Raw genomic sequence first — 230,686 nt, 5'->3', positions numbered from 1 at the left:
CTTCGATCTGCGTGATAAGAATCAACGTCCGGGCCGTAACCCGAAAACGGGCGAAGATATTCCCATTACAGCACGGCGCGTGGTGACCTTCAGACCCGGACAGAAGTTAAAAAGCCGGGTTGAAAACGCAACGCCCAAAGAAGAGTGATTTAACGATTCGTTAAGTTACTTGCGCTGCCAAGCGCAAAGCATGACGTATATAACTAAAAAGGCCGCTCTGCGGCCTTTTTCCTTTTCACTACCGAAACAGCACCGTAGAATCACCCCCATCTCTTTTCAGCAGAATGGAAAACATGCTGACTTTCGCCCATCAACAGCAGCGACGAAACGTGCGCTGGATACTGTCTCTGTCAGTGCTGATGTTACTGGCAACGATTTTAAGCTTGTGCGCAGGAGAACAATGGATCGCTCCCGGCGACTGGTTCAGCGCCCGCGGCGATCTGTTCGTCTGGCAAATCCGCTTTCCTCGTACCCTCGCCGTTTTGCTGGTAGGCGCTGCGTTGGCCTTATCCGGTGCGGTAATGCAGGCCCTTTTTGAAAATCCACTTGCGGAACCGGGTCTACTGGGCGTGTCTAACGGCGCAGGAGTTGGGCTCATCGCTGCGGTGCTGCTCGGCCAGGGGCAACTTCCCGGCTGGGCGTTGGGTTTATGCGCCATCGCCGGGGCGCTGATTATTACTCTCATTCTGTTACGCTTTGCCCGTCGGCATTTGTCTACCAGTCGCTTGCTGCTGGCGGGAGTGGCGCTGGGCATTATCTGTAGCGCGCTGATGACGTGGGCAATCTACTTTTCCACCTCTTTTGACTTACGACAACTGATGTACTGGATGATGGGGGGCTTTGGCGGCGTAGACTGGCATCAGGCCTGGCTGATGGTGGCGTTGATCCCCGTACTGATATGGATCTGCTGTCAGTCTCAGCCGATGAATATGCTGGCGCTGGGGGAAACGTCTGCGCGCCAACTGGGGTTACCATTATGGTTCTGGCGCAATCTGCTGGTGGTCGCCACGGGATGGATGGTCGGCGTAAGCGTGGCTCTGGCGGGCGCGATTGGTTTCATTGGATTGGTTATCCCACACATTTTGCGGTTGTGTGGTTTAACCGATCACCGTGTTCTCCTGCCTGGCTGCGCGTTGGCTGGCGCAATCGCGTTATTGTTTGCCGATGTTGTCGCGCGTTTGGTGCTGGCTTCGGCTGAACTGCCCATCGGCGTGGTGACGGCTACCATGGGGGCCCCGGTATTTATCTGGCTATTGTTGAAAGCCGCGCGCTAGAAAGCGTTGGTTCGGTCTATGATTAAAAACTGAAAATCAACCTGTTGTTCTGGAGATGCTATGCAAGACACTATCCTCAATACAGAAGTGACGACCATTGACGGCGAGGCGACTACGCTGCAACCGTATTCCGGCAATGTACTGTTAATCGTCAACGTTGCTTCAAAATGTGGACTGACGCCGCAATACGAACAACTGGAGAACCTGCAGAAAGCCTGGCATCAGCAGGGCTTCAATGTGCTTGGTTTTCCCTGCAATCAGTTTCTGGGCCAGGAACCGGGCAGCGAAGACGAAATCAAAACGTACTGCAGTATGACCTGGGGCGTTACTTTCCCGATGTTCAGCAAGATTGACGTCAACGGCGAGGGGCGTCATCCGCTGTATCAGAAGCTGATTGATGCCGCGCCAACGGCAGTTGCGCCAGCAGACAGTGGATTCTATGAACGTATGGTCAGTAAAGGCCGGGCGCCGCTCTACCCGGACGATATCCTGTGGAACTTTGAGAAGTTTTTAGTGGGGCGGGATGGGCAAGTACTGCAACGATTCTCTCCGGATATGACGCCTGAGGATCCTATGCTGGTGCAAAGCATCAAGAAGGCGCTGGCAAACTAATGTCTCGATTGATGCAGCTACAGGATGTAGCGGAATCGACCCGGCTCGGCCCGCTTTCTGGTGAAATAAAAGCAGGGGAAATCCTGCATTTGGTGGGACCTAACGGTGCGGGGAAAAGTACGCTGTTGGCGCGTATAGCGGGTTTGACGACCGGGGAGGGCAGCATCACCTTTGGCGACATGGCGCTTGAAGAATGGCCGGCAGCAAAGCTGGCGCAATATCGTGCTTATCTTGCGCAACAGCAAAACCCGCCGTTTGCCATGCCAGTCTGGCATTTTCTGACGCTGCATCAACCCGACAAAGCGCGAGTCGATCTGTTACAGGAGGTCGCCGATGCGCTGGGTTTGGGGGATAAGCTGGGGCGTGGCGTGAATCAACTCTCCGGCGGTGAATGGCAGCGTGTACGCCTCGCTGCCGTTATTTTGCAAATTTGCCCGCAAGCAAATCCATTCGGTCAGCTTTTACTGTTGGATGAGCCGATGAACAGCCTGGACGTCGCGCAACAAAACGCCCTGGACAAGTTATTGGGGCAGCTTTGTTTGCAGGGAATAGCGATTGTAATGAGCAGCCATGACCTCAATCATACCTTGCGCCATGCGCATAAGGCCTGGTTGCTCAAACGTGGGAAGCTGCTTGCCAGTGGCTCACGTGATACGGTCCTGACGCCAGCTAATCTGTCTTCGGCTTACGGCGTGAACTTCCGTCGTTTGGATATCGAAGGCCACAGAATGCTCATATCAACCACTTAAGTTAAATGGGTTCTTGAAAATCATATAATTTCCACGCTAAATTGGCATAAAAATAAAATCCAGAGGATTCGTCCTGAATGCGTTTTTGGCTCCTTTTCATCACAGCATTGTTTTTGGCGGGCTGCAGCAGCCATCGTGCTCCTGCGCCAAATGCCCACTTGTCGGATTCTATCGCCGTGATCGCCGGTCTTAATGACCAGCTACAAACCTGGCATGGTACACCTTATCGTTATGGTGGTATGAGCCGTAGCGGGGTGGATTGCTCAGGGTTTGTTTTGATGACGATGCGGGATCAATTCGATCTACAGCTCCCGCGCGACACGCGTATGCAATCAAAGATTGGTACCGAAATCGATAAAGATGATTTGCTGCCAGGCGATCTGGTTTTCTTTAAAACCGGATCCGGAGAAAGTGGTCTGCATGTCGGCATTTACGACACCAATAATCAATTTATTCATGCCTCAACCAGCCGCGGAGTGATGCGCTCGTCACTGGATAATGTCTACTGGCGTAAAAACTTTTGGCAGGCTCGACGTATTTAATCCTCACAACTGACGAGGCTGCCAACGACTGCGCAGCCTCGCCCTCAGCGTTTGCACGTTAACTTTTATATCTGTCTTAAGCAGAACAATAACCCTGCGCGTTAAGAGAGTATCTTACTAAAAATATGATTTATGCCGAGATATTAAAAAGTGCAAAGCTGGATATTCGCTTATAATCAGGATAAGCTAAAAAAAAGGATTCGATTTACTGGCTATAAAGGGAAAAATGAAAGAGCCTCTACTTGCATCAGCAGTAACGTATTTCTCCATCCTTTGCTACAGGATGCCGGATAACACCTATGCAGAGGGGCTGGTACGATGATTGTTTCACTGGATAATCTTTATCAATCGGAATTCTCTTTTCTTCCGGCGAGAAGTGAAAAAGGCGATCTTGAGTTCGTAGATATCATCACCAGTTTTGCCAGCCTGCATGGGGATGTGCGTATACCAACCGAGCTGGTCTTACCCCGGATGTCGGACGATGAGCAATGTCGTTTATTTGCAGAAAAACTAGAATTAATCGAAACGTGCCAACATTTTTTTATTCAGCGCAGAGTCTCAGCCTGGATTAATTTAACCCCGGCAATTGCTAATACTTTATTATCAGACGTTGAATATGCTTCACAAATTGAACGATTTTCATTTCTGGAACTGACTATTAATGAAAGCTATCCAGAGTTAAACAAAGGTAAAGACAATCCAACGCTGGCTGCGCTTGCGGCAAGATTTCCATTAGTTTTACAAAACTATGGCGCCGGCGGCATATCAACGCGGGCAATTTTTGATGGCCTGTTCAAACGTGTGGTGTTGGATAAAAACTTTGTTCAACAAAGGATTGCACATATTTCATTTGAACCATTTATGCGCGCTATCCAGGCGCAAATCTCACCCTGCTGTGAGTCAATCATCATTAGCGGTATTGACACGCAAGAGATGCTGGCGCGAGTACTTCCTCTCGGTTTCAGCGCGATGCAGGGAGGACTGTGGCCTGCGGTGCCGCCCGCGCAGATAATTTCATTGTCCAGGATATAACCCTTTTATTTGCTGGTGTTTAACAGGCTATTAACAGTCTACACTAGAGACAGGAGGCCTTATGACCCTGTCTTTTACCACCCGCTGGCGTGATGAATTACCAGCAACCTATACAGCACTCTCGCCCACGCCCCTGAAAAACGCGCATCTTATCTGGCATAACGATGCTCTGGCTGAGCAATTGGCTATTCCTGCGGCGCTGTTTACTCTTCCAGATGGTTCAGGCGTTTGGGGAGGCGAATCCTTGCTTCCCGGGATGTCGCCTTTAGCGCAAGTTTATAGCGGACATCAGTTCGGCGTCTGGGCAGGACAGCTTGGCGACGGACGCGGGATCCTGCTGGGCGAACAACAGCTTGCTGATGGCTCGACGCTTGACTGGCACCTGAAAGGCGCCGGACTCACGCCTTATTCCCGCATGGGCGATGGACGCGCCGTGCTGCGTTCAACCATTCGCGAAAGTCTGGCCAGCGAGGCGATGCACTACCTGGGAATACCCACCACGCGGGCATTGTCGATTGTCACCAGCGACACGCCGGTATATCGCGAAACGGTAGAGCATGGGGCGATGCTCATCCGCGTGGCGCAAAGCCATATGCGCTTTGGCCATTTTGAACACTTTTACTATCGTCGCGAGCCGGAAAAAGTCCGTCAACTGGCAGACTTCGCGATTCGTCATTACTGGCCGCATTGGCAGGAAGAAGCCGATAAATATCAGCTGTGGTTTAGCGATATTGTCACGCGTACCGCAAGCTTAATCGCCGACTGGCAGGCGGTAGGGTTTGCGCATGGCGTTATGAATACGGACAACATGTCGATTCTGGGGCTGACGATGGATTACGGTCCGTATGGTTTTCTTGATGACTACGTGCCAGATTTTATCTGTAACCACTCCGATCATCAGGGACGATACAGTTTCGATAATCAACCGGCCGCCGCGTTGTGGAACCTGCAACGTCTGGCGCAAACCCTGTCGCCATTTATCCCTGTCGAGGCGCTCAATGATGCGCTGGACAATTACCAACTGGCGCTGTTAACGCGTTACGGTCAACGGATGCGGCAAAAGCTCGGCTTCTTTAGCGAGCAGAAAAACGATAACGAGCTGCTGAGTGAACTGTTTAGCCTGATGGCGCGAGAAAGAAGCGACTATACGCGAACGTTTCGCATGCTCAGTCTGACGGAACAACACAGTGCGCTATCTCCGCTACGCGATGAGTTTGTGGACCGTGCGGCTTTTGACGGCTGGTTCACGCGGTATCGCTCGCGTCTGGAACAGGACAGCGTTGCTGACGATGTCAGACAAACACAGATGAAGGCGGCAAACCCGGCGATGGTTTTACGCAACTGGCTGGCGCAACGGGCGATTAGTCAGGCGGAGCAGGGAGATTACGCCGAGCTACATCGGCTGCACCAGACGTTGCGTACCCCGTTTGTGGATCGCGATGATGACTATGTCAGTCGGCCGCCTGACTGGGGCAAACGGCTGGAAGTGAGCTGTTCAAGCTAAGGTGCCAGAAATACCTGGGGGGACGCGTTGGCCGGATGATGGCCAACGTGAACCTGAGCACCGTACCAGCGCATCAGATCATCGGCCCGTAACACGGTCTCCGGCGTCCCTTGCGACGCCAGCCTGCCATTATGCAATAACACTATTCTGTCAGCCCACAAGGCGGCGAGATTCAAATCGTGAAGCACAATACACACATGCAACTCTCCTGAAGCGACAAGCGTTTTCAGTAACCGCAGCAGATGCTGCTGGTGGTAAAGATCCAGCGCAGAGGTGGGTTCATCAAGAAATAACCAGCCGCGAGGCGCTCCGTCGCACCAGAGTTGCGCCAGGGCTCGGGCTAACTGCACGCGCTGTTGCTCGCCGCCGGAAAGCGCGGCGTATTGCCGACCTGCCAATGGTGTGCATCCGGTCATGTCCATCACCTGCGCGATAAGGCGAGGTTCCGAACGCTGGGTCCAGGGCGCGCGTCCCATCGCGATAACGGCTTCTACCGGCCAGTCAAATCCCAGTTGCGTTTGCTGACGCATCACCGCCCGATGGCGCGACAGGGTCTGCGTATGCCACTCATTCAGCGCTTTGCCCGCCAGCACGCAGCGCCCGGCAATCGGTTTGAGGAAACCGGTCAACAGGCGCAGCAGGGTAGATTTCCCCGCACCGTTTGGGCCGATGAGCGCCACCAGTTCACCTTTTGCGAGGGCAAGCGATACATCAGCAATCACCGACTTGCCCGCCACGCGATAGTGAAGCCCTTCAGCAACGAAATATTCAGCCATGCGCTCCTCGCTGACGAAAAATAAGCCATAAAAACCACGGGGCGCCGAGCAGACTGGTTAACAGACCGACCGGCATTTCCGCCGGCGCAACTGAAGTGCGGGCCAGCGTGTCGGCAATCAGTAATAAAAACGCGCCCGCCAGCACGGAACCGGGGATAACGGCCCGATGGTCTGCGCCGAGCCACATCCGCATTAAATGCGGGATAACCAGCCCGATGAAGCCAATTACGCCGCTTACTGCTACCGCTGCGGCTACCAGCAAGGCGCTGCAAAGCAGCAATATACGCTGGATTGTACGCACATTAACGCCAAGATAATGTGCCTCTTCCTCACCCAGTTGCAGCAGGTTCAGGGCCGGAGCCAGACGCCAGATGATCAGCACCGTCGGGATAGCCAGCGAGGTAACCGCCAGCAGCGTGGACCATTGTGCAGCGCCCAGACTTCCCATCCCCCACAGCGACAGCTGGCGCAGTTGCGCATCATTACTGACCCACGACAGAACGCCAACAGCCGCCCCGCAGAGCGCGTTGATCGCTATACCGACCAGCAGCAGCCGCGAGAGTGAGCCGTCGCGCTGTTGGCTGAGGATAAAAATCACCACGGTTGCCGCCAGCGCACCGACAAATGCAGCCAACATTGGCGCATACAGCATCAGCAGCGCGGGCAAAGAGACAGGCAGTACCACCCACAGGGCGACGGCGCAGGCTGCACCGCTACTAATTCCGAGTAATCCCGGGTCGGCAAGCGGATTGCGAAACAGTCCCTGCATCACACAACCGGAAAGTGCCAGAGCGCCGCCGATTACCAGGGCCAGCAGGACGCGGGGGAGACGAATAGTGAGCCAGATTTGACGCAGAGTTTCATTGTCATCACGCCAGAGCAGACTTACCGGCAGGCGCAACGCGCCAAAACCGGTAGCCAAAATTGTCATTCCGACCAGCATTAGCGCCATGACCCACAAAGAACAGGTAATTCGTCGGGACATCAGGGTAATTGCTCTGCTTTCGCGCGAAGCTGCAAAATGGCCTGCGGGGTACGGATACTGAAGCCAAGCAGTGCCATATCATCAACCTGTAATACCTGTTTATTCCGTCCCGCAGGTGTTTGCGCCAGCCCCGGCAGCGCCCACAGGTTCGCCTCGCCACCCATTGCCTTAACACCTTCCTGTGAAATCACCACCAGGTCCGGCTGGCTGGCAATCACACCTTCTTGTGAAAGAGGCTGATAACGGTTAACCCCTTGCATCGCGTTGCGCAAACCGGCGGCACGAATAGCCGCATCGGCTCCGGTTTGCTGGCCTGCGGCCATGGCGGTCATCCCTCCATGATTAAGAATAAACAGGACGCGTTTGTTAAGTTCAGATGACGGGAGCGCCGCCAACTCCTGACGTAAGGTTGCACGCAACGTTTCACCCTCTGCCTCCCGGTGAGTCGCCTCGGCAATGACGCGTATTTTTTCATCAATCGCGTTAAGGTCGTTGTTTGCCGGGATCGTAACAACCTTGACGTGGCTCTGTTCGACCTGTTTTAGAGCCAGAGAAGGCTGAGCCTGCGCGCTGGCAAGGACCAGCGTAGGGCGGGTGGCAAGGATCCCTTCGGCGTTAAGCTGGCGTAAATAGCCGACGTCAGCCAGGGCGTTTGCGGCTTCAGGCCACTGGCTGGTGCTGTCTCGCGCCACAAGCGTTGACTGCGCCCCCAGCGCGTACACAATTTCGGTGACGTCGCCACCCAGAGTGACGACTCTTTCCTCGGGGGCCGCCAGCGCAGTAACGGGTAGCAACGCAATCAGGAGCAGGATTTTGTTCATGCGGCCAGCCCTTTCGGCGTCAGTGCATCAATTTGTGCGCGCCATTGCGTTTGCTCCGGTTCACCTTCCGTACGTTGACCGTACAGTTGGGCAATCTGTGTGCCATCGGCCGCAAACAGTTCCAGACTGGTGACGTGTCCATCGGCGGTTGGTTTGCGTGTTACCCACGTTTCAGCCACGCTTTCTTCCAGCAGATGTAATGTAAATGCTGGGTTGAATATATTCAGCCAGCCTTTCATCGGCACCAGTTTTTCTATTACGCCGGTAAAAATTTGTACGCAGCCGCGATTACCCACAAAAACCATAATTTCATTGCCATCCTGACGCGCGGTATCGAGTAACTGCGCCAGTGCGCTATTAGGAACTTTGCAGGCCAGATCGTCGCCCACCAGATTAAATGCCTGTTGGCGAGTGAGATCGTGGCGTTTCAGCAGACCGAAAAACTGGTGGACATCAGTCATGGCTCGCCACTCTTGATCAACGGTCTGTGCATCAACGGTGACGGCGGCAGGCGCAGAATTGTTGACAGGTTGCAGCACCAGTGGCGGGTTTTCTGCAAAGATGAAACGGGTCAGTAACGCAGCCCATTCCTCAACGAGGGTATTTTGTGTGGCATAGACCTTCAGCAATGCATCACCCTGATAGTCGAAAAACTGAATGCTCTGACGCTCGCCGTGAGCGGTTGTTTCTCTGATATGAAAGGCGCTTGCCCACTGATTCAGGAACAGACGCAGATCGAGGGCGCGTGGATTGAGTACCAGCCCGGCATGCCCACCCAGGTGCTGGTTGGTAAAGGTGCCGACCTGCTCATGCACCGCATATTCGTTGCGGCAAATACATTTTGTTTCGCCTACGGCTTCCAGCGCGCCGAGGATTTCGCGGACTTCGCCACGTAAGCGCCAGGCGTCATGACCGACGCGCGCGAAGGTCAGTTCTGCCTCGCTGATGTGCATCATAGCCGCGATGTCACGTGCATATTTGCCAGGATTTTCTTTTTTCAGTTCCAGCCAGCGTGTGTGGTGATTCATTGTCTCTTCCTTCCAGATTGCTGCCCCGGCGAACCGGGGAAAAGTGATTACCACTGATAACTCACGAAAATTTTGCCATTGCGGCCATCCTGCGGAATGCCCTGCGGCGACCAGTACTCTTTGTCGAAGGCGTTGCCCAGTACCAGTGTGGTGGTCATGCCTTTTAGCGCCTGTTGCCCCTGATAGCTCACGTAGAAGTCGTTTACCGCATAGCCGGGTTGTTTGGCGTAGTTGCTGCTGATGTGCGTTGAGCGGTCAGCAAATGTACCTATCCAGCCAACGGAGAAACCGCTGTGCGCAACCGGCACGTTCAGTTTGCTGGTGACGGTGTCCGGGTTAATGCTGGAAATGTACTCACCTGTGTCAGTATCTTTACCCCGCGTGCGGTTATAGGCCATATCGAGACTGAACAGGTCGGCGGTGTATTTCGCCATTACGTCCCAGCCCCAGATTTTGGCGTTGGGAACGTTATAGGATGTCGTTGTCGCGGCGGCAAAATCGACGCTGGTAGAGATGTAATCTTTGGCTTTGGTGTCGAAATAGCTGGCTTTAAATTCGAGCGCATCGCTTGCCATCAACAGATCGTCAAAGCGCAGGCCAAATCCGTATTCCTGTGTTTCGTTGGTTTCCGGACGCAGGTTCGGATTTGGCACCCAGTAGTTGGTGTAAAAACGGCCAATCGAGAAGTGCTTCGCATCGTTATACATCTCGCCCATGGTTGGGGCACGGAAGGCCTGAGCGTATGAACCGAAAAGCATCAGCCAGTCGGCAGGCGCAACGGTGAGTCCAGCGCGGGACGACCATTTGTCGGCATCGACGTCTTCATAGCCGTCGCTGCTACCGCGATAAGAGTCGTACCGGGTACCACCCAACAGCGTAACCGGCAGGTCGCGCAGGGTAATTTCATCCTGTAGCCAGCCGGAGCTGAAATCGATTTTTGCCTCCGGGAAACCGGTGGTTGCGCCACCCGGTTGCTGTTCCTGACGATAGTATTCGCCACCGTAGGTCATCAGGTGAGAAGCAAATGAGTCGGTAAACAGGCGGCTACGGTTGTCGATTTTCCCGCCTTTGGTGGTCTGCTTGCGAAATTCGCCGGTGCTATCCGTGTTTTGTGCATTAATACGCGCTTCGGACCAGTAGATGCGCGCATCCGCGTTCAGCCAGTCATTATCCGCCGGGGAGAGGGAGTAAGTCAGTTGCGCATCGCGTTGGATGGTTGAGCGTTCGGTCATTGGATTGCTGGTGGCATCCGCCGCGCTGGTTTGTGGGTTTTTAGGTTCCCGGGCATCATTGTTGTAATAACGCAGCGAGCCGGCCAGCGTCTGAGCGCTGTCAATTTTCCAGCTGCCTTTCGCCAGCATATTGTTAATCGCTTCGTCGTTCGGAGCGGTAGTACCGTCGCTCTGGCGCAAATTACCGCGATCGCGGCTGGACCAGGCCAGCAGCCCATCGAGGGTATCGGTGCGGCCAAATGTGCTGGCGCCCATACCGAGGCTATGATCGCCGGTAGCTGCGGTACCGAACACGCGATAACCGCTGTTTTGTCCGGCTGCCAGCAGATCTTTAGCATCCGCAGTGTCATAGGCGATTACGCCACCCAGCGCGCCGCTGCCATACAGCAGTGCGGAAGGGCCGCGTACCACTTCAATCCGCTTGATTAGCGCCGGATCGAGGAAGGTACTGTTCAGGTGCCCGGTATCGGTTCCCTGGCGAACGCCATCTACCAGTACCAGAACGCCGCGACGGTCATAGCCGCGCAGATTGACGTCCTGACCATTTGTCCGGCCCGTACCGTCCAGGGACAGGCCCGGAACCTTCCGTAACAGGTCGGCTGCCGAGCTGGCAGTCTGGTTTTCAGGTGCAGTAGCGTCGATAACGCTGACCATCATCGGCGCTTCAAAGGCGCTACGGGCGTTGCCGGTGGCGGTGACGGTCATATCCTCTACCGCCGCCCAGGCAACGACGGGAAGATTACTGACAATCGCCAACGCCAGGAGCGATGGGCGCAAGGATGCGGTGTGCAGGTGTGGCATAGCAACTCTCCATTAGAAAATCGAAAAGCGCTGGCTGCCTGGGTATCACCTGGGTGGCTGGCGAAAAGTGTTGTTTATTTAGTCAGAATGAGTTTTCCAGCATGGGTCTGGCGCAGCAGGTAGTGCTGACCATCGTGCTCTATAATCACGCGTCCTTCTTTGCCCAGCAGACTTTTACTGTCAATGCGACGCTCGGTTGCGGCGACGGCAGGCGGTGTTTTTTCTTTTGCAGGCGTTGCTGTTGTGTTATCCATACGTGACATAGAGTTTAAAAATAGCAATCAATATAACAATGATAATCATTATCATCAAACTGCAAATTTGCGGCAAGCGTTTTTGTGAAATAATTGTGACGGGAACGGTTTTTGCACAACAATGAAGGGAAAAACAAAGAATTACCACCGGGCAACGTGGTGTTACCCGGTGTACAGCGTTAAAAACGGCTATCAACCGCAGAGGCGAGTTTGTCCACCAGCAGTTCAGTATCTTCCCAGTTCAGGCACGGGTCGGTAATCGACTGACCGTAAACCAGCGGCTGACCGCTGACGATTTTTTGCGTGCCTTCGCGCAGGAAACTTTCCGCCATGATCCCGGCAATCGCCGTCGAACCGTTGCGAATTTGCTGGCATACGTCATCACACACTTCCAGCTGACGGCGATGCTGCTTCTGGCAATTACCGTGGCTAAAATCGACGACCAAATGCTCAGGCAGGGAAAATTCGTGCAGGGTATCGCAGGCGGCGGCAATATCTTCAGCATAATAATTTGGCTTTTTACCACCGCGCATAATGATATGCCCGTATGGGTTACCGCTGGTCTGATAAATGGTCATCTGGCCGGTTTTATCCGGGGAGAGGAACATATGGCTGGCGCGGGAGGCGCGAATCGCATCGACGGCGATACGGGTATTGCCATCCGTCCCGTTCTTAAACCCAACCGGGCAGGAAAGAGCAGACGCCATTTCGCGGTGGATCTGGCTTTCAGTGGTGCGCGCGCCAATGGCGCCCCAACTGATTAAATCGGCAATAAACTGGCCGGTCACCATGTCGAGGAATTCCGTTGCCGTGGGTACACCCAGTTCATTGACCTGCAACAGCAATTTACGCGCCAGCTCAATGCCGTGGTTCACACGGTAGCTGCCGTTCAGATCCGGGTCGGAAATTAAGCCTTTCCAGCCCACGACGGTGCGTGGCTTTTCAAAATAGGTACGCATCACGATTTCGAGACGCGTCTGGTACTTTTCGCGCAGCGCCTGTAGACGCGTGGCGTATTCCACTGCGGCATCAAGATCGTGAATCGAGCAAGGGCCTACGATCACCAGCAAACGGGGGTCTTCACCGTTCAATATTTTTTCTATCCGGCGTCGGGAGTCCGTAACATGACGGGCGACGGAGGACGAAACAGGATGCCGCTGCGCAAGCTCTGCTGGAGTGACCAGGTTGTCAATACGCGCAGTACGGAGTTCATCGGTTCTGTTCATTACTTGTCTCAGAAATTTGTTGCTTCAACGGCAGGACTACCGGGAAGTGATGTGCATCACAATATCACACTCATCCGGCCTGGTGGCGAGCATAATAACAAAAAATCGAACCAATGCACTAGCATTCTAGTACATGCGGCGATTCAGCCCCATAATGTCGAGGATCTTGGTGGCAATCTCTTCTACCGAGTAATTGGTACTGTTCAACCATGGGATCTGATTTTTCCGGTACAGTGCTTCCACTTCGGCAACTTCCATCCGACACTGGCGCAGAGAGGCATAACGGCTGTTCTCGCGTCGCTCTTCGCGGATCGCCGCCAGGCGTTCGGGGTCGATGGTCAGGCCGAACAGTTTATGCTGCAGCGGCTTCAGGGACGTGGGCAGCACCAGGTTATCCATATCATCGGCAATAAAGGGGTAGTTGGCCGCGCGGATACCAAATTGCATGGCCAGATACAAACTGGTCGGGGTTTTGCCGCAACGGGAAACGCCGAGCAGGATCACCTGTGCCTGATCGAGGTTGCGCAACGAAATACCATCGTCATGGGCAAGAGTGTAATCAATGGCGGCAATACGCGCATCGTACTTGTTGAGGTTGCCGGGATTCAGGCCGTGGGTACGATGGGCTATCGGCGTTGGGTCGAGCTTCATCTCTTGCTGCAATGGGGCGACCAGCGCCTGCACGATATCCTGACAAAACCCCTCGCTTTGCAGAATGATTGAGCGGATTTCCGGCAAGACGATGGAGTAAAACACCAGAGGACGCACGCCGGTTTGTTGGTAAATGGCATCAATCTGGTCTTTAACCGCGCGCGCGCGACTCTCGTTTTCAACAAACGGCAGCGTAATGCTGTTGATAGTGACCGGAAATTGCGACATTACCGCGTGGCCCAATACCTCGGCGGTGATGGCCGTACCATCAGAAATATAAAAAACGTGACGATCAACAGCATTATCCATTTTGCGCATCCTGGGGCAGACATAATTCTCTGAAAGCATAAATTAAAATTCGCCAGAAGCGAATATTGCGCTATCACTTTTATAAACTGAAACGCTATTTTTATATTTAATGAAAAGTACATTTCATTTTTCGGAACAAATGTTTATACCGATAGTTTTTGTGGTGATCCCGTGTCGCTCGCGGGTTTGCGCAAATGCGGAAACAATCTTAAAAAATAAAAAATAAAGTTGCTTGAACGATTCACCGTTTTTTTCGCCGCGGTAAATATGCAAAGATAAATACGCAAAATTGAGTTTCCTAACCTCGTTCATATATAAGGATTGTTCGATGTCCAACAATGGCTCGTCACCGCTGGTGCTTTGGTATAACCAACTCGGCATGAATGATGTAGACAGAGTTGGGGGCAAAAATGCCTCCCTGGGTGAAATGATTACTAACCTTTCCGGTATGGGTGTTTCCGTACCGAATGGTTTTGCAACAACCGCCGATGCGTTTAACCAGTTTCTGGACCAAAGCGGTGTAAACCAGCGCATTTATGAGCTGCTGGATAAAACGGATATTGATGATGTTACCGAGCTTGCGAAAGCCGGGGCACAGATCCGCCAGTGGATTATCGACACTCCTTTCCAGCCGGAGCTGGAAAATGCCGTCCGCGATGCCTACGCGCAGCTGTCAGCAGACGATGCCCATGCCTCTTTTGCCGTGCGTTCTTCCGCCACCGCAGAAGATATGCCAGATGCGTCATTTGCAGGTCAGCAGGAAACCTTCCTCAACGTCCAGGGCTTCGATGCTGTCCTGGTCGCTATCAAACACGTATTTGCTTCGCTGTTTAACGACCGCGCGATCTCTTATCGTGTTCACCAGGGCTATGATCACCGTGGCGTGGCGCTTTCTGCTGGCGTCCAGCGGATGGTGCGCTCCGACCTTGCGTCCTCAGGCGTTATGTTCTCCATCGATACCGAATCCGGTTTCGACCAGGTGGTGTTTATCACTTCCGCATGGGGCCTGGGCGAGATGGTGGTGCAGGGGGCCGTTAACCCGGATGAGTTCTACGTGCACAAACCGACTCTGGCGGCTAACCGTCCGGCTATCGTTCGTCGCACCATGGGATCGAAAAAAATCCGTATGGTCTACGCGCCAACCCAGGAACACGGTAAGCAGGTGACCATTGAGGATGTGCCGCAGGAACAGCGCGATATTTTCTCTCTGACCAATGACGAAGTGCAGGAACTGGCGAAGCAGGCGGTACAGATCGAGAAGCACTACGGTCGTCCGATGGACATCGAATGGGCGAAAGACGGTCATACAGGCAAGCTGTTCATTGTTCAGGCTCGTCCGGAAACCGTGCGTTCTCGCGGGCAGGTGATGGAGCGGTATACGCTGCACGCCCAGGGTAAAATTATTGCTGAAGGTCGCGCCATCGGTCACCGCATTGGCGCCGGCCCGGTCAAAGTTATTCACGACATCAGCGAAATGAACCGTATTGAGCCCGGCGACGTACTGGTGACTGATATGACCGACCCGGACTGGGAACCGATCATGAAGAAAGCGGCGGCGATTGTGACCAACCGTGGCGGCCGTACCTGTCACGCGGCGATCATTGCCCGTGAACTGGGGATCCCTGCCGTGGTTGGCTGTGGCGATGCCACCGAGCGCATGAAGGATGGTGAGAAGGTCACTGTCTCCTGTGCCGAAGGCGACACCGGTTATGTTTACGCTGAGATGCTTGATTTCAGCGTGAAGAGCTCCAGCGTGGAGACTATGCCGGATCTGCCATTGAAGGTGATGATGAACGTCGGCAACCCGGACCGGGCTTTCGACTTTGCCTGCCTGCCGAACGAAGGCGTTGGTCTGGCGCGCCTGGAATTTATCATTAACCGCATGATCGGCGTGCACCCCCGTGCGCTGCTGGAGTTCGATGACCAGACGCCTGAGCTGCAAAATGAAATCCGCGGCATGATGAAAGGTTTCGACTCTCCGCGTGAATTCTACGTTGGTCGTCTGACGGAAGGGATCGCGACGCTGGGCGCGGCGTTTTATCCGAAACGCGTCATCGTGCGTATGTCGGACTTTAAGTCCAACGAATATGCTAACCTGGTTGGCGGTGAGCGTTATGAACCGCACGAAGAGAACCCAATGCTGGGCTTCCGCGGGGCGGGCCGTTACGTTTCAGACAGCTTCCGCGACTGTTTCGCACTGGAATGTGACGCGGTGAAACGTGTCCGTAACGACATGGGTCTGACTAACGTTGAAGTGATGGTACCGTTTGTACGTACCGTTGCCCAGGCGAAAGCGGTGGTTGAAGAGCTGGCGCGTCAGGGGCTGAAACGCGGTGAGAATGGCCTGAAGATCATCATGATGTGCGAGATCCCGTCTAACGCCCTGTTGGCAGAACAGTTCCTTGAGTACTTCGATGGCTTCTCCATCGGCTCAAACGACATGACGCAGCTGGCGCTGGGCCTGGACCGTGACTCGGGTGTGGTTTCTGAACTGTTTGATGAGCGTAACGACGCGGTGAAAGCGCTGCTGTCGATGGCGATTCGCGCTGCTAAGAAACAGGGCAAATACGTGGGTATTTGCGGTCAGGGACCTTCTGACCACGAAGACTTCGCGGCCTGGCTGATGGAAGAGGGGATCGACAGTCTGTCGCTGAACCCGGACACCGTAGTACAGACCTGGCTGAGCCTGGCTGAACTGAACAAGTAATATCATGCCTTATCCGGCCTATTTAACGTAGGCCGGATAAGATGCGTTAGCATCGCCATCCGGCACTCTATCCTGCAACACTCTCCATGCTCAAACGTTTAATAATATCCTGACGCAACTGGTATTTTTGTACCTTACCGGACGCTGTGCGCGGTAACTTCTCGACAACCACGATATGCTCCGGGTATTTATACTTTGCCACCCGTTTGCGGCTAAAAAAGGCGACGACAGATTCCAGCGACAGCGAATGATGCGGGGCTTTTAGTACCACATAAGCGCACGACCTTTCACCTAACCGTTCGTCCGGCATCGCGACAACGCAGGCATCATGAATGCGTGGATGCTGCAATAAAATATCCTCCACCTCGCGGCTGCTGATATTTTCCCCACCGCGCACAATAATGTCTTTTTTACGCCCGGTGATTTTGATGTATCCCGCGTCGTCCATCCGGCACAAGTCGCCACTGTAATACCAACCTTCTTTATCCAGCGCACGGGCGGTCAGTTCGGGTTCATCGAGGTAGCCCATAAAAACATTGGGACCACGCGAGGCTTCTTCACCTTCTACTCCTGCGGGCAGGGTATTGCGCGCTTCATCGACGACTTTAATTTCGACCCCTGCGGCAGCATAGCCGTCGGTGGTCATCATGCGGGAAGGTGAATCATCGAGATTGACCAGCGCATGCGGCGAGCTCTCCGTTGAGCCATATATGCTTAACAATTTAATGCCGAGCCGTTGGCAGTCACGGGCAATCTTTTGCGGAATGGTGGTACCTCCGCATAGAAAAAAGCGTAGCGAGGAGAGATCGCAGGAGCGTTTTTCCATGCGACACAACATGTCATAGACAAATGGCGTTGCGCCGAGTACGCAGGTGCAGTGCTGTTGCTCCAGCACATCGAGACAGGCGTCTGGAGTAAAAATATCCAACAACACGCTGCGTGCGCCGATTAAAAATGGTGCGGTAACGCCGTGCAGAAAACCGGTAGCGTGGCCAAGCGGCGCGGGCATTAAAAACACATCTTGCCAGGTGAGATTGAGACGGGCGCAGTAGGCGCGTTCGCTGGCAAGAATGTTATTGTGAGTTAACATTACGCCTTTCGGCATTCCCTCGGTCCCGGAGGTAAACAGTACCGCTGCCAGTTCATCCGCGTGGACGTTAATCGTTTGACTCAACGGCGGGGCTAAAAGCAGTTGGCTGAGCGCCTGCGAGGTGGTTGCCGGCGCCAGTTTATCCACGGCGACAATCTGTTGCAGATGCGGTAACTGGTTTTGTAAGGGGAGGATCAAATCGACCGGTCGGCTTTGTTTAAACAGGGTAGGTGCGAAAAAAATCTTCGCTTTGCATTTATTCAATACCCATACCAACTCCGCTTCGCGCCAGGCGGGTAGTAACGGGACGGAAACGGCTCCGGTTTTCAGGCAGGCCAGATAAATAATGGTAAATTCGCACCAGCCCGGCAACTGGAAAGCGACGCGATCGCCGGGTTGAATACCGCAGGCTAAAAACCAGCTCGCCAGACTGCTGGCGGCACCGTCGAGTGCGGTATAGGTATATGAAGCGCCATGATTATCAACCACGGCGATTTTATCCGGCATGGCTCTGGCTGTTTGGTTCCAGTAATCGCCAAGCGAAGCATCTCCCCATAAACCTTGTTGTCGCCAGGCTTCGCGACGTTCGGCGTTAAACGTTAGTGTGATACTCATTCGTTATTCCCAGGATAATATCGGCATACGTCTGACCGGATTGGCCGTGGAGGCCGATCCGGGGTGCAACGGTTCAGTCCGTTAGCCGTAGCGGAAATCAATGCCAAATGTTCCTGCCGGATACTCCCATTGTTCGAGGATCGTATCGCCACACAGCACCCGACAGGTGCCACATTCCAGGCAGCCAGCAGAATCAAAATGAATATTTCCACTCTCGTCCTGCTTATACAGTCCGGCGGGACAGGCCTTCAGCAGTTTGCGAAATTCGTTAAGGTCGGGATGTTCGGCCAGAATAATGTGCGGGTGACCTTCATCGACATTGAATTTATTGACGCCCAGCTTGACGTCGACGTTAACGGTATTGTCCTGACTCATAGCGCAGTTGCCCCCTTGATGCCGTCTTTCAGTAAGTTCATCAACCCAATTTTCTTCGCATGGGACATCATCATCTTACGAATCGGCTGGTTCGGACGTCCGTCAACGGTGAACATATCGTTCATGATATCCGCGACCATGCGAGGGTATTGGGTGAACAAGCGCGGGTTTTCCATCAGCGCCGGGATCTTGCGAAAATGCTGTAAATCACGCATCACACAGCCCCGTTCAAGGGCGCGTTTGTAGTCCATCAGGCTGCTGGCGGAGAAGTCCCGGCGTTCTTTGGCTGCAATGGCGGTTTGGGCGGCGGCTTCTGCGGAGGCTATTGCTAAATCCATACCACGCACCGTGTAACCCAGATTCAGACAGAAACCCGCGGCATCGCCGACGATCATTACGCCGTCATCAACCAGTTTGGGTACCATTGCCAGCCCGCCTTCCGGCACCATATGTGCGGAATACTCCAGCAGTTCTCCTCCCGCAATCAGCGGACGAATAGTCGGGTGTTGCTTAAAGTCTTCCAGCATCTGCGGAATACTTTTCGTCGCGTGAGCAATATCCCCCAGCCCGCATACCAGCCCCAGAGAGACCGAGTCCTGGTTGGTATACAGAAAGCCTCCCCCCATCAGTCCATCGGACGGTGAACCGGCAAACAGCCAGGCTGCGCCTTCATCGCCTGAGAGGTTGAATCGATCTGCAATCACAGCCGGAGGTAAGCCGATCAACTCCTTTACGCCAACAGCATAGTGGTGAGCAGAAGAGGGAGGGATCATCCCCAGCGACCGTCCTAATATTGAGTTGACGCCATCGGCCAGGATGACAATATTGGCTTCGAGGATATCGTCACCGGCTTGCACGCCGGTGACTCTGGTACCTTCGCGGATCAGCGCATCAACGCGGACGCCGGGGATGAACTGCGCGCCTGCCTGTTCTGCTTTTTCCATCAGCCAGGGATCAAGCCGGTTGCGCAACACGGTGTAAGAATCCTGTGCTGGCGCGTTGTCTTTTTCCCGATGAAAGTCGAGCGTTACGGCGCTCTCTTCGGTCAGGAAGGATATTTTTTCGCGGGTCACTTTACGTTCGAGTGGCGCTTCTTGCGCGAATCCTGGCATGATGCGTTCCAGACTATGCGCGTAGAGTCGCCCACCGGTCATATTTTTACTGCCCGCACTGTTTCCGCGTTCGATGACCAGCACCTCCAGCCCGGCCTTCGCCATAACGTAGCCTGCAACGGTACCCGCCACGCCAGAACCGACCACAATGGCATCAAATTTTTCATCTGACATGCTTTATGCTCCTTTCCCGCCGCAAGGCAGCGGGAGATGTGCGTTAAATGGGGGATTAGCGGCTGAGATGTTCGATAAGAGCCGGAACAACTTTATAGATGTCGCCTACCAGGCCGTAATCGGCGTAATTGAAAATAGGGGCTTTCTTGTCTTTGTTGATAGCGACAATGACTTTCGCGCCATTACCGCCGACCATGTGTTGAATTTGTCCTGAGATGCCCAACGTCAGATAAAGGTCTGACTTCAGTAACACACCAGAAACGCCAATGTAGCGTTCGCGCTCCATCCAGTTTTCGCCTTCGGCAATCGGGCGCGAACAACCCACTTCAGCCCCCAGTACGGATGCCAGCTGGTGCACCATCTCCAGATCGTGTTGCGCAACCAGGCCGCGACCCACACCAACCACACGTTTTGCTTTACTGAGGTCCACGCTGCTCACGGATTTGGCGCGACGTTCCTGACACATAATTTCATGAAGCGGTGCGATGTAAGCTGCCGAGACAACAGGGCAATTGTGCGATGCGTTTTCCGCTACGGGTTCAAGCAGGCCTGGGGCTAGCGTGATAATTGCCAGCGCGCTTTTGATTTTTTCTTTGCCGAATGCCAGACCACCATACATGCGGTGCTCTGCGAACACGGTGTTATCCTCAAGCGTCACCGATATTGCGTCGTTAACCATCGCGGCATTGAGTTGGATGCTTAACCGTGCCCCAAGTGATTTCGCGCGCTTTGTGGCGGGCATCAACAGCATTCCGGCGTGTTCTTGCATCAGCGCTGCGATGGTTTCGGCGTAATTTTCTACACGCTGTAAACCGGAGGGGGCTTCGAGCACGATTATCTCATCGGCACCCAGAGGTTTGACCTGATTAGCCTGTTCGCTGCCTTGGACAATTAGATGGACGTGTTCACCCCACTGGCGCGCGCCGGTCATTAATTCTGCGTAGCGTTCTACGTTATCGCTGAACACCCATACGTTAGCTAATTTACTCATGACAATTTCTCTCCGTTGAGCTTAGTTCAGGGCTTTTTTCAGGTGTTCCGCCAGTTCGGCTATGGCTTCAGCTGAGTCATTTTCCAGAATGATGTGCTTACGTTCTGTTTGTGGCGGTACGGTGAGGCTCACCAGTTCTGCTAATGGTGACGCAGGCGTCCAGCCAATATCGCTGGCTTGCCACGGCGTGACGGGCTTTTTACCCGCGCCGAGAATGGCTTTCATTGAGGGAATACGCGGCGTGTTGATATCCGAGGTTACGCAGAGTACAGCGGGAAGCGGCAGGTCAATCACTTCGACCTCATCTTCCAGCGTGCGCTCAACCATAATGCGGTCGCCGTTACGTTGGATGTTGCTGACGGCGTTAATCACCGGGAGTTGCAACAGTTCGCCAACCAGTAAGCCAACCTGTTGGGCGTAGATATCCCCCGATCCTTCGCCGAACAGCATCAGGTCGAAATTCATATTTTTGGCCGCGCAGGCCAGCGCCTGAGCGGTGTCGCGGGGCAATGAATGCTCCAGCTGTGGATCCTGCACCATGAACAAACTGTCTGGTCCACGCGACAGCACGTCTTTACGCACTTTGGAATTTTGCAGTAGCGAGCCGCCCACGGTTAAAGCGACGATTTCATCACCTTCCGTACTCAGTTGCGCCGCGGCCTCAATCGCATTCAGATCAAACTGGCTGATTTTGGCGTCGGCCCGGTCAAAGTTAAGCGAACGCTGTGGGGTAACAACAATGTCCTGTTCTTCAGGCACCAACTTAAAGCAGGTTATTATTTTCATGGCATCTCCAGTCATCCACAGTAGGGAAAATTAACTGAAAATAGTGTGCGGCAGAGAGGGGACTGTTTTCGACGGAGCAATCTGTTTTCATTCCCAACAATCTTGCAAAAAAAAATGCTGCGGGGATGCTTGTTTTATAAACGGGAACTCGGGAGTGTGTACTGAAGAAAAAAAAGAACACACAAACCAGGGAAGGATAATTGCGAAATGCATCCTGTTTTTTAGCGTTTATACGCTTAATTTGTTTCTGATATGTAAATTGTTAATGTTGAATTAATAACATTTATTCTTTTCGTTTTTTATAAAACGGCAATAATCGTGGAGAACAGCGCGACGGGGCAGGAGGTATCATCTTGCAGTCGACGCAAATAATTTTGTTTCGCCAGCAAGGAATAACGTTGTATAACATCATTATCGTTTTCGCTTTCCGATATTAATTATTCGCAAAATTACTGCCTTTAGGTGGAGGTTGTCATGTATCAACGCTGCTTTGATAATGCCATGGAGACCCTTTTTGAGCAGGGGAAAACGCCGAGACTTTCCCGATTCGTCATTAGCGATGATCCTAACTGGGAGTCCGGCCATCATGTTCATGATAATGAAACGGAGCTTATCTATGTCAAAAAGGGTGTTGCAAGATTAATCATCGACTCTTCGCTATATGTCGCGCATGCCGGGGACATTGTGGTGATTGAGCAAGGGCGATTGCATGCGGTTGCATCTGATAGCAGCGCACCGGCTACCACTTACACCTGTGCGCTCTATGGTTTTCGGTTTAACGGCTGGCAGGATAATCAGCTATTGCAGACGCACTCGTGTCCGGTCATTAGCGTCAGTCAGGGTAAAGAGGTTATTAAGAGTATTTTTAATGAACTGGGGGTGATGCTCCCGCAGAGTAAGAACAACCTGACATCTTCTGCTTATGACGCATTCGCGTATGCATTAACCGTTTTATATTACGAAAACTTTAAAAATGCTTACCGCTCTGAACAGGGATATATTAAAAAAGATGTCCTAATTAAAGATGTATTAGTCTATTTAAATAACAATTTCCGCGAAAAGATCACTCTCGAACAGTTATCTAAAAAATTCCGCGCCAGCGTGAGCTATATCTGTCATGAATTTACCCGGGAGTATCGTATTTCACCCATCAATTATGTTATTCAGCGACGAATGACAGAGGCGAAATTTTCCCTGACCAATACCGAGGCCTCGTTGGCGGAAATTTCGTGGCGGGTAGGGTATGAAAACGTCGATCATTTTGCCAAACTTTTTCAGCGGCATGTGGGATGTACTCCCAGCGATTATCGTAAGCAGTTTAAAAATAACCTTGCTGAGCAAGAATGCCTGATGCCTGAAGTCTGATTCCCCCGCACGGTCCCGGATAGCGCATCTGCGCTATCCGGTCAGTTATACCGCTTACTTATTTTGATAATCTTTCAGGATTTGGCGACCCGCGACGTAAATCATGATTTCATCGGTACCACCGCCAATCCGCTCACAGCGGACATCGCGCCAGAATCGGGATACGCGTGCTTCATCGGTGTAACCTAGTCCGCCCATGATCTGAATCGCGTCGTCAATCACTTCCATTGCCGTACGTGCGCAATACAGTTTTGCCAGTGCCGCACTGGTTCGCAGCGACTGTTCCTGATCGGCCTGCCAGGCGACCTTCAGCACCATATTGCGCATGTTTTCGATTTTTATTGCCATCAGCGCCAGTTTTTCCTGGATCATTTGGTTATGACCAATCGGCTTACCAAATGCGATGCGCTGGTTAGCGTAGCGGGCGGCATCTTCGAAGGCGCATTCGGCAAAGCCCGTGCTGCGCGCGGCGTTAATCAGGCGTTCCATTTCAAAGTTGTACATTACGTTGAGGAAGCCCATGCCTTCTTCGCCGACCATATCGCTTTCGTCCACTTCAACGTTATCAAGATAGACTTCGCAGGTGCTTAACATGTGCCAGCCGATTTTATGCAGTGGGTTAACCTTAATGCCCGGTTTCTTAGAATCCACCCACCACAGCGTAAAGGCTTTCTTCGGATCTTTCGGCTCCGGGTCGCGAGCCAGGACCAGCATGTACGGATACTCTTTAGCTCCGGTGATAAATGTTTTTTGCCCGTTGAGATACACCTTGCCATTTTTGCGGGTGTAGCTGGTGGTGGCACTATTATTATCGGAGCCTGCTCCCGGTTCGGTTAATGCCAGCGCATACGCCGGATCGCCCGTTTCCATGGTGCTTTCTGCTGTTTTACGCAACTGCTCGGCGGAACCAAAACGTCGCATACTGTGGATGCACTGACCGTTGGTGATCAAAAATGCGGGCGCGCCACATTTTGACACTTCCATCAGCGCCAGCATCTGGGTGACGTAATCAGCCGGGATGCCGCCAAACTCTTCCGGAACGCCCAGCATCGAAATGCCGTTGTCCGCAAGGGCTCGCATAAATTCCTTCGGATAAGTCGCCGTCTGATCGCAGGTGCGGAAATACTCCTCCGGGAAATTGCTGGTAATCAGCTCGCGAATGCTGGCAAGCAACAGTTCTTGTTCTTCAGTTAATGAAAAGTCCATCAGGGTACTCCTTTTAATTGGCTGCGTCGGGTAATACAAAGCCCATCGAGGCATCGATAAATAATCTTTCGTCCATCAATTTCAGGTCTGGGGAAATAATCGGCGTGAAGTCCATTTTGTCGAGAATGTCTTCCTGCAAAGAGACTCCTGGCGCAATTTCAACTAAATGGAGGCCATCTTCTTTTAGCGTAAATACAGCGCGTTCGGTGATGTAGCGCACATCGAGACCACGCTCAAGGGCAATTTTCCCGCTGAACGTCACTTCAGGTAATTCGTTAACGAATTTTTTCACCCGACCTTCCTGCATGATATTTAACTTGCCATCGGCAACTTCCGTTTTCAAACTTCCGGCAGTTAACGTGCCGCAGAAAATAATTTTCTTGGAGGTGGCGCTAATATCGATAAAACCGCCGGTGCCCATAATTTTGCCATTGAATTTATGTACGCCGACGTTGCCGTGCCGATCCACTTCAGCAAAACTTAAATAACACACATCCAGCCCGCCGCCGTGGTAGAAGTCAAACTGGGAGGTCATATCCAGAATGGCGCGGGTGTTAACGTTGGCGCCAAAAGCGATGCCCTGAGACGTAATGCCGCCAATCGGGCCGGTTTCGACCGTCAGAATAAAATCGTCGGCACAACCTTCTTCGCGGGCGACAAGGCCAATCCCGTCGGCGATGCCCACGCCAACGTTGCCGACTGCGCCTTTACGCATTTCGAACAGCGCGCGTCTGGCCACCAGTTTACGCTGGTTAAGCGGCAGGGCAATTTGCTGGCTGTCATCAAGGACAAAATCGCCGGAAATAAAACGGTTAACCGGCGCGCCACCGTACAGTTGCGTTTGGTCGGGGTCGATGACCACAATATCGACCAGATAGCCCGGGATACGCACCGCTTTCGGATGCAAAGTGGCTTTCTTCACCATTTTTTGCACCTGCATCATGACGATCCCGCCGTTGTTGTGTACGGCCTGGGCAATCACCAGCGCATCGAGATACATCACTTCATCTTCAAAGGTGGCGTAGCCTTCGCTATCGCAGGTAGTCGCGCGAATAAAAGCGATGTTTGGCGCAATGGCTTTGTAATAGAGGTACTCTTTGTTATCGATTTCCACCACTTTGATCAGATCTTCGGTCGTCACCTCATTCAGTTTGCCGCCCTGCTGGCGAGGATCGACAAACGTACCGATACCGATGTCACTCAGAATGCCAGGCTGGTGGGCTGCTGATGCTCGCAGAGCTTGGGTCAATACGCCCTGAGGATAGTTATAGGCAGCGATTTTATTCTGCTCCGCCAGGTCGGAGATTCGTGGCGATTGCCCCCAGTGGCCGCAGAGCGCCCATTTGACTAAACCTTCCTGCGCCAGCGGGCTGATTCCGCGGTCGGCACGGTCACCCAATCCCGTTGGGCTAATTAATGATAAATTACGTGGTGATTGCGTGTTTTTGTATTTTTCTGCCAATGCATTAATTAATGTAGTTGCTTCAAGAATACCGCCACCTGCGCCTAATACACAAAGTGTTGCTTCATCAGGAATATAATTAATGGCTTCTGCTGCGGATAATACGGGTACCCGACCATCGATACGGTTTGGTCTCGGAAATTTCATATAAACTCCAGATTATATGCGTGCGACTACCTGTCGTTATAGTCGACAATAATATTGTGAGTTAATTTAATCAGGCTTAGCTGCCAGCCAGATATTCGTGGTTAAGCGAATATCTGGGGCAGGGCATTGCTAATCGTAATGTGGATATATTCTGTTATTAAGCCTGATGCAATATCGTTAATACAGTACGTAGATCGGCGACCGAAATTTGTCCCGGGGCAGACGCTTTTTTCACTGCTCCAAAGGTGGCTGCTGAACCGAAAACCTCGCCGGAGAGACGTGAAATCACCCCAGTTTTAGCCATCGACATGGTAATTATCGGCCGGTCCGCATAGCGCTCATGCATTTCCAGCGTAGCGCCCAACAATGTCAGCACATCCGTTTTGTTTTGCGGCATCAGGGCGATTTTAGGAATATCCGCGCCAAGTTCCTGCATTTTACGCAGACGCTGGATGATCTCCTCCGCGGCTGGCGTCTTATGGAAATCATGATTCGACATAATCACGCTGACATTTTTCGCGTGGGCATGTTCGACGGTCGCTCTAACCTGCTCATCACCGGTGAAAAGTTCCAGGTCGATCATATCCACCAGACCGCTGTCTACTGCTGCACGGTTAAGTGCAATATAGTTTTCGACAGACAGTGCCTGTTCACCGCCTTCTTTGGCGCTGCGGAAAGTGAAAAGTAGCGGTTTGTCCGCTATCACATCGCGGATGGTGCGAGCCGCTTCCAGCACGGCATCTGTGGAAGAGACATCGCTGAAATGGTCAACGCGCCATTCCAGAATGTCGAAATCCGCTTCGCGATAGGCCAGCGCTTCGCTTTTTACCGTGGGGATGTCTTTACCCATCAGCGAGACAATGATCTTCGGCGCACCCTCGCCAATGACGAGGTTTCTTACGGTTACGGTTTTCATTGATTACCCTTTAAATATATTACAAATGCGTGCCCGTCAGGCTGCAAAACCCATAACCTGTTTCACATACTCCAGTGGGAAATCTTTCCCGGTCCAGAGTTTGAATTGTTCAGCCCCTTGCCATAACAACATGCCGTAACCATCAATTGTTTTGCAACCCGCAAGTTGCGCCTGTTGCAATAATTTGGTCATATGCGGATTATAAACGCATTCGGTTACCAGCAGGTCCGGGCGCAGCAGGGAAACGTCGGTCACGAGAGATTCGTTTTCCAGCGGCTTCATGCCGACTTTTGTGCCGTTGGTCAAAATATCCGCGCTGGCCAACGCGTCAGCAAAAGCCTGTCGATCGGCGAGATCGATAACGGTCACAACGCAATCGGTGTTTTCATTAACGCGTTTGGCGAACGCCTGCGCTTTAGCAAAGAACTCATCTTTACGGTTAAACAGCTTAATTTCTTTGATGCCTTCAATCGCCGCCTGCGCGCCAATAGCCGTAGACGCGCCACCTGCGCCCAACAGTACCATGGTTTTACCTTTAATATCGAAGCCGCTTTCTTTAATGGCGCGAATATGACCAGTACCATCAGTATTGTAACCGCGCAGGTAACCATCATCATTAACGATGGTATTAATCGCGCCGACCAGTTTGGCTGCAGGGGTCAATTCATCAACATATTCACAGGCCAGTTGCTTGTTGGGCATTGAAACCCCGGTGCCGCGCATTTTTAAGGCTTTTAAGCCGGCAATCGCGTTAGCAAACGTTGAGTTATCGACTTCAAATGCCATGTAGGTAAAAGGGAGTCCCGCTTTTTCTAATGCCTTGTTTTGCATTTCTGGTGACAGACTATGTCTGATAGGGTAGGCCATTAAACCAATCAGTTCATATTTAGCAGTTACGTCCATTTGATACTCCTTCTAAACAATTTATTGAAAATAACGCTCGCCCAACCGCACATCATTTTTGGGGATAGCAAATACGCGGTAGTAACGAATAAAGACGATGATGGCGGTGATGAAGGCCAGCAGAGCAAATGCAAAGTCCAGCAAAATGATGTACTGCAGGCCAATGTTAGAAAGGTATCCGGTGATTAGTGGGATAATAAAATTGGCTACGCCACCCATCATCATATAAACGCTGGTGACTTTGGCTTTACTCCTGGGGAAAAACTCTGACATCACCGAGACGCCAAGCTGTAAAATACCGCCAGCGGCAGAGAACCCAATCAAAAATGAACCGGCGTTACACACCAGCGGAGAGGGATATAAATAGATGACCGCTGCGGTGATGGTTGCCAGCCCGGCGTTAAACACATTTGCCCATATCGGTCGAACCATTTTCTTCAGCAGGGCGGCAAAAATAAATACGCAGACCAACGAACCCATACTGTAGTAAGAGATGGTTTTCAGGGCGTCGGCTTCCGCCATGCCGGCAAATGCCATTGCGTATTTCGGCATCCAGACCACGATGACGTAAAAGGTTGAAAACGCCGCGACACCAAACATCACGGAAGCGACACCTTCCAGCCAAACCAATGGTTTGCTGTGCATCTGTGGCAGCTCTTTGGCGATACCGGCATCCACCATCTGGCTGGGAAAGCGGCTTTTTAACAGCATCAGGGTGATAACGACGAACAGTACTCCTGGAATAACGACCGCATAGCCGTACCAGATATGGTTGAGCAGCATGGTGCTGACGACAATGGGGTAGATCATCTGTCCGAACGAGACCATCGCTTTAACCAGGATAACCGCCGATCCTGATGCTTTGGGGAAGCATTCCATTAACGCCGGATAGCCGCCGGTATCCAGCGCCGAGTTAGCCACACCAACGCAAACGGCCAGAATAAAGGCAATCATCAGATTAGGACTAGCGGGAATGCCGAAGAAGAACAGCATATACAGAATAGCGCCTAGCAGGATAATCGCCTTGCGACCAAACTTATCTGAGAGCACCCCAAAGAATAAAATGCTCACCAGTCGTCCCAGACCAATGCCAGAAATTAAATAGGCAATCCCGGCATTGTCTGTGGAGAATTTTTCTGCGAGAGACGTCATATTTTGCGCCAGCGTAATGACGCTAATACCGTGTAGGAAATAACTTAAATAAATACAGGTTATCGCCAGAAGAAATGGCGTGTTAAAGGTCTTATTTTGAGACATTTTCACAACTCCTTGCGGATTTTAAAATTGTTCCGTACTTGTCGATATTTTTAAATTTCGGCGACCTTGTGATTAATATACCGTTCAGTAGTCATAGAACCTACATAGCATGGCGTTTAACTTACCAGGTATTTTGCATCGTAAACTGTGAATTTAATTCTTCCTGATGAATTTTTGCTGATATTTTAATAGTGCAGTCAATTATGTTGCAGAGGAGAGGAATAATATTGCATCTCCATTATTTTGCGACCGTCGCCATTTTTAGTTGATGCTTTAAGGCGCTGCGGCTGCGATAACCAATAAACAGAGCCAACAGAAAACCGACAGCGGCTATACCAGTATCAAACCACATGATATGAGCAATGCTGGTCTCTGAGATCCTGGCTGTAATCAGCGGAATGGTGAAAGTCGCAATGCTGCCTGCGCTGTAGTAAATGCCGGTCGCTTTACCCTTCGCATATGGAAAGCGTGCCGCCATCAGTGTTAAACCGATTTGCACCACGCCTCCGGCTGAAGAAAACCCAATGACAAACGCAAACGCGATAACCACGTAGGGTGTCGGATGCAGGCAAACTATCAGCAGCGCAATAAATGAAATAAATGTGTACAGCATCAACAACGATGTCGCGCGTTCCGCTTTGCGCGCCAGTGGCGCAGTAATCAATACACACAACAAAGAGCCGCAGGTGTAAATGCTTAACAATTTGATAGATAACGTATAGGACATGCCAGCGACAAACTGTCCGTACTGCGCCAGCCACTGGCTTACCAGATAAAATGTCGCCATGGCGATGTAGCCATACAGGGTGTAACTGGCAAGATCGAGAATCGAGCAACGATGTTCAGATTGGTGGATTTCCCGTTGAGCAGGTAATGCCCTGGTGGAGGTTTGACGCCCTGGATGCGTCGGGAAACGACAGCGAAACAAAAACACGCCGTTGAGTATCATAATGGCTGCCGCCAGCAGAAAGGACCAGCCAAACCAAAGCTCGGCCCACACCAACAAACTGATAATCATGGGAAGCAGAAACTGGCCGCTGGAGACGAAGGCTTTTATTAATATATTGGCTGTACTGGGTGAGCGGGGAAACGCCTCCATCAGGCTGGGATAGGTTCCGGCATCGAGAAAACTATTGGCCATTCCCGCCAGAAAGCCAAATGCATAGGCGATAAAAATGCTATGAGTATTGATGATGCCAACAAAGAAAATCAGGTAGCAGATCATGCCGAAAATAATAAACGGTCGGCGGCCATAGCGATCGGAGAGCATGCCTGCCATTAATAAGACACTTAAACGACCGATGCCCAGTGAGGAAATAACAATCGAGACACCCGCGGCATTGGTTTGCCACTGGTGTTCCAGTGAAGACATATTGAGGCTTATCAGGATGACCCCCATGCCGTGGACCAGGTAATTAAAGTACAGCCCTATCGCAGTGGAGAAATAGGTGTTTTTCATAATATGTTACTCAGCGAATAGGCTAAATCGGTATGGCGTTGTAACACTTAACACAAACGCTCAAGGTCGTGAGCATAGAGTTCAACAGCAGCCGATTGATAGATTTTCCAGTCGAGGAAATCGTTGTGATGATAAACCGCCTGAAATGAGTTCAGGTCGGGGAAAAAGCGCATGGTGTTATTACCGATACGATTGTTTATTTTGTCGATAACTGCATTAATTCTTACTTTCCGCCTGGCTTTCATTTCTTGACAAATGTGTGCGATGTCATCCGGGATTTCCTTTTCGCCATTTTCCCATTGCTGCCATGCGACAACATTATTATCACACGAGATATACATAGCGCTTTCCTCCACCGTCATAGCAAAAATATGGCGGATAACCTGCAGTTCTAATGCGTTCATTATTTGATTACCTCATAAAAGACGGTGGAATAGTAATAACATTGCTGTGGATATTTCGGCTTGAAGAGAGTCACAGTATTTTGTGCAATATTATTTGTTGGATAGCGGGGAAGAGGTGCTGTGTTTTACAACCAGCCGAGTGGAGAGGCGCGTGAAGGACAAAAAAAAGCCCATCGTGGGAGATGGGCAAAGACTACACACAGCAATTCGTTGTTTCACTCAGGGGAATTCCATGCTTATAAATCAATGTGTTGATCTACAGCCTTGAGCTAATAGTAGGCATACAGATTTTTCGCGTCGATCAGATTCATCTCAATAGTTTAAAAACTGTAAAGAATTTGCGACATAAATGAGTGCTTCGGGGAGGGTACCGTTCGGTTTAACTCAGTACCAGGGTGAAATAGATTAACACTGCTAAACAATCAGGCGGCAATGCCGCCTGACGTTGGGTTACTTGTTGCTTTCTATTTCGGCGAGGAGTTCATCTGGATCGCTCCCCGGCGCAGGAGCTTCATTTACCCAGGCTGAGAACAGACGCCAGGACACGGCCAGGACTACCGGGCCGATAAACAGACCAATCATGCCGAATGCGATTAATCCGCCGATGACTCCGGAAAGGATAAGGATCAGCGGCAAATCGGCCCCCATACGAATCAGCATTGGCCGAATGACGTTATCCAGCGTTCCAACTACGCCGCTCCACACCAGCAGTACGGTGCCCCAGGTTGAATCCCCGGTCCAGTACAGCCAGATAATGGCCGGGACCAGCACCGGTAGCGGCCCCAGTTGTACCAGGCAGGAGAGGATCATTAATACTGCCAGCAGCGTCGCATACGGCACGCCGGTTACCGCCAGACCAATGCCGCCGAGGACCGCCTGCACCAGAGCCGTAACCACAACACCTAACGCAACAGCACGAATGGCCTGCGCCGCCAGCAGAATGGCGGCATCACCGCGTTTGGATGCCAGACGACACGCGAAATGACGGATCCCTAACGCCACCTGCTCACCACGCCAGTACAGCAGGGCGCTGAACAGCAGCATCAGGCCACAATGCATCATAAAGCGGCCAATATGCGCAGCCTGACCGACAAACCAGGTGGTTGTGGCGCCAATATAAGGCCGAACTTTGGCCATAATGGCCGCGCCGCCCATATCCAGCAGGCTGTGCCATGCGCCATACATTTTGGCTCCCACCAACGGAATACTGTTCAACCACGCCAGATCCGGCAGCGTCATATCGCCAGCGGTGACGGCATGGATCAACGGTCCGCTGCCATCAACAATGCTATTAACCAGCAGCGCGATAGGAATGATGAACAACAGTACCAACAGCAGGGTCATTACCAGCACCGCCAGTGAACGGCGTCCCCACAGTAGTTTTTGCAAGCGTAACAGGATAGGCCAGGTTGCGATGACCACCGTACCCGCCCATGCAAAACCAAGGATAAAGGGCTGCACAATCCAGAGACAGGCCACAATCATGATGGCTAAAAACAGCACCGTTAGCAGCACTTGTGCAATATCCCTGGGCTGACGAAAATTTACCATAAATACTTTTCACCTTTGTCTTTGCGTCAGAACGTTGACGCGACGTGAACACTTAAATCACACCCTGTAATGATGAGCAATTTCAGCGGTTTTGAACAGGCGGATTCTGCCTGTAAATCTGCTGAGCGTATTAGAAAAAAATGTGATACAACAAGCAAAGCAACACGCAAACGATTAAATTCACAACACAGACCGCAGGAAAGGGTCACTATAATGATTCCACAAATTTCTCAGGCGCCAGGTGTCGTTCAACTGGTGCTCAATTTTTTGCAGGCGCTGGAGCAGCAAGGATTCACGGGCGATACGGCAACGAGCTATGCCGATCGGCTGACAATGTCGACGGATAACAGTATCTATCAGCTGCTTCCTGATGCTGTGGTTTTCCCGCGTTCAACGGCAGATGTGGCGCTGATCGCCCGTCTGGCGGCTGAACCTCTTTTTTCGTCGTTAATTTTTACCCCGCGCGGCGGCGGAACCGGCACGAACGGTCAGGCGCTGAATCAGGGCATTATTGTTGATATGTCCCGCTATATGAGTCGCATTATTGAAATCAACCCGCAGGAAGGTTGGGTGCGGGTCGAAGCCGGGGTAATCAAAGATCAGCTCAACCAGTTTCTGAAGCCTTACGGCTATTTCTTTGCCCCGGAATTATCCACCAGCAACCGGGCAACGCTGGGCGGGATGATCAATACCGACGCATCCGGACAAGGTTCATTGGTTTACGGTAAAACCTCCGATCACGTGCTGGGTATCCGCGCGGTGCTGATGGGCGGCGATATTCTTGATACTCAGCCAATGCCGGTCGAACTCGCCCAAACGCTGGGCAACAGCAATACCACTATTGGTCGCATCTATAAGACGGTGTATGAGCGGTGTCGCGATAACCGGCAGCTTATTCTTGACAAATTCCCCAAACTTAATCGCTTCTTAACCGGTTACGATCTCCGGCACGTCTTCAACGACGAGATGACCGAGTTTGATTTAACCCGCATTCTTACCGGCTCTGAAGGTACGCTGGCGTTTATTACCGAAGCCCGCCTGGATATCACGCCGTTGCCCAAAGTCAGGCAGTTGGTCAACGTCAAGTATGATTCGTTTGATTCAGCATTGCGTAACGCCCCGGTCATGGTGGAGGCGCGCGCACTGTCGGTTGAAACCGTTGACTCCAAAGTGCTTAATCTGGCGCGGGAAGATATCGTCTGGCATTCGGTAAGTGAATTGATTACCGATGTGCCGGATAAAGAAATGTTGGGCCTGAATATCGTCGAATTTGCGGGTGACGATGAAGCATTGATCGATGCTCAGGTTAGTGCGCTGTGTGAACGTCTGGATGGGTTAATTGCCCGTCAGGAAGCCGGTGTCATTGGTTGGCAACTGTGTACCGAACTCGCGGGCGTGGAGCGTATTTACGCCATGCGTAAAAAAGCCGTTGGTTTGCTGGGGAATGCGAAAGGTGCCGCGAAGCCGATTCCGTTCGCCGAAGATACCTGCGTTCCGCCGGAGCATCTGGCGGACTATATTGCCGAGTTCCGTGCGCTGCTCGACAGCCACGGTCTGAGTTATGGCATGTTTGGTCACGTGGATGCCGGGGTGCTGCACGTCAGGCCGGCGCTGGATATGTGCGACCCGCAGCAGGAAGTGCTGATGAAACGCATTTCTGACGATGTTGTCGCGCTGACGGCAAAATATGGCGGTCTGCTGTGGGGCGAGCACGGGAAAGGTTTTCGTGCAGAATACAGTCCGGCGTTCTTCGGAGAGGAACTGTATCGCGAATTGCGCAAAGTGAAGTCGGTATTTGATCCGCAAAACCGACTGAACCCGGGGAAAATCTGTCCACCGGAAGACGTTGACGCGCCGATGATGAAAGTGGATGCCGTCAAGCGCGGGACTTACGACCGACAGATCCCACTGGCGGTGCGGCAAGAGTGGCGCGGGGCAATGGAGTGTAACGGCAACGGGTTATGCTTTAACTTTGATGCGAAAAGCCCCATGTGCCCGTCGATGAAAATCAGCCTCAACCGTATCCACTCGCCGAAAGGCCGTGCCACGCTGGTACGTGAATGGCTGCGTTTGTTGGCCGATCGCGGAATTGACCCAGTTCAGCTGGAAAAAGAGCTACCGGAAAAACGCGCCAGTTTACGCACGCTGATTGCCCGCACCCGCAATAGTTGGCATGCCCGCAAAGGCGAATACGATTTCTCGCATGAAGTTAAAGAGGCGATGTCTGGCTGTCTGGCGTGTAAAGCCTGTTCTACGCAGTGCCCCATTAAAATTGATGTACCGGAGTTCCGCTCGCGCTTCCTGCAACTGTATCACACGCGTTATCTGCGACCGTTGCGCGATCATATGGTGGCGACCGTCGAGAGCTATGCGCCGCTCATGGCGCGAGCCCCCAAAACGTTTAACTTTTTCATCAATCAGCCGCTGGTGCGTAATCTGGCTAAAAAGCACATCGGTATGGTGGATTTACCGTTGTTGTCTGCGCCGTCGCTGCAACGTCAGTTGGTTGGTCATCGTTCTGCCAACATGACGCTGGAGCAGCTCGAATTACTCAGCCCTGAGCAAAAAGCCCGCACGGTGCTGGTGGTACAGGATCCGTTCACCAGCTATTACGATGCGCAGGTGGTGGCTGATTTTATCCGTCTGGTAGAAAAACTGGGCTTACAGCCGGTACTGCTGCCGTTCTCGCCAAACGGCAAAGCGCAGCACATTAAAGGCTTTTTAAACCGTTTTGCCAAAACAGCGAAAAAGACATCCGAGTTTCTCAACCGGGTGGCGAAACTGAACATTCCGATGGTGGGCGTTGATCCGGCGCTGGTGCTCTGTTATCGCGATGAATACAAGTTGGCGCTCGGAGAACAGCGGGGGGATTTCCATGTATTGCTGGTCAACGAATGGTTATCAACCGTTGTGGCGTCACAGCAGCCAGTCGCTGTTGCCGGTGAGGCGTGGTATTTCTTTGGACATTGTACCGAAGTGACGGCCCTGCCGGGCGCGCCTGCGCAGTGGGCGGCTATTTTTGCCCGTTTTGGCGCCAGGCTGGAGAACGTCAGTGTAGGATGCTGCGGCATGGCTGGCACTTATGGGCACGAAGTTAAAAATCACCAGAACTCGCTGGGGATCTATGAGCTATCATGGCACCAGGCGTTGCAACGACTGCCGCGAAATCGGTGTCTGGCTACCGGATATTCCTGTCGTAGCCAGGTTAAACGCGTTGAAGGCACGGGCGTTCGCCATCCATTACAGGCACTGCTGGAGATTATAGGATGATCTGGAAACGTGAAGTCACTCTTGAGGCGCTAAATGCCATGGGTGAAGGAAATATGGTGGGGTTGCTCGACATTCGCTTTGAACATATTGGCGACGATACCCTGGAAGCCACTATGCCGGTGGACCATCGCACCAAACAACCTTTTGGTTTACTACATGGCGGTGCGTCGGTGGTGTTGGCGGAAAGCATCGGTTCGGTGGCTGGCTACCTGTGCACTCAGGGGGAGCAAAAAGTGGTGGGTCTTGAGGTTAATGCCAACCATGTTCGATCTGCGCGGGAAGGGCGTGTCAGAGGCGTGTGTAGCGCGATCCATACCGGCTCTCGCCATCAGGTATGGCAAATCGAAATCTTCGATGAGCAAGGGCGGTTGTGCTGCACATCGCGTCTGACGACCGCAATTTTGTGATGCATATTGCTTTTGGTCATTATCTGCACAGCGAATGGTGTTATACTGTGCAGGTTTTGAACACAAGCGAGGATGATATGTCTACCCAATTAGACCCGGCCCAACTGGCAATAGAGTTTTTACGTCGTGATAAAACCGATCTTTCACCAGCTCAGTACCTGAAAAGATTGAAACAACTTGAGCTGGAGTTTGCGGATTTATTGACGCTCTCTTCAACTGAACTGAAAGAAGAGATCTATTTTGCCTGGCGCATGGGCGTTCATTGATTCCGGTATGCTTATCGTAATGAAACCCCGACACGCGTTCGGGGTTATTTTTAGCGTTAAATCTTGTTTACCACTTCATCTCACCGGTATTAACCTTCGCACTTAGCTCCAGAGAGCTGGCATCCGCCAGACCTGGCCATGCCGCCGTCATGGTTTTAATCACGTAAGCTGATCCTTTATTCGCGCTTAACGCCTGCTCAAATGACTGCAAATAGTCCCGGGTGAAGCGAATCGCTTTATCGTCTGTCGGGCGTTCGCCAATGTAATGCCCCGGGACCACCTGAGCAGGCTGTAAGTTCTGCATCTCGCTTAACACATTGCGCCACGCGGAACGCTGTTCAGCAGACTGCGTATCCGCCGTCCACACATGAATACCCGAAGCCACGCCGGTACCACCAATGATTGCGCGGTTCGCTGGGATCCAGACATACGCCGCATAATCGTTGGGATGGCGTAGTTCCAGCGTTTCGCCATCAACAGTGAAATGCGTTTGTGTGGTGGCTTGCGGCACGGTGAGTGAGGTTGGCGCGCCGTCCTTCATTTGCGGCCCCCAGAACTGCAGTTTGGCCTCTTTCGTGGCGCGGATGTGCTCTACCACATGCGGTGTTGCCAGCACTTTTACCTGCGGGAAGGCGCTGACGATGGGCTGCAGACCAAAGTAGAAATCCGGGTCGCCGGAGGTGATTACGATGGCTTTAAGCGTTTTACCGCTGGCGTGAATCATCTGTACCAGTTGTTCGCCATCTTTGGTGCTGAACTGCGCGTCAAACAAAATCGCCTCTTTCGGTCCCGAAACCAGCGTCGAGGAGACCGGGAAAATAGCCTTATCCTGCGGGTTATAGACGTCCAGTTGTAACGGAGCGGCGAAGACAGAAGAGGAGAACAGAGGTAACAGCAGGGCCAGAGTTTTAACTTTCATACCAGGTAACCTTATGCAGGAAATTGTCTTTTGATAGTTCACGTATTTTAAGGAAATTTGCATCTGTTAGAATTCCTGTATCAGGGTATGCTGAGTTTCTTAAAACGATCGGATGGGGTGCTATGGACAGGGTGATGGCGGCAACGGTATTTAACCATATCTGTGATTTGGGTAGCTTAAGCGCCGCCGCGCGTGCGCTGGGGCTTTCCAGACCGATGGTTAGTCGTTACCTCGACGAAATGGAAAAATGGGCGGGGGCAAGGCTTATCCACCGGTCGTCGCGTCGCCTGACGATCACGCCAGCGGGAGAAGAGGCGTTAGTGAAAACGCGTTCTTTGGCGCAACTGTCACTGGATATTGCTGCCGCCAGTGCTGCGCAGATACCTTCCGGTACGCTACGTGTCGCGTGCGCGCATTATACCGCGATGCATATTCTTGCTCCGGTTCTGCCAACGTTTATGGCGCGGTATCCGCAGCTGCGTATTGAAGTTGAGATCAATAATCAGCCGGTAAGTCTTGTTGGGGAACGCATCGATGTGGCGATCCGCATTACGGATAACCCCGAGCCAGGGACCATCGCCCGTCGATTGGGGGACTGTGAATCCGTGCTGTGTGCGTCTGTCGATTATCTGCACCAACATGGCACTCCTGATACTCTCGACGATCTTACGCAGCATAACTGCCTCTATTACAGCGGCTTTGCCGGAAAATCCTGGCACTTTCTTGATGCACAAGGGCAGACGGTTTCTGTTGCAATTAAAGGGAATTTGAGCGCCGGGATCTCTTCGCTGCTCTGTGAGTCGGCGCTGGCGGGTATGGGCATTGCGCTGGTACCGGAGCCGGAAGCGCGAGAAGGGTTGGCGCAGGGAAAGTTAGTTCGGTTACTGCCAGAGCTGCAGCCTAAACGCCTGCCAATATACGGGTTGTATCTTTCTCGTGAGCATCAGCCAGCTGGGTTACGCCTGTTGTTAGATGCAATTAGTGAAACTACGCGCTAATTATGTCCTTGACTGCGCTCAAAAAATAATCAAACCGCAATTTGTGTTAAACAAAACTTATCCGGGAGTGAGATTATTCTTATGCCCCTTCAAGAGCTAAGCCATTGCGAGTGCCGGAGATAAGCGCCGGATGGGGCCGGAACCCTTAAGCCTGCCAGCAAGCAGACTTAAGGGTTTTTTGTTATTTGCATGCTTTTTGAACCGTTTTCATCTCTGTAAAAACTCAGACCTATTCCTTAAATAGACATTATCTATACATCTTTTGATGTTTGACCTGCCTGAACGATTGGATTTTCATAATCCATTATTAATCAAAGCATTGAACAAAATAATCCATCTCTGATAACCCGCGCTGCAGGGTCTATGCTTATTAAAAGTAGCCAAAAAGGGCGATTAACCCGAATGCCCCTGCTGTTGAGGGGTTGAAGTGATAATCATTATCACTAACATGGTGTTATAGCTTGAAAGCTAATGACTCGAGGTAACCCTATGGAATTGCATTCAGGAACATTTAACCCAGACGATTTCGCATGGCGTGGTTTGACGTTAACACCAGCAGCTGCGGCACACATCCGTGAACTGGTGGCAAAACAACCCGACATGTTGGGCGTGCGTTTAGGTGTGAAACAAACCGGATGCGCGGGATTCGGCTACGTGCTGGACACCGTCCGTGAGCCGGAAAAAGACGATCTGCTGTTTGAAACGGAAGGCGCCAGACTTTATGTGCCGTTACAGGCGATGCCGTTTATCGACGGGACGGAAGTCGATTTCGTTCGCGAAGGATTAAATCAGTTATTTAAATTTCATAACCCGAAAGCCCAGAACGAATGCGGCTGTGGCGAAAGTTTTGGGGTATAGGCGGTACTATGTCTCGTAATACTGAAGCAACTGATGATGTCAACACCTGGGCTGGCGGGCACCTCAATTATAAAGAGGGCTTCTTCACCCAACTGCAAACCGATGAGCTGGCAAAAGGGATCAATGAAGACGTTGTGCGCGCGATTTCGGCAAAACGTAATGAACCCGACTGGATGCTGGAGTTTCGCCTGAATGCCTTTAACGCTTGGCTCACCATGGAAGAGCCGCACTGGCTCAAAGCGCACTACGACAAGCTGAATTATCAGGATTACAGCTATTACTCTGCGCCGTCCTGTGGCAATTGTGATGAAACCTGTGCTTCTGAACCGGGGGCTGTTCAGCAAACAGGGGCGAATGCCTTTTTAAGCAAAGAGGTAGAAGACGCCTTTGCACAGCTAGGGGTGCCGGTTCGTGAAGGAAAAGAGGTGGCGGTTGATGCTATTTTCGACTCGGTGTCGGTGGCGACAACCTATCGCGACAAGCTGGCAGAGCAGGGCATTATTTTCTGTTCGTTCGGTGAGGCGATTCATGACCATCCCGAGCTGGTAAAACAGTATCTGGGAACCGTCGTTCCGGGTAATGATAATTTCTTTGCCGCGCTAAATGCGGCAGTGGCGTCCGATGGCACCTTTATTTATGTGCCGAAAGGCGTGCGTTGTCCCATGGAACTCTCGACCTACTTCCGGATTAATGCCGAAAAGACCGGGCAGTTTGAACGCACTATTCTGATTGCGGATGAGGGCAGCTACGTCAGTTATATCGAAGGTTGTTCGGCTCCGGTACGCGACAGCTACCAGCTGCATGCGGCGGTAGTGGAAGTCATCATCCACAAAGATGCTGAAGTGAAATACTCGACGGTGCAAAACTGGTTCCCCGGTGATGGTAATACCGGTGGCATTTTGAACTTCGTCACCAAGCGTGCGCTGTGCGAAGGCGAAAACAGCAAAATGTCGTGGACGCAGTCGGAAACCGGCTCGGCCATTACCTGGAAATACCCAAGCTGCATCCTGCGCGGCGATAACTCCATCGGCGAATTCTACTCCGTCGCGCTGACCAGCGGACACCAGCAGGCCGATACCGGCACCAAGATGATCCACATTGGTAAGAACACCAAATCGACCATCATCTCGAAAGGGATCTCCGCCGGTCAGAGTCAGAACAGCTATCGCGGCCTGGTAAAAATTATGCCGACCGCCACCAACGCGCGTAACTATACCCAATGCGACTCCATGTTGATCGGGGCGGACTGCGGGGCGCATACCTTCCCGTATGTCGAGTGTCGAAACAACAGCGCCCAGCTTGAGCACGAAGCCACGACATCGCGCATTGGTGAAGACCAGCTGTTTTACTGTCTGCAACGCGGCATCAGCGAAGAGGATGCCATTTCGATGATCGTCAACGGCTTCTGTAAAGACGTGTTCTCTGAACTGCCGCTGGAATTTGCCGTGGAAGCGCAAAAACTTCTCGCCATCAGCCTTGAACACAGCGTCGGTTAAAATTTAAGGAAAGCACATGTTAAGCATCAAAGATTTACAGGTCAGTGTTGAAGATAAGGCGATCCTGCGTGGGTTGAGCCTTGAGATTCGCCCAGGGGAAGTCCACGCCATTATGGGGCCGAACGGTTCCGGGAAAAGTACGCTGTCTGCCACGCTCGCCGGACGTGAAGACTACGAAGTCACTGGCGGGACGGTTGAATTTAATGGTAAGGATTTACTGGAACTGTCGCCAGAGGATCGGGCCGGTGAAGGGATCTTTATGGCATTTCAGTATCCGGTAGAAATTCCCGGCGTCAGTAATCAGTTTTTCCTGCAAACGGCGCTGAATGCGGTGCGCAGTTACCGTGGTGAGGAGTCGCTGGACAGGTTCGACTTCCAGGATCTGATGGAAGAAAAAATAGCGCTGCTGAAAATGCCGGAAGACTTACTGACGCGCTCGGTAAACGTCGGGTTCTCCGGCGGCGAGAAAAAGCGGAATGACATTCTGCAAATGGCGGTGCTGGAGCCTCAGCTGTGCATTCTTGATGAATCAGATTCCGGGCTGGATATTGATGCGCTGAAAATCGTCGCCGATGGCGTGAACTCGCTGCGCGACGGGAAACGTTCATTCATTATCGTCACTCACTATCAGCGCATCCTGGACTATATCAAACCCGATTATGTTCACGTTCTCTACCAGGGGCGAATTGTAAAGTCCGGCGATTTCACGCTGGTCAAACAACTGGAGGAGCAAGGATATGGCTGGCTTAGCGAACAGCAGTAACGTGCTGCAACAGTGGCACCATCTGTTTGAGACCCAAGGGGAGACCCGTTCGCACTATGCGCAACAGCATCTGCACCAGATGCTGCGTCTGGGGCTGCCAACGCGTAAGCATGAGGACTGGAAATACACGCCGCTGGAGGGATTAACCAACAGCCGGTTCGTTAGCAATATCTCCGCAATAACGCCAGCCCAGTGTGACGCGTTAGCCCCGGCGATTGATGCGGTACGGTTGGTGTTTGTCGACGGGCAATTTTGTCCAACACTCAGCGACAGCGTGGAAGGTAGCGGCTTTGATATTACCGTTGATGATGAGCGTCAGATGTTGCCTGCGGCTATCCAGCCGGAAGTATTCCTGCACCTGACCGAAAGCCTGTCCCGCAGCGTAACGCACATTTTGGTCAAGCGTAACCAGCGACCAGCGAAACCGCTGCTGTTGCTGCACATTACCCAGGGACTGACGGGCGATGAGGTAAATACGGCGCACTATCGCCACCATCTGGAGCTGGCGGAAGGCGCAGAAGCCACCGTTATTGAGCATTATGTCAGTCTCAGCGAGCTTCGTCATTTTACCGGTGCGCGCTTAACGATGAACGTCGCGGCGAATGCGCATTTGCACCACATTAAACTGGCGTTTGAGAATCCACTCAGCCACCACTTTGCCCATAATGATATTCAGTTAAGTGCAGATGCCTCGGCGGTCAGCCAAAGTTTCTTGCTGGGTGATGCAGTGTTACGCCATAACACCAGTACCCAGCTTAATGGCGAAAATACCACGCTGCGCCTTAACAGCCTGGCGATGCCGGTGAAAAATGAAGTCTGCGATACCCGAACCTGGCTTGCGCACAACAAAGGTTATTGCAACAGCCGCCAACTGCATAAAACGATTGTCAGCGATAAGGGGCGGGCGGTGTTCAATGGCCTGATCAACGTCGCTCAACACGCTATTAAAACCGACGGTCAGATGACCAACAATAATTTACTGCTCGGAAAACTGGCGGAAGTGGACACCAAACCACAGCTTGAAATTTACGCCGATGACGTGAAATGCAGTCACGGGGCGACGGTAGGGCGGATTGACGACGAACAAATGTTCTACCTGCGTTCGCGCGGGATCGGTCAGCAGGATGCTCAACAGATGATTCTCTATGCGTTTGCCGCTGAGCTAACGGAAGCCCTGCGCGACGAAACGCTGAAACAACTGGTACTGGCGCGGATCGCTCACCGCTTGCCGGGAGGCGTAGCATGACATTTCCCATTGAAAAAGTGCGGGCTGATTTTCCGGTCCTGACGCGTGAAGTGAACGGTTTACCGCTGGCTTATCTGGACAGCGCCGCCAGCGCGCAAAAGCCTAATCAGGTGATTGATGCCGAAGCCGAGTTTTATCGTCACGGCTATGCGGCGGTTCACCGTGGTATTCATACGCTAAGCGCGCAGGCCACGGAAAAAATGGAGAATGTGCGCAAGCTCGCGTCGCTGTTTATTAACGCCCGCTCGGCTGAAGAGCTGGTGTTCGTTCGCGGTACCACGGAAGGCATTAACCTGGTGGCGAACAGTTGGGGCAACAGTAATGTCAGGGCTGGCGATAACATCATCATCAGCGAAATGGAGCACCATGCCAATATTGTTCCCTGGCAAATGCTGTGCGCCCGCGTGGGCGCAGAACTGCGGGTCATTCCGCTCAATGCCGATGGCACGTTGCAACTGGAAGTGTTGCCTGCGCTGTTCGATGAGCGTACGCAACTGCTGGCAATTACCCACGTTTCAAACGTACTGGGTACCGAAAACCCGCTGGGTGAGATGATTGCGCTGGCGCATCAATACGGCGCGAAAGTGCTGGTGGACGGCGCACAGGCGGTTATGCATCATCAAGTGGATGTCCAGGCGCTGGATTGCGACTTTTATGTTTTCTCCGGACACAAGCTCTACGGGCCAACCGGTATTGGCGTTCTGTATGCCAGAGAGTCGCTGCTGCAGGAAATGCCGCCATGGGAAGGCGGCGGTTCGATGATTGCGACCGTGAGCCTGAGCCAGGGAACCACGTGGGCCAAAGCGCCGTGGCGTTTTGAAGCCGGAACACCTAACACCGGGGGAATTATCGGGCTTGGTGCCGCTATTGAGTATGTTTCAGCGCTGGGGCTTACTGAAATCAGCGAATATGAACAGTTCATGATGCGCTATGCGTTGGAACAGCTGGCGGATGTGCCGGATTTGACGCTTTACGGACCGGATAACCGCCTGGGGGTGATTGCCTTTAACCTCGGCAAACATCACGCCTATGACGTCGGGAGTTTTCTCGATAACTATGGGATCGCCGTGCGGACGGGGCATCACTGCGCTATGCCACTGATGGCCTACTATAACGTTCCCGCCATGTGTCGGGCGTCGATTGCCATGTACAACACCCATGAAGAAGTGGATCGCCTGGTGACAGGTCTCAAGCGTATTCATCACTTACTGGGATAACAGGGAGGCGTTATGGCTGCGCTACCGGATAAAGAAAAGTTGTTGCGTAATTTTCTGCGTTGCGCTAATTGGGAAGAGAAATACCTGTACATCATTGAACTGGGTCAGCGTTTGCCGGAATTAAACGCCGATGAACACTGCCCCGAAAATAGCATTCAGGGATGTCAAAGTCAGGTATGGATCGTAATGCGTCAGAATGCTGAAGGGATTATTGAACTACAGGGCGACAGCGATGCGGCAATTGTGAAAGGGCTTATCGCCGTGGTCTTCATTCTGTATGACCGTATGACGGCCCAGGATATTGTGAATTTTGATGTGCGTCCGTGGTTTGAAAAAATGGCGCTCGCACAGCATCTCACACCATCTCGTTCACAGGGGCTGGAGGCAATGATTCGGGCTATCCGCGCCAAAGCCGCAACTCTTAGCTAAACTGATAAAACACGTCAACGTTCAGACCGACTTGAAAATGTCGTGTAAGGCAACGCTGTGACTCGTAAGCCGGATCTGGCGCTCGCCGCCGTCCGGCAGGAACGCCAGGGGGGTGAGTGAGTATGAAACGCGCGTCTGTTATTACCTTAATGCTAATCGGCGCTTACAGCGCTATTCAGGCCGCATGGGCGGTTGATTATCCGTTGCCCCAGGCGAACAGCCGTCTTGTTGGGCAAAATCAAACTTACACCGTGCAGGAAGGCGATAAAAACCTACAGGCGATTGCCCGTAAGTTTGATACCGCCGCAATGCTGATCCTCGAAGCGAATAATACTATTGCCCCTGTTCCCAAACCCGGAACCCTGATTACTATTCCCTCGCAGCTACTGCTGCCCGATGCGCCACGCGAAGGTATTATTGTGAATCTGGCGGAACTACGTCTGTATTACTACCCGCCGGGAGAGAATATCGTTCAGGTATTCCCGATCGGTATTGGTTTACAGGGACTGGAAACTCCGGTAATGGAAACCCGGGTAGGGCAAAAAATACCGAATCCAACCTGGACCCCTACAGCAGGCATCCGTAAACGCTCTCTGGAGCGCGGCATCACATTGCCTCCGGTTGTGCCAGCCGGGCCAAATAACCCGTTAGGACGCTTTGCATTGCGTCTGGCGCATGGAAACGGTGAATACCTGATCCATGGCACCAGCGCGCCGGACAGCGTCGGCCTGCGAGTGAGCTCGGGATGTATTCGCATGAACGCGCCGGACATCAAGGCATTGTTTGCTCAGGTTCGAACAGGAACGCCGGTCAGGGTGATTAATGAGCCGATAAAATATTCGATTGAGCCGAACGGCATGCGCTATGTCGAGGTGCATCGGCCGTTGTCGCCCGAAGAGGAACAAAACGTCCAGACTATGCCGTATGTGCTACCAGCTGGTTTTACCCAGTTTAAAGATGACAAAGCGGTGGATAACAGCCTGGTGGAACGCGCGTTGTATCGTCGCGCGGGTTATCCGGTCACTGTGACAGCCGGGCAAGCATCGGTTGTTACCAGCGGGAGTGACGTGAAGTCTGCGCAGAATGGTGTGCCGGGAGAGAATGCAGAGGTACGCGCTACGCAATAACAGGGAACGAGAAATTCAGAGCAAAAAAAATGGCGCACAATGTGCGCCATTTTTATTACACAGTTACTATTACTTGCGGTATTTAGTAGCTGCGTTGTCCAGACGCTGGTTAGCGCGAGCTGCGTCATCTTTAGCAGCCTGAACGTCGGAACGCATTGCGTTCACGTCGTTGCTCAGCTGGTCAACTTTAGCGTTCAGAGTCTGAACGTCAGAAGACAGCTGATCGATTTTAGCGTTGCTGGAGCAACCTGCCAGCAGAGTAGAACCCAGGATTACCGCGCCCAGTACCAGTTTAGTACGATTCATTATTAATACCCTCTAGATTGAGTTAATCTCCATGTAGCGTTACAAGTATTACACAAACTTTTTTATGTTGAGAATATTTTTTTGATGGGAATGCACTTATTTTTGATCGTTCGCTCAAAGAAGCATCGAATTGTGCAAAAACGGCTAAAAAACCGAGTGAAAACAGAAAGCTTCCATCGGATTCATCTTAGATAATCACGGATTGGATAGTGAAATCCGATTTGATTTTTTATTAATTGTGGCTATCGATAAAATAAAAAAAGCGCCACGAGGGCGCTTTTTTAAGCAAATTAATTCGCGGTGGAATTATTACAGTACGTGAACGGATGCAGTGTTGGTCGTGCCGCTTGGAACCAGCGCGCCAGAAACCATAACCACAACGTCACCTTTCTGCGCCAGACCGCTCTCCAGAGCAACTTCTTTGCCCAGACGGTAGAAATCATCGGTAGAGCTGATTTCTTTGACAACCTGAGCCACAACGCCTTTGCTCAGCACCAGTTGACGCGCGGTAGTTTCGTTGGTGGTCAGCGCCAGGATGGTGGCATCCGGGAAGTATTTACGCACTGCACGAGCAGATTTACCGCCCTGGGTTGCAACCACGATCAGCGGAGCATCCAGTTTTTCTGCAGTTTCAACCGCGCCACGGCAAACGGCTTCGGTGATGCGCAGTTTACGGCTGTCGTTGTTGAAATCCAGACGGCTGGTCATTACACGGTCGGTACGTTCGCAGATGGTCGCCATGATGGTGACCGCTTCCAGCGGGTATTTACCTTTTGCGGATTCGCCAGACAGCATGACTGCATCAGTGCCGTCGAGGATGGCGTTAGCTACGTCGCCAGCTTCAGCGCGGGTAGGGCGCGGATTTTTGATCATGGAGTCCAGCATCTGGGTCGCAGTGATAACGACTTTACGTGCGCGGATACATTTCTCGATGATCATCTTCTGCGCGAAGATAACTTCTTCAACCGGGATCTCAACGCCCATGTCGCCACGAGCAACCATGATGCCGTCAGAGGCTTCGAGGATTTCGTCGAAGTTGTTCAGGCCTTCCTGGTTTTCGATTTTGGAGATGATCTGGATGTTTTCGCCGCCGTGCGCCTTCAGGTGCTCGCGGATTTCAACCACGTCAGAACGTTTACGGATAAAGGATGCCGCAACGAAGTCAACGCCCTGTTCGCAACCGAAAATCAGGTCCTGTTTGTCTTTTTCAGCCAGTGCTGGCAGCGCGATAGAAACGCCCGGCAGGTTAACGCCTTTGTTTTCGCCCAGGTCGCCGTTGTTCAGCACCTTACAGATAACTTTGTTACCTTCGATAGCGGTAACTTCCATGCCGATCAGGCCGTCGTCAACCAGTACAGTGTTGCCAACGGACAAGTCTTTCGTGAAGCCTTCATAAGTCACAGCAACGATTTCGCTGTTGCCGACAACGGATTTGTCGGTGGTGAAGGTGAAGGTCTGGCCTGCTTTCAGAGAAACGTCGTTGCCGCCTTCCAGTTTAATGGTACGAATTTCCGGACCTTTGGTGTCGAGCAGAATGGCAGCTTTTTTGCCGGTTTTGCTCATCACGTTGCGCAAATTCTTGATGCGCTGACCGTGTTCTGCGTAATCGCCATGAGAGAAGTTCAGACGCATGACGTTCATGCCCGCGTCCAGCATTTTGGTTAACATCTCTTCGGATTCGGTTTTCGGACCGATGGTGCAAACAATTTTCGTCTTTTTCATGACAGTCTTAGTCTTTAAGTTGAGAAGGATTGGGAAATCTGGCTCCCATCGCGCACGGACGGGAAGCTAAACCTGAGTTACGAAAGTGGTGATGTCTCGCTCTAAGGATAGGTGACATCGAAAGAGCGTGCAGAGGAATATGTGCTTGCGTTTCAGCCCAACGGGAAGGTGAGTTTTGTAGTCGTTGAGTTTTACAGGTCAATGTGCTGAAACCATTCAAGAGACAATTGGCGCGCATTATACGCTGAATTTTATCTAAAAGGAAAATGGAAACGCTGTTTCAAAACACTTCTGTGCAGTTTGACAAAAAATATTCATTAATTTGTTCATCGGTATGGATAAAGGCGTTGAGCACAGAAGTAATTTGTTGCGCAACAAACTGCGTTTGCCGTCCCAAATAAGCAGATTTATACGGGTGTTTTCAATGTTGAGAACATATTCCTAAAAATTATATCAAATACGTTTTAATTCATTCTAAAAGCCAATTTCACTCATTACACTCGTTTGGACATCCATACTGCTAAACAGCTAAAGGCGCTAGCAGGATAACTAAAACAGCAGCGGATACCCAAACGACATGATTGTCCTGAAAAATATTTCAAAAGTGTTTACGCCAGGCAGGCTTGCTATTACCGCTGTCGATAACGTCAATCTGACGGTTGAGCAGGGGCAGATTTACGGAATTATTGGTTACAGTGGGGCGGGTAAGAGCACCTTAATTCGCTTGCTTAATGGTCTGGAAAAGCCGACCTCGGGCAGTGTGACGATTAACGGCCACGATATCTCTGCCGCCCGCGGAGAATCTCTGCGCCAGGCGCGACTGAAAATCAGTATGGTGTTCCAGCATTTCAACTTACTGTGGTCGCGCACGGTTAGCGAAAATATTGCTTTCTCTATGCAAATCGCGGGGGCGCCAAAGGCGTCCATCAAAGCGCGGGTTGCCGAACTGATTACGCTGGTTGGGTTGAGTGGTCGCGAGAATGCTTATCCGTCCCAGCTCAGCGGCGGACAAAAACAGCGGGTGGGCATTGCCCGCGCACTGGCGAACAACCCTGACGTACTGCTGTGCGACGAAGCCACCTCCGCGCTGGATCCGCAAACCACCGATCAGATCCTTGATTTACTGCTCGATATTAATCGTCGCTTCAAATTAACCATTGTGTTGATCACCCATGAAATGCACGTGGTTCGCAAAATCTGCGACCGTGTGGCGGTGATGGAGAACGGCAAAGTCGTTGAAGAAGGTGACGTGCTCAGCGTCTTTACCCATCCGCAGCAGCCGATTACCCGACAATTCGTTCGTCAGGTGAGCCAATACGCCGAAGAAGACGAGTTCAACCCACAACTGGCAAGCGAACTGGGCGGCGTGGTGATCAAGCTAACGTTTACCGGGCAACGCACCCACCGTCCTGTGGTCGGAGAATTGACCCTGCGCTACGGCCTGCCGTTTAACATTTTGCACGGCAAGATGACGCAAACCGCACACGGCGTGTTTGGTCAGCTATGGGTGCACGTTGTGGCTACCGGAGAGCAACTGAGCAATATTCTGGCCGACCTGCGCCATAGCGACATTGAAGGTGAGGTGATTCAACATGGCTGAAGAACTGTTCCCCCATCTGAAATGGGATCAATTATTCGCAGCAACGCAGGAAACGCTCTATATGACAGCGCTTTCTGGCGTGGCGACCTTTGTTCTTGGCGTCGCCCTTGGCCTGGCGCTGTTTCTGACCGCACGCGGTGCATTGTTCCAAAACCGCGCCGTGTATAGCGCGATTTCGCTGGTGGTGAATATCTTCCGTTCGATCCCGTTCATCATTTTGATCGTGCTACTGATCCCGTTTACCAAAGCGATGGTTGGCACCATTCTCGGCGCCAATGCTGCATTGCCTGCGCTGATCGTGGGGGCCGCGCCGTTTTATGCGCGTCTGGTCGAAATTGCCCTGCGTGAAGTCGATAAAGGCGTTATTGAAGCGACACGTTCGATGGGCGCGCGTCTGAGTACGCTTATTTTTCGGGTTTTACTGCCGGAATCTTCTCCCGCTCTGGTGTCCGGGATCACCGTGACGCTGATTGCGCTGGTTAGTTACAGCGCGATGGCGGGAGTCATTGGTGCCGGGGGTTTAGGGAATTTGGCCTATCTGGAAGGATTCCAGCGCAACCACAGCGACGTCACGCTGGTGGCGACGGTGACGATTCTGCTCATCGTCTTCATCATCCAGCTTTGCGGCGATGTGATCACCTCTCTGTTAGATAAACGCTAATAAAATACGGATACCATTATCATGAAAAAATCACTGACATTACTCGCCGCAGCAACCTTAAGCGCCCTTAGTTTCGCCTCCTGGGCTGATACGCTAACCGTTGGCGCATCAAACGTACCGCATGCGGAGATCCTTGAGCAGGCCAAACCGATTCTGGCAAAGCAGGGGATCGACCTGGAAATTAAACCGTTCCAGGATTACATCCTGCCGAATACCGCGCTGGCTGGCCGTGAGATTGACGCTAACTACTTCCAGCATATTCCGTATCTGAACAGCGTGATTAAAGATCATGCAGGCGATAAAACCTACGACTTCGTCAGCGCCGGAGCGATCCACATTGAGCCGATTGGTATCTATTCGAAGAAGGTGAAATCACTTAAAGATCTGCCGGAAGGTGGTAAGGTGATCATGCGCGATGCGGTATCTGAGGAAGGCCGTATTCTGTCGATTTTCGAAAAAGAGGGTGTGATCAAGCTGAAGCCGGGGGTGGATAAAGTTACCGCGCGCATTAGCGACATCGTGGAAAACCCGAAAAAACTGAAGTTCCTGCCTAACGTGGAAGCGGCGCTGTTACCGCAGATGTACAATAACGACGAAGGCGATGCGGTGGTGATTAACGCGAACTATGCTATCGATGCGGGGCTGGATCCGGTGAAAGATCCGATTGCCGTCGAAAGCGGTGAAAACAACCCGTATGCCAACATCATTACCGTACATCGTGGCGATGAGAAGAAAAAGGATATTGTGGCGCTGGTAGACGTACTGCATTCAAAAGAGATTCAGGACTGGATCCGCACGAAATACAAAGGCGCGGTGATCCCGGTAAATAACTGATCCGCTTCTTGCCTTATCCGGCCTACAACGTCCTGTAGGCCGGATAAAACGCGTTAGCGTTGCCACCCGACGCGAAAGTTACACTCGCTCAATTCTTGCCGGCAGCCCCTGGCGTACCGCCGCACCCGACACCCAGTCAAGCCAGGTATTGGTTACCTGCCGGGTAGGATCCGCAAAGCCAAGATCGTTAAGATTAATTCCCGACCTTATCTGCGCGTCAAATGGCATCGGCTCGCCGTCGAGCGTATGCTGCGCCGCGCCCATTTCTTTATGTCCATAGCCATGTTCAATGGCGATAACTCCCGGCATCACGCCATGCAGCAGGCTTATTTGCGCCTGAACCTGACCGCCAGGCGTGGTGATACGTACCGTATCGCCATGTGCTAAACCGTACCGCTTACCATCCTGCGGGTTGAGCGCGACCAGATTAACCGGCTTCAGATGATGCAGGCGCGGGATCACCGCCGTGGCGCTGGACATGGTATTGGATTTAAAGGAGATCAATTTCAGTGGCCATTCTTGTTCCGGGAACAACTCCTCGACCGTACGTCCATCCGACAGGCGAGAAGGATACCAGGCCGGGCAGCCGCTGTAGCGTTCTCCGGTTATCGCATGGCGGTGCGCGGCGACATTCGCATTCCAGATTTGCAACGGTTTTTCCCACGCATTGCCGACGCGATTCTCCACCCGGCCACTGCTGGCTGGAGCGAAACGCCCACCGCGTGAATACACAAATGCCACCCGGCTGGCTTCATCGGCTTTCAGCGTTTGCGTTATCACCGGCATGATCCGTTGCACCCCAGTCAAGGCAATGTCTTCCGGCTGAGCCTCCGGGACCGGTGCTTTGCCCATAAACGCAATATTGGCGGCGAGGCGCAGATAATAATCTTCCGCTCGATTTAACGGATACTGATTGCCTTGCGGGTCGGTAATCGCATTATCACCAAAACCAGGCAAGCCAATGCGTTTCGCTACCGCAATACAGAAAGATTCCATTGAAGCCGGTTGACCGTCAGCGGTACTGCTGGTTGCGGCTCTGACCACGGGCCAGCGAGCGGTGGTAGCTTTGCTGGCGACACCCGCCCACGGGGCGCTGAATCCCCAGCTTTCAAAGTTATGGGTATCCGGCACGATGTAATCTGCCAGCGCCGTGGTTTCGTTCATAAAGGCATCAATGGCGATAAATAGCGGCAAACGCGCAGGATCTTTAAGCTTCTCCTCCGCCACTCCGCGCAACCCTGCGATGCCGTAAAACGGGTTGGTCATGTTGGAGATCCAGGCTTTTAGCGGATAAGGGTAGCCTTCGAGTGCAGAGACAAGAAGCTCAGTAAGTTGACCGGCCACAAACGGATACCACGGGGCTTTTGCCGGGAAGGGTGATTGGCCGGCGGCCACTTTATTGCGATACTCTTCGGAAGACTCATACGCGGTTTTACTGCGTGCGATGCTTAATCCCTTTGGTTTAATCTTCCCGGCGAAACTGTCCATGTTGTAGCGTGGTCCATCGGTGGCGCCATTGAACTTACCGCCGCCGACAAACACGCCGCCTTCAAGACTCAGGTTGCCAATCAGCGCATTGAGCATCATCACCGACCAGGCGTTATAAAATCCATTGCCTGCCATCATACCACCGTGGGAGATCACCGCCGCTTTGCGTCCATGACGAGTAAACGCATCGGCCAGGGCGCCGATGTCTGCTTCAGACACGCCGCACTGCTGGCTGTATTGCGCCAGCGTTAGTTTTTCGGCGGATTCTTTCAGGCACTGGAGGCTGCTTTTTACCGTTACTGTCTGACCGTCTGCCAGCGTGACTTCGCGGGTGACAAACAACTGCGCGCGTGGGCAACCGCTGGCAGCGACAATATCACCGGCCTCGTTAACGACCACCGGCTCCTGGGCGGCGTTTGCGTTCAGATGCGCGAGGGTTAAATGCTGTCCGGCAAGATTTGGGATCTCATCGGTAATCACCAGATGCGTGGCGTTGCTCCAGCTTTTTTCTCCGGCCTGCTGCATGGCCTGCACGCCGGGAATGGCGAGATAATCGGCGTTATAGCGTTGTTTTTCGATTATCCAGCGGATCATACCCATCGCCAGTGCGGAGTCGCTTCCCGGACGCACGGGCTGCCAGCGGCCGCGATCGTCAGCCAGTACCGTGGTTAATGGCAGGGCTGGCGCTACCACCACATAGCGGAAGTCGTCGCGTAAACGGGCGCTGGCGAGCTGGCGAGCCTGGCGCTTAAACGGGTTACCGGATTGCGCTGGAGAGGTTCCCATAAACAGCGCGAACTCGACATTATCCCAATCGGGTTTCACGTGGGTGTTTTTATCCAGATCCCCCATTAGCGCACCAGAACCGGCTCGATAGGCCAGGCCGCAGTAAGCGCCATGTGCGCCGAAGTTTTTACTGCCGAAACTGTTCAGCGCGAAGCGACGTAAAAACGTATCACGTCCTTCATCGCTGGTATTGGTGACCAGCAACTGATTGGATTTTGGCCCAAAGCTGGGATGTCTGGCATCAAGCGGTGTATGGGGATCGTGAATAGCCCGCAGGCCGTCAACATGGCCCTCACCAAACAGATCGCCGCCTTCCACCACTTCTTTGATCAATTGTTCGAAGCTGATGCGCTGCCATTTTCCCTCACCGCGTTTGCCAACGCGTTTCATGGGCTGCAGAATGCGCAGTGGACTGTACAAACCTTCAAGTAATGTTGCGCCACGAGCGCAGGCGGTGGAGCGCGCATCCAGACCCGACTCGCCCGCCAGTTGCGCCATTGCCGTGGCAAAGGGGACAGAGGCGTCAATATGGTGCTCGTGAGATAATGGATGATAGGGGTTACCGGCAATGCGCAGCACTTTGCCTTGTTCACTATCAACCCGGACTCGCACACCGCATTGTGTCCAGCAACCAAAACACTGCGTCATTGAGATCACCTGCTGCGGATTCTGCTGCCATTGCGGCCTGGCATTGGCTTCAGGGATGAGCGCATTACCAAAGATGCGGTCGCGGGTAATTTTGCCGGAGGTACCGTCCAGCAAACCGTCCAGCGCGCGCTTTGCTACATCCCGATAACTCAGACCAAACGTCACCATGCCACCTACAGCAAGACCGACTTTAAGCCACTGACGACGGGTTAAATTAGCCATGTTGCATTCTCCTTGCGATCGCGTTCAGGGCATCACGAACAATAATAATCAGTACTATCCACAGGCCGAAGGTGCCCACAATGGCCAGCCAGCCATCGGTACCGCCGGGCAGGGTGTAAGGATTAAACTGGGCGTTAAATTTCGGTACGGTCTGTACCTGGATGAGTAACGTCCAGCGCATCAGCCAGCACAACGCCATGGCGCTAAACGCCAGTAATATGTGCAGCGGCCGCGATAATGGAAAACGCAGCACCAGCCCGCAAAGGCCAAGCGAGATAAGCCATAGCGCAACCCAGCCGATGGCGTAGTGCCGTGCCGAAGAGGCGACATCCAGCCACTGGCGGATTGCTGAACCGGATAGCGTATTACTGCTCACCCAAATTGCCACCACGATAGCCAGCGCGCTCAAGGCGACAATTTGTCCCCACGCCAGTTTGCGCAGCAAAGATCCTTCACTTTTTGTTGCAGCGATGAGCAAGGCGAGGAACGTTTGCAGCGCGCTGAGGAACATTGCAACCGGAAAGGCGTAGCTGAACCAGACGGGACGCGCCTGCACCACCGACACTTCGCGACCGGTGTAAACCAGTAGTCCGATAGCAGACAAGGCGCTACCGACGGCCAACCATTTAGTTACACTGTAACTTTTAAGTGTTAACTGCTTAACGTGCTGTGCCAGAAACCACAGGCCCAGGAAGCCGGTAAACAGCGGTAAAAACAGTGCGCCCCATGGCATCCAGGACCATGGCGTCGGATAAGCATAAAAATGCCAGACGCGGGCGGTTTGGTGTAAATCAGCGGTCAGCGCCAACGGGGCGGTTATTGCACAGGTCATGGCGATCAACAGCGTCAGGTTTTCCAGTTCTGCCGTCTCTTGTTTACGCCAGTGCAGCACGCAGGCGAACAGCGCGGCGCAGGCAGCAATACCGATGAAAAAGAAATACTGTACGGCCCAGGGTAACCAGCTTACATGCTGTGGATGGGCCAGAACCTCTTCGATAATCAGTGAATGGTTCATTTAAACCTCCTGCCAGAGAGCGGGTTGAGCACGTCCCATTAACGGGGTGACAAACGCTTCATCCAGACCCAGATAAAACACGTGCGGTGATGTTCCGCTTTCGGGTTTCAGCACCTTGATGGCCTCATGGTGTTCGTGCAGCATTTGAGAAATCCGGCTGTGCGGATCTTTGATATCGCCAATGATACGTGCGCCGCCGACGCAGGATTCTACGCAGGCCGGGAGCAGGCCCGCTTCCAGGCGGTGTACGCAAAAAGTGCATTTATCGGCGGTTTGCGTTTCGTGGTTGATGAACCGCGCATCATATGGACAGGCCTGCACGCAGTAAGCGCAACCCACGCAGCGGGTGTTGTCGACGACTACGATGCCGTCTTCGCGTTGGAAGGTGGCCTGCACCGGACAAACGGGTACGCAAGGTGGATTATCGCAATGGTTGCACAGGCGCGGCAGCAGGACGTTGGTGACGCTTTGCTGGCCTGTCAACTGCACCTGATACTGGTTAACGAGGGTTCTGAAATCCCCCTGCGGCGTCTGGTTCTCAATGGCGCAACTGACGGTACAGGCCTGGCAGCCAATACAGCGTCGCAGGTCAATCAGCATGGCGTAGCGATGCTTGAGTGAGCCTTCATGGCGTTCAGGCGAGAAGGGGAATTGCGCCTGAGCCAGCGGAACCAGTGAAGCGCCAGCGGTCAGGACGCCCAGTTGCTGGAGAAACTGCCGTTTACTGCTGTCCATATTTTCTCCCGTCACGGTTCAACAACGAAACATTGGTCACGCCGTTGATTTGAGTGTGATGAATAAAGAATTCCAATGATTTACAGTGTAAAAATCGTGACGGGGGGTACTCTATTGTGGTTAACCACATACCCGGCTTGTTGTTGATCTAAAACAACATAATTGACAGGGATAATTGAGTGGGACGCAACGTAGTAAGATGCCTGACGGTGCTGGCGTCGCTGTGGATGCTAAGCGGCACGGTTGCGGCGCAGACATGGAACATTGGCGTGTTGGCAATGCGTGGGGAGATCTCCACACGTCAGCACTGGCAGCCGTTGGAAACCCTGTTGAATCAGCAAATTCCCGGTGAGCAGTTTCATATACAACCGTTGGACCTACGGCAGATGCAGGAGGCAGTGAATCGTGGCACGGTACAGTTTGTGGTCACCAATCCGGCGCAGTTTGTACAGCTAAACAGCCGTTCTGCGTTACGCTGGCTGGCGTCGTTACGTTCTACCCGTGGAGGCAAAGCCGCCAGTAACGTGATTGGCAGCGCGATTCTCGTCAGGCGCGATAGTGGGATCGCTTCCGCGCATGATCTGATCGGTAAAACGGTTGGCGCCATTGATGCTCAGGCTTTTGGCGGCTATTTGTTGGGGTATAAAGCACTTAGCGATGCTGGTCTGCGCCCGGAGCGCGATTTACGCCTGATGTTTACCGGTTTTCCTGCCGATGCCTTACTCTATCTATTACGCGAAAAAGCCGTGCAGGCGGTGATTGTGCCGGTGTGTCTGCTGGAAAACATGGATGAGGAAGGGCTCATTCATAAAACGGACTTTAGGGCTGTACTCAACCATCCAACCTCGATTCCCTGTTTAACCAGTACGCCACTGTATCCTGACTGGTCGTTTGCGGCACTGCCTGCAGTGAGCGACGAGTTGGCCGATCGCGTCACACGGGTGCTGTTCAATGCGCCGCAGAATGCAACGTTTCGCTGGGGAGCGCCTGCCTCAACACGCGAGGTAGAAGCGTTGCTGCGTGATGTCCGCCAGCATCCGCAGCAGCGCCAGCTTTGGCTGGACGTCAAAAGTTGGTTTATCCAGCACCGGCTCGCTATGGGGGCTGTGGCCGTTGTGCTGTTGCTGCTGACGCTCAATTATATCTGGGTGATGCTGCTGGTTCGTCGTCGCGGCAGGCAACTGGAGCGGAACAGCATTCTGCTGCGCAAACAAGAACAGGCGCTGGAAACCGCTCGCCAAATGAGTGTGCTTGGTGAGATGACCTCCGGGTTTGCCCACGAACTCAATCAGCCGCTGTCGGCTATCCGCCATTATGCGCAGGGCTGTTTGATCCGCCTACGCGGTCAGGATAAGCAGCATCCGTTGTTACCTGCGCTGGAGAACATTGATGCCCAGGCGCAGCGGGGGGCTGACACATTGCACAATCTGCGCCAGTGGGTCAGTCAGGCGCAGGGTAATCCGGTGATGACCGATGACTGGCGAGCCGTCAACGTGCATGATGCTATTCATCACGTCTGGCAATTATTGCGTATGCCCCAGCAATTTCCGGCGGTAGCGCTACAAGCTCAGGTAAATAAGACGTTAACGCTAACGCTGCCGAGCGTTCTGCTTGAGCAGATGCTGGCCAATCTGGTGCTTAATGCGGCCCAGGCAGGGGCAACCACGGTGTGGTTCAGCGCCCAGCGTGAGGATGGTGATGTGCGTATTTGGGTGCAAGATAACGCTGGCGGTATTGATGAGGCACAGTTGTACCAGGCTTTTCAGCCGTTTATGACCACCCGTAAAGAGGGCATGGGGCTGGGATTAGCCATTTGTCAGCGGCTGGTGCGTTACGCGAATGGAGAGATTGGGATCAAAAATCATCAGGCTCCTGATGAAAAAGCGGGCGTGGTGGTGACATTACATTTTAAGCAAAACCGGGAGGGAGGCCGTAGTGGCAATAATTCATCTGCTGGATGACGACATTGCCGTCACTCAGGCCTGTGCGTTTTTACTGGAAAGCCTGGGATACGAGGTATGTTGTTGGGATCAAGGCGAAACATTCCTCGCTGAGGCAAACCTGTATCAGGTCGGCGTACTGTTGCTGGATATGCGTATGCCGGTAATGGATGGGCGCGCTGTGCATGAAGCGATGCGCCAACGAGAAAGTACGTTGGCAGTGGTGTTCCTCACCGGGCATGGCGATGTGCCGATGGCGGTTGAACAAATGAAACGTGGCGCGGTCGATTTTTTGCAAAAGCCGGTGTCCGCCGAGCCGCTTCAGGCGGCGTTAGAGCATGCGTTGCAGATTTCTCACGCCGCCTTCTCGCGACAAGAGATCGTGGCCTGCTATCAGATGCTCACGCCAAAGGAACGAGAGTTGGCGCAACTGGTAGCAAAAGGGTTAATGAATCGGGAAATTGCTGACGCCATGAATATTGCGGTGCGTACGGTTGAAGTTCATCGCGCGCGGGTGATGGAAAAAATGCAGGCGCGGAGCCTTGCTGAGTTGGTAAACCGACTACAGCGGATCCAGTAGATTTATGACATTTGTTTGATTTTCATTGAATTTTGTCTAATTAGCCAGAGTGATATATGCTGTTGGTTTGAGTTAATGACGAGCGGGCAAATATGGGAAATCAGACCAAAGACGACGAGTTGTACCGTGAAATGTGCAGAGTAGTCGGTAAAGTAGTACTGGAAATGCGCGATCTGGGACAAGAGCCAAAGCATATCGTCATTGCAGGTGTGCTGAGAACCACCCTCGCCAACCAGCGTGTAAAGCGCAGTGAGCTAGAAAAACAAGCCATTGAGACCGTAATTAAAGCATTGGCCGGATAATCCATCAAAAGAGGAGGGTAGTTTCTTGCGCCATCCTCTTATTCTCGTCACGTTATTCTATCAATATATATAATTCAGGACCGCAATTAAAGAAACGCATCGCTGTATATTTTGTTGTATATCGATTGATATATAAAAATATATATGCGAGTAGAGTCACAAATATTTGCAAGCCATATGAAATGTTATTTCAACTTATCTTAATGATAATAAATCTCACTCCGCATTAATTATTTCCCTTCCGTTTTTTAATTGATGACGATCAAAACGACGATCCCTAAATAACCACATTATCTTTGTGCCTAACCCTAAAGGATTAGATTCATTCAGTTTAACCACCGTCATTTATACGATCAGGTTAGGGCAAATATTCACGTGTTGTTGGCAACATTAATGGCCGAATCGGCCGATCTGCGTGCAAAAATTAGCCTGGATGTGTTGCTGCTACTGCGTTTGCGAAGAGGATGCGAAATAAATGAACCAGGTTGATCGTCCATTTTTAGATTGTGGTTTAACGCGGCTGGAATTTTTACGTATATCCGGAAAGGGTCTGGCAGGACTGACCATTGCACCCGCGTTGTTATCACTTTTTGGTTGTAAGCAGGAAGATATCGACAGCGGTACAGTTGGCCTTATCAATACGCCGAAAGGGGTGCTGGTAACGCAGCGAGCACGCTGCACCGGTTGTCATCGCTGCGAAATTTCCTGTACCAATTATAACGATGGGGCCGTTGGCACCTTCTTTTCCCGCATCAAAATTCATCGTAATTACTTCTTTGGCGATGATGGCGTCGGGTCCGGTGGCGGACTGTATGGTGATTTAAACTATACCGCGGATACCTGCCGCCAATGCAAAGATCCGCAATGCATGAAGGTCTGCCCAATTGGCGCCATTACCTGGAAGCAGGAAGACGGCTGTATTGCCGTAGACCACAAACGTTGCATTGGCTGTAGCGCTTGTACCACAGCCTGCCCGTGGATGATGGCGACCGTTAACACAGAAACGAAAAAATCCTCAAAATGTGTGTTATGCGGGGAATGCGCCAATGCTTGTCCTACTGGGGCATTAAAAATTATCGAGTGGAAAGATATTACCGTTTGATAGAGGGCAGGCATGCCTGATACGCGTCATTAATTGCCAAAAATAGCGCAGTTTTGAATAAAAAACTGCCTGACGGGTATATCTATTAAACCTTCTTGCAAAGGAAAACATGATGGCTAATGGTTGGACAGGTAATATTTTACGGATCAATCTCACCACGGGTAATATCACCCATGAAGATTCCAGTAAATTTAAGAAATTTATCGGTGGGATGGGCTTTGGGTATAAAATTATGTACGACGAAGTCCCGCCAGGCACCATGCCTTTTGATGAAGGGAATAAGCTGGTTTTCGCCACCGGGCCATTAACCGGCTCGGGCGCACCCTGTAGCTCCCGCGTCAATATCACCTCCTTGTCAACATTTACCAAAGGTAATTTAGTCGTAGATGCCCATATGGGCGGTTTCTTTGCCGCACAGATGAAATTTGCCGGTTACGACGCCATTATTATCGAAGGTAAGTCCGCGTCACCTGTTTGGATCAATATTAAAGACGATAAGGTCAGCATCGAAAAAGCCGATTTCCTGTGGGGCAAGGGCACGCGCGCCACAACCGAAGAGATTTGCCGCATTACCAGCCCTGAGACTTGCGTCGCCGCGATTGGCCAGGCGGGGGAAAATCTGGTACCGCTCTCCTGCATGATCAACAGCCGCAACCACAGCGGCGGCGCCGGTACTGGCGCGGTGATGGGCTCGAAAAATCTGAAGGCTATTGCGGTAGAAGGGACCAAAGGGGTCAATATCGCCGACCGCAAAGAGATGAAGCGGCTCAATGACTATATGATGACCGAGCTTATCGGCGCCAACAACAACCACGTTGTACCGAGCACCCCGCAGGCCTGGGCAGAATACTCTTCGCCAAACTCGCGCTGGACGGCCCGCAAGGGACTGTTCTGGGGAGCGGCGGAAGGCGGGCCAATCGAAACGGGTGAAATCCCGCCGGGTAACCAGAATACCGTCGGTTTCCGTACCTATAAATCCGTGTTCGATCTCGGACCTGCCGCTGAGAAATACACGGTAAAAATGAGCGGCTGCCATTCATGCCCCATTCGTTGTATGTCACAGCTCAATGTCCCGCGGGTGAAAGATTTTGGCGTACCGAGTACCGGTGGCAACACCTGCGTGGCGAACTTTGTGCACACCACCATTTTCCCCAATGGCCCGAAAGATTTTGACGATAAAGACGATGGGCGGGTGGTGGGAAACCTGATTGGTCTGAACCTGTTCGACGATTATGGCATCTGGTGTAACTACGGGCAGTTGCACCGTGATTTTACTTATTGCTACTCAAAAGGCGTTTTTAAGCGCGTACTGCCGGCGGAAGAGTACGCGGAGATCCGCTGGGATCAACTGGAAGCGGGCGATCCTAATTTTATTAAGGATTTTTACTATCGGCTGGCGCATCGCGTGGGGGAACTCAGCCACCTTGCAGACGGATCATATGCCATTGCTGAACGCTGGGATTTGGGCGAAGAGTACTGGGGTTATGCCAAAAACAAACTGTGGTCGCCGTTTGGTTTTCCTGTCCACCACGCTAACGAGGCTTCAGCACAGGTTGGGGCGATCACCAACTGTATGTTTAACCGTGACTGCATGACGCATACCCATATTAACTTCATCGGTTCCGGTTTGCCGCTGAAATTACAGCGCGAAGTGGCGGGCGAACTGTTTGGTTCGCAGGATGCATACGACGAAACCAAAAACTACACCCCGATTAATGCCGCGAAGATCAAATATGCCAAATGGACGTTGCTGAAAGTCTGTTTGCATAATGCGGTCACGCTATGCAACTGGGTCTGGCCGATGACGGTTTCGCCGCTCAAGAGCCGTAATTATCGCGGAGATTTGGATCTGGAAGCGAAATTCTTCCAGGCAGTTACTGGCGATGAAACCACGCAGGCGAGTCTGGATCTGGCCGCTGAACGTATCTTTACCCTGCATCGCGCCTATACGGTCAAACTGATGCAAACCAAAGATATGCGCAATGAGCATGATCTCATCTGCTCCTGGGTGTTTGATAAAGATCCGAAGATCCCGGTCTTCACCGAGGGGACCGACAAGATGGACCGGGAGGACATGCGCCTGTCACTGACGATGTTCTATCAGGAAATGGGCTGGGATCCGGAGCTGGGCTGCCCTACGCGCGAAACGCTGAATCGACTAGGACTTGAGGATGTGGCAGCCGATCTGGCGGCACAAGATCTGTTGCCAGCGTAAGGAACGCGAGATGACTAACGTGAGCAACGTTCAGGCACCCATTGAGGCGTTTCCTGATGAGGTAGATAGCCAAAAGAGACACTGGCTGCAGGCGCTACAGCTGCCTGCAGAACAGGTGAACGCGACGCAGGTTCAGGAACCTGCCAGCCCGGAGTCGATAGTGGCGGAGTTTATCCGCCAGCATTCAGCAGCGGGTCAATTGGTGGCACGCAGTGCCTTCCTGCAGCCACCGTATTCGGTTCCTGAAACCGACCTTACCGTGTTGCTGGATACCCTGTGTCACGGTGCGAATGGGGCGGATATTACCTGTGTGCACGGCGCTGAAGAGGCATATTTCTTTTCAACGCAAACCATGACGGCAAACTACGCCAGCATGTGTGTGCAGGTGGTGGAAAACGACATCTGTCGCGCGATTGCCGAGGCGGTACGCTTCGACTGTCAAACGTATCCGCGCCCCTATAAGGTCGCGATGTTGACGCAACCGCCGTATAGCTTTGAATCTCAGCAGGTTGCAGCGGCGCTCTCGGCAATGGAAACGCACCCGGATTACGCAGATATACGCACTGTGGAATCGTCAAATGCGGAGCCTTATTTGTTTAGCGAACGTTTTATGAGTTATGGCAAAGCGTACGGCCTGTGCGAATGGTTTGAGGTTGAGCAGTATCAGAACCCCTGAATTCTTCAGGTTGATGTCATGGAATGTGTGGACGACCACTGTCACAGCATTAGAGGATAACCCGATGTCCTTCACCCGACGTAAATTTGTCATTGGCATGGGGACGGTGATTTTTTTTACCGGCCCAGGTCAAAGTTTGTTAGCAAGTCCCAGGAGCACTAAAGGCGTTCGTTATGTCATGATCCACGACGAATCTCTGTGTAACGGCTGTAATATTTGCGCCCGCGCATGCAGGAAAACCAATCATGTTCCTGACCAGGGCAGCCGTTTGTCGATAGCGCATATTCCGGTTTCGGATAACGACAACGAAACGCTGTATCACTATTTTCGTCAGTCCTGCCAGCATTGTGATGATGCGCCCTGTATCGAGGTCTGTCCAACCGGCGCCTCCTGGCGAGATGAGAATGGCATTGTGCGGGTAGATACGTCTTCGTGTATCGGCTGCAGTTACTGCATAGGCGCGTGCCCTTATCAGGTACGCTATCTCAATCCGCGCACCAAAGTGGCTGATAAATGCGACTTTTGCGCTGAATCACGTCTGGCGAAAGGTTTCCCTCCGATCTGTGTTAACGCCTGCCCGGAACACGCGCTGATTTTTGGTCGTGAAGATAGCCCGGAGATTCAGACCTGGCTGCGGGAAAACAAGTATTACGAGTATCAACTTGCAGGCGCCGGGAAACCCCATCTGTATCGTCGGTTCGGTCAACATTTGATTAAAAAGGAAAATGTATGAACGCGTCGCAGAATGCCGAACAGTTTCACGCCCAGCTTGCGCAATATGTCCCTATGTTTTCACCTGACTACTGGCCTGTGTGGTTGGTCATCGCCGGATTAATGCTGGTGGGAATGTGGCTGGTGCTGGCGCTACACGCCATGCTGCGCTTTCGTGCCGCGCATAAAGCGTCGGCAGGGCACGGTGAGAAGGTCTACTTATACTCGAAGGCCGTTCGTTTGTGGCACTGGTCGAATGCGCTGCTGTTTCTGCTTCTTCTGGTGAGTGGACTCGTCAATCACTTCTCGGCCGTCAGCGCGTCGGTGATGAAAAGCCTGCTCACCGTACACGAAGTCTGTGGCTTTTTGCTGCTCGCCTGCTGGATTGGTTTTGTCCTGATCAACCTGTTTGGCGGTAACGGGCATCATTATATTATTCAACGTCAGGGCTGGATCGGACGAGCGCAAAGACAAACGCGTTTTTACCTGTTTGGCATTATGCATGGAGAGTCACATCCATTCCCGGCATCAAAGCGTTCGAAATTCAATCCGCTACAGCAGGCGGCCTATGTTGGCGTGATGTATGGTTTGCTGCCGCTGTTATTGATATCGGGTCTGTTATCGCTCTATCCGGCGGTAGTCGGCGATCTGTTCCCGGGCGTGCGTTACTGGTTGTTACAGGCGCACTTTGCGTTGGCAATAGTCAGTCTGTTTTTCATTTTTGGGCATCTGTATCTTTGCACTACGGGGCGCACGCCGGGCGAAACCTTCAAGTGCATGGTGGATGGCTATCACCGGCATTAAGCGATGATGATTACGCGTGATGACTTACGGGCCTGGCGCGTTGGGCCCGTAATGTATCGCTGGTTTCTACGTACTTTTCCCGCCGGGGGAAGTTATGCCGATGTACATCGTGCGCTCCAGCGGGAAGGGTACATCGACTGGGCAAATAGTCTGGTGGAATATGGTTGGTCAAAATGGCGGGAAGAGGAGAGTTTTGTCCGGCAGGATATCCGGGCGATGGGAAATATTTCCCGCGTGCAAACGGTGGGGGAAACAGGTAGGCCGCTGGCGAGTGCGGAAGATAATGTCAGCTTTGGCTGTGCGGATGATAACGTTAAAATCGCCAGCGCCGGCTATGCCGCACAGATTGCCAGTGCAGGTTACAGCGTACGTATAGGCAGCGTAGGCTATAACGCGCATATCGGCAGCTCAGGCGATCGCGGACGAATTGCGGTCGCGGGAAATTCAGCGCGTATCAGTAGCGTGGGCGACGGGACGCGTATCGCCAGTACCGGCATGCGTGTACGCATCAGTGCACTGGGTGACAGAAACCGTATTGCCTGCAGCGGTGATTTAACCCAGCTAGCCTGTTTCGGCGCGGAATCGAAAATCGCCAATTGTGCAGATAATATCCATATTATTGCCAGTGGTGAGAACGCCGTTGTTGCCAGTACTGGCACTGTCGATTCGATAATACTCGGTCCTGGCGGATGCGCGGCGCTGGCCTATCATGATGGCAAAAGAATGCGTTTTGCGCTTGCGGTTGAAGGCGAAAATAATATTCGGGCTGGCGTGAAATATCGGCTCAACGAAGACCACCAGTTCGTGGAATGTTGAGCCTTGAGGTCATTTTAGCGCGAACCGTCGCTGGGTGATTTTTTCCAGGCTAAAGCACAGCAGGTAATAGACCAGTCCGGTAAAGATAAAAATGGCTGCCGGATAGATTTGCACCCGGCTATTAACCTGACCGGCAACCGTCGTGAGTTCTGGCACATTGACAATAAAGGCCAGCGACGTGTCCTTCAGTAGTCCAATAAAAATCCCTGTCAATGACGGCATAGTGTTGCGCAGCACTTGCGGCAATAAAATAAGCCACAGGGCCTGGTACGGGCGAAAACCCTGCACCACTGCCGCTTCATATTGCCCACCAGGTAACGCGCTAATTCCGGCATACACCGAGTGCATCACCGAGGCGGCAGTAAACCATGCCAGTGCTAACGTCACGGTAACTGCGCCGGGCAGATCGCTTCCTGTCAGCATGGGGAGCAAATACCACATCCAGAAAATCACAAAGATTAACGGAATGCCGCGAATAAACTCGGCCCAGATAAACAGTCCTTTGCGAACCGCGCCCGGAAAACGCCAGGCGCAGCAGGCAAGAACTATCCCCCCGGGCAGTGCCAGCAATGCCGCGCCGATGGCCATCAGCAAAGTAAGTAGCACGCCGCCGGGTTGGCCTTCGGTCACGCGTCCCCACAGGAGATAGTCCAGATTGTCAGTAATGACCGAAATATTAGCGATCATGTGGGATACTCCTGAAACTTAATGGACGCGTTCTTATTCTGAACGGTTTACCTGACGCATATTTCGGACCAAGACGCGTAAGCAGCATGCCTAGCACGATGCCGATAAACAGATAGAGGGCTGTTCCAACGGCAAATGCTTCCAGTGCATGCGCGTTATAGCTCTCAATTTGCCGCACCTGATAGGTCAACTCTGCAAATCCAATACCGCTGGCAAGTGAGGAGAGTTTCATCAGATTGAGATATTGCCCAACGATCGGCTGCCAGGCGTTCGCCAGCCCTTGGGGAAGGAGAATGTGACGAAAAACCGCCCAGGCGGAAAAGCCCTGAGCAATGGCCGCCTCGCGTTGTCCGGCAGAAACCGCCTGCAAACCAGAGGCAATCTCCTCGACCAAAAAGGCTGAAGTAAAAACACCCAGCCCCCATGCAGAACAAAGAAACTCCGGCGTTAACCACCAGACGTCACCCGGCAGAACAGACCATGGGTGTTCAGCATTAATAAAGGTAATCACGTCACGGGGTAGCCAATTCCATGCGGCGAAATACCAGAACATCAGTTGCACCAGTAAAGGCGTGTTGCGAAACACTGAGACCCACATGCCGACCACCGCGGTGGCAACGCGATTGCCCGTCAGCCGCACGCCGAGCAGTAAGACGGCAAACAGGGTGGCGACCGCGACGCCTGCCAGCGTCACCCATAGCGTGGTGAGAAAACCGGAAATTATCCATTGTAGAGGTTGCCCGCTCAGCACCCCCTGCCAGTCCATTATCAGCATTATAACGGTAACTCCTGGTGTAACGGGTCGAGCACTTTTTTCAGGAAACGCTGGGTTCTGGGATGTTGTGGGCGGGTGAAGAAATCCTCCGGCGAGGCGACCTCCAGTATATCGCCGCCATCAATGAATACCACACGATCGGCAATCTCACGGGCGAAGTGCATTTCATGAGTCACGACGATCATCGTGATACCGCTGTGAGCCAGATTTTTCATCACTTGTAACACTTCGCCGATCATTTCTGGATCCAGCGCGGAGGTGGGTTCATCAAACAAAATGATTTGTGGCGATGAAGCCAGCGCGCGGGCAATGGCAACGCGCTGTTGCTGCCCGCCAGATAACTGAGCGGCATAGGCATCGGCTTTCTCGAACAGTCCTACTTGATCCAGTAATTCGAGTGCCCGGCCTTTCGCCTCCGCCTTGTTCCAGCCGTGAACATATTCCAGCGCCAGCGCAATGTTTTGCAGCGCGGTCAGATGCGAATAGAGATTGAACTGCTGAAATACGAAACCGATACGGCTGCGTAACTGGCGTAATGCCGCTCCGCGCAACTGACTAATTGGTTTACCATCAATGAAAATTTCGCCACCGCTGAGCGACTCAAGCTGATTGATAAGACGTATAAGAGTGGATTTTCCAGAGCCAGAGGGACCCAAAATGGTCACCACTTCACCAGGTTCAACTGCCAGGCTGACACCGTTAAGTACGGTATGAGCGTCATACTGCTTAATCACATTGTGCAGTTTGACGCTTGCCTGACCCAATTGGGTAGAATCCGCAGCCGAAGCTGCGGAACGATGAAAAAGGGCTGAGAGCATATTACTTGGCTTCTATTTTAAAGGCGCGGGGCTGCGGGTTTTTGGTTTCAGGGCCGAACCACACATCATAAATTTTTGCCGCCTGACCGGTAGACTCCAGCTTCAAGAGTTCATCGTTGACGGCTTTTAACAGAGCGGGTTCGCCTTTTTTTACCCCCACGCCGATCTCTTCTTTACTCAGCAGGTCCGGCAAAATTTTGAAATCTGCTTTATCCGGCGCACCGCTTAACAAGCCCGCCAGAATTGTACTGTCCTGGGTGATGGCCTGCACATTACCGTTGCGTAATGCGGTTAATGCCAGGGGAATATCGTCATAGGCCAGTACGCGCGACTGCGGGAAGCGCTGATGTAACGCCTGCTCACCGGTAGTCCCTTTTACCGCACCGATTCGCGCTTTGCCGTATTCATCGAGCTTGTCCGGAGATTTTGCCGGTACAAGGAACTGCTGGCCGGTGACAAAATAGGGCACGGAGAAATCGATCACTTGTGCACGCTCAGGTGTGATCGTGATATCCGCTACGATTAAATCGGCTTTACCGGATTGTAATAACGGAATACGGTTGGCCGGATTGGTGGCTACCAACTCCAGTTTTACCCCCAGGGATTTGGCCAGCGCTTCGGCAAAATCGACGTCGTAGCCGACAATCTTATGCGTTTTTGCATCAACTGAACCGAACGGCGGATTGGCGTCGAATGTCGCCACTTTGACTACGCCTGCGGCTTTGATATCGGCCAATTGGTCGGCCTGAGCCTGCGAAACGCTAATGCCAGAGGCCAGTAGCACGCTGAGTGCCAGAAGTGTTTTTTTAGCGCTGTGAATTTTCGTTGCCATCATTGTATGAAATCCCTGTAGTTTTTGGTTTGTGCTTTTTACGCTCCCATAACTTACGATTCAGACAAAATAAGAAAAAATTCTTATCTATATACAAAATGTTATTAGTGAAGGGGGGGAGATCAGGAGTGATGTGCGCGAACGTTCACAAACGCTACGTGATTACCCTCATGACCTGTACCATAGGTCAATAAAGTTAAGGGCTGGGGACAAGCATGCTGCGTGATAATTTTAACGATCTTTATTATCTCATTATCGTCGCCCGCGAGCGGAGTTTTACGCGGGCTGCGGCAAAGCTTGGGGTCTCGCAGTCAGCGTTAAGCCATGCGATACGTGGACTCGAAGAGCGGCTGGATGTACGACTCCTTACCCGCACCACGCGCAGCGTCGCGCCGACTGAAGCCGGAGAACGGCTCATCAACAGTATCAGTCCGCGTTTTGATGACATTGAAACGGAACTGCTGGCATTAACCGACATCCGTCAGCGGGTGGCGGGTAACATTCGCCTTACTTTGGGTGAACATGCGTTGCAATCGACTGTCTGGCCCGCGCTGGCGCCTTTTTTGCAGGCTTATCCTGAAGTGAAAGTGGAAATGACCCTCGACAACAGCCTGACGGATATTGTGGCTGGCCGTTATGACGCGGGTATTCGTCTCGGCGAGCAGGTGGCAAAAGATATGGTTGCTGTCAGAATTGGCCCGGACTGGCGCATGGTGGTGGTCGGTTCACCCGCTTATTTTGCCCGCCATGGTAAACCACTCACCCCACACGATCTGCAAAACCATAACTGCATCAACATGCGCATGCCGACGTTGGGCGGGCTATATGCCTGGGAATTTAGCAAAGGCGGACAAGATTTGCGCGTGCGGGTTGAAGGGCAGCTTATTTTTAACAATCTCCCCCCGCGGATTAGCGCGGCGATTGCCGGGATGGGGCTGGCATTTGTGCCGGAAGACACTGTCGAACAGGCGGTGACTGACGGTGCGCTGGAAAAAGTGCTGGAGGACTGGTGCGAACCTTTCCAGGGCTATTATATGTACTACCCCAGCCGCAGGCAGCACACCGCCGCTTTTGCCAAATTGATTGAGGCTTTACGGTATACGGGCTGAAATGGGAAGGGTTAACAGGCGATAAAAAAACCGGCATTGCGCCGGTTCGGAAATCAGATTTTGCAGGCGTCGCCGCAGTCATTATCAGCAATAATTTCCTGCGCTTTCTTATCTGCATCTTCCAGACGTTCAGCATTACGCTCTTGCGCTTCTTCCAGTCCATCAAAGACCAGATTATCGAGATCAATTTCCATCATTCACCTGCTCAGGTTCAGCGTTTAACATCACACTATTATATTGCAAAAATGTTGCTTAACAGCAGCGATTATTGCTACTTAGCCCCGAACTTAAATCAGATGCGCATATTTTTCCGGCAGCGTGGCCCACAGATGGCGGCTGCGAAGAGCTGTTGGTCATAAATACCGCTAAACGCCAGCGCGTTCTACCGTTTTATCTCTACTTTTTCATTAACGTGATGCGCGATCATTTTTAACAAATGCGTGACAAAATCACTATACATATAACTTAATATCTTTTATACATTAATTGTTCAACCCTGCGACTATTCCACAAAAGAGAAAGATATATGGAACAGACACCTGATAAGAAAAACGATAATTTTCAAAAAGATGGCAAAGAACAGTTCAATCGCTCAATCGGTTTAATTTCTAACTTCGCGTTGGGGTTTACCTACCTTTCGCCGCTCACTGCCGTCTATTCGCTGTTTGCGCTGGCCGTAACGCTGGCGGGGCCGCCCGCAGTATGGTGGATCTTAATCGTCGCATGTGGCCAGCTTTTAGTGGCGTTGGTGTTTGGTGAGGTCGCTTCCCAGTATCCGATAACTGGTGGACTGTATCCCTGGGCGAGAAGATTATGGGGCAAGAAATATGCCTGGATTGCCGCCTGGATTTACCTGTGGGCGCTGGTGGTCACCATTACGTCAATTGCGGAATATACCTCGACGTTTGTTGAGTCGCTGTTCCACTATGGTCAAACGCCTGCCACCATGTTGCTGACGTCTGTCCTGCTACTGCTGTTGATGATGGCTGTTAATATGTCCGGGACCAAAAACCTGGCCAGGGTCGCCAAAATTGGCTTCTGGTGTGAAATTGTCAGCGTGATTGCGCTGGGAATTTATCTGCTGATCTTTCACCGTTCTCAGCCTTTCTCCGTCATCTTCGACTCGATGGGCGTGCTTGCTCAGGACGGAAGCTACTCCACCGCGTTTATGTCCGCCGCGCTGATGGGGCTGTTTATGTTCTTTGGCTTTGAAGCCTGCGGTAACGTAGCGGAAGAGGTGCAGAACCCGAGCAAAAAGATCCCGGTCGCGATGATTTTAAGCATCGTATTTGGTGCGATTTCCGCCATCATTTCCGTGATGGGTTATCTGCTGGCTTCACCGAATCTGGTCAGTATCGTGAATGGTAAAACGTCCGATCCAATCCCCGCCATTCTCAATGAAGCCTTGGGGGAAACAGGCGCAACTATCTTTATCATCGTCGCGATTGTGGCGATGTTATCGTGCATTTTGTCTCTACAGGCTGCGTTAAGTCGTCTCATTTTTTCTTTCTCCCGCGACAGAATGCTGCCGGGAAGTGAATGGATGTCCAAAATCTCGAAAAACGGCGTTCCGGATAATGCGATGGTCGTCAGTTGCCTACTGCCGGTGATCATCTGCGTTTGGGTCTATTTCCAGCCAGACAACCTGTCGCGTATTACCGCGTTTGCCGTAATCGGTATCTATATCTCGTTCCAGATGGTCGTGCTTGCTGCGTTACGTCAGCGTCTGAAGGGCTGGAAACCGGCCGGGGAGTGGACCATTGGCGGTTGGGGCGTGATTGTAAACGTACTGGCCTTAGCCTATGGATTATGTGGGATCTGGTTGCTGGCTCAACCGGCAGATAGCAGCGACTTCATTGACCGTTGGACAGTGCTGTTCGGACTGGCGATTGTCGTTGGGTCGGGGCTTATCTATATGTTCCTGACCCGACCGTTTGGGCGCTCTGCGGCGCCGGAAAATGATGCTATTGCTTACGCCAATAAGCTCAATATGGGGCAGGATAACTAAAACAAGGGCCTTCGGGCCCTTAGTTTTGATAGTGATAAAGGATAAAGTAGTCGCTCTGATATACCACGGTGCTGTTGGCGGGTGACAGTAACTCCCCCACGCGAAAGCGAGGCCAACTGGAGAAGATAATCCTGTTTTCCAGATTGGTCAGTATGACGTAGTCAGGATGAGCGCAGGAGAGCAGTTCGGCTTCGATTTGGCTGACCAGCAGATCGACGGCGGCGACGCCAAGGAACTGATCGTTGTAGTAGACCGGCACTGCCGAAGTCAGGGTATAGGAGATATTGCAGATATAATCGACGTACGGGCCGTGGATATAAGCTTTCCCTGCCGGTGGCGAATGTTTAAACCACTCGAAGGTTCTGAAATCCAGTCGTTGCTGCGTGGCCTGATCCAAATCGAGGTGAGCCTGGCTCAAACCATTATCTTTCTTATACCACCACTCCAAAAGCCAATACTCTTTGGTGGTGGTAGTGCTCTCTATATGGCTGGCAAATCCGGCTCCAGAGCAGTAATGGTTGTCATTGAGCGTGCGCTTAATATGCCCTTGAACGGTGGATCTCACAGAGGGATCGAGGACAACCTCGGCTGAAGCTTTCTGTATTCCGGCAATCGCCTCATGGATGCTCCTCGCCAGCGCCACGGTAGAATCTACGGTAGAGACGGTAATATCATCAATTTTATGGATTAATGCGCTTAAGGATGTCGAAGAGCTCATTGTCTGTCCTGCCTTCACGGGTTGTCAGTTCGAGTTATATTTCAGCTTTTTTTCGATAAGGTAATAGGTAAAGGTGTCGATGATCCGCGTGGCAAGCTGTACTGATTCCGCCTCGTTGTGGGCTGCCAGCGCATCGGCCAGCGCTGAATAAAGCGCGATAATTTCGGCATGAATGCTGTCCGTGCGATAGAGAATCGCCACCAACGATGCCCATTCAGCTTGCACCTGAAGCTCCTGGTTCGCCAGCCGTGCCGAATGTGAACTGGCGGCTATCGCCAGCAGGCATCGCATATCGGCCTGGGTCATCAGCTCAGGTGATTTTGCCTTTCTAAGCACCTCAACAAACTCGCGAAATTTGGCGATATCCGCGCCGGTCATTCGTCTTGAAGCAAGTCTTGCGCTATGGCTAATGATGGCGCAATGCATTTCCCCCAGATCCGAAAGATAATCGGTACTGATCGCTTTGAACGGATGCAGAGGGCTATTTTTGCCATCGATATTTTCGCAAACGAAGCTGCCACCATTACGACCACGAACAGTATGGATAAGATTATTAGCCCGAAGCGTGTTTAGCGCTTCTCTGATAGTGATATGTGAGACACCCATCATCTTTGCCAAATCAGTTTCGTTGGGAAGCTGTTCTTTCGGCTCCAACAATCCCGTGATAATAGCGTTTGAAAGGCGTTGCACTATCTGGTCTGAACGACTGACCTGCCCGATAGGCGCAAATATGACTGCGTGAGTAATCATAATCTTTTCTGCACTCAATTCCCTGAAACAACGACCCTTTCTAACACATGCCCGCTGGGCAAGGAAGGTAAGAATGGCCGCGTTATTTTACATGCCCATGCGCAAAATCTGCCGCACTGACGGATGTGTGTCCCGATAACCTCTGGAGCTGAGCGCGCCGCGTCAGCTACCAGTGGCAAGCCTCACCCTGAACAATGTAAAAAATAAGTTAAAAATGCGAGGCTTATCATAGTGTCAATGTTGCGTATTTGAAAAGTTTTTACAATATATATATTACATAAGATTCTTTATGTATTAATGGGTGGGAGACAGGCATGAAAACCCTGAAGCATTTTATTAATGGGCAATATGTAGCAGGTGGCAGCGAAGAGACCTTCGAACTGGTGAGTCCGGTTGACGGTGAAACGTACGCATTATCTCCTAATGCCAGCGCGGCAGAGGTGGAGCAGGCCTACTCTGCAGCTGAAGCGGCGTTTAGCATCTGGAGAAAATCGACACCGGCCCAGCGACAAATAGCGTTATTGCGCCTTGCGGACGAAATAGAACGCAATGTGGAGCGACTGGTCAATGCCCAGAGCCAGGAGACCGGTCAGCTTCGCCATTTTATTGAGAAGGAAGAGATCGCGGCATCCTGCGATGCCATCCGTTTTTTTGCCGGGGCTGCACGTTGTCTTGAAGGCAAGGCAGCAGGCGAATATTCCGCTGGATTTACCTCAACTATTCGCCGGGAACCGCTGGGCATTGTCGGGCAAGTTACGCCGTGGAATTACCCGTTTATGATGGCGGTATGGAAAATTGCGCCGGCACTGGCGGCGGGTAACACGGTAGTGTTAAAGCCAAGCGATACCACGCCGGTCAGTACGCTGCTGCTGGCGGAACTGGCGGCGCCCTTGTTCCCTAGAGGGGCATTTAACGTGGTTTTAGGCAAAGCCAGTACCGGTTCTCTGGTGGTCTCAAACCCGAAAGCCTCACTGGTTTCGATTACCGGTTCGGTCCGTGCAGGTCTGCAGGTTGCGGCCTCGGCAGCGGCGAACCTGACCCGGGCGCATCTGGAATTAGGTGGGAAGGCGCCCGCGGTGGTATTTGCCGATGCGGATATGGACAAGGCGATTGCGACGATTGTCACGGCTGGCTTTTTCAATGCCGGGCAGGACTGCACGGCGGCCACGCGTATTCTGGTCGAACAGTCCGTCTACGCTGAATTCCTGGGAAAACTGGTACAGAAAACAAAGAGTATTAAATTTGGGCCGCCAGAAGATCAGGATGCATTGTATGGCGCTTTGAATAGCCGGAATCAACTCGAGCAAGTGAAAGGCTTTATCGAGCGTTTACCGGCACATGCAAAAATTGAGACCGGCGGGCGCGCCGGATCTGGCCCAGGCTTCTATTTTGAGCCGACGATCGTCTCTGGTCTGCAACAGCACGATGAAGCTATCCAGCATGAAGTATTTGGTCCAGTAATGACTATTCAGTCGTTTTCTGGCGATGAAGATGCATTACTTAAGGCCAATGATGTGGAATATGGTCTGGCGGCGAGCGTCTGGACCAGCAATCACAGTCGCGCGCAGCGCTTCAGCATTGACCTTGATTTTGGCACGGTATGGATTAACAGCCATATTCCCCTGTGCGCCGAAATGCCACACGGCGGCTTCAAAAAATCGGGTTATGGCAAAGATCTCTCATCCTATTCGCTCGAAGAATACACTCGGGTGAAACATATCATGTGCGACATTTCTGAATAGAGAGGGTGGTGATGAAAACATTAAAAGTGGCGGTGCTTTCATTGGTGATGCTCTCGGGCTATAGCCTGGCAGAAAGTTCCTCGCTGAATACCGTGAAAGAGTATATGGCGGCGTGGAATGCGCATGATGCTTCGCGAGCGGCTCAATATCTTGCAGATGATGCAGTCTATTATGATGCCGCCGCGGGAGAACCGATTACCGGCAGGGAAAAAGCAGAAAAAGAAGTTATTGGGGCCTTTATTAAGGCGGTCCCGGATCTGACCTGGAAAATGATCGGCAAACCCGTTTATGACGAGGATACCGTGGCTTTTCGTTGGCAGTTCTCAGGAAAAAATAGTGGTGAATGGGCAGGGAGCCCACCGACAAATAATCTGATAAGATTTGAAGGTGTTAGCTATATTCATGTTAAAGCAGGAAAAATCACCTGGCAGGGTGATTATTATGATTCTAAAAAACTGGATGAAGAATTAAAGCCAGTGAAATAGATGGCGATCCCCCTTTTTGTTGAGGAGGGAATGCCTCTTATTTGTGTCGTGTTAAGGGCAGTGTAGCAATAAGGAAAAAAGTAATGGCAATTACCAGACGTGATTTTCTCAACGGCGTCGCGGTGACCGTTGCGGCGGGGCTTACCCCGCTGGAATGGGTCAGGGCGGCAGGGAAGGAAAACGCATTTATAGATGGAAGTTATTATCCGCCTGCGCTGACGGGGCTGCGGGGCAATCATCCGGGATCGTTTGAAATGGCGCATGCCGTGGGTCGTGAGCATAAACATTTTGATTTAAACGCTCTGCCTATTGAGGAAGAGTACGATCTGGTGATTGTGGGCGGCGGTATCAGCGGCCTGGCTGCCGGTTGTTTTTGGCGTCAACTTGCCGGGCAAAATAGCCGGATTCTGATCCTCGATAATCATGACGATTTTGGGGGGCATGCCAAACGGAACGAGTTTACCAGCTCGGGCAAGAAACTACTCGGCTATGGCGGCAGCGAAGCATTCCAGTCGCCTGCGCATAATTTCAGTCCGGAAGTGCAAAAGCTGATGGAAACCGTGGGCGTCAGCGTCACGCGGTTGAAAGAGAGTTTTGACGTAAACTTCTATCCCGACTGGCAGCTCAGTCGCGGCGTTTTCTTCGATAAAAAGAATTTTGGCGAAACAAAAATCGTCAGCGGCGATCCGGGACGGGCGGTATCTGATGATATTCCGCCGGACAGACTGAATGGACGCAAGATAGAAGACTTTATCAATGATTTTCCGCTAAGCGAGAACGACAGAAAAGCGTTAATCGATCTGCATGTACGTCCTGCGGACTACCTTCCAGGTATGACGGTTGATGAGAAAACTGAATGGCTGGATACCCACAGCTACAGCGAATTTCTGGCGACAAAAGTCGGTTTGAGCAAAATGGCGTTGCTCTATTTTCAGCAGCGTTCTAACGACTTCTTTGCCATCGGCATTGAAGGGATTTCCTGTAGCGATGCCCGGGCGTGCGCCTTACCGGGTATGGAAGCACTGGGATTACCCCCGCTGGATGGAGAGTCGCTGGCCGACCTCGAAGAACCGTATGTTTACCATTTTCCGGATGGGAATGCCGGCCTGGCCCGACTGCTGGTCAGGTATGTGCTGCCGGATGCGCTACCGGGCACCACCATGGAGGACTCGGTCCTCGCCAGACTGCATTATGAAAAACTGGACCTGCCGGAAAACACTACGCGTCTGCGCCTGAACAGCACGGTGATTAACGCCGCCAACGTACAGGATGGTGTTGTTGTTAGCTATCTGCGCGACGGCAAAATGCATCGCGTTCGTGGTAAGAACACCATTATGGCGGGTTATAACATGTTGATTCCGTATCTGGTACCAGAGATGCCGGAACAGCAGCAGGCAGATCTCAAACTGAACGTGAAAGCGCCGCTGGTATACACCAACGTGGTGGTTAAAAACTGGCAGGCATTTAAACAGCTTGGCGTGCATGAATTTTACTCTCCGGCAGCACCTTACAGCCGGGTTAAGCTCGACTATCCGGTCAGTATCGGCGGGTATCAACACCCAGCCTCACCGGACGATCCGATGGTGATTCATATGGTCTACGTCCCCACGTATCCTGGCAGTAACCTCTCAGCCAGAGAGCAGTTCCGTTTGGGGCGGGCCTATTTGCTGGGGACTACGTTTGCGGCGCATGAAGAGATGATTCGCTCCCAGTTGCAGGAGATGTTTGGCTCAACAGGCTTTGATAATCAACGCGATATTGCCGCCATTACGGTTAACCGCTGGGCGCATGGCTATGCGTATTACCCTAACTCGCTGTTCGACGATATGGATAAAATGCCCGAGATTATCGAGCGGGCGCGCAAGCCTGTTGGTCGTATTACCATTGCTAACTCCGATTCTGACTGGGGGGCTTATGCTCATACGGCGATCGATCAGGCATGGCGAGCGGTTAATGAACTCAAGGATATGGGGTGATCTATGCGTAATGTAACCGTTCTTGCCGCCTGTTTATTTACCGCCACGGTTTCTGCGGCTGAAACTCATGGCGAATACATCGCGAGGATTTCTGACTGCGTAGCCTGTCACACGACGGAAGGTGGCGCGGCGATGGCCGGGGGCAAAAAGTTTCCCACTCCACTAGGGGATATTTATTCGACCAATATTACTCCGGATAAGACGCAGGGGATTGGTAGCTACTCATACGAGGATTTTGAAAAGGCGGTCCGTCAGGGGATTGCCAAAGATGGTCATCCGCTCTATCCGGCTATGCCTTATCCCTCTTACGCGAAGCTTTCTGACGAGGATGTTCAGGCGCTGTACCGCTATTTTATGCATGACGTCACGCCGTCGGCACAACCCAATAAAGAGAATGCCATTCCGTGGCTACTCTCCGCCCGCTGGCCGCTGCATATCTGGAACTGGTTGTTTACCGACGCGCCAGAGACGGCTGCTGCGAGCGCGAAAACGGATGAAAATGCGGCCCTGGTGAAACGAGGCGCTTATCTGGTGGAAGGCCCGGGACACTGCGGTTCATGCCATACACCGAGAGGTGTGGCGATGAACGAAAAAGCGTACACCAATGTGGATCCCGAGTATCTGAGCGGCGCGATGATCGACGGCTGGTATGCGCCGTCGCTGCGGGGCACCGGAATGTCGGAGTCGGAGTTAAAATCGCTGTTGCTGACCGGTAAAAGTAAACATGCCGCGGTTTCTGGTTCGATGGCTGAAGTCGTTACGCAAAGTACACAGTATCTGACGGACGAAGATGCCACGGCGATCGCACAATATTTGCTGAGCCTGAAGAGCGCGCAGCCTGAAGCTGGGCGTACCGCAGCGACTACGACATCCTGGTCGAATTCAGCCGAGGCGGGCAAAGTGACCTATAACCGCTACTGCTCAACGTGTCACGGTCTGGAAGGCAAAGGTACGGAAGATAATGCACCTTCGTTGATCCACAATCCGCTGGTGATGGTGGATGACCCGACGCCGCTGTACAGAGTGATTGCCTATGGCGCAGAAACACCGACAACACGGGGCAGCGTCTCCTTTAAGATGCCAGCCTACAACGGTATGTTAAGCGACAACGAAATGCGCGACGTAATTAACTACGTGCGTAAAAGTTGGGGGGAAGGGAATGGTGAAGTAAGCCAGCAGGATCTGGCTGGCGTTAAAAAAGCGTCACATTAAACAGCATGCCGTATAAGCACCGCCATCCGGCAGTGCTTATACGGCGTTTTCCCTGATAATAGTCGCGAGTCGGGTAAACGCCGCCGCCATTTCATGTTCTTCTATACTGGCAAACCCCAGCAGCAGGCCGCTGCATTTCTCTTCATTCACGTAGTAGCGAGACAGCGGACGCACCAGCAAATCTTGCGCATTCGCCTGCTGAGCAATGGCGATGTCATCGCTTCCGGCGGGTAACTGTAAAATCATATGCAGCCCGGCGTTACTGCTGAAGGAGCCAAGGTAATGTTCGCCAAGTTGGCGGGTGATAAGTTCCACCAGCATCTGTCGACGACGGCTGTACAACTGGCGCATTTTCCGAATATGCGCCGCGTAATATCCCTCGCGGATAAACTCCGCCAGCGCGGCCTGAATCAATAAATGTCCGCCGCGATAGAGGTCGTTATGAACCTTTTTAAGCGCCGCGGCTAGCGGTTTGGGCAGTACCACATACCCGAGTCGCAGTGCGGGATAGAGTGTCTTGCTGAATGTTCCGATGTAGATAACCGGTGTCTCTTCCTCCAGTCCCTGTAATGACGGAATAGGCTGGCCGGAAAAGCGAAACTCGCTATCGTAGTCATCTTCTATTATCCAGCTTCGCGTTTCGCGGGCGCGCAAGAGAAGCTGTTGCCGACGACTCAGGCTCATTACCGAACCGAGAGGATACTGATGTGACGGTGTCACAAAAATCAGCTTCGGTGCGGGTTCTGTTGGGCCTGGGGGAATCATACCTTGTTCATCAACCGGGATTGCCGAAAAGTTAACCGCGTTGATGCGTAGAATGTTTTTTATCCCCCAATAGCCTGGCTCCTCAATCCAGGCACTGTCACCCGGATTGCACAAAGCGCGCGTTACCAGATCCAGCGCCTGGTGAATACCTTCAGTAATCAGAATTTGATCAGGCGAACAACGTACACCCCGGGCGGTGCGCAGATAGTCTGCCAGCGCTTCTTTCAATTCACTCACCCCGCCTACGGCATCGTAAGTGAGAAACTCCGGGCGCAGTCGCCTTGCCAGCCGATCCTGGATTTTTTTGAGCACCCGGTGAGGAAAATGCTCAACATCAGGCACGCCAGGAATAAAGGCTCCCCATTGCCGGGGACTGGCGCTGGCGTGCCCCAGCAGTTCAAGGCAGCGGGCAGATAAGCGGGTGTGATCCTCAAGCGCAACAGCCACTGGCTCTTTGTTGGGGCGTAGATCGAGATTGTCGAGCACGCTGTCGGTAACAAAGGTGCCGCTGCTGGTGCGCGCAGAGATATAGCCTTCGGCCTGCAACTGCTCGTAAACCCGCAAGACGGTGTTACGCGATAACGTCAGTTCGCCCGCCAGATCCCGTGAGGGAGGCATGCGGGTAACCGGTTTCAGGCTGCCCTCAAGGATGCAACAACAAATGGCGGCATACAGACGACGATGCAGTTTTTCATCTGTCTGCTGGCTAAATGCTTGCTTGATCACATCTCCGGCAAGTGAACGCATTTGGATCCTTAAAATAAAACGATTTGGCTCTCGATTAAAGTACCAGATGGCGTCTAAATTTAAAGGGTAATTCAACTGAAATGTAGTTATGGACAAGGTGTAGCGAATGAACAATAAAAACCTGCAACAACGTCGTCTGGATGCCACCCCGCGTGGCGTGGGTGTCATGTGTGACTTTTACGCCCAGTCGGCAGAAAACAGCACGATTACCGATATTGAGGGCAATCAGTATATTGATTTTGCCGCCGGGATTGCCGTGCTGAACACCGGGCACCGTCATCCTCGTCTGGTGCAGGCGGTTGAAGCCCAACTGCAGGCTTTTACCCACACGGCTTATCAGATTGTACCGTACGAAAGCTATGTGTCTCTGGCTGAGAAAATCAACGCCGTTGCGCCGATTGACGGTAAACGCAAAACCACATTCTTCACTACCGGTGCCGAAGCCGTGGAAAATGCGGTAAAAATCGCCCGCGCGCATACCGGTCGTCCCGGTGTTATCGCTTTTGGCGGCGGTTTTCATGGACGTACTTACATGACGATGGCGCTGACCGGCAAAGTAGCGCCCTATAAAAAAGGGTTCGGCCCGTTCCCGGGTTCCGTTTACCATGCGCCATATCCTTCTGAGTTGCAGGGTATCTCCACGGCGGATTCGCTAAAAGCGATTGAACGCCTGTTTAAAGCCGACATCGATCCAACCCAGGTTGCGGCGATTATCTTCGAACCGGTCCAGGGCGAAGGGGGCTTCGTGGTGGCGCCGTCGGAGTTTGTTGCCGGGATCCGCCGTATCTGTGATGAGCATGGCATCGTGATGATTGCCGATGAGGTGCAAAGTGGTTTTGCTCGCACGGGTAAACTGTTTGCGATGGATCACTACGCCGACAAAGCGGACCTGATGACGATGGCAAAAAGCCTGGCGGGTGGGATGCCGCTGTCGGGCGTGGTAGGCAAAGCAGACATTATGGATGCGCCTGCGCCGGGTGGGCTGGGGGGTACCTACGCTGGCAACCCGTTGTCGATTGCGGCGGCTCATGCGGTACTGGATATTATTCGTGATGAGCAGTTGTGCCAACGGGCAGCGGCTCTCGGTGAACAACTGCGCGCCACCCTGACTGAAGTGCAAGGATGGTGTCCTGAACTGGCCGAAGTGCGCGGCTTAGGCTCAATGGTTGCTGCTGAATTTTGTGATGCAGCGACGGGCGAGCCCAGCGCTGCCGTCGCGCAACGCGTGCAGAAGAAAGCCCTTGAGCAGGGATTGCTGCTGTTAACCTGTGGCCAGTACGGTAACGTTATTCGTTTCCTTTACCCGCTGACAATTCCGCAGGATCAGTTCGCCAAAGCGCTCGAAATCATTAAAGCTGCGACGAAATAGTTAGCCACTCAGTATCAACGAAAGCCGACGGTGGTCATTGCCGTCGGCTTTATTTTTGCCCACAAAAATTGATCTTCCTCGTGTGCAGCGCGGTAATTATCGCTAATGGGTTGCCAGTTACATCGTTATATAATTTAATATATATCGCTTTTACTCCTCATCCAGATGGTATCCCATGCTAACTCTCCGTTCTTTTGTGCTGGTTTGCGCCAGCTTCCTGGTGGCGTTCTCCGCGCAGGCCGAGCGTACGATTACCGATCAGCTTGGTCGTCAGATCACGATTCCAGACCATGTCGACAAAGTGGTGGTGCTGCAACACCAGACGCTGAATATTCTGGTGCAACTCAATGCTCAACAAGACATTGTTGGTGTCATGTCGAGCTGGAAAAAACAGCTCGGGGCTGAATTCGCGCGTTTTATGCCGAAGATAACGACATTGCCGACGCCGGGCGATCTCACCAGCGTGAATATCGAGAGCCTGCTGGCGATTCACCCACAGGTTGTCTTTGTAGCCAACTATGCACCAGCGGAGATGATTCAGCAGATTCAGAATGCCGGAATTCCGGTGGTAGCTATCTCATTGCGTAAGGATGCTGATGGTCAGCAGAATAAAATGAATCCGACTATGGCCGATGAAGAGCAGGTCTACAACGAAGGGTTAAAACAGGGGATTCGCCTGATTGCGGATGTTGTGGGGCGCAAACCGCAGGCCGAGACGTTGATCGACTACGTTTTTACGGCGCGGGCAAAGTTCAACGCGCCAGTTGCCAACATTCCTGATGCGCAAAAGGTGCGTATTTATATGGCTAACCCTGACCTGATGACTTACGGCTCCGGGAAGTATACGGGACTGATGATGCAGCATGCGGGGGGATTAAACGTGGCGGCGGCCAGTGTGAAAGGCGCCCGTCAGGTCGCGCTTGAGCAGGTATTAGCGTGGAATCCGCAGGTGATTTTTGTTCAGGACCGTTACCCGCAGGTGGTGACTGAGATCCAAAACGATCCCAACTGGCAGGGGATTGATGCGGTGAAAAATCATCGCATCTGGCTGATGCCGGAATACGCCAAAGCCTGGGGGTATCCGATGCCGGAAGCAATGGCGATAGGTGAACTGTGGATGGCCAAAAAACTGTATCCGGACGCCTATAAAGACGTGGATGTCGATGCGCAGGCGCAAGACTACTATCAGCGTTTTTATCGTGTGAACTGGCAGTCTGATGCAGCTAAGTAACCGCACTTTACCCCAGCAGCCACTGCTAATGGCGGCGGTTTTGTTACTGGGCGTCAGCTCGCTGTGCCTCGGGCAATATCCACTGTCGTTAAGCGAGGTATTTTACCATCTGACGCACTATAGCGACGCCGAAGGGATTGCCAGCCAGATTGTCTGGACGGTGCGGTTACCACGAATTCTGATCGCGTTGCTGGCGGGGGGCGCGTTGGGTTTATGCGGTGCGACGCTGCAAGGGGTATTTCATAATCCACTGGTCGATCCGCATATTATCGGCGTAACGTCGGGGGCTGCTTTTGGCGGTACGCTGGCGATTCTGCTCGGTCTGTCGCCGTGGCTGATGATGGGTTCAACGTTTTTCTTCGGTCTGACGGCGCTGATTCTGGTGTATGCCATCGCTACATTGCAGGGGCTGGAGAATACGCTGGTGCTGATCCTGTCGGGTATCATTCTAAGCGGTTTCTTTGCCGCACTGGTGAGTCTGATTCAGTATCAGGCGGATACCGAAGAGACGTTACCGAACATTGTGTTCTGGCTGCTGGGGAGTTTTGCGACGGCCAACTGGCATAAAGTTCTGCTGTTGGCGATTCCGGTGGGTATCGCCGCGACGGTTTTGTATCAGTTACGCTGGCGGATAAATCTGCTATCGCTGAATGACAAAGATGCCAGAGCGTTGGGCGTGGCGGTGGTTCCTCTGCGACGCAGCGTTCTGGTGTGCTGCGCTTTTTTAGTCGCCGCTCAGGTGGCGGTCAGCGGCAGTATTGCCTGGGTCGGGCTGGTTATCCCGCATCTGGCACGTTTGCTGGTGGGGGTCGATCACCGTCGTTTGCTCCCTTGTGCCTTCTGGCTGGGGGGCGGTTTTATGATTGTGGTGGATGATATTGCGCGCACCCTGCTGCCTGCGGAGATCCCGCTGGGGATCATCACTGCATTATTTGGTGCGCCGCTGTTTGCTTTTTTACTCATCCACAACAGCCGTCGGAGGAAACAATGAAATCTGTCGCACTGCGCGTGAATCGGCTGACTTACGGGTATCGCGTACCGCTATTTGAGCCGCTTACGTTCAGTTGCCGGAAAGGTGAGATCTGGGCGGTGCTGGGACGTAATGGTCTGGGTAAAAGTACGCTGCTCGATACGCTGACCGGCACGCTGCCTGCTTTGGGCGGCAGTATTGAAAATGACGGTGGAATTGGGATTGTGGCGCAACATTGTCATCTGCCGTTTCCCTATACGGTCAGCGATGTGGTACTGATGGGGCGGGCACAGCACGTGAAGTTATTTGCGCAGCCCAGCCAGCAGGATCAAAAAAGGGCAGCGCAGGCGCTGGAGCAACTTAATATCGCGCATCTTGGTGCCTGCTCGTTTGGTTCACTCTCTGGCGGGCAACAACAGTTAGTGATGATAGCCCGGGCATTGGTCACGGAATGCCAGACGTTATTGCTTGATGAACCGTGTTCCGCGCTGGATCTCGCTAATCAGCAGGTGGTGCTGCAGCTCATCAGCGATCTGGCTCGTCAACAAGGCTGCAGCGTGCTGTTTTCAACCCACGATCCGCAGCATGCGCTACAGATAGCCACGCATACGCTGCTGCTGCTTCCTGAAGGAAAATGGCGGGCAGGCCCGACGGACAGCATCGTAACGGAAGGTAATCTGTTCCAGGCCTATGGATTACCGCTGCGAAAAGTGAACGTTGACCATTACCAGACGCCGTTTATTGCGCCGCTGTTTTCTATTCGTCGGTAAGTGATATAAAACCGGCTGCGATCAGAAATTCCTGACCGCCGTTGCCGAGTATAAACTCAACCAGCGCCAGCGCATCTGTGGATGCCTCCAGCAGCGCCAGTTGGTATTCACATTGAATGTTATATTCAGCCGGAATCGCGACATAACGAACGTCGGGGAGTGCGCGGAGCGTTTTTGCATAGTGCGCGTATCCGATAAACAGATCTGCCAGTCCCTGACGCAGGACCCAGGTGCTGGCCAGTTCTCCCTGCGGGATCTTCACGCTGTCGCGACCACCAACCAGGGGAATGGCCCTTTCGCGAAGCTGCTGCCCAAGGCCCGTCTCCAGCGCATCCATCTTGTCAAAAAATGCCCAGGTATAATCCCCGGAAGGGTCACAGCCGGGCGTAGAGGTACCAATTCGCAGGGTAGGGTTTCGCAGCAAATCCAGCCATTCACCGGTCCGGTTGGTAACCAGACCCAGTTGGTTCCAGCAAAAGGTGTGCGTTGAGAGAGCTTTATGCTGAGCCAGAAGGCGCTGCGGATGCTCCCGATTGGCCGAAGCAAACAGCGCACAGGGTTCACCTGCTTCAATCCGCTCGCGCAATAAACCGGCTGGACCATATTCCACCTTTACATCTATTCCACTGATGCGCGTGAAATGGGTTATCAGCGGAGTCAGTGCTGGACGTAAACTGCCGGCAGCAAGTAGAGTGATGGAAGAAGACATCGTGTCACGCCTCGTAATAGGGTAAGCGTCGACGAAGACGCGTGGCTGGCCGGGAAATGGCTTGCGCGACGCACTGCCCAATTTCTGCGCAGGCAGTAAGCCCTTGCACGAAAGGTTGATCGTGCATCAGCCAGGGAAGTGCGGCGAGCGCAATGCGTCCCCGGACGATATCAGGCGCCTGTAACGTATAGTCATCGCCGACATCCGGTATTTCCTCACTCGTGGACTGCAGTTGCTCCCGTAGCGATGGAAATGGCAGATCTTTAATTTTTAACGCTTTCTGGCCTCTGGCATCGATAAAAACGTCAAACTCATAGGTTTCGCCCTGAGCGCGTATTACCGTCATTTTTTCTTTTTGCTCTAACTGATAATCCTGACCGAGCGCGCGAATATTCAGGATCCCGGCCTCACGCAGCGCCAGTAATCTACGGATCGATTGTGAAGGAATGGCTGCATAGTTATCGATAAAGACGCGAGCAAGTCCATTGTCAAACCGCTCTCTGTCTTTCTCATCCAGCCACGGAACAATTTCCTGTACGGCCTCATGCAGTCGCAGAATAGCGTAACGCCAGGCAACCGTATGTTTGTCACGTTTATTGCGTTCGACCTCTTCAAGATTGGCTGCGGCCCAGCGAAACGGATCGTGCTTTTTACGGGCAGCGAACCAGACATCCGTAAAGCTGTCGGCGTTCAGGGAAGAGAGGGCGACTTCTTTGCTCCAGACAGGGTCTGCCAGCTCAATTTCTTTGGCTATGAGCATAAAGATCCTGTCCAGCAGCCCAGCAGAACCATCTGCAATACACTGTTCCAGTGCCTCAGCAGTCACAATGGAGAGTGGTTCGTAGGGGAGAGGGCAGTAAAAATCGGCTTCCGGTAGAATGCCAGAACGGGACATGAGGAGAATGTTGAGATCCTGACTGCCTTCATTTCTTTCGAAATGAACACCTTGCGCATCATCTAATACAAACCTACCGTGTTGTACTACGACAGCCATAGCCGCATCGATAGCGCTCAGCGATGTACCCAAAATTCCTACATTACATGCCGGGATTTTGGCCTCCATTAGTCCAGTCCACGGACTCGGGAAGAAGGTACGTGACGCGCTTTGTGCGTCAGGCCAGACGTGACCCGTGGCGATGACAGCAAGATCAAAATGCTCCGGGTCGTTATGATCGCTGCAAATAACAACGCCATCCGTTGTGGCTTTGACATCCTTGACCTGACAGGACTCGTGTACGGTGACGTTAAACCCCTGTTTGTCCGCAAGGTCTACAAGGCGTAAAAACTGGTCACGAAAATATTCACCAAGCAGAATTCGCGGCAGAAATTGTCGCTCATGCAGTGAGTCGTGTTTCACGCCATAACGGGCTAAATGTTCAACGCTCTGTTGGCGTAACCAGTCGAGATAAGAAGAGGTAATAGGGGGAATTTCAATACTGGCGATATTTGCCAGCATCAATCGCGAGTTTTCTTCATCGCTATAGGGCATGCCAACCCCAGCTTCATTTGATTGTTCGTAGAGACTAATTGAAAGCGGGGTTTGATGCTTTAGGAGCGCGAGTAACGTATAGATTCCTGTCGGTCCCGTACCGACGATAGCGATCTTGTTCATCTTATCCACCTGATATTATTTTTATGCCCTGTGATCGATGTTCTGTGTCGGCATTGTGCCAAAAACAAGCGAAGCAGGATAAGTGTGGTCGATAACAGCGCTGGAGACAAACGGGATAGACAGTAAGAATTTCGAAGTCGTTCAGGACGGCAACAAAAATTGGGGGATATTATCGAGAATAGAATGAGGAGAAAAGCACCACATCAAAGATGATATGGTGCGTCCGAGTGGACTCGAACCACCGACCCCCACCATGTCAAGGTGGTGCTCTAACCAACTGAGCTACGGACGCAATATGGTGCGTTCAATTGGACTCGAACCAACGACCCCCACCATGTCAAGGTGGTGCTCTAACCAACTGAGCTATGAACGCAACGTTGTAGGTGACAACGGGGACGAATATTAGCGGCACAGACCGAATGAGGCAAGAGGGAAATAGCATTTTTCTTCCCGATCTCACGCGTTTGCAGAGTAATTAAGCAAGTTGATTATATTTTGTTGATTTTGCAGCGTGTTTTTTACTCAGGGGGCGATGGACTGGGCATTAGTGGTTAACTGATATCCGAAAAGCTGATAGTGAAAAAAAGCCTGCATGGGCACGGACCCAGGCAGGCGTAAAGAAGAGAATTCGAACTTTTTATAATGAGGCGTAATAGTAAGATAGTTACATCTCACTCTCTTAGTAGCGGTTATGCCATTGAAAAACTTAAGCGTAACCACATTTTTTAATGTTTAGCGGGAGTTATCAGTCATCCTGTATTTTTCTATTCGTGTTCAGAACACCGGTAAACCCAGGCCTTGTTTCACTTCTCTTAATGTCTGCTGTGTGATTTCGTGCGCCTGTTGACTCCCTTTTTTCAGCATCGCCATCAGCATGCCTTTATCCTGAATGTAAGTTGCCCGACGTTCACGCATCGGCGCGATGAGTTCTTGCAAGCACATCTCCAGCTCATTTTTGCATGCCCTGTCACCTAATCCGCCGCGCTGATAATGCGCTTTCATCTCCGCAACTTTGATTTTATCTGGGTGAAACGCGTCGAGGTAGGTGAATACGATATTGCCGTCAATCTGCCCCGGATCGGACACTTTCAGATGATTAGGGTCGGTGAACATTGCACTGACGGCGCGATGAATAGTTTCCTCGCTGGCGGACAACAGAATTGTATTACCAAGGGACTTCGACATCTTGGCGTTACCGTCGATACCGGGCAGACGACTGGTTTCACTCAGCAACGCTTTGCAATGCGACAATACTGGGGCAGGTAACAGGCTATTCATCTTATGCACGATTTCATTGGTCTGTTCGATCATCGGCAGTTGATCGTCGCCGACCGGAACCACTTCAGCTTTGAAGGCTGAAATATCTGCCGCCTGACTGATGGGATAAACCAGAAAACCAACCGGTAACGAGCGTGCGAATCCTTTCTGCGCAATTTCGTTTTTGACCGTAGGATTACGCTCCACGCGCGCCACAGTAACGATGTTCATATAAAGCGCGGTCAGTTCGGCAAGGGCGGGCAAGGCCGATTGCAAACAGATGGTGGTGAGTGAAGGGTCTATACCCGCGGCGAGATAGTCAGCCAGCACTTCGGGAATGTTGTTTTGGATCTTTTGTGGTGTACTGCCGTTATCGGTCAGTCCTTGCAGGTCTGCGACTAATATAAACTGCCGATAATCGTGTTGCAGCGTGGCGCGTTGGCGCAACGAGCCAACATAGTGGCCGAGGTGCAGCGGACCAGTAGGACGATCGCCTGTGAGGATGATGGTTTTGTTGCTCATATAAGACTCCTTAAGCGTAAAACCGAAAGGGGTCTTCAAATGCAAATAACCGCCTTTCGGCGGTTATTTGAAATGGGGAAAACACATTCTGACCGCCTTTAAGAAGGCAGCCACCACAGGTTATGAGTAAAACCGTTGATATCGTGTTTGGTGTTCATGCTGTCAACTTACCACTACCTGAAGTGGAGGTAAAGCAATGCGCCGACAGCTGACATAATTCAGCTTGCTTCCAGCATGCCAAAGCTCACAATGCGCGAACGCCCCAGTTCTTTTGCGCGATACAGCGCGACGTCTGCGGCACGCAGTAGATTATCGCTCTGGGCATGCTGCGGGTAGCTGGCAACACCGATAGAGACATCCACATGACCAATATCGGATACGCCAAAGCGCAGTGACAATTCGCGTACACCGTTGTAAATGTCCGTCGCAAAGCTATTGGCCGTCTGTTCATCCGCACCTGCCAGCAGTACCAGAAACTCTTCTCCCCCGTAACGGAAAGCCATGCCGCTGTCGTGGACAACGCGCTGAATAATGGCGGCGATACTTTTTATCACACTATCGCCTGCCTCATGGCCAAAGCGGTCATTGATGTTTTTGAAATGGTCGATATCGATCATCAGGCAACTGATCGGTTCTTTGCTACGAACTGCCTGGCTCATCTGGGTACGGAGAGTATCTTCAAGATGATGACGATTGCGCAGACCGGTTAGTGGGTCGTACAGCGCTTTCTCCAGCAGCGCATCGCGCAAGCGTTGGTTGGCTAATGCCAGGCCGAATGCTTCCGCCATCAGTTCAAGGTATGCGCGAGATGAGGTGGAATCCTCGCTGAGATTCTGGAATGAGAGCAGGCCGATGGCTTCCCCCTGGGCAATCAGCGGAACGCATAAGGTATGCCGCTGGCACGACTCTGGCAGATGGTAGCAGGCGATATCCGGTTCGCCTTGTACCGGTGGATGGCTCTGGCCGCGGCGTATTGCCCAGCATTCGTCCGGGTGGAACGCATCGGCTTTGCCCTCTGGTGAGAGCCACTGCGCAACGCAGCGCATTTGCCAGGGTTCCCGATCCAGTATGTACAGTCGGCCGGCAATACCTGGGGCTATATTTGGCGCGAAAAGTTCTGCCACATTAATGACATCGGCAAAACTCTCGCACCCCTGCAGACGCTGCGTCATACGCGCCAACAGCTCACGGATCCCCCAGTCGGCGTCTCTCTCTTTCTCCAGCCGCTGACGGGCCAGGCCGTTCTCGCGAAAAATCCGGATCGCCTGGGCCATATCGCCAATTTCATCGATCTGGTTAAAGCTGGGGGGCTCGACAGCATAATCTTGCGATGCCAGACGGTTTACTACATCGCTCAAACGCACCACCGGGCGCAGCACGCGGCGCTTCAATATAAATCCAAGAACGAACAAAAACAGCAGCGCCGTAAGACCGACCATCACTTCAGAGGCTGTGCGTAGTGTACGTGACGCCTGAGTGGCATCTTCAATGGCATTGAGTACACGATTGTCGAGCAACTGGCGGAAATGGTCGATCCGGTCCTGTGCCTGCTCCAGTTCCTGTTCATAGGTTTTGCTGAAGAGCAGGGCAATAGCTTGTGTGTGTTCTCCCCGCGCGACGCTGGCCAGCGCCGCAGCTTGTTCGTCCTGCAGGGCATCAACAATCTGCAATCCTTCATACAATAGCGCCAGCTCTTCACCTGTAGCTCCGGCAGCTTTCAACGCCGCCAGGCGATGCTCAACGGCTTTCAGTGACGCCTCTTTCTGGCGATAGTTGTTCAAAGCATCCGGGTCTTTACTGACCACGTAGAGACGCGCCATATCGGACAGCGACCAGGCGTCGAGCTCCACTTCTTCGGTCAGTTGATCAAATTTGTAACGTTGTTCCACCACCTGGCGTTCGGTGTTATCGGCGTTGGACGCCATCAGCATGACAACGCCGGAGGCGATGGTCAGGCATACCGTCGCGCTGTAGGCCCAGTTGGTGATTGTGGCTATTCGCACTGATGACATCCTTCTGCGACGATTAATCAATTAGCATGATTGAAATTATAGGAAACGTATGATTTTGCGTGAAAATAAAAAAGCGGCCCAGGGCCGCCTTCTGTTATCGTCCTGACATCATAAATCTGGAGGGTTTTTTCCTTCTTCCATAAAGGCTTCGTCGATTCCTTCCACGTTACCTGCATGATCGCGCCCGGAAAACAGGTTCCAGCAGGTAATGAATAGCGCGGCGATCAGGGGGCCAATCACAAACCCATTGATACCGTAAATCTCCATCCCGCCGAGGGTGGTTATCAGAATCAGGTAGTCCGGCATTTTGGTGTCTTTTCCTACCAAAAGCGGGCGCAGGATGTTGTCCACCAGACCGACGATAATCACGAAGAACCCGACGATAAACAGCCCTTGCCACAGTTGGTGCGTAGCGAAGAGGAATATGGCCGCGGGTACCCAGACGATCGCCGAGCCGACGGCAGGCACCAGAGACAGAAACGCCATTAATGCGCCCCACAGAACGCTGCCGTCGATATCCACAATCGCAAACGCGATGCCGCCAAGAATCCCCTGAACTAAAGCCACAACTGCTGTGCCCTTGACGGTTGCGCGCGTTACGCCGACAAATTTGGCGAACAAATGCTGTTTGGCAAAATCAGAAAGTGGTAATGAGTCCAGAATCTGGCGCACCAGATAAGGTCCATCTTTTAACAAGAAAAACAGCAGATACAGCATGATGCCAAAGCTGATTGCAAAGCCGAATGTCCCTTTACCGATCAGGAATGCGCTGCCCGCAAGGTACTGCCCGCCTTGCAACACAATGTCGGACAGCTTTTTCTGGATTTCTGCAACATTATCCAGATTGTGTTCTGCGAGGAATCCTCTCGCCCAGCCAGGAAGATACGAAAGAATAGTGGTGACGACTTCGGGAAACTGCGTGTCGTTTTGTTGCAGTTTGGTGTACACCACATTGAGTTCAATGGCCAGCGATGACAGGATCACCATAAGCGGGATAAAGACAATCAGACAGATAATGGCGATGGTTATTAACGATGCCAGCCCGTTGCGTTCGCCAAGTGCGCTGCGCAGCCTGTTTTTTACCGGGTTAAAGATAGTCGTTAATATCGCGGCCCACAAAATGGCGGAAAAGTAGGGGGACAGCACATCGAAGAACGCCCAGGTAACGAGGGCCAGTATGAAAATGAAGAAACCTTTGGTCAGTCCGTTAAATCGCATCGGTGAATCCTGTAATGAGAAGCAGTCCCGACTATAGAACCGTTCTGAGGATTTACCAACTTTTGCTGAAGATCTCTGCTTAATACCAGGCGGGTATGGACTCGGGTTTGATTAGACAGTGTCCGTCAATGCGATAAAAATGACGTTCTTTACGCCGTATCGTGGCCAGTGTCTTCATCGTATTGTTTGCGGTATTGCAAAGGAGATTGCCCCATCATTTTTCTAAAACAGGTAATGAAATAGGTCATTTCCGTAAAACCCACATGCTCGGCAATCTCCGTCACGTTCAGTGATGAGTAGCGCAATAAATCGCAGCTTTTTTTAATCCTGCGGGTGAGTATATATTCCTGGATCCCGCCACCGGTTTGTTGACGGAAAATTCGCGAGGTATAGCTGCGTGAAAAACCAATATCCGCAGCTAAATCATCGAGTGAAAATTTCTGCTGATAATGCTCTTCTATCCACTGCATAATGCGGGCCGCCACGGTCTGCTGTTGGTGCACTACACTCCGCGGTTGCAGGGGAAGAAAGTCCAGAAGTTGCATTACCAGAAAAGCAACATCACTGGCCGATTGATACCCGTTGCCCTTAAGTGATTCAAACCGATCGAGGATATAGGCAATATAGTCCGCATGTTCACTGAGATCGTGAATTTGTGCCGGAGCATGGGTGCCAGAGAGTGCTGCAAACTGAGCCTGGTGGCGGGGAAACATCTGCAAGGCACTGATTACTTCATTGTGCTCAATATGCATAGCCGTACGATAAGACGGATTGTTCGGTGCAACATCAACCTGCACCTTATGCAAGCGAAACGGTGGGAAAATAAAAAGTCTGCCCGGCTTTGCTGTATAGTGTTGTTTATCAACGACGACGATGCCGTACCCTTTTGAAATATATAAAAACTCAATGCATTGATGCCAATGGTAATAATGAACACTCGCGCCCATTGGACGCTGAAAGGAAATCACTTCATTCCCCATCGCAATTCTTTCAAGTTTTTGTGGCTCGTTCATTTTTTACCATGACAACAGAATTAAGTTTTGCTGCTATATATTAAAGATATTGCTGAATATCTGTCCGTAAATCCAATCAAACTTAAAAATCGAACTGTTTTTGTGAACATGCTCACGCTGCTGTAGGAAACAAAAAGACTAACCTCCGTCCGTCAGCACCTGGTTGTCGCCAGTAGTACTGAGTCTATAAATACTTCATAAGAGGTAGTGGATTATGATTGCAATTAAACCTTCGGTTTTTTTTATTTATACTTATCATTGTCGAGATAATGCTGGAGCCGCATCATGAACGCGATTGCCCCGACTCGTTTAGCGCAGCTCAAAATGAGCAGCTTTATTTTTCTCTATTTCTTTACCTGGTCATCCAGCTTCGGCTTATATGCATTATGGCTGAGTCAAAAAGTTGGTCTTGATAGCGTAACAATTGGTACAGTATTCGCGGTTAATGGTGTGTTTGCCGTGGTTATGAAACCAGTATATGGTTACATCATGGATAAAATAGGCATGAGCAAATGGCTTCTCTATTTTGTCTGCGCCACCTCGGCATTAATGGCACCGTTTTTTGTGGTTATTTACCAGCCTTTACTGCTGAGTCATACGATGCTCGGCATTATTATTGGTGCATTCTATTTAAGCCTGGGATGGTATGCGGGAGTGGCTGCCGCAGAATCCTATGCCGACCGTTTCAGTCGCCTTTACGGCCTGGAGTTTGGCCGTATCCGAATGTGGGGATCGCTCGGGTGGGCGCTGGCGGCTTCGGTTTCCGGCGTATTGTTCAACTACACGCCAACCGCCAACTTTATACTGAGCAGTACCACCTCCGTAGTCATGCTGCTGGTGTTGTTGAGCCTGAAGATTGGTGATGAGCAGCTACGAAATAACTCGGTTATCTCCGAAAATAAAATTGTCTTTGCCGATGTCATTGCGCTGATGCAAAACCGAAAATTCTGGATGTTTAGTCTGTATGTCGCAGGTGTCGCGTGGATGATGTTTGTAGCAGAACAGCAATTTCCCCGTTACTTTGTCTCTTTCTTTGCCACCAAAGAGCAGGGCAATGCCTGGTATGGTTACCTGGGGACGCTCCAGGCTGGTATTGAATTCCTGATGATGATGTTTATTCCCACGCTGGTTAACTATTATGGTGCCAAGAAGGGGTTGCTGCTGTGCGGGTTAGTTGTGGGGGGCCGTCTGATCCTTTCTGGTTTAACAGTCGACCCAATTATGATTTCAATTATTAAACCATTTTACGGTGTGGAAATAGCGTTACTGTTAATCTCTGTATTTAAATATATCGCTGAACATTTTCACAAACGCGTTAACGCCACCATGTATTTGTTGGGTTATCAGGCAATGGTATATGTTGGTTCTGTTGTCGTGGCGCCACCTGCTGGTTATTTATACGATAAAATAGGGTTTGCACATACCTTTTTAATTATGGGTGTCTGCGCACTGCTGTTTACGCTAATTTCCGCTTTCACGCTTTCTTGTAGCCATGCGGGAAAAAAGATATTAACACCGCGTGCTGATATATTGCGCTCTCAGACTATTAAAACTTCCAAATAGTAATAACAGGATAATTATGATTACTAATAAAACGGCTAATGTCGTTACTGAACCCTTGCGCGTGTCATACGCCGCCCCGGTTGATCGTCAGGCATTGAAAAAAGAGTTAGATAAAGCAATACCGTATATTTCGTCACGAATTGATCGAACGCTGTATGCGCTTGGCGATAAATTTCCCAATGAGGCCTGTGAAGGTGGGAAATGGCAACCCGCTGAAAATAACCAATGGACAAACAGTTTCTGGACAGGGCAGCTCTGGCTATTGTGGGAGATAACCGGCGATAGTAAATACCGTCAGGCTGCTGAGCGATTCATTACTTCTTTTGCTCATCGTCTGGTAAACCGTATTGAAACAGATACTCATGACCTCGGCTTTCTGTATTCATTGTCGTGTGTAAACGCGTGGCAACTGACCGGGAACGCAGCCGCACGCGATATCGCCTTGCATGCGGCTGAAATGATGATGCAACGCTATAACCCAACGGCAGGTATTATCCAGGCATGGGGAGACCTGACGGATCCGGAGCAGCAGGGACGAATGATTATCGACTGTAATATGAATCTACCGCTGCTCTACTGGGCAAGCGAACAGACGGGGAATCTGGTCTTTGCTGACGCGGCCTTATCTCATGCCATGCAGGCAGCGAAATATATCGTACGGCCCGATGCATCGACGTATCACACCTACTATATAGATGTTGTGACCGGTGAGCCGCGGTTTGGCAATACGCACCAGGGACACAGCGATAGCTCATGCTGGGCACGCGGTCAGGCGTGGGGGATTTACGGATTCATGCTTAGCTATCTGTATACGGGAAAATCTGAGTTCGTCAGCCTGACCCGCAGCCTGAGTCATTACTTTATCAACCGCCTGCCTGAGGACTCTATTTGTCACTGGGATCTGGCTTTGAATAACACTGGCGCCGTACGCGACAGTTCGGCTGCCGCTATCGCTGCCTGTGGTCTGCTGGAGCTAGCGAAAGCATTACCGGCGACAGATGCAGGTCGGATGCAGTATGAGGAAGTGGCTTTGCGGATTGTACAATCGCTGACGAAGCGCTATCTCTCTACGGATGAACCGGAATGTGAAGGGTTACTGATGCACTCGGTTTATCATATGCCAGCTGGTAAAGGCGTTGATGAATGTTGTTCTTGGGGAGACTATTTTTATCTTGAAGCGTTAATTCGCGTGCGCCAGTGCTGGACGTCTTATTGGTAGAGGCAATTATCACTAAGCGTATGAAATATTAAAAGTCGGGCAACAGTTTTGTTGCCCGACTTTAGCTGCCAGGGATATCCGCCGTGATTTAACCGTGTCTGATTTTCCCATCAATTCCCGGTTGGGGTTTACCAAACAGATATCCTTGTGCGAAATCGCAACCCAGTGCCTGAAGTTTTTCCAGTTGCTCTTGCGTTTCAACACCTTCTGCAACAGCTTTCATATTAAGGGACTTCGCCATGCCAGTAATGAGTTTGATAATATTAAGGGCATCGTCCTGGGTAGCGAGTGAATGTACAAAGGACTTGTCTATTTTTATTTTATCGAAGGCAAGCCGGCTCAACCGCGAAAGAGAAGAATACCCGGTACCAAAATCATCGATGGAGATTTTTACCCCCAGAGCTCTGAGCTTGTTAAGTGTATTCATCGGCGTATTACTCTCAGTAAAAATAGAGGATTCAGTGACCTCCAGTTCAAGGCGTTGAGCGGGGAGTCCTGTTTCTTTCAGGATAGTTTGCACTATTCCGGCAAAGGCTTTGCTGCTTAGCTGGACAGGCGAGACATTGACTGAAATTTTGGCCGGAATCGCCCAGGACGCCGCTTCCGTACAGGCAATTTCTAGTACAGATTTCCCCATTTCGTTAATCATGCCTGTTTTTTCAGCAACAGGAATAAAGCTATCCGGCGACAGGAGACCCTTTAGAGGATGTATCCAACGAATGAGGGCTTCATAACTGTAAATTTCCCGGCTAAAAGAATCCACAATAGGCTGATAATAAACCACGAATTCTTTATTCACTATGGCCATCGCCATATCATGCTCAAGCGTTCTGCTTTCTTGCAGCTTTTCTAACATCCATTGCCGGAAGACTTTTATCTTGCCTGAACCTTCATTTTTGGCTTCATACAGGGCCAGATCTGCAAATTTATAAAGATAATCGGAGCGGCGCTCTGTTTCTGATATAACAATTCCAACACAGGTAGTTATGTTTATAATTGTGTTATAAATAGTGTAGGGCTGGCTGATAAAATCACATATCTTTTGGGCTCGCGAAACGGCCTGGCTCTCCGTCAGACCACTTGAGAGAAACGCAAACTCATCCCCACCTAAGCGATACAGCGTATCTGAAGTATGGCTCATCGAAATCAGACGGTCCGATATCTGGCGTAATAAAACATCACCGGCATCATGACCATAGGTATCATTAACCTCTTTGAATCGGTCCAAATCAAACAGCATCACTGTCACAGAATCGTTGTTTTTTTCTGCCATCTCGATTGTTTGATTTAAATTCCCCCAGAAAAATTGGCGGTTATTCATATCAGTAAGTGAATCATGGTAGACGTCATATTCCAGTTTTGCATTCTGGATTTGCAACTTTTCTTTAGATTTCTGCAGCTCTTCAGCAAGGCTCTTAACCTGAAGATGCGCTCGCAGAATATTTCTGTTCTGGAAGAATATCAGCACACCCAGTATCGCACTCAGTATGATCAGCAGAACAGATGTCGCCGAGTAAATATAGTACAGAGTTTGAATTTTAAGGTTGGCGTTATTGATCGAGTTTACATCTTTATTTAACGCACCGGATGAAAGGCGGCCAAGTTGCGAATCCAGCGTATGCATTTTTTTCAGGTATGTCTGAAGTTCTGAACGGTCCATTTTCTCGAGGTTAACATCCAGATAGTTAAGGATGTTTTCAAGTTTGATCGCCAATTCACTGTGCGCTTGATTGCTCTCTATATAGTGCCCCAAATCACCTTCTTTTATCAAATCACTCTGGCTAAGCATAATATCGAGGCGCAGGCGCACCTCGTCGAGGTTCATCGTTTTATCGATAGTATAAAGACCAAGCAATGATTCGAATCGGTAATATTGTGATACCATTTGTGCAGCGGACCATGAATCGGTGTAGTGAGTCAGTTTCTGTAACTCTTGCTGTCTTTCATGGACTAAGAAAGAAATATACCCAGTAGATATAAAAAGAAAAAATATGATGCCAGCCAGTATTCTGTTCATGATGTTCCTCTGAACGCTTACTCAATATCCATTCTACTGACCTGCCAGGCTGATCTTGAGTAATAAATCTGATTATTTAGTTCAGGTATGCTGTCATAGGGATACACAATGAATAACGGGCCTTTATCTCGAATTCGCATGTATTTTCCGTTGATTTTTAAAGCAAGAATGACATTGTACTTCTTGAAATCATCGAGAGGGATAACGGTGGTGTAGTCATTGAGTGCAGTAACTTTTACAACCGAGCCTTTCGCCCTAACAAAATCCATGAGCTTTTGTAGTGGAATACCCGTAAAAGTCGTGCGTCCATTATACCAAGGGGAGGTGGTCTGAAAACTTACCATGCCCAGTTTCTCGAGGCTGGCGGTATCAAAAGTGGCTTTCCCGTCTTCATTTGTATTTTCTATATTACCGGACACTGTTAGAAGGACCTGGCCCGTAGGTTTGGAAAGTTCACCTGCCCAGAGCTGTGTAGAGACGACTAAGCTTAACAACATGACTAATAACCGCATTCTGGCCTCACCTGACTACTGGATGTAAAAAGATTATAATTTAGATATTATGCTATTTATATATACTGTATGGATATTATTTTACAGTACGGTTATTTATTTTTTCATTCAATGAAATCAGTGGGTTAGCGTGGTGGTGTTTTATGCTTTGATTAAGTAAGATCGATGTCGTCATTTAAAGTACCGCTAAAATTTACCCCGTCAGTTTAAAAATAAGCTATCTATTCAGTCAGCGCAAATAAATACCTACGAATGCCAAGGTTTATTTTTATGCAGTCATAAGGTGCCGTTTTTTCGTTGGATGATAATTCCTGGCAGCAAAGCAGCCCTCTGCATATGGGCGTGCTTCGTTCCAGTAATCATTGACCGGCAAGTTGTGGCAGGTATGCCTGCCTGAATCAGCTTATTCGTGCATCTGTGCTGACTGGCGGGCATACAGGTAAGCGGTGGCTCGCGATACGCCTAAATGCTGCGCCACGGTATCCATTGATTTTCGTACGTTCAGTAGGCCTTCTTTACGGAGTTGTTGAATCAATAACTTACGGTCTTCAGGTTTGAGTGCGCGCGCCGTGGTCGCGCGTTTGGCGGCAAAGTCATCGATACGTTGGCGAATAACTTCGTTACTACCGGGATCGATATGCTCCTTTATGGGGGAGTTTTCGGTTTCAGTAAATCGCGCAAGCGCGCTCTGCATACCGCGAAACAACGTCATATCAACATTAAGGCACAGTGCCGCGACGTATTTACCGTCCTCACCCTTGATGCCAATGGAGGTGCTTTTTACCGGACGTCCATCAGCAAATTGATTGCTGTAGTTAGCGATGATGTTGGGAAAGTCTGGCGATGCTATGCGTGCCAGACCCAGTTCTGTTGCTGGTTGGCCAGGTTTACGTCCGGAAAGATTATTATGGATGGACAAAATGGCATGTTCAGGTTTTTTGAGGTCATGAACAACCACTTCACAAAAGGGAGAAAAGGTTTCGCTTAACCCTCTGGCGATAGTATCAAGTTGGCTGAGAAGCGAGTTATTGTCGTTTTTTGGCATGCCAGTCTCCTGCAGTGATGCCTTTTGCCATGATTGCGAGCAGTTTACAGTGAGCGGGGATCGCTTTTCCAGACTGGAATATACAGACAGGAATAAGGTATCTGCATGGCAGATACCTTGCTTATCATCCGGCCAGGAATGCACCATAGCGGCTGATGTCCACGTTTCCACCGCTGATAATAATGCCGATTCTCTTACCCTGGAGTTCAGATTTGCGTGCTCTGGCGGCGGCAAAACCCAGACAGCCAGTTGGCTCTACGACGATTTTCATTCGTTCTGCAATAAATTTCATCGCAGTGACTAATTCAGTGTCTGAGACAGTCAGAATATCGTTCACGTTTTGCTGAATAATCGCAAACGTATACTGCCCAAGGTGTTGAGTTTGCGCGCCATCGGCTATGGTTTTCGGTGTATCAATATGAACAATGCTGCCGCTGCGAAAAGACTGCTGACCGTCATTGCCTGCCTCAGGTTCTACGCCATAGATCATACAGTCAGGGGAGAGATGTCTCGCTGCCAGCGCGGAACCGGATAGCAGACCGCCGCCACCCAGACATACGAAAAGGGCGTCTAACGGTCCCACTTCCTCAATCAACTCTTTCGTTGCGGTACCCTGGCCCGCAATAACGTGCGGATGATCGTAAGGAGGGATCAGCGTTAGCCCTTGTTTCTCAGCCAGATTCTGACCAATTTTTTCTCTGTCTTCAGTATAGCGATCGTAAATCACGACATTTCCGCCATACCCTTTGGTCGCGGCAACTTTGGCAGCCGGGGCATCATGCGGCATGATAATTGTCGCCGGGATTCCTAACAATTTTGCCGACAAGGCGATGGCTTGTGCATGATTTCCCGAAGAAAAGGTCACGACGCCCGCAGTCCGTTGTTGTGGCGTGAACTGGCGTAGCGCATTCATAGCGCCGCGAAATTTGAACGCGCCCATTCTCTGGAAGTTTTCGCATTTAAAGAAGACTTCAGCGCCAAATTCTTCATTAACCGTACGCGACGTCATCACCGGCGTTTTGTTGGCATAATCTGCGATGCGCTCTGCCGCAGCGACAATATCGTTATAATCAGGCAGTGTCATATCAGTCATTTTTATTCACCTGTATACAGTTATAAATCAGGCCTGTGGGGCCAAAGCCATCGCTTCGATTTCTACGGCAAAACCGTAATGAAGTTCGGCAACTCCAGCGACAGCACGGGCAGGGCGAAAATCACCGATCCACTCACCATAGATCCTGTTAAATGTCGGCCACTGGTTAATATCCGTGACATAGACGCGTACTGAAACCAGGTGCTGACGCGAGACTCCAGCACCTGCCAGACAGGCATCGACATTTTGCAGGGCCAATCTGGTTTGTTCTTCAAAAGACGCATCGGTTTTTTTTTCGCCATCCTGGGTGACCGGCAGCTGTCCAGAAATGAACACAAAACCACCTGCCGTTGTACTGTGCGAGTAATGACCTGCCGGGGGAAAACTGCCTGGTGAAGCGTTGAGCGTAATGTCTGGGGACATAAGCGATCTCCTTGGTTTTCGATGATTCATTTTGTATTAATTAATACTGTTTGTATTACTTATACGCCTTCATGCTTCGGTCGGCTAGTGATAGTTTTCATGGGTGCTGATTTTGTGAACTAAAGCAAACGTGGCACCCGCTATATAGCGGGTGCTGGGGTATGAGTGAGGGGAAAACGGGGGGAGGCGGTATCGCCCCGGAACAGGGCGTTTAAGCTAAAAACGTTAGTCAATATGACCGTGGTTAATCTTACTCAACGGCTCATTGATATCGAAGATTTTGAAAAACACCTCTTCCACCCCCAGGTGCTTCAGACGGGCTGTATGCTTTTTAACATAAGCTAGCGCGGTGTCTTGATCCTGAAACATATAGATGCCACCGGCTTCATGATTTGCTTCGTTCTCGGTCCAGATTTTCCAGATAAAGCCCGGCTCCTGATTGATGGATTCGGCCAGTTCAACAAGTTGTTGCGACATCTCGGAGCCAAACGGGCCATGAAAATTAAAGTGAATCTGCAGCAGTTTGTTAGACATACTTCCTCCCTGGATTGGGTTATGTAACGTGTAAGAGGGTTAGCGTAGCAGCACTTTACCCGTCAGGTAAGTTGTTGCCTGCCCACCAATATAAACGCGAGAACCCGCCAGTTGGCAGCGTAAATCCCCACCGCGCCCAGATACCTGACGCGCCAGCATTTGTGTTTTGTTCAGTTTCTCTGCCCAGTAAGGAATGAGCATGCTATGCGCCGAACCTGTGACAGGATCCTCCGCGACGGCTTCGCCCGGGCAGAAGAAACGGCTGACGAAATCGTATTCCCCGTCACCTGGCGCGGTGATACAAACCATTTTCCCTAGCGGGATCATGGCGTGGATATTCGGGCGTACAGCCTCGACCTGGCGCTGGTTCTCCATTACGACCATATAGTCGCGCGCCACGCGAACTTCTTTACATTCGGCGATGCCTAAAGTTTCCAACAATAAGGCGGGCGGTACGACAGGGTCGCTTTGCCAGGCAGGAAAATCAAGCGTCAGCCATTGACCGCTGCGTGTGACCGTCAGCGGACCCACAAATCGGGTGGCAAAATGGAGAGTTGTGTCCGGATAATCCAGATGTTCAAAAATGACATGCGCTGCGGCAAGCGTGGCATGCCCACACAAATTGATTTCTCCCTGTGTGGTAAACCAACGTAGCTCAAAGCCATTATCATTGGCGACAAAGAAAGCGGTCTCCGACTGGTTATGCTGCTGCGCCATTTTTAATAATGTTTCATCGGGCAACCAGTCTGCGAGCGGACATACTGCGGCGGCATTACCGCCAAACGTCGTGGTGCTAAAGGCATCTACCATATAAAAATCGATTTGTTGCACAGTGTAACCCTCTCTTCGCTTGCCGAATAACGCCCACTCTACCATGCAATGAGTGCCATTAGTTAAGCGAGCCTATTCGCCAGTACAGTGAAAATTCGTTATCATCCGTGCCCACACTCCATCCTGGCCGCCTGATGTCTACCATTCTTGATACCTTTATTGCTCCGCCTTGTTATGACCAGATAGAGATTCTCTATCAGGACGAGCATTTGCTGCTTATCAATAAACCCACCGGGCTGCTCAGCTTGTCGGGGAAAAATCCGCACAATCTCGATTCGGTACATCACCGGTTGGTACAGATTTTTCCCGGTTGCACGCTGGTCCATCGGCTTGATTTCGGCACCTCCGGGCTAATGGTGGTGGCCCGTAACAAGGCTATCAACGCCGCGCTGTGCCAGCAGTTTAGTCAGCGCATGGTGACGAAGGTATACAGCGCACTGCTATGCGGGCATCTGGAAAACGATGCAGGGATTATTGACGCAGCGATTAGCAAAGATCCGGCGCTGTTTCCGCTGATGACGATTTGCGCCGTTAACGGCAAGCCTGCGCGCTCGCGCTATCAGGTTGTTGAGCGTTTTGTTCATCGCCAGGAGAACGGGGAATTACTCCCCTTAACGCGCGTACAACTGACGCCTGAAACCGGGCGTACCCATCAACTACGGATCCACTGTCAGCAGTTGGGACATCCTATTTTAGGGTGCGATTTGTATGGCGGGCGTCTGCTGCCAGGCACTGAGCTAACCCCGCGACTGATGCTGCATGCCAGCGCATTGCGTTTCAGGCATCCTGTCAGCGAACAATGGGTGAATGCCGAAAACGCCAGTCCCTTCTGAAGGTGTAAAAAAGCCGCCAGACGGCGGCTATTGTGCGGTTATCGTGCCGCGCGTTGCAAAATGACGGCTGACGGCTGGCGTTGCAGATAACGCATCCGCAGCATCATTAAGACGGCCGCAGAGGTCAGACCGATAATAAAGCCCATCCAGAAACCCGCAGGTCCCATCCTGTCGACCACCAAATCGGTGAGCGCCAGAATATAGCCGCTTGGCAGACCCAGCACCCAGTAGGCTGTAAAGGTGATAAAGAAGATAGAGCGCGTGTCTTTGTAACCGCGCAGAACACCGCTGCCAATAACCTGGATAGAGTCCGATATTTGATACACCGCGGCCAGTAACATGAGCTGCGCCGCCAGAGCGACCACTTCCGGGTTATCGTTGTAGAGCAGGGCAATGTGTTCACGGAAGGTCACGGTGAAAACCGCCGTCACAACCGCCATGCAGACACCAACGCCCAGACCGGTTCGGGCCGCCGTTTGCGCCTCCAGCGTGGAACCCTGACCCAAACGATAACCGACACGAATAGTGACAGCGGCCGCCAGCGACATCGGCAGAACGAACATTAACGAACTAAAGTTCAGCGCGATTTGGTGCCCGGCCACATCGACGATCCCCAGCGGGGAAACCAGCAGCGCAACCACAGCAAACAGCGTCACTTCGAAAAATAACGCCAGCGCGATGGGTAAACCCAGCTGCACGAGACGCTTCATCACCGCAGTGTCTGGCTTCTGGAAGCCTCGCTCATTACGGATATCACGCATTGAACGCGCGTGTTTGACGTAAGACAGCATGGCGGCAAACATTACCCAGTAAACCGCTGCCGTGGCCACGCCACAGCCCACGCCGCCAAGTTCCGGCATACCTAAATGTCCATAGATGAAAACATAGTTAACCGGGATGTTCACCAGCAGGCCGATAAACCCCATCACCATTGCCGGTTTAGTCTTGGCCAGCCCTTCGCACTGGTTACGGGCTACCTGGAAAAACAAATACCCCGGCGCACCCCATAGCAATGCGCGCAGATAACCGACGGCTTTATCGGCCAGCGCCGGGTCGATGTTGTGCATGGAGCGGATAATGTATCCCGCATTCCACAGCACGACCATAATCAAAACGGAGACGCTACCAGCCAGCCAGAATCCCTGGCGTACCTGATGGGCGATACGATCGCGGCGGCCAGAACCATTGAGTTGGGCAATGACCGGCGTCAACGCCAGCAGGAGTCCGTGGCCAAACAGAATAGCTGGCAGCCAGATGGACGTACCAATGGCAACGGCCGCCATATCCGTCGCGCTGTATCCGCCCGCCATGACGGTATCGACGAATCCCATTGCGGTTTGAGCGATTTGCGCAAGAATCACCGGAATTGCCAGAGCTAATAACTGACGCGCTTCACTTACATACTTTTGCACGTGTACACCACTATATTGTTGTTATTTGAGAGACTAAAAAAGCCGCCTTATATGGCAGCAAGGAGAAAAAGCTGGGGAAATTTCAGTCTATTGTAGCGAGGAATACGTAATTCTCCAGTGAAAAAACAGGCAGCGGTGGCGCACTGCTGGCAACCTGAATTTCCACCTGCTATTGTGCTGGGCAGAGATGTCTTAATTGAGTTCAGGAGTGAGAAGTATGTTTACGGGTATTGTGCAGGGCACCGCAAAATTGGTGTCCATTGATGAAAAACCAAATTTTCGTACGCATGTCGTGGAGTTGCCTGAATATATGCTGGATGCGCTGGAGACCGGCGCATCGGTTGCCCACAATGGCTGTTGCCTGACGGTAACCGAAATCAACGGTAACCACATAAGCTTCGATCTGATGAAAGAGACGCTGCGTATCACCAACCTGGGCGACCTGAAGGTCGGGGATATGGTTAACGTTGAGCGTGCGGCAAAATTCAGCGATGAGATTGGCGGGCATTTAATGTCGGGCCATATTATGACCACCGCCGAGGTGTCTAAAATTTTGACTTCGGAAAATAACCGGCAGGTATGGTTTAAAGTTCAGGACCCATCGCTGATGAAATATATCCTGTACAAGGGATTTATCGGCATTGACGGCATCAGCCTGACGGTCGGCGAAGTCACGCCAACGCGCTTTTGCGTGCATTTGATCCCGGAAACGCTGGAGCGTACGACGCTGGGTAAGAAAAAGCTGGGTGCGCGGGTTAATATCGAAATCGATCCGCAAACGCAGGCGGTTGTTGATACCGTTGAACGTGTACTGGCTGCGCGCGAAAGCGCCATCAGTAACGTAGCGGGCGAGGTCTGAATCCGGTCAGAAACAAAACGCCCCCGTTAGCACGGGGGCGGTAGACGATAGACATTAGCGGGGGACGCGCAGGCCGTGCTCAACACCGCGGGAGAAAACCACCTGCCAAAGCTGGATATCGCGAGCACGAAACGCACCGGCGCAGGCGTTCAGGTAATAGCTGAACATCCGTTTAAAACGCTCGGTATAGTTATCGGCGATTTCAGGCCAGGAACGCATGAAGCGCTCGTGCCATGCCATCAGCGTGGTGTCGTAATCTGCGCCAAAATTATGCCAGTCTTCCATCACAAAATGCGGCTCGCTGGCGTTGGCAATCTGGCGAACTGACGGTAAACAGCCGTTCGGGAAGATGTATTTATTAATCCACGGATCAACATTATTGTCGGTTTTATTCGAACCGATACTGTGCAGCAAAAAGAGACCGTCCGGTTTTAAATTACGATCGACAACATCGAAATAGGTTTTGTAGTTTTTCGGACCAACATGCTCAAACATGCCGACGGAGACAATGCGATCAAATTTATCGTTCAGGTCGCGGTAATCTTGCAGCAAAATGGTGACATCCAGTCCCGCGCAACGCGCTTGCGCCATTTTCTGCTGCTCTGCCGAGATGGTCACACCTACCACGCTCACACCGTATTGCGATGCCATAAAATGGGACAAGCCACCCCAGCCACAACCAATATCAAGCACCCGCATACCCGGCTTCAACTGCAATTTTTCGGCAATCATTTTTAACTTCGCCTGTTGGGCAGATTCCAGGGTATCGGCATCTTTCCAGTAGGCGCAGGAATACTGCATGTAGGGATCAAGCATGCGGGTAAACAGGTCGTTGCCCAGATCGTAATGTTCTTTGCCGACAACCCATGCGCGTTTTTTGGTCTGTAAATTGAACAGCCGTGCCGTGGCGATACGTAAGGTATCTTTGAAGTGGCGGGGGAGTTGATTTTCAAGCCCGGCGCGCAACACTTTGGTGAAAAATATGTCCAGCCGATCGCACTCCCACCAGCCGTCCATATAACTCTCACCCAAACCCAACGATCCTTCCTGCAGTACGCGTTTGAAAAAATCGGGGTTTTTGACGCGAATATCCGCCGCTGCCGAACCATTAATGGTAATACCTGCACGGCTCAATAATTCATTGGTGATGCGGTACCAGTCATCATCCGGTACGCTGACGTCTTCTATACACGATGAACTCATAGCTTCTCCATCACTGGTCGGTGATCAGAACCTTAAAACAGCGTAGACGCTTTTTTGGGCTTTGTGAGAAATCTCACGGAATTAATCCGCGAATCTTTAATCCGACGTAGAACAGAGGAAGGGAGAAACCCTTACCGAAAAGGCCATCCGTGGAAAAACGGGAACGTTCTTGTCCCCGTTAATACCTAAAAATTATCGTTTTTGTAACAACTGGAAATCAGTATAAGCCTGATTTTTTGACGATTCAATAGAAAATTGTTAGCGGACTAACTAATTGCCCGCAACAATTATTAGTGAGACTCACTATGGGCAATTTGCCCCTGGTCCTCTGTTTGTGAGGCGTTATCGGTCTGCGATTGCATTTTGTAACCCATGCCTGCCAGCAGCACAGTAGTCAGCATCACGCTGGTGGTGGTGAGCAGCGGGGTGGCGATCAACCATGACACCACAAGGCTTGCCAGGAAGCATAAACCCAGTTGCAGCGTATTTTGCAATGCAGCTGCGCGCCCTGTGGCCTGTGGGAAAGGACGTAACGCCTGAGCAACAACGATAGGGTAGATTGCGCCGTTCGCGATCGCCATTACGCAGAATGGGATCAGGATTTCAGCCAGGGCAACATGATGAATAAAGCCGGTAGCCCAGGTGGCTACAACGCTAATGGCATAAAGTATCAGTAACCATGGCAGCAGCTGGCGGCCTTGCCATTTTTGCAGCGCCGCACGGCAGCCGTAACCACCAATTAAGAAAGCGATAGTTTGTGGAACATAGCTCAGGCCAATCACTGCCGGGCTGTAGCCCATTTCGCTAAGAATGAACGGTGACCCTGTCAGCCATGCGAAAAAGCTTGCGGAACAGGCGGCATAAATGAGTACGTTTCCACGGTATGCTTTCGAGCGCAACAGTGTGGCGAAAGTCAGTTTATCCTGGCTGTCGTCGCGTGCTTGAACCGTCGGTTTTAAACGCAGGGCCGGAAGCATCAGAATCAGTGTAATAGCAAACAGGGTCGCGAAAATGGCCTGCCAGGAGAAATGGACCAGAATCCAGCTACCTAATAACGGCGCGAGAGCCGGAGATAACCCGACCAGCGGCATAATGGTGGCAAAGATGCGGTTTACTTTTTGTGATGGGTAGTAGTCGGTGACCAGCGCCTGCCAGATAACCGACGCGGCACAGACGCCAACAGCCTGAATAAAGCGCAATACCAACAACCCTGTGGCGTTTTCAACCCACAGCATACCCAGACTACCCAGCGCAAAGATAGATAAACCCAGCAGTAAAATCGGTTTACGACCATAGTGGTCTGAGAGCGGTCCCCACAGAAGTTGCGCGACGGCGAAACCCGCTAAAAACAAACTTAGGCTGGCGCTGACGGCAGAGGCAGGTGTTTGCAGATCGGACTGAATCGTGGCAAAGGCGGGCAGATACATATCCGTCGCCAGAAAGCCAAGCACGCTAAGACCCGCCAACCAGACTAAAAAACCTTTCCCAGGTTGCATCATCATTTCTCTTTTTTTAGCAGTAGAACAATGCCGCTGAGTGTAGTGAGTGTAATTCTCGCTGTGAAACGCTAATATTTGCTTACTGATTTCAAATTTTTTGCAGGCAGAATATGTGGTCGGAATATTCACTTGAAGTGGTTGATGCGGTTGCGCGTAACGGCAGTTTTAGTTCAGCCGCGCAGGAGCTGCACCGCGTACCTTCGGCGGTAAGCTACACCGTACGCCAACTGGAGGAGTGGCTGGCTGTACCGCTTTTTGAGCGACGTCATCGCGATGTGGAATTAACGCCTGCTGGTGCGTGGTTTTTAAAAGAAGGGCGCTCTGTTATCAAAAAAATGCAGATCACTCGTCAGCAATGTCAACAAATCGCCAACGGCTGGCGAGGACAACTGGCAATCGCGGTAGATAACATTGTCCGTCCCGAACGTACCCGACAGATGATTGTAGATTTCTATCGCCACTTTGACGATGTGGAACTGCTGGTTTTTCAGGAAGTGTTTAATGGCGTCTGGGATGCGCTTTCCGATGGGCGTGTAGAGCTGGCTATTGGCGCCACACAGGCCATCCCGGTAGGGGGGCGCTATACCTTCCGCGACATGGGCATGCTGAGCTGGAGCTGCGTGGTGGCCAGCCATCATCCGCTGGCGTCAATGTCGGGGCCGCTAAGCGATGACACGTTGCGCAACTGGCCGTCGCTGGTGCGCGAAGATACCTCACGTACATTGCCGAAGCGTATTACCTGGTTACTGGATAACCAAAAGCGCGTTGTGGTTCCTGACTGGGAATCTTCCGCGACCTGTTTATCTGCGGGATTGTGTGTGGGCATGGTACCAACACATTTTGCCAAGCCGTGGATTGATAGCGGTAAATGGGTCTCGCTGCAGTTGGAGAATCCCTTTCCTGATGCCGCGTGTTGTCTGACATGGCAACAGAACGATACCTCGCCAGCACTGAGTTGGTTGCTGGATTATTTGGGGGATAGCGAAACGCTGAATAAAGAATGGCTGCGGGAGCCAGATGAGGCCCCCGCACAACAGGCTTAACGACGATAATCGCGGAATGGACCGTCAGCAACGGAGCGGCGCTCTACCAGACGCGGATGAACCTCGATCGACTGCGACTCTTCGCGTTTATTCACGATACGGTCTAACAGCATGTTGAAGGCCGTTTCACCCAGTGAGTCCTTAGGCTGATGAATGGTCGTCAGTGCTGGCGTGAAGAAGCGGGCGTTGCGCACGTTATCATAACCGATGAGCGAGACATCCTGTGGTACGCGCAGTCCCATCTCGTCAGCAGCGCACAGCGCGCCCATCGCCATGATATCGCCACCGCAGAAGACGGCGGTCGGACGATGCGACTGTGAAAGAATTTGCTGCATGGCGCGATAACCAGATTCAGGTTCAAAATCTCCCTGTACAATCCAGTTTTCGGGAACCTTAATCAGCGCTTCTTCCATCGCTTTCATAAAGCCAGCCAGACGACCGGCCCCGGTGTTCCGCTCCATAGGGCCCGGGATCGCGCCAATTTCGCGATGGCCGCGTTCTATCAGATACCGACCCGCCATGTAACCGCCCTCGAAAGCGTTATCAATGACCGTATCGGTAAAATCAGCTTTAGCTTCGCCCCAGTCCATCACAACCATCGGAATATGGCGATACTCTTCGAGCATCGAAAGCAGAGATTCCGGATACTCAGAACACATCACCAGCAGACCATCAACGCGCTTTTGCGCCATCATCGACAGATAGGCCTGCTGTTTTTCAAGACTGTTCCATGCGTTACCCAGAATCAGGGTATAGCCTTTCTGGAAACAGTTTTTCTCAACGGCTTCGATAATTTCGGCGAAATAGGCCGCTTCACTGCTGGTCGCCAGCAAGCCGATAGACTTGGTGTGATTCACCTTCAGGCTGCGCGCTACTGCGCTTGGAGAATAGTGCAGCTCTTTGATCGCAGCCCAAACCGCATTACGCGTTTCTTCCGCGACAAAGCGCGTCTTGTTAATTACGTGTGATACGGTTGTAGTGGAAACGTTTGCTCGCTTCGCTACATCTTTAATTGTTGCCATTACATCTCACTCCAGACCATATCCTAAGCTCCTGAGAATACTCCAGGTAAACGTTTGCCTTCACACACCCTTAACGCAACGTAGGGGTTGCGGCACGCCGGGAAAACGACACGGAACGTCAGGAAGGGGTCAATGGCCGGTACGCTAATCAAGTAAGCGTGGAATTTTGTCTGATCTTAACGAAAAGGGGAAGAGTTAAAAGCAGTTATCAATATAAATCGTGAGAGATTTTTGCTTTCAAGTGTGTAAAAATGCGCAATATCACTTTTTGTGTGGGAATAAAAAGGAGAAAACTTGATGAGCACCGATCTGAAATTTTCGTTAGTGACTACCATTATTGTTCTGGGTTTGATCGTCGCGGGTGGCCTGACCGCAGCGCTGCATTGATTTCCCCGAGGGAGTTAGCTCTCCCTCATCCTCTCCGCATCTGTTTCCCCTCTATTGTTTGCGAATAAGCAAAAGTCTTTTGCAATTTTGTTAACTTTATTAATTTTGCGATCAATGTCATGCTTTTGACTCTTATTTTATGTCGCGCCACGGCTCGACGTTACGGAGTCGATATATGAAAATCAATTATCCCTTACTGGCGCTGGCGATCGGCGCGTTTGGCATTGGCACCACCGAATTTTCGCCAATGGGATTATTGCCCGTGATTGCCAAAGGGGTGGATGTCTCGATTCCCGCGGCCGGGATGCTGATCAGCGCGTATGCGGTTGGCGTTATGGTGGGGGCTCCGCTGATGACCCTGCTGCTGTCACATCGTGCGCGACGTAATGCGTTGATATTCCTGATGGCGATTTTTACGCTGGGCAACGTGCTTTCAGCTATTTCACCGGATTACACCACGCTGATGCTGTCGCGTATTTTGACCAGTCTTAACCACGGGGCATTTTTTGGTCTCGGCTCTGTGGTCGCCGCAAGCGTGGTACCTAAACATAAGCAGGCCAGCGCCGTGGCAACCATGTTCATGGGGTTAACGATTGCCAATATTGGCGGCGTTCCCGCGGCGACGTGGCTTGGTGAAACTATCGGCTGGCGGATGTCGTTTATGGCGACGGCGGGTCTGGGCGTCATCGCTATGGTCAGCCTGTTTTTCTCATTACCAAAAGGTGGGGCAGGAGCGCGCCCCGATGTCCGTAGCGAACTGGCGGTACTTATGCGCCCACAGGTGCTGTCGGCTCTGCTGACCACAGTGCTGGGCGCCGGCGCGATGTTCACGCTTTATACTTACATTTCGCCGGTGCTGCACAGCATTACCCATGCCACACCGGCGTTTGTGACCGGAATGCTGGTATTAATTGGCGTTGGTTTCTCGATCGGTAACTATCTTGGCGGCAAGCTGGCGGATCGTTCTGTCAACGGTACGCTGAAAGGCTTTTTGCTGTTGTTGATGGTTATTATGCTGGCCATTCCCTTCCTCGCGCGTAATGAGCTGGGGGCGGCGGTCAGTATGGTAGTCTGGGGCGCGGCGACGTTTGCGGTGGTTCCGCCGTTGCAGATGCGGGTGATGCGCGTTGCCAGCGAAGCGCCAGGGTTATCATCGTCAGTCAACATTGGCGCGTTTAACCTGGGGAATGCGTTAGGTGCGGCAGCCGGTGGGGCGGTGATTTCCGGTGGCCTGGGCTACAGTTTTGTGCCGGTGATGGGAGCGATTGTGGCGGGGCTTGCGTTATTGCTGGTCTTTATCTCGGCAAGAAGACAACCTGAAGAACTCTGCACGGCCTCCAGCTAACACTAAAACGCAGAAGGGGATCCCTTCTGCGTTATCATTTTATGCTGCGAAGTTCTTCGCAACAAATTCCCAGTTCACCAGCGCCCAGAAGTGTTCCAGGTAGCCAGGACGGGCATTGCGATAATCGATGTAGTAGGCGTGTTCCCATACGTCAACGGTCATCAGCGGCGTCGCGTCGGTCGTCAGCGGAGTACCTGCGTTGGAAGTGGAAACGATAGCCAGTTTGCCATCCGTTCCTTTAACCAGCCAGGTCCAGCCAGAACCGAAGTTTTTGATCGCGGCATCGGTGAATTGCGCTTTGAAATCCGCAAAGCTGCCAAAGGAGGCGGCAATTGCATCGGCCAGTTTACCGGTCGGTTCGCCACCTGCGTTCGGCGCCAGGCAGTTCCAGTAGAACGTGTGGTTCCATACCTGTGCAGCATTATTGAATACACCGCCTTCAGAGCTACGCACGATCTCTTCCAGTGATTTACCTTCAAACGCCGTGCCTTTGATCAGGTTGTTCAGATTGGTCACGTAGGTTTGATGGTGTTTGCCATAGTGGTATTCCAGCGTTTCGGCAGAAATGTGCGGTGCCAGAGCATCTTTGGCATACGGTAATGCAGGTAATTCAAACGACATTGCTTCTCTCCTTATTATTTATATTGAGTACACACAATAGCCTCATTGTGAGTAAGGATAGGGTAGCAAATTGAAAGGTTATGCAAAAGAAGAACTTACCCTACAGCATGTTCTGTAGGGTAAGTTTTTAGCGAATTGTTTTCGGTGTCATTACCCGACGAGCGCCCACATAGTGGCGCTGCCAGTAATCTTCGCTCAGAGAGGTGATTTGAATTTCCTGACCGCTGCGTGGTGACTGAATAAATTTACCGTTTCCAACGTAAACACCAACGTGATCGGCTGTGCCGCGACCTTGCGTGCGGAAGAAGACCAAATCACCGTTTTTCAGCTCGCCACGTTCAATCGGTGCGGCGTCGCGCAGGTGGTACATTTCATTCGCCGTACGCGGAATGCGGAATTTAACCAGATCTTTATAGGCGTAATAGACCAGACCGCTGCAATCAAAGCCGGTTCTTGGCGAAGACCCGCCCCAACGGTAAGGTTTGCCGATTTGGTTCATCAGGGTGGACATCGCGGTTTTAGTCGCTTTCTGCACTTTAACTTTATGTGCCTCAGCAAGCGTCGTCGGTGCGGCAGTTTTCACCTTCACGCAGCGTGGCTTATGACCTTTGCGCGGCGTACATTTTTCAGTCCAGGTAACGGCAGCGGTTTGTGCTGCGGCAGTTTTACTGCGACGGTTTGCAGTTTTTGTCGATTTTGCCGGAGTGGCTGTGCGTTTTTTAGAAGAGGAGGCTGTTTTACTGGTTTTGCTGGTGGTCTTTGTTACCGATTTCTTGTTGGTCTTTGCTGTTTTTTGGCTGGTTGTTGCGCTTTTCTTTTTATCTACCGTCTTGACGGTGTGGGAACTGGTAGGTGTCGTCCTGGCCTGCTTGGAAGCATGAGCCATAGGCGTAAAAGGCAGTGTGGTAAAAAGTAAAGCACAGAGCGTGATCGAGATTCGGTTTATCCGCGCCACTGAGCAGTCCTCTGGTAAGGCAGGTCTATCATACCTGCGTGTGATTTTCAAAACTTGATGATTCTAATCTATAGAAACAATGAAAGTTAATAGCTTTTTTTGTTTAACCCTGCGTTTCGTTACCGACCGCAAAAAAAAACAGCAATTCAAGGTGTGATTGGTGAACAAATAATCAAGGCCGTACACTTTGAGTGGGTAAGTAAGATTATGAATGCAACTTTTAACGGCAAACGATAAAATAATAACGCGTAATGAAAATGTTATTTTCCGTTGCCTGCCTGACCCGCTACAATGTCAGACTACTGCCGTAAAAGAAGTTTAAGGAAGCAAGATAATGAGCACCACTATCGAAAAAATCCAGCGCCAAATCGCTGAAAACCCGATTCTCCTGTACATGAAAGGTTCCCCTAAACTGCCAAGCTGCGGTTTCTCCGCTCAGGCCGTACAGGCGCTGTCCGCCTGTGGTGAACGCTTTGCTTATGTTGATATTCTGCAGAACCCGGATATTCGCGCCGAGCTGCCGAAATACGCAAACTGGCCGACCTTCCCACAACTGTGGGTTGATGGCGAGCTGGTTGGCGGCTGTGACATTCTCATTGAAATGTACCAGCGCGGTGAGTTGCAGCAGCTGATTAAAGAAACAGCGGCGAAGTACAAAACCGAAGAGCCGGACGCTGAGTAATATCAGCTGAAATAAAAAAGCGACCTGTGATGGTCGCTTTTTTTATCGGTCCGTTATGCCTCTTCCGGCACGGGGAGAGGCCAGCCGCCGAGACGTTTCCAGCGATTAACGATTTCACAAAACAGCACGGCAGTACGTTCGGTATCATACAGCGCCGAGTGCGCCTGAGTGCCATCAAATTCCATTCCTGCCGCCAGGCATGCTTTTGATAATACAGTTTGCCCCAGTGACAGACCGCTTAATGCCGCTGTATCAAAGGTAACGAACGGGTGAAACGGGTTACGCTTCAGTGAGGCGCGTTCTGCAGCGGCCATCATAAAACTGTGGTCGAATGTGGCGTTATGCGCCACCATGATTGCCCGATTGCAGCCGCTGTCTTTAATGCCTTTACGTACCATTTTAAAGATGGCATGCAGCGCGTCGTATTCACTGACCGCGCCACGTAAAGGATTGTTAGGGTCAATACCGTTAAAGGCGAGCGCTTCAGGCTGCAAATTTGCCCCTTCAAACGGCTCTACGTGGAAATGTAACGTCGTGTCCGGCATCAGCCAGCCTTGTTCATCCATTTTCAATGTGATGGCTGCGATCTCAAGCAGCGCATCGGTTTTGGCATTAAACCCTGCGGTTTCGACATCAATGACGACAGGGTAAAAACCACGAAAACGGTCACACAGACCGGAAAGTTGAGCGTTATCGGACATCTGGGTCTCTTAATACGGGAAAATTGCAGCGCGTATTATGGCAAAATGATGAGTATAAAACTACGGGCACAGACGATCTGCGCCCGAGGGGAGGTTAGTCGCCCAGGCCGCGCCCGGCGTCTTTCTCTTCAATCAGTTCAATTTTGTAACCGTCCGGATCTTCAACAAATGCGATCACCGTAGTGCCGCCTTTTACCGGGCCAGCTTCACGCGTCACGTTACCGCCGTTCTGACGAATACGTTCACAGGCTTCAGCCGCGTTGTCAACGCTCAGGGCGATATGACCGTAGGCGGTGCCCAGCTCATATTTTTCAACGCCCCAGTTATAGGTCAGCTCGATCACCGCTTCACTGGTTTCAGGACCGTAGCCAACAAAGGCCAGAGAGTATTTGTATTCAGGGTTTTCGCTGGTACGCAGCAGTTTCATGCCCAGCACGTTGGTATAAAACTCGATGGAACGCTGCAGGTCACCCACGCGCAGCATGGTATGAAGTAAACGCATCTTTTTCCCCTTCGAAAATGGCTAATACATTCAAAATGTTGTTTTAGTATAGCGGCGTTGTTACGCCGCTATCAATGGCAGAACGGAGATTGTGACGTTAGAGGGTCGGGTAATCGGTGTAACCTTCCGCACCGCCGCCGTAGAAACTTTCGGCGCGCTGTGGGTTCAGTTCCGCTTTATGTTGCAGACGCGCCACCAGATCCGGGTTAGCGATATAAGCGCGACCAAAAGCAACGGCATCGATCAGACCTTTCTCGATCAGCGTTTCGGCTTTTTCAGGCGTGTAAGCGCCCGCGCCAATGATCGGACCGTGGAAACGTGCACGCACTTTCTCGCGGAACGCGTCGGAATACGGCTCACCACCGGCCCAGTCTGGCTCAGACATATGCAGATAAGCGATGCCACGCTTGCCTAATTGCTCGATCAGATACAGCGCGTCGGCTTCTTCATTCGGACCGTTGTCGACGTTCTGGAAAGAGCCAATCGGAGAGACGCGAATACCAATGCGATCGGCACCCCATTCTTTAATACCGGCATCGACAACTTCCAGTACCAGACGCGCACGATTCTCGACGCTACCGCCGTATTGATCGGTACGCTGGTTAGAGGTTGGCGACAGGAATTGGTGCAGCAGGTAGCCATGGGCGGAGTGCAGTTCTACCATGTCGAAACCCGCTTCACGCGCGTTAGCAATTGCCTGACGGAAATCATTAACAATACCCGGAATTTCTTCCGTTTCGAGTGCACGCGGCATAGAAGTATCGGCACGCGTCGCCAGACCGTTTTCATCGCGCAGTGATGTGCGGGTACCGGCGCTAATCGCGGAAGGTGCTACAGGGGCCTGGCCGTTTGGCTGCAGACTGGCGTGGGAGATGCGCCCGGTGTGCCACAGCTGGACAGCAATATGACCTTGCTCAGCATGTACGGCTGCAGTGATTTTCTTCCATGCGGCAATCTGTGCTTCGCTGTGTAGCCCCGGCGCTCCGGCATAACCTTTCGCCTGGGCGGAAATCTGCGTTGCTTCACTGATGATGAGTCCCGCGCTGGCGCGTTGACGATAATACTCGGCCATCAGCGGAGTAGGGATGTCGCCAGGCTCAATGCTGCGCAGACGCGTCAATGGCGCCATAAAAACGCGGTTTGCCGCCGTAATGGCACCCACTTTCAGTGGGGAAAACAGTTTTTCAGATGACATGTGGCACTCCTGAATAGACCGGTCGTCTAGTAATAAAAGAAATAAAAACGCCTGTTAAACGGCAGGCGTCGTAATGATGGTTTTAACGTGCGCCAGCGCATTTTCCAGCGGTGTGGCGCTACGAGAAATCTTGGCCTGCAGATTGGCGCCCAGCCACAGTGCATACAGAACCTGTGCCTGCTGTAATGGCTCACCAACGAAAGACAAGCAATGATTTGCCCGACCTTTCTCCAGTGCCTGCGCTAACAGCGCAATGATGTGCCGTGCGCCTTTATCCATCGCTGTACGCATATCTTCTGACAGATCGCACACTTCGGCAGACAGTTTAACGGTTAAACAGCCGCTAATAATGCCGTGCTGGCTAAACTGATTCAGGGTTTCCTGATAATAGGCCAGAATCCTGTCGCGGTAGTTTCCCGCCCCCGTATCAAAATGCGTAGCCAATCGCTGATGATAAGCCGCATAGTGGCGTTCCAGCATCGCGACGCCGAACGCTTCTTTTGAGCGAAAATAGTGATAAAACGAACCCTTAGGCACTTCAGCGGTTTTTAGTAGCTCACTCAAGCCCATGCCGGTGAAGCCGCGCTGCATGCACAGCAGCTCGCCAGTCGCCAGAAGATGTTCGCGTGTATCGTGTTCAGTGACTTTGTTCATGAAAGAAGCATAATAGACCAGTCGGTCTAATGCAATAGCGCTTGCGAGAAATTCAGTTAACGTCTTCAATAGATATATCAATCTTACTAAAGGAGGGGATGTGGCAGAACAGCTGGAATTTTTCCCCGTCCAGAGCCCATGCCGTGGTATCTGTCAGTCTGACGAGCGCGGCTTTTGCCGTGGCTGTTTTCGTAGCCGGGATGAGCGTTTTAACTGGCAAAAAATGAGCGATGCCGAAAAGCAGGACGTGCTGCGCCTTTGTCGCCAGCGCCTGATGCGTAAATTACGTGCAAATAAACCCAACCCACCAGAAGAACCGCAACAACCTTCACTCTTTTAAAAGCGTAATTGCGTATACTCGATGCACATTCATTTATAAGGAAGCTGCTATGGTTCAGCGTATTACTATTGCGCCGCAAGGCCCGGAATTTTCTCGCTTTGTGATGGGTTACTGGCGCCTGATGGACTGGAATATGTCCACGCGTCAGTTAGTCAGCTTTATTGAAGAGCATCTTGACCTTGGCGTTACCACCGTCGATCACGCCGATATTTACGGCGGATACCAGTGTGAAGCAGCGTTTGGCGAGGCGATGAAACTGGCTCCGCATTTGCGTGAGAAAATGCAGATTGTCACCAAATGCGGGATCGCCACGACGGCGCGCACGGAAAATGCGCTCGGGCACTACATTACCGACAGCGCCCATATTATTGCCAGCGCGGAACAATCGCTAAAGCTGTTGGCGACCGATCATATTGATTTGCTGCTGATCCATCGTCCCGATCCTCTGATGGATGCAGACGATGTGGCCGACGCATTTAAAAAATTGCACCATAGCGGCAAAGTGCGTCACTTTGGCGTCTCTAACTTCACCCCCGCGCAGTTTTCGCTGTTGCAATCGCGTCTGCCGTTCACTCTGGCGACCAACCAGGTTGAAATTTCACCGGTACATCAGCCACTCCTGCTGGATGGCACATTAGATCAACTGCAACAGCTGCGTATCCGTCCGATGGCCTGGTCCTGTCTGGGGGGCGGTCGTCTGTTTAATGACGATGCCTTCCAGCCGCTGCGCAATGAACTGGCCGCGATCGCAGAAGAATTGAACGCGCAGTCCATCGAGCAGGTGGTGTACGCCTGGATCTTACGTCTGCCTTCGCAACCGCTGCCGATTATTGGTTCGGGTAAAATCGAGCGTGTTCGTGCCGCCATTGAGTCCGAAGCGCTGAGCATGTCTCGCCAACAATGGTTCCGCATCCGTAAAGCCGCGCTGGGTTACGACGTACCTTAATCGCGTTTTTGGCGCTTCACCGTTCAAATTTGTGTCACTGGTTTACACTTATCAATCAGACACCTTTTAGACGGAGGTCTTATGAAGCGTTTGAGTTTAGCCATTATTACCTTACTGGCCTGTGCAGGTGCGCAGGCTGCCAGTGAAGAAGAAAAAGTAACGATGAATCTGGTGACGTCGCAAGGCGTCGGACAGGCGATTGGTACTGTCTCAATTACTGAAACCGGGAAAGGGCTGGAATTTACCCCCGATTTGAAAGCGTTGCCGCCGGGTGAACATGGTTTCCATGTGCATGCCAACGGCAGTTGCCAACCGGCGATTAAAGACGGGAAGGCTTCAGCGGCGGAATCAGCGGGAGGGCATTACGATCCTCACCAAACGGGTAAACATGAAGGCCCGGAAGGTGCAGGTCACATGGGTGACCTGCCGCTGCTGGTGGTGAATAACGACGGTAACGCCACAACACCGGTCGTTGCGCCGCGGCTTAAATCCCTGGATGAGGTAAAAGGTAAGGCGCTGATGATTCACGTGGGCGGCGATAATATGTCCGATCAACCGAAACCGCTTGGCGGTGGCGGAGCGCGCTACGCCTGCGGCGTTATCAAATAGTCAGCTGCTTAGCGTACCCGGTGGTGGCGCCTGTTCAAGCTGTGACAGCGAGCAGTGCAGCCGCCAGACGAGGGCCGACAGCTCTTGTGCTGCAGGTTGATGATGGTGGGCGAGCGTATCGCAGATACGCTGTAGCTCGCTTAGCGTGGCATTCAACGGTCGTTGTTGGACGCCGCGCTCACTCATCACGTCGCGTAGCAACGAGATACACACATCCCTGACGCGAGCCAGCGGATCTGAGCGTGCCTCCCAGGTACGCAGTTGCCACACCACATGCGAGCAGTTCAGCAAGACAACCCCCCAACGTAATAACCAACGCCTCGCCAGCGCATCCTGACTGTTACTCAGCTGGCTGACGTGATGATAGGTCAACGACTCAAATTCATTCTCACTGAGTGCAGGATGTCGGCTGAGCTGATCGACAAAATCCCGACGCAGGGCGCGTATATGACGGCGGCTTTTCCGCGCATCCGATCCGGGGCGTAGAATAGCGAATGCCAGCCATGACAATGCCACGCCGGTGATTTTCGCCAAATTGTCATTCAGAAAATCAGCAAAGTCGTATACCGGGGGATTCGTTACCGCGATGAACGATCCCATAAACACGATAAGCTGTCCCCAAAGCCCCGCCAGCGCAGGCATTTGTAGTTTTAACAGCTGCATGGTGGCGAGGAGCGGGAAGAGAAACAGGATGAACTGCCAGAGATCGGTAATTTGTACCATCAAACCAAACTTGACCACAAAGCTAAACAGCGACAGCAGAACTAACGTGCGCATTAACAAGGAAAGTGATTTGAAGGGCGTGGCAACGGCGGAATACAACACGCTGCTGATGGCCGCGAGCGTGAGTGCGCCAGATCCTGATTCCCATTGTGCGCCAATGCTCCATGCGCCGATAAGCATCAAAGTGCAGAACGTGCGTAACCCGCTCCAGATAGCTTCCGCATTATCGGTATGGCGGGCAAGCCCTGGCGTACGAGCAACATTGATACGTTCGGCGGTAACGCCATTTTCCAGCAAATGCAGGTAATGGCTGCTACGTAAGTAGAGGCGGCAAAAATAGCGCAGCCGTTGCCAGAAGGCGACGTGTCGATAATCGCGGGCATCGACGGGCCGCAGTGGGGCGATAATACGCGCGACGGTATAGCTGTCGGTATTGGATTTGACCAGCGCGCCAAGTAATTGCTCAATGATATCGCGGGTATTAGCGGCAGGATTAGGCCAGTTCAGCAGCATTCTGCGCAGGCTGGAAATCACGCTGGTCATACGTAGCTGCTGATGCAACAGCGAATTGAGTAAGGCATTTTGGCGGCGAAAGCGGTAGTGACTCCAGAACGCCTGTATACGCAACAGGTTCATGGTCAGAATCTGGCCGATAACACCTTCATGTGCCGTGCGGATGGCATCCGTTGTCTCCGGTTGCCAGAGCAAACTGGCATGCTCGAGCAAACGCGTATGCATGTTTTTCAGTGCTGTAAGCAACGTGGTGCCATCGGAGGTGCTGGGTAGGATCATCATCATCATACCCCCACACAAGATACCCACAATGACCTCGCATACGCGGGCCTGCGCGATATCCCATAACTGCGTGATCTCGACGGTATTGACCATCGGAAACGCAATGATCGCCGCCGTGTAACCCGCCAGTTGAAAGGCGTAGGCGACGTTATTAGTAAAATGCGCGCAGGCCCAGGTACAAAAGCCGATCCAGACTGACATGCTCAGCAGAAAAAGCCACGGTTCATTGAGGGTATGGCCGGCAATAATCAGCGCGGCTGTCGCGCCAAGTAAACTACCGGCAACACGACCCAGGCTTTTGCTGATGACCCCGCCGACTGTAGGGAAACTCACCACTGCCGCCGAGGTCATCGCCCAATAGGGTTCGTCCAGATTCAGATAATAGGCGAAGGTTAACGCCAGACACATCGCAATGGTGTTACGCAGCGCATAACGCCACTGTGCCGGCGTGGCTTTAAACCATGGCCAATTGCCTGGCGTAAGGTGGGGCATTTTCATTTACGCTGGCCGATAGAGACGCTACAGGTGGTACCAGAGACCAGTGTGACATCCTGCGGCAAAGCGTCAAATTCAATGCGCACAGGGACACGCTGCGCCAGACGTACCCACGGCACGTTTGGCTTGATGTCGGGAATCAGACCGGAATCGCTTTCTACACTCTGGTCATAAATCGCGCGACCAATGCTGGAGACGTGACCCTGTAACTTAATGTTGCCGCTGTAGAGCGTAATTAACGCCGGTGCGCCTTCGCGTATGTGACGCAACTTAGTTTCTTCAAAATACCCCATCACATAAAAAGAGTGGCTGTCGACAAGAGCAAACAGCGGCTTACCGGTTGAGGCGTAGTCGCCGGTGCGGGTTGAAAGGTTAGTGACCCAGCCCGCTACGGGCGCTTTGACGACCGTTTGCGACAATTGCCATTGCGCCTGGCGCAAACTGGCCTCGGCTGCTTCAACGCTTGCCTGCATCGCTTTTACGTTGAGATTGGCGGTATCCAGATCTTCGGCTGAGATATAATTTTGCGATAAATGACGACGACGATTGGCTTCATTATTCGCTTTTGCCAGATCGGATTGCGCTTTCGCCAGCTGTGCTTGCGCATTCAGTTCAGCAATGTGAAACGGCGTCTTGTCGATAGTAAACAGGACATCCCCTTTATTCACGAATTGGTTATCTTTTATATTGAGTTCATTAATGCTGCCCGAAACCTGCGGTGTGATGCTGACCTGCTCTGCACGCACTTTGCCATCACGTGTCCAGGGCGACTGCATATAGTAATTCCACATCCACCATCCGGCAAAAACTGCGATTGCAGCGACTATAATGGTTGAGAAGTATTTAATGGTTTTGAGCGACATAATCACCACACAATCAGCATAACAAAGGCCAGACCTACGCTAAGCGTAAAGAGAGACAGATCCATCAACAGGGGATGCCAGATCTCACCGGAATAAATCCAGTCGCGCAGCAGGCGATGAACAACCAACCAGAGAATAAACCCTGCGACAAACGCCTTGAAAATGGGAGGGAAGTAGACAGATGCACCGATCATTAAATCTTGTAGGGGCAATCCTGTTGCATTAAACATAAACTTCACGGGCAAAATCCTTGACGGAAGAGAGCATTGCTATAGGTTTAGCAAAAAAGAGACGATGAGTCTCTGTAACACATAATGTCTGAAAAAATGTCAACCGGTAAGCAAATTTGGCAATACATTTGTTTTGAGAATACAAATGCTGCACACTATTCTAAAATCAGCACAATAACTTAGCAAGCTAATTATAAGGAGATGAAATTGGAATCGCCATTAGGTTCTGATCTGGCACGGTTGGTGCGCATTTGGCGTGCTCTGATTGACCATCGCCTGAAACCTCTGGAGTTGACGCAGACGCATTGGGTTACGCTGCACAACATTCATCAGTTGCCGCCGGATCAATCGCAGATCCAGCTGGCTAAAGCGATTGGCATCGAACAGCCTTCGCTGGTACGTACGCTCGACCAGTTGGAAGAAAAGGGACTCATTTCACGACAGACTTGCGCCAGCGATCGTCGGGCAAAGAGAATTAAACTGACTGAGAAAGCCGAACCACTGATCGCAGATATGGAAGCGGTTATCAACAAGACACGTGGAGAGATTCTGGAAGGGATTTCAGCTGAGGAAATTGATCTGCTGATTAAACTGGTCGCCAGACTGGAACACAATATTATTGAACTGCAGTCGCAGGGCTGAGACGAGAGATGACGTGTGGCCAGTGCCTGACCACACGTAAATTCGATTAACGTGGAGACACGGTAACCTGGCTGCCGTTGTTCGCCATAACAACGCGCTGACCAGCAGAGAATTTGGTCGCGCCCTGCTTCTGAACCACCATAATGGTATTACCATCATCCTTACGGATTTCCAGTTCGACACCTTGGGTTTTATTCATCGCGCCTTGTACGCCCTGACCCGCGACGCCACCGGCAACTGCGCCAGCAGCCGTCGCTAATGAACGACCCGTACCGCCGCCGACGGTGTTACCCAGGAACCCGCCGAGCACCGCACCACCGATAGCGCCAATTACGTTAGCGTCATCGCCACCCTGGATTTGCACCGGACGAACATGAACAATCGTACCGTAGGTAACGTTCTGAACTTGTTTCGCTTCGGATGCGGTATATACGTCGCCGGAAAGGCTATCATTGTTCACGCAGCCCGCTAAAGATACGCCCATTAATGAAACAATCAGCACACGTTTAATCATTTACAAATCTCCTTTGTCACCACGAAACGCTAATAAAGCCCCATCATGGTTAAATTATATGGCATTTGTGAGCCTGAGGTCACATGTGCCACTGGCACAATATGAAAATCTTAACCGAAATCGGATCAACCGAGTATAAACGAATCATTCATATAATTGATGTAATTAAGCGACCATTGACATGATTTCCTCTCAAAAATCATTCAGGAAGCATGGCATTAGTCTGCACTTTATGGTTGAGTGTCAAGGCTAATTTGCTTAAAAGGATGACGTATGAAATCGGGCCGTTTTATCGGTGTTATGTCTGGAACCAGCCTTGATGGCGTCGATGTTGTGCTGGCGACAATAGATGAAACGATGGTTGCACAGCAGGCGAGTCTGACCTGGCCTATCCCCATTCATGTAAAACAGGCGATTCTTGATATCTGCCAGGGGCAGCAGCTTACGCTTTCTCAGTTTGGTCAACTGGACGCGCAACTGGGTTATCTTTTTGCCGAGGCGGTAAATGCGCTGCTGGCGAAGGAAAAATTGAAACCGCAGGATATCGTAGCGATTGGTTGCCACGGACAAACCGTGTGGCATGAACCGAACGGCGCTGCGCCGCACACGCTACAAATTGGGGATAACAATCAGATTGTCGCGCGTACCGGAATAACCGTCGTCGGCGATTTTCGTCGGCGTGATATCGCGCTCGGTGGGCAGGGCGCGCCGTTAGTTCCTGCGTTTCATCAGGCGCTATTGGCCCATCCCACAGAGCGGCGGATGGTACTGAACATCGGCGGAATTGCCAATTTGTCGTTGCTTATTCCGCAACAACCCGTTCGCGGATACGACACCGGACCGGGCAATATGCTGATGGATGCTTGGGTCTGGCGGCAATGCGGTCAACCCTACGACAAAGATGCGCAGTGGGCCATTTCAGGAACGGTGGTCCTGCCGTTACTGCAAAACATGCTTAACGACCCTTATTTTTCCGCGCCTGCCCCTAAAAGCACAGGACGTGAGTATTTTAATTACGGCTGGATAGAGCGTCATCTGGCGCAGTTCCCGGGAATCAGCCCACGAGATGTACAGGCGACGCTTGCCGAACTGACGGCAGTCACCATTTCAGAGCAGGTCTTGTTAAGCGGCGGCTGTGATCGACTCATGGTATGTGGCGGCGGAAGTCGTAATCCTCTGCTGATGATGCGTCTGGCAGCATTATTACCAGGTACCGAAGTCACTTCTACCGATGACGCCGGGATTAGCGGCGACGATATGGAAGCGTTAGCCTTTGCCTGGCTGGCGTGGCGAACGTTGGCCGGATTACCGGGAAATTTACCTTCTGTGACCGGCGCGTCAGAGCCGAGCGTGTTAGGGGCGATTTATCCTGCCAATCCACGAACTCAGAGTTAACTGAAATTATTCAGCGCGGTATGCCGGTAAACTAGGGATATTAGGGAGGGTGCCATTACCCTCCGGGACCAGGAAAGTCTTCAGGATAGGGCTATGAAAAAACTGTTGTTAGTATGTCTGCCGGTACTGCTTAGCGGGTGCAGCGTGTACAACCAATTTGTTGAACGTATGCAAACCGACACGCTCGAATACCGTTGTGACGAAAAACCGCTTACCGTGAAGCTGAACAATACGCGCCAGGAAGTGAACTTTGTTTATGATAATCAGCTATTGAACCTCAAACAGGGCATCTCGGCATCGGGGGCGCGCTATACGGATGGTATCTACGTCTTCTGGTCTAAAGGCGACGAGGCAACGGTCTATAAACGAGACAGAATTGTGCTAAATAACTGTCAGTTACAGAACCCGAAGCGTTGAGATTTTCACCTGGGCGGCGCACAATAGCGTCACCCACTGACAATCCGTAGCCTAACATCATGTCTGACAACGACGAATTGCAGCAAATCGCGCATCTGCGCCGTGAATACACGAAAGGCGGTCTTCGCCGCCACGATCTTCCCGCCGAACCCCTTGCGCTGTTTGAGCGTTGGCTGGGGCAAGCTTGCGATGCCAAACTGGCAGACCCTACTGCTATGGTTGTTGCGACCGTCGATGAAAATGGTCAGCCGTATCAGCGCATCGTGTTGCTCAAACATTATGATGACAAAGGGCTGGTTTTCTATACCAACCTCGGTAGCCGCAAGGCGCACCAAATCGAGAAAAATCCCCGTATCAGCCTGTTGTTCCCATGGCATACCCTAGAACGGCAGGTGATGGTGATCGGCAAGGCTGAGCGTTTATCCACGCTCGAAGTCGTGAAATACTTCCACAGTCGCCCACGCGACAGCCAGATTGGCGCTTGGGTATCTAAACAGTCCAGCCGGATCTCCGCTCGCGGCATTCTTGAAAGCAAATTCCTTGAGCTGAAGCAGAAGTTTCAGCAAGGGGAAGTTCCGTTACCCAGTTTCTGGGGCGGCTTTCGCGTGAGTATTGAACAAATGGAGTTTTGGCAGGGCGGCGAAAATCGTCTGCACGATCGTTTTTTATACCAACGTGAAGATAACGCGTGGAAAATTGATCGTCTGGCCCCCTAAAGATGCAAAATTCTTGTTTTAAGCGCTGGTGCTGATCAATCCGGCGCTTTATTCTATGTTTCTTTCGCATCAGGCGAAAAGTCGTGTACCGGCAAAGGTGCAGTCGTTTTATACATGGAGATTTTGATGGCAAGCAGTAACTTGATTAAACAATTGCAAGAGCGGGGGCTGGTGGCCCAGGTGACGGACGAGGAAGCGTTAGCAGAGCGACTGGCGCAAGGCCCGATCGCGCTCTATTGCGGCTTCGATCCTACCGCTGACAGCTTGCATTTGGGGCATCTGGTTCCATTGTTATGCCTGAAACGCTTCCAGCAGGCAGGCCATAAGCCTGTTGCACTGGTAGGTGGCGCGACCGGTCTGATTGGTGACCCGAGCTTTAAAGCTGCCGAGCGTAAACTGAATACCGAAGACACCGTGCAGGAGTGGGTGGATAAAATCCGCAAGCAGGTTGCACCGTTCCTCGATTTCGACTGTGGCGACAACTCGGCGATTGCTGCGAACAACTACGACTGGTTTGGCGGTATGAATGTGCTGACTTTCCTGCGTGATATCGGCAAACACTTCTCTGTTAACCAGATGATCAACAAAGAAGCGGTAAAGCAACGTCTGAACCGTGACGATCAGGGGATCTCCTTTACCGAGTTTTCTTACAATCTGCTGCAGGGCTATGACTTTGCCTGCCTGAATAAACTGCACGGCGTGGCGCTGCAGATTGGTGGTTCTGACCAGTGGGGTAACATTACCTCCGGTATCGATTTGACCCGTCGTCTGCACCAGAATCAGGTATTTGGTTTGACCGTTCCGCTGATCACCAAAGCGGATGGCACCAAATTCGGTAAAACTGAAGGCGGCGCAGTGTGGCTGGATCCGAAGAAAACCAGTCCGTACAAATTCTACCAGTTCTGGATCAACACCGCCGATGCGGACGTTTATCGCTTCCTGAAATTCTTCACGTTCATGGACATTGAAGAGATCAATGCGCTGGAAGAAGAAGATAAGAACAGTGGTAAAGCCCCGCGCGCCCAGTATGTTCTGGCTGAGCAGGTCACGCGTCTGGTTCACGGTGAAGAAGGTCTGGTTGCAGCAAAACGCATTACTGAAAGCTTGTTCAACGGCAACCTGAGCGATTTGAGCGAAGCGGATTTCGAACAGCTGGCGCAGGATGGCGTGCCGATGATTGAGATGGAGAAAGGTGCGGATCTGATGCAGGCGCTGGTGGATTCCGAACTGCAACCGTCTCGCGGCCAGGCGCGTAAGACCATTGCGTCTAACGCGGTGACCATCAACGGTGAGAAGCAATCCGATCCAGAATATTTCTTCCAGGAGAGCGATATCCTCTTCGGGCGCTACACGTTACTGCGTCGTGGCAAGAAGAACTATTGTCTGATTTGCTGGAAGTAAGATTTAGTTAGCAGGGGCGTGGGAAACTACGCCCCTTTATTTTTTCAGGGTTGTGATAAGTAAAATGAAAAATATCCTCGCCATCCAGTCCCACGTTGTTTTTGGTCATGCGGGAAACAGCGCGGCAGAATTTCCGATGCGTCGTCTTGGCGCAAATGTCTGGCCGCTGAATACCGTGCAGTTTTCTAACCACACGCAGTACGGCAAATGGACCGGTTGCGTTATGCCGCCGACACATCTGACTGAAATCGTGCAGGGTATTGCCGATATCGATAAACTCCAGACCTGTGATGCAGTACTGAGCGGCTATCTTGGCTCGGCAGAGCAGGGTGAGCATATTCTGGGTATTGTGCGCCAAGTGAAAGCGGCCAATCCGCGGGCAAAATACTTTTGTGACCCCGTGATGGGGCATCCGGAGAAAGGGTGTATCGTCGCGCCGGGCGTGGCGGAATTTCATGTGCGTCATGCGCTTCCCGCCAGCGACATTATTGCCCCGAACCTGGTTGAGCTCGAAATTCTGTGCGAACATGCGGTTCACAATGTGACTGAAGCGGTGATGGCTGCCCGTGAGCTGATCGCCCAGGGGCCAGAAATTGTGCTGGTGAAGCATCTGGCCCGCGCGGGTATTAGCACCGATCGTTTCGAGATGCTGCTGGTCACTGCGCAACAGGCGTGGCATATCAGCCGCCCATTAGTCGATTTTGGCGCGCGTCAGCCGGTTGGCGTGGGTGACGTTACCAGCGGCTTGCTGCTGGTGAAACTGCTCCAGGGCGCGTCTTTACAGCAGGCGCTTGAGCATGTGACTGCGGCAGTATATGAAGTGATGATCGCCACCAAAGAAATGCATGAGTATGAGTTGCAGGTGGTGGCCGCTCAGGATCGTATCGCGAAGCCTGAACACTACTTTAGCGCGACGCAGTTGTAATCAATGCCCGATGGCGCTCACGCTTATCGGGTATACAGGCCGGGTAACCGCAAGCGCTACCCGGCAACACCAATTAATTCAACCCTTCAGCCTTCAACGCTGCGGCAACCGCCGGGCGTTCAGCCATACGCGCCATATACGCCTCGATATGGCTTAATCCTGCCATATTCAGCTTAACCGCATAAGCCCAACGCAGCACGGTGAACAGATAAGCGTCTGCAATGCTAAAGCGTGGGCCGCAGATCCATTGCTCATCTTTCAGCGATTCATTCACGTACTGCATTTTTTTCTCCAGCTGCGCGCGAACGGTTGGCTTGAAGTCTTCCGGTGTATCAGGACGGAACAGTGGGGTAAAACCTTTATGCAGTTCTGTCGCAATGTAATTAAGCCATTCGATGGTTTTGTAACGGGATAGGCTGCTGGTAGGGGCGAGGAGGTGGCGGTCTGGCACTGTGTCCGCCAGGTATTGCATGATGGCGACGCCTTCGGTTAGTAATGTACCGTCGTCCAGCAGCAGCGCGGGAACTTGTCCTTTTGGGTTTACCGCGAAAAAATCATCGCCGTTTTCCAGACGTTTCTTCATCAAATCGACACCATCCAGCGTGAAATCTTTACCGCTCTCACGAAGTGTGATGTGGGAAGCGAGAGAACAAGCGCCCGGTTTGTAGAACAGTTTCATCGGTAACTCCTTTTGGCTGAGGTTTATCGTATGGTAGTGCTACCTCTGGCAAAAAAAAAGCCGCTAACAACAGTTAGCGGCCTGAAAATGAGTTTCCCTGAGAATTACGCTGTCGCGGCCTTAGAGGCTTTCTCATTAGCGTCATCGTCCTGAGTCATACGATTCAGTTTCGGCGCCGTCAGCAGCATCAGAACAGCGATAACCGCCGTTGCAACACCAATCTGCAGGAACACACGACCGTAGACTTCCAGAGACATCAGCGGGTCAGTCACGTTTTCTGGAACTGCCATCATGTTGGCGACGTAACCGCCGATGATGTTTGCACCGGCAGTGGTCAGGAACCAGCTACCCATGATGAAGCCCATCAGACGTTGCGGAACCAGCTGCGCCACCATGGCCAGACCCAGACCGGAAATCATCAGCTCACCGATACTTTGCAGACCGTAGCAAATGATCAGCCAGTTAACGGAAACGATGCCCGCATCGGTGGCGAATTTCGCACCCAGCGGCAGGATCAGGAACGCACCGGAGCACAGCACCATACCAATCGCGAACTTGGTCGGCATCGGCAGCGTATCACCCATCTTGTTATAGATAGCGGCGAGGATTGGGCTACCAATGATGATCCAGAACGGGTTCAGCGCCTGGTACTGCTCAGGTTCAAAAGCAATGCCCAGAATAGAGTGTTCAACGTTACGAATCGCGAAGAAGTTCAGTGAGGTCGGCATCTGGCTGTACAGCACGAAGAAGATAATCGCTTCCAGCATCAGAATGAAGGCGACGATCATTTTACGACGCGCAGCACCGTGCATGGTGAAGGCTTCTTTACCGAAGATAAATACGATACCAATGGCAATCACACCCAGAACCATACGGGCGATTTGCTGGTTGTGCAGCAGCCAGGTCGCAATCGCGATCAGAACCACAACGCCAGCGATGGTCAGCAACAGGTTACGGAAGTTGATCGGCTCAAAGTCAGGTTTAGAACCGTACTGTTTAACCCAGCGCTGACAGAATGCGAAGTTAACCACGGTGATCAGCATACCTACGACGCTCAGCGCGAACGCGGTGCTCCAACCGTAACGCGCAGCTAACCATGGCGTTGCCAGCATAGAGAAGAATGAACCGATGTTGACGGACATGTAGTACATGGTAAATGCACCATCAAGACGCGGGTCATCTTTTGCATAGCAGGTAGAGAGCAGGGAGGATGGGTTGGCTTTAAACAGGCCGTTACCGACCGCGATGGCCGCCATGCCCATATAAACAATACCAGCATCGTGCCCGGACCATGCAACCAGCGCATAACCGATGGCCAGAACAATGGCGCCCAGCATAATGACACGTTTTGTTCCCAGAACTTTATCGCCTAACCAGCCGCCGATGGCAACCAGACCATACACCAGTGCGCTAAAGGACGAGAAAAGGGTGATGGAATCCGCTTCTGACATACCCAGTTGCTTAACCAGGTAGACGGCCATAATCCCTTGCAGGCCGTAATAACCAAAACGTTCCCACAGCTCTATCGAGAAAATGAGATAGAACGCTTTCGGTTGTTTGAAGGCGTTTAAACTAACGCTTTCTGTTGGTTTATTGTTTGCAGTAGACACTTTTACCTCTTTTTTTACATCCCATATCAACGGGGGTGTTCAGGTACGTGATGAATCAAGTTCATCCGTCCGATTGTTATAGTGGGAGGGGAAACGGCAAGTAATGTTCACTATCTTGACCATTCAGACAAGTGGTTTGTAATAATCTGTTACATATATCCTGGGTGGTGAAATCATCGGTACAGAGAAATGTTATCTAGCGTTAAATTTCTTCATTTGAAAAATCGCAGATTTTTACACTGTTTAAGCAACCCAAAAACCGCAATGCGGCGATATGTTCTGCTATTTACGGTTGAATCCAGTGATATAGGCCATTATCTGAAAAATAGCCAGTGTAATGTTTTGTTTAGAAACTGTTCAGTAAGGTCATCTGATTGTCACTTTAACTAAAAAATAAAAAATATTTAACATTGTGTTGTCTGAGTGATCTGCATCACGTATAGATAGAAATTTCTATTACTAAAAAAACGATTAACCTGCTCAGGTGTTTATACGCAAGAATAATGCGTTAGATATGCGCAGTTGAATGGCATCATCGACGGGAAAAAATTGTTTAGGGAGTGCATAACTAATCGTTATGTGTCAAAGGGGCAAAGAGAACGCCCCATTAGTATCAGATATCAACTTTCTCTTTGAATTCGCAGAGATCTTCGATGATGCAAGAACCGCAGCGCGGTTTTCTCGCAATACAGGTGTAGCGGCCATGAAGGATTAACCAGTGATGGCAATCGACTTTAAATTCACTCGGTACGACTTTCAGTAATTTTTCCTCTACCTGCTCGACGTTTTTGCCTGGCGCAAATTGCGTGCGATTACAGACGCGAAAAATATGGGTATCTACCGCAATGGTAGGCCAGCCAAAGGCGGTATTTAACACCACGTTGGCTGTTTTTCGCCCAACACCGGGCAGGGCTTCTAATGCGGCCCGGTCTTCTGGCACTTCACCATTATGTTTTTCCAGCAGAATGCGGCAGGTTTTGATCACGTTCTCCGCTTTACTGTTGAACAACCCGATTGTCTTGATGTAGGACTTAACCCCGTCTACGCCGAGCTCCAGCATAGCGGCAGGGGTATTGGCGACAGGGTACAGCTTAGCCGTGGCTTTATTGACGCTGACATCGGTGGCCTGCGCGGAGAGCAAGACCGAAATCAGCAGTTCGAACGGCGATGTAAAATTCAGTTCAGTTGTCGGATGCGGATTGTTATCACGCAGGCGTGTCAGTATTTCCAGCCGTTTTGCTTTGTTCATTACACATTCCCTGTTTCACCAACCGGACTGTCTGCGACAGCCGCTTCGGCACGACGTTTCTTCATTTTCTCATCAATCAGATATTTCACCGCCAGCATCAGGCCCAGGCCAATGAACGCGCCCGGTGGCAGCATAGCCAGCAGAAACGGCGTGTCGGTATGGAAGATCTCTACACGTAGTACCTTAGCCCAACTGCCAAGTAAACCGTCTGCGCCATCAAATAGCGTACCGTTACCAATTATTTCACGTAGCGAACCCAGAACAAACATGGCGCCAGTTGCGCCCATACCGATAGAGAAACCATCAAGGGCGGATAATGCCGGGCCTTTTTTAGCCGCGAAGGCTTCAGCACGACCAACAACAATACAGTTAGTCACAATCAGTGGGATAAAGATGCCAAGAGACTGATACAGACCAAAAGCGTAAGCATTAATCAGCATCTGTACCGCACTCACAACGGAAGCGATGATCATGACATAAATCGGAATACGAATTTCAGAGGGCGTCCAGCGACGCAGGGCTGAAATGGTCAGGTTGGTCAGCGTCAGGACGAGCGTAGTCGCCAGTCCCAGGCCTAACGCATTGGTGGCGGTAGAAGTTACCGCCAGCAGCGGGCACATGCCAAGTAACTGCACAAGCGCGGAGTTATTTTTCCATAACCCCTGGACAATGACATCTTTGATTTCGCTCATGGTTTATTCTCCACAGGCGCTAAGTTGAGGGAGTTGTGCAGGCAGTGACTGGGCATACAGCCCCGCACGTTTCACCGCATTAACAACCGCACGGGGCGTAATGGTTGCGCCAGTAAACTGGTCGAAGTCGCCGCCATCTTTCTTCACTGCCCAGTGGGCATCGTTACCCGCGCCGATCGTTTTGCCGCTAAAGTGGGTGATCCAGTCAGACAGACGCAGTTCGATTTTATCGCCCAGCCCCGGTGTTTCATGATGTTCAGTCACGCGTGTGCCCAATACGGTACCTGTGAAATCCACACCAACCAATAGCTGAATAGCGCCGGAATAACCATCTGGGGCTGTGGCTTCGAGAATTGCCGCGACAGGCCGATCGTCCTGGCGCGCGATATATACACGGTGAGTCCCTTTACCTAACGCCTGCGCATTCACCAGATAGCAACTCTCAGACAACGCGTTATTGTAGCGATCGCCAGGCAGAACCTGATCAAACAATACTTTTTGCTGCAACGCCGCTTGTTCATCGATAGTGGATTTGGTTAATTGATTGATTGCCGCGGTTAACCCCGTAGATCCAGCGGCAAATAGCGCCAGAGTAATACCGTGTTTACGAATCGTTTTCAGCATATGTTGTCCTTAGCGATGTCCGTACACGCGAGGGCGGGTGTAATAATCAATCAGGGGAACCGTAATATTTGCCAGCAACACGGCAAAGGCCACGCCATCAGGATAGCCACCAAAACTGCGGATTAACCACACTAACAAACCCGCAAGCGCGCCAAAAATCAGGCGACCACGGTTGGTGGTCGATGCCGTAACGGGATCGGTAAGAATAAAGAAAGCGCCGAGCATCGTCGCGCCAGAAAGTAGATGTAACTGAGGCGGTGCCAGCGACTCTGGCGAGAAAATCCAGCCTAAAGTAGCGCAAACAGCGAGCGACAGCAGGAAACTAACCGGGATATGCCAGCGAATCGCTTTTTGCCATAACAGCACAATGCCGCCAGCCAACCAGGCAAGGTTAACCCACTGCCATCCGGCGCCCGCGAGCATGCCGCTGTAAATCGGGTACTGCATTACCTGTTCAACCGTTCGTCCCGCATGCAGAGAAGTCTTGAAGGTATCAAGGGGGGTAGCCTGGCTGATGCCGTCGATTCCCATACGGAGCGCGTTCATATCGTTGCCGCCAGCGGTATGTCCGGTAAAGATTACGTTCAGAGCGTCAAAGAATCCGGGTACCGTGGCTGCAATTTCCTGTGGCGGCAGCCAGCTTGTCATCTGCACCGGGAATGAGATAAGCAGTACGACGTAGCCAATCATGGCGGGATTGAAAGGGTTTTGTCCGAGGCCGCCATACAGCTGTTTTGCAATGATAACGGCAAATACCGTGCCTAATACCACCATCCACCAGGGGGCCAGCGGAGGAATACTCACGGCCAGCAGCAACCCCGTAAGGAGCGCGGAGTTATCTTTTAAAATCGGCGCAATGGGTTGTTTCCGCAGTTTAAGTACGACCGCTTCGGCGCCGATAGCGCTAATGGCGGCCAGAACGATCTGCAACAACGTCCCCCAGCCAAAGAACCACAGCTGCGCGACGATTCCCGGCAATGCAGCAAGTAACACCAACATCATGATGCGTGATGTCTGACGTTGGTTATGGGTATAAGGGGAGCTTGCTATTCTGAATACCATTTATTCCTCGTTTACAACCTGCTGCTGTGCGGCTTTTTTAGCCTGGGCGCGTGCGATAGCGGCCGCGACGGCGGCTTTACGCGGATCCACCGGTTCAGCGCTTTCAGTCACCGGCTGCTGCTCAAGCTTACGGGCTTTGGCGCGGGCGATTGCCGCTTCGACGGCGGCTTTGCGCGGATCCACCGGTTCAGCGGTTTCAGTCACCGCCTGCTGCTCAAGCTTACGGGCTTTGGCGCGGGCGATTGCCGCTTCGACGGCGGCTTTGCGCGGATCCACCGGTTCTGCTGTTTCCGTTACCGACTGCTGCTCAAGCTTACGGGCTTTGGCGCGGGCGATAGCCGCTTCGACTGCCGCTTTACGTGGGTCAACCGGTTCAGCGGTTTCAGTAACCGGCTGTTGCTCAAGTTTACGGGCCTTGGCGCGGGCGATAGCCGCTTCAACGGCGGCTTTACGCGGGTCGGTACCCGCGCTGCTGTCTTCAATTTTGTTTGAATTTTCCGCTCGGGCCGCACGAGCCTGTGCTTTACGCGCCTCGCGAGCGGCAATCACTGCGCTATTGTCAGGTTTTTCGCCAGCCTGAATAACAACCGGTTGCATTGCCTGAGCCTGTTTCTCTTTTACGCGAGCCAGCGCGGCGGCGATGGCATCATGATCTTTAGCCGCAGGCTGTACGGCAGCGCTTTTGTGGCGTTCAAGACGTGCGGCTTTTTCACGCTCAAGTCGCGCCTGTCGGGCTTCAAAACGTGCTTTGGCTTCTGCGGCGCGTTTTTCTTCCTGGCTAATAGCATAAATCTCGGCCTTTTCCTGGCGGAAATACTGCACCAGCGGAATGTTGCTCGGGCATACCCATGCGCAAGCGCCGCATTCGATACAGTCTGCAATATTGTGAGTTGTGGCTTTATCGTGCTGCTGCCCTTTACTGAACCAGTAGAGTTGCTGCGGCAGAAGATCGGCCGGGCAGGCATCGGCGCAGGCGCTACAGCGAATGCAACCTTTCTCCTCCGGCGTTTCACCCATTTCACTGGCAGAGGGGGCCAGAAGGCAGTTGGTTATCTTCACCACCGGTACATCCAGCCACGGCAGCGTAAACCCCATCAGCGGCCCGCCCATAATCACCATCTGGTCGGCGGAAGGGCAGAAACCCGCGTCGCTGAGCAGATGACGAACCGGCGTCCCTAATCGCGCCCAGACGTTGCCCGGACGGCTGACGGCTTCGCCTGTAAGCGTCACAACACGCTCGGTAATGGGTTCGCCGTCAATCACCGCGCGTTTGATTGCGTAGGCGGTCCCGACGTTTTGCATCAGCACGCCAATATCTGAGGAGCGTCCGCCATGGGGGACCTGTTTGCCGGTCAGAATTTGTGTTAACTGTTTGGCGCCGCCTGACGGGTACTTTGTCGGGATCACGCGTAAGCTGATATCGTGCGAATCGGCCAGCACCGCACGCAGCATGGAAATTGCCTGCGGTTTGTTATCTTCTATTCCCAGCAGGATCTCACGCGGCTGAAGAATGTGCGCGAGGATGCGGATACCTTCGACGACCTGCGCCGCGCAGTCCTGCATCAAGCGGTCATCCGCCGTAATGTACGGCTCGCATTCTGCGGCGTTGATGATCAGCGTTTCAATTTTATCGCCGCCGCCCTGTAGCTTAACCCCGGTTGGGAAACCTGCGCCGCCCAGACCGGCGACGCCGTACTGATGAATACGTGCAATAAGCTCTTCCCGACTACGGGAACGGTAATCGGCCCAGCCATCACGCTCAATCCAGCGGTCTTCGCCATCGGCATCAATGATGACGCTTAGCTCGGCTAATGCCGAAGGGTGTGCGGTGGAGTGCGGCGCAATAGCAACAATAGTGCCTGACGTTGGCGCATGTACCGGCAGCATTTTGCCACGCCCGATGGTTAACGCCTGGCCACGCAGGACGGTGTCGCCCACGTTGACACACAGTTCACCTTCCGCGCCAATATGTTGTTTCAGGGGAATAACGAAGCGCGGCGCCAGCGGAACCTGCCGCAGCGGCGTACCGTTTGACTGGGTCTTCATTTCTGGTGGATGAATGCCGCCATCAAAATCCCAGATTTTGTTTTTTCTGAATGCAGAGAATAACTTAAACATGTTGTTCCACAGGAATGATGCGCACAGGGATAGTGTTTAAATCCCATTTCCAGCTATCGGGCGTCTCAGCCACCGGGCGTAATTCGATACATTGCGTTGGACATGGGTCAACGCACAGGTTGCAGCCGGTGCAGAGATCGCTCATCACTGTGTGCATGGCGCGGGTCGCACCCACAATGGCATCGACCGGACAGGCCTGAATGCACTTTGTGCAACCAATACAATTATTTTCATCAATGACTGCCAGCATTCGCACGGGCGTAACATCTTGTTCATCACCATCAATCGGCTGCGGGTCGACGTTCAACAGGGCAGCGATTTTTAACATCACCGCTTCACCACCGGGCGCGCAACGATTGATTTTTTCACCCTGCGAGCCGATCGCTTCAGCATAGGGATGACAGCCCGGATAGCCGCACTGCCCACACTGGCTTTGCGGGAGAATTTCATCAATTTTCTCCACGACCGGATCATCCTCAACGGCAAAACGTCGCGAGGCGTAACCCAAAATAGCGCCGAACGCCAGACCCAGCAGACTCACTGCGGCAACGGCAATCCAGATAGCATTCATTACAACTTCACCAAACCACTAAAGCCCATAAAGGCCAATGACATTAAACCGGCGGTAATCAGCGCAATCGCATTACCGCGAAACGGAGCAGGGACGTCTGCCACAGCGAGACGTTCGCGAATAGCGGCAAACAGTACCATTACCAGTGAGAAGCCGACGGCGGCGGAAAAGCCGTATAGCGCCGACTGTAAGAAGTTATGGCCGAGGTTAATATTCAGCAACGCTACCCCCAACACCGCACAGTTTGTGGTGATCAGCGGTAAGAAGATCCCCAACAGGCGGTATAGCGCAGGGCTGGTTTTACGGACCACCATCTCGGTAAATTGCACGACGACGGCGATGACCAGAATAAAAGCTAGCGTGCGCAGATAGATGAGATTGAGCGGAATGAGGATCCAGGTATCAATCAACCATGCGCAAATGGAGGCCAGCGTCATGACAAACGTCGTGGCAAGGCCCATACCCATTGCGGTTTCCAGTTTTTTGGAAACGCCCATAAACGGGCAGAGCCCCAGAAACTTAACCAGTACAAAGTTGTTGACCAGTACAGTTCCGACAAACAGCAGCAGGTAATCAGTCATTTTTCGGCCTGAAATAAAAAAGCCGCCTATTATCTGACAATCTACAACAGGCGACAACAGGTTAACTGTAGGGTTATTACGGGTTCACAAACGTCGACTTAACGCGCTGTGAGCGCTTGAAATAGGGCACCAGCAGTGCTGCTGCTAACAAAGGGAACAGCAGTTGGCGCACGGCAAAGGCGTCCGGGACGGGTGAAAACGCAAACGCTTTAATCGCCAGTAACACAGAGATCAGCAGCCATAAAATATAGTGCTTCGGCACGCAGGTTCTGCGTTTGAAAAACGCAATCGTCAGCCATAACGTGTAATACCACATGGCGATAGCCGTAATAAAAGAGACGCCCCATAACAACAAATTGGTCGTACTTTGCTCACCAAGCGTTTGGAAGGTTTGCGGTGTGGCCAGCGCAGTGACGTAAAGTAACAACGCCAGCGAAGCACTCAACAACGCAACTAACAGCCAGGCCAATGGCCCAAGTAGCCAGCCTCCGATACGTTGTGCCGGTGTGGTAGTCATCTCTTCTCCAGGTTTACGCGCGCGATCAAACATGCCATTCATTTTGGGGCAATTATTATAAAGCTTTTAACGTTGAGCGCTACTTTCTTCTTTATTGCACGTAATGCCAGACTGATTTAGGTACCTGACCGACGTCAAACAGACGACCGCCGGAGATGAGCTCCGCACGACGGTGGTCTGCTGCACGGTACATATTGATAATGTCGTTATCATCGGTGAGCGTGTAGTTAAGATGATCGAATAGTTTTTCCAGACTTTCGAGTGAACTAATTTTACGGAATTTTAATAAGTAATCCTGAACAGTCATAAAGAGCGATCCATATATAAAATAATACCAACGGAGTAGTAAATATTAAGAAATAAACAATGTGCACAGGTAAAAGCGGATTTGCGCGCAAATGTAAGAAGAGTATGCATACCTGTGAAAAAGCAGGCGCTATGTACGCCTGCGGCAAGGTTAGCGCGCTTCGCGATCGCAGGCAATACGCGCGGGAGCGGGATGCGGCATAATTCGCTTTTTTTGACAGAATTGGATCTTTTACAGCCGGACCCAGCAATGCGTGAAGGTGAATTGCTGGGCGAAAAAGGCCGATGACGCTTATTTTTTCTGCACTGCTGCAATTGGTTCCGGTGGCTGGTAATTGTCAATATGATTGGCAATACCCAGCAGGATCACGGAGACCGCAAGAACAATCCAACCTGCTAACTCAATAAGACGATTCATTACTGATGACATTTGCTTTGATTTATCCATAAACACAGGCTGCAAATGTTACTAATCTCTCCATAATACAGCAAGAAGATTGGGAACGATTTCAGCCACTTTTTCGCGGCAAATTCAGCTTAAGAAGCATATGTTTGACTTAAGTTAATAAACAACCTTTGTAGCGCAAAGGTTATTAAACTATTGAGACGTTGCAATGTATGGTGTGAAATAGGTCAGTCTGAATTGAGAGGCAATAACATGAGTGACAACATCCGCGTTGGGCTAATCGGCTATGGTTACGCCAGTAAAACCTTCCATGCCCCCCTGATTGTGGGCACACCGGGCCTGGAACTGGCTGTGGTGTCCAGTAGTGATGAAGCAAAAGTGAAGGCCGACTGGCCTACAGTGACGGTTGTTGCTGAACCGAAGCACCTTTTTAACGATCCTAATATTGACCTGATTGTGATCCCTACGCCAAATGACACGCACTTCCCGTTAGCGAAGGCTGCACTGGAAGCGGGTAAACATGTGGTTGTTGATAAACCTTTCACCGTGACACTGTCACAAGCTCGTGAGCTGGATGCACTTGCGCGTAGTCTGGGACGCGTACTCTCTGTTTTCCATAACCGGCGCTGGGACAGTGATTTTCTGACCTTGAAAGCGTTATTGGCGGATGGTGTTTTGGGCGAAGTTGCCTATTTTGAATCCCACTTCGATCGTTTCCGCCCACAGGTTCGTGACCGTTGGCGTGAACAGGGCGGTCCGGGCAGCGGTATTTGGTATGATTTAGCACCACATCTTTTGGATCAAGCGATTAATCTGTTTGGTTTGCCGGTCAGTATGACGGTGGATCTGGCGCAACTGCGTCCGGGGGCGCAATCGACAGATTACTTCCATGCCATTCTGACGTATCCGCAGCGTCGTGTGATTTTGCATGGAACCATGCTGGCGGCCGCAGAATCGGCCCGCTATATCGTGCACGGCTCACGCGGGAGCTACGTCAAGTATGGTCTTGATCCACAGGAAGAACGTCTGAAAAATGGTGAGCGTCTGCCTCAGGAAGACTGGGGTTACGACATGCGCGATGGTGTATTGACGCGAGTTGAAGGCGATGAGCGGGTTGAAGAGACCTGGCTGACCGTGCCGGGCAATTACCCGGCGTACTATGCAGGCATCCGTGATGCGCTGAACGGTAACGGTGAAAACCCGGTCCCGGCGAGACAAGCTATCCAGATTATGGAGCTGATTGAGCTTGGTATTGAGTCCGCGAAACACCGCTCTACGCTATGCCTTGCCTGATAAGACACATGCCGGATGGCGATGCCCTGGCATCTTATCCGGCCCACAATGCAACGCCACGTAGGCCGGATAAGCGTTACGCTGCGGCGACTTTCTCGCGCAGCGTACGTTTCTCTTCGTTACTCAGGAATGCCATTTCCAGACCATTGATTTGTGCCTGGCGGATCTGTTCGCGAGTTAAACCTGCGGCAGGCGCGGCAATAGTGTACTCGTGAATAATATCGACACCCTGAACAGCCGGGTCGTCCGTATTCAGACTGGCCACAACGCCATGTTCAAGGAATGTTTTCAGCGGATGGGTCGCCAGCGCAGCGACGGTGCTGGTCTGGATGTTCGATGTCAGGCAGGATTCAATGCCGATACGGTGCTCGGCGAGGTAATCCATCAACGCACGATCTTCGACCGCTTTAACACCATGGCCAATGCGTTCAGCGCCCAATTCTTTGATGGCCTGCCAGATGCTTTCTGGTCCCGCGGCTTCGCCGGCATGGACGGTGATATGCCAGCCTGCATCGCGTGCCTGGTTGAAGTGTGACAAGAACAAACTACCCGGGAAGCCCAGTTCGTCACCGGCCAGATCCAGCGCAGTAATATGGTCGCGGTGTGCTAACAGCGCATCAAGTTCCTGCAGGCAGGCGGCTTCGCCGAAGGTACGACTCATAATGCCAATTAAACGTGCTTCAACGCCAAAGGCCTTGCAGCCTTCGCGCACGCCTGCAATAACGGCTTCAACCACGCCTGCTACAGGGAGTTGATGGGTCATTGCCATGTAGCCAGGGGAAAAACGTAGTTCAACATAGTGCAGGCCGTTGCGTGCGGCATCCTCAATATTTTCAAACGCGACGCGGCGGCAGGCGTCCAGCGAGGCCAGAACCTTTACGCCCCAGTCCAGTTTGGATAAAAAGCTGACCAAATCAGGCTCGGTTGACGTCACTTGCACATGAGGAATCAACGTTTTCAGCGTCTGTGCCGGGAGGGTTAAATTAAACTGGCGACCCAGATCGAGGATCGTTTGGGCACGGATGTTACCATCAAGGTGGCGATGGACGTCGGTTAAGGGGAGAGAAGTATCAATCATGGTCGCACTCGTATTTTTAGGTAAAGTGCAGGGCATTATACAACAGAATCATAATTCTCTAAAAACTTTGAATAAAGTGCGCCAACACTTTGTAAAAGTGGAACATTGTGGACATATATTTCAGGTTTTCAATGAGTCAGGCGATCGGCGCGCTATCCTGGTCAATGGTAGCCTTCTCCGTCAGATACTTTGCCGCGAAAGACATAGTAGCTCCATGCTGTATACATCAGAATGACCGGAATAATAATAAGCGTGCCAACCAGCATAAACATCTGGCTTGCAGGGGGAGCCGCTGCATCCCACAAGGTAACATGAGGCGGAATAATATAGGGCCACAGGCTGATACCTAAGCCGCTAAATCCCAGAAAGATCAATCCCAGCGTCAGGATAAAAGGTCGTGCATGGCTGGTGTTGTCGCTGCTCAGACGCCAAATCCACAGGCTGAGTATCGTCACCAGAATGGGGACCGGCACAAACCAGTAGAAATTAGGTAGCGTGAACCAGCGTTCTGCAATGTATTGCCAGTTAAGGGGTGTCCAGATGCTGACCACGGCAATAACCGCCAGCAGAGCGAGCAGAACATGGCGCGTTAATTTACGCATCCGTTCCTGAAGCGCGCCATCGCTTTTCATTATCAGCCAGGTGCTGCCGAGTAACAGATAAGCGGCAACCAGTCCGAGGCCGCAAAATACATTAAATGGGGTCAACCAATCCAATGCCGACCCGGCAAAGCGACGGTCTGCTATATCGAAACCGTTAATCACGGCGCCAACAACGATCCCCTGACTCACGGTCGCCAGCAACGATCCACCGGCAAATGCGTAATCCCAAAATAGCCGATGCGACGGCGTGGCTTTAAAGCGAAACTCAAACGCCACACCGCGAAAAATCAACCCAATTAGCATCATCGTGAGTGGAATTGCCAGTGCGTCAGCAATCACAGCATAAGCCAGAGGGAAGGCGCCAAAGAGACCGGCCCCACCGAGCACCAGCCAGGTTTCATTCCCGTCCCAGACGGGGGCCACACTGTTCACCATCACATCTCGTTCGCCGGGGGCATGTACAATGCTAAACAACATACCAATGCCCAAATCGAAACCATCCATTACGATGTACATCAGCGTGGCAAAGACAATGATAATAAACCAGATTACGGTGATATCGATGTCCATCAGATTTTCTCCTCTTCATCCGTTACCGGTTCTGCGGCGGAAAGCGGACGCGCAGGGGTGCCATCGGTTTGTGAGGTCAGTTCACTGACCGGCTGAGGACCTTTTTTAATCAGTCTGAATATGTAGTGGTAACCCACGCCAAAGACGGTGCTGTAAACGACGATAAATACCAGCAAACTGATGACCATTTGCGTTGTACTGTGCAACGAAACGGCATCACGGGTGCGCAAAAAGCCGTATACGACCCAGGGCTGGCGGCCAACCTCCGTGGTCACCCAACCGGCCAATAAGGCCAATAGTCCGGCCGGCCCCATCAAAAGTGCAAACCATTGGAATGGACGGGAATGGTACAGGCGCTTGCGCCAACGTAACCAGACACTGCAGATACCCAGGGCGATCATCAACACGCCCATGCCAACCATGATGCGAAACGACCAAAATACAATCGCGGAGTTGGGGCGATCTTCCTTGGGAAAATCCTTCAGTGCAGGAACCTGCTTGTCCAGACTATGGGTCAGAATCAGACTGCCCAGCGCAGGGATCGCCAGAGCGTATTTGGTGCGCTCTTCCTCCATGTCAGGCATGCCAAACAGCGTCAATGGCGTTGCCTCTCCGGGGGGGTTCTCCCAGTGCCCCTCAATGGCCGCTATTTTTGCAGGCTGATGCTCAAGGGTATTGAGGCCATGCATATCTCCAACAACCGCCTGAATAGGGGCGACAATCAGAGCCATCCACAGCGCCATCGAAAACATTTTACGAATGGCAGGAGTATCGTTACCCCGCAGTAAATGCCAGGCGGCAGATGCGCCAACGAACATCGCGCTACTCAGAAAAGCAGCAATCGACATATGCAATAAGCGATACGGAAAGGAAGGGTTAAATACGATAGCCAGCCAATCCTGGGGAATGACATGCCCATTTTCGAGGCTAAAACCTTGAGGTGTTTGCATCCAACTATTGGAAGCCAGGATCCAGAAGGTAGATAGCAACGTGCCCAGCGCCACCATACAGGTGGTAAAGAAATGCAGCGCTGGAGATACTTTGTTCCAGCCGAAAAGCATTACGCCAAGGAAGCCCGCTTCGAGGAAAAAGGCGGTCAGGACTTCATAAAGCAGCAGTGGTCCGGTAATACTGCCGGCAAATTGCGAAAAGCCGCTCCAGTTGGTACCAAACTGATAAGCCATCACCAGGCCGGATACGACACCCATCCCAAAATTGACGGCGAAGATTTGCAGCCAGAAATTATAGAGCGAGCGCCAGAGATTGTTTCGCGTGCGCAGCCACATCCCCTCCAGCACCACCAGATAGCTGGCCAGTCCAATCGTAATCGCGGGAAAAAGAATATGGAAAGAGACAGTGAAGGCGAACTGAAAACGGGCTAAATAAAAAGCGTCAAATTCAGGCACGGTACAGACCCCATCCGAGGAAGCTCTGCCTGAAGCAGAGCGTAATGAGATTATTTTTTGGCTACAACACCGTCAGCGTCAGACCGTAAGAGAAATTGTTCTGTCGTTTGCGGAATATGTTTAATCAGCCAGTCGGCCATCTCACGTTCTTCTGCGAGAATCGTTTCGATAGCGGGGATAGAGGCGGTATCACCGACCTTTTTGGCAGCGGCCAAAAGCGATGTGTAGCAGGCTATTTCAAATTGCTCGAATACATAGCCGCTGATTGCGCCTTTTACAATTTCGTCAGAAGGAAACATGCCGCCAATCGACTGGCCAAAAGCGGCCATTTTACTCATGGAGTCTTTTAATACAGAACGCGAAATATCGTTTCGATCGAGGATCTCTTCCAGCAGGGTAATTTGCCTTTTTGTTTCATTAATATGTTGCTCAATTCTGGCACGCAAATCAGGATAATTATCGATACGACTCGCCATCGATTCCAGCATTGACTCCGCTTGCTTTTCCATCGCGTGCGCATCGCGTAGCCAGTCATGGTAATGTTCTAAGTGATTCATCGTAATTTCCTCGAGTCAGTATGGTTATCGTTTTTCAGCGTCTTTATTAATGTTACCAACCGCCAGATCGGTTAATTTCAGATCGGTTTGTTTCTCTTCTTCAAGTGTTTCTGCGAGGAGTTTTACGGCTTTTTTATACCCCAGTTGTTCTGCCAGGGTTGCCAGTGTGCCGTAGCTGGCAATTTCATAATGTTCCACTTTCTGTGCGGCTGCGATTAATGCTGCATCGCGTACTTCATTTTTCTCGGTGCTTTCTATAACCTCATTAGCCTCTTCAATTAAGCCTTCCATCGCCACACATTTCATGCGTTTGATCTTAATTCCCGGTTCTTGCTCAACGATTTGGTCAATACGTTCAATTTGCCCCTGGGTTTCTTCCTGGTGGGCATTAAACGCTTTGCTGAGTTTTTCGCTTGAGGCGGCTCTGGCGAGTTTAGCCAGTCCGCGCGTTAACTGTTTTTCAGCGCTATAGGTATCTGAAAGTAGGTGAATAAATACGTCTTCAATGCTTTTCATATGCATATTAATATCCTTTAGAGGTTAAAAATAACTGCGAGCCCCATACAGACCCGCAGGACACTCTTTTAATTAAAAGATGAAAATAACGCTAACTATCAGGAGTTGTCAGACTTACGGCCACCGCCGTGGCTGCTTTGCCCACCTTTTTTACCTGCTTCAGATGCGCGTTGTGGATCGTTTTTGAAGTTACCACCGCTATGTTGACCGCCTTTACGGCCCGCTTCTGATGCTTTTTCTCGGTCTTCTGCGAAGTTACCGGAACCACCACGATGCTCTGCCATATATCACCTCATATATCGGTTATGTCAGTCAGATACAAAAAAATAATTTCGTATCCGTCGTTGTTCAAGGCTTAAAGTTAGCGGCTATTTGTATTAAGTCAAATTTAATGCTGATAGGCGAATCAGTCCGTATTGATAATTTTCAATGGATTGCGGAAAATACCGCTTCGCTTATTATGAATGATGTTTGATTAATAAATAATCGTAACCGTCTGAGAGTTAGAGGGAATAAAAATATGAGTGCTCAATCAGGGTTATTCTTGTAAATTTTCTTAAATTATAAATAAATTATAAAACCGAAGCGTTCCGCTCAGACATAAAATAGCATTATTAAATGTCATGATATTCATTTTTGTCTACGCTCAACTTCATTCCCCGGTGCAAGGGATAACGCGGGCTTTTCGACGATGCTGGATGAACAGGGTGGTAAAGCGTCAGGTAGAGAAGGCGCGCAATGAGGTTTTCATTGCGCAAACCTGTTTAACGTATTGTACGGATGGCGTTAATCAACCCCTGAACGCCTTTTTCAAGTTTTGAGCGCGGACATCCGGCATTCAGGCGCACAAAACCGCGTCCTTCTTCGCCGTAGGTGTATCCTGGCATGATGGCAACTTTCTGCTGGTGGATAAGCGCTTCCTGTAATGTGTGATCATCAATGTTAAGCGGACGCAGGTCAATCCACGCCAGATAGGTAGACTGTGGAACCTGCCAGCTCAGTTCGGGGAATGCGGCATTAAGCTCGCGGGCGACGTAATGCAGATTGCTGGCAAGATAATCCCGCAGCGCATCAAGCCAGCTTGCGCCCTGTTGATAGGCGGCAATATGAGCTGTCAGCGCCAGCACCGCAGGTGAGGAAAGACCATCGCGACCTTTTAATGCGCTGAGATAATCGTTACGGCTTTGAGTGTCTTCAATAATCGCGTAAGCCCCGGTCAGTGCCGGAATATTAAAACTTTTTGAGCCGGAAGTGAGCAGCGCCCAGCTGTCACGCGCGACGTTACTCCAGGGGATATGCGGGTGATCACCCCATACCATATCCATATGGATCTCATCGGAAATGACTTTTACACCATGGCGCTGACACAGTTCCGCCATGGTTTCCAGCTCATCACGCGTCCACACTTTGCCCGTCGGATTTTGTGGGCTACAGAGCAGAAGAATTTTGCTCTCTGGGCGAGACAGGGCATTCTCCAGTGCGGTCATGTCGCAGTACCAACCGTCAGTACGTTTTTCAAGTTCGACAGCGCGCACCACGCGCTGATTACCCTCAATAGCTTTGTAAAACGCGTCGTAAGCCGGGGTGTGAATAACCACCGCATCACCCGCGGAAGACCACTGGCGAATCAGCTCTGACACCATATAGATGACCGAGGGACCATATACCAGCGACTGAGGATCGATTTTTGTATTGTGACGCGTAAGAAACCAGTGCTGAATAGCCGCCAAAAATTCATCATTTTTCCAACGGCTGTAACCCAACACGCCATGGGACAGGCGCTGGGTAAGTGCCTCAAGAATGCAGGGGGCAGTTGCAAAATCCATGTCAGAGATGGTGAACGGCAGAAGATCCGCTGAGCCAAAACGGTCGGCAACATAATCCCACTGGGTACACCAGGTGCCGTGTCGGTCCACAACCTTAGAAAAATCAAACATATTGTTGTCCTTAAGCCTGTACGGTGTTCATCAGAACCGCGATTTCGTCTTTCACTGACTGGACCTGCGGACCAATAACAACCTGAAGGTTATGCTGATTGAGTTGTACTACGCCAATGGCACGATTGTCCTTCAGAGCTTGTACGTTAACAAGCGACATATCTTTCACTGACAAGCGCAGACGAGTAATGCAGTTATCCAGGCTAACAATGTTTTCCGCGCCGCCCAACGCCGCCAGAATAGCTGGCACGTTATAACCCGATTTACCTGGCGCTCCAGCCATCACTTTTTCGATAGTGCTGGCCATTTCGACTTCGCGACCCGGTGTCTTCAGATTGAAGCGCGTGATGGCGAAGCGGAAGATAACGTAATACACCGCAAACCAGATAGCTGCGACGACAGGGACCAGATACCACTTGGTAGACAATCCATGCAGGATGCCGAATACCACGAAGTCGATCAGGTTACCGTCAGTGTTACCGATGGTAACGCCAAGCATCGCCATCACGGTGAAGCCGAGACCGGTAAGCAAAGCATGGATCACGTACAGAACCGGGGCCACGAACAGAAACAAGAACTCGAGAGGTTCGGTCGTACCACCAATTACACAGGCAATCAGACCGGAAATTAATAACCCTTTAATTTTATGACGATTCTCTGGACGTGCGCAGTGGTACATCGCTAACGCTGCACCCGGTAACCCGCCGAGGAACGCCGGCATTTTACCCTGGGACAGGAAGCGGGTTGCGCTTTCAGAGAAACCTTGCGTTGTCGGACAGCTCAATTGAGCCTGGAAAATAGTCAATGCTCCGCTCACGCTATGACCACAGACTTCCTGCGTGCCGCCCGCTTCGGTAAAGCGGATCAATGCCACCAGAATATGATGCAGACCAAAAGGCAACAACAGACGTTCGCCGGTACCAAACAGCATAGGACCAAATTCACCTGCACTGTTGATGATGTGACCGAGTCCGGTAATGCCCATGGCGAAAACCGGCCAAATCAGGGGAATAACCAGACCGACCAGGCCCATCACCACCGAGGAGATGATGGGAACGAAGCGAGTGCCGCCGAAGAAGGCCAGGGCATCCGGCAGACGAATGTTATGGAAGCGTTCATGCAGCATCCAGACGATGATCCCGGCGATGACGGCGCCGAGGATCCCGGTGTCGATCGACTGGATCCCCAGAATATTTTGCACGTTGTTGGCTTTCAGGATCGCCGCATCAGTGGTGGGTAAGATGCCTTTGGCGGTTAACCAGAAGTTGACGGCAAGGTTCATTACCGCGTAACCAACAAAACCGGCAAACGCCGCCACGCCTTTATTCTCGCGCGCCAGGCCAAGAGGAATGGCAATACAAAACATCACCGGTAGGAAGCTAAACGCAAATGAGCCAACTTTGCTCATCCAGGTAAAGATGGCCTGTAGCACCGGATTTCCTAACACGGGGATTAACGTTAAGACATCGTGGCTGCTTAACGAACTGCCGATCCCTAACATGATCCCGCAAAATGAGAGCAGAGCCACGGGCAACATAAAAGTTTTGCCCAACTGCTGGAAAAATTCCCATAACGTTATTTTTGGTGTGGTTCTCGTCGTCATTAAACGACTCCTTGTAAAATCAGGCTGGCTAATGATGGCGAGAAGATAAAACGTTTTACCTAATTTTAGTGCGGTATAAATCACATTATCGAACGATAATAGAGGGTATAAATATAAGTGATTGATAAAACGTTTTATCGGTCACGTTATCAGGGAGTTTTCTGTTTTTATGGCTATAGCCAAAAAAATAACGATCCATGATGTTGCGCTGGCTGCGGGTGTTTCGGTCAGTACCGTCTCATTGGTACTCAGTGGCAAAGGACGTATTTCATCAGCAACCGGTGAGCGGGTAAATGCTGCCATTGAGCAACTGGGGTTTGTGCGTAATCGGCAAGCATCAGCCCTACGCGGTGGGCAGAGCGGAGTCGTGGGTTTGATTGTGCGCGATCTTTCTACGCCGTTTTACGCCGAGCTGACGGCGGGGCTGACGGAAGCATTAGAAGCCCAGGGGCGCATGGTCTTCTTACTGCATGGCGGCAAAGACGGCGAACAGCTGACGCAGCGCTTCACACTGTTACTTAATCAAGGGGTTGATGGCGTGGTGATCGCCGGGGCCGCAGGCAGCAGTGACGCGCTACAACAACTGGCCGCTGAGAAAGGGATCCCGGTGGTGTTTGCGTCACGCGCCAGCTATATGGATGACGTTGACACCGTCAGACCTGATAACATGCAGGCCGCGCAACTCCTGGTTGAACAACTGATACGCCATGGGCACCAGCGCATTGCCTGGCTGGGCGGGCAAAGCTCTTCATTAACCCGGGCAGAGCGCGTCGGCGGCTATTGCGCGACATTGTTAAAGTATGGTTTGCCGTTTCATAGCGACTGGGTGCTGGAGTGTTCATCCAGCCAAAAGCAGGCCGCGGAAGAGGTGACGGCGTTGTTACGCCGGAATCCCACAATCAGTGCGGTGGTGTGCTACAACGAAACCATTGCCGTAGGCGCCTGGTTTGGCCTGATGAGAGCAGGGCGACAGAGCGGTGAAACAGGCGTGGATCGCTACTTTGAACAGCAAATATCATTGGCCGGATTTGCTGATGTGGCGGAAAGCGCGCTGGACGACATTCCCATCATTTGGGCTTGCACGCCTGCCCGTGAAATGGGATACACCCTTGCGGAACGCATGCTACAACGCATTGGCCACGATGAAAGCCATTCGCGCAATCTGACGCTTGCCGCCCGACTGGTCGTCGCGAAATAAAAAAAGCCCGATAAGCAAGGTTATCGGGCCTGTCGTAACGGATATTTACTGTTGCGGGGCAGCAGGAGCGTCCGGCTCAGCAAAGGCAGGCATACCGAACATGCCAACAAACTCATCCAGCGACATTCTCTGTCCGTTAAGTGTTACCTGACCGTTCGCATATTGCAGGCTGGAACCGATAACGTTGTCCTGCAACGTCGTAATACGGAACATCTGACCCATCGCCGCGAGGCCATTAACCTGCTGCTTCGCCAGACCCGCCGCTTCTTCCTGCTGATATCCTTCCAGTTTGGCAATCTGTGTCATGAATTCAGTCGCCATATCGACTGGGATCGTCAGCTTAGCATCCAGTGATTTGACGGAGCGATCTACTTCCTGGGCCAGTGTTTGCGGCTCTACGGTGTTTGCGGTCGGATCTTTTAGTAGTAGAGACAAATTAAAGGCGGTTTCACCTTTCGCATTTTTCCAGCTCAGCGGCGCAATAGTGATAACCGGTTCGCCTTTCATCAGAATCGGCAGGGCATTAAAGAAGGCTTCGGTGACTTTCTGCTGATATAGCTCAGGGTTTTGCACCACATCGATTTGTGACATCAACGCCTTGGTTTGGGCGCTATACTGCTGACTGAACTGGTGCAGGGCTTCACCATCAATCTGGCCCACTTTCAGCGTCAGTTTGCCGCTACCCATATCCTGGCCCTGCAGTTTAAGGCTGTTCAGGGTGTAATCCAGTTGGCTGTTGACGGTTTTACCCTCGTTGATCAGATCGGATTTACCATCGATACCCATGCCTTCCAGAACCGCCAACTCTTTACCCTCGACTGCAATCGACAGTTTTTCGAGTGACAACTTCTGGTCGCCAATACGCTCACCAAAGCTGGCAATACTGCTGGAACCCTCAGTTTTCAGGTTATTGAAGGTAATTTGTACTTTCTGGTTGTACTCATTGACCGCATTAACCAGACCACTTTGCGCATCGCCAGTTAGCGAAACTGCATTACCGTCTTTGTCAGCCGTAAACTGGAATTCCCCGCCGCTGAAGGCCACTTTTTCATCGCCATTCTCGTAGTTCAGCGGTTTGAGGGAGAGATCGGAACGGGTATCGCCGCTGTAACCGATACGGGAGTTAATGACGAATGGCGTTTCGCCTTTGGCAATATCGAACAGTGGTTTGGTGACGTCGTTATTCACCAACGTTGTTTTCACCGAGGCCATAGCGGGAACCAGATTCAGCGATTTCAGCTGTGCGAGCGGGAAAGGACCGTGATCAACCGTTTCATTAAGGACGATGCTTTGCCCTGGCTTCAGCCAGGAATCTTGCTGCCCGGTGATGGGTTTAACCACCAGTTGCAGTTGGCTATTGAACACGCCGCGCTGATAGTTTTGATAACTCAGTTCAATGCCCGCCTCAGGGGAGTAGCGTTTCAACTGATTGTTTGCCTGTGTCACCATCTCGGCGAGATGCGTTTCGAGTTTTTTACCTGTGTACCAGGCACCGCCCGTCCAGACGATACCCAGTGCAACCACTACACCCGCAGCTACCAGCGATTTTTTCATTTTGATATCCATAAAATAAAACCAGGCGTTTGAAGACGCCTGGAGGAGTGACTTGTCTTTAACTCACTACAGCTTAGCAAGAGTTGTTAAAAATATCAGTATCTTGCTACAGCTTGTTATAAACCCGAGCTAAACGGCCCTTGCCGTTGACGTTTACCGGCGATTCATTCGCACTAATAAAGGCCGACTCACCCGGCTGCAGGACCAGACGCTGCTCACCTTTGCTCAACACGGCTTCACCCTCAATGCAGAACAGAATTGCGGCGCTTTGCTGGCCGATCTCTGCACCAGTGGCCGTTAACTCATGTAGGGAGAAGGCGAAATCGTCGACCGGAATAGGGAAGTCCAGTTCACCATCTGTTTTAACCGGTGTGGTCAGCAATTGGTTTGCAGGCTTAGCGACAAACTTAACGTTGGCGACCAGTTCCGGGATATCAATGTATTTTGGCGTTAGCCCGGCGCGCAGCACGTTGTCCGAGTTCGCCATCACCTCCAGCGCCACACCTTGCAGGTAGGCGTGCGGGGTCTCGGCAAACAAGAACATGGCCTCGCCGGGATTGAGTTTAACCACGTTGAGCAGCAGTGGGGAAAAGAGTCCGCTGTCGTTAGGGTAGAAGTCGGCGATCAGGCGGATGGTTTGCCAGGGTTCCCCCTGCTGACTGTTCAGCGCCGATTTCAGGATCGCCAGCGCGTGCGATTTCTCCTCATCCTGCATATTCAGCAAGCTGGCAAATAGATAGCTCAGACGCTCTGCGCTCGGTTCCTGCAGGAAATGCGCAATAGCCGGATGCGCAGCGGAAACGGGTTGTAATAACGCAACAATATCGGAGAACTCACGAAATGCGTTCATCGCCAGGAAAGGCGTTAAAGCAAAAACCAGTTCTGGTTTGTGGTTAGGATCTTTGTAGTTGCGCTCGGCGGCATCCATCGGGATCCCGGCGGCGTTTTCTTTGGCAAACCCGATTTCAGAATTGTGCTTGTTAGGATGAACCTGAATCGAAAGGGGTTGCGCAGCACAGAGCACTTTAAACAGGAAGGGCAGTTCACCAAAGCGTTCGGCAACGGCATCGCCTAATAGCGCGGATTTATCGCTTTCAATAACGTCGCGTAAAGCAACCGTCTGACCATCAGCGCTCTGAACCTGCGAACTGCTTTTTGGGTGCGCTCCCATCCAAAGTTCAGCCATCGGTTGCTGAGTTGGGTTGGCAATCCCATAAAGTTCCGTTAACGCAGTTTTACTTCCCCAGGCGTAGTTCTGCACTGAGTTGATGAGTTTTTGCATTCTCAAGCCCTGTTTGAATGTGGAATTTTCTCTGGCTATTAAACCAAGAAACCCTGAGGGAAGTAACCTGCGCATGTAAAAAGTCGTACTTGTCTCAGTTTTTGTTAAAAAATTGTGTAGGATATGGTGACTCGCTTTTAATACCCTGAGTATTTCCGGTTGCAGAAAGCCTTGCCTTCTCCAACCCGACTTACGGCAGGGAAGCAGGGCAATGGAACATCTGCCCAGAGAATAACCAGACCTAGCAGTAAGTGAGAGCACAATGTCAAACAAACCCTTTCATTATCAGCATCCTTTCCCGCTTAAAAAGGATGATACCGAATACTATCTGCTGACCAGCGACTATGTCTCCGTTGCCGAATTCGAAGGGCAGGAGGTTATTAAAGTCGCGCCGCAAGCGCTAACCCTGCTGGCTCGTCAGGCTTTTCATGATGCGTCGTTTATGCTGCGTCCAGCGCATCAGCAACAGGTTGCCGATATCCTGCGTGACCCTGAGGCCAGTGAAAACGACAAATATGTGGCCCTGCAATTCCTGCGCAACTCCGACATCGCGGCGAAAGGTATTTTGCCGACCTGTCAGGATACCGGCACAGCGATAATCGTGGGTAAAAAAGGTCAGCGTGTCTGGACCGGCGGCGGTGATGAAGCGGCACTGGCGCGAGGGGTCTATAACACCTACATCGAAGACAACCTGCGCTATTCGCAAAACGCCGCGCTGGATATGTATAAAGAAGTGAACACCGGCACCAACCTGCCAGCGCAGATCGATTTGTATACCGTTGATGGCGATGAATACAAATTCTTATGTATTGCCAAAGGCGGTGGTTCGGCAAACAAAACCTATCTGTACCAGGAAACCAAAGCGCTGCTCACGCCGGGCAAATTAAAAAATTACCTGGTCGAGAAGATGCGTACGCTGGGAACAGCGGCTTGCCCGCCGTATCACATCGCGTTTGTGATTGGTGGAACGTCTGCGGAAGCCACGCTGAAAACTGTCAAGTTGGCTTCGGCGAAATACTACGACGAGCTGCCGACCGAAGGTAACGAGCATGGTCAGGCGTTCCGCGATGCGGAGCTGGAAAAAGAGCTGTTGATAGAAGCGCAGAATTTGGGGCTGGGTGCCCAGTTCGGCGGGAAGTACTTCGCTCATGATATCCGCGTGATCCGTCTGCCGCGTCACGGCGCGTCGTGTCCGGTTGGTATGGGGGTTTCTTGCTCAGCCGATCGAAATATCAAAGCTAAGATCAACCGTGAAGGCATCTGGATCGAAAAACTTGAGCATAATCCGGGTAAATACATACCAGAAGAGCTGCGTCAGGTAGGCGAAGGCGAAGCGGTGCGCGTTGACCTCAATCGGCCAATGAAAGAGATCCTGGCTCAGTTGTCGCAATATCCGGTGTCCACGCGTCTGTCGCTCAACGGAACCATTATTGTTGGTCGTGATATTGCGCATGCGAAACTGAAAGAACGTCTGGATAACGGCGAAAGTTTGCCGCAGTATGTTAAAGATCACCCGATCTATTACGCCGGCCCGGCAAAAACGCCCGAAGGTTATGCCTCAGGCTCGCTAGGCCCAACCACTGCCGGGCGTATGGACTCGTATGTTGACCAGCTTCAGGCCGCGGGTGGGAGTATGATCATGCTGGCGAAAGGCAACCGTAGCCAGCAGGTGACCGACGCCTGTCATAAGCACGGCGGCTTCTATTTAGGCAGTATTGGCGGCCCCGCAGCGGTGCTTGCCCAGGGCAGTATCAAGAGTCTGGAATGCGTGGAATATCCTGAACTGGGGATGGAAGCCATCTGGAAAATTGAAGTGGAAGATTTCCCGGCGTTTATCCTGGTGGATGACAAAGGTAATGATTTCTTCAAGCAAATTCAGACGTCGCAGTGCGCACGCTGCGTTAAGTAACGTCAGCCGCCCTTCGGGGCGGTTTTTTTTCCGCACGAACCACCAAACGACAGTTTAATCCTCGTTAATACTGATAAGACCAATGCAAGTGGGCAATGTCGAAACATAACCTAATCAATTCTTAATGTAAGGAGCAGGTAATGGTAACGGTACGCCGCGAGAATGATTCAATGGGCGCAATTGATGTTCCTGCCGATAAGCTTTGGGGGGCGCAAACCCAACGTTCGCTGGAGCATTTTCGTATCTCTACGGAGAAAATGCCGGTCTTGCTGATCCATGCGCTGGCGCTGACGAAACGGGCGGCTGCCAAGGTTAATTTAGATCTCGGGCTGCTGGCGGAAGATAAAGCCACCGCGATTATGCAGGCCGCAGATGAGGTATTGGCGGACAAACATCGGGATGAGTTTCCGTTGGCCATTTGGCAGACGGGGTCCGGCACGCAAAGCAATATGAATATGAATGAGGTGCTGGCAAACCGTGCCAGCGAATTGCTGGGCGGCGTACGGGGAATGGAGCGAAAAGTTCACCCCAACGATGATGTTAATAAAAGCCAAAGCTCGAATGATGTCTTTCCGACAGCGATGCATGTTGCCGCGCTGCTGGCGCTGCGCAAGTCACTGATCCCGCAATTAACGGTGTTGACCAAAACGCTCAGTGATAAATCCCACGCGTTTGCCGATATCGTCAAAATTGGCCGGACGCATCTGCAAGATGCAACCCCGCTTACGCTTGGCCAGGAAATTTCCGGCTGGGTGGCAATGCTCGAACATAACCTCAGACACATTGAAAACAGTTTACCCCATGTGGCGGAACTGGCGTTGGGGGGAACGGCGGTGGGAACCGGACTGAACACCCATCCTGAATATGCGCGTCGGGTCGCGGATGAGTTGAAGGTCATTACCTGCGCGCCGTTTGTTACTGCACCGAATAAATTTGAAGCACTGGCGACCTGCGATGCGTTGGTTCACGCCCACGGAGCGCTCAAGGGGCTGGCTGCGTCACTGATGAAAATCGCCAACGATGTGCGTTGGCTGGCATCCGGTCCGCGTTGTGGTATTGGTGAAATTTCAATTCCTGAAAACGAACCGGGTAGCTCCATTATGCCGGGTAAAGTCAATCCGACTCAGTGTGAGGCGCTGACCATGCTTTGTTGCCAGGTGATGGGCAATGATGTTGCCATTAATATGGGCGGGGCGTCAGGTAACTTTGAGCTTAACGTTTATCGACCGATGGTCATCCACAACTTCCTGCAATCAGTGCGTTTGCTGGCGGACGGGATGGAAAGCTTTAACGAGCATTGCGCGACGGGTATTGCACCCAATCGTGAGCGAATCGACCAGTTACTCAACGAGTCGCTGATGCTGGTTACCGCACTCAATACCCATATCGGTTACGACAAAGCCGCTGAGATAGCCAAAAAAGCGCATAAGGAAGGGCTGACGTTAAAAGCATCTGCCCTTGCGCTGGGATATTTAACCGAAGCGGAGTTCGACAGTTGGGTACGACCAGAACTGATGGTTGGCAGCATGCGACCAGGCAGTTAATCAGCAACGTACAGGTGCAGTCGGGGAATAATCAATCTCAACGGCTGCGCCTGAGGTTTAAAACGATGCTGAACATTGTCGGCATCGTAATTCAGTAACTCGCCGATATCGGGTACTGTCATGCCGTTGTCGTTGTTGATTAGCGCAATCAATGGCGTCGGGCAGGCGTATTGCACCTGTTTTTGTTCTCCTTTGTACCACACGCGAGCGATGGGCTGCACTTTTACCGGTCTTTTAATCTTCAGTTTTGCCTGCTGTGGCAGAGCTGCAATGTCCTGATATTCCCGCTCCAGCTTTGCCTGCCACTCTTCACGCGTCCAGGGATGTACGCTGCGCGGCGACGTCAGACTCTTTTCCAGTTGCTGTAGGACTTCATCGCGCATCAGGTTTTTAATGATGTGCTTGTTAGCCCAGCCAAAGCGCAGAGTGGCGGGTTCTTTCACCAGCGTGAGCGTACGATAGGCATTCAACGTAATCAGTCCTGGCAGGTGGCGATGCACCCATTCGAAACGTGCCGCCGGCACCAGTCCAGATTCCACAGTGACAATGCGCTCAAACGTCGTTTTCAACTGGTTAATACGCTGTATTTGTTCTTCCAGAGCACACTGTGCCGCGTTATCCACCTGATAGCACAACACGCCAGGAAGACGGACGGCCGCTTTGCTGCTGCGGTTCTCAGATTGCTGCTGAATAAACAGATGGCGATAGTGACGCAGTGCCAGTGATTCAGCTTCTTTGCCTAAATGTTGTTTTACATCGATGCTCTGCAAAGGGGCATGTTCTGCCTCCTTGGCGACTTCTGGTAACGAGAACACGCGCGCAATCAGCAGCGTCTGCTGCAACAAATTTTCGCTCAGAAGCGCCAGTTCCTGTTCCATCTGGCGGAAGGTGCTGTTCAGACGGTCAACGAGATCGTAACGGGCCATGTGTTTTACCATTTTAGTTACAACATACTTTTTTATAGCACAACATCTGCCGCCTGACCACCGAGCGGTATGGGTCAGGCAGTGGGAAATTCAGGAATGTTATGCCAGACGGGCCAACTGAAAGAAAAACGGGCCCCGCCCAGTTCACTTTCATCGCAAACGACCGTACCGCCCATAGCCAATGCGATCGAGTGGACGATGGCTAACCCAAGCCCGCAACCACCGGTCGCCCGGTCACGACTAGGATCGAGGCGTACAAATGGCTCAAAAACTTGTTCGCGCGCCGCAGGTGCGATACCAGGGCCGTCGTCTTCCACGATCAGCGTTGCCTGATTACCGTCCAGCCGCAGACTGGCTTGTACTGTCGACTGGCAATAGCGCAGGGCGTTATTCAGTAGATTATCCAGCACGCGCTCCATCAGGCGCATGTCCAGCGCACCGTAGTCGCCAATCTGAAGATGGCGAAGGCGCACAGCATGGTCAGGATTGACGCTTTGCACATCCTCAAGATGGGTTGTCAGCCAAAGGGGCAGGTCGGGTACGCTGAGCTTCAATTCATTTTGGGGGCGATCCAGCCGGGCGTAGGTCAGTAATTCTTCGATCAACGCTTCTAACTGGCCGATGTCACGATTCAGTGCCTGAGATTCTTGCTCGGTGAGATTCTCACTCATCTCCAGTCGGTAACGTAAGCGTACCAGTGGAGTCCGAAGCTCATGGGCAATACCATCGATAAGCTGTTTTTTACTGGCGATCAGCGCATTGATATTGTCCGCCATCTGGTTAAACGCCACACCAAGACGCTCAAAACTGGAACCGTTATCAAAATGGAGGCGTTCACCCAGATGCCCTTCACCAAAACGTTGTGCTGCGGCTTCCAGTCGGAGCATTTCCTGCCAGTGGGGGCGCATCCAGATAAGTACCGGGAAGGCCAGTGAAATGGCAATGAACGCCATCAGCGCGACGTCCAGCAAGCGCATTTGATGCAGAAAATAGAGATAGGGAACCGGGCCAACGGCCAGCACGTAATGGCTGCGCGGGATTCGTTGAATAAAAGTGTACTGATCGTCAAGTGCGACAATATCGCCTTCGCGCAGGCGCTGCATGGTTGGGGCGTCCAGCGTGTATTTATTCAGCGGTTCAACGCGCAGATCAAAAGAGAGGTTCAAATCCATCTCCTTTAGCGTCTTACCCCAGTCACGTGGTGGGATCTCGCGCAGCTCACTGCGCATCAGGTACAACGAGCTTTTCATTAAATCGTCGAGCGACTGCCTGCCCGCGCGTTCTGCGGTGAATTTATATACCAGGCCGACCAACAGGGTCATCACCAGAAAGCAGACAAACAGCAGGAGATAAAACTGTACAAACAGCTTCTTCATATAAAATCACCGAATACGCAATATAATGCGTACTGATACTCTCAAAATTGTTGTGATATAAAAATATGAATTTCAATCGTTGTTGTTATTTGCTACTCATTTTCGCAGCAACAGGCTGTATTTTCACCGCACATCCCTGGGTTATGTGGCTCATACTTGCCAATATACTAACGATGGCGCTATACGGCGTGGACAAAATGGCCGCGCGTCAGGCCTGGCGCAGGGTGCCTGAGTCTACATTGCTGATGTTTGGTGTTGTTGGCGGGTGGGTTGGTGCGATAGCGGGTCAACAAATTTTCCGCCATAAAACACAAAAGCAACCATTCAAAACCTATTTTATTATCAGTGTGATAGTCAGTCTCTCGCTGATGGGGGCGGTTTATCAGTTCTATCCATTTTCATCTTCCTGAATGAGGGGGAGAGTAAACGGCCCGATTATCTAAGGCAGGAGATATACTTTTCGCCTGAACGGCGTACGATTTCATCGGCATTGTCCGTAATATCTTTTCCCTCAAATGCACCGTAGAGTTGTTTAAATTTCACCATACTCAGGCGCTGGGTGATGTCGCTGACCGTAGCGGCTGGCAGCGGCAGCATATTGGGGTAACTCCACATAAAGGAGACGGCGTGCGCCCCTGGTGTGACCTGAACGATGTCGCCGGAAAGCACCAGGCCTTCATTTCGTGCCCAGTGCAGAACACAGCCGCCGGAAAAATGTCCCCCAAGTCGTATAACACTGACGTTTCGGGCCAGTTCAAGGGTGTCGCCTTGCCAAAATTTAATCCACGGGCTGTCGCGCATTACCCACTCGCTATCACTGGCATGGAGGTAAATTGGGGCATTAAATTCTGCAGCCCAGTCCTGCATAGTGGTGTAGTAGTGAGGGTGTGATATCGCAATAGCCTTAAGCCCGCCCAGAGACGTTATTAGCATTTTCGTGGCGTCATCGAGTGTGGCAATACAGTCCCACAAAATATTGCCCTCGGGAGTGAGCAGGATAAACGCGCGCTGATTAATCGCAAAATCAGGAACGGTGTGGATGCTGAGAAGATCGCTGTTGTGTTGTTGCCACTTATTTGTGTGTGAAGCGCAAAGGGCGGCAAAATCGATCCATTTCTGCCCTGTCGCGGGGACATACTGGCGTTCATCATTACAAATAGCGCAATGATGTGGATGAGAATTCGTTTTCTCATAGGATGTCCCGCAGGCTTTGCATAAAACGATCATCGCGTCTTCCTCATTTAACAACCACAATCAGCATGGCACACAGAGACATAAGAATGTGCCCGTTAGTGCTCTGGTCTATAATCTTCCCCTGATTGCATCAATGCTGATTCTTGATTTCGAAATTAAAGTCGGTTTCTGCAAGAGGGGGACTGCGCGGCTATACCCCCGCGCATCGCGGAGTTAGCGATGGAGGAACTCGCATCAGGTGGTAATCAACTTTGATCTAAGACACTGGGTTGGTAATTCTTAAGAGTTATCATTAGCCTGATAAACGTTTTGTTAATTAATCAGTGAACGGCGGTGTGGTGTGTTGTTTAGCGCAAATTTGACTGGCTGGAAACAATGAACGCATTGTTTTCAATATTAAAAAAACGCCCAAATATTATTTCGTTGATGGTTTTACTCATCGGGGCAAACATTGTGGCGTGGCTGTGGGCTTTCACCGCGTTTAGCAACAACACGTCGTTACTGGCGCTGAGTCTAATCGCGTGGTGCTATGGTTTGCGCCATGCCGTGGATGCCGACCATATCGCCGCGATAGACAGTGCGACGCGTAAACTCATGCAACAGAAAAAACGCGCCCTGACGACGGGAGCCTGGTTTTCACTTGGTCACTCTACCATTGTGGTGCTGGCAAGCATTGGCATTGCGTTGACCACCAGCGTATTTAAGCAGCATATGGCATGGTTTCAGAATGTCGGCGGTCTTATCGGTACCATGGTCTCTGCCGCATTTCTGCTGATTCTGGCTGCCATTAATCTCATTATTTTCTGCCATGTCTGGAAGGCTTTTCGCCATCTTAAACGCACCGGTACTTACGCTGGCAACACGGAAGAGATTGCTGTTACAGGTCCATTGAACTGGATTTTTCGCTCAGCTTTCCGCCTGGTAGGTAAAGACTGGCATATGTATTTTGTCGGTTTTTTGTTTGGCCTGGGTTTTGATACTGCCACTGAAATTTCTCTTCTGGGTATTTCCGCTTCAAGCGCGTCCAGTGGCATGTCGGTCTGGTCAATATTAGTTTTCCCGGCGCTGTTTACCTGCGGTATGGCGCTGATTGATTGCCTCGACAGCATCCTGATGGTTGAGGCCTACGGATGGGCGTTTAATAAGCCGCAGCGCAAGCTTTATTACAATATGACAATCACCGGAACCTCGGTGATTGTTGCGCTATTCATCGGTGGACTGGAGGCGCTGGGACTGCTGTCTGATGCCTTTTCACTCCAGGGGGGATTGTGGGACACAGTCAGTAATTTGAGCGACCACATGGGGAATGTCGGCTTCGTGATTATTGGCGTCTTCATCGGCTGCTGGATTATTTCCGCAGTGAATTATCGTTGGAAAAAATACGACGGACTGACGTTCAGTTGAGATACAAGCGAAAGCCGATTAATAGTTTTCTGTGACATTGTCACGTTTGTGGGGCCGTATAAGCGGGATACGGCCCGATGGGTTTACTTGTCAGATTCATCGTCCCAGGCGTGCGGTGCGAACAGGTAACCTTTGTTACGTACCGTTTTGATTCGATAGGGCTCTATGGCGTTATCGAGCAGTTTTTTACGTAACCGGGAAATCGCCACATCGACGCTGCGATCCATACCGTCATAGCTTACACCGCGCAGGTTCTTCAGCAACGCATCGCGGTCCATAATCTGCCCGGCATGGGTTGCCAGCTCCCACAATAATTCAAAATCGGCGGTGGAAAGAGAGACTTGCTTACCGCCGAGTAGCACGGAGCGGTTGGTTGGGTCGATAGTGAGTGTACCAAAGCGTAGCGTGGTATGCGGTGTGATGGTCGTTGCCTGAATACCTTTAGACTGGGCTGAATGTTCGCTCTGACGCAAATGCAGGCGTAGCCGTGCAAGCAGCACGGCCGGAGGCGTTGTTTTAAGGATGTAGTCGCAGGCACCCATTTCCAGCGCCAGGATATGGTTCATGTCGCTGTCCAGAGAGGTCAGCAGGACAATCGGACCCTGCCAGCGTCCACGTAAATCGCGGCAGATTGTCATCCCGTCTTTGCCCGGCAGCATGATATCTAGTAACACCAGATCGGGTCGAACTTGCAGGATTTTCTCCTCAGCCAAATCACCACGAGGTTCAAGGATAACCTCAATGTCATGCCGGGCCAGATAGGCGGCAATCAGCGAGCCAACTTCGGGATCATCTTCAACAAATACGATGGTGTTCATATCATTCATTTTGAATATAAAACGCCAACATACACCGCCCTCGTTTTTCCTTCCATTAATCTTTTCTAAACAAGAACGCTTCCGTTATGCTAGGGGCTGATGTTATTGATGTGTTAAGGCAGGGTGATGGGACTCGTTATCAAAGCGGCGCTGGGTGCGCTGGTGGTCGTATTGATTGGTTTGCTCGCTAAAACAAAGAATTACTATATTGCTGGATTAATCCCGCTGTTCCCGACATTCGCGTTGATTGCCCATTATATCGTGGCCAGTGAACGTGGGATCGAGGCGTTGCGTACCACCATTGTATTCAGCATGTGGTCAATTATTCCCTATTTTGTCTACCTCGTTTCGCTGTGGTATTTCACTGGATTTATGCGCTTACCCGTCGCGCTCGGCGGGTCAGTGGTGTGCTGGAGCCTGAGCGCGTGGTTGCTGATTTTTTGTTGGATAAAACTGCATTAACGCAGATGACGCCCGCCATCAAGGGCAAAACTACGGCCTGTGACAAAGCAACTGGTCAATAGATAGTCAATTAAATCAATGACTTCTTTTTCACCGGGCGCCGTTTTCATCAATGATTTATTCAGAGCCTGCTGGCGATATTCAGCATCGTCACTCTCGTTGAATAGGATCAGCGAGGGGGCAATCGCATTCACTTTGACTTCTGGTGCCAGTTTGCGGGCGAATGAGCGAGTCATATTGTCCAGCGCCGCTTTACTGGCAGCATAAGCAATGTGCTTGTCGCTGCCACGCTCTACAACATAATCCGTAAAATGGATAATATCGCTGGCTGCATGTCCGTGACCGCGTAACAACTCTTCCAGGGCGTGGTTGAGTAAGTAGGGCGTATTGACATGAATTTGCATCATGGCCGACAGCACTTCGGTGAGCGGCGTGCCCGGCTTTTCTGCCACCCAGGCACTGGCATTATGCACAATGGCGCGCAAACCGTTCGTCTGCCTTTTAACCTCATCAGCAAAGGCTAACACGCCTTTATCGGTAGAAAAGTCAGCCTGGATACACAACGCGCCAGCTTCGCACAAGCCATCAATGGCCGGGTAATGAGTCCGGTAACTGACAATAACTGGCTGTTTTTGATTGAGAAAATGCCATGCGACGGCGAGGCCGATGCGACGGCCTCCTCCAGTGATAAGAATCGGCAAAGGGGGCTTTTTACCCATCGTAATCTCCAGGTTTCGCAAACGATGGGGATAGCGTTACCCCACCAACATCCAGGTCGCCGGAACTGCAGCAATAAGCAGCAGGCCGATCAGCGCCATCTCCTGACGTTTTAATACATTTTCATGCGCGTGTGTTTTACGGGCATAAAGGAAAACCAGTAGTCCTGGCGCGTACAGCACCACAGACAGTAGCAAGTGCATCGGACCTGACGCATACAATAACCATATGCCATAAATGCTCGCACCGACACCAACTGCTTTATGCAACGGACGGGTCGCTATTTTCAGCAAAAATGCGCCGACCAGCAAATAGGGCACCAGAATCATCTCTGAGGCAATGGTCAGTAACGTATTGTAGTCGGAACCTGTGAGCCAGATCAGCACCAGACAGATTTGGACGCAGATGTTGGTCAGCCACAGCGACGCGGATGGCGCACCCTGCGCATTCTGACGCGCGAAGATCCGTGGAAACGCTTTGTGGGTAGAGGCGAGGAACGGCACTTCCGCCGCCATAATCGTCCAGCTTAAATAGGCACCGCAAACGGAGACAATCAGGCCCGCGGCGATAATAATTTCGCCCCATGGTCCCATCATTTTAACCATCAGACCGGCCATTGATGGGTTGCGGATTTCTGCCAGTTCTGGACGCGCGACAACACCCAGCGACAGCAGGGTGACCAACAGATAAACGCCCAGCGCAGCAAGCACCGCCAGCAGCGTGGCGCGTCCGACATCGCGTTTGTTTCGTGCGCGGGCGGAAACCACCACTGCGCCTTCCACACCGATGAATACCCACAGGGTAATGAGCATAGTGTTTTTGACCTGCTCCCAGACGGGGACGCCTAACGCGACGCCGGTAAAATCCAGACTGAAGGTATCGAGTTTAAATAGCATGAACGCCAGCACGATAAACAGGCCAAGCGGCAGCAATTTGGCCAGGGTCGCAACCAGATTAATGCTGGCTGCGGTTTGCACCCCACGCAGCACCAGAAAATGGACGATCCACAGCAGCGTTGATGCGCCAACAATAGCCTGCCAGGTATTACCATCGCCAAAAAGGCGTAATTCCGGCGTGTCGGTAAAGAAGCTGAGCGCAGAGAAGACGATAACCAGATACGAAACGTTAGCGATAACGGCGCACAGCCAGTATCCCCATGCAGAGCAGAAGCCAATCAGTTCCCCGAAACCTTCGCGCGCGTAGGTAAAAATTCCACCGTCCAGATCAGGTCGGATACGCGTCAGGATCAGCATGGCAAAGGCGAGCAGCAGAATACCCGCACCGGTAATCGCCCAACCAATCAGTAATGCAGCCGGGCTGGCAACCGCCGCCATATTTTGTGGCAGGCTGAAAACACCAGCGCCGAGCATTGAGCTTAGAACCAGCGCGGTCAGTGCGCTCAGACCCAATTTCTTTTCCATTTGTATCCAGTTACTAAAACGAGAGTGAGAGAATAATTATTTTGGCAAACCGCATAAAAATGGTGAAAGCCACTAAGGCGCGGGATTTTACGGAGAGAAGAGAACGCATGCAATGGGGATAGAGAGATTTGTGACTAATAGTGTGAAAAGTTGTCTTAATATTCGTGTTTTTGTTCGGACTGAGGATTTAACGAGGAAAAATTATCAGGTCTACAAGAGCTGTAGACCTGATAGAGCAGGATATTACTTATACAGGTCAGCACTAATGGTCATGTTGTTACCACGTTCTGACCACTGGCGAGTAATGTGATAATACTTCGCGCCTTTCTTCGCTGCGCGCTTGGCAACCTGATAAGAGACTTCGGTCATATTACCGTAGTTACCGGTGAACTTGATGCTGTCGAACGGAACCATCATTGCAGCAGTCGCTTTGTTCAGCTCTTCAACTTTCGTTCCATCCGGAAGCGTGACGGTGTAACGTCCACCTTTGGTGGATTGCGTTTCGAAGAAGCGACCAACTTCAGCACTCGGAGATGCGGTAGTCGCAACGCCCGGGATCTCAACTTTCTTCGCAGCTTCACCGCCTGCAGCTAACGCGGCGCGACCGGCATCAGAATCAGCCGGAATTGCATCAGGGCTTTGTACTACGCGTTTTTTCGCATCCGCTTTATAGATGAATGCGGTAATACGCTGGTTACCACCCTGGTTGGCATCGACCTGGCGAACGATATAGAAGGAGTAAGCCCCTTTCTCTTTTGCCGCTTTGGTGATTGCATCATTCACTTCAGGTTGGCTGCGGTAGAAGCCCTGCACCGTAACGGTATCGTAAGGTTCTATCAGAACGGCCTGATCTTTAGGTAACTCCATCACACCGTTAATGATACGGTTTTTGGATGCTTCCGCTTTTTCAGCGTCGGCTTTATAGATGTCGGCTACAACGCGCCAGTTACCGCCACTGCCAAAATCTGAGGTATCAACAACATAAAAAGAGGCTGCACCGTCTTTATCTGCACGACGTGATACGGCATTCACCGCGTCGCCGATCGCATTAAAACGACCGGTAACCACAATGCGGTCATAGGGTTTCAGGGCAGCAGCTTGCTCCGGCGTCAATTCTGTCGCTGCATTTACAGAAAAAGCAGTCGCAGAAATAAGTGCGGACGCCAGGAGAGTGTTCTTAAGCTTCATAAAAATAATCCTTCGCCTTGCGCAAACCAGGTACTGGTATTGTTATTGACTAGAAACGTCGCTGATTATTGCATTTAAATTGTGTCAGTGTCTGCGTCATTTTTCACTCATCGTGCCACAGGGTGTAACAGTGTCGATAACATTTTGTGATATGTCCAAAAATTCGGCGTTTGGAGGCTAAAACTGATAAAACAGTTGAATTTCATAAGTTAATTTAATGTTAATCAATTGTTCTCTGGTGGCGCTTAATCATGTTTTGCCGCTTCGCTTGAGCGAATTATCAGCCATTGCGGGCTATTTAAAGGGCATTATCCCTGTCTGCGGGCGAATTCATCCCTGTTTTGCGAATTTCATAATAAATACTGTTTTTTGGCGCTAGATCACAGGCTCCATTTTCAGTAGGTTATACAGAGTTTGTTACTGTTTTATTTTATTGAGGTAACACTGACCTCTTTCGAGAGTGCGCGCATGCCTCGTGCGAACATTGATAAACCATCATCATAAATACAGATGGAAGGGAACATTATGCGAATTGGCATACCAAAAGAACGGTTAACCAATGAAACCCGTGTCGCAGCTACGCCGAAAACGGTTGAGCAGCTGCTGAAGCTGGGTTTTAGCGTCGCGGTTGAAAGCGGCGCAGGTCAACTGGCGAGTTTTGACGATAACGCGTTTGTGCAGGCAGGCGCAGAAATTGTGGACGGGAATGCTGTCTGGCAGTCAGAGATTATTCTGAAGGTCAATGCGCCGGAAGAGGCGGAAATTCCGTTGCTGAATCCGGGCACGACGTTGGTGAGTTTTCTTTGGCCCGCGCAAAACCCGGAGCTGCTGCAAAAGCTTACAGAGCGCAATGTTACGGTGATGGCGATGGACTCCGTGCCGCGTATTTCGCGTGCGCAGTCGCTTGATGCCTTAAGCTCGATGGCGAATATTGCCGGCTATCGCGCCATTGTTGAAGCCGCACATGAATTTGGCCGTTTCTTTACCGGACAGATCACCGCCGCGGGCAAGGTTCCACCTGCCAAGGTCATGGTGATTGGTGCTGGTGTGGCGGGGCTGGCAGCGATCGGGGCGGCAAACAGCCTGGGCGCTATCGTCCGCGCGTTTGATACCCGTCCGGAAGTGAAAGAACAAGTTCAGAGTATGGGCGCTGAATTTCTCGAACTGGACTTTAAAGAAGAGGCGGGCAGCGGCGACGGCTACGCTAAGGTGATGTCCGAAGCATTCATCAAAGCCGAGATGGCGCTTTTCGCCGCTCAGGCGAAAGATGTCGACATTATCGTTACAACGGCATTGATTCCGGGCAAACCAGCGCCGAAACTGATCACCCGCGAAATGGTTGATTCGATGAAAGCGGGGAGTGTAATTGTCGATCTCGCCGCGCAAAATGGCGGTAACTGCGAATATACCGTGCCAAACCAGGTGACTACCACTGCGAACGGTGTGAAGGTTATCGGTTATACCGATTTGCCTGGTCGTCTGCCGACGCAGTCTTCCCAGTTGTACGGTACCAACCTCGTCAACCTGCTCAAACTGTTGTGCAAAGAGAAAGACGGCAACATTACCGTTGATTTTGACGACGTGGTGGTGCGTGGCGTGACGGTGGTTCGCGAGGGTGAAATCACCTGGCCTGCGCCACCGATTCAGGTTTCAGCTCAGCCGCAGGCTGCGCCAAAAGTGGCTCCTGCGCCGAAAGAAGAGAAAAAACCTGTTTCACCATGGCGTAAATATGCGCTGATGGCGCTGGTAGTCATTTTGTTTGGCTGGCTTGCCGACGTCGCCCCGAAAGAGTTCCTCGGTCACTTTACGGTGTTCGCGCTTTCCTGCGTGGTGGGTTACTACGTGGTCTGGAATGTGTCGCACGCGTTGCATACTCCGCTGATGTCCGTGACCAACGCCATCTCCGGGATCATTGTTGTCGGTGCGTTGTTACAAATTGGCCAGGGTGGCTGGGTGAGTTTCCTGAGCTTTATCGCGGTGCTTATTGCCAGCATTAATATTTTCGGTGGCTTCACCGTGACTCAGCGCATGCTGAAAATGTTCCGGAAAAACTAAGGGGTAACATATGTCTGGAGGATTAGTTACAGCTGCATACATTGTTGCCGCGATCCTGTTTATTTTCAGCCTGGCGGGACTTTCCAAACACGAAACCTCGCAGCAGGGTAACAACTACGGTATCGCCGGGATGGCGATTGCGCTGATTGCGACGATTTTTGGCCCGGATACCGGCAATGTTGCCTGGATCCTGGTGGCGATGATCATCGGCGGCGCGATTGGTATCCGCCTGGCGAAAAAAGTCGAGATGACCGAGATGCCGGAGTTGGTGGCGATTCTACACAGCTTCGTTGGTCTGGCGGCGGTACTGGTGGGCTTTAACAGCTACCTGTATCACGATACGGGCCTGGAACCGATTCTGGTGAACATTCACCTGACGGAAGTGTTCCTCGGTATCTTCATCGGTGCGGTGACCTTTACCGGTTCCGTGGTGGCCTTTGGCAAACTGCGCGGCAAGATCTCCTCTAAACCGCTAATGCTGCCAAATCGTCACAAGATGAATCTCGCGGCGCTGGTCGTTTCCTTCTTGCTGTTGGTGGTGTTTGTTCGTACTGAAAGCGTTGGCCTGCAGGTTCTGGCGCTGCTGGTGATGACCATCATCGCGCTGGCCTTTGGCTGGCATCTGGTGGCGTCCATCGGTGGGGCAGACATGCCGGTAGTCGTTTCAATGCTCAACTCCTATTCAGGTTGGGCGGCGGCAGCGGCAGGCTTTATGCTCAGCAACGATCTGCTGATCGTTACCGGTGCGCTGGTAGGTTCGAGCGGTGCGATCCTGTCTTACATTATGTGTAAGGCAATGAACCGTTCGTTCATCAGCGTTATTGCGGGCGGCTTCGGTTCTGATGGCTCATCTACGGGTTCTGATGAAGAAGTGGGTGAACACCGGGAGATTAATGCAGAAGACACAGCAGAAATGCTGAAGAACTCGCACTCCGTGATCATCACTCCGGGCTACGGTATGGCGGTGGCTCAGGCGCAATATCCGGTGGCGGAAATCACTGAGAAGTTGCGTGCCCGTGGCATCAAAGTGCGTTTCGGGATCCACCCGGTAGCAGGGCGTTTGCCGGGTCATATGAACGTGCTGCTGGCGGAAGCCAAAGTGCCATATGACATCGTGCTGGAAATGGATGAAATCAATGATGATTTCGCCGACACCGACACCGTACTGGTTATTGGCGCCAACGATACGGTAAACCCGGCGGCGCAGGATGACCCACGCAGCCCGATCGCCGGTATGCCAGTGCTGGAAGTGTGGAAAGCGCAGAACGTTATCGTGTTTAAACGTTCAATGAACACCGGCTATGCTGGCGTACAAAACCCGCTGTTCTTTAAAGAAAACACCCATATGCTGTTTGGCGATGCCAAGGCCAGCGTGGATGCGATTCTGAAGGCGCTGTAATCGCTAGTTAAAAGTAAGACGGCCTCTGCGGAGGCCGTTTTTTTAAACGTCCAGCTTCCGCTGGGTGATCCATTCCACTCGAGCCGGATCTCGATGCGAGAAAAACGCGCTGCTTCCGCTGTCCATGGCGGCAATTTGCGTCATTTCTTCCGGGGTTAAGCTAAAATCCAGCACCTGAATATTTTCGGTCATACGCGTTTTACGCACGGTTTTCGCCAGTGAAATAATTCCGCGCTGATAAATCCAGCGCAGCACGATCTGACCAATGCTTTTGCCGTATTTTTCCCCAATAGCCGCTAAAACCGGGTTCTGAAACAGGTCATTACGTCCCTCGGCGAGCGGTGCCCAGGCTTGTGGTTGAATGTTTCTGCTCTGCATCCAGGCAACCGCATGTGGCTGTTGATGGAATGGGTTTACCTCAATCTGGTTTACGGCAGGAATCACGCGATTGAAGGCCATTAAATCAGCCAGTCGATCCGGATGAAAATTACTCACGCCAATCGCACGGATTTTTCCTTCCTCATATAACTCCTCCATAGCGCGCCAGGCACCATGTACATCTCCATAGGGCTGATGGATTAAATAAAGATCAATATAATCAAGCTGAAGGCGTTGCAGGGACCGAGTAAATTGCGCTTTTGCGCCGGAATAGCTTGCATCTTGTAACCACAACTTGGTGGTCACGAAAAGCTCATTACGTGGCACACTGCTTTGCTTGAGTGCGTTCCCTACTTGAGTTTCATTCAGATATGAGGCAGCGGTATCAATCAGGCGATAACCTGAATCAATGGCATCCCGTACGGCTTGCTCGCATTCGGCGGCATCGGTCATTTGATAAACGCCAAAACCAAGCAAGGGCATCTCAACACCGTTATTTAGTACTTTTGTATTCATGGGATTCTCCTGAGCATTCATCTTTGTATTGACCGCAGATTAGCAATTTTCTGTTGGTACTATTAGTCTGTGAATCCCGCATGGACCTATGAGTTAAATTCATTTCTGGATAGCAAATACTGGCGTTGAATCACAATATCTGCCGCTAACGTTGCCATTATTCATGATTATGGTTCATAAACTTATGCCGTTTTAGCCCTCTAATCACCGCAATACGTCGCATATATACTGCGGTCTGTTTCTTCAACATGACAGAGCGCTATGCGTAAAAATGAACAGGCATCGCCGGTGGCTACAGCAAGCCACACCGGCCTTAGTTTTATTCTGATCCTCAGTGGCCTGATGGCCTTTACCTCACTTTCTACCGATATTTATCTTCCGGCAATGCCGACAATGGCCACGGATTTACATGGCAATGTAGAACTTACGATCACCGGATTTTTGGTAGGTTTTACTATCGCACAGCTGATTTGGGGACCGATCAGCGATCATCTGGGCAGGCGTAAACCGCTGTTTATTGGCATGGTGCTTTTTATCATCGGGTCTGCAGGATGTGCGTTGTCTACAAGCATCACGCAGATTGTTTTCTGGCGGGTATTTCAGGCCCTTGGCGCCTGTACTGGGCCTATGTTGGCCCGGGCAATGATCCGCGATCTCTTTGCGCGTACCCGTGCGGCGCAAATGCTCTCGACGCTGGTGCTGATAATGGCGATTGCGCCGATAGCTGGGCCATTGATTGGCGGGCAAATTATTCGCCTGAGCACCTGGCACGCAGTTTTTTGGCTGCTGGTGCTGATTGGCGCGCTAATGTGTGTCTCTTTATGTTGGCTACCAGAAACACTACCTGAAGCAAAACGGGTGAAAGCTTCTCTGACGGGCGCATTTCGTAATTACCGTTCCCTGTTATCTAATGGGCGTTTTATGCGCTACACCCTGAGCCTGACGTTTTATTACGTCGGCGCGTATGCGTTTATTACCGGATCGCCATTTGTTTATATTAGCTATTACCATGTTGATCCTCAGCATTATGGCTGGCTGTTTGCGCTAAATATTGTCGGCGTCATGGCGATGAGCGTGTTAAACCGTAGGCTGGTGCAACGGCATCCCCTGGAGCAACTGTTGAAATATGCGACGATGCTGGCGGCGCTGGCTGCGGTTGCGCTTGCCCTGTTGGTTAAGCTGGAGTCCGGGGGAATTGTGGCCATTATCATTACCATATTCCTGTTGTTCTCAATGAACGGCATTATTGCGGCCACCTCAACGGCCGCAGCGCTGGATGCGGTACCGAACATCGCTGGTTCAGCCTCCGCGCTGATTGGCGCATTACAGTACGGTAGCGGGATCATCTCATCATTACTGCTGGCCGCTTTCAGTGACGGCACGCCATGGACCATGGCGTGGATAATTGCGTTATTTACGTTGTTGAGTGCCACCCTGGCGCTACGTGCTAAACGATAAACGAAAGCCCCGCGCAGGCGGGGCGACAATTTACGCTTTGTTGAGATCGCTAAGCAGAACGGCAATGCTTTGCCCGCCGTTGGTTTGCTCAAGCGCAATTTTAACGATGATGGTCAGCGGGACAGAAAGCAGCATCCCCACAGGACCCAGCAACCAGCCCCAGAAGATCAACGACAGAAACACCACCAGCGTGGACAGCCCAAGCCCACGTCCCATAATCCGCGGTTCGAGGATATTCCCAAACACCAGGTTAATGACCAGATAACCCGCCAGCACCACCAGGGCGTCGTAAAGACCGCTAAATGCCAGCACCTGAGCAATAGGGGGGATGGCTGCCAGTACGGAACCGATATTAGGAATATAGTTAAGGGCAAAGGCCAGCAATCCCCAGACAAAGGCAAAGCGCACGTCGAGGGCGGCGAGCATGCCCCAGGCGACCAGACCGGTCACAATGCTGATTGCCGTTTTTAGTACCAGATAGTGGGATACGCTGTCGATGGCGCGTTGAATTGCCGCCATTCCCTCAATGGGCCGACTCATCATTTGTTTTAGTTTATTGGGCAGTTGCGGGACTTCCAACAGCATAAAAACCACCGTCAGCAGCAGTAAAAATATCGATGACATGGCATTAGACAGCTGCGTCAGTAAATTAGTGACCAGCGTCATAGCCGCGTTCGGATCAATGTATTTGACGAGCTCATCTACCGAAACGCCGATCCCTGCGCGCTGTAGCCACGGCTCGAGATTTTTCAGCGGGATAACCAGTGAAGAACGGTATTGCGGTAGCGTCCGCGCAAGCTCATTTAAGGATGTACCTAAGTAGGCTAATAGCAGCACCATTAGCATCACAATAATGACGATCAGCAATGACACTGCGAATACGCGCGGTATGCGAAGTTTCACCATGCGTTGCACCACAGGGTTCAGCACAACGGCAATAAATAATGCCAGAATAAAGGGCACAATGATATCTGCGGCAAAGCGGATGCCGCTCAGTATGATAACCAGCATGCCCAGCATAATGACTATTTTTAACCCGTTAAGCGTGATGATCGGTTTCGCCATGTGTATTCCTGCGTTTTTAATTTTTGAATCTGAATAATAATGTGATTTGCCTCGAGCCGTTATAACAAAAATCAAACGGGGCTGGTAAAGAAGTGAAAAGGCTTTGAGTTCGTAATGAACCTATGATACAAATCATCTGTGTTTAACTACCGAGGACAATTATCATCCGCGATGATGAGAAGCAACACTGCGGATAATTGTAATATTATGGACAATATGTTCAGGATGTTTTTGCTTTTACCTACACTTCTTCGTACCTCTTCCACTTTCCTGCTTGCGGGTGAGCAACACTGGCGCAACGCGCTTTAGTCCCTTCTTCTGCCTGAGCTGGCGCTGTGCGCTGAGCTAACTGATTTTATTTTTTGGTTTACTGCATGCAGTAGGCCCAAAGGACTATATTCTCAAGCAGGAGAAGCATCATGTTTTACTGGATATTATTAGGTCTGGCCATCGCGGCTGAAATTACCGGTACGCTGTCAATGAAATGGGCGAGCGTGGGCCATGGTAATGCGGGCTTTATTTTAATGCTGGTAATGATCGCCTTATCGTATATTTTTCTCAGTTTTGCCGTTAAAAAAATTGCCCTCGGCGTAGCTTATGCCTTATGGGAAGGTATCGGTATTTTATTTATTACGCTGTTTAGCGTGCTGCTATTTGACGAAACCTTGTCCACGATGAAGGTGGCTGGTCTGGTCTCGCTGGTGGTAGGTATTGTGCTGATTAAATCCGGTACACGAAAACCTGCAAAAGCGGGCAGAGAGGTGACCCATGCAGCAGTTTGAATGGGTACACGGCGCGTGGCTTGGCATGGCCATCGTTCTGGAAATCGTGGCTAACGTCTTTTTAAAGTTTTCTGATGGTTTTCGCCGCAAGGCTTATGGCGTGCTCTCGCTGGCTGCAGTTTTAGCGGCTTTTAGTGCGCTGTCGCAGGCGGTAAAAGGCATCGATCTCTCCGTCGCCTATGCCTTATGGGGCGGATTCGGGATTGCCGCGACGTTAGCCGCAGGCTGGGTGCTGTTTGGTCAGCGTCTGAACAATAAAGGCTGGATCGGCGTGGCATTGCTGTTGGCCGGAATGATCATGATAAAACTAGCCTGATAAAAGTGCTGCCCGTTAATGCGGGCAGCATGTGTTATCCCTTGGCGAGCGCTTCCAGTTTGTCGCGAAATCCGGTCACGGAAATCGCGCGGTTATCTGCCCGCCAGCGATCTTTCGCCGCCGGAGCAGAGCTTTGTACGCCAATCAATTGCCAGCCGGAATCCGTCTTCAGCATCAATGGCGACCCACTGTCGCCCGGGAGCGTATCGCACTGATGTGACAAAACGGTATTTTGCGCCCAGCCGGTTACCACGCAATCCTGATGCGTGTACAAATCGTCAAGATGATCTTCCGGATAGCCTGACTGCGTGACTTTACGATCCGCGGTTTTCAGCGCCGCGGTTAACGCCGCTTTATCACCTTCAAATAATGGCAGTGGCGTGATACCGGAAGGTGGATAACGCAACACCACCAGACCAAAATCCCATGGGGCGGCGGAGGGGGGCACAATCCAGCCATCACCATCGGCTTTTAAACGTTTGCCGAGCGAAGGATCAACCCGGCTTTCAATTCCGTGGATTTCATAACGCCAGATACCCTTTTTCGACACGAAGCGTAACGCTACGGCCTTATCAGGTTTTCCTTTTGGCGGCGTAAGTAAGCAGTGTCCGGCAGTCAGAGCCAGATGGGGGGAAATGAGCGTAGCGGTACACAGATTACCGCTGGCGGTTTCCAGTTGTCCGATAGCGTCCCATGGTGATTGCGTTGGGTCAGTCACCTTAATGCGATCGTCATGTCCAAAAAACAGCGTTTTTATGTTTTCTGCTTCAGCGCTGGACGTTGCTGGCTGTTCCGCATGCGCAACGACAGGAGTTAAAAAAATTGAACCCAGTAACATAGCAATGGTTTTATGCATATCACACTCTGGTGGGGAATTATGATTTTTAACAGCAAACCCTCAGTTAATACTATAGACGGGACGGCGGGAAAGTGGGAGTAAAATCAGATAACTACACTCAGGAAAGATAAAAATGCATGGCGATGAGGGCACAAATAATCAGGGCCGTAAAAATGAACTCAAAGCGGTAATGTGACACCATTTTACCCTCCGAAAGGCGGCGCCAAATCTGGATGATTTAGCGCCGTATGCTACGGCGTGGGGGCGCCATAGTGTCTACAGGTGTGTTATGCAGCAGGCTGAGCGGCTGGTTTCGCGGAGTCGTGTTTTACGGTTTTTTTGGTGTGTTTTTTAGCGGCCTGAGCTTTTTGTTCTGCAGCAGGTTTGGTTGCTGCTTTTTTGGTGTGCTTTTTCGCCGCCTGAGCTTTCTGTTCTGGCGCTTTTTGTTCTACAGCCGGTTTAGTTGCTGCTTTTTTGGTGTGTTTTTTAGCAGCCTGAGCTTTCTGTTCTGGCGCTTTCTGCGTCGCAGTTTTGTGCTGTTTTTTATGATGCGTGGTTTTCGCCGGGGCCGCTTTCGTCGTTGCAGCAGTTGGCGCGGTGGTAGCAGTTGTTTCAGCAGCAAATGCAGCAGAAGACAGACCCATAGCAGCGGCAACAACCAGAGCTAATACTTTTTTCATTCTCATACCCTCGATTTGGTTTTTCATTCAACCCCACTGCGGGGCCGTTGAAATAACTATATCGCTGTAATTACTGGGCTTCCGTGAGTCATTGGTATCGGCGTGTAACGATATGTACAATGACTCACGGTAGGAGATTACAAATAACGGGCTTCCAGGTGAGCGCGGAAATAGCGGCTGCTGAGCGGCTCTCCGGTGGCCTGGGTAATGAGTTGTTCCGTGGTAAAACGACTGCCATGCTGCCAGATATTCTGGCGTAGCCATTCAAAGAGGGCGCTAAACTCTCCTTGCGCAATGTGCTGGTTCAGATCGGGCAATGCGCGGTGAGCTGCGCTGAACAATTGCGCCGCATACATAGCGCCTAAAGTGTAAGACGGGAAGTAGCCAAAGCCGCCGTCGGTCCAGTGAATATCCTGCATACAGCCATTGCGATAATCCCCCACCGTTGACAGTCCAAGCCAGGCCTGCATCTTCTCATTCCACAATGCCGGAATGTCATCCACTTCAATGTCGCCGTTAATTAATGCTCGCTCGATTTCATAACGCAGGATCACGTGAGCCGGATAGCTCACCTCGTCGGCGTCAACGCGGATAAAACCGGGTTTTACCTGCTGGTTCCAGGCGATAAAATTGCTCTCTTCAAACGCAGCCTGATCGCCAAAATGACGCGTCACCGCCGGAATGAGTCGCGTCAGGAATGCTTTACTGCGCCCCAATTGCATCTCAAAGAACAGACTTTGCGACTCATGAATGGCTGTTGAGCGTGCCAGAGCGATAGGTTGTCCTGACCAGTTACGCGGCAGGTTTTGCTCATAGCGGGCATGACCGGTTTCATGAATCACGCCAAACAGCGCGCTGAGGAGTTCATTTTCGTCATAGCGGGTAGTAATGCGCACATCTTCCGGTACGCCGCCACAGAAGGGGTGTGCGCTGATATCCAGTCGGCCAGCCGTAAAGTCGAATCCTAACTGCGCCATCGTTTCCAGACCCAGCTCTCGCTGGACAGCCTTCGGGAAGGGGCCAACCGGGGCGATAAGCGTTTGCTGAGACTGTTTTGCCACTGCCCTGGTGAGTAGATCGGGCAGCCAGCTTTTCACGTCCGCAAACAGGACATCCAGTTGGGCGCTGGTCATTCCTGGTTCAAAGATGTCCAGTAGCGCGTCATAAGGTGAACAGCCTTTAGCGTCTGCACGCAGTCGGGCTTCTTCGCGGCTGTACTTCACGACTTCTTTAAGGTTCTCGGAGAATCCTTCCCAATCGTTCGCGGGTCGCTGGCTGCGCCAGGCATGTTCACAGCGGCTGCCCGCCAGCGACTTTGCTTCTACCAGTGATTCAGGCAGCAGGGATGCCTGGTGATGCAGTCGCGATATTTCGCGCAAATTCGCTTGCTCAACATCGTTAAGATCTTCCTGTGTTGCTGCGGCGATCCACGTGGCTACCTTCGGGTCGGTTAACAGCTGATGTTCAAGCACGCTTAGTTCAGCCAACGCTTCGCCGCGGGCTTGACTGCCGCCCGGCGGCATCATGGTAAACATGTCCCAACTGGCGATAGCCGAAAGGTGAGAGAAGCGAGAGAGGCGCTGGAACGTGCGGGTGAGTTGATGGTAATTATCATTGTTACTCATTTTTTGTTCTCGTTCTGTTTAGGTGTGGGTAAGAAGTTTACCGTGATTCATTCACTTTTCATAAACACACCTTTGTACCTGCTGTGGCGTAACAACTTTTTATAGCGAAATACCAGCAGCACAATAAAACAGGAGGCGTAGATAATAGGGGACGGTGACAACACTTTGACCGACCATAGGTAATGAACCGGGAGTAAAATGGCAGTCAGGTAGACGTAGTTGTGCAACGTTTGCCAGCGTTTGCCCATTTTACGCTGTGCGGCCTGCGTGGAGGTCAGCGTCAGCAGGAGTAAGATAACCCAACCCGTCATGCCCAGCGTGAGCCATGGCCGTAAAACCAGCTCTCGCCCCAACAATCCCAAATTTTGTATACCCAGCTCCAATAGCGCATAGCTGGTCAGATGCAGTGTGGCCCAGGCAAAACACCATAATCCTAACAACCGTCGGGTACGAAACAGCAAAGGCTGCTTTGCATAGCGTGCGAGCGGCGATACCAGCAGGGTAGCAAGCAAGAATTTTAGCGCAGTAATGCCGGTAAAATGCTGAATGTCTTTCCCGGGATCGGCGCCCAACGCACCCTGTTGCACTGCCCAGAAGAGCCATAGCAGGGGTAAAAAACCGGCGAGATGCAGTAGCACTTTCAGGCCGGTTATCTGCTTTACCGTTAATCTCACTTAAAAGTTCTCCCGTAGATCCATACCCCGATATAAAGAAGCCACCTCCCTGGCGTAACCGTTAAAAAGCAACGTCGGCTGGCGTTGTACATCGAGAATCCCACCGGAACCGATAAAACGTTCTGTCGCCTGAGACCACCGAGGATGATCGACATGCGGATTAACATTGGCATAAAAACCGTATTCGTTCGGCGCTGACATATTCCAGGTCGTCGGCGGGCGCTCACGTGTCAGCTTGATACTGACAATCGATTTAATACCCTTGAAGCCATATTTCCAGGGGACCGTCAGGCGTATCGGCGCCCCGTTTTGCGGCGGCAACGCTTTGCCATACACGCCCACGGTCAGAAGGGTAAGAGGGTGCATGGCCTCATCCAAACGCAAACCTTCAACATAGGGGTATTTCAAGCCGCCGCCAATGAAGCGATCTTTCTGACCGGGCATTTCATCGGGGGCGTAACGTGTTTCAAACGCGACATACCTGGCGTCGCTGGTGGGTTCAACCTGCGCCAATAATTTATGTAAGGGAAAGCCAATCCACGGCACAACCATCGACCACGCTTCAACGCAACGCATCCGGTAAATACGTTCTTCTAACGGAAAACGTGTGGTCAGCGCATCATGATCCAACGTTAAGGGTTTGTTCACCTCACCGCTGATGGTTAATGTCCAGGGATCGGTTTTCAGGCTACCGGCATTGGCGGCAGGATCGGCCTTATCCAGACCAAATTCATAGAAATTGTTATAGCCCGTTACCTTGTCTTCCGGCGTCAGGGGTAGTGAGCTTTGCCAGGCATCCGGTTTTATGAACTCGAGCGGTTTCCCCGCCGGTGCAGGCGCTCGATCGTTGCCCTTAAACCAATTCAGTAGATTCGCCTGTGTCGGGGAGGAGAGAGAAGCGACTGCAGCGCCTATTCCAAGCGCTTTGAGGACCTGTCGTCTTTGCATAAAAAAAACTGATTCGGCGGTAACATCAGCTTCCCGAAGTGGACGTTTTTTCTGCATAACTGTTCCTTTTTATTTTCATGTTAAGGAAAACAAAGCGACGTTTCCCTGTTGATGCCTGACTTTCTATAACGACATCCTGTATCCAGGCGTATCCCAGGATCCTCACGAAAAGTTAAAAATTTTGTGATAACTTCCGCCCCTTGCCTGAGGTAAGCTTTCACAACGATGAGAGGGAGAGGACACTGATGGCCGGCGCAAAAAAGATATTTTTGGTGGAAGATGACAGCGATATTGCCTCACTTTTGCAGCTTAGCCTGAAGGATGAGGGATACGAAATTATCCATGAGACGGATGGAACGCGCGCGCTTGAACAACTGGAAAAACATGTCTGGGATGCGGTTATTCTCGATTTAATGCTGCCGGGTGTCGATGGTCTGGAAATATGTCGTCGCATTCGTCAAATGAGTTTCTATTTACCCGTCATCATTATTAGCGCCCGTACCAGTGAAACTCACCGCGTTCTGGGGCTGGAGATGGGAGCCGATGATTATTTAGCCAAACCTTTCTCCATACTGGAACTGATGGCCCGCGTGAAGGCGTTGTTTCGCCGTCAGGAGGCGATGAGCCAGAATCTGCGTGTGGAAGCGGGGCTCATTAACATCCATGGTTTGGAGATTGATCCCTTAGCCCGTGAAGTCCGCCAGCATGGCAAATCTATCGATTTGACGCCCCGTGAGTTCGATCTGCTCTATTTTTTCGCTCGTCATCCTGGCGAGGTTTTTTCGCGTCAGGCGCTGTTAGACCATGTGTGGGGCTACCAGCACGAAGGGTATGAGCATACGGTGAACAGTCATATTAATCGTCTGCGGACCAAGATTGAAAAAGATGCTGCTGAGCCGGAAATTATTCTTACCGTTTGGGGACGAGGCTATAAGCTTACAGCGAATAACGCGGAGCATCAGTCATGATTTATCGACTGTCTTTAAGCCAGCGTCTGACCCTGGTATTTACCGCGATTATGTTGATTTGCGCGGTAGCCGTCAGCGTTGTCCAGCTGCGTAATAGTCAAAAATATGGCGATGCCATGGTGCAAAGGCTGTCGCTGGAACTGGCGAGCAAGATTGTCAAAAGTGAGGCTCTGATTGATACCCGCGGGCAGATCAATCGACAGACGTTAAAAGGACTGTTTAATCATCTGATGACGCTCAATCCAAGCGTTGAACTGTATCTGGTTTCACCTGCAGGTGACATACTCGCCGATGCCGCACCGCCCGGGCATATTCAGCGCCAGAAAATTACCGTGCAGCCGATCCTGGGTTTTCTAAATTCGGATGCTTTGCCAGTGTATGGCGATGATCCGCGCAGCAATCAGCAGAAGGTCTTTAGTGCGGCGCCAGTGATGCTTAACGGCCAACTGCATGGTTATCTGTACATTATTCTGCAGGGCGAAAATCTGCATATGCTGGCAAATACCGCCTGGCAGAAAACGCTCTGGAACACGGTGGCAGGAACGTTAATTCTGGTTTTATTAGCCGGCGGAATTGCGGGCTTGTTGGTGTGGCGATGGGTGACGCATCCGGTAAAAAGGTTGACCGCGCAGGTGGTCAAAATGGAGCAGGACAGTATTAGCGTCATTAAACAGTTGGCGCAGAAAAAGCCCGATCCGTCACCGGGGAATGAAATTGCGTTGTTGAACAATGCGTTTATTGAGCTGGCACAGCAAATTGCGCAGCAGTGGGACTTGTTAGCTGACAGCGATCGTCAGCGCAGAGAGTTTATTGCCAATATATCTCATGATTTACGCACGCCGCTCACCTCGCTGCTGGGGTATCTGGAAATGTTGTCGCTGAAGGCCGACACGATAACGCCAGAGGAAAACAGGCATTATCTTAGTATCGCGTTGCGCCAGGGGCATAAGGTTCGCCATCTGTCACAACAACTGTTTGAGCTGGCGAGGCTGGAGCACGGAGGCATAAAACCTCAGCGCGAACGTTTTGCTTTTGGCGAGTTGATCCAGGATGTGGCGCAGAAGTTTGATCTCCCTGTTGCCACACGCCATTTACAGTTACACCTTGACGTGATGGGGCCGTTACCACTGGTAAATGCCGATTTATCGATGATGGAAAGCGTGGTGACGAATTTGCTGGATAATGCTATCCGCCATACGCCTGACGGGGGGGATGTATGGCTAAAAATCTGGCGTGATGAAGACCGACTGTTAGCAGAAGTGCAGGATAGCGGTCCTGGCGTGGAAATGGGAGTACGCGAAGTATTATTTCAGCGCCCGACAGCGTTAACTCCCCGTGAGCAGCGCGGCGGTCTGGGATTGCTGATTGTGCGAAGAATGCTTGAACTGCATGGAGGCGATATCAATCTGGTTAATTCAACGGCAGGCGCGTGCTTCCGTTTTTGGTTGCCGCTGACGGATTCTCCATAGGGTAAATGTTGGTAGGTTGTCAGTGATAATGAGAATTTTTATCATATATCGATAATTCATCATCTTATACTCGACAAGCGCAAGGAGATTGTATGTCACAGGATGTCGACAACCAATATATTGCCCGGACCAAAGCCGTTACTGGCTGTTTTTCTATGTTTTTGCTGATGTTTGGTCTCACGTTTACCCCGTTGTTTTTTCCCGCGAGCCAGGACCTGCTCGCCAAAGGATTTCTCTTCCCGCTGTTGTTTGTGTTGGAATTTGTCGTATTGGTTCCGCTGTATTATTTCTTCTTCAGAAAAAGAGAAGGGCTGGGCAAAGGGATCTTCAATGCCCGGTGGTTTGGCATTTTATTTGCGGCCCTGCTTTTTATTCAACTTATCTTGCCTTGGTTAGTAGGTCTCAGACAAACCGAAGCGTGGGTAACCAGCCAGATATCCTTAAACAGCTACGCGCTGTGGGTATCCACTTTGACCCTGATATTTATTGCGCCAGTTTATGAAGAAATTGTTTTTAGGGGCTGTTTATTCAACGCATTCCAGTATTGGTTCAATAATAAAACTTGGCTGTCGTCAGTCGTGGTATCAATGATTTTTGCCTTAATGCACACCCAGTATGTGGATCTGCGCACGCTGCTGATGCTGTTTCTTGTATCGCGGGTATTGATCCTTGCCAGAGTGAAAAGCAACGGCCTGTTGATGCCGATTTCGCTGCATATCGTGATGAACGGGACGGTTATTGTCCTGCAAATGGCGTCTTCTTCATAAGTGATGATGCCCGAAGCCCGGGCATCGTTGATTAAACGTGCAGACGATGGTGCAAACGCGCGCCTACCAGCAACGCCAGCACCAGCATCAGGGCGATAAATCCACCCACGCCGTTCCAGCCGTAGCTATGCCAGAATACGCCGCCCAGCGTACCGGCAATACTGGATCCCAGATAATAGCTGAACAGATACAGGGAGGAGGCCTGGCCTTTAGCGCGTTTTGCTCGTGGTCCAATCCAACTGCTTGCCACTGAGTGCGCGGCAAAGAACCCCGCAGAAAAGAGCAGCATCCCGGCGAAGATCAGCCATAGTGAGGTAAACAGGGTCATCAATAGCCCAAAAAGCATTACGCCGGTTGAAACGATCATCACCGGGCCGCGACCATAGCGGGTGGTCATGGAACCTGCTTTCGGCGAGCTCCAGGTTCCGGTCAGATATGCCACGGATAACAGGCCAACCACCGCCTGACTGAGTTCCCACGGAGAGAGCATCAGGCGATAGCCGATGTAATTAAACAGTGTGACAAACGACCCCATCAGCAAAAAACCTTCCGCAAACAGTAGCGGCAATCCTCTGTCGCGCCAGTGCAAACGGAAATTGATGAACAATGATTTAGGTCGTAGCGACGTGGGTCTGAAATGACGGGACTCTGGCAAAATTTTCCAGAACATTAGCGCGGAGGCGAGGGCAAAACAGCCGATCGCCGCCAGCGCGATACGCCAGTTGAAAAAGTCGGTGAATACGCCGCTGATCAAGCGACCACTCATACCGCCAATTGAGTTCCCACTGATATACAAGCCCATTGAGAAGGCCACAAAACTGGGATGAATTTCCTCACTCAGATAGGTCATCCCCACCGCCGCCACTCCGCTCAGCGAAAGACCGATCAGCGCGCGCATGATTAAAATCCCGTGCCAACTGGTCATCATCGTTGAAAGCAGCGTACAGCAGGAGGCGAGTAGCAGTGCCGTAACCATCACCGGCTTACGACCTATCGCATCGGAAAGTGGGCCAGTAAACAGTAAACCGATGGCCAGCATTGCCGTTGAGATGGAAAGTGAAATACTGCTGCTGGCAGGCGAAACCCCAAACTCGTGCGAGAGCACCGGCAGTATGGGCTGCACGCAATAGAGCAGGGCAAATGTCGCCAGCCCGGCAGAAAACAGCGCCAACGTAACGCGCATAAAAGGGGATGTACCGCGTTTGATAAAACCATCCGGCAGGGTAACACTTTCGTCAATATCGCTTGCCGGCGCGGTATTGACCGTTGTTGTACGACTCACCTGGAATCCTTGCTTAATATTTTGCTACTACAGGACCAGCCTTAAGAGTATGAAAATCCCAATATTCTGTCTAATATATTAATAATCTCAAATAATATTTTAAAAATATGAATATCGAACTTCGTCACTTACGCTACTTTGTGGCGGTTGCGGAAGAGTTGCATTTTGGCCGGGCGGCAGCGCGGCTGAATATTTCGCAACCACCGTTAAGCCAGCAGATCCAAATCCTGGAACAGCAGATTGGCGCCCGGTTATTGGCGCGAACTAACCGCAGCGTGGCCCTCACAGCCGCCGGAAAACAGTTTCTGGCGGACAGTCGGCAGATCCTTGGCCTGGTTAATGAAGCCGCCGCCCGGGCAGAGCGTTTGCATCTCGGAGAAGCGGGGGAGTTGCGTCTCGGCTTTACGTCATCAGCGCCGTTTATCAAAGCGGTGTCAGATACGCTTTCCCTGTTTCGCCAGCGCTATCCTGTGGTGCATATGCAAACCCGCGAGATGAATACGCGCGAGCAAATTGCTCCACTTAACGAAGGCACTCTGGATCTGGGGCTTATGCGTAACACGCAACTCCCGGAAACGCTGGCGCGAGAGGTTATTCTGCATGAACCGCTGATGGCGATGATCCCACGAGCGCACCCGTTGGCGCAAAAGCCCGTAGTGACGCTGGCTGAGCTGGCTAATGAGCCATTTGTCTTTTTTGACCCGCATGTGGGAACAGGGTTGTATGACGACATTTTGGGCCTGATGCGTCGCTATAACCTCAAACCGACGATAACTCAGGAGGTTGGCGAGGCGATGACCATCATTGGATTAGTGGCCGCGGGATTGGGCGTTTCGATCCTGCCCGCTTCCTTTAAACGGGTGCAATTGTATGAAATGTGCTGGATCCCGATAGCGGAAGAAGATGCCGTCTCCGAAATGTGGTTAGTCTGGCCTAAGCATCATGAGCAAAGTCATGCCGCGCAACGTTTTCGTGAACAACTGCTGGCGGCGGTCCAGGCAATTAATTTAGTTTAAATATGGGTGAAAATGTGCAGTAAATCACAAGGCTAAGTAAAAAGTTGACGGAAGCCATTGAAGTGCTTCACCATAGCCCGCAGATTATTTCGGAGCGCGAAAATAAAGGGAGTAAGTGGTGGTTGCTGATAGTCAGCCTGGGCATATCGATCAAATTAAGCAGACCAATGCGGGCGCGGTCTATCGCCTGATTGATCAGCTGGGACCGGTATCGCGTATTGATCTCTCTCGCCTGGCACAATTGGCGCCTGCCAGTATTACCAAAATTGTCCGCGAAATGCTTGAAGCCCACCTGGTACAAGAGCTGGAAATCAAGGAAGCAGGGAGTCGTGGGCGTCCGGCCGTGGGGCTGGTTGTCGAAACCGAAGCCTGGCATTATCTATCCATTCGCATCAGTCGCGGCGAGATTTTTCTGGCGCTGCGCGATCTGAGCAGCAAGTTGGTGGTTGAGGATTGCCTGGAAATGGCGCTGGTCAGTGAAACACCTCTGCTGCAACGTGTCATTACCCAGGTCGATCAGTTTTTCATCCGCCACCAGCAAAAGCTGGAACGCCTGACCTCCATCGCCATCACGCTACCTGGCATAATCGATACCGAAAACGGCATCGTTCATAGCATGCCGTTTTACGATGACGTCAAAGAGATGCCGCTGGGCGAAGCGCTCGAAAACCATACCGGTGTGCCGGTCTATATTCAGCATGATATCAGCGCCTGGACCATGGCGGAGGCGCTTTTTGGCGCGTCGCGTGGCGCACGCGATGTCATTCAGGTCGTCATTGATCATAACGTTGGCGCAGGGGTGATAACCGACGGTCATTTACTGCATGCCGGTAGCAGTAGCCTGGTGGAAATTGGTCATACGCAGGTCGATCCCTACGGTAAACGTTGCTATTGCGGTAATCATGGCTGTCTGGAAACCATCGCCAGCGTCGACAGCGTACTGGAACTGGCGCAGGTGCGGCTGAAGCAGTCAATGAGCTCTTCACTGCATGGACAACCGTTAACGGTAGACGCGCTGTGTTTGGCAGCCATGCAGGGTGATTTATTGGCGAAGGATATCATTAGCGGTGTCGGGACCCACGTCGGACGCATCCTTGCTATTATGGTGAATTTGTTCAACCCGCAAAAGATATTGATTGGTTCTCCGCTCAGTAAAGCGGCGGATATTTTGTTTCCCACCATTGCTGACAGCATTCGTCAGCAGGCGCTCCCGGCCTACAGTCGGCATATTGTCGTCGAAAGTACGCAGTTTACTAATCAGGGGACGATGGCAGGGGCCGCGCTCGTTAAGGACGCGATGTATAACGGTTCTTTGTTGATACGTCTATTACAGGGTTAACATTTTTTAACTGTTGTACGAAAAATTGCGCTATCTCAAGCTGATTCCGGTCGTCATACCTTAGACTTTCTCCACTGTTTTATTTTCCTGACTTATATTTTCAAAGCATAACGGTGGAGTTAGTGATGCTGAAGCGTTTCTTTATTACAGGTACAGACACTTCTGTTGGGAAGACCGTGGTTTCCCGCGCATTACTACAAGCGTTGGCGTCAGGGGGTAAAAGTGTCGCGGGCTACAAACCGGTAGCCAAAGGAAGCAAAGAGACACCCGAAGGCTTGCGCAACAAAGATGCGCTGGTGCTGCAAAGTGTGTCATCCATCGAACTGCCTTATGAGGCGGTCAACCCGATTGCGCTGAGCGAGGACGAAAGTAGCGTAGCGCATAGTGGTCCGGTCAATTACACCTTGCTTTCCAACGGTCTCGCAAGCCTGAGTGAAAAAGTTGATCACGTTGTCGTGGAAGGCACCGGCGGCTGGCGGAGTCTGATGAATGATCTGCGTCCGCTATCTGAATGGGTGGTACAGGAACAAATGCCGGTGCTGATGGTAGTCGGTATTCAGGAAGGTTGTATTAATCATGCCATCCTTACCGCACAGGCGATTGCCAGCCAACCCAGGGCTGGCGCATTATGCAGAAATCATTGACGTGCTGAGCAAAAAATTACCTGCGCCGCTAATCGGCGAACTGCCGTATCTGCCTCGCGCAGAGCAGCGCGAGCTGTCACAGTATATCCGTCTGTCAATGCTTGGCAGCGTGCTGTCGGTAGATAGAGTCGTGGCGTAACGTTCTCGACAGCACTGACGCCACCACGCAGGCGATCAGTAATCCGGGGAGCAAGCGATACTCCCCGGTCATTTCACAAACCATCAATGTAGACATAATTGGCGCATGCGTGGTTGCTGCCAGTAGCGTGGCCATCCCCGTTAATCCCAGCAGAATGGCAATTTCATCCGGACCCGGAAGCCATAATCCCCACGCCCGTCCCAGCAGCATGCCGACAGACATACCGACAAACAGCGTTGGCGTAAACACCCCACCCGGCGCACCGGAGCCACTGCTGGCAAGCACAGCCAGTAACTTGCAGATAAAGATCCCACTCACCACGGTCAATAACGGTGGCGAGAGTAGGTATGACTGCACCACGCTGTAGCCATTTCCCCAAACGGCAGGAGTGAGCAGCGACAACAGGCCAACGATCAGCCCGCCAAGCGCCAGTTGCCACGGTGGCGAGAGTTTTAAGCGTAAAAAGCCATTATGGCTGGCGGTCATCAACCACATGAACAGCGGACCGCAGACGCCGGCAACCAGACCAGTACTGACGATCATGACGTATTCCAGCACATGTAGTTCCCGTGTGAAGTGCACGGCATAGAGCAACGCATTGCTGTCGCTCAGCACATTAGTGGTGAGCAAAGCGACGACGGCGGAGACCACCACTGGCCCCAGCGAGGCGAGGATCATCGTGCCAAACAGGACTTCAGCAATAAATAAACTGCCCGCCAGTGGGGCATGATACGCGCCGGCCATACCTGCAGCCGCGCCACAAGCAATCCATAATTTCCATTCAGTGCGGGGTGTAAAGCGTTGGGCAAAGCTGGACGCTGCCAGCGCCGCCAGCAAAATCATGGCGCCTTCACGCCCGATAGCACTGCCGCTGGCGACAACCAGTAACGATGCCAGTGACTTTACCAGACTGGCGCTGACGTCGAATTGTCCATCCGTTTGCAGGGCTTCCATGTAATCTGTAGGAGCCTGTGGTCGTAAACGGTTGAATTTTTGCCAACCCCAGAGCAGTAAGCCAGCTGCCAGGCCGCCCAGCGCGGGCGTCAGCATGCGCCTTATAGGAGAAAGGTTTGTCGCCGCATTGACCAGACTGCCCGTGTCGTTGCCCAGGAACAACCATTCAAGAAGGAACATGGCATGGCGAAAACCCGCGACGGCTAACGCGGCAAGGATACCAATCAGCGCGGCGATCAGCAGGCGGCGAAACATCGCACGCAGGTCAGGGTAAGCATGTAAATGATGCATGAGTGGCCAGACAGGGAAATTCAGACGCTTTATTTTGCGGCTATTTGGCAACAGAAGCAAAAGCTCAGCGTGCGCAACGGGATGGAACGCAGGCAAGAAACGTCTTGCCTGCGGCGAAATTAACGAAATAAAGGTTTATCGGCTACTGGGATCAGTAATTGCGATCGCCACTGTGCCAGCGTCAGTCGCGCCAGTTCACCCAAAGCCTGGTAGAACGGGTGGTTCGCATGTTCGATAAACACGTCAAGGAAGCGAGTTGACCACGGTAGCAGATGCCAGGCTAATAACTGTTCGCATTCGGTGTGGCGTCCGTTTTCAGCAAGCCAGGCCGTCAGTAACAGCAGCGCGCCAAAGTGATCTTCCGGTTCATTTTGCTGCATGGCAAACTGGATCCCGTTGTCCCGCATCCACTGACGTAATGCCAGTGTGGAATCGCCAAACAAGACATTTTCACGATCCAGCCAGACAGAACCCCAGGGCGGAGAAGGTAGCGCGTAAGGGCCGACAAACAGTCGCTGCCAGGCTTGCGGGAGCGGCTCATCAGCCTCGGCCTGCAGTTGTTCAGCCAGCGCAGAAAGGGACGTGGGTGCAAGCGGCCACTGCGCCTGCCAGCCATCGGTTTTAAGCGCACTGACCAGCGCAGAAGCTTCCGCACTGTCTGGCGCATAGTAGAACAGCGCACCCAATACGCGCGCCGCGGTAGAGAAGTTGTCACGTTGTGAAAAATGGGTCATGCAAACAATCCTGAAAAGTGCGGGTTGCCCCGCACCCGAGTGTTAACCTGCAACAGCCATTCCGACTGTCATATGTAAGCCATAAAACAAACCGCGGCCAATAACTTCACCGGCAAGCACGAAAATTAAACCCAGCGCCAATCCGCCGACAGCCGGTTCTTTGCGACGAATTAGCGGGCATATCCAGCAACCCAGCCCCGCAGCCAGCATCACGATGCGCCAGACCTGTAAGCTTGCGTAGTCGGGAACCAGAGCGTTGGCGTGTTGTACCGAACTGTGAATTTCGCTGAGCGATACGCCCTGCAAAACGATAACGGCCACGGTCACCAGCAGGGCAAGAATGCTGATTCCGGCGAATCTGGCGGCGTTAAACGACACGCTCGCAGCGCGTAGCAGCAGGGCGGCAAACATCGGGCCACTCAGCAACATCGTCATGAAAAACGCCAGCGTAGTATAGCCATTATACCAGGTCGGAACGGTGTCTATCTGATAGACGTTAGTCATCGCCAGAACAAAAACCAGACCAAGCAACATGCTGAGCAGCAACCAGATTTTACCTAACGTAGCCGGCATTTTACCGAGAAACGCCACCAGCCACCACAGACCACCAACCGCGAAAAACAGCGAACCGCTGGCGATTTCGTTACTGAGCGCCGATGCGCCGATTCTGTTCAGAGAATTAAACGCGCGTAGCGGTGAACCTAAATGCATTACTGAGGCGAGAAAGGCGATGCCCATCACCAGCCACAGGAAAAACATAGTGCACACGATACGTCGTTTTGCCACATCGTCTTTGGTGGTTAACCAGCCATACCCACTCACGATCAGCGCCCCGGCCACACATTGGCCCAGCACCGTAAACAGGACCAGCGGCCATTCATGCCATCCATTTCCCATTTTACACCTCCTTCGGATTAGCCAGAAAACCCGTGGTATCCCCGGTCGGGCGGCAATTGGCATTGGGTTTGATCACAATACTCGGTTTGGTGAAGTGTGCGCCCGGTAACGGGGCAACCGCCGCCAGCTCACCATGTTTTTTGCGCAACTCATCAATCGGACCAAAGTCCAGCGCGCGTAGCGGACATGACTCAACGCAGATAGGCTTTTTGCCGTCGGCGACGCGATCATGACAGCCATCACACTTGGTCATATGACCTTTGGCGGCATTGTATTGCGGCGCACCGTATGGGCAGGCCATGTGGCAGTAGCGACAGCCGATGCATACGTCTTCATCCACCACGACAAAACCATCTTCGCGCTTATGCATAGCCCCACTAGGACAAACCTTGGTGCAGGCTGGATCCTCGCAGTGGTTACAGGAGATGGAGAGATAGTAGGCAAAAACGTTCTGATGCCAGACGCCGTTATCCTCCTGCCAGTCACCGCCAGCGTATTCATATATCCGTCGAAAGCTCACGTCGGGAGTGAGATCTTTGTAGTCTTTGCAGGCCAGTTCGCAGGTTTTGCAGCCGGTGCAACGACTGGAATCAATAAAAAATCCATACTGAGTTGTCATGGGTTACACCTTAAGCCTTTTCAACCTGAACGAGATTACTATGGGACGGGTTCCCTTTCGCGAGCGGAGATGGTCGATGCGACGTGAGAATGTTAATTGAACCGCCGCGATCGATCTGATCGCCGAACATATCGGCATTGAGCCATGCCCCTTGTCCGATGGCTGTGACGCCTGGCAAAATGCGTGGTGTCACTTTCGCCGCGATCAGCATCTGACCATTATTGTTAAACACCCTAACCGTGTCGCCATTACGGATGCCGCGAGTATTGGCATCGATGGGGTTTATCCAGATTTCCTGCGGGCATGCCTGTTGTAATACGTCAATATTTCCGTAGCTGGAGTGGGTTCTCGCTTTATAGTGGAATCCGGTGAGCTGCAGTGGATACGTTTTGCGTTTAGGATCGTCCCAACCGTCAAAGCCAGGCGCATAAGCAGGAAGCGGATGAACAATTTCGTCGTCTTTAAGGTCCCAGGTTTCCGCGATGGTGGCCAGGCGTTCGGAGTAAATCTCAATTTTACCTGATGGTGTTTTCAAAGGGTTTGCGATGGGATCTTCGCGGAAAGAACGGAAAGCGACATAGTGTTCTTCAGGGCATTTTTTCTTGAAAATACCTGTCGTTTTCATCTCATCGTAATCCGGCATTTCCGGGTTACGCTCTTTGGTTTTCGCATGTAGGTATTTCACCCATTCATGCTGTGTACGACCTTCGGTGAACGTTTGATACACATCGGGGCCAAGACGTTTGGCAACTTCGCTTAGCGTCCAGTAAATGGGTTTACGTTCAAATTTCGGCGAAGTAGCAGGCTGCCCAAGGATGACATAACCCATATTCCCGGCGGACTCATGCGAGATGAGATCTTCCTGCTCGGTAGGCATCAGATCAGGCAGTAGGATGTCGCAGTATTTTGCGGAGGCTGTCATAAAGTGTTCAATACCGACGATCATCTCGCACTTGCTGTCATCCTGTAAGACTTCGTGGGTATGCGCGATATTGCCATGCTGGTTGATAAGAGTATTACTGGCATAACACCAGATAAACTTGATCGGCACATCCAGCTTATCTTTACCGCGAACGCCGTCTTTGGTCGCCGTCATTTCCGCGCCATGGTCGATAGCATCTGTCCAGGTAAAGACAGAGATCTGCGTCTTAACCGGATTCTCTAACATGGAGAACCATTCCACGCCCAGATCCCAGGTTCCCTCGCGCATGCCTGAGTTACCGCCGTTAATCCCCACGTTGCCTGTTAAAACTGAGAGCATGGTAATCGCGCGGGCGGTTTGTTCACCGTTAGAGTGACGTTGCGGCCCCCAACCCTGGCAGATATACGCGGGTTTCGCCGATCCAATCTCACGTGCCAACTGGATAATCTTTTCAGCTGGAATGCTGGTAATGTGTGAGGCCCATTCAGGCGTTTTGGCAATACGGTCCGGGCCTTCGCCTAAAATATAGGCCTTATAGTGCGCATTCCGTGGGGCGCTGGCGGGAAGGGTGGTTTCGTCATAGCCGACGCAGTATTTATCCAGAAACGGTTTATCAATCAAATCTTCTGTGATCAACACCCAGGCAATTGCCGCCGCTAATGCGGCGTCAGTACCCGGGCGGATAGGAAGCCATTCATCTTCACGGCCAGCGGCAGTATCGTTATAGCGCGGATCGATAACGATCATCCGAGCGTTAGAACGTTCACGGGCTTGCTCAACATACCATGTTACGCCGCCACCGCTCATGCGGGTTTCGGCAGGGTTATTGCCAAACATGACGACCAGTTTTGTATTAGCGATGTCGTCCGGGCTGTTGCCATCGTTAGCCCCAAACATGTAGCCCATCGCGGCGCTGATTTGCGCGGTACTGTAACTACCGTAACGGCTCAGATAGCCGCCGCAGGAGTTCATCAAACGGTAGGGGACGTTTGAGTTAGTGATATTCCCACCATCAACGCCTGTACCGTACAGCACATGAACCGCTTCGTTACCGTAATCATGCAGGATTCGTTTTAAATTACCGCTAATCGTATCCAGTGCCTCATCCCAACTGATCCGCTCAAATTTCCCTTCGCCGCGTTTGCCAACGCGTTTCATAGGATATTTAAGGCGGTCAGGATGGTTCATGCGGCGACGAATCGAACGACCGCGCAAGCAGGCGCGGACCTGGTGGTTACCATAGGTATCATCACCAGTCGTATCAGACTCGACCCAGTAGACGGCATCATCTCTTACGTGCAAACGCAAAAGACAGCGGCTGCCACAGTTTACGGTACAAGAACTCCACACCGCCTTATCTTCAACTGATTGTATTGAGTCCTGTACCGCTGCTGCTCGTATGCCAAAAGGTAACGATAGCCCGCCTGCGGCAAGCGCCAGCGAACCGATAGCCGAGGATTTGACTAACGTCCTGCGACTAATACCCCCATCTTGTTTAACTCCAGACATAACCCACTCCATTGTCATTATCGCTATGTATTTTGTTTTACAACGAAATCAATAGCTTGCTAACCATGAAGTGAGTCTACCTATTTGTAGGTAAATCTTATTAATGCATGTCAAAGGGAAGCGACCCTCCGCGAGCGGAGGGCACTACTTATTGCGGTTCGGCAGCATGTTATTGCGGTTCGGCAGCATGGCCGTCCTGAGCTGGCGTGCTATTGGCGGGGGCGTTGCCACTGTTGGTCCGGGTATAGAGAATTTTATGCGTATCGTTTGCACAATGTCCCACTACCAGGGAATCAGGTTGATCGGCCTGATCGTTGGGGACGATATTCAGCGTAAAGCTGGATTCCGCTACGCCATTATTTATGATGCGCTGTTCGATATCGCTCTTAACGCGTTCGCAGGACGCTGGCGCCGCCAGAACGTGTGGGGAGGCTGCTACCAGTAAGAGTGCGGCAATTCCTGTTATGTATTTCATCATCAGCTCCTTTTGTGAACGACATGAACTAAGAGTAGCATTTCTGGTGTAAATAATTGTATTTGCTAATATGATTGAGAATTATCTTCTTATCCGGGTGAAAAATGTGAAGAAACAGACCCTGTTAGTTTTCCTGTGCGCCGTACTGGTCGGGTGTGATAACGCCAAAGGGCTGGTTTCTTTTACGCCGGAAATGGCCAGTTTTTCCAATGAATTTGATTTCGATCCGCTGCGTGGGCCAGTGAAAGATTTCAGTCAGACGCTTCTTAATGATAAAGGTGAAGTTTCCAAGCGCGTTGTCGGTACGCTCTCGCAGGAAGGGTGTTTCGATACGCTTGAACTGCACGATATCGAAAATAATACCGGAATGGCGCTGGTTCTGGATGCCAACTATTATCGCGATGCCGAAACGCTGGAAAAAAAGATCCGCTTACAAGGTAAATGCCAGCTAGCGGAACTGCCTGCTGCCGGTGTGGTGTGGGATACCGACGATAACGGCTTTGTCGTTTCCGCCACGGGAAAAGAGATGAAAGTCCAGTACCGCTATGACGCGGAAGGCTACCCGCTGGGTAAAACTTCCGTCAGTAAAGACAATACCTTACAGGTTGATGCCAAACCGTCGGTTGATCCGCTGAAGAAGCTGGATTACACGGCGGTGAGTATGCTGAACAATCATCCATTAGGTAATGTCAGGCAAACCTGTAAGTACGATAACTACGCCAACCCGGTCAACTGCCAGCTGGTTATCGTTGACGAAAGCGTGAAGCCAGCAGTTGAACATCATTACTCGATTGAAAATACCATCGATTACTACTAATCGCCTTTATTGAGCGGTAGGTTGTAGCAGGTTAGGACCAGACGTTTTGTGTTCTGCCAGATACTGCTGCTGGAAAATACACATACGGATGGTGTTGCGGTACTGACCGTTGATAAAGAATTCATGAATCAGTTCACCTTCCACCATAAAGCCGAGTTTACGGTAGATGTGGATGGCTTTTTCGTTCTCTTTATCGACGATCAGATACAGCTTATATAAGTTGAGGACGGTAAAACCATAATCCATCGCCAGCTTTGCCGCCCGCGACGCCAGACCTTTACCCTGATATTCAGGCGAAATAATAATCTGGAATTCAGCCCGGCGGTGGACGTGGTTAATCTCTACCAGCTCCACCAGCCCGGCTTTTTCACCTTCGCATTCCACCACAAAGCGACGTTCGCTTTGGTCGTGAATATGCTTATCGTACAGATCAGACAGCTCAACAAACGCTTCGTAAGGTTCTTCGAACCAGTAACGCATAACGCTGGCGTTGTTATCAAGCTGGTGGACAAAACGTAAATCTTCACGCTCCAGCGGGCGCAGCTTAACACTGAGGGCGCTAGTCATATTGTATCCTTGCAATATCCTTTAGGGGCACAGTCATTATGGTGCAACGGTACGGCCAGTACGACGGTCGAGGCAGCGCAGGGTGTTAGGTTCCCAGTAGGCGTTAATATTGGCGCTCTGCTCGCACTTATCACGGCTATCAAAGGCCGCGTCGGCTTTGTCCCACTCTTTCTCAGTACGCTTGTTCACTTTCTGACGTAACTGGCGGGTATCGTTCCATTGTTCCTTTTCCATTGCGGCCTGTTGACGGCTTTGCGCACTGTCCCCGGATTCAATGACCAGTTTACTGGTTTCAGCAAATGCTGAAGAGGTGTACACAGCCGCCGCAAGCGTCAGCATAGCCGTCAGACACAGACGTTTGGTCAGTGTAATATTCATGGCGAATTCCTTTTATGAGAAAGGGAAAAACGATAAAACAGGGCTAAATTCTACACTATTCCTGCTTCAGGGCATACCCACTGAGCGGATATGGATACGTTGGCGATATTCTGTCGTATCATGGTTAAACCGAAGGTAACTGAATAACGTCAATGCTTAAGACCACCTTTCTTTTTTTCGTCACCGCCTTATGCGAAATCATCGGCTGCTTTTTACCCTGGCTCTGGCTTAAACGAGGCGCTACGGCGTGGTTGTTGGTACCCGCCGGTGTATCGTTGGCCTTATTTGTCTGGTTACTGACGCTACATCCCGCCGCGAGTGGGCGAGTTTACGCGGCCTATGGCGGCGTTTATGTTGTCACTGCGCTGCTATGGCTGCGCTTTGTCGATGGCGTAAAACTCAGCCTGTATGACTGGTCTGGTGCGTTGGTGGCTTTGTGCGGGATGCTGATTATCGTGGCTGGATGGGGGCGCGCATAGCGCCTTTTTTGTGATCAACGAGCGCTTTTTCGATCTTTATACTTGTATGGTAGTAGTTCAGTTGAGTAAATTTCCTGCATCTCAAGAACAGATGTAAGGAAGAAAAAATGAAGATTGTCGGGGCTGAAGTTTTTGTCACCTGCCCGGGGCGTAATTTTGTAACGTTAAAAATAACGACAGATGATGGGATCACCGGGCTGGGCGATGCCACCTTAAATGGCCGCGAATTATCCGTGGCGTCCTATCTGAAAGATCATGTCTGTCCGCAACTTATTGGTCGCGACGCGCATCGAATCGAAGACATCTGGCAGTTTTTCTACAAAGGCGCGTACTGGCGTCGCGGTCCGGTCACCATGTCGGCGATTTCCGCAGTAGATATGGCATTGTGGGACATCAAAGCGAAAGCGGCGAACATGCCGTTGTATCAGTTGCTCGGCGGTGCGTCTCGCGAAGGCGTCATGGTTTACTGCCACACCACAGGCCATACCGTAGATGATGTGCTGGAAGATTACGCGCGACATAAAGAGATGGGCTTTAAAGCGATTCGCGTACAGTGCGGCGTACCGGGCATGAAAACCACTTACGGTATGTCAAAAGGCAAAGGTTTGGCCTACGAACCCGCGACCAAAGGGCAGTGGCCGGAAGAGCAGTTGTGGTCTACAGAGAAATACCTCGATTTCACGCCAAAACTGTTTGCCGCTGTTCGCGATAAATTTGGTTTTAACGAACATCTGCTACATGACATGCACCATCGCCTGACGCCGATTGAAGCTGCCCGGTTTGGCAAAAGCATTGAGCAATATCGTCTGTTCTGGATGGAAGACCCAACCCCAGCCGAAAACCAGGAGTGTTTCCGCCTGATCCGCCAGCATACGGTCACGCCGATTGCAGTAGGGGAAGTTTTCAATAGCATCTGGGATTGCAAACAGCTGATCGAAGAACAGCTGATCGACTATATCCGCACCACCATTACCCATGCGGGCGGCATTACCGGTATGCGCCGTATTGCCGATTTCGCCTCGCTGTATCAGGTACGCACGGGGTCGCATGGACCTTCCGATCTGTCACCCGTATGCATGGCCGCAGCACTGCATTTTGATCTGTGGGTGCCGAACTTCGGCGTTCAGGAATATATGGGGTATTCCGAGCAAATGCTGGAAGTGTTCCCGCATAACTGGACTTTTGATAACGGCTACATGCACCCGGGCGATAAGCCAGGCCTTGGTATTGAGTTTGATGAAAAACTGGCTGCGAAATATCCGTATGACCCGGCATATCTGCCTGTCGCTCGCCTGGAAGATGGCACGCTGTGGAACTGGTAAGGAGTGATTGCTATGAAAAGTATTGTGATTGAAAAACCAAATACGCTGGTCATTGCCGAGCGGCCCGTTCCAGAGCCATTAGCGGGAGAGGTGAGGGTGAAGGTAAAACTGGCGGGAATTTGTGGTTCCGATAGCCATATTTACCGCGGGCATAATCCATTTGCGCAGTATCCTCGCGTTATCGGCCACGAATTTTTTGGCGTGATCGATGCGGTAGGGGAAGGTGTTGATCGTGCGCGAATGGGTGAACGAGTATCCGTTGATCCCGTTATCAGCTGCGGGCATTGCTATCCCTGTTCAATAGGTAAACCTAACGTTTGCACATCGCTGGTGGTGCTGGGCGTTCATCGCGATGGTGGTTTTAGCGAGTACGCCGTTGTACCGGCAAAAAATGCCTGGCCGATCCCCGATGCCGTTTCTGATGAACATGCCGTCATGGTAGAGCCTTTTACCATCGCCGCGAACGTAACCGGACAAATTAAACCTACAGAAAATGATATTGCGCTGATTTATGGCGCAGGGCCTATGGGGCTAACCACCGTACAGGCGCTTAAACGTGTCTATAAAGTAAAAACTGTGGTGATTGCCGACAGAATCGAAGAACGCCTGAGCATGGCGAAGCAGTGCGGCGCTGACTGGGTAATAAATAATGGTCAGCAATCGTTGCACGATTTCCTGGCGGAAAAAGAGCTTAAGCCGACCATCATCGTGGATGCGGCTTGTCATCCATCCATTTTACAGGAGGCTATCACGCTGGCATCGCCAGCCGCACGGATTGTCCTGATGGGCTTCTCCAGCGAACCTTGTCAGATTGTTCAGCAGGGCATTACCGGGAAAGAACTTTCAATTTATTCCTCAAGATTAAATGCCAATAAATTCCCGGTTGTTATTGATTGGTTGGTTAACGGACTTATTAACCCTAATCAACTTATTACCCATACTTTTGACTATCACCACGTTACAGACGCAATTGAATTGTTCGAGAAAGATCAGCAGCACTGCTGCAAAGTTTTACTCACATTCACTGAATAATATAAATAACTGCGAGTAAGTGGTACGCATCTTACCTCTAAGAGATAGCCAATATGAATCAAGAAAAACACGAAAGATCCACCAAAGATCTGGTCAGAGCCGCCGTATCCGGATGGTTAGGTACTGCGCTCGAATTTATGGATTTTCAGTTATATTCTTTGGGTGCCGCGCTGGTATTCCATGAGATATTTTTCCCGGAACAATCTGCGGCGATGGCCCTCATTTTAGCGATGGGAACCTACGGTGCGGGATATATTGCTCGTATCGTCGGGGCATTTATATTTGGCAAGATGGGAGACAGAATCGGGCGTAAAAAGGTGTTGTTTATCACTATTACGATGATGGGGATTTGTACAACATTAATCGGCGTTCTACCAACCTATGCGCAAATCGGTATCTTTGCACCCGTACTGCTGGTGACGCTGCGTATTGTGCAAGGACTTGGCGCGGGGGCTGAAATCTCGGGGGCGGGAACGATGCTTGCCGAGTATGCGCCGAAAGGGAAACGCGGGATTATTTCCTCACTTGTCGCCATGGGAACCAACTGTGGGACCCTTAGCGCAACTGCAATCTGGGCGGTGATGTTCTTTGCTCTTGGCCGTGAGGAATTGTTAGCCTGGGGTTGGCGTATTCCGTTCCTGGCCAGTGTCGTGGTGATGATCTTTGCTATCTGGTTACGTATGAACCTCAAAGAAAGTCCGGTATTTGAGAAAGTGAATAATGAGGAAAATGCGCCTACATTAAACAATTCGTCGGAAAATACGCTGGGGGCGATGTTTACCAGTAAATCGTTCTGGCTGGCAACCGGTTTACGCTTTGGGCAGGCGGGTAACTCAGGATTAATCCAGACATTCCTCGCCGGTTATTTAGTTCAGACTTTGTTGTTTGATAAATCAATCCCCACTGATGCATTAATGATTAGCTCGGTACTGGGATTTATTACCATACCGCTGCTCGGTTGGTTGTCTGATAAATTTGGCCGTCGTTTACCCTATATTATCCTCAATATCTCAGCCATTATTTTGGCTTACCCGATGTTGTCTATTGTAGTGGATAAAACGTATAGCCCTGGCGTTATTATGACAGCATTGATTGTCATTCATAACTTTGCTGTGTTGGGATTATTTGCTCTCGAAAATATCACCATGGCTGAAATGTTTGGTGCCCGCAATCGGTTTACGCGAATGGCGATTTCAAAAGAGGCGGGCGGATTGGTAGCCGTTGGTTTTGGACCTGTTCTGGCCGGTATTTTCTGTAACATGACCAATTCCTGGTGGCCAATTCTGGCGATGGTCATTGCCTATTCACTGATCGGTCTGGTGTCTGCGCTGCTGATGCCGGAAGTGAAAGACCGCGATTTGAGTATGCTTGAGGATGCCGCTGAAGTGAGTCAGACGAATAAAGTTCGTTGTTCGGCGACCCAGATAAGCTAAGTCCTGGTAATAGCATGGACGGATACGATTATGCTCCGCCCATGCTATTACACAGCTTTAAATGATGTCATACCAATTATGAAAAGCTTAATGCAAATCAAAACATACAACCCTACAGGCGTTACTCTGAGACAGTCCTGATTTCATAGATAAGTAGGCCATACCATGCAAAACAAGCTCTTAGCGGCAAAGGCTGCGCTTCCTGACTACGATCGTACCACACTGGTCCCACGTATTGTTCATCTGGGATTTGGCGCGTTTCATCGCGCACATCAGGGTGTTTATGCTGACATCCTGGCTGCAGAATACGGCAGTGACTGGGGTTATTGCGAAGTAAATCTGATTGGCGGTGAGCAGCAGATTGCCGATCTGAAACAGCAAGATTATCTGTATACCGTTGCGGAAATGTCTGCGGATGCGTGGACTGCCAGAGTCGTTGGTGTGGTGAAAAACGCGCTGCATGCGCAGGTAGATGGCCTGGAAAGCGTACTGGCTGCGATGTGCGAACCGCAGGTGGCGATCGTTTCTCTCACCATCACCGAAAAAGGATATTGCCACTCTCCGGCGACGGGGCAACTGATGTTAGACAACCCCATGATTGCCGCCGATTTGCAAAATCCAAAACAACCAAAAACTGCGCCAGGCGTGGTAGTTGAAGCTCTGGCGCGCCGCAAAGCTGCGGGGTTAGCCGCATTTACCGTGATGTCCTGCGACAACATGCCTGAAAACGGCCACGTGATGCGCAATGTCGTCACTGCGTATGCCCGGGCGGTAGATGCTGAACTGGCCACGTGGATCGAACAGCATGTGACGTTCCCGTCTACAATGGTTGACCGCATTGTTCCTGCGGTTACCCCGGAGACGCTGGACAAAATTGAACACATCACCGGGGTACGCGACCCGGCAGGCGTAGCCTGTGAACCGTTCCGTCAGTGGGTAATTGAAGATAACTTTGTCGCCGGTCGTCCGGCATGGGAAAAGGCCGGGGCGGAGCTGGTATCGGATGTGATTCCGTTTGAAGAGATGAAACTGCGTATGCTCAACGGCAGTCACTCTTTCCTTGCCTATCTTGGTTATCTGGCGGGTTATCAGCATATCAACGACTGCATGGAGGATGAAAATTATCGTCTTGCCGCGCGAGCGTTGATGTTGCAGGAACAGGCGCCGACGCTGAAAGTGAAAGGTGTGGATCTGCAGCACTATGCCGATCTGCTCATTGAGCGCTACAGCAACCCGGCACTGCGTCACCGTACCTGGCAGATTGCGATGGATGGTAGCCAAAAACTACCGCAGCGTATGCTCGATTCAATTCGTTGGCACATTGCGCATGGCAGCCATTTTGCGCTGCTGGCACTGGGCGTAGCTGCCTGGATGCGCTATGTCGGCGGTGTGGATGAACACGGTCAGGCGATTGAAATCAGCGATCCGCTGTTGCCGGTGATCCAGACTGCGGTTCGCAGTAGTCACGAGGGGGAAGCACGCGTTCAGGCGTTACTGGCGATTGATGCCATTTTTGGTCGCGAATTACCGCAGGTAGAACTATTCAAAAACCAGGTCACAGAAGCCTATCTTGCTTTACTGGCTGAAGGGGCAAAGGCAACGGTTGCGAAGTATGCAGCAAAACTGAAGTAACGAAGGGCATCATTTATGTCGCCATCTGGCTTTCAGCGAGCCAGATGGCGCAGAGTTTTCTGGCATTCACACCAATTAGTTCATGCCCAAACGAATCAACTCGATAGGGGTATATTTACCTTCACACCCTTCGATTGCCACTGTTTTGCCACGGCGAATTTGCTCAGCGGTCAGGCCATCGGTGTCTATCGCTGTAATGCGGCCTGTGAGTCCGGTGCCGCTAATCATGACGCGGCTGCCAGTGGTGATTGCGTTGCGGTTACGATCGTATGTTTTCATGGTGTTTTCTCCTTTCCAACTCACCGTCAAAGCCCGTGGGCCTCTGGTCCCACGTAACGGGCGCAATATAAATACGCTTCTCGCTAAGGATTTTTTTTGTTTTCGATCAAAATCACAGCTTTTTTAGAGAGATGTGCAGGAGAGGGTAAACGCAGGACAACTCACCCCGCAGAGAGGTGAGCGTAAAATTAATCTTCGCTGAACCAGTCGCTATTTTCCTGGCGAATAAGCTGCACAGACTCACCGATCTCCTGAAGGTGCAGCATCATTGCGCGCTCGACGCCGTCACCATCATGTTTTTCAAGTGCGGCAAAGATATCGTGATGCTGGCGAAGCAGCATTTCAGGAGGGGAAATATGATCCAGGCTCATATAGCGAACGCGGTCAATGGTGGCTTTAATATTCTCGACGGTGTCCCAGGCGAGCTGGCACTCGGCGATTAAAGCCAGTTTCTGATGAAACTCATCGTCAAGCTGGAAGAAATCATCAATTTGTTTTCGGTCAATCGCAATGCGCTGCTGATGCAGATTCTGTTCGAGCTGATAGCATTGTTTATCGGTGATCAGGGCGGCAGCGCGGCGGACCACAGCACATTCAATTGCCTGGCGAACAAAACAACCGTTTTGCACCTGCGACAACGAAATTTTGTTCACGTAGCTGCCACGCTGCGGACGGATCTGAATCAGACCGTTCTCTGCCAGTTTGATGAATGCCTCTCGTACCGGCTGGCGTGAAACATTGAAGCGTACGGAAACCTCTTTCTCCGACAGCGGCGTACCAGGCGCAATCAGACAATGCACGATATCACGACGAAGAATACGGTAAATCTGCTGATTTACAGGCTGTGTAGGGTTGAGCTGCGTTTCTACGGTCATTCATTCTTACTTTTTAGAGAGTTAACCCGGATATTTTATCACTTATTTCAGGCTATCTATACCCGGCGCAAGGCCGGGCAGGGAAATTAGCTCCGATGGACACTCAGCCCGGCAAAAGACTGCGTGACCGGCATCATTTCAAGGGTGTTAATGTTGACATGAGCAGGTAACGAAGCCACCCACCATACCGCTTCTGTAACATCTTGCGGGGTCAACGCAGTGGTATTTTCGTAAGCTTTTTCAGCCTTGGCATCATCGCCTTTGAAACGCACGTTAGAGAATTCCGTACCGCCAACCAGACCTGGTTCAATGTCGGTAACACGAATCGCTGTCCCGTGTAAGTCAGTACGCAAGTTGAGACTAAACTGACGGACAAACGCTTTGGTCGCGCCATAAACGTTACCGCCGGCGTATGGCCAGCTACCGGCGGTAGAGCCGATATTGATAATATGTCCGCGATCGCGCTCAACCATACCAGGCAGCACGGCACGGGTCATATAAACCAGACCTTTGTTGTTGGTATCGATCATGTTTTCCCAGTCTTCAATGCTGGCCTTGTGGGCAGGCTCGAGGCCCAGCGCCAGACCCGCGTTGTTGACCAGAACATCAATATCGCGCCATTCAGCAGGTAAGGACGCCAGCATCTCTTCAATCGATGCGCGATTACGTACGTCCAGTTGCGCGATAAAGAGGCGGTCACCCAGCTCATCTTTGAGCTCCTGCAGGCGCTCCTGGCGGCGTCCGGTGGCAATAACTTTATGGCCATTCTCAATAAAACGACGCGTAATGCACTCACCAAAACCTGCGGTTGCTCCGGTTACTAAAACGATCATCTCACTGTTCCTCAACGCTTTTTATGTAGTACTACCATAGCACGTCATTTCTGTTAAGAGCTATTCCTGGTTAACAGGATTGCGGTCGATTCCCGGGAAGTCTACTCTGGTAAACAAATCGTTTTCAGGAGTGAAAGATGTCGTTAACGAATCCTTTTTTACACCACAGCACATTGCCGTATCAGGCGCCGCAGTTTGATCAGATTGACGTGCAGCATTATCGTCCGGCGTTTGATGAGGGCGTGCGGCAAAAACGCGCAGAGATCGAGGCGATTGTACACAATACTCAGGATCCTGATTTCGCCAATACTCTCCAGGCACTTGAACAAAGTGGCGCATTGCTCACGCGCGTAACCAGCGTTTTCTTCGCGATGACGTCGGCGCACACCAACGATGAACTACAGCGCCTTGACGAAGCGTTCTCAGCAGAACTGGCGGGGCTTGCCAATGATATCTACCTTGATGGTGCACTTTTCGCCCGCGTCGAGGCTGTCTGGCAACGACGTCATACATTAGGTTTGGATAGCGAATCATTGCGCCTGGTGGAGGTCATTTACCAGCGTTTTGTACTGGCAGGCGCCCGTCTGAATGAGGCCGACAAAGCACGCCTCAAAGCACTTAATACCGAGTCAGCCACGCTGACCAGTCAGTTTAATCAGCGTCTGCTGGCGGCGAACAAGTCCGGTGCTTTGGTGGTGGATGATGTTCGGCGGCTTGACGGGCTTAGCGCAGAAGAACTTGCCGTTGCCGCTGAGGCTGCAAAAGAAAAGGGGCTCGAATCACGTTGGGTTATTCCGTTAGTGAATACCACTCAACAACCGGCGCTTGCCGTGTTACGCGATCGCCAGATCCGTGAAGAACTGTTTACCCAGGCGTGGACGCGGGCTGAACACGATGACGATAACGATACCCGGGCTATTATTCAGCGTCTGGTCGACATCCGCATGCAACAGGCGAAATTACTCGGTTTTGCCAATTATGCGGCCTGGAAAACCGCCGACCAGATGGCTAAAACGCCTGAAGCGGCACTTTCGTTTATGCGGGCGATCGTTCCGGCCGCGCGACAGCGTGCGTTGGATGAACAGGCAGAAATCCAGAAAGTCATCGATCAAGAGCAGGGAGGGTTTAGTGTCAGGGCCTGGGACTGGGCATTTTATGCTGAGCAGGTCCGCCGTGAGAAATACGCCCTTGATGAGGCACAGCTTAAACCTTACTTTGCTCTGGATACGGTGTTGAACGAGGGCGTTTTCTGGACGGCCAATCAGCTCTTTGGTATCAAATTCGTTGAGCGATTCGACATTCCGGTTTATCACCCGGACGTGCGGGTATGGGAAATTTTCGACCACGATGGCGCAGGACTGGCGTTGTTTTACGGTGATTTCTTCGCCCGCGAATCAAAAAGCGGCGGGGCATGGATGGGCAATTTTGTTGAGCAATCGGAGCTGAACGAAACCCGACCGGTTATTTACAACGTCTGTAATTATCAAAAACCCACAACGGGTAAGCCCGCGTTACTGCTGTGGGATGATGTCATTACGTTGTTCCATGAATTTGGCCACACGTTACACGGTCTGTTTGCCACTCAGCGTTATGCCACGCTTTCAGGGACTAACACACCGCGTGATTTTGTCGAGTTTCCTTCGCAGATTAACGAACACTGGGCGAGCCATCCGCAGGTTTTTGCCCGATTTGCCCGTCATGTCGAAACCGGAGAGCCAATGCCGCAGGCGTTGCGGGATAAAATGCAGCGGGCCAGCCTGTTCAATAAAGGCTACGATATGACCGAACTGCTCAGTGCCGCATTGTTGGACATGCGTTGGCACAGTCTGGAGATGAGCGCGTCATCTTATTCGGTTGATCAATTCGAGCAGCAGGCGCTGGCGGCAGAAGATCTGGATCTTCAGGCCGTGCCGCCTCGTTATCGCAGCAGTTATTTTGCCCATATTTTTGGCGGTGGCTATGCCGCGGGTTATTACGCCTATTTATGGACGCAAATGCTGGCCGATGACGGTTATCAGTGGTTTGTAGAGCAGGGCGGATTAACCCGCGAAAACGGACAGAAATTCCGCGAAGCGATTTTGTCCCGCGGGAATAGCACTGATTTAGCTGAGCTTTATCGCCAGTGGAGCGGGCGCGATCCCCGCATGGAGCCGATGCTGGCACATCGTGGTTTGAGCGCGTAAGCATTTTTAGATCTTGCGCAGAGCCGGGCGTGATGCCCGGTCTTATCTTATGTTCATTACTGAAACTGATAAGGTTTATTCTCAAAATAAAAAATTTACATAAGTTTTCTTTTTTGTCGTTAAGATGATTGCATCAGAAACGTTCGAACAGGGAGGAAGATCGTGATGATGAGAAATACTACGGAAATAGATGCAATTTTGATCGAGTTAAACAAGTCCATTGATGCCCACTATAAATGGCTGGTGAATATGTTCCGTTGCGCAGTAACCTCGAATGCTAGGCAACCGGATATCATGGGTGACAACGCGCATTTCGTTTGTCAATTTGGACAGTGGCTTAATAATCAATCGCTGCGCAATGAAGATGATTGTAGCTATGTGAATAAGATAAATAATGTTCACGAAAAAATGCATTTATCAGGGAAGGATTTGCTATCGGCAATACTGGAGAAACGTAGTTATCCATGGCATTTCACCAAATTTGAGGATGCGTTACTGGCATTTACGTCTGCTGTGATGGACTATAAAATATATTTGCTGAGTATCCGCAGTAATATCGACATATTAACAGGCTTACCTGGCAGAAGAATGCTCGATGAGTCTTTTGACCAACAGTTAATCGATGCCGGGCCGCTTAATCTTTATATATTGCTACTGGATATCGACCGTTTTAAACACGTTAATGATACGTATGGTCATCTTGTGGGGGACGTGGTATTACGCGCTCTGGCTGCAAATTTTCTGGCATGGACGCGATATGATGAAGTTGCGTACCGCTACGGTGGCGAAGAATTTATTATCATCATCCGAACCAAAACTGACGAGCAGGCCCGCCAGGCAGGGTTGCGATTGTGTCAGCTTGTAGGCCAGCAAAAAATCCCCTACGCAGATGGAGAGATCGCTATCACCGTAACGGCCGGTATCACCAGAGCTCAGCGGGATGAAAAATTAGATACTGCTCTTGGACGGGCAGACAGAGCGATGTACCAGGGAAAACAGAGCGGCAGGAATCGCTGTATGTTTATGGATGAACGCGAGCAGATCACGCTGGTTAACGCCAGTGATGGGCCTTCGTTCCACCTCAGCGCGTGAAATTCATCTAAGCCGTTTTATGTTAGTTGCGTTTCGTTTAGCTTTCATTGGGGTTGCCGATGCTAGGTTAGCAGACTATCCGTTATCTTCGCAGGGAATTGCCAGATAGCGTATAAAGCAAAACACAAATCTATCCATGCAAGCATTTACCGCTGGTTTATCCGGCGGTTTTTTTTATCTGTGGCCAGGGAAAAGGTGCCGGAAAGGCGATGCAGGTAAAAAAATGGCCCCTTGTGCAGTGACGCGACAAGGGGCCGGTTCGGTTCAGGACTATCGCCGTTCATCAATCATCCCATCTGTGGCTAAAATACGCGGCCAGGAAACCGGAAAATAAAATAATTCCCAGAACAGCCATAAAAATATTCATATTACCCAGCATAGTAAATGCTCCTTTATCTGTGAGTTTCCTCTCTTACCTTAAGTTCACCTCGCTTATGACTATAGTAGCAATTGCAACTTAAACAAAGGCTGAACTGTGTGATTATTTCGTCTGAAATGTAAAAAAATGACGCGATTTCGTCGGGGGAAATAAATAATAGTGACAAGGCGCGCTTATCCTTGCGCAAATTAACCACGATTTTATGCTGAGTTCCACAGTCATTGCTATGCGAACCCGACGCAAATTGTTGCACGTTTATAATGCAACGCTGTCTCATGGTGGTTCAATTTTCCTGGCGATCCCCCTTCTTGATGAAATGTTTTCATCCAGTTACTGAGTTATACGATTCTAATGCCTTGATTTTATATGATATTTTAATATCTGGCATCGTTTTTGCCTTATTGCTTCTGAATCCCCTTAATTTGCACCGTTTTGTCTGCCCGGCTGCACCGGAGCTTTCAGCGAATCTAATTTCAGGAGTGAAACTATGCAGCGTCGTACATTTTTAAAAGCTTTTGCGTTATCGGCCTCCGTTATGGCAATGGGCATGAGTTTTAGCGTCCAGGCGGCTGACACTATTAAAGTGGGCATCATGCATTCGTTATCCGGAACGATGGCGATTTCCGAAACGCCGTTGAAAGATGTGGCGTTGATGACTATTGACGAAATCAATGCGCAGGGCGGCGTGTTGGGCAAAAAGCTGGAGCCGGTTGTGGTTGATCCGGCCTCGAACTGGCCGTTATTTGCTGAAAAAGCCCGACAGTTGCTGAGTCAGGACAAAGTGGCGGCGGTGTTCGGGTGCTGGACATCGGTTTCGCGTAAATCGGTGTTACCGGTATTCGAGGAGTTAAATGGTTTGCTGTTTTATCCGGTGCAGTATGAAGGCGAGGAAATGTCGCCTAACGTCTTCTATACCGGCGCGGCGCCTAATCAGCAGGCGATCCCGGCGGTTGAGTATCTGATGAGTGAGGATGGCGGTGGTGCGAAACGCTTCTTCCTGCTGGGGACTGATTATGTTTATCCGCGCACGACTAACAAAATTCTCCGTGCCTTTTTGCATTCGAAAGGCGTTGCCGATAAAGACATCGAAGAGGTGTACACCCCGTTCGGACACAGTGATTATCAGACCATTGTCGCCAGTATTAAAAAATTCGCCGCAGGGGGAAAAACGGCGGTGGTCTCAACCATCAACGGTGATTCTAACGTTCCATTCTATAAAGAGTTAGCGAACCAGGGTCTGAAAGCCACCGATGTTCCGGTAGTGGCCTTCTCCGTAGGTGAGGAAGAATTACGCGGTATTGATACGAAACCGTTGGTAGGCAACCTTGCCGCCTGGAACTACTTTGAGTCTGTCGATAATGCGGCTAACAAGAAGTTTGTCGCGGATTACCGGGCGTATGCCAAAGCGCACAAATTACCGAATGCGGATTCGGTTGTGACAAACGACCCAATGGAAGCCACCTGGGTTGGCCTGCATATGTGGGCACAGGCAGTAGAAAAAGCCGGAACTACCGATGTGGATAAAGTCCGTGCTGCAATGGCTGGGCAATCATTCGCCGCGCCATCTGGCTTTACCCTCACGATGGATGCCACCAACCATCACCTGCATAAACCCGTCATGATTGGCGAGATTGAAGGCAACGGTCAGTTTAACGTGGTGTGGCAAACCGATGAGCCGGTCCGTGCCCAGCCGTGGAGCCCGTATATCGCCGGCAATGATAAAAAATCTGAACAACCCGTGAAAACCGCCAGCAACTGATCTTATGCCCTCCTGCGGGAGGGCAACGCTTGGGAGAATGCTCATGAAAGCCATGCGCTTTATTCGTGGTGTGATGTTGCTGACGTGGTTTTTGCCGTGGATAGCGCAGGCATCAGATGCCGATACTTTTACCGCTGCCAACCGGACGCAGCAGGCTGTCTTACTTGAACAGTGGGCGACAAATCCTGACCTTAAGCGTTTACCCGTGCTTAAGGCGCTGCGAGATGAAAATCTGCTGACCGATAGCGCGAAAAATGCGTTTGTCATGGATGGGGCGCAAGCACAACCGTTGGGGAGGGCAACAGGTCCTGACGGTGAGCTAAAAAAAGTCCGGCTGACTAACCGGCTGCGCAATCTGGTTGCCGGAACGTTGGCCGTTCATCAACTTTTAAGTGACAGTGTCACTGAAAGGAGCGCCGCAGCCAGGATATTACAGCGTGAGGCTCAGCCTGGCATGCTGTCATTTTTGCAGCAACGACTGGCGCAGGAACCGGATGCTAATGTGAAATCCGCCCTGGTTATTGCTCTGGCTAACCTGCGACTGACCAGTACCTCGCCCGAGGTCAGGCGGCAGGCAATTGAACAGTTGGGGGCGTCAAATGACCCTGAAACCCAGGCGAAATTACAACCCTTCACCCGTGCAGAACATGAGCCTGATGCCCGCGTTCGCGCTGCCGCCAACGAAAGTCTAAATTCTATCGCGCATCGCATGAAGATTGGCGATCTTCTTGGTCAAGCCTTTATGGGGTTGTCTCTGGGCTCTATTTTGCTGTTGGCGGCGTTAGGGCTGGCGATTACTTACGGGCTGCTGGGTGTCATCAATATGGCGCATGGCGAGATGTTGATGCTCGGCGCTTACTGTACCTGGATGGTGCAACAGCTGATGGGGCAGTTTCTTCCGCAATGGTTAGCCTGGTACCCGGTCATTGCGCTTCCGGTCGCCTTTTTACTTACCGCGGCAGTAGGAATGCTGCTGGAGCGCGGTGTGATCCGCCATTTATATGGCCGTCCGCTTGAAACACTACTGGCTACATGGGGGATCAGCCTGATGCTGATCCAGTTGGTGCGAATGACCTTTGGTGCACAAAATCTCGAGGTCGCCAATCCGACATGGCTTTCCGGGGGGATTCAGGTCTATGCCAATCTGATTTTGCCGTGGAACCGAATTGTGGTGCTTGGCTTTGCCATGCTGGTGCTGTTCTTCACCTGGTTATTGCTGAATAAGACCCGTCTTGGGCTGCGCGTGCGCGCGGTGACGCAAAACCGCAATATGGCGGCCTGCTGCGGCGTGCCCACCGGGCGAGTCGATATGCTGGCCTTTGGGCTGGGTTCAGGGATTGCCGGGCTGGGTGGCGTGGCGCTGTCGCAGTTGGGTAACGTGGGGCCAGAACTGGGGCAAAGTTACATTATTGATTCGTTTCTGGTGGTGGTGCTTGGCGGGGTTGGACAACTCGCCGGGAGTGTGGTGGCGGCGTTTGGTCTCGGGATCTTCAATAAAATTCTTGAGCCTCAGGTGGGGGCTGTGCTCGGCAAAATTATGATCCTGGTGCTGATCATTCTGTTTATCCAGAAACGACCTCAGGGACTTTTCGCATTGAAAGGGAGGGTTATTGACTAATGACTATGCCAATGACATTAACACTGGCACGAAAAGCGCCGCGCGTGACGCGCATCCTGGGGCTGTTTTTGCTGCTGGCGCTCATTATTCTGCCATTTCTGGCGCTGCTACCGGTGGATCATCCGCTGGCAATCTCCGTCTGGACACTAACGCTGGCTGGGAAAATCCTGTGCTATGCCATTGTGGCGGTCGCACTGGATCTGGTGTGGGGCTATGCCGGAATGCTCTCACTGGGCCATGGCATTTTCTTTGCGCTGGGGGGATATGCGATGGGGATGTACCTGATGCGTCAGGCCTCCGGCGAAGGACTACCGGCTTTTATGTCGTTTCTGTCGTGGACCGAACTGCCCTGGTTTTGGTGGGGAACGCAACACTTTATCTGGGCAATGCTGCTGGTTGTGCTGGTACCCGGCCTGCTGGCGCTGGTGTTTGGCTGGTTTGCCTTTCGCTCAAAAATCAAGGGCGTCTATTTCTCCATCATGACTCAGGCCCTGACTTTCGCTGGCATGTTGCTGTTTTTCCGTAACGAAACCGGGTTTGGTGGAAATAACGGTTTCACCGGATTTACCACTATTCTGGGATTCCCCGTGACCGCGACCTCAACCCGTATCGCGCTGTTTCTGGCGACGGTGATGCTACTGGTGCTGGCGTTATGGCTGGGACTGGCGCTGGCGCGCAGTAAGTTTGGTCGTATCCTGACTGCCGTGCGCGATGCCGAGAATCGGCTGATGTTCTGTGGCTATGATCCGAAAGGCTTCAAGCTGCTGGTATGGACGCTTTCCGCTGTGCTGTGCGGGCTGGCTGGTGCGCTGTATGTTCCGCAGGTGGGCATCATTAACCCCAGCGAAATGTCACCGACCAACTCGATTGAAGCGGCGATTTGGGTCGCCCTCGGTGGTCGCGGAACCCTGATTGGCCCGGTTTTTGGCGCTGTGTTGGTGAACGGCGCTAAAAGTCTGTTTACGGTAATCATGCCTGAATACTGGCAACTGTTTCTTGGCCTGATTTTTATTGGCGTTACGCTGTTTTTACCCCGTGGCGTGATTGGTCTGTTTCGCAAAGGAGACAAATAATGCAGCCAGATGAAGGTCTTTTTACCCGCCAGTTGCCAGGGGACAGATTTCGCAATCAAACCGACCCGGTATTGCAGCTGGAAAAAATCAACGTGAACTTCGATGGGTTTCAGGCGCTAACGGATCTCACACTTGATATTGGCGTAGGGGAACTGCGCTGCATTATTGGTCCTAATGGTGCCGGAAAAACGACGTTGATGGATGTCATTACCGGCAAAACCAGACCGCAAAGCGGCCGCGCGATTTACGATCAGTCGATTGATTTAATGGCGTTTGATTCTATCGCCATTGCGCGTCAGGGGATTGGACGAAAATTTCAGAAGCCCACGGTATTTGAAGCATTAACAGTGGTGGAGAATCTGGAGCTGGCACTGAAAAACGATAAATCCGTTTGGGGGTCTTTACGGGCGCGCCTTTCGGGTGAACAGCGGGACCGCATCGATGAAGTGCTGGTGCTGTTGCGCCTGGGAAACGATCGAGAACGCCGTGCCGGGCTGCTTTCGCACGGGCAAAAGCAGTTTCTTGAGATCGGCATGTTGCTGGTCCAGGAGCCGCATTTGCTGCTGCTGGATGAGCCGGCAGCGGGGATGACGGATGCGGAGACGGAATACACCGCGGAACTGTTTCGCCAGCTTGCCGGGAAGCACTCGCTGATGGTGGTTGAGCATGATATGGGGTTTGTCGAGACAATTGCTGACCACGTTACGGTATTGCATCAAGGGCGAGTGCTGGCTGAAGGCAGCCTGCGCGATGTGCAGGTCAATGAGCAAGTTATTGAAGTTTATCTTGGACGGTAAGGAGGGCTGATGCTGCAGGTAAATGAACTGAATCAATACTATGGCGGTAGCCATATTCTGCGTGGCGTGAGCTTTGAAGCGCGTATCGGTGAGGTGACGTGTCTGCTGGGGCGTAACGGCGTGGGTAAAACAACGCTCTTAAAATGCCTGATGGGGCTTATCCCTGCCCGCAGTGGAAGCGTGCTCTGGCAGGAGAAAAATGTCACGTACTGGAAACCCCATCAACGGGTCAGAGCCGGTGTAGCGTACGTGCCGCAGGGACGCGATATTTTTCCGCGTCTGACAGTGGAAGAGAACTTGCTGCTGGGCCTTTCCCGCTTTTCAGCACAGGACGCCCGGCGAGTGCCAGATGATATTTACGCGCTATTTCCAGTGCTACAGGAGATGAAGTATCGACGGGGCGGAGATTTGTCCGGTGGACAACAACAACAACTGGCTATTGGACGGGCGCTGGCCAGTCGGCCGCAGTTGTTGATCCTCGATGAGCCCACCGAGGGGATCCAGCCGTCAGTAATTAAAGAGATTGGTCAGGTTATTTCTCACCTGGCGCATCGGGGTGATATGGCCATTTTGCTGGTGGAACAGTTCTATGATTTTGCGCAGCAGCTGGCTGACAAATACCTGCTTATGTCGCGCGGAAATATTATTCAAAGCGGTTCCGGTGAGAATATGGAATCCGAGGGAGTACGAGGGCTGGTGGCCATTTGAGATACGCGACAGAACCACTATGGATCTGTCGCGATAACAATCAGCAGACCGCCGTCTGATCCCAGGGTTTGGCGCGCATACCCTTTATCATTAACGCCCAGGCAAGGACAATCGCCACGATCAGCGCCACAAACAGCGACCATGGCGGTAATGTGGTCAAAATGACGCCGCTGACCAATGGGTTTACCGCGGCACCAAGCCAGCCCAGCGACTGGGCGGAAAAATAGCTGGCTTTCATGCCGGCCGGGGCGATGTTATCGATCAGCATGTATTCGCCCGGTGCGTAAATGACTTCGCCGATCGTGAAAAGGGCCGCAGAAATACCCCAGAACCATAAGCTATTGCCGGAAAACATGAAACCAACCAGGCCGAGCACAAAGAAGATTGTGCCTACTGTCATCAGCGGTCGAATGTTAGTGGCAGTGATCCTGCGTCCAAGGGCATATTGCAGCGATACCACAATGGCGGCATTGACGGGCAGAACGACCGCAACCACTTTTTCGGCAAAATCACCGTTGGCGACCACCATCACGTATTGTGAAATACAGGAGGCAAATGCGCCGCCAACAAATGACGCCAGAAATGCCGACAACGTAAACCAACATAATGCTCTGTCGTGCAGGAGTATCGAGGGTGACCAAACCGCGGCGTTTGAACCTTCTGATACTACCGTTGAACGTTTTACCCACGTCTGGATAAACACCAGTGGTAAAGCCGAGCAGGCGGCCGCCAGCCAGAACGGTAAGTTAATACTTTGCATCACCAGCAGGGTGCCCAGCGGTGGGCCAACGGTCCAGCCGATGTTCAGCACGGTATAATTAAGCGAGAAAATTTTCGTTTTGTTGGTGGCAGAGAGATTATCGGCAAACCAGGCCTTCAGCACCGTTGCGAAGACGGAGTAGGCGCAGTTGATCAGGGCGAAGAGCAACACCACCACCACGACGTTATGCACCAGTGGGATCGCAATAAAACCAGAGGCAAAGCCGCAGATAGCCAGCAGCATGTAGCGTTTTTTATCGAACTTGTCGGCCAGAATACCAAAGCCAAGGCTGAAAACGACGCCAATAGTCAGGGCGACCGTCATCGCATAACCGATCAGATCGACGCTCAGGTTATACTGCCGACTGAGGTAAATCGTCATGAATGGCAGCGTAGCGCCGCGCCCAATGGTTAATAACAAGGATGATGCAAGTAACGCGAGAGTGGACCGTCTCAGAGAGATATTCATTTTCCTGCCCGACAATGCATGTTGTTATGTTTTTTTTAGATATCAGAAACAAATAGCATGGTAAAAGTGTGATGTACACTCAATAAGTTGTCGGAAAATGCCCTCAATAGCCTACCTGAATTAATGATCTGTTCCGGTACAATGATTTCCGTTACCTTAACTTGTTTACAAAAATTTAATATTTGCAAGGGCGGTGGTATGTCACGTAAAGACGGGTTGTTAGCGTTGCTGGTCGTTGTCGTTTGGGGCCTGAACTTTGTCGTCATTAAAGTTGGCCTGCACAATATGCCGCCATTGATGCTGGCAGGATTGCGATTTTTACTGGTGGCATTTCCGGCGATATTCTTTATTGCCCGCCCGAAAATCCCGCTTTCGCTGTTACTCGGTTATGGCCTGACCATCAGTTTTGGGCAGTTCGCGTTTCTCTTTAGCGCCATCAAATTCGGTATGCCTGCCGGGTTAGCTTCGCTGGTATTACAAGCTCAGGCGTTTTTCACCATCATTCTGGGGGCATTCGCTTTTGGCGAGCGTTTGCAGGGGAAACAGCTGGTAGGGATTGCGCTGGCCGTCTTTGGCGTACTGGTATTGATTGAAGCTAGTCTGAACGGGCAGCATGTCGGCATGCTCGGTTTTATGCTGACGCTGGCGGCGGCGCTAAGCTGGGCCTGCGGCAATATCTTTAACAAAAAAATAATGCAGCACACGTCGCGTCCGGCTGTGATGTCCCTGGTCGTGTGGAGCGCTTTAATTCCCATTATCCCGTTCTTTTTGGCATCCGCACTGCTAGATGGTCCGACACAAATTGTGCAGAGCCTGGTGGCGATAGATATGATCACCATTTTGTCACTGGTTTATCTGGCGTTTGTGGCGACCATTGTGGGTTACGGAATCTGGGGTTCATTACTTGGGCGTTATGAAACCTGGCGGGTAGCGCCGCTGTCGCTGTTAGTGCCCGTTGTCGGTCTGGCAAGTGCAGCTGTGTTGCTGGATGAAACGCTCACGGGTTTGCAACTGCTGGGTGCGCTGCTGATTATGGCTGGGCTGTATATTAATGTATTTGGCTTTCGTTTGCGCAAGATAGCGCAGGTGAGAGGGTAAAAAGCCCCGCGCAAAGGCGCAATACCGTTCAGTTAAGAATGTATGGTGAACATGTGATTCTTAATCAGGGTTCCGTTCACCTCATGTTCATCTTTTCTCTGAAACACTGATTCTTGTGAACGTGTAAAGGGCGTTCTCCGCCACGCCCTTTACAATCCCGGCTCCCGGCGGGAAAATCGTTGCTGCGCAATACCCTCCGCTTATTCCTTCAGGCTATCGGGCCGGGCGCGAGGTAGCGTCCCTGCAAAGCGCGCCCTGAGCCAGCATCCATGCTGGCTCTCCCGGCCTTACGGAAACACGTCGGCAATTTTCAGCCGGACCTGCCCACACCTGACCTCCTGCACTTTTATTTGAATATATTTGAACAGCAAAAAAGATTTAGCTGGAAGTCAGAGCGTTGAAGCGATGACCCCGGTCCGGCTGAAAATCGATGAGTCGTTGACGGCTGACCGGGTCTGCCCGCAGGGATGCGGGCAGAGGGGACGGCCTGCATGGACGCAGGCCCGGCCCCGACCCGACAGGCAGACGGCATAAGACGAATGAATCGCGAAGCGACGATTTTCCCGCCGGGAGCCTGGGTTGCAAGGGAGGCGGCGGTGAGCCTCCCTTGCACGTTCACGGGTATCAGCGCTTCAGAGCAATGACACCACTGAGGTGAACGGAACCCTTTCTCTGGGATGGCATATTCATTACTTCTGCCAACACAGGTTGATACTTCCTGAAACTTAAGCGTTAACTGAACGGCCTTGCGCGCAAAGGCGGGGCAAAAACGAATTACAGGTTGCGCGTATTGTAATAAGGCACCCCCAATTCGTCGGACTTATCGCTGCCGGCACCCATATGATTAAAATCGAACGGGGACTGATCGTGCGCAGGGGGCATAATCATTGCGTCACGACTGTTCTGGGTGGCGGGTTGCGCAGTCTGTTCCGCCATGCTCTGGCCCGAAACAACCAACAGCAGGGCCAGCATCGCATAAGACAGAATTTTCATCATTTCCTCGGTTACGTCGTTAACTGGCGATTAGCAATTACACTGATTGAGCGGAAGCAAATAGCGTGATTCGCCGTGCATATTGGTCATACGGTATTTATGCGGCGGAACATCAAAATAGTTTTTGAACGTTCTGGTCAGCGTTTGCTGAGATTCAAAGCCGTAACGCTCCGCCAGATAAAGAATCGGCTCGTTACTTTCTTTTAATTTTTGCGCTATTTCAGTCATTTTACGGCTGCGGATGTATTGACCTAGTGAATGACCGGTTTCTTTTTTAAACATCCGTTGCAGGTGCCATTTGGAGTAACCTGAACGCTCAGACACTTTTTCCAGCGAGAGCGGTGATTCAAGGTTATTTTCGATCCAGTCCAAAATGCTATGAATAGTGATTGTGTCAGTATTGCGTCTGGACATCGTCATACCTCTTTTCTGTTTACGGCAGGATTCTCTTAAGCAAATGCTCAAGCGTGGCTACTTCATCCGCCGTTAAGTTTTTTGTTAGTTCCTGGTGCAGGTCTTGCCCGACTAATTGGTGACACTGCTCGCAAATTGCTGCGCCATGCTCGGTGAGTTTCACCAGCACGCCACGCTTATCATGTGGATTCGGAAGCCTTTCTATCCAGCCTTTACAGGCCAGTCTGTCCAGCATCCGCGTCAGGGCGCCAAGATCGACAGACAGCACTTTTTTCAATTCGACAGGGGTAATGCACACCGCACAACGGATGGAGCAGAGCACTTTGAACTGTGATGCCGTGATATCCAGCGGTGACAGATAGTCGTTTAGCAAACGATCTTTTTTCTGATTAACCATATAGATCAAACGACCCAGTGGGATGATTTCGTTAAACAGATCACTGGTGCTTTTCACAATGGTTGCCCTGGCAAGTAGTTAGTCACGGCTGATATTATTGCTTAGGCAAATATAAGTCAAATGAATGGGTCGGCAAATGCCACGTTTTGCTAAATCAGCAGGCTCATCAACTGACGTATATAATTTTAACGGTCTGATAATTATGGCTTATAGGCGCAGGTGAAAAATGAATCCTTACACCGTGAAAATGGCTTATCACTCGGCTTTCACCTTATACTTGCCGTTGACGATTAACGCACAGGAAAGATGACATTATGATGGACTTGTTTAAAGCAATAGGGCTGGGGCTGGTAGTCCTGTTACCGTTGGCAAACCCGTTAACCACCGTGGCGTTGTTTCTTGGCCTTGCCGGTAATATGAACAGCGCAGAGCGTAACCGTCAGTCCCTGATGGCGTCTGTGTATGTGTTTGCCATCATGATGGTGGCGTACTATGCCGGGCAGCTGGTGATGAATACCTTCGGGATTTCGATCCCCGGATTACGTATTGCAGGTGGGTTAATCGTTGCGTTTATCGGTTTTCGGATGTTGTTTCCACAACAGAAGGCGCATGAGTCTCCAGAGGCGAAAAGCAAATCAGAGGAGCTGGAAGACGAACCGACTGCCAATATTGCATTTGTACCGCTGGCAATGCCAAGCACCGCCGGTCCGGGTACGATAGCCATGATCATCAGCTCGGCGTCAACCGTCCGTCATGGCTCCGAATTTCCTGATTGGGTAATTATGGTTGCGCCGCCGATAATTTTTGCGGTTGTCGGTGTGATCCTGTGGGGGTGTTTACGCAGTTCCGGTGGGATTATGCGTCTGGTAGGCAAAGGCGGCATAGAAGCTATTTCGCGCCTGATGGGCTTCCTGCTGGTGTGTATGGGTGTGCAGTTTATTATTAACGGCGTGCTGGAAATTATTAAAACTTACGCTTAAATAAACGGGCCCGGTATTGTCTTATACCAGGCCCGTTTTTTATGAATGCTGTGGCTGCTCTTCGAGCGATATCGGCCATTTGCGAAAGATTATCACCGACCATACCAACGCAACAACGGCAGGTACTGCGCCTGTATAACCAATCGTTGACATCGACCAGTGTAAACTCACCTGATTACCCACCAGCGCGCCAGCGCCAATGCCGATATTAAAGATACCGGAGAACAGTGCCATTGCGACATCGGTGGCATCCGGGGCCAGCGCCAGCACTTTTACCTGCATGCCAAGACCGATCAACATAATAGCAATGCCCCAGAAAATACTGAGGATAGCGAGGTGCATTTCGCTGTCAGCGGCTGGCAATAGGAGCACCAGGCATACCGTCAGCAGGGCAATGGCGCTACTGATGAGTATGGAAGCATGTAGATTACCCAGTTTGCCAAATATCACACTACCAATAATACCCGCGCCGCCCAGAATCAGTAGCAGCACGGTAGCAAAGTTGGCGCTCAGTCCGGCGACGGTCTGTACAAACGGTTCAATGTAGCTATAAGCCGTGTAGTGGGCGGTGACCACAATCACCGTCAGCACATACAGGCTCATCAACGCCGGACGGTGGAATAACACCGGCAAACTTTTAAGTGAGCCGGAGTGTTCGCTGGGCAATTTAGGCAGTAACTTAATCAGGCAAAGCAGGGTGACTAACGCCCCCATGCCGATAGCAAAGAATGTGGTGCGCCAGCCAAAATACTGACCGACGATACGCCCGATAGGCAGACCCAGCACCATTGCCAGTGCGGTGCCGGTAGCAATCAGGCTAAGCGCCTGCGCACGTTTTCCTGCCGGGGCCAGGCGAATTGCCAGCGATGCGGTAATGGACCAGAAAATAGCGTGTGCAAAGGCGATACCAATACGGCTAATCACCAGCACGGTGAAATTCCATGCCAGGAAAGAGAGCACATGGCTGGCAATAAACACCACAAACAGACAGATCAGGAGCTTGCGTCGTTCCATCTGGCTGGTAAGCAGCATGAAGGGAAGCGACATTAAGGCAACAACCCAGGCGTAGATTGTCAGCATGATCCCGACCTGCGCGGTCTGCATATTAAAACTTTGCGCGATGTCGGACAGCAAACCGACAGGGACAAACTCTGTGGTATTGAAAATAAAACCGGCAATGGCAAGCGTAACTACACGTAGCCACGCCACCTTGCGGGAAACAGTGTCTGTTGTCATATCGATAAATCGGGTTAACTGCGAAAAGGAGAGGCATCGATCTTAAAACGTTTTCTGGCGAAAATACAATCATTTTGTGATTGAGATCACGTTGTTTGGCTGGGGAAGACGGTTGCCTATGAGAGGAGTGCGTAACCCCGGCCAGTACGATGACTGACCGGGAAAACCGCAAGCGCGCGGGATTAGTGCTGTTGTGCTTCTTTCATACACAGTGCTTCATGTTCACTGTCGATAATTGGTTCAACTTTACCCATCAAAAACAGATAGTTCAGAATCCCTACCACGACTAATGCGGCTGAAAAAACCAGCGCCCAGGTAAATGAACCCGTGGCGGCAACGATCGCCCCTGTAATTATCGGCCCTACAGCGCCGCCCATGTTGGAAACGGTATTCTGCAATCCAGCCACGATCGAGACGCTGTTTTTAGGCGCAACGTCTCCTGGGAGCGCCCATACCTGTGATGCGGCGACCGTGGTACCAGATTTTGCGACGCACAGTAAAAAGACGGTCATATACACCGAGTCGGTAAAGGGGGCAAAACCAATGCATAACGCCATCAACAAACCAATGGTCAGAAAGAGTTTACGCGTAGCCGTCAGTGACAAAATTCGCTTATGCACCATACGGTCAGATGCCCAGCCGGCGATGACCTCGATCACCATTCCGCAGAGTAACGGCAATGCGGCAACCATTCCCATTTTAATGAAATCCATACCTTTGTCTTTTACCAGATAAGTAGGCAACCAGGTAATAAAGAAATAGGAAGTATAGTTGATGGTAAAGAAACCAATACACATCGCCCAGATATTGCGATAACGCAGCAATTTATACCAGCGCATAGGCAGCACAGATTTATCACCGTGCTTTTGTTTTTGACCTTCACGAATATGCTTAACTTCGCTGGTGCTGATTTTTTTGTGGTCTTCTGGATTTTCCGTATAAATAAAATACCAGGCAATAACCCAGATAATCCCGACGCTACCAATGATGAGAAACGTCATTCGCCAGTCAAACTGGTAAATCATCCAGACGATCAGTGGCATTGCCACCGCGCCGCCGAATTTAGAGGCGCTGTCAAAGAGTCCGGAAACGGTCGCTCTCTCACTGTCAGGGAACCAGCGAGCCGCGATGCCTGCGTTGCTTGGGTATGCCGCGGCTTCACCGACACCGAGGGCAAGCCGCAAGGCGAGGAGTGATTTAAATCCGGTGGCTAATCCCATCATAGACGTGGCGATTGACCACCATGCAACGGCAAAACCTAATCCTTTTTTCTGCCCGAAGCGGTCGGCAAACCAGCCTGCGGGTATTTGTAAGAGCGAGTATGACCAGAAGAAAGCTGCCATTATAAAACCCATCATTTCAGGGTCGAGTTTTAGTTCGTCGATGAGATGCGGGGCAGCCGCAGATAATACCGTTCGGTCAATATAATTAATTGCAATAGCAAGCCACATTAATCCCGCAATCCACCAGCGGATTCGGGATTTCTCTGCAAAATTATTCATATATCAGGCCCATGGTAGATGTTCATTTTTATTATTGTGGGAAGGCTACAGTATTCTCCACAATGTTATAATTCATTCATGATATTTTTCGGTTTATGCTGATGTATGACAGACTCAATAATATTATGAACACATTGCTCGCCAATATTGCTGATGGCGCCCTCGGTGTATCCTGCAATGTGTGCGGTGGGAATGAAGTTATCGAGGGAAAACAAGGGATGCGAATCGCATGGCTCATGTAAAAAGACATCGGCGGCAGCTCCTTTAATCACCCCTTCGGTCAACGCCTGCAGCAGATCCTCCTCATTCACTACGCCGCCCCGCGACACGTTGATGAGATAACTGCTGGGCTTCATTTTATTAATACGCGCGAAATCAAAGAGATCTTTGGTTTCAGGGGTAAGAGGCGTATGCAGGGTTATGAAATCGCTTTGTTCCGTTAATTCGTCGAGCGAGACGTACTCAACCCGATTCTCTTTGGCAAACTGCGCGTCCTGCCAAGCGTCATACGCCAATACGCGCATATTGAATCCCCGGGCGCGTAGCGCAACCTGTTTACCTATGTTACCTAATCCAATAATACCTATGGTTTTGCCATACACATCGGAGGCGAAGATGCGTGGCCAGTGACCGGCCCGGGTTTGTTCAATAGCCTTTGGGAGCTGGCGCGCGCAGTTGAGGATCAAGGAAAAGGCAAAATCGGCAACGGCATGTTTATTGGCATCAGGCACATTGGTGACATAAATGCCTTTTTCGCGCGTCGCATTGAGATCGATATTATCAACGCCTACGCCGTGTTTGCAGACGATCTTCAGATTTGGGGCCGCAGCCAGCAATTTCGCATTGACATCGGTAAAGGCGACAATCATCGCCACCGTTTCTTTGAGATGGGGTTCAAGCGCTTCCAACCCTGCATCCGCTGGCAACATTATTAATTCCAGGCCGACTTCTTTTAGCTGCGCGATCGGTTGTTGATCGTATTTGGCAAATGAAGGTGATGTACAGATGACGTTCATAACACAATCCTGTTGGTTAAGCGGCGTTACCGCCGCCGTATAAGGGGTTATCGCAGATAGTTATTGATAATTTGCTGGATCTGGATTTCCTGCTGCTCATCAAACGTGACAGCGTAACGGCTGACGCCGACATCATGTCCCATGATTTGTAATGCTTTTTTAACTGCGGCAGGCGAGAAGGCCACCTTGTAAAGATCGGTGCGCAGACCCGTAACGCTCTCCTGAGCCTGGTGCGATCCGGCGACATCGCCCGCGTTAAACCGTGACCAGATAGCGTTGATTTCATCAGGCGCGACGTTTGCCAGCCCGGAGATACAAGCGGAACAGCCGTCGACAAAACCCTGGTGAATTAGCGAGTCGGGGCCATTCAGTACATCGAATCCGTCGATATCTTTGACGGCATCCAGGAATCCGCTCAGGCTCTCATAGCTGCCCGCGCTGTCTTTGATTCCAATGATGTTGGGGTGCGCCGCGAGCGTTCTTGCCGTTGCGGGCTCAATGGTATTGCCCGTACGCGCCGGAATGTTGTAAAGAAAAACGGGAACCGTTAACGCGTCGGCGATCGCTGTATAGTGGGCAATCAACTCATGTTGTTTCAGCGGGACAAAATACGGAGTAATGACCGATACGGCATCGACACCCAGTTTTTCTACCTGCTTACCCAGACGGATAGTATCGCGGGTTGATATTTCGCCAATATGCGCCACAACATGCGCGCGACCGGCAACTTCTTCCACGCAGGTCCGGGCAACGGCGATTTTTTCCTCCTCGTTAAGCACAAAAAACTCGCCGTTGGTGCCGCCGCAGAAAATACCGTTTCCGGCACGAAGCTGGCGGTTGACCTGGTTTTTAAGCTCACTGAGATTCAGACCGCCTTCGTGGTCAAATGGGGTCACTATGGCGGTCAGTACGCCACGAATTTTGCTGCTCATTGTTCACTCCTTTGTGATCAGATCGGGAAACAGAGTTTGGTAAATGGCCTGAACATCATCATGGCTCACCTGGCAGGGAGCGTTATTCATCAGGCGTTTCACGTTTAGCGCGGCATCGGCCAGCGCGGGAATGTCTGCGTACGGGACGCCGAGCGTTGCCAGGTTATCGGGAAGGTTGAGACGTTTCACGAGGGCAGAAAACCAGGCCACCAGCGCATGTGATTTTTCTTCAGCATTCAGGGTAAGATCGGCATCCGGTACCAGATCCCAGACCTGGGCGAACTTGTCGACGGCATAAGGGCGAACCACCCGCATGCAGGGCGCCAACAAAATCGCATTGGCAACGCCGTGAGGTAGATGATACCGCCCCCCCAGCGGGTATGAGAGTGCGTGGACCAGGTGAGTCCCGGCATGATTAATCGCCACGCCGCCATAATACGACGCCCATAGCATTTCCAGTTTCGCCAGCAAATTGTTCGGTTCATTGACCGACGTTTCGATGTTCTTCAGTAATTTCTGTAAACCGATGAGCGCAGCGTTGTCACTGACCGGATTGGCAATAGTCGCTGTAAAGCACTCAATCAGATGGCATAGCGCGTCAATGCCGGTTGATGAGGCAATGTGCGCAGGCATACTGGTAGTGAGTTCCGGTAGCAGGGCGACATAATCCGGCAACAGCACCGGGGAGATGATGCCTGTCTTGGTGTTTTGTTCCGGGATTGCCAGTATTGCGTTTGGGGTGGCTTCTGAACCTGTCCCGGCGGTGGCAGGGATAAGTACGCAGGCCACACGTTGTTGCGGTTTCTCGCCAGCCAGCATGGCCTCCAGCGAGGGAGAGTCTGGATGACACAGGACAGAGAGCAGCTTGGCCACGTCCAGTACGCTACCGCCCCCAATACCGATCACCATCTCCACATTGAGGTCAGCGACCCGTTTGATGAGTGCGCTGACGTCATGATGTCCCGGTTCGGCCGGTACGTTGTCAATCAGCGTCACCTGGCGGCCATCATTAGTCAGCAGGGTGCGGATCTGCGCCACCGCATCCAGTCGGACAATATTGCCATCAGTCACCAGTAGCAGCTGGCGTTTCCCACTCAGTAATGGCTCCAGCGCGGGGATGGCATGTGAGCCGCTGATCACGGTGCTATTAATTGTTGCCACAACATTCTCCTGTTTTAGTGATTGAATTCGCTCACTGTGATTCAGGAACGATTACATCATGGGCTAAATTTATAATTTATCGCGGAACCGAATAACTTGAGCTTGCTCACATTTAATCAAATGTGATTGAATATAATCATAAGCAACACACACCGACCCGGAGCATGGATGAGTAAACATGTAGCAAACCCGCAAATCCTGGTTATCGCCGACGACTTTACCGGCGGAAACGATGCGGGGGTCAGCCTGGCGCTGACGGGAATGACGGTCAATGTCGCCTTTACGTTGCCCTGTGCCGAAGAGACCGACGTACTGATCGTGAATAGTGATAGCCGTGCGCTGGATGCGCCGCAGGCAGCGGCCCGCGTGAATGCTTTAGCGCTCGCCTGTCATGCCGATTCGCGGGCACTGTGGCTAAAGAAAATGGATTCCACTTTACGCGGTAATCCTGGGGCCGAAGTGGATGCGCTCATGCAGGTGACGGGTAAAAATCTGGCCATTGTTGCGCCAGCGTATCCCCAGGCTGGCCGAACGACTGAACAGGGGCTCTGTCTCGTCCACGGCGTTCCGGTCACTGAAACCGAATTTGCCAGCGACCCGAAAACGCCGGTCGCCAGCGCTGATATCTGTGCGGTACTTCAGGCACAAACCTCCATCAAATGTCGGACGATGTCATTGAGTGACGGTTTACAACGCCTGCAAGAACCAAGTGTTGATATGTCGCAGATTTGGGTGGTTGATGCGCAGAGTAATGCGGATCTTGATGCCATTGTCGGTGAAGTGATGAAGCGAAATGATTCGCCGCTGTTGGTGGGCTCGGCAGGAATTTGTGACGCACTGGCTCGCCGTGTCCAGAGGGTCTCTGCCCGGCGTTTACTGGCGATTGTGGGCTCAATGAGTGAAATTGCTCAACGTCAGATTGCGGCCGTGAGCTGGGATCAGCAGGTGGAGACGGTATTCATCGACATCGAGGATATGTTCAAGGGGACTATGGACGCGCACGTCGCCCGCATTATTGGCGTTCTGGCATCCGGTAAACACTGCATTGTTCACACCTGTCCTGATAAAGAAGCGCGGCACCATATTCCACATCTGTGCGCGTGCTGGCAGGTGAGTCGCGCTCAGTTGGGCGAAAAAATCTGCCAATTCCTTGGGCAACTTACCCGACAGGTTTTAGATGATGTTTCACCCGCCGCGCTGTATCTCTCCGGCGGCGATGTTGCTATGGCGGTTGCTGAAGCGCTGGAGGCAACGGGATTTCGTATTACCGACCGTGTGGCTCAGTGCGTACCGTACGGTCATTTTGCCGGCGGCCGCTGGCAACGCCCGGTTATGACAAAAGCAGGTGGTTATGGTGACGAGACGACCCTGCGTCAGGTTTTGCATGCTATTGAGGAGAAAATGAGTGAATAACGTTATTGCGGTAACCATGGGCGACCCGGCAGGTATCGGACCGGAGATTATTATCAAATCACTGACAGAGGATCCGCTCTCAGGCGCACCGGTTGTGGTGGTCGGCTGCGCGCAGACCTTGCGGCGGATTCAGGCATTAAACATTACGCCAGCAGCGGAACTGCGGGTCATTGATCATGTGGCGCAGGCGCAATTTTCGGCGGGGATTATCAATGTGATCGATGAACCCCTTGCCGACCCGGACGCCCTTGAACCCGGCGTGGTGCAGGCACAGGCAGGCGATCTGGCCTATCGCTGTATTAAGCGTGCCACCGCGCTGGCGCTGAATGGCGAAGTGAAAGCGATAGCCACCGCGCCGCTAAATAAAGAAGCGTTGCATCTGGCGGGTCACCCTTATCCTGGCCATACCGAACTGCTGGCGCAACTGACTAACAGTAAAGATTACGCGATGGTGCTGTATACCGATCAGCTCAAAGTCATTCATGTCACTACCCATATTGCGCTACGGAAATTTCTCGATACGCTCAGCGAGGCGCGGGTGAAAACCGTTATTCAGGTAGCATATGATTTTCTGCGCCGTGTCGGGTATGAAAGCCCGCGCATTGCGGTGGCAGGGGTGAATCCACATGCCGGAGAACATGGCCTGTTTGGCGATGAAGAAATCAAAATAGTTGGACCTGCGATCCATGCCATGCAGGCACAGGGGCTGAATGTCACAGGGCCGTGCCCACCGGATACGGTATTTATGCAGTGCCATGAGGGGATGTACGACATGGTGGTGGCGATGTATCACGACCAGGGCCATATTCCGCTAAAATTGCTTGGATTCTATGATGGGGTGAATATCACCGCCGGGTTACCGTTTATTCGCACCTCTGCGGACCACGGCACGGCGTTTGATATTGCCTGGACAGGTAAAGCCAAGTCTGAGAGCATGGCGGTATCCATCCAGTTGGCTATGCAAATCACGCGGGATTAAAATGAAGGGATATAATCGGTTAGAACAGATTATGGATTATCTGAAAGGGCATAATCTGGCGACGGTAGAACAGCTTGTTGCCGTGACGGACGCCTCGCCGGCGACCATCCGTCGCGACCTGATTAAGCTCGATCAGGAAGGCGTGATCAGCCGTACCCATGGCGGGGTGACGCTTAACCGGTTTATCCCATCGCAGCCTACCACGCATGAGAAAATGCAGCGCAACCTGCAAGAGAAACAAGCGATCGCCAGCGCGGCGGCAGGCCTGGTGAAGGCCGGAGATGCGATTGTTCTGGATGCGGGGACGACAATGATTGAACTGGCTCGTCAGCTCACTCATCTGCCGCTGCGGGTCATCACCAGCGATCTGCACATCGCGCTTTTTTTCTCCGAATTTAAACAAATTGAAGTGACGATCATTGGAGGGCGGATTGATGACTCCAGCCAGTCCTGTATCGGTGAGCACGGGCGTAAACTGTTGCAAAACGTCTGGCCGGATATCGCGTTTTTGAGCTGTAACGGCTGGGATCTGGCGCGCGGCATCACCGCGCCGACGGAAGAAAAGGCCGGAGTAAAACGTGACCTGATTGCCAACGCCAGTCGTCGGGTACTGCTGGCAGACAGCTCAAAATATGGCGCGTGGTCTTTGTTTAACGTTACCCATCTGAATGCGCTGACGGATATTGTGACCGATGCCCGGCTCAATGAGGACGTGCGTGTACAACTGGAACAGTTACCCTGCCAACTGACTATTGCCAGTTAATCCGTATCCTGCGACAACTGAGGATCCAGCACTTCGATAAACGCTTCCAGTTGCCTCGTCATCGCCCCCCTTCGCCAGACCAGCCATGTATTCAGCCAGCGCCAGTTTTCGCTCAACGGCCAGGCGTTGACCTGATGGTGTCCGGGCATACTTTCCAGCATCGAACGTGGAATTAGCGCGATACCCGCACCGGCAATAACGCAGGCCAGCATCCCATGGTATGACTCCATTTCATGAATGGTACCCGGCATGGCGCGATCGGCATGAAACCAGCTTTCAAAATGTCGGCGGTAGGAACAGTTGGCGCGAAACGCGTAAATACTGCAGCCGTTGACGTCGCTGGCCCGCTGGATGGGAGGGTGACCGTGCGGGGTGACAATCATCATCTCTTCACGATAGACCGGAATACCCTCAAGTCCGGGGTGGGCAACGGGACCATCGACAAAAGCGGCGTTCAACGTGCCGTCCAGCACGCCGTCCAGCATGGTGCCTGAGGGACCGGTCGCCAGGGCAAACTGAATTTTTGGATAACGTTGGTTATATTCAGCCAACGTAGCTGGGATCCGTACCGCGGCGGTGCTTTCCAGCGATCCGAGCGAAAACAAGCCCTGTGGTTCATCTCCGGCGACCACCATTCTCGCTTCCTCTACCAGCGCCAGGATCCGTTGACTGTAGCGCAAAAAGTTGTGCCCGGAGGGCGAAAGCCGCAGACGCTGGTTTTCACGAATAAACAGATCGACGCCAAGATCGGCCTCAAGTTGGCGAATACGGGTAGTGAGATTGGACGGCACGCGATGCACCTTCGCTGCGGCCTGTGTAATGCTGCCGGTCTCCGCGACGGCATTGAACATTTCCAGTTGCGTAAGATCCATAATATTCTCTAATCGTGAATGGTGTGGTTAATATTATTCATTTTTCAGGAAGAGTAAATATGCTCATGATATGACCATACCCTGCGATAAAAGAGAGGCACCCATGACTATCACAGCAGCAACACATGCTATTTCGGTTGATCCTACCAGCGGTGAAAGACTGACGGCGATGCCGTGGGCCAGCACCGAAGAGATTGCGCAGGCACTGAGTCTTGCCGCAAGTGCCTACAGTGAATGGAAACAGACTACCGTCGCGCACCGTGCGCATACGCTGCGTCAAATCGGCCTGGCCCTGCGTAATCGCGCGGAAGAGATGGCGCAGTGTATTTCACGTGAAATGGGCAAACCCATTAAACAGGCTCGTGGTGAAGTCGCCAAGTCAGCCGCGTTGTGTGACTGGTACGCTGAACATGGACCTGAGATGCTTAACCCGGAACCGACGCTGGTAGAAAATAACCAGGCGGTGATTGAGTATCGTCCTGTTGGAACTATTCTGGCGATCATGCCGTGGAATTTCCCGTTGTGGCAGGTACTGCGTGGTGCTATTCCGATTTTGCTGGCCGGAAATGTCTATTTGTTAAAGCATGCGCCTAACGTAACCGGCTGTGCTGCGATTATCGCGCAGGTTTTTGCTGATGCAGGCGTTCCTGCCGGTGTTTATGGTTGGGTAAATGCCGATAACGCCGGAGTCAGTCAGATGATCAACGACCCGCGTATCGCAGCGGTAACGGTAACGGGTAGCGTACGTGCCGGTGCGGCGATTGGTGCACAGGCGGGTGCGGCGCTGAAAAAATGCGTACTTGAACTGGGTGGTTCCGATCCGTTTATTGTCCTCAATGATGCCGATCTCGATCTGGCCGTTAAAGCGGCAGTCGCCGGACGTTATCAGAATACCGGGCAGGTTTGTGCGGCAGCGAAGCGCTTTATTATCGAAGAAGGGATTGCTGAAGAATTTACTGCGCGGTTTGTGGCGGCCGCGAGCGCGCTCAAAATGGGCAATCCGTTAAACGAAGAAAACGATCTCGGACCGATGGCGCGATTTGATCTGCGTGATGAACTGCATCAGCAGGTTGAAGCATCCCTGGCCGAAGGGGCGAAGTTACTCCTTGGGGGCGAAAAAATAGCAGGTCAGGGCAATTACTATGCCGTGACGGTACTGGGCGGCGTAACGCCAGAAATGACGGCTTTCCGTCAGGAGCTGTTTGGTCCGGTTGCGGCGATCACCGTTGCCAGGAATGCGGAACATGCCCTGGCACTGGCGAATGACAGTGATTTTGGTTTATCCGCCACGGTGTTCACTGCGGATGACGCGCTGGCCCAGAATATGGCCTCTCGTCTGGAGTGTGGAGGCGTCTTCATCAATGGCTACAGCGCCAGCGACGCCCGTGTAGCGTTTGGCGGCGTGAAGAAAAGTGGTTTTGGTCGCGAGCTTTCGCATTTTGGTCTGCATGAGTTTTGTAATGTGCAGACCGTCTGGAAAAACCGCCTCTGAAGGTGAGGGGGCCTCCGTCGGGGGCTCCTGTCTTGTTTCGGCAGATTTTCTGTCATTGACTCTTCGTCCGCTGACACCTAATGGTCTGACGCAGCGTATTCAGCTCTGTTATACTCGCAGGCCTTTCATACCTGCGAGCAAGGAGCATGTTGTGGCCAGGGCCATGGACAATTCAATTTTAGAGACCATTGTGCAGCAGGTTCGTCCGCTGATTGGTCAGGGTAAAGTCGCAGATTATATTCCTGCGTTAGCCTCTGTCGACGGTTCCAAACTGGGTATCGCCATCTGCACCGTCGATGGGCAGCACTATCAGGCGGGGGATGCGCAAGAACGCTTTTCTATTCAGTCGATTTCGAAGGTGTTAAGCCTGGTTGTGGCGATGCGTCACTATCAGGAAGAGGAGATTTGGCAACGCGTCGGCAAAGATCCATCCGGTCATCCTTTTAATTCCCTGGTGCAGTTGGAAATGGAGCAGGGTATTCCGCGTAATCCCTTTATTAACGCCGGGGCGCTGGTGGTTTGCGACATGCTGCAAGGGCGTCTGAGCGCCCCACGTCAAAGGATGCTGGAAGTGGTCCGGGCATTAAGCGGCGTCCCGGATATCGCCTACGATGCGAGGGTGGCGCGATCTGAGTTTGAACATTCCGCACGTAACGCCGCTATCGCCTGGTTGATGAAATCGTTCGGCAATTTTAACCATGACGTGACCACTGTTTTGCAAAACTATTTTCACTACTGCGCATTGAAAATGAGCTGTGTGGAACTGGCGCGAACCTTCGTATTTCTGGCGAATCAGGGCCATGCCTTCCATCTTGAGGAGCCCGTGGTTACGCCGATGCAGGCCCGACAAATCAACGCGCTGATGGCCACCAGCGGTATGTATCAGAACGCGGGTGAATTTGCCTGGCGGGTTGGGCTGCCGGCAAAATCTGGGGTGGGTGGCGGTATCGTGGCCATCGTTCCGCACGAGATGGCGATTGCTGTCTGGAGCCCGGAACTGGATCCAGCGGGAAATTCGCTGGCGGGTATCGCCGCGCTGGAGCAACTAACGCAACAAATGGGGCGCTCGGTTTACTGATGAATACGCTCGACCCTCTTTTTGCCCGGCTGGCGAAATCGACGTTTCGCTCGCGGTTTCGCCTCGGCCAGAAAGAAAGGCAGTATTGTCTGGATAAAGGCGCGCCGGTTATTGAACAACATGCAGGCGATTTTATTGCCAAACGGCTGGCTCCCGCTTTTCCCGCTAATGATGGGAAGCAGACGCCGATGCGTGGTCACCCGGTATTCATCGCACAACACGCGACGGCGACCTGTTGTCGGGGGTGTCTGGCAAAATGGCACGATATTCCTCAGGGTGTGGCGCTTAACGAACAACAGCAACGTTACGTTGTCACGGTTATATATCACTGGTTAGTGATTCAAATGAACAAGCCATAGATAACATTATCCTATGATACAACTCCTTGTGTTATGTAATTGCTAAAATCATGCTAAGGGGGTCAATCTAAGGAGAAAAAATGGCTTCCTGCAAACCCTGCTTCATGCTGAGTGCGGCACAGATTCTGTCGAGAATCGACGAGCTCAGCGATGTCCTTGAACAGTGCGTCAATGACGGCGCCTCCGTCAGCTTTATGCTGCCTTTTGATCGTGAGAAATCACGGCCTTTCTGGATGAACGTCGCGCAAAGCGTTGCCCTTGGGGAAAGACTCGTTCTTGGCGCCCAGAATGCCCAGGGAACGCTCGTCGGTACCGTCCAGCTCATTATCGATCAACCTGAAAACCAACCTCATCGCGCCGATGTCGCTAAGCTGCTGGTTCATACCTCTGCACGGCGGAGCGGCGTTGCCCGGGAACTGATGAATGAGCTGGAAAGTTGTGCGCGTCAACAGGGCAAAACGTTGCTGGTGCTTGATACGGCGACAGGCAGTGGCGCGGAGTTGTTCTACCACAAGTGCGGGTGGCAAAAAGCAGGAGTAATACCTGACTATGCCAAAATGCCTGACGGGACGCTGACCGCGACCACACTTTTTTATAAAACTCTCTAATTTGTGGCTGGGGATTGATCAAAACAGGGTTTCAATGTATTAAAGTTTGCTAACCTATTGGACCAATTCAATCAGGTTGTATGACTAATCAAAAAGGGAACCCATTGTGCAAACTTTAAATCGTCGCGATTTCCCCGGTGCTCAGTATCCTGAACGCATTATTCAGTTTGGTGAAGGAAACTTCCTGCGCGCCTTCGTTGACTGGCAAGTCGATCTGCTGAATGAGCATACCGATCTTAACTCTGGTGTGGTCATTGTCCGACCTATCGAAAGTACTTTCCCTCCATCACTGAGTACACAGGACGGCCTTTATACCACCATCATTCGTGGTTTGAATGAGAAGGGCGAGGCCGTGAGCGACGCCCGTTTAATTCGTTCGGTTAACCGCGAGATCAGCGTCTATAGTGAGTACGATGAGTTCCTGAAGCTGGCGCATAACCCTGATATGCGTTTTGTTTTCTCCAATACCACCGAAGCCGGCATCAGCTACCACGCTGGTGATAGGTTTGAGTATGCGCCTGCGGTGAGTTATCCGGCCAAACTGACCCGACTGCTGTTTGAGCGCTTCAGCCATTTTAATGGCGCATCGGATAAAGGCTGGATAATCATTCCTTGCGAACTGATTGATTATAACGGTGATGCGCTGCGTGAACTGGTCCTGCGCTATGCTCAGGAGTGGGCGTTACCGGAAACATTTATCCAATGGCTGGATCAGGCCAATACCTTTTGCTCCACGCTGGTGGACCGCATTGTTACCGGTTATCCGCGTGACGAAGTAGCGCAACTTGAAGCTGAGCTTGGCTATCATGATGCATTCCTTGATACGGCTGAACACTTCTATCTGTTCGTTATTCAGGGGCCGAAGTCATTAGCCTCTGAGCTGCGTCTGGATAAATATCCGCTGAATGTTCTGATTGTTGATGACATCAAACCGTATAAAGAACGGAAAGTGGCGATTCTCAACGGCGCACATACCGCATTGGTTCCCGTTGCCTGGCAGGCTGGGTTGGATACCGTGGGGGAGGCCATGAATGACGCGGAGATTCGCGCCTTCGTGGAAAAAGCGATCTATGAAGAAATTATTCCAGTGCTGGATTTACCACGCGATGAGCTGGCGTCTTTTGCCAGCGCGGTGACAGGTCGATTCTGCAACCCGTATATCAAACATCAGCTGTTGTCGATTGCCCTGAACGGCATGACTAAATTCCGCACTCGCATCTTGCCGCAACTGCTGGCGGGGCAACAGGCCAGCGGTAAACTGCCTGCGCGTCTGACATTTGCGCTTGCCGCGTTGATTGCGTTCTACCGTGGAGAGCGTAACGGAGAGTCTTACCCGGTTCAGGATGATGCGCACTGGATGACGCGTTTTCAACAGCTTTGGTCCCAGCATCATGACCGTCAGATAAGCACTGAAGATTTGGTTAAAGCTGTGCTGGCCGTTACAGAACACTGGGAACAGGATCTGACGGAAGTTTCTGGATTAGTGGAACAGGTGACTGCCGATCTGGATAGCATTCTGCTAAACGGCATGCGAGAAGCTGTTAAACCTCTGTGCTAATACGCTGACCCGGCTCAGGCCGGGTTTTTTACAGGCATGGCTTAGTTACAACATACTATGAATTTCTACTTTTAGGGTGACAGTCTGTCGCTTCAACGCATCGTCCGTTCAACAGGAGGGAAAAATGTTTAAATAGTGTTACGATGAGCTTGCAACATTGATCACGTTCGCGTTTAATGTGACGAGTTTCACATTTTTCCGAAGATAACCATGATCGTTCGCCCCCAACAACACTGGCTGCGCCTGATATTCGTCTGGCATGGGTCGGTATTATCTAAAATTTTTTCACGCCTGCTGCTGAACTTCCTGCTCTCCATCGCCGTTATTATCATGCTGCCGTGGTATACGATGCTGGGCATCAAATTTACCCTGGCGCCGTTCAGCATTCTCGGCGTGGCGATTGCAATCTTTTTAGGCTTTCGCAATAACGCCTGTTATTCACGTTATGTTGAGGCTCGACACTTGTGGGGGCAGTTGATGATTGCTTCCCGATCGCTGCTACGTGAAGTAAAAACCACCTTGCCGGACGACGTCGAACTGGGTCAGTTTGTTCGTCTGCAAATCGCCTTTGCCCACTGTTTACGCATGACGTTACGCCGTCAGCCCCAGGCTGAGCCGTTAGCGAAATATCTGAGTGAGGCAGATTTACTGACCGTGTTCGCCTCACAGTCGCCTGCAA

221 protein-coding genes, 2 tRNA genes, 1 other RNA gene and 2 pseudogenes (2 of these 226 only partly in view) are annotated in these 230,686 nt (G+C 51.6%); 101 read left to right on the top strand and 125 right to left on the bottom strand.

Annotation, left to right across the window (positions count from 1 at the left end; genetic code table 11):
* The 7 genes from ihfA to selO form a co-directional block, all read left to right on the top strand.
* A protein-coding gene (gene ihfA, locus FDW96_RS09540; RefSeq protein ID WP_003030571.1) for an integration host factor subunit alpha crosses the window boundary here: on the top strand, nucleotides 1-148 show its final stretch. It extends 152 nt beyond the left edge of the window; 148 of the gene's 300 nt are visible here — the last part of the coding sequence; its start codon lies off the left edge, out of view; the stop codon is at nucleotides 146-148.
* A 145-nt stretch (nucleotides 149-293) separates the two neighbouring features.
* Complete coding sequence (btuC, locus tag FDW96_RS09535) at nucleotides 294-1,274, top strand: vitamin B12 ABC transporter permease BtuC (protein WP_042308812.1); 981 nt, start codon at nucleotides 294-296, stop codon at nucleotides 1,272-1,274.
* 60 nt (nucleotides 1,275-1,334) lie between these two features.
* Entirely contained in the window at nucleotides 1,335-1,886 is a 552-nt protein-coding gene (locus FDW96_RS09530; protein WP_042308809.1) for a glutathione peroxidase, read from the top strand.
* On the top strand, nucleotides 1,886-2,635 hold the full coding sequence (gene btuD / locus FDW96_RS09525; RefSeq protein WP_042308808.1) for a vitamin B12 ABC transporter ATP-binding protein BtuD: 750 nt from the start codon (nucleotides 1,886-1,888) through the stop codon (nucleotides 2,633-2,635). Before FDW96_RS09530 ends, btuD begins: the two co-directional genes overlap by 1 nt.
* 77 nt (nucleotides 2,636-2,712) lie before the next feature.
* The gene (locus FDW96_RS09520) at nucleotides 2,713-3,177 is read left to right on the top strand and encodes an NlpC/P60 family protein (RefSeq protein WP_042308806.1); all 465 of its coding nucleotides are present in this window, start codon (nucleotides 2,713-2,715) and stop codon (nucleotides 3,175-3,177) included.
* A gap of 318 nt (nucleotides 3,178-3,495) precedes the next feature.
* Nucleotides 3,496-4,209: an EAL domain-containing protein gene (locus tag FDW96_RS09515; protein ID WP_137365589.1), complete on the top strand. Its 714-nt coding sequence runs from the start codon at nucleotides 3,496-3,498 to the stop codon at nucleotides 4,207-4,209.
* Nucleotides 4,210-4,270: 61 nt separating this feature from the next.
* The gene (selO, locus tag FDW96_RS09510) at nucleotides 4,271-5,713 is read left to right on the top strand and encodes a protein adenylyltransferase SelO (RefSeq protein WP_137365588.1); all 1,443 of its coding nucleotides are present in this window, start codon (nucleotides 4,271-4,273) and stop codon (nucleotides 5,711-5,713) included.
* Here selO and FDW96_RS09505 read toward each other — a convergent pair.
* The 8 genes from FDW96_RS09505 to ppsR form a co-directional block, all read right to left on the bottom strand.
* Nucleotides 5,710-6,489 carry a heme ABC transporter ATP-binding protein gene (locus FDW96_RS09505; RefSeq protein ID WP_061381450.1) on the bottom strand — a complete coding sequence of 260 codons (780 nt, stop codon included), beginning with the start codon at nucleotides 6,487-6,489 and terminating at the stop codon, nucleotides 5,710-5,712. The genes selO and FDW96_RS09505 overlap by 4 nt on opposite strands.
* A complete protein-coding gene (locus FDW96_RS09500; protein ID WP_137365587.1) occupies nucleotides 6,482-7,474 on the bottom strand; it encodes an iron ABC transporter permease in 993 nt (330 codons plus the stop codon). Before FDW96_RS09500 ends, FDW96_RS09505 begins: the two co-directional genes overlap by 8 nt.
* On the bottom strand, nucleotides 7,474-8,295 hold the full coding sequence (locus FDW96_RS09495; protein WP_137365586.1) for a hemin ABC transporter substrate-binding protein: 822 nt from the start codon (nucleotides 8,293-8,295) through the stop codon (nucleotides 7,474-7,476). Before FDW96_RS09495 ends, FDW96_RS09500 begins: the two co-directional genes overlap by 1 nt.
* Nucleotides 8,292-9,323: a hemin-degrading factor gene (locus FDW96_RS09490; protein WP_137365585.1), complete on the bottom strand. Its 1,032-nt coding sequence runs from the start codon at nucleotides 9,321-9,323 to the stop codon at nucleotides 8,292-8,294. Before FDW96_RS09490 ends, FDW96_RS09495 begins: the two co-directional genes overlap by 4 nt.
* 47 nt (nucleotides 9,324-9,370) lie before the next feature.
* Nucleotides 9,371-11,356, bottom strand: a complete 1,986-nt coding sequence (locus tag FDW96_RS09485) for a TonB-dependent hemoglobin/transferrin/lactoferrin family receptor (RefSeq protein WP_061381447.1) — start codon at nucleotides 11,354-11,356, stop codon at nucleotides 9,371-9,373.
* 74 nt (nucleotides 11,357-11,430) lie between these two features.
* Nucleotides 11,431-11,619: a hemin uptake protein HemP gene (hemP, locus tag FDW96_RS09480; protein ID WP_038640207.1), complete on the bottom strand. Its 189-nt coding sequence runs from the start codon at nucleotides 11,617-11,619 to the stop codon at nucleotides 11,431-11,433.
* 170 nt (nucleotides 11,620-11,789) lie between these two features.
* Nucleotides 11,790-12,836: a 3-deoxy-7-phosphoheptulonate synthase AroH gene (gene aroH, locus FDW96_RS09475; protein WP_079224452.1), complete on the bottom strand. Its 1,047-nt coding sequence runs from the start codon at nucleotides 12,834-12,836 to the stop codon at nucleotides 11,790-11,792.
* Between the two features lie 126 nt (nucleotides 12,837-12,962).
* The gene (gene ppsR, locus FDW96_RS09470) at nucleotides 12,963-13,796 is read right to left on the bottom strand and encodes a posphoenolpyruvate synthetase regulatory kinase/phosphorylase PpsR (RefSeq protein WP_038640212.1); all 834 of its coding nucleotides are present in this window, start codon (nucleotides 13,794-13,796) and stop codon (nucleotides 12,963-12,965) included.
* A gap of 328 nt (nucleotides 13,797-14,124) precedes the next feature.
* On the opposite strand from ppsR, the gene ppsA reads away from it, so the two are divergent.
* Nucleotides 14,125-16,503: a phosphoenolpyruvate synthase gene (ppsA, locus tag FDW96_RS09465; RefSeq protein ID WP_042308787.1), complete on the top strand. Its 2,379-nt coding sequence runs from the start codon at nucleotides 14,125-14,127 to the stop codon at nucleotides 16,501-16,503.
* A 67-nt stretch (nucleotides 16,504-16,570) separates the two neighbouring features.
* Here the strand turns inward: ppsA and fadK are convergent, their stop codons facing one another.
* The 5 genes from fadK to FDW96_RS09440 all read right to left on the bottom strand — a co-directional run bounded on the left by fadK (nucleotide 16,571) and on the right by FDW96_RS09440 (nucleotide 21,646).
* The gene (gene fadK, locus FDW96_RS09460; protein WP_137365584.1) at nucleotides 16,571-18,208 is read right to left on the bottom strand and encodes a medium-chain fatty-acid--CoA ligase; all 1,638 of its coding nucleotides are present in this window, start codon (nucleotides 18,206-18,208) and stop codon (nucleotides 16,571-16,573) included.
* An 81-nt stretch (nucleotides 18,209-18,289) separates the two neighbouring features.
* Entirely contained in the window at nucleotides 18,290-18,583 is a 294-nt protein-coding gene (locus FDW96_RS09455) for a ferredoxin (RefSeq protein ID WP_038640220.1), read from the bottom strand.
* Entirely contained in the window at nucleotides 18,580-19,869 is a 1,290-nt protein-coding gene (locus tag FDW96_RS09450; protein ID WP_137365583.1) for an FAD-dependent oxidoreductase, read from the bottom strand. The genes FDW96_RS09455 and FDW96_RS09450 overlap by 4 nt, the downstream gene beginning before the upstream one ends.
* Before the next feature lie 55 nt (nucleotides 19,870-19,924).
* Entirely contained in the window at nucleotides 19,925-20,860 is a 936-nt protein-coding gene (locus FDW96_RS09445; protein ID WP_042308782.1) for an electron transfer flavoprotein subunit alpha, read from the bottom strand.
* 21 nt (nucleotides 20,861-20,881) lie between these two features.
* Nucleotides 20,882-21,646, bottom strand: coding sequence for an electron transfer flavoprotein (locus tag FDW96_RS09440; protein WP_137365582.1), 765 nt, complete (start codon nucleotides 21,644-21,646; stop codon nucleotides 20,882-20,884).
* 474 nt (nucleotides 21,647-22,120) lie between these two features.
* Here FDW96_RS09440 and FDW96_RS09435 point away from each other — a divergent pair, with 474 nt between their 5' ends.
* Entirely contained in the window at nucleotides 22,121-23,011 is an 891-nt protein-coding gene (locus tag FDW96_RS09435; protein WP_061381443.1) for an AraC family transcriptional regulator, read from the top strand.
* 54 nt (nucleotides 23,012-23,065) lie between these two features.
* Here the strand turns inward: FDW96_RS09435 and FDW96_RS09430 are convergent, their stop codons facing one another.
* The 9 genes from FDW96_RS09430 to ydiK form a co-directional block, all read right to left on the bottom strand.
* Complete coding sequence (locus FDW96_RS09430) at nucleotides 23,066-24,217, bottom strand: acyl-CoA dehydrogenase (RefSeq protein WP_038640230.1); 1,152 nt, start codon at nucleotides 24,215-24,217, stop codon at nucleotides 23,066-23,068.
* A gap of 13 nt (nucleotides 24,218-24,230) precedes the next feature.
* A complete protein-coding gene (locus FDW96_RS09425) occupies nucleotides 24,231-25,826 on the bottom strand; it encodes an acyl CoA:acetate/3-ketoacid CoA transferase (protein ID WP_042308778.1) in 1,596 nt (531 codons plus the stop codon).
* Between the two features lie 157 nt (nucleotides 25,827-25,983).
* Nucleotides 25,984-26,742, bottom strand: coding sequence for a type I 3-dehydroquinate dehydratase (gene aroD, locus FDW96_RS09420; RefSeq protein ID WP_137365581.1), 759 nt, complete (start codon nucleotides 26,740-26,742; stop codon nucleotides 25,984-25,986).
* A 36-nt stretch (nucleotides 26,743-26,778) separates the two neighbouring features.
* Nucleotides 26,779-27,645 carry a quinate/shikimate dehydrogenase gene (gene ydiB / locus FDW96_RS09415; protein ID WP_042308776.1) on the bottom strand — a complete coding sequence of 289 codons (867 nt, stop codon included), beginning with the start codon at nucleotides 27,643-27,645 and terminating at the stop codon, nucleotides 26,779-26,781.
* Between the two features lie 21 nt (nucleotides 27,646-27,666).
* Nucleotides 27,667-28,902, bottom strand: a complete 1,236-nt coding sequence (locus FDW96_RS09410; protein ID WP_079224424.1) for an MFS transporter — start codon at nucleotides 28,900-28,902, stop codon at nucleotides 27,667-27,669.
* A 238-nt stretch (nucleotides 28,903-29,140) separates the two neighbouring features.
* The gene (locus tag FDW96_RS09405) at nucleotides 29,141-30,361 is read right to left on the bottom strand and encodes an MFS transporter (protein WP_042308774.1); all 1,221 of its coding nucleotides are present in this window, start codon (nucleotides 30,359-30,361) and stop codon (nucleotides 29,141-29,143) included.
* Nucleotides 30,362-30,408: 47 nt separating this feature from the next.
* Nucleotides 30,409-30,765, bottom strand: a complete 357-nt coding sequence (locus FDW96_RS09400) for a YdiL family protein (protein WP_137365580.1) — start codon at nucleotides 30,763-30,765, stop codon at nucleotides 30,409-30,411.
* 158 nt (nucleotides 30,766-30,923) lie between these two features.
* Nucleotides 30,924-31,031, bottom strand: an RNA gene (gene rprA / locus FDW96_RS09395) — antisense sRNA RprA.
* A 184-nt stretch (nucleotides 31,032-31,215) separates the two neighbouring features.
* Nucleotides 31,216-32,316 (bottom strand): AI-2E family transporter YdiK, encoded by a 1,101-nt coding sequence (gene ydiK, locus FDW96_RS09390; RefSeq protein WP_042308772.1) that lies wholly within the window; start codon nucleotides 32,314-32,316, stop codon nucleotides 31,216-31,218.
* A 213-nt stretch (nucleotides 32,317-32,529) separates the two neighbouring features.
* Between ydiK and FDW96_RS09385 the strand changes: the two genes are divergently transcribed.
* From FDW96_RS09385 to FDW96_RS09375, 3 genes are all read left to right on the top strand, one after another.
* A complete protein-coding gene (locus tag FDW96_RS09385) occupies nucleotides 32,530-35,586 on the top strand; it encodes an FAD-binding and (Fe-S)-binding domain-containing protein (protein WP_137349837.1) in 3,057 nt (1,018 codons plus the stop codon).
* Nucleotides 35,583-35,993, top strand: coding sequence for a 1,4-dihydroxy-2-naphthoyl-CoA hydrolase (gene menI, locus FDW96_RS09380; RefSeq protein ID WP_042308766.1), 411 nt, complete (start codon nucleotides 35,583-35,585; stop codon nucleotides 35,991-35,993). The genes FDW96_RS09385 and menI overlap by 4 nt, the downstream gene beginning before the upstream one ends.
* Before the next feature lie 77 nt (nucleotides 35,994-36,070).
* Nucleotides 36,071-36,259, top strand: a complete 189-nt coding sequence (locus FDW96_RS09375; RefSeq protein ID WP_029139522.1) for a YdiH family protein — start codon at nucleotides 36,071-36,073, stop codon at nucleotides 36,257-36,259.
* A 67-nt stretch (nucleotides 36,260-36,326) separates the two neighbouring features.
* Here FDW96_RS09375 and FDW96_RS09370 read toward each other — a convergent pair whose 3' ends face one another.
* Entirely contained in the window at nucleotides 36,327-37,178 is an 852-nt protein-coding gene (locus tag FDW96_RS09370) for a Vmh family MBL fold metallo-hydrolase (RefSeq protein ID WP_042308764.1), read from the bottom strand.
* 122 nt (nucleotides 37,179-37,300) lie between these two features.
* Between FDW96_RS09370 and FDW96_RS09365 the strand changes: the two genes are divergently transcribed.
* From FDW96_RS09365 to FDW96_RS09330, 8 genes are all read left to right on the top strand, one after another.
* Nucleotides 37,301-38,176, top strand: a complete 876-nt coding sequence (locus FDW96_RS09365) for a LysR family transcriptional regulator (RefSeq protein WP_061381441.1) — start codon at nucleotides 37,301-37,303, stop codon at nucleotides 38,174-38,176.
* 489 nt (nucleotides 38,177-38,665) lie between these two features.
* Nucleotides 38,666-39,034: a Fe-S cluster assembly scaffold SufA gene (sufA, locus tag FDW96_RS09360; RefSeq protein WP_042308760.1), complete on the top strand. Its 369-nt coding sequence runs from the start codon at nucleotides 38,666-38,668 to the stop codon at nucleotides 39,032-39,034.
* An 8-nt stretch (nucleotides 39,035-39,042) separates the two neighbouring features.
* The gene (sufB, locus tag FDW96_RS09355) at nucleotides 39,043-40,530 is read left to right on the top strand and encodes a Fe-S cluster assembly protein SufB (protein ID WP_038640262.1); all 1,488 of its coding nucleotides are present in this window, start codon (nucleotides 39,043-39,045) and stop codon (nucleotides 40,528-40,530) included.
* 16 nt (nucleotides 40,531-40,546) lie between these two features.
* The gene (sufC, locus tag FDW96_RS09350) at nucleotides 40,547-41,293 is read left to right on the top strand and encodes a Fe-S cluster assembly ATPase SufC (protein ID WP_038640264.1); all 747 of its coding nucleotides are present in this window, start codon (nucleotides 40,547-40,549) and stop codon (nucleotides 41,291-41,293) included.
* Nucleotides 41,268-42,539, top strand: coding sequence for a Fe-S cluster assembly protein SufD (sufD, locus tag FDW96_RS09345; RefSeq protein WP_079224404.1), 1,272 nt, complete (start codon nucleotides 41,268-41,270; stop codon nucleotides 42,537-42,539). Before sufC ends, sufD begins: the two co-directional genes overlap by 26 nt.
* On the top strand, nucleotides 42,536-43,756 hold the full coding sequence (gene sufS / locus FDW96_RS09340) for a cysteine desulfurase SufS (protein ID WP_079224402.1): 1,221 nt from the start codon (nucleotides 42,536-42,538) through the stop codon (nucleotides 43,754-43,756). The genes sufD and sufS overlap by 4 nt, the downstream gene beginning before the upstream one ends.
* Before the next feature lie 12 nt (nucleotides 43,757-43,768).
* Complete coding sequence (gene sufE, locus FDW96_RS09335; protein WP_042308753.1) at nucleotides 43,769-44,185, top strand: cysteine desulfuration protein SufE; 417 nt, start codon at nucleotides 43,769-43,771, stop codon at nucleotides 44,183-44,185.
* A 122-nt stretch (nucleotides 44,186-44,307) separates the two neighbouring features.
* Nucleotides 44,308-45,312 (top strand): L,D-transpeptidase family protein, encoded by a 1,005-nt coding sequence (locus FDW96_RS09330; RefSeq protein WP_137349891.1) that lies wholly within the window; start codon nucleotides 44,308-44,310, stop codon nucleotides 45,310-45,312.
* A 69-nt stretch (nucleotides 45,313-45,381) separates the two neighbouring features.
* Here the strand turns inward: FDW96_RS09330 and lpp are convergent, their stop codons facing one another.
* From lpp to FDW96_RS25415, 3 genes are all read right to left on the bottom strand, one after another.
* Nucleotides 45,382-45,618 (bottom strand): murein lipoprotein Lpp, encoded by a 237-nt coding sequence (lpp, locus tag FDW96_RS09325; protein ID WP_003029373.1) that lies wholly within the window; start codon nucleotides 45,616-45,618, stop codon nucleotides 45,382-45,384.
* Between the two features lie 309 nt (nucleotides 45,619-45,927).
* A complete protein-coding gene (gene pykF / locus FDW96_RS09320; protein WP_006684766.1) occupies nucleotides 45,928-47,340 on the bottom strand; it encodes a pyruvate kinase PykF in 1,413 nt (470 codons plus the stop codon).
* A gap of 7 nt (nucleotides 47,341-47,347) precedes the next feature.
* The gene (locus tag FDW96_RS25415; RefSeq protein ID WP_249357174.1) at nucleotides 47,348-47,542 is read right to left on the bottom strand and encodes a hypothetical protein; all 195 of its coding nucleotides are present in this window, start codon (nucleotides 47,540-47,542) and stop codon (nucleotides 47,348-47,350) included.
* 375 nt (nucleotides 47,543-47,917) lie between these two features.
* Here FDW96_RS25415 and FDW96_RS09315 point away from each other — a divergent pair, with 375 nt between their 5' ends.
* The 3 genes from FDW96_RS09315 to FDW96_RS09305 are packed head-to-tail and all read left to right on the top strand — an operon-like array spanning nucleotide 47,918 to nucleotide 50,435.
* Nucleotides 47,918-48,940 (top strand): methionine ABC transporter ATP-binding protein, encoded by a 1,023-nt coding sequence (locus tag FDW96_RS09315; protein WP_042308749.1) that lies wholly within the window; start codon nucleotides 47,918-47,920, stop codon nucleotides 48,938-48,940.
* Nucleotides 48,933-49,601 carry a methionine ABC transporter permease gene (locus FDW96_RS09310; RefSeq protein WP_042308747.1) on the top strand — a complete coding sequence of 223 codons (669 nt, stop codon included), beginning with the start codon at nucleotides 48,933-48,935 and terminating at the stop codon, nucleotides 49,599-49,601. The genes FDW96_RS09315 and FDW96_RS09310 overlap by 8 nt, the downstream gene beginning before the upstream one ends.
* A gap of 21 nt (nucleotides 49,602-49,622) precedes the next feature.
* Nucleotides 49,623-50,435 (top strand): MetQ/NlpA family ABC transporter substrate-binding protein, encoded by an 813-nt coding sequence (locus FDW96_RS09305; protein ID WP_003029358.1) that lies wholly within the window; start codon nucleotides 49,623-49,625, stop codon nucleotides 50,433-50,435.
* Nucleotides 50,436-50,513: 78 nt separating this feature from the next.
* Here FDW96_RS09305 and ttrA read toward each other — a convergent pair whose 3' ends face one another.
* The 3 genes from ttrA to ttrB are packed head-to-tail and all read right to left on the bottom strand — an operon-like array spanning nucleotide 50,514 to nucleotide 55,329.
* Nucleotides 50,514-53,579 (bottom strand): tetrathionate reductase subunit TtrA, encoded by a 3,066-nt coding sequence (gene ttrA, locus FDW96_RS09300; protein WP_137365579.1) that lies wholly within the window; start codon nucleotides 53,577-53,579, stop codon nucleotides 50,514-50,516.
* Entirely contained in the window at nucleotides 53,572-54,594 is a 1,023-nt protein-coding gene (gene ttrC / locus FDW96_RS09295; RefSeq protein WP_137365578.1) for a tetrathionate reductase subunit TtrC, read from the bottom strand. Before ttrC ends, ttrA begins: the two co-directional genes overlap by 8 nt.
* On the bottom strand, nucleotides 54,595-55,329 hold the full coding sequence (gene ttrB / locus FDW96_RS09290) for a tetrathionate reductase subunit TtrB (RefSeq protein WP_042308740.1): 735 nt from the start codon (nucleotides 55,327-55,329) through the stop codon (nucleotides 54,595-54,597).
* 227 nt (nucleotides 55,330-55,556) lie between these two features.
* Between ttrB and ttrS the strand changes: the two genes are divergently transcribed.
* The 9 genes from ttrS to ydhT all read left to right on the top strand — a co-directional run bounded on the left by ttrS (nucleotide 55,557) and on the right by ydhT (nucleotide 64,475).
* Entirely contained in the window at nucleotides 55,557-57,290 is a 1,734-nt protein-coding gene (gene ttrS / locus FDW96_RS09285) for a tetrathionate respiration histidine kinase TtrS (protein WP_137365686.1), read from the top strand.
* On the top strand, nucleotides 57,265-57,849 hold the full coding sequence (ttrR, locus tag FDW96_RS09280) for a tetrathionate respiration response regulator TtrR (RefSeq protein ID WP_137365577.1): 585 nt from the start codon (nucleotides 57,265-57,267) through the stop codon (nucleotides 57,847-57,849). Before ttrS ends, ttrR begins: the two co-directional genes overlap by 26 nt.
* A gap of 92 nt (nucleotides 57,850-57,941) precedes the next feature.
* Entirely contained in the window at nucleotides 57,942-58,151 is a 210-nt protein-coding gene (fumD, locus tag FDW96_RS09275; RefSeq protein WP_003029345.1) for a fumarate hydratase FumD, read from the top strand.
* A gap of 475 nt (nucleotides 58,152-58,626) precedes the next feature.
* Entirely contained in the window at nucleotides 58,627-59,253 is a 627-nt protein-coding gene (locus FDW96_RS09270) for a ferredoxin-like protein (protein ID WP_038640293.1), read from the top strand.
* A 112-nt stretch (nucleotides 59,254-59,365) separates the two neighbouring features.
* Nucleotides 59,366-61,468: an aldehyde ferredoxin oxidoreductase gene (locus FDW96_RS09265; RefSeq protein ID WP_038640295.1), complete on the top strand. Its 2,103-nt coding sequence runs from the start codon at nucleotides 59,366-59,368 to the stop codon at nucleotides 61,466-61,468.
* A gap of 10 nt (nucleotides 61,469-61,478) precedes the next feature.
* Nucleotides 61,479-62,144: a YdhW family putative oxidoreductase system protein gene (locus FDW96_RS09260; protein WP_042308733.1), complete on the top strand. Its 666-nt coding sequence runs from the start codon at nucleotides 61,479-61,481 to the stop codon at nucleotides 62,142-62,144.
* 64 nt (nucleotides 62,145-62,208) lie between these two features.
* Nucleotides 62,209-62,877: a 4Fe-4S dicluster domain-containing protein gene (locus tag FDW96_RS09255; protein WP_042308731.1), complete on the top strand. Its 669-nt coding sequence runs from the start codon at nucleotides 62,209-62,211 to the stop codon at nucleotides 62,875-62,877.
* Entirely contained in the window at nucleotides 62,874-63,659 is a 786-nt protein-coding gene (phsC, locus tag FDW96_RS09250; protein WP_137365576.1) for a thiosulfate reductase cytochrome B subunit, read from the top strand. The genes FDW96_RS09255 and phsC overlap by 4 nt, the downstream gene beginning before the upstream one ends.
* A 3-nt stretch (nucleotides 63,660-63,662) precedes the next feature.
* On the top strand, nucleotides 63,663-64,475 hold the full coding sequence (gene ydhT, locus FDW96_RS09245; protein ID WP_137365575.1) for a protein YdhT: 813 nt from the start codon (nucleotides 63,663-63,665) through the stop codon (nucleotides 64,473-64,475).
* Between the two features lie 9 nt (nucleotides 64,476-64,484).
* Here ydhT and FDW96_RS09240 read toward each other — a convergent pair whose 3' ends face one another.
* Genes FDW96_RS09240 through FDW96_RS09225 form a run of 4 tightly spaced genes read right to left on the bottom strand, consistent with a single transcriptional unit; the run spans nucleotide 64,485 to nucleotide 67,590 of the window.
* Nucleotides 64,485-65,162 (bottom strand): amino acid ABC transporter permease, encoded by a 678-nt coding sequence (locus tag FDW96_RS09240; RefSeq protein ID WP_061381430.1) that lies wholly within the window; start codon nucleotides 65,160-65,162, stop codon nucleotides 64,485-64,487.
* Nucleotides 65,152-65,937 (bottom strand): amino acid ABC transporter permease, encoded by a 786-nt coding sequence (locus FDW96_RS09235; RefSeq protein ID WP_137365574.1) that lies wholly within the window; start codon nucleotides 65,935-65,937, stop codon nucleotides 65,152-65,154. The genes FDW96_RS09240 and FDW96_RS09235 overlap by 11 nt, the downstream gene beginning before the upstream one ends.
* Nucleotides 65,937-66,755, bottom strand: a complete 819-nt coding sequence (locus FDW96_RS09230; RefSeq protein WP_061381428.1) for an amino acid ABC transporter ATP-binding protein — start codon at nucleotides 66,753-66,755, stop codon at nucleotides 65,937-65,939. Before FDW96_RS09230 ends, FDW96_RS09235 begins: the two co-directional genes overlap by 1 nt.
* 1 nt (nucleotide 66,756) lies before the next feature.
* Entirely contained in the window at nucleotides 66,757-67,590 is an 834-nt protein-coding gene (locus tag FDW96_RS09225; RefSeq protein ID WP_061381427.1) for an ABC transporter substrate-binding protein, read from the bottom strand.
* Between the two features lie 212 nt (nucleotides 67,591-67,802).
* Between FDW96_RS09225 and FDW96_RS09220 the strand changes: the two genes are divergently transcribed.
* Nucleotides 67,803-68,696, top strand: a complete 894-nt coding sequence (locus FDW96_RS09220; RefSeq protein WP_042308719.1) for a LysR family transcriptional regulator — start codon at nucleotides 67,803-67,805, stop codon at nucleotides 68,694-68,696.
* 53 nt (nucleotides 68,697-68,749) lie between these two features.
* On the opposite strand, the gene FDW96_RS09215 is transcribed toward FDW96_RS09220, so the two are convergent.
* Complete coding sequence (locus FDW96_RS09215) at nucleotides 68,750-68,890, bottom strand: hypothetical protein (protein ID WP_003832695.1); 141 nt, start codon at nucleotides 68,888-68,890, stop codon at nucleotides 68,750-68,752.
* Nucleotides 68,891-69,222: 332 nt separating this feature from the next.
* Between FDW96_RS09215 and FDW96_RS09210 the strand changes: the two genes are divergently transcribed.
* The gene (locus FDW96_RS09210) at nucleotides 69,223-70,704 is read left to right on the top strand and encodes an APC family permease (protein WP_042308718.1); all 1,482 of its coding nucleotides are present in this window, start codon (nucleotides 69,223-69,225) and stop codon (nucleotides 70,702-70,704) included.
* 19 nt (nucleotides 70,705-70,723) lie between these two features.
* On the opposite strand, the gene FDW96_RS09205 is transcribed toward FDW96_RS09210, so the two are convergent.
* Nucleotides 70,724-71,422, bottom strand: a complete 699-nt coding sequence (locus tag FDW96_RS09205) for a cache domain-containing protein (protein ID WP_042308717.1) — start codon at nucleotides 71,420-71,422, stop codon at nucleotides 70,724-70,726.
* A gap of 24 nt (nucleotides 71,423-71,446) precedes the next feature.
* Complete coding sequence (locus FDW96_RS09200; RefSeq protein ID WP_042308714.1) at nucleotides 71,447-72,172, bottom strand: FadR/GntR family transcriptional regulator; 726 nt, start codon at nucleotides 72,170-72,172, stop codon at nucleotides 71,447-71,449.
* A gap of 314 nt (nucleotides 72,173-72,486) precedes the next feature.
* Between FDW96_RS09200 and FDW96_RS09195 the strand changes: the two genes are divergently transcribed.
* The 4 genes from FDW96_RS09195 to FDW96_RS09180 all read left to right on the top strand — a co-directional run bounded on the left by FDW96_RS09195 (nucleotide 72,487) and on the right by FDW96_RS09180 (nucleotide 77,587).
* Complete coding sequence (locus FDW96_RS09195) at nucleotides 72,487-73,914, top strand: gamma-aminobutyraldehyde dehydrogenase (RefSeq protein WP_042308712.1); 1,428 nt, start codon at nucleotides 72,487-72,489, stop codon at nucleotides 73,912-73,914.
* 11 nt (nucleotides 73,915-73,925) lie between these two features.
* On the top strand, nucleotides 73,926-74,399 hold the full coding sequence (locus FDW96_RS09190) for an ester cyclase (protein WP_052511180.1): 474 nt from the start codon (nucleotides 73,926-73,928) through the stop codon (nucleotides 74,397-74,399).
* A gap of 83 nt (nucleotides 74,400-74,482) precedes the next feature.
* Complete coding sequence (locus FDW96_RS09185) at nucleotides 74,483-76,375, top strand: FAD/NAD(P)-binding protein (RefSeq protein WP_137365573.1); 1,893 nt, start codon at nucleotides 74,483-74,485, stop codon at nucleotides 76,373-76,375.
* A 3-nt stretch (nucleotides 76,376-76,378) separates the two neighbouring features.
* Complete coding sequence (locus FDW96_RS09180; protein WP_137365572.1) at nucleotides 76,379-77,587, top strand: cytochrome c; 1,209 nt, start codon at nucleotides 76,379-76,381, stop codon at nucleotides 77,585-77,587.
* 36 nt (nucleotides 77,588-77,623) lie between these two features.
* On the opposite strand, the gene FDW96_RS09175 is transcribed toward FDW96_RS09180, so the two are convergent.
* Nucleotides 77,624-79,099: a PLP-dependent aminotransferase family protein gene (locus FDW96_RS09175; RefSeq protein ID WP_137365571.1), complete on the bottom strand. Its 1,476-nt coding sequence runs from the start codon at nucleotides 79,097-79,099 to the stop codon at nucleotides 77,624-77,626.
* Nucleotides 79,100-79,205: 106 nt separating this feature from the next.
* Here FDW96_RS09175 and puuE point away from each other — a divergent pair, with 106 nt between their 5' ends.
* The 4 genes from puuE to FDW96_RS09155 all read left to right on the top strand — a co-directional run bounded on the left by puuE (nucleotide 79,206) and on the right by FDW96_RS09155 (nucleotide 83,439).
* Complete coding sequence (puuE, locus tag FDW96_RS09170; RefSeq protein WP_137365570.1) at nucleotides 79,206-80,468, top strand: 4-aminobutyrate transaminase; 1,263 nt, start codon at nucleotides 79,206-79,208, stop codon at nucleotides 80,466-80,468.
* Between the two features lie 175 nt (nucleotides 80,469-80,643).
* Entirely contained in the window at nucleotides 80,644-81,699 is a 1,056-nt protein-coding gene (locus tag FDW96_RS09165; RefSeq protein ID WP_137365569.1) for an ABC transporter substrate-binding protein, read from the top strand.
* Nucleotides 81,686-82,690: an iron ABC transporter permease gene (locus FDW96_RS09160; RefSeq protein WP_137365568.1), complete on the top strand. Its 1,005-nt coding sequence runs from the start codon at nucleotides 81,686-81,688 to the stop codon at nucleotides 82,688-82,690. Before FDW96_RS09165 ends, FDW96_RS09160 begins: the two co-directional genes overlap by 14 nt.
* Nucleotides 82,687-83,439, top strand: coding sequence for an ABC transporter ATP-binding protein (locus tag FDW96_RS09155; protein ID WP_137365567.1), 753 nt, complete (start codon nucleotides 82,687-82,689; stop codon nucleotides 83,437-83,439). The genes FDW96_RS09160 and FDW96_RS09155 overlap by 4 nt, the downstream gene beginning before the upstream one ends.
* Here FDW96_RS09155 and FDW96_RS09150 read toward each other — a convergent pair.
* The 8 genes from FDW96_RS09150 to FDW96_RS09115 form a co-directional block, all read right to left on the bottom strand.
* Nucleotides 83,426-84,148, bottom strand: coding sequence for a substrate-binding domain-containing protein (locus FDW96_RS09150; protein WP_137365566.1), 723 nt, complete (start codon nucleotides 84,146-84,148; stop codon nucleotides 83,426-83,428). The two genes, FDW96_RS09155 and FDW96_RS09150, sit on opposite strands and share 14 nt — an antisense overlap.
* A 4-nt stretch (nucleotides 84,149-84,152) precedes the next feature.
* The gene (locus FDW96_RS09145; RefSeq protein ID WP_137365565.1) at nucleotides 84,153-85,760 is read right to left on the bottom strand and encodes an FAD-NAD(P)-binding protein; all 1,608 of its coding nucleotides are present in this window, start codon (nucleotides 85,758-85,760) and stop codon (nucleotides 84,153-84,155) included.
* 215 nt (nucleotides 85,761-85,975) lie between these two features.
* Nucleotides 85,976-86,052, bottom strand: a tRNA-Val gene (locus tag FDW96_RS09140).
* Nucleotides 86,053-86,056: 4 nt separating this feature from the next.
* Nucleotides 86,057-86,133, bottom strand: a tRNA-Val gene (locus FDW96_RS09135).
* A gap of 401 nt (nucleotides 86,134-86,534) precedes the next feature.
* Nucleotides 86,535-87,539, bottom strand: a complete 1,005-nt coding sequence (trpS, locus tag FDW96_RS09130) for a tryptophan--tRNA ligase (protein ID WP_137365564.1) — start codon at nucleotides 87,537-87,539, stop codon at nucleotides 86,535-86,537.
* A gap of 218 nt (nucleotides 87,540-87,757) precedes the next feature.
* Entirely contained in the window at nucleotides 87,758-89,542 is a 1,785-nt protein-coding gene (locus FDW96_RS09125; protein WP_137365563.1) for a diguanylate cyclase, read from the bottom strand.
* A 117-nt stretch (nucleotides 89,543-89,659) separates the two neighbouring features.
* Nucleotides 89,660-90,769: an AI-2E family transporter gene (locus tag FDW96_RS09120; RefSeq protein WP_042308685.1), complete on the bottom strand. Its 1,110-nt coding sequence runs from the start codon at nucleotides 90,767-90,769 to the stop codon at nucleotides 89,660-89,662.
* Nucleotides 90,770-90,918: 149 nt separating this feature from the next.
* Complete coding sequence (locus FDW96_RS09115) at nucleotides 90,919-91,782, bottom strand: AraC family transcriptional regulator (RefSeq protein ID WP_042308683.1); 864 nt, start codon at nucleotides 91,780-91,782, stop codon at nucleotides 90,919-90,921.
* A gap of 285 nt (nucleotides 91,783-92,067) precedes the next feature.
* Between FDW96_RS09115 and FDW96_RS09110 the strand changes: the two genes are divergently transcribed.
* Nucleotides 92,068-93,345: an oligosaccharide MFS transporter gene (locus FDW96_RS09110; RefSeq protein WP_061381414.1), complete on the top strand. Its 1,278-nt coding sequence runs from the start codon at nucleotides 92,068-92,070 to the stop codon at nucleotides 93,343-93,345.
* A gap of 16 nt (nucleotides 93,346-93,361) precedes the next feature.
* Complete coding sequence (locus FDW96_RS09105) at nucleotides 93,362-94,564, top strand: glycoside hydrolase family 88 protein (RefSeq protein ID WP_042308679.1); 1,203 nt, start codon at nucleotides 93,362-93,364, stop codon at nucleotides 94,562-94,564.
* Between the two features lie 88 nt (nucleotides 94,565-94,652).
* Here FDW96_RS09105 and FDW96_RS09100 read toward each other — a convergent pair whose 3' ends face one another.
* The 7 genes from FDW96_RS09100 to FDW96_RS09070 all read right to left on the bottom strand — a co-directional run bounded on the left by FDW96_RS09100 (nucleotide 94,653) and on the right by FDW96_RS09070 (nucleotide 101,019).
* Nucleotides 94,653-96,581: a bifunctional diguanylate cyclase/phosphodiesterase gene (locus tag FDW96_RS09100; RefSeq protein WP_042308677.1), complete on the bottom strand. Its 1,929-nt coding sequence runs from the start codon at nucleotides 96,579-96,581 to the stop codon at nucleotides 94,653-94,655.
* 17 nt (nucleotides 96,582-96,598) lie between these two features.
* Entirely contained in the window at nucleotides 96,599-97,093 is a 495-nt protein-coding gene (locus FDW96_RS09095) for a molybdopterin-dependent oxidoreductase (protein ID WP_137365562.1), read from the bottom strand.
* 403 nt (nucleotides 97,094-97,496) lie between these two features.
* Nucleotides 97,497-98,138 (bottom strand): transcriptional regulator, encoded by a 642-nt coding sequence (locus tag FDW96_RS09090; RefSeq protein ID WP_137365561.1) that lies wholly within the window; start codon nucleotides 98,136-98,138, stop codon nucleotides 97,497-97,499.
* Nucleotides 98,139-98,262: 124 nt separating this feature from the next.
* Nucleotides 98,263-99,231, bottom strand: coding sequence for a threo-3-hydroxy-L-aspartate ammonia-lyase (locus FDW96_RS09085; RefSeq protein WP_042308671.1), 969 nt, complete (start codon nucleotides 99,229-99,231; stop codon nucleotides 98,263-98,265).
* Nucleotides 99,232-99,258: 27 nt separating this feature from the next.
* Nucleotides 99,259-99,654, bottom strand: a complete 396-nt coding sequence (locus tag FDW96_RS09080; RefSeq protein WP_042308669.1) for a RidA family protein — start codon at nucleotides 99,652-99,654, stop codon at nucleotides 99,259-99,261.
* Nucleotides 99,655-99,879: 225 nt separating this feature from the next.
* Nucleotides 99,880-100,188 carry a monooxygenase gene (locus FDW96_RS09075; RefSeq protein WP_042308667.1) on the bottom strand — a complete coding sequence of 103 codons (309 nt, stop codon included), beginning with the start codon at nucleotides 100,186-100,188 and terminating at the stop codon, nucleotides 99,880-99,882.
* Between the two features lie 39 nt (nucleotides 100,189-100,227).
* The gene (locus tag FDW96_RS09070; RefSeq protein ID WP_042308665.1) at nucleotides 100,228-101,019 is read right to left on the bottom strand and encodes a PhzF family phenazine biosynthesis protein; all 792 of its coding nucleotides are present in this window, start codon (nucleotides 101,017-101,019) and stop codon (nucleotides 100,228-100,230) included.
* A gap of 134 nt (nucleotides 101,020-101,153) precedes the next feature.
* Between FDW96_RS09070 and FDW96_RS09065 the strand changes: the two genes are divergently transcribed.
* The gene (locus FDW96_RS09065; protein ID WP_137365560.1) at nucleotides 101,154-101,852 is read left to right on the top strand and encodes an RluA family pseudouridine synthase; all 699 of its coding nucleotides are present in this window, start codon (nucleotides 101,154-101,156) and stop codon (nucleotides 101,850-101,852) included.
* A 38-nt stretch (nucleotides 101,853-101,890) separates the two neighbouring features.
* Here FDW96_RS09065 and mdtK read toward each other — a convergent pair whose 3' ends face one another.
* A complete protein-coding gene (gene mdtK / locus FDW96_RS09060) occupies nucleotides 101,891-103,264 on the bottom strand; it encodes a multidrug efflux MATE transporter MdtK (RefSeq protein ID WP_042308660.1) in 1,374 nt (457 codons plus the stop codon).
* A 217-nt stretch (nucleotides 103,265-103,481) separates the two neighbouring features.
* Between mdtK and FDW96_RS09055 the strand changes: the two genes are divergently transcribed.
* Nucleotides 103,482-104,123 (top strand): riboflavin synthase, encoded by a 642-nt coding sequence (locus tag FDW96_RS09055; protein WP_042308659.1) that lies wholly within the window; start codon nucleotides 103,482-103,484, stop codon nucleotides 104,121-104,123.
* 54 nt (nucleotides 104,124-104,177) lie between these two features.
* On the opposite strand, the gene cfa is transcribed toward FDW96_RS09055, so the two are convergent.
* Together cfa and punC are read right to left on the bottom strand one after the other, a co-directional pair.
* Nucleotides 104,178-105,326: a cyclopropane fatty acyl phospholipid synthase gene (gene cfa, locus FDW96_RS09050; RefSeq protein ID WP_042308658.1), complete on the bottom strand. Its 1,149-nt coding sequence runs from the start codon at nucleotides 105,324-105,326 to the stop codon at nucleotides 104,178-104,180.
* A 290-nt stretch (nucleotides 105,327-105,616) separates the two neighbouring features.
* Complete coding sequence (gene punC / locus FDW96_RS09045) at nucleotides 105,617-106,822, bottom strand: purine nucleoside transporter PunC (protein WP_042308656.1); 1,206 nt, start codon at nucleotides 106,820-106,822, stop codon at nucleotides 105,617-105,619.
* Between the two features lie 113 nt (nucleotides 106,823-106,935).
* Here punC and punR point away from each other — a divergent pair, with 113 nt between their 5' ends.
* Nucleotides 106,936-107,868, top strand: a complete 933-nt coding sequence (punR, locus tag FDW96_RS09040; RefSeq protein ID WP_038640367.1) for a DNA-binding transcriptional activator PunR — start codon at nucleotides 106,936-106,938, stop codon at nucleotides 107,866-107,868.
* On the opposite strand, the gene purR is transcribed toward punR, so the two are convergent.
* Nucleotides 107,865-108,890: an HTH-type transcriptional repressor PurR gene (purR, locus tag FDW96_RS09035; RefSeq protein WP_038640368.1), complete on the bottom strand. Its 1,026-nt coding sequence runs from the start codon at nucleotides 108,888-108,890 to the stop codon at nucleotides 107,865-107,867. The two genes, punR and purR, sit on opposite strands and share 4 nt — an antisense overlap.
* A 297-nt stretch (nucleotides 108,891-109,187) precedes the next feature.
* Here purR and cydH point away from each other — a divergent pair, with 297 nt between their 5' ends.
* Together cydH and FDW96_RS09025 are read left to right on the top strand one after the other, a co-directional pair.
* Nucleotides 109,188-109,277, top strand: coding sequence for a cytochrome bd-I accessory subunit CydH (gene cydH, locus FDW96_RS09030; protein ID WP_003029209.1), 90 nt, complete (start codon nucleotides 109,188-109,190; stop codon nucleotides 109,275-109,277).
* A 175-nt stretch (nucleotides 109,278-109,452) separates the two neighbouring features.
* The gene (locus tag FDW96_RS09025) at nucleotides 109,453-110,622 is read left to right on the top strand and encodes an MFS transporter (RefSeq protein ID WP_137360089.1); all 1,170 of its coding nucleotides are present in this window, start codon (nucleotides 109,453-109,455) and stop codon (nucleotides 110,620-110,622) included.
* Nucleotides 110,623-110,661: 39 nt separating this feature from the next.
* Here FDW96_RS09025 and sodB read toward each other — a convergent pair whose 3' ends face one another.
* The gene (sodB, locus tag FDW96_RS09020) at nucleotides 110,662-111,243 is read right to left on the bottom strand and encodes a superoxide dismutase [Fe] (RefSeq protein ID WP_003029205.1); all 582 of its coding nucleotides are present in this window, start codon (nucleotides 111,241-111,243) and stop codon (nucleotides 110,662-110,664) included.
* A gap of 127 nt (nucleotides 111,244-111,370) precedes the next feature.
* Nucleotides 111,371-112,198, bottom strand: coding sequence for a C40 family peptidase (locus tag FDW96_RS09015; protein WP_137365559.1), 828 nt, complete (start codon nucleotides 112,196-112,198; stop codon nucleotides 111,371-111,373).
* Between the two features lie 334 nt (nucleotides 112,199-112,532).
* Between FDW96_RS09015 and grxD the strand changes: the two genes are divergently transcribed.
* The gene (gene grxD, locus FDW96_RS09010) at nucleotides 112,533-112,880 is read left to right on the top strand and encodes a monothiol glutaredoxin 4 (protein WP_003832760.1); all 348 of its coding nucleotides are present in this window, start codon (nucleotides 112,533-112,535) and stop codon (nucleotides 112,878-112,880) included.
* Between the two features lie 53 nt (nucleotides 112,881-112,933).
* Here the strand turns inward: grxD and rnt are convergent, their stop codons facing one another.
* The 4 genes from rnt to FDW96_RS08990 all read right to left on the bottom strand — a co-directional run bounded on the left by rnt (nucleotide 112,934) and on the right by FDW96_RS08990 (nucleotide 115,932).
* Entirely contained in the window at nucleotides 112,934-113,581 is a 648-nt protein-coding gene (gene rnt, locus FDW96_RS09005) for a ribonuclease T (protein ID WP_016152990.1), read from the bottom strand.
* Between the two features lie 94 nt (nucleotides 113,582-113,675).
* Nucleotides 113,676-114,083, bottom strand: a complete 408-nt coding sequence (gloA, locus tag FDW96_RS09000) for a lactoylglutathione lyase (protein ID WP_042308649.1) — start codon at nucleotides 114,081-114,083, stop codon at nucleotides 113,676-113,678.
* A gap of 97 nt (nucleotides 114,084-114,180) precedes the next feature.
* Nucleotides 114,181-115,278 (bottom strand): alkene reductase, encoded by a 1,098-nt coding sequence (locus FDW96_RS08995; RefSeq protein ID WP_042308647.1) that lies wholly within the window; start codon nucleotides 115,276-115,278, stop codon nucleotides 114,181-114,183.
* A 54-nt stretch (nucleotides 115,279-115,332) separates the two neighbouring features.
* Nucleotides 115,333-115,932: a TetR/AcrR family transcriptional regulator gene (locus FDW96_RS08990; protein ID WP_042308645.1), complete on the bottom strand. Its 600-nt coding sequence runs from the start codon at nucleotides 115,930-115,932 to the stop codon at nucleotides 115,333-115,335.
* Between the two features lie 100 nt (nucleotides 115,933-116,032).
* Here FDW96_RS08990 and FDW96_RS08985 point away from each other — a divergent pair, with 100 nt between their 5' ends.
* The 3 genes from FDW96_RS08985 (at nucleotide 116,033) to sodC (ending at nucleotide 117,827) form a co-directional block, all read left to right on the top strand.
* Nucleotides 116,033-116,272: a DUF1289 domain-containing protein gene (locus FDW96_RS08985; protein ID WP_038640381.1), complete on the top strand. Its 240-nt coding sequence runs from the start codon at nucleotides 116,033-116,035 to the stop codon at nucleotides 116,270-116,272.
* 49 nt (nucleotides 116,273-116,321) lie between these two features.
* Nucleotides 116,322-117,218, top strand: coding sequence for an aldo/keto reductase family oxidoreductase (locus FDW96_RS08980; protein WP_042308642.1), 897 nt, complete (start codon nucleotides 116,322-116,324; stop codon nucleotides 117,216-117,218).
* A gap of 81 nt (nucleotides 117,219-117,299) precedes the next feature.
* A complete protein-coding gene (sodC, locus tag FDW96_RS08975; protein ID WP_061381403.1) occupies nucleotides 117,300-117,827 on the top strand; it encodes a superoxide dismutase [Cu-Zn] SodC in 528 nt (175 codons plus the stop codon).
* On the opposite strand, the pseudogene FDW96_RS08970 reads toward sodC, so the two are convergent.
* From FDW96_RS08970 to FDW96_RS08960, 3 genes and pseudogenes are all read right to left on the bottom strand, one after another.
* A pseudogene (locus FDW96_RS08970) lies at nucleotides 117,803-119,843 on the bottom strand (FUSC family protein). The gene sodC and the pseudogene FDW96_RS08970 sit on opposite strands and share 25 nt — an antisense overlap.
* A complete protein-coding gene (locus tag FDW96_RS08965; protein WP_061381402.1) occupies nucleotides 119,840-120,703 on the bottom strand; it encodes an HlyD family secretion protein in 864 nt (287 codons plus the stop codon). The pseudogene FDW96_RS08970 and the gene FDW96_RS08965 overlap by 4 nt, the downstream one beginning before the upstream one ends.
* Before the next feature lie 2 nt (nucleotides 120,704-120,705).
* Nucleotides 120,706-120,942 carry a DUF1656 domain-containing protein gene (locus FDW96_RS08960; RefSeq protein ID WP_038640388.1) on the bottom strand — a complete coding sequence of 79 codons (237 nt, stop codon included), beginning with the start codon at nucleotides 120,940-120,942 and terminating at the stop codon, nucleotides 120,706-120,708.
* Between the two features lie 192 nt (nucleotides 120,943-121,134).
* On the opposite strand from FDW96_RS08960, the gene slyA reads away from it, so the two are divergent.
* On the top strand, nucleotides 121,135-121,575 hold the full coding sequence (gene slyA / locus FDW96_RS08955) for a transcriptional regulator SlyA (RefSeq protein ID WP_019076732.1): 441 nt from the start codon (nucleotides 121,135-121,137) through the stop codon (nucleotides 121,573-121,575).
* 46 nt (nucleotides 121,576-121,621) lie between these two features.
* Here slyA and slyB read toward each other — a convergent pair whose 3' ends face one another.
* Nucleotides 121,622-122,089, bottom strand: coding sequence for an outer membrane lipoprotein SlyB (gene slyB / locus FDW96_RS08950; protein WP_003029175.1), 468 nt, complete (start codon nucleotides 122,087-122,089; stop codon nucleotides 121,622-121,624).
* 273 nt (nucleotides 122,090-122,362) lie between these two features.
* On the opposite strand from slyB, the gene anmK reads away from it, so the two are divergent.
* From anmK to pdxY, 5 genes are all read left to right on the top strand, one after another.
* Entirely contained in the window at nucleotides 122,363-123,484 is a 1,122-nt protein-coding gene (gene anmK / locus FDW96_RS08945) for an anhydro-N-acetylmuramic acid kinase (RefSeq protein WP_042308634.1), read from the top strand.
* Between the two features lie 93 nt (nucleotides 123,485-123,577).
* The gene (gene mliC, locus FDW96_RS08940) at nucleotides 123,578-123,901 is read left to right on the top strand and encodes a C-type lysozyme inhibitor (RefSeq protein WP_042308632.1); all 324 of its coding nucleotides are present in this window, start codon (nucleotides 123,578-123,580) and stop codon (nucleotides 123,899-123,901) included.
* A 59-nt stretch (nucleotides 123,902-123,960) separates the two neighbouring features.
* Nucleotides 123,961-124,617: a pyridoxamine 5'-phosphate oxidase gene (pdxH, locus tag FDW96_RS08935; protein WP_038640396.1), complete on the top strand. Its 657-nt coding sequence runs from the start codon at nucleotides 123,961-123,963 to the stop codon at nucleotides 124,615-124,617.
* 126 nt (nucleotides 124,618-124,743) lie between these two features.
* Nucleotides 124,744-126,018, top strand: coding sequence for a tyrosine--tRNA ligase (gene tyrS / locus FDW96_RS08930; protein WP_032939770.1), 1,275 nt, complete (start codon nucleotides 124,744-124,746; stop codon nucleotides 126,016-126,018).
* A 64-nt stretch (nucleotides 126,019-126,082) separates the two neighbouring features.
* Entirely contained in the window at nucleotides 126,083-126,943 is an 861-nt protein-coding gene (gene pdxY / locus FDW96_RS08925) for a pyridoxal kinase PdxY (RefSeq protein WP_061381401.1), read from the top strand.
* 73 nt (nucleotides 126,944-127,016) lie between these two features.
* Here the strand turns inward: pdxY and gstA are convergent, their stop codons facing one another.
* The 12 genes from gstA to blr form a co-directional block, all read right to left on the bottom strand.
* Nucleotides 127,017-127,622, bottom strand: a complete 606-nt coding sequence (gene gstA / locus FDW96_RS08920) for a glutathione transferase GstA (protein ID WP_042308627.1) — start codon at nucleotides 127,620-127,622, stop codon at nucleotides 127,017-127,019.
* Nucleotides 127,623-127,726: 104 nt separating this feature from the next.
* The gene (gene dtpA / locus FDW96_RS08915; protein WP_079224335.1) at nucleotides 127,727-129,232 is read right to left on the bottom strand and encodes a dipeptide/tripeptide permease DtpA; all 1,506 of its coding nucleotides are present in this window, start codon (nucleotides 129,230-129,232) and stop codon (nucleotides 127,727-127,729) included.
* Nucleotides 129,233-129,845: 613 nt separating this feature from the next.
* Nucleotides 129,846-130,481 (bottom strand): endonuclease III, encoded by a 636-nt coding sequence (nth, locus tag FDW96_RS08910; protein ID WP_038640407.1) that lies wholly within the window; start codon nucleotides 130,479-130,481, stop codon nucleotides 129,846-129,848.
* The gene (locus FDW96_RS08905; protein ID WP_038640410.1) at nucleotides 130,481-131,173 is read right to left on the bottom strand and encodes an electron transport complex subunit E; all 693 of its coding nucleotides are present in this window, start codon (nucleotides 131,171-131,173) and stop codon (nucleotides 130,481-130,483) included. The genes nth and FDW96_RS08905 overlap by 1 nt, the downstream gene beginning before the upstream one ends.
* Before the next feature lie 3 nt (nucleotides 131,174-131,176).
* A complete protein-coding gene (gene rsxG, locus FDW96_RS08900) occupies nucleotides 131,177-131,797 on the bottom strand; it encodes an electron transport complex subunit RsxG (protein ID WP_061381400.1) in 621 nt (206 codons plus the stop codon).
* Between the two features lie 9 nt (nucleotides 131,798-131,806).
* Nucleotides 131,807-132,859, bottom strand: a complete 1,053-nt coding sequence (rsxD, locus tag FDW96_RS08895) for an electron transport complex subunit RsxD (RefSeq protein WP_137365557.1) — start codon at nucleotides 132,857-132,859, stop codon at nucleotides 131,807-131,809.
* The gene (gene rsxC / locus FDW96_RS08890; RefSeq protein ID WP_137349810.1) at nucleotides 132,860-134,977 is read right to left on the bottom strand and encodes an electron transport complex subunit RsxC; all 2,118 of its coding nucleotides are present in this window, start codon (nucleotides 134,975-134,977) and stop codon (nucleotides 132,860-132,862) included.
* A complete protein-coding gene (rsxB, locus tag FDW96_RS08885; RefSeq protein WP_032943340.1) occupies nucleotides 134,970-135,548 on the bottom strand; it encodes an electron transport complex subunit RsxB in 579 nt (192 codons plus the stop codon). Before rsxB ends, rsxC begins: the two co-directional genes overlap by 8 nt.
* A complete protein-coding gene (rsxA, locus tag FDW96_RS08880) occupies nucleotides 135,548-136,129 on the bottom strand; it encodes an electron transport complex subunit RsxA (RefSeq protein WP_003029144.1) in 582 nt (193 codons plus the stop codon). Before rsxA ends, rsxB begins: the two co-directional genes overlap by 1 nt.
* 76 nt (nucleotides 136,130-136,205) lie before the next feature.
* Nucleotides 136,206-136,646 carry a DUF2569 domain-containing protein gene (locus tag FDW96_RS08875; RefSeq protein ID WP_038640418.1) on the bottom strand — a complete coding sequence of 147 codons (441 nt, stop codon included), beginning with the start codon at nucleotides 136,644-136,646 and terminating at the stop codon, nucleotides 136,206-136,208.
* A 91-nt stretch (nucleotides 136,647-136,737) separates the two neighbouring features.
* Complete coding sequence (ydgT, locus tag FDW96_RS08870) at nucleotides 136,738-136,953, bottom strand: transcription modulator YdgT (protein WP_008784684.1); 216 nt, start codon at nucleotides 136,951-136,953, stop codon at nucleotides 136,738-136,740.
* Nucleotides 136,954-137,244: 291 nt separating this feature from the next.
* Nucleotides 137,245-137,370 (bottom strand): division septum protein Blr, encoded by a 126-nt coding sequence (gene blr, locus FDW96_RS08865; RefSeq protein WP_038643149.1) that lies wholly within the window; start codon nucleotides 137,368-137,370, stop codon nucleotides 137,245-137,247.
* A 240-nt stretch (nucleotides 137,371-137,610) separates the two neighbouring features.
* Here blr and FDW96_RS08860 point away from each other — a divergent pair, with 240 nt between their 5' ends.
* Complete coding sequence (locus tag FDW96_RS08860; protein WP_042308603.1) at nucleotides 137,611-138,651, top strand: oxidoreductase; 1,041 nt, start codon at nucleotides 137,611-137,613, stop codon at nucleotides 138,649-138,651.
* 76 nt (nucleotides 138,652-138,727) lie between these two features.
* On the opposite strand, the gene add is transcribed toward FDW96_RS08860, so the two are convergent.
* The 8 genes from add to malX form a co-directional block, all read right to left on the bottom strand.
* On the bottom strand, nucleotides 138,728-139,729 hold the full coding sequence (add, locus tag FDW96_RS08855; protein WP_137365556.1) for an adenosine deaminase: 1,002 nt from the start codon (nucleotides 139,727-139,729) through the stop codon (nucleotides 138,728-138,730).
* A gap of 161 nt (nucleotides 139,730-139,890) precedes the next feature.
* Nucleotides 139,891-140,901, bottom strand: coding sequence for a cytochrome d ubiquinol oxidase subunit II (gene cydB / locus FDW96_RS08850; protein ID WP_042308600.1), 1,011 nt, complete (start codon nucleotides 140,899-140,901; stop codon nucleotides 139,891-139,893).
* Nucleotides 140,901-142,307: a cytochrome ubiquinol oxidase subunit I gene (locus FDW96_RS08845; RefSeq protein ID WP_137349808.1), complete on the bottom strand. Its 1,407-nt coding sequence runs from the start codon at nucleotides 142,305-142,307 to the stop codon at nucleotides 140,901-140,903. The genes cydB and FDW96_RS08845 overlap by 1 nt, the downstream gene beginning before the upstream one ends.
* A gap of 50 nt (nucleotides 142,308-142,357) precedes the next feature.
* The gene (locus FDW96_RS08840) at nucleotides 142,358-142,864 is read right to left on the bottom strand and encodes a ferritin-like domain-containing protein (protein WP_038640433.1); all 507 of its coding nucleotides are present in this window, start codon (nucleotides 142,862-142,864) and stop codon (nucleotides 142,358-142,360) included.
* A gap of 24 nt (nucleotides 142,865-142,888) precedes the next feature.
* A complete protein-coding gene (locus FDW96_RS08835) occupies nucleotides 142,889-143,386 on the bottom strand; it encodes a ferritin-like domain-containing protein (protein WP_137365555.1) in 498 nt (165 codons plus the stop codon).
* 92 nt (nucleotides 143,387-143,478) lie between these two features.
* Complete coding sequence (locus FDW96_RS08830) at nucleotides 143,479-143,664, bottom strand: general stress protein (protein WP_006684659.1); 186 nt, start codon at nucleotides 143,662-143,664, stop codon at nucleotides 143,479-143,481.
* Nucleotides 143,665-144,144: 480 nt separating this feature from the next.
* Entirely contained in the window at nucleotides 144,145-145,317 is a 1,173-nt protein-coding gene (locus tag FDW96_RS08825; protein ID WP_042308593.1) for a MalY/PatB family protein, read from the bottom strand.
* Nucleotides 145,318-145,327: 10 nt separating this feature from the next.
* Nucleotides 145,328-146,920 carry a maltose/glucose-specific PTS transporter subunit IIBC gene (gene malX / locus FDW96_RS08820; RefSeq protein WP_137365554.1) on the bottom strand — a complete coding sequence of 531 codons (1,593 nt, stop codon included), beginning with the start codon at nucleotides 146,918-146,920 and terminating at the stop codon, nucleotides 145,328-145,330.
* Nucleotides 146,921-147,089: 169 nt separating this feature from the next.
* Here malX and FDW96_RS08815 point away from each other — a divergent pair, with 169 nt between their 5' ends.
* Nucleotides 147,090-148,118: a Mal regulon transcriptional regulator MalI gene (locus tag FDW96_RS08815; RefSeq protein ID WP_038640443.1), complete on the top strand. Its 1,029-nt coding sequence runs from the start codon at nucleotides 147,090-147,092 to the stop codon at nucleotides 148,116-148,118.
* 45 nt (nucleotides 148,119-148,163) lie between these two features.
* Here the strand turns inward: FDW96_RS08815 and FDW96_RS08810 are convergent, their stop codons facing one another.
* Both FDW96_RS08810 and manA read right to left on the bottom strand, forming a co-directional pair.
* On the bottom strand, nucleotides 148,164-149,672 hold the full coding sequence (locus FDW96_RS08810) for a YdgA family protein (protein WP_137365553.1): 1,509 nt from the start codon (nucleotides 149,670-149,672) through the stop codon (nucleotides 148,164-148,166).
* Between the two features lie 106 nt (nucleotides 149,673-149,778).
* A complete protein-coding gene (gene manA, locus FDW96_RS08805) occupies nucleotides 149,779-150,954 on the bottom strand; it encodes a mannose-6-phosphate isomerase (RefSeq protein ID WP_137365552.1) in 1,176 nt (391 codons plus the stop codon).
* Nucleotides 150,955-151,216: 262 nt separating this feature from the next.
* Here manA and fumB point away from each other — a divergent pair, with 262 nt between their 5' ends.
* Together fumB and fumC are read left to right on the top strand one after the other, a co-directional pair.
* Nucleotides 151,217-152,863 carry a class I fumarate hydratase gene (fumB, locus tag FDW96_RS08800; protein ID WP_042308586.1) on the top strand — a complete coding sequence of 549 codons (1,647 nt, stop codon included), beginning with the start codon at nucleotides 151,217-151,219 and terminating at the stop codon, nucleotides 152,861-152,863.
* A gap of 140 nt (nucleotides 152,864-153,003) precedes the next feature.
* The gene (gene fumC / locus FDW96_RS08795) at nucleotides 153,004-154,407 is read left to right on the top strand and encodes a class II fumarate hydratase (protein WP_042308585.1); all 1,404 of its coding nucleotides are present in this window, start codon (nucleotides 153,004-153,006) and stop codon (nucleotides 154,405-154,407) included.
* Here the strand turns inward: fumC and tus are convergent.
* Nucleotides 154,404-155,333 (bottom strand): DNA replication terminus site-binding protein, encoded by a 930-nt coding sequence (tus, locus tag FDW96_RS08790; RefSeq protein WP_137365551.1) that lies wholly within the window; start codon nucleotides 155,331-155,333, stop codon nucleotides 154,404-154,406. The genes fumC and tus overlap by 4 nt on opposite strands.
* A gap of 74 nt (nucleotides 155,334-155,407) precedes the next feature.
* Nucleotides 155,408-156,709 carry a two-component system sensor histidine kinase RstB gene (rstB, locus tag FDW96_RS08785; RefSeq protein ID WP_061381389.1) on the bottom strand — a complete coding sequence of 434 codons (1,302 nt, stop codon included), beginning with the start codon at nucleotides 156,707-156,709 and terminating at the stop codon, nucleotides 155,408-155,410.
* A 65-nt stretch (nucleotides 156,710-156,774) separates the two neighbouring features.
* Between rstB and FDW96_RS08780 the strand changes: the two genes are divergently transcribed.
* Nucleotides 156,775-157,119 carry a DUF1294 domain-containing protein gene (locus FDW96_RS08780; RefSeq protein ID WP_137365550.1) on the top strand — a complete coding sequence of 115 codons (345 nt, stop codon included), beginning with the start codon at nucleotides 156,775-156,777 and terminating at the stop codon, nucleotides 157,117-157,119.
* A 25-nt stretch (nucleotides 157,120-157,144) separates the two neighbouring features.
* Here FDW96_RS08780 and FDW96_RS08775 read toward each other — a convergent pair whose 3' ends face one another.
* Nucleotides 157,145-157,936: an MBL fold metallo-hydrolase gene (locus FDW96_RS08775; protein WP_137365549.1), complete on the bottom strand. Its 792-nt coding sequence runs from the start codon at nucleotides 157,934-157,936 to the stop codon at nucleotides 157,145-157,147.
* A 342-nt stretch (nucleotides 157,937-158,278) separates the two neighbouring features.
* On the opposite strand from FDW96_RS08775, the gene FDW96_RS08765 reads away from it, so the two are divergent.
* Nucleotides 158,279-159,307, top strand: coding sequence for a HoxN/HupN/NixA family nickel/cobalt transporter (locus FDW96_RS08765; protein WP_061381386.1), 1,029 nt, complete (start codon nucleotides 158,279-158,281; stop codon nucleotides 159,305-159,307).
* A gap of 83 nt (nucleotides 159,308-159,390) precedes the next feature.
* Here FDW96_RS08765 and rstA read toward each other — a convergent pair whose 3' ends face one another.
* On the bottom strand, nucleotides 159,391-160,125 hold the full coding sequence (gene rstA / locus FDW96_RS08760; protein WP_162267373.1) for a two-component system response regulator RstA: 735 nt from the start codon (nucleotides 160,123-160,125) through the stop codon (nucleotides 159,391-159,393).
* A gap of 126 nt (nucleotides 160,126-160,251) precedes the next feature.
* Here rstA and FDW96_RS08755 point away from each other — a divergent pair, with 126 nt between their 5' ends.
* Entirely contained in the window at nucleotides 160,252-160,587 is a 336-nt protein-coding gene (locus FDW96_RS08755; RefSeq protein ID WP_032939759.1) for a GlpM family protein, read from the top strand.
* Here FDW96_RS08755 and folM read toward each other — a convergent pair.
* The 3 genes from folM to ydgH all read right to left on the bottom strand — a co-directional run bounded on the left by folM (nucleotide 160,584) and on the right by ydgH (nucleotide 163,913).
* A complete protein-coding gene (gene folM / locus FDW96_RS08750; protein ID WP_061381385.1) occupies nucleotides 160,584-161,306 on the bottom strand; it encodes a dihydromonapterin reductase in 723 nt (240 codons plus the stop codon). The two genes, FDW96_RS08755 and folM, sit on opposite strands and share 4 nt — an antisense overlap.
* Before the next feature lie 36 nt (nucleotides 161,307-161,342).
* A complete protein-coding gene (locus FDW96_RS08745; protein WP_042308571.1) occupies nucleotides 161,343-162,725 on the bottom strand; it encodes an amino acid permease in 1,383 nt (460 codons plus the stop codon).
* 243 nt (nucleotides 162,726-162,968) lie between these two features.
* Entirely contained in the window at nucleotides 162,969-163,913 is a 945-nt protein-coding gene (ydgH, locus tag FDW96_RS08740; RefSeq protein ID WP_042308569.1) for a DUF1471 family protein YdgH, read from the bottom strand.
* A 525-nt stretch (nucleotides 163,914-164,438) separates the two neighbouring features.
* Between ydgH and pntA the strand changes: the two genes are divergently transcribed.
* Together pntA and pntB are read left to right on the top strand one after the other, a co-directional pair.
* Nucleotides 164,439-165,968 (top strand): Re/Si-specific NAD(P)(+) transhydrogenase subunit alpha, encoded by a 1,530-nt coding sequence (gene pntA, locus FDW96_RS08735; RefSeq protein ID WP_137365548.1) that lies wholly within the window; start codon nucleotides 164,439-164,441, stop codon nucleotides 165,966-165,968.
* A gap of 10 nt (nucleotides 165,969-165,978) precedes the next feature.
* Nucleotides 165,979-167,367: a Re/Si-specific NAD(P)(+) transhydrogenase subunit beta gene (gene pntB, locus FDW96_RS08730; RefSeq protein WP_038640472.1), complete on the top strand. Its 1,389-nt coding sequence runs from the start codon at nucleotides 165,979-165,981 to the stop codon at nucleotides 167,365-167,367.
* Nucleotides 167,368-167,409: 42 nt separating this feature from the next.
* On the opposite strand, the gene FDW96_RS08725 is transcribed toward pntB, so the two are convergent.
* Complete coding sequence (locus tag FDW96_RS08725) at nucleotides 167,410-168,261, bottom strand: aldo/keto reductase (RefSeq protein WP_042308567.1); 852 nt, start codon at nucleotides 168,259-168,261, stop codon at nucleotides 167,410-167,412.
* A 261-nt stretch (nucleotides 168,262-168,522) separates the two neighbouring features.
* Between FDW96_RS08725 and FDW96_RS08720 the strand changes: the two genes are divergently transcribed.
* On the top strand, nucleotides 168,523-169,719 hold the full coding sequence (locus FDW96_RS08720; RefSeq protein WP_042308565.1) for a multidrug effflux MFS transporter: 1,197 nt from the start codon (nucleotides 168,523-168,525) through the stop codon (nucleotides 169,717-169,719).
* 30 nt (nucleotides 169,720-169,749) lie between these two features.
* Here the strand turns inward: FDW96_RS08720 and FDW96_RS08715 are convergent, their stop codons facing one another.
* Complete coding sequence (locus FDW96_RS08715; protein WP_042308562.1) at nucleotides 169,750-170,784, bottom strand: AI-2E family transporter; 1,035 nt, start codon at nucleotides 170,782-170,784, stop codon at nucleotides 169,750-169,752.
* Between the two features lie 416 nt (nucleotides 170,785-171,200).
* Between FDW96_RS08715 and mdtJ the strand changes: the two genes are divergently transcribed.
* Together mdtJ and mdtI are read left to right on the top strand one after the other, a co-directional pair.
* Nucleotides 171,201-171,566: a multidrug/spermidine efflux SMR transporter subunit MdtJ gene (gene mdtJ, locus FDW96_RS08705; protein ID WP_167371265.1), complete on the top strand. Its 366-nt coding sequence runs from the start codon at nucleotides 171,201-171,203 to the stop codon at nucleotides 171,564-171,566.
* A complete protein-coding gene (gene mdtI / locus FDW96_RS08700) occupies nucleotides 171,553-171,882 on the top strand; it encodes a multidrug/spermidine efflux SMR transporter subunit MdtI (protein ID WP_038640477.1) in 330 nt (109 codons plus the stop codon). Before mdtJ ends, mdtI begins: the two co-directional genes overlap by 14 nt.
* Before the next feature lie 34 nt (nucleotides 171,883-171,916).
* On the opposite strand, the gene FDW96_RS08695 is transcribed toward mdtI, so the two are convergent.
* The 5 genes from FDW96_RS08695 to msrP form a co-directional block, all read right to left on the bottom strand.
* On the bottom strand, nucleotides 171,917-172,738 hold the full coding sequence (locus FDW96_RS08695; RefSeq protein ID WP_137365547.1) for a serine protease: 822 nt from the start codon (nucleotides 172,736-172,738) through the stop codon (nucleotides 171,917-171,919).
* 269 nt (nucleotides 172,739-173,007) lie between these two features.
* Entirely contained in the window at nucleotides 173,008-173,400 is a 393-nt protein-coding gene (gene asr / locus FDW96_RS08690; RefSeq protein WP_061381381.1) for an acid resistance repetitive basic protein Asr, read from the bottom strand.
* Between the two features lie 137 nt (nucleotides 173,401-173,537).
* On the bottom strand, nucleotides 173,538-175,025 hold the full coding sequence (locus FDW96_RS08685; protein WP_137365546.1) for a carboxypeptidase M32: 1,488 nt from the start codon (nucleotides 175,023-175,025) through the stop codon (nucleotides 173,538-173,540).
* Between the two features lie 47 nt (nucleotides 175,026-175,072).
* The gene (msrQ, locus tag FDW96_RS08680) at nucleotides 175,073-175,699 is read right to left on the bottom strand and encodes a protein-methionine-sulfoxide reductase heme-binding subunit MsrQ (protein WP_137365545.1); all 627 of its coding nucleotides are present in this window, start codon (nucleotides 175,697-175,699) and stop codon (nucleotides 175,073-175,075) included.
* A complete protein-coding gene (gene msrP / locus FDW96_RS08675; RefSeq protein WP_137349795.1) occupies nucleotides 175,700-176,704 on the bottom strand; it encodes a protein-methionine-sulfoxide reductase catalytic subunit MsrP in 1,005 nt (334 codons plus the stop codon).
* 188 nt (nucleotides 176,705-176,892) lie between these two features.
* Here msrP and FDW96_RS08670 point away from each other — a divergent pair, with 188 nt between their 5' ends.
* From FDW96_RS08670 to FDW96_RS08660, 3 genes are all read left to right on the top strand, one after another.
* Nucleotides 176,893-177,615, top strand: coding sequence for a response regulator transcription factor (locus tag FDW96_RS08670; protein WP_137349794.1), 723 nt, complete (start codon nucleotides 176,893-176,895; stop codon nucleotides 177,613-177,615).
* Nucleotides 177,612-179,084, top strand: coding sequence for a HAMP domain-containing sensor histidine kinase (locus FDW96_RS08665; RefSeq protein ID WP_137365544.1), 1,473 nt, complete (start codon nucleotides 177,612-177,614; stop codon nucleotides 179,082-179,084). The genes FDW96_RS08670 and FDW96_RS08665 overlap by 4 nt, the downstream gene beginning before the upstream one ends.
* Nucleotides 179,085-179,176: 92 nt before the next feature.
* Nucleotides 179,177-179,851, top strand: a complete 675-nt coding sequence (locus FDW96_RS08660; RefSeq protein ID WP_137365543.1) for a CPBP family intramembrane glutamic endopeptidase — start codon at nucleotides 179,177-179,179, stop codon at nucleotides 179,849-179,851.
* A gap of 31 nt (nucleotides 179,852-179,882) precedes the next feature.
* Here FDW96_RS08660 and FDW96_RS08655 read toward each other — a convergent pair whose 3' ends face one another.
* A complete protein-coding gene (locus FDW96_RS08655; RefSeq protein WP_061381372.1) occupies nucleotides 179,883-181,133 on the bottom strand; it encodes an MFS transporter in 1,251 nt (416 codons plus the stop codon).
* Nucleotides 181,134-181,240: 107 nt separating this feature from the next.
* Here FDW96_RS08655 and FDW96_RS08650 point away from each other — a divergent pair, with 107 nt between their 5' ends.
* The 3 genes and pseudogenes from FDW96_RS08650 to bioD all read left to right on the top strand — a co-directional run bounded on the left by FDW96_RS08650 (nucleotide 181,241) and on the right by bioD (nucleotide 184,271).
* Nucleotides 181,241-182,149 (top strand): LysR family transcriptional regulator, encoded by a 909-nt coding sequence (locus tag FDW96_RS08650; protein WP_042308503.1) that lies wholly within the window; start codon nucleotides 181,241-181,243, stop codon nucleotides 182,147-182,149.
* 118 nt (nucleotides 182,150-182,267) lie between these two features.
* The gene (mlc, locus tag FDW96_RS08645; protein WP_042308501.1) at nucleotides 182,268-183,488 is read left to right on the top strand and encodes a sugar metabolism global transcriptional regulator Mlc; all 1,221 of its coding nucleotides are present in this window, start codon (nucleotides 182,268-182,270) and stop codon (nucleotides 183,486-183,488) included.
* Between the two features lie 125 nt (nucleotides 183,489-183,613).
* A pseudogene (bioD, locus tag FDW96_RS08640) lies at nucleotides 183,614-184,271 on the top strand (dethiobiotin synthase).
* On the opposite strand, the gene clcB reads toward bioD, so the two are convergent.
* The 6 genes from clcB to FDW96_RS08610 form a co-directional block, all read right to left on the bottom strand.
* Nucleotides 184,227-185,516 (bottom strand): voltage-gated ClC-type chloride channel ClcB, encoded by a 1,290-nt coding sequence (clcB, locus tag FDW96_RS08635; protein WP_042308495.1) that lies wholly within the window; start codon nucleotides 185,514-185,516, stop codon nucleotides 184,227-184,229. The pseudogene bioD and the gene clcB overlap by 45 nt on opposite strands.
* A gap of 119 nt (nucleotides 185,517-185,635) precedes the next feature.
* The gene (gene dmsD, locus FDW96_RS08630) at nucleotides 185,636-186,250 is read right to left on the bottom strand and encodes a Tat proofreading chaperone DmsD (protein ID WP_042308493.1); all 615 of its coding nucleotides are present in this window, start codon (nucleotides 186,248-186,250) and stop codon (nucleotides 185,636-185,638) included.
* A gap of 42 nt (nucleotides 186,251-186,292) precedes the next feature.
* Nucleotides 186,293-187,147, bottom strand: a complete 855-nt coding sequence (locus FDW96_RS08625) for a dimethyl sulfoxide reductase anchor subunit family protein (protein ID WP_042308491.1) — start codon at nucleotides 187,145-187,147, stop codon at nucleotides 186,293-186,295.
* A gap of 1 nt (nucleotide 187,148) precedes the next feature.
* On the bottom strand, nucleotides 187,149-187,766 hold the full coding sequence (gene dmsB, locus FDW96_RS08620; RefSeq protein ID WP_042308489.1) for a dimethylsulfoxide reductase iron-sulfur subunit DmsB: 618 nt from the start codon (nucleotides 187,764-187,766) through the stop codon (nucleotides 187,149-187,151).
* Between the two features lie 10 nt (nucleotides 187,767-187,776).
* Complete coding sequence (gene ynfF, locus FDW96_RS08615; RefSeq protein WP_137365542.1) at nucleotides 187,777-190,209, bottom strand: selenate/tellurate reductase subunit YnfF; 2,433 nt, start codon at nucleotides 190,207-190,209, stop codon at nucleotides 187,777-187,779.
* Nucleotides 190,210-190,366: 157 nt separating this feature from the next.
* Nucleotides 190,367-190,675 (bottom strand): DUF1161 domain-containing protein, encoded by a 309-nt coding sequence (locus FDW96_RS08610; protein WP_137365541.1) that lies wholly within the window; start codon nucleotides 190,673-190,675, stop codon nucleotides 190,367-190,369.
* Nucleotides 190,676-190,778: 103 nt separating this feature from the next.
* On the opposite strand from FDW96_RS08610, the gene FDW96_RS08605 reads away from it, so the two are divergent.
* Nucleotides 190,779-191,489, top strand: coding sequence for a YnfC family lipoprotein (locus FDW96_RS08605; protein ID WP_077949316.1), 711 nt, complete (start codon nucleotides 190,779-190,781; stop codon nucleotides 191,487-191,489).
* 6 nt (nucleotides 191,490-191,495) lie between these two features.
* Here FDW96_RS08605 and speG read toward each other — a convergent pair whose 3' ends face one another.
* Nucleotides 191,496-192,056, bottom strand: a complete 561-nt coding sequence (gene speG, locus FDW96_RS08600; protein WP_038640513.1) for a spermidine N1-acetyltransferase — start codon at nucleotides 192,054-192,056, stop codon at nucleotides 191,496-191,498.
* A 36-nt stretch (nucleotides 192,057-192,092) separates the two neighbouring features.
* The gene (locus FDW96_RS08595; protein WP_038640515.1) at nucleotides 192,093-192,434 is read right to left on the bottom strand and encodes a DUF1283 family protein; all 342 of its coding nucleotides are present in this window, start codon (nucleotides 192,432-192,434) and stop codon (nucleotides 192,093-192,095) included.
* Nucleotides 192,435-192,586: 152 nt separating this feature from the next.
* Here FDW96_RS08595 and FDW96_RS08590 point away from each other — a divergent pair, with 152 nt between their 5' ends.
* The 5 genes from FDW96_RS08590 to FDW96_RS08570 all read left to right on the top strand — a co-directional run bounded on the left by FDW96_RS08590 (nucleotide 192,587) and on the right by FDW96_RS08570 (nucleotide 198,332).
* Nucleotides 192,587-192,913, top strand: a complete 327-nt coding sequence (locus FDW96_RS08590; protein WP_038640517.1) for a YnfA family protein — start codon at nucleotides 192,587-192,589, stop codon at nucleotides 192,911-192,913.
* Between the two features lie 107 nt (nucleotides 192,914-193,020).
* Nucleotides 193,021-194,235, top strand: a complete 1,215-nt coding sequence (gene rspA, locus FDW96_RS08585) for a starvation-sensing protein RspA (protein WP_042308480.1) — start codon at nucleotides 193,021-193,023, stop codon at nucleotides 194,233-194,235.
* A 12-nt stretch (nucleotides 194,236-194,247) separates the two neighbouring features.
* The gene (locus tag FDW96_RS08580) at nucleotides 194,248-195,267 is read left to right on the top strand and encodes a Zn-dependent oxidoreductase (protein ID WP_137365540.1); all 1,020 of its coding nucleotides are present in this window, start codon (nucleotides 194,248-194,250) and stop codon (nucleotides 195,265-195,267) included.
* Between the two features lie 53 nt (nucleotides 195,268-195,320).
* The gene (locus FDW96_RS08575; protein WP_137365539.1) at nucleotides 195,321-196,700 is read left to right on the top strand and encodes an MFS transporter; all 1,380 of its coding nucleotides are present in this window, start codon (nucleotides 195,321-195,323) and stop codon (nucleotides 196,698-196,700) included.
* A 165-nt stretch (nucleotides 196,701-196,865) separates the two neighbouring features.
* Nucleotides 196,866-198,332, top strand: a complete 1,467-nt coding sequence (locus FDW96_RS08570) for a mannitol dehydrogenase family protein (RefSeq protein WP_137365538.1) — start codon at nucleotides 196,866-196,868, stop codon at nucleotides 198,330-198,332.
* Nucleotides 198,333-198,407: 75 nt separating this feature from the next.
* On the opposite strand, the gene ydfZ is transcribed toward FDW96_RS08570, so the two are convergent.
* The 3 genes from ydfZ to ydfG form a co-directional block, all read right to left on the bottom strand.
* Nucleotides 198,408-198,611, bottom strand: coding sequence for a putative selenium delivery protein YdfZ (ydfZ, locus tag FDW96_RS08565; protein WP_042308473.1), 204 nt, complete (start codon nucleotides 198,609-198,611; stop codon nucleotides 198,408-198,410).
* Between the two features lie 188 nt (nucleotides 198,612-198,799).
* Nucleotides 198,800-199,486, bottom strand: a complete 687-nt coding sequence (locus FDW96_RS08560; protein ID WP_042308471.1) for a GntR family transcriptional regulator — start codon at nucleotides 199,484-199,486, stop codon at nucleotides 198,800-198,802.
* A gap of 86 nt (nucleotides 199,487-199,572) precedes the next feature.
* Nucleotides 199,573-200,319: a bifunctional NADP-dependent 3-hydroxy acid dehydrogenase/3-hydroxypropionate dehydrogenase YdfG gene (gene ydfG, locus FDW96_RS08555; protein WP_137365537.1), complete on the bottom strand. Its 747-nt coding sequence runs from the start codon at nucleotides 200,317-200,319 to the stop codon at nucleotides 199,573-199,575.
* Nucleotides 200,320-200,456: 137 nt separating this feature from the next.
* On the opposite strand from ydfG, the gene dcp reads away from it, so the two are divergent.
* Together dcp and FDW96_RS08545 are read left to right on the top strand one after the other, a co-directional pair.
* Nucleotides 200,457-202,502, top strand: a complete 2,046-nt coding sequence (gene dcp, locus FDW96_RS08550; protein ID WP_137365536.1) for a peptidyl-dipeptidase Dcp — start codon at nucleotides 200,457-200,459, stop codon at nucleotides 202,500-202,502.
* A gap of 165 nt (nucleotides 202,503-202,667) precedes the next feature.
* Nucleotides 202,668-203,594, top strand: a complete 927-nt coding sequence (locus FDW96_RS08545; protein WP_137365535.1) for a diguanylate cyclase — start codon at nucleotides 202,668-202,670, stop codon at nucleotides 203,592-203,594.
* Nucleotides 203,595-203,877: 283 nt separating this feature from the next.
* On the opposite strand, the gene mgtS is transcribed toward FDW96_RS08545, so the two are convergent.
* On the bottom strand, nucleotides 203,878-203,973 hold the full coding sequence (gene mgtS, locus FDW96_RS08535) for a protein MgtS (RefSeq protein ID WP_003032406.1): 96 nt from the start codon (nucleotides 203,971-203,973) through the stop codon (nucleotides 203,878-203,880).
* A gap of 487 nt (nucleotides 203,974-204,460) precedes the next feature.
* Here mgtS and urtA point away from each other — a divergent pair, with 487 nt between their 5' ends.
* Genes urtA through urtE form a run of 5 tightly spaced genes read left to right on the top strand, consistent with a single transcriptional unit; the run spans nucleotide 204,461 to nucleotide 209,928 of the window.
* On the top strand, nucleotides 204,461-205,732 hold the full coding sequence (gene urtA / locus FDW96_RS08530) for an urea ABC transporter substrate-binding protein (protein ID WP_137365534.1): 1,272 nt from the start codon (nucleotides 204,461-204,463) through the stop codon (nucleotides 205,730-205,732).
* Between the two features lie 43 nt (nucleotides 205,733-205,775).
* The gene (gene urtB, locus FDW96_RS08525) at nucleotides 205,776-207,350 is read left to right on the top strand and encodes an urea ABC transporter permease subunit UrtB (protein WP_042308460.1); all 1,575 of its coding nucleotides are present in this window, start codon (nucleotides 205,776-205,778) and stop codon (nucleotides 207,348-207,350) included.
* Nucleotides 207,350-208,423 carry an urea ABC transporter permease subunit UrtC gene (gene urtC / locus FDW96_RS08520; RefSeq protein WP_061381356.1) on the top strand — a complete coding sequence of 358 codons (1,074 nt, stop codon included), beginning with the start codon at nucleotides 207,350-207,352 and terminating at the stop codon, nucleotides 208,421-208,423. The genes urtB and urtC overlap by 1 nt, the downstream gene beginning before the upstream one ends.
* On the top strand, nucleotides 208,423-209,220 hold the full coding sequence (gene urtD, locus FDW96_RS08515) for an urea ABC transporter ATP-binding protein UrtD (RefSeq protein WP_137365533.1): 798 nt from the start codon (nucleotides 208,423-208,425) through the stop codon (nucleotides 209,218-209,220). The genes urtC and urtD overlap by 1 nt, the downstream gene beginning before the upstream one ends.
* Nucleotides 209,221-209,229: 9 nt before the next feature.
* On the top strand, nucleotides 209,230-209,928 hold the full coding sequence (gene urtE / locus FDW96_RS08510) for an urea ABC transporter ATP-binding subunit UrtE (RefSeq protein ID WP_137365532.1): 699 nt from the start codon (nucleotides 209,230-209,232) through the stop codon (nucleotides 209,926-209,928).
* A gap of 40 nt (nucleotides 209,929-209,968) precedes the next feature.
* Here urtE and ydeE read toward each other — a convergent pair whose 3' ends face one another.
* On the bottom strand, nucleotides 209,969-211,156 hold the full coding sequence (ydeE, locus tag FDW96_RS08505; RefSeq protein ID WP_137365531.1) for an efflux MFS transporter YdeE: 1,188 nt from the start codon (nucleotides 211,154-211,156) through the stop codon (nucleotides 209,969-209,971).
* A gap of 198 nt (nucleotides 211,157-211,354) precedes the next feature.
* Between ydeE and eamA the strand changes: the two genes are divergently transcribed.
* Nucleotides 211,355-212,254 (top strand): O-acetylserine/cysteine exporter, encoded by a 900-nt coding sequence (gene eamA / locus FDW96_RS08500; protein ID WP_042308449.1) that lies wholly within the window; start codon nucleotides 211,355-211,357, stop codon nucleotides 212,252-212,254.
* Between the two features lie 774 nt (nucleotides 212,255-213,028).
* Here the strand turns inward: eamA and marB are convergent.
* Genes marB through marR form a run of 3 tightly spaced genes read right to left on the bottom strand, consistent with a single transcriptional unit; the run spans nucleotide 213,029 to nucleotide 214,115 of the window.
* Nucleotides 213,029-213,247, bottom strand: coding sequence for a multiple antibiotic resistance protein MarB (marB, locus tag FDW96_RS08490; RefSeq protein WP_042308447.1), 219 nt, complete (start codon nucleotides 213,245-213,247; stop codon nucleotides 213,029-213,031).
* Between the two features lie 30 nt (nucleotides 213,248-213,277).
* The gene (gene marA / locus FDW96_RS08485) at nucleotides 213,278-213,661 is read right to left on the bottom strand and encodes an MDR efflux pump AcrAB transcriptional activator MarA (protein WP_003032424.1); all 384 of its coding nucleotides are present in this window, start codon (nucleotides 213,659-213,661) and stop codon (nucleotides 213,278-213,280) included.
* 19 nt (nucleotides 213,662-213,680) lie between these two features.
* Nucleotides 213,681-214,115, bottom strand: coding sequence for a multiple antibiotic resistance transcriptional regulator MarR (marR, locus tag FDW96_RS08480; protein ID WP_042308445.1), 435 nt, complete (start codon nucleotides 214,113-214,115; stop codon nucleotides 213,681-213,683).
* Nucleotides 214,116-214,372: 257 nt separating this feature from the next.
* Between marR and FDW96_RS08475 the strand changes: the two genes are divergently transcribed.
* Nucleotides 214,373-215,038, top strand: coding sequence for a MarC family NAAT transporter (locus tag FDW96_RS08475; protein WP_061381352.1), 666 nt, complete (start codon nucleotides 214,373-214,375; stop codon nucleotides 215,036-215,038).
* A gap of 39 nt (nucleotides 215,039-215,077) precedes the next feature.
* On the opposite strand, the gene FDW96_RS08470 is transcribed toward FDW96_RS08475, so the two are convergent.
* The 5 genes from FDW96_RS08470 to FDW96_RS08450 all read right to left on the bottom strand — a co-directional run bounded on the left by FDW96_RS08470 (nucleotide 215,078) and on the right by FDW96_RS08450 (nucleotide 220,885).
* The gene (locus FDW96_RS08470) at nucleotides 215,078-216,274 is read right to left on the bottom strand and encodes a sugar transporter (RefSeq protein ID WP_042308442.1); all 1,197 of its coding nucleotides are present in this window, start codon (nucleotides 216,272-216,274) and stop codon (nucleotides 215,078-215,080) included.
* Between the two features lie 182 nt (nucleotides 216,275-216,456).
* Nucleotides 216,457-217,776 carry an MFS transporter gene (locus FDW96_RS08465; RefSeq protein ID WP_042308440.1) on the bottom strand — a complete coding sequence of 440 codons (1,320 nt, stop codon included), beginning with the start codon at nucleotides 217,774-217,776 and terminating at the stop codon, nucleotides 216,457-216,459.
* Between the two features lie 65 nt (nucleotides 217,777-217,841).
* On the bottom strand, nucleotides 217,842-218,792 hold the full coding sequence (locus tag FDW96_RS08460) for a phosphoglycerate dehydrogenase (RefSeq protein WP_137365530.1): 951 nt from the start codon (nucleotides 218,790-218,792) through the stop codon (nucleotides 217,842-217,844).
* A gap of 47 nt (nucleotides 218,793-218,839) precedes the next feature.
* Nucleotides 218,840-219,724, bottom strand: a complete 885-nt coding sequence (locus FDW96_RS08455; RefSeq protein ID WP_137365529.1) for a dihydrodipicolinate synthase family protein — start codon at nucleotides 219,722-219,724, stop codon at nucleotides 218,840-218,842.
* A gap of 3 nt (nucleotides 219,725-219,727) precedes the next feature.
* Nucleotides 219,728-220,885: an iron-containing alcohol dehydrogenase gene (locus FDW96_RS08450; protein WP_137365528.1), complete on the bottom strand. Its 1,158-nt coding sequence runs from the start codon at nucleotides 220,883-220,885 to the stop codon at nucleotides 219,728-219,730.
* Nucleotides 220,886-221,053: 168 nt separating this feature from the next.
* Here FDW96_RS08450 and FDW96_RS08445 point away from each other — a divergent pair, with 168 nt between their 5' ends.
* From FDW96_RS08445 to FDW96_RS08435, 3 genes are read left to right on the top strand one after another with little or no spacing between them, the layout of a single operon-like run.
* Nucleotides 221,054-222,298, top strand: coding sequence for a four-carbon acid sugar kinase family protein (locus FDW96_RS08445; protein ID WP_137365527.1), 1,245 nt, complete (start codon nucleotides 221,054-221,056; stop codon nucleotides 222,296-222,298).
* Nucleotides 222,291-223,277, top strand: a complete 987-nt coding sequence (locus tag FDW96_RS08440) for a D-threonate 4-phosphate dehydrogenase (RefSeq protein WP_137365526.1) — start codon at nucleotides 222,291-222,293, stop codon at nucleotides 223,275-223,277. The genes FDW96_RS08445 and FDW96_RS08440 overlap by 8 nt, the downstream gene beginning before the upstream one ends.
* Nucleotide 223,278: 1 nt before the next feature.
* Nucleotides 223,279-224,040 carry a DeoR/GlpR family DNA-binding transcription regulator gene (locus tag FDW96_RS08435; protein ID WP_042308428.1) on the top strand — a complete coding sequence of 254 codons (762 nt, stop codon included), beginning with the start codon at nucleotides 223,279-223,281 and terminating at the stop codon, nucleotides 224,038-224,040.
* On the opposite strand, the gene FDW96_RS08430 is transcribed toward FDW96_RS08435, so the two are convergent.
* A complete protein-coding gene (locus FDW96_RS08430; RefSeq protein ID WP_042308426.1) occupies nucleotides 224,037-224,912 on the bottom strand; it encodes a LysR family transcriptional regulator in 876 nt (291 codons plus the stop codon). The two genes, FDW96_RS08435 and FDW96_RS08430, sit on opposite strands and share 4 nt — an antisense overlap.
* Nucleotides 224,913-225,015: 103 nt before the next feature.
* On the opposite strand from FDW96_RS08430, the gene sad reads away from it, so the two are divergent.
* The 6 genes from sad to FDW96_RS08400 all read left to right on the top strand — a co-directional run.
* Nucleotides 225,016-226,404 (top strand): succinate-semialdehyde dehydrogenase, encoded by a 1,389-nt coding sequence (sad, locus tag FDW96_RS08425; protein ID WP_137365525.1) that lies wholly within the window; start codon nucleotides 225,016-225,018, stop codon nucleotides 226,402-226,404.
* A gap of 151 nt (nucleotides 226,405-226,555) precedes the next feature.
* A complete protein-coding gene (gene glsB, locus FDW96_RS08420) occupies nucleotides 226,556-227,482 on the top strand; it encodes a glutaminase B (protein ID WP_042308422.1) in 927 nt (308 codons plus the stop codon).
* The gene (locus FDW96_RS08415; protein ID WP_079224238.1) at nucleotides 227,482-227,841 is read left to right on the top strand and encodes a DUF4186 domain-containing protein; all 360 of its coding nucleotides are present in this window, start codon (nucleotides 227,482-227,484) and stop codon (nucleotides 227,839-227,841) included. The genes glsB and FDW96_RS08415 overlap by 1 nt, the downstream gene beginning before the upstream one ends.
* An 80-nt stretch (nucleotides 227,842-227,921) precedes the next feature.
* Complete coding sequence (locus FDW96_RS08410; protein WP_137365524.1) at nucleotides 227,922-228,449, top strand: GNAT family N-acetyltransferase; 528 nt, start codon at nucleotides 227,922-227,924, stop codon at nucleotides 228,447-228,449.
* 106 nt (nucleotides 228,450-228,555) lie between these two features.
* The gene (locus tag FDW96_RS08405) at nucleotides 228,556-230,007 is read left to right on the top strand and encodes a tagaturonate reductase (protein WP_137365523.1); all 1,452 of its coding nucleotides are present in this window, start codon (nucleotides 228,556-228,558) and stop codon (nucleotides 230,005-230,007) included.
* A 210-nt stretch (nucleotides 230,008-230,217) separates the two neighbouring features.
* Nucleotides 230,218-230,686 carry the 5' portion of a bestrophin family protein gene (locus tag FDW96_RS08400; RefSeq protein ID WP_042308416.1) on the top strand. Its footprint extends 446 nt past the window's final position, so 469 of the gene's 915 nt are visible here — the first part of the coding sequence; the start codon lies at nucleotides 230,218-230,220; the stop codon falls past the right edge of the window.

The organism is Citrobacter sp. TBCS-15 (assembly GCF_005280815.1).
GTDB classification, from domain to species: domain Bacteria; phylum Pseudomonadota; class Gammaproteobacteria; order Enterobacterales; family Enterobacteriaceae; genus Citrobacter; species Citrobacter werkmanii.
This window is presented reverse-complemented; position numbering and strand designations above follow the sequence as displayed.

Coding starts and splice junctions, on each gene's coding strand:
- btuC (WP_042308812.1), top strand. CDS start 294: ATGCTGACTTTCGCCCATCAACAGCAGCGACGAAACGTGCGCTGGATA.
- FDW96_RS09530 (WP_042308809.1), top strand. CDS start 1,335: ATGCAAGACACTATCCTCAATACAGAAGTGACGACCATTGACGGCGAG.
- btuD (WP_042308808.1), top strand. CDS start 1,886: ATGTCTCGATTGATGCAGCTACAGGATGTAGCGGAATCGACCCGGCTC.
- FDW96_RS09520 (WP_042308806.1), top strand. CDS start 2,713: ATGCGTTTTTGGCTCCTTTTCATCACAGCATTGTTTTTGGCGGGCTGC.
- FDW96_RS09515 (WP_137365589.1), top strand. CDS start 3,496: ATGATTGTTTCACTGGATAATCTTTATCAATCGGAATTCTCTTTTCTT.
- selO (WP_137365588.1), top strand. CDS start 4,271: ATGACCCTGTCTTTTACCACCCGCTGGCGTGATGAATTACCAGCAACC.
- FDW96_RS09505 (WP_061381450.1), bottom strand. CDS start 6,489: ATGGCTGAATATTTCGTTGCTGAAGGGCTTCACTATCGCGTGGCGGGC.
- FDW96_RS09500 (WP_137365587.1), bottom strand. CDS start 7,474: ATGTCCCGACGAATTACCTGTTCTTTGTGGGTCATGGCGCTAATGCTG.
- FDW96_RS09495 (WP_137365586.1), bottom strand. CDS start 8,295: ATGAACAAAATCCTGCTCCTGATTGCGTTGCTACCCGTTACTGCGCTG.
- FDW96_RS09490 (WP_137365585.1), bottom strand. CDS start 9,323: ATGAATCACCACACACGCTGGCTGGAACTGAAAAAAGAAAATCCTGGC.
- FDW96_RS09485 (WP_061381447.1), bottom strand. CDS start 11,356: ATGCCACACCTGCACACCGCATCCTTGCGCCCATCGCTCCTGGCGTTG.
- hemP (WP_038640207.1), bottom strand. CDS start 11,619: ATGTCACGTATGGATAACACAACAGCAACGCCTGCAAAAGAAAAAACA.
- aroH (WP_079224452.1), bottom strand. CDS start 12,836: ATGAACAGAACCGATGAACTCCGTACTGCGCGTATTGACAACCTGGTC.
- ppsR (WP_038640212.1), bottom strand. CDS start 13,796: ATGGATAATGCTGTTGATCGTCACGTTTTTTATATTTCTGATGGTACG.
- ppsA (WP_042308787.1), top strand. CDS start 14,125: ATGTCCAACAATGGCTCGTCACCGCTGGTGCTTTGGTATAACCAACTC.
- fadK (WP_137365584.1), bottom strand. CDS start 18,208: ATGAGTATCACACTAACGTTTAACGCCGAACGTCGCGAAGCCTGGCGA.
- FDW96_RS09455 (WP_038640220.1), bottom strand. CDS start 18,583: ATGAGTCAGGACAATACCGTTAACGTCGACGTCAAGCTGGGCGTCAAT.
- FDW96_RS09450 (WP_137365583.1), bottom strand. CDS start 19,869: ATGTCAGATGAAAAATTTGATGCCATTGTGGTCGGTTCTGGCGTGGCG.
- FDW96_RS09445 (WP_042308782.1), bottom strand. CDS start 20,860: ATGAGTAAATTAGCTAACGTATGGGTGTTCAGCGATAACGTAGAACGC.
- FDW96_RS09440 (WP_137365582.1), bottom strand. CDS start 21,646: ATGAAAATAATAACCTGCTTTAAGTTGGTGCCTGAAGAACAGGACATT.
- FDW96_RS09435 (WP_061381443.1), top strand. CDS start 22,121: ATGTATCAACGCTGCTTTGATAATGCCATGGAGACCCTTTTTGAGCAG.
- FDW96_RS09430 (WP_038640230.1), bottom strand. CDS start 24,217: ATGGACTTTTCATTAACTGAAGAACAAGAACTGTTGCTTGCCAGCATT.
- FDW96_RS09425 (WP_042308778.1), bottom strand. CDS start 25,826: ATGAAATTTCCGAGACCAAACCGTATCGATGGTCGGGTACCCGTATTA.
- aroD (WP_137365581.1), bottom strand. CDS start 26,742: ATGAAAACCGTAACCGTAAGAAACCTCGTCATTGGCGAGGGTGCGCCG.
- ydiB (WP_042308776.1), bottom strand. CDS start 27,645: ATGGACGTAACTGCTAAATATGAACTGATTGGTTTAATGGCCTACCCT.
- FDW96_RS09410 (WP_079224424.1), bottom strand. CDS start 28,902: ATGTCTCAAAATAAGACCTTTAACACGCCATTTCTTCTGGCGATAACC.
- FDW96_RS09405 (WP_042308774.1), bottom strand. CDS start 30,361: ATGAAAAACACCTATTTCTCCACTGCGATAGGGCTGTACTTTAATTAC.
- FDW96_RS09400 (WP_137365580.1), bottom strand. CDS start 30,765: ATGAACGCATTAGAACTGCAGGTTATCCGCCATATTTTTGCTATGACG.
- ydiK (WP_042308772.1), bottom strand. CDS start 32,316: ATGGTAAATTTTCGTCAGCCCAGGGATATTGCACAAGTGCTGCTAACG.
- FDW96_RS09385 (WP_137349837.1), top strand. CDS start 32,530: ATGATTCCACAAATTTCTCAGGCGCCAGGTGTCGTTCAACTGGTGCTC.
- menI (WP_042308766.1), top strand. CDS start 35,583: ATGATCTGGAAACGTGAAGTCACTCTTGAGGCGCTAAATGCCATGGGT.
- FDW96_RS09375 (WP_029139522.1), top strand. CDS start 36,071: ATGTCTACCCAATTAGACCCGGCCCAACTGGCAATAGAGTTTTTACGT.
- FDW96_RS09370 (WP_042308764.1), bottom strand. CDS start 37,178: ATGAAAGTTAAAACTCTGGCCCTGCTGTTACCTCTGTTCTCCTCTTCT.
- FDW96_RS09365 (WP_061381441.1), top strand. CDS start 37,301: ATGGACAGGGTGATGGCGGCAACGGTATTTAACCATATCTGTGATTTG.
- sufA (WP_042308760.1), top strand. CDS start 38,666: ATGGAATTGCATTCAGGAACATTTAACCCAGACGATTTCGCATGGCGT.
- sufB (WP_038640262.1), top strand. CDS start 39,043: ATGTCTCGTAATACTGAAGCAACTGATGATGTCAACACCTGGGCTGGC.
- sufC (WP_038640264.1), top strand. CDS start 40,547: ATGTTAAGCATCAAAGATTTACAGGTCAGTGTTGAAGATAAGGCGATC.
- sufD (WP_079224404.1), top strand. CDS start 41,268: ATGGCTGGCTTAGCGAACAGCAGTAACGTGCTGCAACAGTGGCACCAT.
- sufS (WP_079224402.1), top strand. CDS start 42,536: ATGACATTTCCCATTGAAAAAGTGCGGGCTGATTTTCCGGTCCTGACG.
- sufE (WP_042308753.1), top strand. CDS start 43,769: ATGGCTGCGCTACCGGATAAAGAAAAGTTGTTGCGTAATTTTCTGCGT.
- FDW96_RS09330 (WP_137349891.1), top strand. CDS start 44,308: ATGAAACGCGCGTCTGTTATTACCTTAATGCTAATCGGCGCTTACAGC.
- lpp (WP_003029373.1), bottom strand. CDS start 45,618: ATGAATCGTACTAAACTGGTACTGGGCGCGGTAATCCTGGGTTCTACT.
- pykF (WP_006684766.1), bottom strand. CDS start 47,340: ATGAAAAAGACGAAAATTGTTTGCACCATCGGTCCGAAAACCGAATCC.
- FDW96_RS09315 (WP_042308749.1), top strand. CDS start 47,918: ATGATTGTCCTGAAAAATATTTCAAAAGTGTTTACGCCAGGCAGGCTT.
- FDW96_RS09310 (WP_042308747.1), top strand. CDS start 48,933: ATGGCTGAAGAACTGTTCCCCCATCTGAAATGGGATCAATTATTCGCA.
- FDW96_RS09305 (WP_003029358.1), top strand. CDS start 49,623: ATGAAAAAATCACTGACATTACTCGCCGCAGCAACCTTAAGCGCCCTT.
- ttrA (WP_137365579.1), bottom strand. CDS start 53,579: ATGGCTAATTTAACCCGTCGTCAGTGGCTTAAAGTCGGTCTTGCTGTA.
- ttrC (WP_137365578.1), bottom strand. CDS start 54,594: ATGAACCATTCACTGATTATCGAAGAGGTTCTGGCCCATCCACAGCAT.
- ttrB (WP_042308740.1), bottom strand. CDS start 55,329: ATGGACAGCAGTAAACGGCAGTTTCTCCAGCAACTGGGCGTCCTGACC.
- ttrS (WP_137365686.1), top strand. CDS start 55,557: ATGCTAAGCGGCACGGTTGCGGCGCAGACATGGAACATTGGCGTGTTG.
- fumD (WP_003029345.1), top strand. CDS start 57,942: ATGGGAAATCAGACCAAAGACGACGAGTTGTACCGTGAAATGTGCAGA.
- FDW96_RS09270 (WP_038640293.1), top strand. CDS start 58,627: ATGAACCAGGTTGATCGTCCATTTTTAGATTGTGGTTTAACGCGGCTG.
- FDW96_RS09265 (WP_038640295.1), top strand. CDS start 59,366: ATGGCTAATGGTTGGACAGGTAATATTTTACGGATCAATCTCACCACG.
- FDW96_RS09260 (WP_042308733.1), top strand. CDS start 61,479: ATGACTAACGTGAGCAACGTTCAGGCACCCATTGAGGCGTTTCCTGAT.
- FDW96_RS09255 (WP_042308731.1), top strand. CDS start 62,209: ATGTCCTTCACCCGACGTAAATTTGTCATTGGCATGGGGACGGTGATT.
- phsC (WP_137365576.1), top strand. CDS start 62,874: ATGAACGCGTCGCAGAATGCCGAACAGTTTCACGCCCAGCTTGCGCAA.
- ydhT (WP_137365575.1), top strand. CDS start 63,663: ATGATGATTACGCGTGATGACTTACGGGCCTGGCGCGTTGGGCCCGTA.
- FDW96_RS09240 (WP_061381430.1), bottom strand. CDS start 65,162: ATGATCGCTAATATTTCGGTCATTACTGACAATCTGGACTATCTCCTG.
- FDW96_RS09235 (WP_137365574.1), bottom strand. CDS start 65,937: ATGCTGATAATGGACTGGCAGGGGGTGCTGAGCGGGCAACCTCTACAA.
- FDW96_RS09230 (WP_061381428.1), bottom strand. CDS start 66,755: ATGCTCTCAGCCCTTTTTCATCGTTCCGCAGCTTCGGCTGCGGATTCT.
- FDW96_RS09225 (WP_061381427.1), bottom strand. CDS start 67,590: ATGATGGCAACGAAAATTCACAGCGCTAAAAAAACACTTCTGGCACTC.
- FDW96_RS09220 (WP_042308719.1), top strand. CDS start 67,803: ATGCTGCGTGATAATTTTAACGATCTTTATTATCTCATTATCGTCGCC.
- FDW96_RS09215 (WP_003832695.1), bottom strand. CDS start 68,890: ATGGAAATTGATCTCGATAATCTGGTCTTTGATGGACTGGAAGAAGCG.
- FDW96_RS09210 (WP_042308718.1), top strand. CDS start 69,223: ATGGAACAGACACCTGATAAGAAAAACGATAATTTTCAAAAAGATGGC.
- FDW96_RS09205 (WP_042308717.1), bottom strand. CDS start 71,422: ATGAGCTCTTCGACATCCTTAAGCGCATTAATCCATAAAATTGATGAT.
- FDW96_RS09200 (WP_042308714.1), bottom strand. CDS start 72,172: ATGATTACTCACGCAGTCATATTTGCGCCTATCGGGCAGGTCAGTCGT.
- FDW96_RS09195 (WP_042308712.1), top strand. CDS start 72,487: ATGAAAACCCTGAAGCATTTTATTAATGGGCAATATGTAGCAGGTGGC.
- FDW96_RS09190 (WP_052511180.1), top strand. CDS start 73,926: ATGAAAACATTAAAAGTGGCGGTGCTTTCATTGGTGATGCTCTCGGGC.
- FDW96_RS09185 (WP_137365573.1), top strand. CDS start 74,483: ATGGCAATTACCAGACGTGATTTTCTCAACGGCGTCGCGGTGACCGTT.
- FDW96_RS09180 (WP_137365572.1), top strand. CDS start 76,379: ATGCGTAATGTAACCGTTCTTGCCGCCTGTTTATTTACCGCCACGGTT.
- FDW96_RS09175 (WP_137365571.1), bottom strand. CDS start 79,099: ATGCGTTCACTTGCCGGAGATGTGATCAAGCAAGCATTTAGCCAGCAG.
- puuE (WP_137365570.1), top strand. CDS start 79,206: ATGAACAATAAAAACCTGCAACAACGTCGTCTGGATGCCACCCCGCGT.
- FDW96_RS09165 (WP_137365569.1), top strand. CDS start 80,644: ATGCTAACTCTCCGTTCTTTTGTGCTGGTTTGCGCCAGCTTCCTGGTG.
- FDW96_RS09160 (WP_137365568.1), top strand. CDS start 81,686: ATGCAGCTAAGTAACCGCACTTTACCCCAGCAGCCACTGCTAATGGCG.
- FDW96_RS09155 (WP_137365567.1), top strand. CDS start 82,687: ATGAAATCTGTCGCACTGCGCGTGAATCGGCTGACTTACGGGTATCGC.
- FDW96_RS09150 (WP_137365566.1), bottom strand. CDS start 84,148: ATGTCTTCTTCCATCACTCTACTTGCTGCCGGCAGTTTACGTCCAGCA.
- FDW96_RS09145 (WP_137365565.1), bottom strand. CDS start 85,760: ATGAACAAGATCGCTATCGTCGGTACGGGACCGACAGGAATCTATACG.
- trpS (WP_137365564.1), bottom strand. CDS start 87,539: ATGAGCAACAAAACCATCATCCTCACAGGCGATCGTCCTACTGGTCCG.
- FDW96_RS09120 (WP_042308685.1), bottom strand. CDS start 90,769: ATGCGATTTAACGGACTGACCAAAGGTTTCTTCATTTTCATACTGGCC.
- FDW96_RS09115 (WP_042308683.1), bottom strand. CDS start 91,782: ATGAACGAGCCACAAAAACTTGAAAGAATTGCGATGGGGAATGAAGTG.
- FDW96_RS09110 (WP_061381414.1), top strand. CDS start 92,068: ATGAACGCGATTGCCCCGACTCGTTTAGCGCAGCTCAAAATGAGCAGC.
- FDW96_RS09105 (WP_042308679.1), top strand. CDS start 93,362: ATGATTACTAATAAAACGGCTAATGTCGTTACTGAACCCTTGCGCGTG.
- FDW96_RS09100 (WP_042308677.1), bottom strand. CDS start 96,581: ATGAACAGAATACTGGCTGGCATCATATTTTTTCTTTTTATATCTACT.
- FDW96_RS09095 (WP_137365562.1), bottom strand. CDS start 97,093: ATGCGGTTATTAGTCATGTTGTTAAGCTTAGTCGTCTCTACACAGCTC.
- FDW96_RS09090 (WP_137365561.1), bottom strand. CDS start 98,138: ATGCCAAAAAACGACAATAACTCGCTTCTCAGCCAACTTGATACTATC.
- FDW96_RS09085 (WP_042308671.1), bottom strand. CDS start 99,231: ATGACTGATATGACACTGCCTGATTATAACGATATTGTCGCTGCGGCA.
- FDW96_RS09080 (WP_042308669.1), bottom strand. CDS start 99,654: ATGTCCCCAGACATTACGCTCAACGCTTCACCAGGCAGTTTTCCCCCG.
- FDW96_RS09075 (WP_042308667.1), bottom strand. CDS start 100,188: ATGTCTAACAAACTGCTGCAGATTCACTTTAATTTTCATGGCCCGTTT.
- FDW96_RS09065 (WP_137365560.1), top strand. CDS start 101,154: ATGTCTACCATTCTTGATACCTTTATTGCTCCGCCTTGTTATGACCAG.
- FDW96_RS09055 (WP_042308659.1), top strand. CDS start 103,482: ATGTTTACGGGTATTGTGCAGGGCACCGCAAAATTGGTGTCCATTGAT.
- cfa (WP_042308658.1), bottom strand. CDS start 105,326: ATGAGTTCATCGTGTATAGAAGACGTCAGCGTACCGGATGATGACTGG.
- punC (WP_042308656.1), bottom strand. CDS start 106,822: ATGCAACCTGGGAAAGGTTTTTTAGTCTGGTTGGCGGGTCTTAGCGTG.
- punR (WP_038640367.1), top strand. CDS start 106,936: ATGTGGTCGGAATATTCACTTGAAGTGGTTGATGCGGTTGCGCGTAAC.
- purR (WP_038640368.1), bottom strand. CDS start 108,890: ATGGCAACAATTAAAGATGTAGCGAAGCGAGCAAACGTTTCCACTACA.
- cydH (WP_003029209.1), top strand. CDS start 109,188: ATGAGCACCGATCTGAAATTTTCGTTAGTGACTACCATTATTGTTCTG.
- FDW96_RS09025 (WP_137360089.1), top strand. CDS start 109,453: ATGAAAATCAATTATCCCTTACTGGCGCTGGCGATCGGCGCGTTTGGC.
- sodB (WP_003029205.1), bottom strand. CDS start 111,243: ATGTCGTTTGAATTACCTGCATTACCGTATGCCAAAGATGCTCTGGCA.
- grxD (WP_003832760.1), top strand. CDS start 112,533: ATGAGCACCACTATCGAAAAAATCCAGCGCCAAATCGCTGAAAACCCG.
- rnt (WP_016152990.1), bottom strand. CDS start 113,581: ATGTCCGATAACGCTCAACTTTCCGGTCTGTGTGACCGTTTTCGTGGT.
- gloA (WP_042308649.1), bottom strand. CDS start 114,083: ATGCGTTTACTTCATACCATGCTGCGCGTGGGTGACCTGCAGCGTTCC.
- FDW96_RS08995 (WP_042308647.1), bottom strand. CDS start 115,278: ATGTCATCTGAAAAACTGTTTTCCCCACTGAAAGTGGGTGCCATTACG.
- FDW96_RS08990 (WP_042308645.1), bottom strand. CDS start 115,932: ATGAACAAAGTCACTGAACACGATACACGCGAACATCTTCTGGCGACT.
- FDW96_RS08980 (WP_042308642.1), top strand. CDS start 116,322: ATGGTTCAGCGTATTACTATTGCGCCGCAAGGCCCGGAATTTTCTCGC.
- sodC (WP_061381403.1), top strand. CDS start 117,300: ATGAAGCGTTTGAGTTTAGCCATTATTACCTTACTGGCCTGTGCAGGT.
- FDW96_RS08965 (WP_061381402.1), bottom strand. CDS start 120,703: ATGTCGCTCAAAACCATTAAATACTTCTCAACCATTATAGTCGCTGCA.
- slyA (WP_019076732.1), top strand. CDS start 121,135: ATGAAATTGGAATCGCCATTAGGTTCTGATCTGGCACGGTTGGTGCGC.
- slyB (WP_003029175.1), bottom strand. CDS start 122,089: ATGATTAAACGTGTGCTGATTGTTTCATTAATGGGCGTATCTTTAGCG.
- anmK (WP_042308634.1), top strand. CDS start 122,363: ATGAAATCGGGCCGTTTTATCGGTGTTATGTCTGGAACCAGCCTTGAT.
- mliC (WP_042308632.1), top strand. CDS start 123,578: ATGAAAAAACTGTTGTTAGTATGTCTGCCGGTACTGCTTAGCGGGTGC.
- pdxH (WP_038640396.1), top strand. CDS start 123,961: ATGTCTGACAACGACGAATTGCAGCAAATCGCGCATCTGCGCCGTGAA.
- tyrS (WP_032939770.1), top strand. CDS start 124,744: ATGGCAAGCAGTAACTTGATTAAACAATTGCAAGAGCGGGGGCTGGTG.
- pdxY (WP_061381401.1), top strand. CDS start 126,083: ATGAAAAATATCCTCGCCATCCAGTCCCACGTTGTTTTTGGTCATGCG.
- gstA (WP_042308627.1), bottom strand. CDS start 127,622: ATGAAACTGTTCTACAAACCGGGCGCTTGTTCTCTCGCTTCCCACATC.
- nth (WP_038640407.1), bottom strand. CDS start 130,481: ATGAACAAAGCAAAACGGCTGGAAATACTGACACGCCTGCGTGATAAC.
- FDW96_RS08905 (WP_038640410.1), bottom strand. CDS start 131,173: ATGAGCGAAATCAAAGATGTCATTGTCCAGGGGTTATGGAAAAATAAC.
- rsxG (WP_061381400.1), bottom strand. CDS start 131,797: ATGCTGAAAACGATTCGTAAACACGGTATTACTCTGGCGCTATTTGCC.
- rsxD (WP_137365557.1), bottom strand. CDS start 132,859: ATGGTATTCAGAATAGCAAGCTCCCCTTATACCCATAACCAACGTCAG.
- rsxC (WP_137349810.1), bottom strand. CDS start 134,977: ATGTTTAAGTTATTCTCTGCATTCAGAAAAAACAAAATCTGGGATTTT.
- rsxB (WP_032943340.1), bottom strand. CDS start 135,548: ATGAATGCTATCTGGATTGCCGTTGCCGCAGTGAGTCTGCTGGGTCTG.
- rsxA (WP_003029144.1), bottom strand. CDS start 136,129: ATGACTGATTACCTGCTGCTGTTTGTCGGAACTGTACTGGTCAACAAC.
- FDW96_RS08875 (WP_038640418.1), bottom strand. CDS start 136,646: ATGACTACCACACCGGCACAACGTATCGGAGGCTGGCTACTTGGGCCA.
- ydgT (WP_008784684.1), bottom strand. CDS start 136,953: ATGACTGTTCAGGATTACTTATTAAAATTCCGTAAAATTAGTTCACTC.
- blr (WP_038643149.1), bottom strand. CDS start 137,370: ATGAATCGTCTTATTGAGTTAGCAGGTTGGATTGTTCTTGCGGTCTCC.
- FDW96_RS08860 (WP_042308603.1), top strand. CDS start 137,611: ATGAGTGACAACATCCGCGTTGGGCTAATCGGCTATGGTTACGCCAGT.
- add (WP_137365556.1), bottom strand. CDS start 139,729: ATGATTGATACTTCTCTCCCCTTAACCGACGTCCATCGCCACCTTGAT.
- cydB (WP_042308600.1), bottom strand. CDS start 140,901: ATGGACATCGATATCACCGTAATCTGGTTTATTATCATTGTCTTTGCC.
- FDW96_RS08840 (WP_038640433.1), bottom strand. CDS start 142,864: ATGAATCACTTAGAACATTACCATGACTGGCTACGCGATGCGCACGCG.
- FDW96_RS08835 (WP_137365555.1), bottom strand. CDS start 143,386: ATGCATATGAAAAGCATTGAAGACGTATTTATTCACCTACTTTCAGAT.
- FDW96_RS08830 (WP_006684659.1), bottom strand. CDS start 143,664: ATGGCAGAGCATCGTGGTGGTTCCGGTAACTTCGCAGAAGACCGAGAA.
- FDW96_RS08825 (WP_042308593.1), bottom strand. CDS start 145,317: ATGTTTGATTTTTCTAAGGTTGTGGACCGACACGGCACCTGGTGTACC.
- malX (WP_137365554.1), bottom strand. CDS start 146,920: ATGACGACGAGAACCACACCAAAAATAACGTTATGGGAATTTTTCCAG.
- FDW96_RS08815 (WP_038640443.1), top strand. CDS start 147,090: ATGGCTATAGCCAAAAAAATAACGATCCATGATGTTGCGCTGGCTGCG.
- FDW96_RS08810 (WP_137365553.1), bottom strand. CDS start 149,672: ATGAAAAAATCGCTGGTAGCTGCGGGTGTAGTGGTTGCACTGGGTATC.
- manA (WP_137365552.1), bottom strand. CDS start 150,954: ATGCAAAAACTCATCAACTCAGTGCAGAACTACGCCTGGGGAAGTAAA.
- fumB (WP_042308586.1), top strand. CDS start 151,217: ATGTCAAACAAACCCTTTCATTATCAGCATCCTTTCCCGCTTAAAAAG.
- fumC (WP_042308585.1), top strand. CDS start 153,004: ATGGTAACGGTACGCCGCGAGAATGATTCAATGGGCGCAATTGATGTT.
- tus (WP_137365551.1), bottom strand. CDS start 155,333: ATGGCCCGTTACGATCTCGTTGACCGTCTGAACAGCACCTTCCGCCAG.
- rstB (WP_061381389.1), bottom strand. CDS start 156,709: ATGAAGAAGCTGTTTGTACAGTTTTATCTCCTGCTGTTTGTCTGCTTT.
- FDW96_RS08780 (WP_137365550.1), top strand. CDS start 156,775: ATGAATTTCAATCGTTGTTGTTATTTGCTACTCATTTTCGCAGCAACA.
- FDW96_RS08775 (WP_137365549.1), bottom strand. CDS start 157,936: ATGATCGTTTTATGCAAAGCCTGCGGGACATCCTATGAGAAAACGAAT.
- FDW96_RS08765 (WP_061381386.1), top strand. CDS start 158,279: ATGAACGCATTGTTTTCAATATTAAAAAAACGCCCAAATATTATTTCG.
- rstA (WP_162267373.1), bottom strand. CDS start 160,125: ATGAACACCATCGTATTTGTTGAAGATGATCCCGAAGTTGGCTCGCTG.
- FDW96_RS08755 (WP_032939759.1), top strand. CDS start 160,252: ATGGGACTCGTTATCAAAGCGGCGCTGGGTGCGCTGGTGGTCGTATTG.
- folM (WP_061381385.1), bottom strand. CDS start 161,306: ATGGGTAAAAAGCCCCCTTTGCCGATTCTTATCACTGGAGGAGGCCGT.
- FDW96_RS08745 (WP_042308571.1), bottom strand. CDS start 162,725: ATGGAAAAGAAATTGGGTCTGAGCGCACTGACCGCGCTGGTTCTAAGC.
- ydgH (WP_042308569.1), bottom strand. CDS start 163,913: ATGAAGCTTAAGAACACTCTCCTGGCGTCCGCACTTATTTCTGCGACT.
- pntA (WP_137365548.1), top strand. CDS start 164,439: ATGCGAATTGGCATACCAAAAGAACGGTTAACCAATGAAACCCGTGTC.
- pntB (WP_038640472.1), top strand. CDS start 165,979: ATGTCTGGAGGATTAGTTACAGCTGCATACATTGTTGCCGCGATCCTG.
- FDW96_RS08725 (WP_042308567.1), bottom strand. CDS start 168,261: ATGAATACAAAAGTACTAAATAACGGTGTTGAGATGCCCTTGCTTGGT.
- FDW96_RS08720 (WP_042308565.1), top strand. CDS start 168,523: ATGCGTAAAAATGAACAGGCATCGCCGGTGGCTACAGCAAGCCACACC.
- FDW96_RS08715 (WP_042308562.1), bottom strand. CDS start 170,784: ATGGCGAAACCGATCATCACGCTTAACGGGTTAAAAATAGTCATTATG.
- mdtI (WP_038640477.1), top strand. CDS start 171,553: ATGCAGCAGTTTGAATGGGTACACGGCGCGTGGCTTGGCATGGCCATC.
- FDW96_RS08695 (WP_137365547.1), bottom strand. CDS start 172,738: ATGCATAAAACCATTGCTATGTTACTGGGTTCAATTTTTTTAACTCCT.
- asr (WP_061381381.1), bottom strand. CDS start 173,400: ATGAAAAAAGTATTAGCTCTGGTTGTTGCCGCTGCTATGGGTCTGTCT.
- FDW96_RS08685 (WP_137365546.1), bottom strand. CDS start 175,025: ATGAGTAACAATGATAATTACCATCAACTCACCCGCACGTTCCAGCGC.
- msrP (WP_137349795.1), bottom strand. CDS start 176,704: ATGCAGAAAAAACGTCCACTTCGGGAAGCTGATGTTACCGCCGAATCA.
- FDW96_RS08670 (WP_137349794.1), top strand. CDS start 176,893: ATGGCCGGCGCAAAAAAGATATTTTTGGTGGAAGATGACAGCGATATT.
- FDW96_RS08665 (WP_137365544.1), top strand. CDS start 177,612: ATGATTTATCGACTGTCTTTAAGCCAGCGTCTGACCCTGGTATTTACC.
- FDW96_RS08660 (WP_137365543.1), top strand. CDS start 179,177: ATGTCACAGGATGTCGACAACCAATATATTGCCCGGACCAAAGCCGTT.
- FDW96_RS08650 (WP_042308503.1), top strand. CDS start 181,241: ATGAATATCGAACTTCGTCACTTACGCTACTTTGTGGCGGTTGCGGAA.
- clcB (WP_042308495.1), bottom strand. CDS start 185,516: ATGCATCATTTACATGCTTACCCTGACCTGCGTGCGATGTTTCGCCGC.
- dmsD (WP_042308493.1), bottom strand. CDS start 186,250: ATGACCCATTTTTCACAACGTGACAACTTCTCTACCGCGGCGCGCGTA.
- FDW96_RS08625 (WP_042308491.1), bottom strand. CDS start 187,147: ATGGGAAATGGATGGCATGAATGGCCGCTGGTCCTGTTTACGGTGCTG.
- dmsB (WP_042308489.1), bottom strand. CDS start 187,766: ATGACAACTCAGTATGGATTTTTTATTGATTCCAGTCGTTGCACCGGC.
- ynfF (WP_137365542.1), bottom strand. CDS start 190,209: ATGGAGTGGGTTATGTCTGGAGTTAAACAAGATGGGGGTATTAGTCGC.
- FDW96_RS08610 (WP_137365541.1), bottom strand. CDS start 190,675: ATGATGAAATACATAACAGGAATTGCCGCACTCTTACTGGTAGCAGCC.
- speG (WP_038640513.1), bottom strand. CDS start 192,056: ATGACTAGCGCCCTCAGTGTTAAGCTGCGCCCGCTGGAGCGTGAAGAT.
- FDW96_RS08595 (WP_038640515.1), bottom strand. CDS start 192,434: ATGAATATTACACTGACCAAACGTCTGTGTCTGACGGCTATGCTGACG.
- FDW96_RS08590 (WP_038640517.1), top strand. CDS start 192,587: ATGCTTAAGACCACCTTTCTTTTTTTCGTCACCGCCTTATGCGAAATC.
- rspA (WP_042308480.1), top strand. CDS start 193,021: ATGAAGATTGTCGGGGCTGAAGTTTTTGTCACCTGCCCGGGGCGTAAT.
- FDW96_RS08580 (WP_137365540.1), top strand. CDS start 194,248: ATGAAAAGTATTGTGATTGAAAAACCAAATACGCTGGTCATTGCCGAG.
- FDW96_RS08575 (WP_137365539.1), top strand. CDS start 195,321: ATGAATCAAGAAAAACACGAAAGATCCACCAAAGATCTGGTCAGAGCC.
- FDW96_RS08570 (WP_137365538.1), top strand. CDS start 196,866: ATGCAAAACAAGCTCTTAGCGGCAAAGGCTGCGCTTCCTGACTACGAT.
- ydfZ (WP_042308473.1), bottom strand. CDS start 198,611: ATGAAAACATACGATCGTAACCGCAACGCAATCACCACTGGCAGCCGC.
- FDW96_RS08560 (WP_042308471.1), bottom strand. CDS start 199,486: ATGACCGTAGAAACGCAGCTCAACCCTACACAGCCTGTAAATCAGCAG.
- ydfG (WP_137365537.1), bottom strand. CDS start 200,319: ATGATCGTTTTAGTAACCGGAGCAACCGCAGGTTTTGGTGAGTGCATT.
- dcp (WP_137365536.1), top strand. CDS start 200,457: ATGTCGTTAACGAATCCTTTTTTACACCACAGCACATTGCCGTATCAG.
- FDW96_RS08545 (WP_137365535.1), top strand. CDS start 202,668: ATGATGAGAAATACTACGGAAATAGATGCAATTTTGATCGAGTTAAAC.
- mgtS (WP_003032406.1), bottom strand. CDS start 203,973: ATGCTGGGTAATATGAATATTTTTATGGCTGTTCTGGGAATTATTTTA.
- urtA (WP_137365534.1), top strand. CDS start 204,461: ATGCAGCGTCGTACATTTTTAAAAGCTTTTGCGTTATCGGCCTCCGTT.
- urtB (WP_042308460.1), top strand. CDS start 205,776: ATGAAAGCCATGCGCTTTATTCGTGGTGTGATGTTGCTGACGTGGTTT.
- urtC (WP_061381356.1), top strand. CDS start 207,350: ATGACTATGCCAATGACATTAACACTGGCACGAAAAGCGCCGCGCGTG.
- urtD (WP_137365533.1), top strand. CDS start 208,423: ATGCAGCCAGATGAAGGTCTTTTTACCCGCCAGTTGCCAGGGGACAGA.
- urtE (WP_137365532.1), top strand. CDS start 209,230: ATGCTGCAGGTAAATGAACTGAATCAATACTATGGCGGTAGCCATATT.
- ydeE (WP_137365531.1), bottom strand. CDS start 211,156: ATGAATATCTCTCTGAGACGGTCCACTCTCGCGTTACTTGCATCATCC.
- eamA (WP_042308449.1), top strand. CDS start 211,355: ATGTCACGTAAAGACGGGTTGTTAGCGTTGCTGGTCGTTGTCGTTTGG.
- marB (WP_042308447.1), bottom strand. CDS start 213,247: ATGAAAATTCTGTCTTATGCGATGCTGGCCCTGCTGTTGGTTGTTTCG.
- marA (WP_003032424.1), bottom strand. CDS start 213,661: ATGTCCAGACGCAATACTGACACAATCACTATTCATAGCATTTTGGAC.
- FDW96_RS08475 (WP_061381352.1), top strand. CDS start 214,373: ATGATGGACTTGTTTAAAGCAATAGGGCTGGGGCTGGTAGTCCTGTTA.
- FDW96_RS08470 (WP_042308442.1), bottom strand. CDS start 216,274: ATGACAACAGACACTGTTTCCCGCAAGGTGGCGTGGCTACGTGTAGTT.
- FDW96_RS08465 (WP_042308440.1), bottom strand. CDS start 217,776: ATGAATAATTTTGCAGAGAAATCCCGAATCCGCTGGTGGATTGCGGGA.
- FDW96_RS08460 (WP_137365530.1), bottom strand. CDS start 218,792: ATGAACGTCATCTGTACATCACCTTCATTTGCCAAATACGATCAACAA.
- FDW96_RS08455 (WP_137365529.1), bottom strand. CDS start 219,724: ATGAGCAGCAAAATTCGTGGCGTACTGACCGCCATAGTGACCCCATTT.
- FDW96_RS08445 (WP_137365527.1), top strand. CDS start 221,054: ATGAGTAAACATGTAGCAAACCCGCAAATCCTGGTTATCGCCGACGAC.
- FDW96_RS08435 (WP_042308428.1), top strand. CDS start 223,279: ATGAAGGGATATAATCGGTTAGAACAGATTATGGATTATCTGAAAGGG.
- FDW96_RS08430 (WP_042308426.1), bottom strand. CDS start 224,912: ATGGATCTTACGCAACTGGAAATGTTCAATGCCGTCGCGGAGACCGGC.
- sad (WP_137365525.1), top strand. CDS start 225,016: ATGACTATCACAGCAGCAACACATGCTATTTCGGTTGATCCTACCAGC.
- FDW96_RS08415 (WP_079224238.1), top strand. CDS start 227,482: ATGAATACGCTCGACCCTCTTTTTGCCCGGCTGGCGAAATCGACGTTT.
- FDW96_RS08410 (WP_137365524.1), top strand. CDS start 227,922: ATGGCTTCCTGCAAACCCTGCTTCATGCTGAGTGCGGCACAGATTCTG.